215 protein-coding genes, 1 tRNA gene, 1 rRNA gene and 2 pseudogenes (1 of these 219 cut by a window edge) are annotated in these 227,992 nt (G+C 70.3%); 130 read left to right on the forward strand and 89 right to left on the reverse strand.

Going from position 1 to position 227,992, the window contains the following annotated elements:
* From rrf to EDF46_RS00085, 19 genes and pseudogenes are all read left to right on the forward strand, one after another.
* Nucleotides 1–88, forward strand: a 5S ribosomal RNA gene (gene rrf, locus EDF46_RS00005); the annotation flags it as partial.
* A 350-nt stretch (nt 89–438) separates the two neighbouring features.
* Nucleotides 439–1,128, forward strand: coding sequence for a hypothetical protein (locus EDF46_RS18495; protein ID WP_199738212.1), 690 nt, complete (start codon nt 439–441; stop codon nt 1,126–1,128).
* Nucleotides 1,129–1,175: 47 nt separating this feature from the next.
* The gene (locus EDF46_RS00010) at nt 1,176–1,811 is read left to right on the forward strand and encodes a hypothetical protein (RefSeq protein ID WP_233579715.1); all 636 of its coding nucleotides are present in this window, start codon (nt 1,176–1,178) and stop codon (nt 1,809–1,811) included.
* A gap of 22 nt (nt 1,812–1,833) precedes the next feature.
* Nucleotides 1,834–2,805 (forward strand): HAD-IIA family hydrolase, encoded by a 972-nt coding sequence (locus EDF46_RS00015; protein WP_233579716.1) that lies wholly within the window; start codon nt 1,834–1,836, stop codon nt 2,803–2,805.
* A 73-nt stretch (nt 2,806–2,878) separates the two neighbouring features.
* A complete protein-coding gene (locus EDF46_RS18500) occupies nt 2,879–3,037 on the forward strand; it encodes a hypothetical protein (RefSeq protein WP_199738162.1) in 159 nt (52 codons plus the stop codon).
* A complete protein-coding gene (locus tag EDF46_RS00020) occupies nt 3,034–3,867 on the forward strand; it encodes a TlyA family RNA methyltransferase (protein WP_123504250.1) in 834 nt (277 codons plus the stop codon). The genes EDF46_RS18500 and EDF46_RS00020 overlap by 4 nt, the downstream gene beginning before the upstream one ends.
* 2 nt (nt 3,868–3,869) lie before the next feature.
* Nucleotides 3,870–4,811 carry an NAD kinase gene (locus EDF46_RS00025; protein WP_123504251.1) on the forward strand — a complete coding sequence of 314 codons (942 nt, stop codon included), beginning with the start codon at nt 3,870–3,872 and terminating at the stop codon, nt 4,809–4,811.
* 12 nt (nt 4,812–4,823) lie between these two features.
* Nucleotides 4,824–6,554, forward strand: coding sequence for a DNA repair protein RecN (recN, locus tag EDF46_RS00030; RefSeq protein ID WP_123504252.1), 1,731 nt, complete (start codon nt 4,824–4,826; stop codon nt 6,552–6,554).
* Between the two features lie 47 nt (nt 6,555–6,601).
* The gene (locus EDF46_RS00035) at nt 6,602–8,302 is read left to right on the forward strand and encodes a CTP synthase (RefSeq protein WP_123504253.1); all 1,701 of its coding nucleotides are present in this window, start codon (nt 6,602–6,604) and stop codon (nt 8,300–8,302) included.
* Nucleotides 8,295–8,867, forward strand: a complete 573-nt coding sequence (locus EDF46_RS00040; protein ID WP_233579717.1) for an NUDIX hydrolase — start codon at nt 8,295–8,297, stop codon at nt 8,865–8,867. Before EDF46_RS00035 ends, EDF46_RS00040 begins: the two co-directional genes overlap by 8 nt.
* A gap of 34 nt (nt 8,868–8,901) precedes the next feature.
* The gene (gene xerD / locus EDF46_RS00045) at nt 8,902–9,900 is read left to right on the forward strand and encodes a site-specific tyrosine recombinase XerD (protein ID WP_123504255.1); all 999 of its coding nucleotides are present in this window, start codon (nt 8,902–8,904) and stop codon (nt 9,898–9,900) included.
* 179 nt (nt 9,901–10,079) lie between these two features.
* A complete protein-coding gene (locus tag EDF46_RS00050) occupies nt 10,080–10,955 on the forward strand; it encodes a ParA family protein (protein ID WP_123504256.1) in 876 nt (291 codons plus the stop codon).
* The gene (locus tag EDF46_RS00055) at nt 10,939–11,790 is read left to right on the forward strand and encodes a ScpA family protein (RefSeq protein WP_123504257.1); all 852 of its coding nucleotides are present in this window, start codon (nt 10,939–10,941) and stop codon (nt 11,788–11,790) included. The genes EDF46_RS00050 and EDF46_RS00055 overlap by 17 nt, the downstream gene beginning before the upstream one ends.
* Nucleotides 11,780–12,409, forward strand: coding sequence for an SMC-Scp complex subunit ScpB (gene scpB / locus EDF46_RS00060; protein WP_123504258.1), 630 nt, complete (start codon nt 11,780–11,782; stop codon nt 12,407–12,409). The genes EDF46_RS00055 and scpB overlap by 11 nt, the downstream gene beginning before the upstream one ends.
* Nucleotides 12,399–13,169: pseudogene (locus EDF46_RS00065) on the forward strand (pseudouridine synthase); the annotation flags it as partial. The gene scpB and the pseudogene EDF46_RS00065, both read left to right, overlap by 11 nt.
* A gap of 371 nt (nt 13,170–13,540) precedes the next feature.
* Nucleotides 13,541–14,635, forward strand: coding sequence for a prephenate dehydrogenase (locus EDF46_RS00070; protein WP_123504260.1), 1,095 nt, complete (start codon nt 13,541–13,543; stop codon nt 14,633–14,635).
* 143 nt (nt 14,636–14,778) lie between these two features.
* On the forward strand, nt 14,779–15,447 hold the full coding sequence (cmk, locus tag EDF46_RS00075; protein WP_123505120.1) for a (d)CMP kinase: 669 nt from the start codon (nt 14,779–14,781) through the stop codon (nt 15,445–15,447).
* A gap of 31 nt (nt 15,448–15,478) precedes the next feature.
* Entirely contained in the window at nt 15,479–16,990 is a 1,512-nt protein-coding gene (gene der / locus EDF46_RS00080; RefSeq protein ID WP_123504261.1) for a ribosome biogenesis GTPase Der, read from the forward strand.
* Between the two features lie 108 nt (nt 16,991–17,098).
* On the forward strand, nt 17,099–17,632 hold the full coding sequence (locus tag EDF46_RS00085) for a hypothetical protein (protein ID WP_123504262.1): 534 nt from the start codon (nt 17,099–17,101) through the stop codon (nt 17,630–17,632).
* 169 nt (nt 17,633–17,801) lie between these two features.
* On the opposite strand, the gene EDF46_RS00090 is transcribed toward EDF46_RS00085, so the two are convergent.
* Nucleotides 17,802–18,263 (reverse strand): helix-turn-helix domain-containing protein, encoded by a 462-nt coding sequence (locus EDF46_RS00090; protein ID WP_123504263.1) that lies wholly within the window; start codon nt 18,261–18,263, stop codon nt 17,802–17,804.
* A 54-nt stretch (nt 18,264–18,317) separates the two neighbouring features.
* Here EDF46_RS00090 and EDF46_RS00095 point away from each other — a divergent pair, with 54 nt between their 5' ends.
* Both EDF46_RS00095 and EDF46_RS00100 read left to right on the forward strand, forming a co-directional pair.
* The gene (locus EDF46_RS00095; RefSeq protein WP_123504264.1) at nt 18,318–19,520 is read left to right on the forward strand and encodes an MFS transporter; all 1,203 of its coding nucleotides are present in this window, start codon (nt 18,318–18,320) and stop codon (nt 19,518–19,520) included.
* 138 nt (nt 19,521–19,658) lie between these two features.
* Entirely contained in the window at nt 19,659–21,785 is a 2,127-nt protein-coding gene (locus EDF46_RS00100) for a primary-amine oxidase (RefSeq protein WP_233579719.1), read from the forward strand.
* A gap of 197 nt (nt 21,786–21,982) precedes the next feature.
* On the opposite strand, the gene EDF46_RS00105 is transcribed toward EDF46_RS00100, so the two are convergent.
* Nucleotides 21,983–22,369, reverse strand: a complete 387-nt coding sequence (locus EDF46_RS00105) for a hypothetical protein (RefSeq protein ID WP_123504265.1) — start codon at nt 22,367–22,369, stop codon at nt 21,983–21,985.
* Nucleotides 22,370–22,517: 148 nt separating this feature from the next.
* Here EDF46_RS00105 and EDF46_RS00110 point away from each other — a divergent pair.
* Both EDF46_RS00110 and EDF46_RS00115 read left to right on the forward strand, forming a co-directional pair.
* Nucleotides 22,518–22,594 (forward strand) — tRNA-Pro (locus tag EDF46_RS00110).
* A gap of 253 nt (nt 22,595–22,847) precedes the next feature.
* Nucleotides 22,848–23,645, forward strand: a complete 798-nt coding sequence (locus tag EDF46_RS00115; protein WP_123504266.1) for an aldo/keto reductase — start codon at nt 22,848–22,850, stop codon at nt 23,643–23,645.
* A gap of 9 nt (nt 23,646–23,654) precedes the next feature.
* Here EDF46_RS00115 and EDF46_RS00120 read toward each other — a convergent pair whose 3' ends face one another.
* The 3 genes from EDF46_RS00120 to EDF46_RS00130 all read right to left on the reverse strand — a co-directional run bounded on the left by EDF46_RS00120 (nt 23,655) and on the right by EDF46_RS00130 (nt 27,693).
* The gene (locus EDF46_RS00120; RefSeq protein WP_123504267.1) at nt 23,655–24,092 is read right to left on the reverse strand and encodes a Dabb family protein; all 438 of its coding nucleotides are present in this window, start codon (nt 24,090–24,092) and stop codon (nt 23,655–23,657) included.
* Between the two features lie 282 nt (nt 24,093–24,374).
* Nucleotides 24,375–26,168: a DEAD/DEAH box helicase gene (locus tag EDF46_RS00125; protein WP_123505122.1), complete on the reverse strand. Its 1,794-nt coding sequence runs from the start codon at nt 26,166–26,168 to the stop codon at nt 24,375–24,377.
* Between the two features lie 91 nt (nt 26,169–26,259).
* Entirely contained in the window at nt 26,260–27,693 is a 1,434-nt protein-coding gene (locus EDF46_RS00130; RefSeq protein ID WP_123504268.1) for an APC family permease, read from the reverse strand.
* Nucleotides 27,694–27,881: 188 nt separating this feature from the next.
* Here EDF46_RS00130 and EDF46_RS00135 point away from each other — a divergent pair, with 188 nt between their 5' ends.
* Nucleotides 27,882–29,711 (forward strand): BCCT family transporter, encoded by a 1,830-nt coding sequence (locus EDF46_RS00135; protein ID WP_123504269.1) that lies wholly within the window; start codon nt 27,882–27,884, stop codon nt 29,709–29,711.
* Between the two features lie 580 nt (nt 29,712–30,291).
* Here EDF46_RS00135 and EDF46_RS00145 read toward each other — a convergent pair.
* The 3 genes from EDF46_RS00145 to EDF46_RS00155 form a co-directional block, all read right to left on the reverse strand.
* A complete protein-coding gene (locus tag EDF46_RS00145) occupies nt 30,292–32,454 on the reverse strand; it encodes an ATP-dependent DNA helicase RecQ (protein WP_123504270.1) in 2,163 nt (720 codons plus the stop codon).
* An 84-nt stretch (nt 32,455–32,538) separates the two neighbouring features.
* On the reverse strand, nt 32,539–35,838 hold the full coding sequence (locus tag EDF46_RS00150) for a DEAD/DEAH box helicase (RefSeq protein ID WP_123504271.1): 3,300 nt from the start codon (nt 35,836–35,838) through the stop codon (nt 32,539–32,541).
* Nucleotides 35,839–35,925: 87 nt separating this feature from the next.
* Nucleotides 35,926–36,519: a bifunctional 2-polyprenyl-6-hydroxyphenol methylase/3-demethylubiquinol 3-O-methyltransferase UbiG gene (locus EDF46_RS00155; protein WP_123504272.1), complete on the reverse strand. Its 594-nt coding sequence runs from the start codon at nt 36,517–36,519 to the stop codon at nt 35,926–35,928.
* 272 nt (nt 36,520–36,791) lie between these two features.
* Here EDF46_RS00155 and EDF46_RS00160 point away from each other — a divergent pair, with 272 nt between their 5' ends.
* Entirely contained in the window at nt 36,792–38,426 is a 1,635-nt protein-coding gene (locus EDF46_RS00160; protein WP_123504273.1) for a molybdopterin-dependent oxidoreductase, read from the forward strand.
* A 34-nt stretch (nt 38,427–38,460) separates the two neighbouring features.
* Here the strand turns inward: EDF46_RS00160 and EDF46_RS17895 are convergent, their stop codons facing one another.
* Nucleotides 38,461–38,700 carry a hypothetical protein gene (locus EDF46_RS17895; protein WP_148061099.1) on the reverse strand — a complete coding sequence of 80 codons (240 nt, stop codon included), beginning with the start codon at nt 38,698–38,700 and terminating at the stop codon, nt 38,461–38,463.
* Nucleotides 38,701–38,846: 146 nt separating this feature from the next.
* On the opposite strand from EDF46_RS17895, the gene EDF46_RS00165 reads away from it, so the two are divergent.
* A complete protein-coding gene (locus EDF46_RS00165; protein WP_123504274.1) occupies nt 38,847–39,146 on the forward strand; it encodes a hypothetical protein in 300 nt (99 codons plus the stop codon).
* A gap of 92 nt (nt 39,147–39,238) precedes the next feature.
* Here EDF46_RS00165 and EDF46_RS00170 read toward each other — a convergent pair whose 3' ends face one another.
* The 5 genes from EDF46_RS00170 to murJ all read right to left on the reverse strand — a co-directional run bounded on the left by EDF46_RS00170 (nt 39,239) and on the right by murJ (nt 45,602).
* The gene (locus EDF46_RS00170) at nt 39,239–40,765 is read right to left on the reverse strand and encodes a tetratricopeptide repeat protein (RefSeq protein ID WP_370454056.1); all 1,527 of its coding nucleotides are present in this window, start codon (nt 40,763–40,765) and stop codon (nt 39,239–39,241) included.
* Nucleotides 40,765–42,318 carry a lipopolysaccharide assembly protein LapB gene (locus EDF46_RS00180; RefSeq protein WP_123504277.1) on the reverse strand — a complete coding sequence of 518 codons (1,554 nt, stop codon included), beginning with the start codon at nt 42,316–42,318 and terminating at the stop codon, nt 40,765–40,767. The genes EDF46_RS00170 and EDF46_RS00180 overlap by 1 nt, the downstream gene beginning before the upstream one ends.
* Nucleotides 42,319–42,324: 6 nt before the next feature.
* Complete coding sequence (locus EDF46_RS00185; RefSeq protein WP_123504278.1) at nt 42,325–43,629, reverse strand: AAA family ATPase; 1,305 nt, start codon at nt 43,627–43,629, stop codon at nt 42,325–42,327.
* 221 nt (nt 43,630–43,850) lie between these two features.
* Nucleotides 43,851–44,219, reverse strand: a complete 369-nt coding sequence (locus EDF46_RS00190) for a hypothetical protein (RefSeq protein WP_123504279.1) — start codon at nt 44,217–44,219, stop codon at nt 43,851–43,853.
* Nucleotides 44,220–44,228: 9 nt separating this feature from the next.
* Nucleotides 44,229–45,602 (reverse strand): murein biosynthesis integral membrane protein MurJ, encoded by a 1,374-nt coding sequence (gene murJ, locus EDF46_RS00195; RefSeq protein ID WP_123504280.1) that lies wholly within the window; start codon nt 45,600–45,602, stop codon nt 44,229–44,231.
* A 288-nt stretch (nt 45,603–45,890) separates the two neighbouring features.
* Here murJ and EDF46_RS00200 point away from each other — a divergent pair, with 288 nt between their 5' ends.
* From EDF46_RS00200 to EDF46_RS17905, 11 genes are all read left to right on the forward strand, one after another.
* On the forward strand, nt 45,891–46,427 hold the full coding sequence (locus EDF46_RS00200) for a recombinase family protein (RefSeq protein ID WP_199738163.1): 537 nt from the start codon (nt 45,891–45,893) through the stop codon (nt 46,425–46,427).
* Between the two features lie 171 nt (nt 46,428–46,598).
* Nucleotides 46,599–46,904, forward strand: coding sequence for a hypothetical protein (locus tag EDF46_RS00205; RefSeq protein ID WP_123504281.1), 306 nt, complete (start codon nt 46,599–46,601; stop codon nt 46,902–46,904).
* A gap of 188 nt (nt 46,905–47,092) precedes the next feature.
* Nucleotides 47,093–48,181, forward strand: a complete 1,089-nt coding sequence (locus tag EDF46_RS17900; protein WP_148061101.1) for a hypothetical protein — start codon at nt 47,093–47,095, stop codon at nt 48,179–48,181.
* The gene (locus tag EDF46_RS00210; RefSeq protein ID WP_123504282.1) at nt 48,174–50,384 is read left to right on the forward strand and encodes a sensor histidine kinase; all 2,211 of its coding nucleotides are present in this window, start codon (nt 48,174–48,176) and stop codon (nt 50,382–50,384) included. Before EDF46_RS17900 ends, EDF46_RS00210 begins: the two co-directional genes overlap by 8 nt.
* Before the next feature lie 23 nt (nt 50,385–50,407).
* On the forward strand, nt 50,408–51,622 hold the full coding sequence (locus EDF46_RS00215; RefSeq protein WP_148061102.1) for a hypothetical protein: 1,215 nt from the start codon (nt 50,408–50,410) through the stop codon (nt 51,620–51,622).
* Between the two features lie 188 nt (nt 51,623–51,810).
* On the forward strand, nt 51,811–52,143 hold the full coding sequence (locus tag EDF46_RS00220; protein ID WP_158614116.1) for a transposase: 333 nt from the start codon (nt 51,811–51,813) through the stop codon (nt 52,141–52,143).
* A complete protein-coding gene (locus EDF46_RS00225; RefSeq protein ID WP_123504285.1) occupies nt 52,052–52,924 on the forward strand; it encodes an IS3 family transposase in 873 nt (290 codons plus the stop codon). The genes EDF46_RS00220 and EDF46_RS00225 overlap by 92 nt, the downstream gene beginning before the upstream one ends.
* Nucleotides 52,925–53,210: 286 nt before the next feature.
* Complete coding sequence (locus EDF46_RS00230) at nt 53,211–54,773, forward strand: type I restriction-modification system subunit M (RefSeq protein WP_123504286.1); 1,563 nt, start codon at nt 53,211–53,213, stop codon at nt 54,771–54,773.
* Entirely contained in the window at nt 54,770–55,972 is a 1,203-nt protein-coding gene (locus EDF46_RS00235) for a restriction endonuclease subunit S (protein ID WP_123504287.1), read from the forward strand. The genes EDF46_RS00230 and EDF46_RS00235 overlap by 4 nt, the downstream gene beginning before the upstream one ends.
* 35 nt (nt 55,973–56,007) lie before the next feature.
* On the forward strand, nt 56,008–58,998 hold the full coding sequence (locus EDF46_RS00240) for a type I restriction endonuclease subunit R (RefSeq protein WP_370454024.1): 2,991 nt from the start codon (nt 56,008–56,010) through the stop codon (nt 58,996–58,998).
* Nucleotides 58,999–59,051: 53 nt separating this feature from the next.
* On the forward strand, nt 59,052–59,879 hold the full coding sequence (locus EDF46_RS17905) for a hypothetical protein (RefSeq protein WP_148061103.1): 828 nt from the start codon (nt 59,052–59,054) through the stop codon (nt 59,877–59,879).
* 37 nt (nt 59,880–59,916) lie between these two features.
* Here EDF46_RS17905 and EDF46_RS00245 read toward each other — a convergent pair whose 3' ends face one another.
* Nucleotides 59,917–60,963 (reverse strand): restriction endonuclease, encoded by a 1,047-nt coding sequence (locus EDF46_RS00245; protein ID WP_123505123.1) that lies wholly within the window; start codon nt 60,961–60,963, stop codon nt 59,917–59,919.
* Between the two features lie 262 nt (nt 60,964–61,225).
* Nucleotides 61,226–61,852, reverse strand: a complete 627-nt coding sequence (locus EDF46_RS00250; RefSeq protein WP_123504289.1) for a vWA domain-containing protein — start codon at nt 61,850–61,852, stop codon at nt 61,226–61,228.
* 206 nt (nt 61,853–62,058) lie between these two features.
* Here EDF46_RS00250 and EDF46_RS00255 point away from each other — a divergent pair, with 206 nt between their 5' ends.
* Nucleotides 62,059–63,483: an ADP-ribosylglycohydrolase family protein gene (locus EDF46_RS00255; RefSeq protein ID WP_255410933.1), complete on the forward strand. Its 1,425-nt coding sequence runs from the start codon at nt 62,059–62,061 to the stop codon at nt 63,481–63,483.
* Nucleotides 63,484–63,607: 124 nt separating this feature from the next.
* Here the strand turns inward: EDF46_RS00255 and EDF46_RS00260 are convergent, their stop codons facing one another.
* Entirely contained in the window at nt 63,608–64,252 is a 645-nt protein-coding gene (locus EDF46_RS00260) for an SHOCT domain-containing protein (RefSeq protein ID WP_199738164.1), read from the reverse strand.
* 110 nt (nt 64,253–64,362) lie between these two features.
* On the opposite strand from EDF46_RS00260, the gene EDF46_RS17910 reads away from it, so the two are divergent.
* Nucleotides 64,363–65,058, forward strand: coding sequence for a hypothetical protein (locus tag EDF46_RS17910; protein WP_148061104.1), 696 nt, complete (start codon nt 64,363–64,365; stop codon nt 65,056–65,058).
* Nucleotides 65,059–65,140: 82 nt separating this feature from the next.
* Entirely contained in the window at nt 65,141–68,599 is a 3,459-nt protein-coding gene (locus tag EDF46_RS00265) for a bifunctional RecB family nuclease/DEAD/DEAH box helicase (RefSeq protein ID WP_123504291.1), read from the forward strand.
* On the opposite strand, the gene EDF46_RS00270 is transcribed toward EDF46_RS00265, so the two are convergent.
* The 5 genes from EDF46_RS00270 to EDF46_RS00285 form a co-directional block, all read right to left on the reverse strand.
* Entirely contained in the window at nt 68,596–69,918 is a 1,323-nt protein-coding gene (locus tag EDF46_RS00270) for an O-antigen ligase family protein (protein WP_158614118.1), read from the reverse strand. The genes EDF46_RS00265 and EDF46_RS00270 overlap by 4 nt on opposite strands.
* Entirely contained in the window at nt 69,837–70,565 is a 729-nt protein-coding gene (locus tag EDF46_RS18220) for a hypothetical protein (protein ID WP_158614119.1), read from the reverse strand. Before EDF46_RS18220 ends, EDF46_RS00270 begins: the two co-directional genes overlap by 82 nt.
* Complete coding sequence (locus EDF46_RS00275) at nt 70,562–72,706, reverse strand: carboxypeptidase regulatory-like domain-containing protein (protein WP_123504293.1); 2,145 nt, start codon at nt 72,704–72,706, stop codon at nt 70,562–70,564. The genes EDF46_RS18220 and EDF46_RS00275 overlap by 4 nt, the downstream gene beginning before the upstream one ends.
* 142 nt (nt 72,707–72,848) lie before the next feature.
* Nucleotides 72,849–73,430: a TetR/AcrR family transcriptional regulator gene (locus EDF46_RS00280; protein ID WP_123504294.1), complete on the reverse strand. Its 582-nt coding sequence runs from the start codon at nt 73,428–73,430 to the stop codon at nt 72,849–72,851.
* Nucleotides 73,423–74,277: an alpha/beta fold hydrolase gene (locus EDF46_RS00285; protein WP_123504295.1), complete on the reverse strand. Its 855-nt coding sequence runs from the start codon at nt 74,275–74,277 to the stop codon at nt 73,423–73,425. Before EDF46_RS00285 ends, EDF46_RS00280 begins: the two co-directional genes overlap by 8 nt.
* 141 nt (nt 74,278–74,418) lie before the next feature.
* Here EDF46_RS00285 and EDF46_RS00290 point away from each other — a divergent pair, with 141 nt between their 5' ends.
* Nucleotides 74,419–74,940 carry an AAA family ATPase gene (locus EDF46_RS00290; RefSeq protein WP_123504296.1) on the forward strand — a complete coding sequence of 174 codons (522 nt, stop codon included), beginning with the start codon at nt 74,419–74,421 and terminating at the stop codon, nt 74,938–74,940.
* Nucleotides 74,941–74,944: 4 nt separating this feature from the next.
* On the opposite strand, the gene EDF46_RS00295 is transcribed toward EDF46_RS00290, so the two are convergent.
* A complete protein-coding gene (locus EDF46_RS00295) occupies nt 74,945–75,520 on the reverse strand; it encodes a TetR/AcrR family transcriptional regulator (RefSeq protein ID WP_233579722.1) in 576 nt (191 codons plus the stop codon).
* 86 nt (nt 75,521–75,606) lie between these two features.
* On the opposite strand from EDF46_RS00295, the gene EDF46_RS00300 reads away from it, so the two are divergent.
* The gene (locus EDF46_RS00300; RefSeq protein ID WP_123504297.1) at nt 75,607–76,572 is read left to right on the forward strand and encodes a zinc-binding dehydrogenase; all 966 of its coding nucleotides are present in this window, start codon (nt 75,607–75,609) and stop codon (nt 76,570–76,572) included.
* A 75-nt stretch (nt 76,573–76,647) separates the two neighbouring features.
* Here the strand turns inward: EDF46_RS00300 and EDF46_RS00305 are convergent, their stop codons facing one another.
* From EDF46_RS00305 to EDF46_RS00315, 3 genes are read right to left on the reverse strand one after another with little or no spacing between them, the layout of a single operon-like run.
* Complete coding sequence (locus EDF46_RS00305; protein WP_148061105.1) at nt 76,648–77,208, reverse strand: hypothetical protein; 561 nt, start codon at nt 77,206–77,208, stop codon at nt 76,648–76,650.
* A 59-nt stretch (nt 77,209–77,267) separates the two neighbouring features.
* Nucleotides 77,268–78,089, reverse strand: coding sequence for an endonuclease/exonuclease/phosphatase family protein (locus EDF46_RS00310; RefSeq protein ID WP_123504299.1), 822 nt, complete (start codon nt 78,087–78,089; stop codon nt 77,268–77,270).
* Nucleotides 78,086–79,792 carry a RecQ family ATP-dependent DNA helicase gene (locus tag EDF46_RS00315; RefSeq protein WP_123504300.1) on the reverse strand — a complete coding sequence of 569 codons (1,707 nt, stop codon included), beginning with the start codon at nt 79,790–79,792 and terminating at the stop codon, nt 78,086–78,088. The genes EDF46_RS00310 and EDF46_RS00315 overlap by 4 nt, the downstream gene beginning before the upstream one ends.
* A gap of 115 nt (nt 79,793–79,907) precedes the next feature.
* On the opposite strand from EDF46_RS00315, the gene EDF46_RS00320 reads away from it, so the two are divergent.
* Nucleotides 79,908–80,597, forward strand: a complete 690-nt coding sequence (locus EDF46_RS00320; protein ID WP_123504301.1) for an HAD family hydrolase — start codon at nt 79,908–79,910, stop codon at nt 80,595–80,597.
* Nucleotides 80,598–80,659: 62 nt separating this feature from the next.
* On the opposite strand, the gene EDF46_RS00325 is transcribed toward EDF46_RS00320, so the two are convergent.
* Both EDF46_RS00325 and EDF46_RS00330 read right to left on the reverse strand, forming a co-directional pair.
* Entirely contained in the window at nt 80,660–81,610 is a 951-nt protein-coding gene (locus EDF46_RS00325) for a helix-turn-helix domain-containing protein (protein WP_148061106.1), read from the reverse strand.
* A 62-nt stretch (nt 81,611–81,672) separates the two neighbouring features.
* On the reverse strand, nt 81,673–82,287 hold the full coding sequence (locus tag EDF46_RS00330) for a TetR/AcrR family transcriptional regulator (RefSeq protein WP_123504303.1): 615 nt from the start codon (nt 82,285–82,287) through the stop codon (nt 81,673–81,675).
* A 218-nt stretch (nt 82,288–82,505) separates the two neighbouring features.
* Here EDF46_RS00330 and EDF46_RS00335 point away from each other — a divergent pair, with 218 nt between their 5' ends.
* The 6 genes from EDF46_RS00335 to EDF46_RS00360 all read left to right on the forward strand — a co-directional run bounded on the left by EDF46_RS00335 (nt 82,506) and on the right by EDF46_RS00360 (nt 87,004).
* The gene (locus EDF46_RS00335) at nt 82,506–82,727 is read left to right on the forward strand and encodes a hypothetical protein (RefSeq protein WP_123504304.1); all 222 of its coding nucleotides are present in this window, start codon (nt 82,506–82,508) and stop codon (nt 82,725–82,727) included.
* A gap of 26 nt (nt 82,728–82,753) precedes the next feature.
* Entirely contained in the window at nt 82,754–83,014 is a 261-nt protein-coding gene (locus EDF46_RS00340) for a hypothetical protein (protein WP_123504305.1), read from the forward strand.
* 29 nt (nt 83,015–83,043) lie between these two features.
* Complete coding sequence (locus tag EDF46_RS00345; protein ID WP_123504306.1) at nt 83,044–84,210, forward strand: AI-2E family transporter; 1,167 nt, start codon at nt 83,044–83,046, stop codon at nt 84,208–84,210.
* 143 nt (nt 84,211–84,353) lie between these two features.
* Complete coding sequence (locus EDF46_RS00350; RefSeq protein ID WP_123504307.1) at nt 84,354–85,181, forward strand: oxidoreductase; 828 nt, start codon at nt 84,354–84,356, stop codon at nt 85,179–85,181.
* Between the two features lie 70 nt (nt 85,182–85,251).
* A complete protein-coding gene (locus EDF46_RS00355; RefSeq protein ID WP_123504308.1) occupies nt 85,252–86,451 on the forward strand; it encodes an MFS transporter in 1,200 nt (399 codons plus the stop codon).
* Between the two features lie 61 nt (nt 86,452–86,512).
* A complete protein-coding gene (locus tag EDF46_RS00360; RefSeq protein ID WP_123504309.1) occupies nt 86,513–87,004 on the forward strand; it encodes a tetratricopeptide repeat protein in 492 nt (163 codons plus the stop codon).
* Between the two features lie 15 nt (nt 87,005–87,019).
* Here EDF46_RS00360 and EDF46_RS00365 read toward each other — a convergent pair whose 3' ends face one another.
* Nucleotides 87,020–88,027 (reverse strand): 1-aminocyclopropane-1-carboxylate deaminase, encoded by a 1,008-nt coding sequence (locus EDF46_RS00365; RefSeq protein WP_123504310.1) that lies wholly within the window; start codon nt 88,025–88,027, stop codon nt 87,020–87,022.
* A 63-nt stretch (nt 88,028–88,090) separates the two neighbouring features.
* On the opposite strand from EDF46_RS00365, the gene EDF46_RS00370 reads away from it, so the two are divergent.
* From EDF46_RS00370 to EDF46_RS00400, 7 genes are all read left to right on the forward strand, one after another.
* Complete coding sequence (locus EDF46_RS00370; protein WP_123504311.1) at nt 88,091–89,011, forward strand: LysR family transcriptional regulator; 921 nt, start codon at nt 88,091–88,093, stop codon at nt 89,009–89,011.
* Between the two features lie 35 nt (nt 89,012–89,046).
* Nucleotides 89,047–89,724 carry a response regulator transcription factor gene (locus EDF46_RS00375; protein WP_123504312.1) on the forward strand — a complete coding sequence of 226 codons (678 nt, stop codon included), beginning with the start codon at nt 89,047–89,049 and terminating at the stop codon, nt 89,722–89,724.
* Nucleotides 89,717–91,039, forward strand: coding sequence for a cell wall metabolism sensor histidine kinase WalK (locus EDF46_RS00380; protein ID WP_123504313.1), 1,323 nt, complete (start codon nt 89,717–89,719; stop codon nt 91,037–91,039). The genes EDF46_RS00375 and EDF46_RS00380 overlap by 8 nt, the downstream gene beginning before the upstream one ends.
* 35 nt (nt 91,040–91,074) lie before the next feature.
* Entirely contained in the window at nt 91,075–91,704 is a 630-nt protein-coding gene (locus EDF46_RS18225) for a PepSY domain-containing protein (protein ID WP_158614120.1), read from the forward strand.
* A gap of 65 nt (nt 91,705–91,769) precedes the next feature.
* Nucleotides 91,770–91,916, forward strand: coding sequence for a DUF3140 domain-containing protein (locus EDF46_RS00390; RefSeq protein ID WP_123504314.1), 147 nt, complete (start codon nt 91,770–91,772; stop codon nt 91,914–91,916).
* Between the two features lie 113 nt (nt 91,917–92,029).
* Nucleotides 92,030–92,605 (forward strand): TetR/AcrR family transcriptional regulator, encoded by a 576-nt coding sequence (locus EDF46_RS00395; RefSeq protein WP_123504315.1) that lies wholly within the window; start codon nt 92,030–92,032, stop codon nt 92,603–92,605.
* A 33-nt stretch (nt 92,606–92,638) separates the two neighbouring features.
* Entirely contained in the window at nt 92,639–94,018 is a 1,380-nt protein-coding gene (locus tag EDF46_RS00400) for an NtaA/DmoA family FMN-dependent monooxygenase (protein ID WP_123504316.1), read from the forward strand.
* Between the two features lie 13 nt (nt 94,019–94,031).
* On the opposite strand, the gene EDF46_RS00405 is transcribed toward EDF46_RS00400, so the two are convergent.
* From EDF46_RS00405 to EDF46_RS18605, 3 genes are all read right to left on the reverse strand, one after another.
* Nucleotides 94,032–94,463, reverse strand: coding sequence for a VOC family protein (locus EDF46_RS00405; protein WP_123504317.1), 432 nt, complete (start codon nt 94,461–94,463; stop codon nt 94,032–94,034).
* A 37-nt stretch (nt 94,464–94,500) separates the two neighbouring features.
* Nucleotides 94,501–94,836 carry a hypothetical protein gene (locus EDF46_RS00410; protein ID WP_123504318.1) on the reverse strand — a complete coding sequence of 112 codons (336 nt, stop codon included), beginning with the start codon at nt 94,834–94,836 and terminating at the stop codon, nt 94,501–94,503.
* 341 nt (nt 94,837–95,177) lie between these two features.
* The gene (locus EDF46_RS18605; protein ID WP_233579724.1) at nt 95,178–95,945 is read right to left on the reverse strand and encodes a hypothetical protein; all 768 of its coding nucleotides are present in this window, start codon (nt 95,943–95,945) and stop codon (nt 95,178–95,180) included.
* 138 nt (nt 95,946–96,083) lie between these two features.
* Between EDF46_RS18605 and EDF46_RS00420 the strand changes: the two genes are divergently transcribed.
* The 7 genes from EDF46_RS00420 (at nt 96,084) to EDF46_RS00450 (ending at nt 99,655) form a co-directional block, all read left to right on the forward strand.
* Entirely contained in the window at nt 96,084–96,539 is a 456-nt protein-coding gene (locus EDF46_RS00420) for a DUF1801 domain-containing protein (protein WP_123504320.1), read from the forward strand.
* A 52-nt stretch (nt 96,540–96,591) separates the two neighbouring features.
* Nucleotides 96,592–97,032 carry a BLUF domain-containing protein gene (locus EDF46_RS00425; protein WP_123504321.1) on the forward strand — a complete coding sequence of 147 codons (441 nt, stop codon included), beginning with the start codon at nt 96,592–96,594 and terminating at the stop codon, nt 97,030–97,032.
* A gap of 147 nt (nt 97,033–97,179) precedes the next feature.
* Nucleotides 97,180–97,512 carry a hypothetical protein gene (locus EDF46_RS00430; RefSeq protein WP_123504322.1) on the forward strand — a complete coding sequence of 111 codons (333 nt, stop codon included), beginning with the start codon at nt 97,180–97,182 and terminating at the stop codon, nt 97,510–97,512.
* A gap of 101 nt (nt 97,513–97,613) precedes the next feature.
* Nucleotides 97,614–97,940, forward strand: coding sequence for an ATP-dependent DNA ligase (locus EDF46_RS00435; protein ID WP_123504323.1), 327 nt, complete (start codon nt 97,614–97,616; stop codon nt 97,938–97,940).
* Complete coding sequence (locus tag EDF46_RS00440) at nt 97,937–98,146, forward strand: hypothetical protein (protein WP_123504324.1); 210 nt, start codon at nt 97,937–97,939, stop codon at nt 98,144–98,146. The genes EDF46_RS00435 and EDF46_RS00440 overlap by 4 nt, the downstream gene beginning before the upstream one ends.
* 114 nt (nt 98,147–98,260) lie before the next feature.
* Entirely contained in the window at nt 98,261–99,319 is a 1,059-nt protein-coding gene (locus tag EDF46_RS00445; protein WP_123504325.1) for an AI-2E family transporter, read from the forward strand.
* A 33-nt stretch (nt 99,320–99,352) separates the two neighbouring features.
* Entirely contained in the window at nt 99,353–99,655 is a 303-nt protein-coding gene (locus EDF46_RS00450; RefSeq protein ID WP_123504326.1) for a biopolymer transporter Tol, read from the forward strand.
* A gap of 45 nt (nt 99,656–99,700) precedes the next feature.
* Here the strand turns inward: EDF46_RS00450 and EDF46_RS00455 are convergent, their stop codons facing one another.
* Nucleotides 99,701–99,928: a hypothetical protein gene (locus tag EDF46_RS00455; protein ID WP_123504327.1), complete on the reverse strand. Its 228-nt coding sequence runs from the start codon at nt 99,926–99,928 to the stop codon at nt 99,701–99,703.
* A 93-nt stretch (nt 99,929–100,021) separates the two neighbouring features.
* Here EDF46_RS00455 and EDF46_RS00460 point away from each other — a divergent pair, with 93 nt between their 5' ends.
* Nucleotides 100,022–100,255 carry a hypothetical protein gene (locus EDF46_RS00460; RefSeq protein WP_123504328.1) on the forward strand — a complete coding sequence of 78 codons (234 nt, stop codon included), beginning with the start codon at nt 100,022–100,024 and terminating at the stop codon, nt 100,253–100,255.
* Nucleotides 100,256–100,440: 185 nt separating this feature from the next.
* Here the strand turns inward: EDF46_RS00460 and EDF46_RS00465 are convergent, their stop codons facing one another.
* The 5 genes from EDF46_RS00465 to EDF46_RS00485 all read right to left on the reverse strand — a co-directional run bounded on the left by EDF46_RS00465 (nt 100,441) and on the right by EDF46_RS00485 (nt 104,061).
* On the reverse strand, nt 100,441–101,106 hold the full coding sequence (locus EDF46_RS00465) for an NUDIX domain-containing protein (protein ID WP_123504329.1): 666 nt from the start codon (nt 101,104–101,106) through the stop codon (nt 100,441–100,443).
* Between the two features lie 64 nt (nt 101,107–101,170).
* Nucleotides 101,171–101,497, reverse strand: coding sequence for a hypothetical protein (locus EDF46_RS00470; RefSeq protein ID WP_123504330.1), 327 nt, complete (start codon nt 101,495–101,497; stop codon nt 101,171–101,173).
* A gap of 43 nt (nt 101,498–101,540) precedes the next feature.
* A complete protein-coding gene (locus EDF46_RS00475) occupies nt 101,541–102,332 on the reverse strand; it encodes a hypothetical protein (RefSeq protein ID WP_123504331.1) in 792 nt (263 codons plus the stop codon).
* Nucleotides 102,329–102,673, reverse strand: a complete 345-nt coding sequence (locus EDF46_RS00480; RefSeq protein WP_123504332.1) for a PadR family transcriptional regulator — start codon at nt 102,671–102,673, stop codon at nt 102,329–102,331. The genes EDF46_RS00475 and EDF46_RS00480 overlap by 4 nt, the downstream gene beginning before the upstream one ends.
* Nucleotides 102,674–102,819: 146 nt before the next feature.
* The gene (locus EDF46_RS00485; protein ID WP_123504333.1) at nt 102,820–104,061 is read right to left on the reverse strand and encodes an exonuclease domain-containing protein; all 1,242 of its coding nucleotides are present in this window, start codon (nt 104,059–104,061) and stop codon (nt 102,820–102,822) included.
* 291 nt (nt 104,062–104,352) lie between these two features.
* Here EDF46_RS00485 and EDF46_RS00490 point away from each other — a divergent pair, with 291 nt between their 5' ends.
* The 6 genes from EDF46_RS00490 to EDF46_RS00515 all read left to right on the forward strand — a co-directional run bounded on the left by EDF46_RS00490 (nt 104,353) and on the right by EDF46_RS00515 (nt 113,557).
* Nucleotides 104,353–105,168: an HNH endonuclease family protein gene (locus EDF46_RS00490; RefSeq protein WP_199738166.1), complete on the forward strand. Its 816-nt coding sequence runs from the start codon at nt 104,353–104,355 to the stop codon at nt 105,166–105,168.
* Between the two features lie 73 nt (nt 105,169–105,241).
* Entirely contained in the window at nt 105,242–105,901 is a 660-nt protein-coding gene (locus EDF46_RS00495) for a SatD family protein (RefSeq protein WP_123504334.1), read from the forward strand.
* On the forward strand, nt 105,901–106,686 hold the full coding sequence (locus tag EDF46_RS00500; RefSeq protein WP_123504335.1) for a hypothetical protein: 786 nt from the start codon (nt 105,901–105,903) through the stop codon (nt 106,684–106,686). The genes EDF46_RS00495 and EDF46_RS00500 overlap by 1 nt, the downstream gene beginning before the upstream one ends.
* Before the next feature lie 697 nt (nt 106,687–107,383).
* A complete protein-coding gene (locus EDF46_RS00505) occupies nt 107,384–109,930 on the forward strand; it encodes a carboxylate--amine ligase/circularly permuted type 2 ATP-grasp protein (RefSeq protein WP_123504336.1) in 2,547 nt (848 codons plus the stop codon).
* A 1-nt stretch (nt 109,931) separates the two neighbouring features.
* Nucleotides 109,932–111,719: an N-acetylglutaminylglutamine amidotransferase gene (locus tag EDF46_RS00510; RefSeq protein WP_123504337.1), complete on the forward strand. Its 1,788-nt coding sequence runs from the start codon at nt 109,932–109,934 to the stop codon at nt 111,717–111,719.
* Nucleotides 111,716–113,557, forward strand: a complete 1,842-nt coding sequence (locus EDF46_RS00515; RefSeq protein WP_233579729.1) for a prolyl oligopeptidase family serine peptidase — start codon at nt 111,716–111,718, stop codon at nt 113,555–113,557. Before EDF46_RS00510 ends, EDF46_RS00515 begins: the two co-directional genes overlap by 4 nt.
* Before the next feature lie 30 nt (nt 113,558–113,587).
* Here EDF46_RS00515 and EDF46_RS00520 read toward each other — a convergent pair whose 3' ends face one another.
* Nucleotides 113,588–114,571, reverse strand: coding sequence for a DMT family transporter (locus EDF46_RS00520; protein WP_123504338.1), 984 nt, complete (start codon nt 114,569–114,571; stop codon nt 113,588–113,590).
* 96 nt (nt 114,572–114,667) lie between these two features.
* On the opposite strand from EDF46_RS00520, the gene EDF46_RS00525 reads away from it, so the two are divergent.
* Nucleotides 114,668–115,231: a CGNR zinc finger domain-containing protein gene (locus tag EDF46_RS00525; protein WP_123504339.1), complete on the forward strand. Its 564-nt coding sequence runs from the start codon at nt 114,668–114,670 to the stop codon at nt 115,229–115,231.
* 72 nt (nt 115,232–115,303) lie between these two features.
* Nucleotides 115,304–115,681, forward strand: coding sequence for a hypothetical protein (locus tag EDF46_RS00530; protein WP_123504340.1), 378 nt, complete (start codon nt 115,304–115,306; stop codon nt 115,679–115,681).
* A 30-nt stretch (nt 115,682–115,711) separates the two neighbouring features.
* On the opposite strand, the gene EDF46_RS00535 is transcribed toward EDF46_RS00530, so the two are convergent.
* Genes EDF46_RS00535 through EDF46_RS00560 form a run of 6 tightly spaced genes read right to left on the reverse strand, consistent with a single transcriptional unit; the run spans nt 115,712 to nt 123,742 of the window.
* A complete protein-coding gene (locus EDF46_RS00535) occupies nt 115,712–116,326 on the reverse strand; it encodes a hypothetical protein (protein ID WP_123504341.1) in 615 nt (204 codons plus the stop codon).
* On the reverse strand, nt 116,319–120,278 hold the full coding sequence (gene eccCa, locus EDF46_RS00540) for a type VII secretion protein EccCa (protein WP_123504342.1): 3,960 nt from the start codon (nt 120,276–120,278) through the stop codon (nt 116,319–116,321). Before eccCa ends, EDF46_RS00535 begins: the two co-directional genes overlap by 8 nt.
* Complete coding sequence (locus tag EDF46_RS00545) at nt 120,275–121,135, reverse strand: hypothetical protein (RefSeq protein ID WP_123504343.1); 861 nt, start codon at nt 121,133–121,135, stop codon at nt 120,275–120,277. The genes eccCa and EDF46_RS00545 overlap by 4 nt, the downstream gene beginning before the upstream one ends.
* Entirely contained in the window at nt 121,135–122,472 is a 1,338-nt protein-coding gene (locus EDF46_RS00550) for an EsaB/YukD family protein (protein WP_123504344.1), read from the reverse strand. Before EDF46_RS00550 ends, EDF46_RS00545 begins: the two co-directional genes overlap by 1 nt.
* Nucleotides 122,469–122,708, reverse strand: coding sequence for a hypothetical protein (locus EDF46_RS00555; protein WP_123504345.1), 240 nt, complete (start codon nt 122,706–122,708; stop codon nt 122,469–122,471). The genes EDF46_RS00550 and EDF46_RS00555 overlap by 4 nt, the downstream gene beginning before the upstream one ends.
* A complete protein-coding gene (locus EDF46_RS00560) occupies nt 122,705–123,742 on the reverse strand; it encodes an FHA domain-containing protein (RefSeq protein WP_158614122.1) in 1,038 nt (345 codons plus the stop codon). The genes EDF46_RS00555 and EDF46_RS00560 overlap by 4 nt, the downstream gene beginning before the upstream one ends.
* 240 nt (nt 123,743–123,982) lie before the next feature.
* Between EDF46_RS00560 and EDF46_RS00565 the strand changes: the two genes are divergently transcribed.
* From EDF46_RS00565 to EDF46_RS00585, 5 genes are read left to right on the forward strand one after another with little or no spacing between them, the layout of a single operon-like run.
* A complete protein-coding gene (locus tag EDF46_RS00565; protein ID WP_199738167.1) occupies nt 123,983–124,306 on the forward strand; it encodes a hypothetical protein in 324 nt (107 codons plus the stop codon).
* A gap of 13 nt (nt 124,307–124,319) precedes the next feature.
* Nucleotides 124,320–124,634 carry a pore-forming ESAT-6 family protein gene (locus EDF46_RS00570; protein WP_123504348.1) on the forward strand — a complete coding sequence of 105 codons (315 nt, stop codon included), beginning with the start codon at nt 124,320–124,322 and terminating at the stop codon, nt 124,632–124,634.
* 29 nt (nt 124,635–124,663) lie between these two features.
* Nucleotides 124,664–125,068: a DUF6507 family protein gene (locus tag EDF46_RS00575; protein WP_123504349.1), complete on the forward strand. Its 405-nt coding sequence runs from the start codon at nt 124,664–124,666 to the stop codon at nt 125,066–125,068.
* Nucleotides 125,065–127,482, forward strand: coding sequence for a DNA/RNA non-specific endonuclease (locus EDF46_RS00580; protein ID WP_123504350.1), 2,418 nt, complete (start codon nt 125,065–125,067; stop codon nt 127,480–127,482). Before EDF46_RS00575 ends, EDF46_RS00580 begins: the two co-directional genes overlap by 4 nt.
* A 49-nt stretch (nt 127,483–127,531) precedes the next feature.
* Complete coding sequence (locus EDF46_RS00585) at nt 127,532–128,518, forward strand: hypothetical protein (protein WP_123504351.1); 987 nt, start codon at nt 127,532–127,534, stop codon at nt 128,516–128,518.
* Here EDF46_RS00585 and EDF46_RS00590 read toward each other — a convergent pair.
* Nucleotides 128,515–128,904 carry a hypothetical protein gene (locus EDF46_RS00590; protein WP_123504352.1) on the reverse strand — a complete coding sequence of 130 codons (390 nt, stop codon included), beginning with the start codon at nt 128,902–128,904 and terminating at the stop codon, nt 128,515–128,517. The genes EDF46_RS00585 and EDF46_RS00590 overlap by 4 nt on opposite strands.
* Nucleotides 128,894–130,012 carry a DUF6177 family protein gene (locus EDF46_RS00595; protein WP_148061107.1) on the reverse strand — a complete coding sequence of 373 codons (1,119 nt, stop codon included), beginning with the start codon at nt 130,010–130,012 and terminating at the stop codon, nt 128,894–128,896. The genes EDF46_RS00590 and EDF46_RS00595 overlap by 11 nt, the downstream gene beginning before the upstream one ends.
* A gap of 93 nt (nt 130,013–130,105) precedes the next feature.
* Between EDF46_RS00595 and EDF46_RS00600 the strand changes: the two genes are divergently transcribed.
* From EDF46_RS00600 to EDF46_RS00610, 3 genes are all read left to right on the forward strand, one after another.
* Nucleotides 130,106–130,441: a DUF1294 domain-containing protein gene (locus EDF46_RS00600; protein WP_233579730.1), complete on the forward strand. Its 336-nt coding sequence runs from the start codon at nt 130,106–130,108 to the stop codon at nt 130,439–130,441.
* A 359-nt stretch (nt 130,442–130,800) separates the two neighbouring features.
* Nucleotides 130,801–131,598, forward strand: coding sequence for a hypothetical protein (locus tag EDF46_RS00605; protein ID WP_148061108.1), 798 nt, complete (start codon nt 130,801–130,803; stop codon nt 131,596–131,598).
* A gap of 329 nt (nt 131,599–131,927) precedes the next feature.
* Nucleotides 131,928–132,440 carry a DUF427 domain-containing protein gene (locus tag EDF46_RS00610; protein WP_123504356.1) on the forward strand — a complete coding sequence of 171 codons (513 nt, stop codon included), beginning with the start codon at nt 131,928–131,930 and terminating at the stop codon, nt 132,438–132,440.
* 70 nt (nt 132,441–132,510) lie between these two features.
* Here the strand turns inward: EDF46_RS00610 and EDF46_RS00615 are convergent, their stop codons facing one another.
* Together EDF46_RS00615 and EDF46_RS00620 are read right to left on the reverse strand one after the other, a co-directional pair.
* Nucleotides 132,511–132,993, reverse strand: a complete 483-nt coding sequence (locus tag EDF46_RS00615) for a DoxX family protein (RefSeq protein WP_123504357.1) — start codon at nt 132,991–132,993, stop codon at nt 132,511–132,513.
* A 44-nt stretch (nt 132,994–133,037) separates the two neighbouring features.
* Nucleotides 133,038–133,511 carry an SRPBCC family protein gene (locus tag EDF46_RS00620; protein WP_123504358.1) on the reverse strand — a complete coding sequence of 158 codons (474 nt, stop codon included), beginning with the start codon at nt 133,509–133,511 and terminating at the stop codon, nt 133,038–133,040.
* A 69-nt stretch (nt 133,512–133,580) separates the two neighbouring features.
* Here EDF46_RS00620 and EDF46_RS00625 point away from each other — a divergent pair, with 69 nt between their 5' ends.
* Complete coding sequence (locus EDF46_RS00625) at nt 133,581–134,009, forward strand: SRPBCC domain-containing protein (protein ID WP_123504359.1); 429 nt, start codon at nt 133,581–133,583, stop codon at nt 134,007–134,009.
* A gap of 9 nt (nt 134,010–134,018) precedes the next feature.
* Here the strand turns inward: EDF46_RS00625 and EDF46_RS00630 are convergent, their stop codons facing one another.
* Nucleotides 134,019–135,062 (reverse strand): ATP-dependent DNA ligase, encoded by a 1,044-nt coding sequence (locus EDF46_RS00630; RefSeq protein WP_123504360.1) that lies wholly within the window; start codon nt 135,060–135,062, stop codon nt 134,019–134,021.
* 66 nt (nt 135,063–135,128) lie between these two features.
* Here EDF46_RS00630 and ligD point away from each other — a divergent pair, with 66 nt between their 5' ends.
* On the forward strand, nt 135,129–136,127 hold the full coding sequence (gene ligD / locus EDF46_RS00635; protein ID WP_199738168.1) for a non-homologous end-joining DNA ligase: 999 nt from the start codon (nt 135,129–135,131) through the stop codon (nt 136,125–136,127).
* Between the two features lie 6 nt (nt 136,128–136,133).
* On the opposite strand, the gene EDF46_RS00640 is transcribed toward ligD, so the two are convergent.
* The 5 genes from EDF46_RS00640 to EDF46_RS00660 all read right to left on the reverse strand — a co-directional run bounded on the left by EDF46_RS00640 (nt 136,134) and on the right by EDF46_RS00660 (nt 140,333).
* Complete coding sequence (locus tag EDF46_RS00640; RefSeq protein WP_233579732.1) at nt 136,134–136,661, reverse strand: hypothetical protein; 528 nt, start codon at nt 136,659–136,661, stop codon at nt 136,134–136,136.
* Entirely contained in the window at nt 136,658–137,545 is an 888-nt protein-coding gene (locus EDF46_RS00645; RefSeq protein WP_123504361.1) for a patatin-like phospholipase family protein, read from the reverse strand. The genes EDF46_RS00640 and EDF46_RS00645 overlap by 4 nt, the downstream gene beginning before the upstream one ends.
* A gap of 61 nt (nt 137,546–137,606) precedes the next feature.
* The gene (locus tag EDF46_RS00650; protein ID WP_123504362.1) at nt 137,607–139,217 is read right to left on the reverse strand and encodes a long-chain fatty acid--CoA ligase; all 1,611 of its coding nucleotides are present in this window, start codon (nt 139,215–139,217) and stop codon (nt 137,607–137,609) included.
* A gap of 37 nt (nt 139,218–139,254) precedes the next feature.
* Nucleotides 139,255–139,683, reverse strand: coding sequence for a thioesterase family protein (locus EDF46_RS00655; protein ID WP_123504363.1), 429 nt, complete (start codon nt 139,681–139,683; stop codon nt 139,255–139,257).
* The gene (locus tag EDF46_RS00660; protein ID WP_158614123.1) at nt 139,680–140,333 is read right to left on the reverse strand and encodes a QsdR family transcriptional regulator; all 654 of its coding nucleotides are present in this window, start codon (nt 140,331–140,333) and stop codon (nt 139,680–139,682) included. Before EDF46_RS00660 ends, EDF46_RS00655 begins: the two co-directional genes overlap by 4 nt.
* Nucleotides 140,334–140,434: 101 nt before the next feature.
* Between EDF46_RS00660 and EDF46_RS00665 the strand changes: the two genes are divergently transcribed.
* The 7 genes from EDF46_RS00665 (at nt 140,435) to EDF46_RS00695 (ending at nt 148,352) form a co-directional block, all read left to right on the forward strand.
* On the forward strand, nt 140,435–141,631 hold the full coding sequence (locus tag EDF46_RS00665; protein ID WP_123504364.1) for an acyl-CoA dehydrogenase family protein: 1,197 nt from the start codon (nt 140,435–140,437) through the stop codon (nt 141,629–141,631).
* Complete coding sequence (locus EDF46_RS00670; RefSeq protein ID WP_123504365.1) at nt 141,628–142,836, forward strand: acetyl-CoA C-acetyltransferase; 1,209 nt, start codon at nt 141,628–141,630, stop codon at nt 142,834–142,836. The genes EDF46_RS00665 and EDF46_RS00670 overlap by 4 nt, the downstream gene beginning before the upstream one ends.
* Nucleotides 142,837–142,861: 25 nt before the next feature.
* Nucleotides 142,862–143,971, forward strand: a complete 1,110-nt coding sequence (locus EDF46_RS00675; protein ID WP_199738169.1) for an alcohol dehydrogenase catalytic domain-containing protein — start codon at nt 142,862–142,864, stop codon at nt 143,969–143,971.
* A 95-nt stretch (nt 143,972–144,066) separates the two neighbouring features.
* Nucleotides 144,067–144,840: a 3-oxoacyl-ACP reductase FabG gene (gene fabG, locus EDF46_RS00680; RefSeq protein WP_123504366.1), complete on the forward strand. Its 774-nt coding sequence runs from the start codon at nt 144,067–144,069 to the stop codon at nt 144,838–144,840.
* Nucleotides 144,837–145,298 carry a MaoC family dehydratase gene (locus tag EDF46_RS00685; RefSeq protein WP_123504367.1) on the forward strand — a complete coding sequence of 154 codons (462 nt, stop codon included), beginning with the start codon at nt 144,837–144,839 and terminating at the stop codon, nt 145,296–145,298. Before fabG ends, EDF46_RS00685 begins: the two co-directional genes overlap by 4 nt.
* A gap of 210 nt (nt 145,299–145,508) precedes the next feature.
* A complete protein-coding gene (locus tag EDF46_RS00690) occupies nt 145,509–147,377 on the forward strand; it encodes a glycoside hydrolase family 2 protein (protein ID WP_123505132.1) in 1,869 nt (622 codons plus the stop codon).
* Between the two features lie 69 nt (nt 147,378–147,446).
* On the forward strand, nt 147,447–148,352 hold the full coding sequence (locus tag EDF46_RS00695) for an arginase family protein (protein WP_123504368.1): 906 nt from the start codon (nt 147,447–147,449) through the stop codon (nt 148,350–148,352).
* Nucleotides 148,353–148,427: 75 nt separating this feature from the next.
* Here EDF46_RS00695 and EDF46_RS00700 read toward each other — a convergent pair whose 3' ends face one another.
* Nucleotides 148,428–149,249 (reverse strand): aldo/keto reductase, encoded by an 822-nt coding sequence (locus EDF46_RS00700; protein WP_123504369.1) that lies wholly within the window; start codon nt 149,247–149,249, stop codon nt 148,428–148,430.
* 75 nt (nt 149,250–149,324) lie between these two features.
* On the opposite strand from EDF46_RS00700, the gene EDF46_RS00705 reads away from it, so the two are divergent.
* The 3 genes from EDF46_RS00705 (at nt 149,325) to EDF46_RS00715 (ending at nt 152,035) form a co-directional block, all read left to right on the forward strand.
* A complete protein-coding gene (locus EDF46_RS00705) occupies nt 149,325–149,786 on the forward strand; it encodes a heme-binding protein (RefSeq protein ID WP_123504370.1) in 462 nt (153 codons plus the stop codon).
* 437 nt (nt 149,787–150,223) lie between these two features.
* On the forward strand, nt 150,224–151,135 hold the full coding sequence (locus tag EDF46_RS17915) for a hypothetical protein (protein ID WP_148061109.1): 912 nt from the start codon (nt 150,224–150,226) through the stop codon (nt 151,133–151,135).
* A 255-nt stretch (nt 151,136–151,390) separates the two neighbouring features.
* A complete protein-coding gene (locus tag EDF46_RS00715; RefSeq protein WP_123504372.1) occupies nt 151,391–152,035 on the forward strand; it encodes a GPP34 family phosphoprotein in 645 nt (214 codons plus the stop codon).
* Nucleotides 152,036–152,229: 194 nt separating this feature from the next.
* On the opposite strand, the gene EDF46_RS00720 is transcribed toward EDF46_RS00715, so the two are convergent.
* From EDF46_RS00720 to EDF46_RS00745, 6 genes are read right to left on the reverse strand one after another with little or no spacing between them, the layout of a single operon-like run.
* Nucleotides 152,230–152,904, reverse strand: coding sequence for a TetR/AcrR family transcriptional regulator (locus EDF46_RS00720; protein ID WP_123504373.1), 675 nt, complete (start codon nt 152,902–152,904; stop codon nt 152,230–152,232).
* A 5-nt stretch (nt 152,905–152,909) separates the two neighbouring features.
* Nucleotides 152,910–154,616 carry an allophanate hydrolase gene (gene atzF, locus EDF46_RS00725; protein ID WP_123504374.1) on the reverse strand — a complete coding sequence of 569 codons (1,707 nt, stop codon included), beginning with the start codon at nt 154,614–154,616 and terminating at the stop codon, nt 152,910–152,912.
* Nucleotides 154,613–158,275 carry an urea carboxylase gene (gene uca / locus EDF46_RS00730; RefSeq protein WP_123504375.1) on the reverse strand — a complete coding sequence of 1,221 codons (3,663 nt, stop codon included), beginning with the start codon at nt 158,273–158,275 and terminating at the stop codon, nt 154,613–154,615. The genes atzF and uca overlap by 4 nt, the downstream gene beginning before the upstream one ends.
* Nucleotides 158,272–158,934 (reverse strand): urea amidolyase associated protein UAAP2, encoded by a 663-nt coding sequence (locus EDF46_RS18610; RefSeq protein ID WP_233579836.1) that lies wholly within the window; start codon nt 158,932–158,934, stop codon nt 158,272–158,274. The genes uca and EDF46_RS18610 overlap by 4 nt, the downstream gene beginning before the upstream one ends.
* A 56-nt stretch (nt 158,935–158,990) precedes the next feature.
* Complete coding sequence (locus EDF46_RS00740; RefSeq protein WP_123504377.1) at nt 158,991–159,854, reverse strand: urea amidolyase associated protein UAAP1; 864 nt, start codon at nt 159,852–159,854, stop codon at nt 158,991–158,993.
* The gene (locus EDF46_RS00745; protein ID WP_123504378.1) at nt 159,851–161,449 is read right to left on the reverse strand and encodes an APC family permease; all 1,599 of its coding nucleotides are present in this window, start codon (nt 161,447–161,449) and stop codon (nt 159,851–159,853) included. The genes EDF46_RS00740 and EDF46_RS00745 overlap by 4 nt, the downstream gene beginning before the upstream one ends.
* 41 nt (nt 161,450–161,490) lie before the next feature.
* Here EDF46_RS00745 and EDF46_RS18900 point away from each other — a divergent pair.
* Nucleotides 161,491–161,799: pseudogene (locus tag EDF46_RS18900) on the forward strand (GPP34 family phosphoprotein); the annotation flags it as partial.
* A 200-nt stretch (nt 161,800–161,999) separates the two neighbouring features.
* On the opposite strand, the gene EDF46_RS00755 reads toward EDF46_RS18900, so the two are convergent.
* Both EDF46_RS00755 and EDF46_RS00760 read right to left on the reverse strand, forming a co-directional pair.
* Nucleotides 162,000–163,028: an NADPH:quinone reductase gene (locus tag EDF46_RS00755; RefSeq protein ID WP_123504380.1), complete on the reverse strand. Its 1,029-nt coding sequence runs from the start codon at nt 163,026–163,028 to the stop codon at nt 162,000–162,002.
* An 8-nt stretch (nt 163,029–163,036) separates the two neighbouring features.
* Nucleotides 163,037–163,519 (reverse strand): MarR family winged helix-turn-helix transcriptional regulator, encoded by a 483-nt coding sequence (locus tag EDF46_RS00760; RefSeq protein WP_123504381.1) that lies wholly within the window; start codon nt 163,517–163,519, stop codon nt 163,037–163,039.
* A 62-nt stretch (nt 163,520–163,581) separates the two neighbouring features.
* Here EDF46_RS00760 and EDF46_RS00765 point away from each other — a divergent pair, with 62 nt between their 5' ends.
* Nucleotides 163,582–163,998 carry a hypothetical protein gene (locus tag EDF46_RS00765; protein WP_148061110.1) on the forward strand — a complete coding sequence of 139 codons (417 nt, stop codon included), beginning with the start codon at nt 163,582–163,584 and terminating at the stop codon, nt 163,996–163,998.
* Nucleotides 163,999–164,047: 49 nt separating this feature from the next.
* Nucleotides 164,048–165,364, forward strand: coding sequence for an ABC transporter permease (locus EDF46_RS00770; RefSeq protein WP_123504383.1), 1,317 nt, complete (start codon nt 164,048–164,050; stop codon nt 165,362–165,364).
* A 399-nt stretch (nt 165,365–165,763) separates the two neighbouring features.
* Here the strand turns inward: EDF46_RS00770 and EDF46_RS00775 are convergent, their stop codons facing one another.
* Nucleotides 165,764–167,041, reverse strand: a complete 1,278-nt coding sequence (locus EDF46_RS00775) for an MFS transporter (RefSeq protein WP_233579733.1) — start codon at nt 167,039–167,041, stop codon at nt 165,764–165,766.
* Between the two features lie 176 nt (nt 167,042–167,217).
* Between EDF46_RS00775 and EDF46_RS00780 the strand changes: the two genes are divergently transcribed.
* From EDF46_RS00780 to EDF46_RS00795, 4 genes are all read left to right on the forward strand, one after another.
* Entirely contained in the window at nt 167,218–168,075 is an 858-nt protein-coding gene (locus EDF46_RS00780; protein WP_123505133.1) for a LysR substrate-binding domain-containing protein, read from the forward strand.
* 10 nt (nt 168,076–168,085) lie between these two features.
* Entirely contained in the window at nt 168,086–168,451 is a 366-nt protein-coding gene (locus EDF46_RS00785) for a hypothetical protein (protein ID WP_123505134.1), read from the forward strand.
* Between the two features lie 62 nt (nt 168,452–168,513).
* Nucleotides 168,514–170,679, forward strand: a complete 2,166-nt coding sequence (locus tag EDF46_RS00790; protein ID WP_123504385.1) for an alpha-galactosidase — start codon at nt 168,514–168,516, stop codon at nt 170,677–170,679.
* Between the two features lie 79 nt (nt 170,680–170,758).
* Nucleotides 170,759–172,204, forward strand: a complete 1,446-nt coding sequence (locus EDF46_RS00795) for an NCS2 family permease (protein ID WP_123504386.1) — start codon at nt 170,759–170,761, stop codon at nt 172,202–172,204.
* A 352-nt stretch (nt 172,205–172,556) separates the two neighbouring features.
* Here EDF46_RS00795 and EDF46_RS18615 read toward each other — a convergent pair whose 3' ends face one another.
* Nucleotides 172,557–173,618, reverse strand: a complete 1,062-nt coding sequence (locus EDF46_RS18615; RefSeq protein WP_370454057.1) for a redoxin domain-containing protein — start codon at nt 173,616–173,618, stop codon at nt 172,557–172,559.
* A gap of 21 nt (nt 173,619–173,639) precedes the next feature.
* Nucleotides 173,640–174,317: a cytochrome c biogenesis CcdA family protein gene (locus tag EDF46_RS18620; RefSeq protein WP_233579735.1), complete on the reverse strand. Its 678-nt coding sequence runs from the start codon at nt 174,315–174,317 to the stop codon at nt 173,640–173,642.
* 101 nt (nt 174,318–174,418) lie between these two features.
* On the opposite strand from EDF46_RS18620, the gene EDF46_RS00805 reads away from it, so the two are divergent.
* Nucleotides 174,419–175,276 (forward strand): SDR family oxidoreductase, encoded by an 858-nt coding sequence (locus EDF46_RS00805; protein WP_123504387.1) that lies wholly within the window; start codon nt 174,419–174,421, stop codon nt 175,274–175,276.
* A gap of 72 nt (nt 175,277–175,348) precedes the next feature.
* Here EDF46_RS00805 and EDF46_RS00810 read toward each other — a convergent pair whose 3' ends face one another.
* The gene (locus EDF46_RS00810; protein ID WP_148061111.1) at nt 175,349–175,567 is read right to left on the reverse strand and encodes a hypothetical protein; all 219 of its coding nucleotides are present in this window, start codon (nt 175,565–175,567) and stop codon (nt 175,349–175,351) included.
* Nucleotides 175,564–176,169 (reverse strand): hypothetical protein, encoded by a 606-nt coding sequence (locus EDF46_RS00815; RefSeq protein WP_148061112.1) that lies wholly within the window; start codon nt 176,167–176,169, stop codon nt 175,564–175,566. Before EDF46_RS00815 ends, EDF46_RS00810 begins: the two co-directional genes overlap by 4 nt.
* Nucleotides 176,170–176,319: 150 nt before the next feature.
* Here EDF46_RS00815 and EDF46_RS00820 point away from each other — a divergent pair, with 150 nt between their 5' ends.
* Together EDF46_RS00820 and EDF46_RS18870 are read left to right on the forward strand one after the other, a co-directional pair.
* On the forward strand, nt 176,320–176,808 hold the full coding sequence (locus EDF46_RS00820) for a helix-turn-helix domain-containing protein (RefSeq protein WP_123504390.1): 489 nt from the start codon (nt 176,320–176,322) through the stop codon (nt 176,806–176,808).
* Nucleotides 176,805–178,121, forward strand: coding sequence for an IclR family transcriptional regulator C-terminal domain-containing protein (locus EDF46_RS18870; RefSeq protein WP_123504391.1), 1,317 nt, complete (start codon nt 176,805–176,807; stop codon nt 178,119–178,121). Before EDF46_RS00820 ends, EDF46_RS18870 begins: the two co-directional genes overlap by 4 nt.
* 115 nt (nt 178,122–178,236) lie before the next feature.
* On the opposite strand, the gene EDF46_RS00830 is transcribed toward EDF46_RS18870, so the two are convergent.
* The gene (locus EDF46_RS00830) at nt 178,237–178,779 is read right to left on the reverse strand and encodes a YbhB/YbcL family Raf kinase inhibitor-like protein (protein ID WP_123504392.1); all 543 of its coding nucleotides are present in this window, start codon (nt 178,777–178,779) and stop codon (nt 178,237–178,239) included.
* A 27-nt stretch (nt 178,780–178,806) separates the two neighbouring features.
* Nucleotides 178,807–179,361, reverse strand: a complete 555-nt coding sequence (locus EDF46_RS17920; RefSeq protein WP_148061113.1) for a hypothetical protein — start codon at nt 179,359–179,361, stop codon at nt 178,807–178,809.
* Between the two features lie 163 nt (nt 179,362–179,524).
* On the opposite strand from EDF46_RS17920, the gene EDF46_RS00835 reads away from it, so the two are divergent.
* Nucleotides 179,525–180,427 carry a DUF559 domain-containing protein gene (locus EDF46_RS00835; RefSeq protein WP_123504393.1) on the forward strand — a complete coding sequence of 301 codons (903 nt, stop codon included), beginning with the start codon at nt 179,525–179,527 and terminating at the stop codon, nt 180,425–180,427.
* A 457-nt stretch (nt 180,428–180,884) separates the two neighbouring features.
* Nucleotides 180,885–181,556, forward strand: a complete 672-nt coding sequence (locus EDF46_RS00840) for a DUF1345 domain-containing protein (RefSeq protein WP_123504394.1) — start codon at nt 180,885–180,887, stop codon at nt 181,554–181,556.
* A 42-nt stretch (nt 181,557–181,598) separates the two neighbouring features.
* On the opposite strand, the gene manD is transcribed toward EDF46_RS00840, so the two are convergent.
* From manD to EDF46_RS00880, 8 genes are all read right to left on the reverse strand, one after another.
* Nucleotides 181,599–182,837, reverse strand: a complete 1,239-nt coding sequence (gene manD, locus EDF46_RS00845; RefSeq protein WP_123504395.1) for a D-mannonate dehydratase ManD — start codon at nt 182,835–182,837, stop codon at nt 181,599–181,601.
* Nucleotides 182,834–184,213 (reverse strand): mannitol dehydrogenase family protein, encoded by a 1,380-nt coding sequence (locus tag EDF46_RS00850; RefSeq protein ID WP_123504396.1) that lies wholly within the window; start codon nt 184,211–184,213, stop codon nt 182,834–182,836. Before EDF46_RS00850 ends, manD begins: the two co-directional genes overlap by 4 nt.
* Nucleotides 184,206–185,060 (reverse strand): sugar phosphate isomerase/epimerase, encoded by an 855-nt coding sequence (locus EDF46_RS00855; RefSeq protein WP_123504397.1) that lies wholly within the window; start codon nt 185,058–185,060, stop codon nt 184,206–184,208. Before EDF46_RS00855 ends, EDF46_RS00850 begins: the two co-directional genes overlap by 8 nt.
* The gene (locus tag EDF46_RS00860; protein ID WP_123504398.1) at nt 185,057–186,205 is read right to left on the reverse strand and encodes a Gfo/Idh/MocA family protein; all 1,149 of its coding nucleotides are present in this window, start codon (nt 186,203–186,205) and stop codon (nt 185,057–185,059) included. Before EDF46_RS00860 ends, EDF46_RS00855 begins: the two co-directional genes overlap by 4 nt.
* The gene (locus tag EDF46_RS00865; RefSeq protein WP_123504399.1) at nt 186,202–187,053 is read right to left on the reverse strand and encodes a sugar phosphate isomerase/epimerase; all 852 of its coding nucleotides are present in this window, start codon (nt 187,051–187,053) and stop codon (nt 186,202–186,204) included. Before EDF46_RS00865 ends, EDF46_RS00860 begins: the two co-directional genes overlap by 4 nt.
* Nucleotides 187,050–187,892 (reverse strand): carbohydrate ABC transporter permease, encoded by an 843-nt coding sequence (locus EDF46_RS00870; RefSeq protein ID WP_123505135.1) that lies wholly within the window; start codon nt 187,890–187,892, stop codon nt 187,050–187,052. Before EDF46_RS00870 ends, EDF46_RS00865 begins: the two co-directional genes overlap by 4 nt.
* Nucleotides 187,893–187,960: 68 nt before the next feature.
* Nucleotides 187,961–188,947, reverse strand: coding sequence for a carbohydrate ABC transporter permease (locus tag EDF46_RS00875; protein WP_233579739.1), 987 nt, complete (start codon nt 188,945–188,947; stop codon nt 187,961–187,963).
* A gap of 7 nt (nt 188,948–188,954) precedes the next feature.
* Nucleotides 188,955–190,298, reverse strand: a complete 1,344-nt coding sequence (locus EDF46_RS00880; protein ID WP_123504401.1) for an ABC transporter substrate-binding protein — start codon at nt 190,296–190,298, stop codon at nt 188,955–188,957.
* A gap of 147 nt (nt 190,299–190,445) precedes the next feature.
* Between EDF46_RS00880 and EDF46_RS00885 the strand changes: the two genes are divergently transcribed.
* The 3 genes from EDF46_RS00885 to EDF46_RS00895 all read left to right on the forward strand — a co-directional run bounded on the left by EDF46_RS00885 (nt 190,446) and on the right by EDF46_RS00895 (nt 194,086).
* Entirely contained in the window at nt 190,446–191,468 is a 1,023-nt protein-coding gene (locus tag EDF46_RS00885; RefSeq protein ID WP_370454058.1) for a LacI family DNA-binding transcriptional regulator, read from the forward strand.
* 73 nt (nt 191,469–191,541) lie between these two features.
* Nucleotides 191,542–192,978: a glucuronate isomerase gene (uxaC, locus tag EDF46_RS00890; RefSeq protein WP_123504403.1), complete on the forward strand. Its 1,437-nt coding sequence runs from the start codon at nt 191,542–191,544 to the stop codon at nt 192,976–192,978.
* A 103-nt stretch (nt 192,979–193,081) separates the two neighbouring features.
* Nucleotides 193,082–194,086 carry an aldo/keto reductase family protein gene (locus tag EDF46_RS00895; RefSeq protein WP_123504404.1) on the forward strand — a complete coding sequence of 335 codons (1,005 nt, stop codon included), beginning with the start codon at nt 193,082–193,084 and terminating at the stop codon, nt 194,084–194,086.
* A gap of 79 nt (nt 194,087–194,165) precedes the next feature.
* Here EDF46_RS00895 and EDF46_RS00900 read toward each other — a convergent pair whose 3' ends face one another.
* Both EDF46_RS00900 and EDF46_RS00905 read right to left on the reverse strand, forming a co-directional pair.
* Nucleotides 194,166–195,050, reverse strand: coding sequence for an aldo/keto reductase (locus EDF46_RS00900; protein ID WP_123504405.1), 885 nt, complete (start codon nt 195,048–195,050; stop codon nt 194,166–194,168).
* A 64-nt stretch (nt 195,051–195,114) separates the two neighbouring features.
* Nucleotides 195,115–196,086: an aldo/keto reductase gene (locus EDF46_RS00905; protein WP_123504406.1), complete on the reverse strand. Its 972-nt coding sequence runs from the start codon at nt 196,084–196,086 to the stop codon at nt 195,115–195,117.
* Nucleotides 196,087–196,167: 81 nt separating this feature from the next.
* On the opposite strand from EDF46_RS00905, the gene EDF46_RS00910 reads away from it, so the two are divergent.
* Nucleotides 196,168–196,536: a TIGR02611 family protein gene (locus EDF46_RS00910; RefSeq protein WP_123504407.1), complete on the forward strand. Its 369-nt coding sequence runs from the start codon at nt 196,168–196,170 to the stop codon at nt 196,534–196,536.
* Nucleotides 196,537–196,642: 106 nt separating this feature from the next.
* Here the strand turns inward: EDF46_RS00910 and EDF46_RS00915 are convergent, their stop codons facing one another.
* The gene (locus tag EDF46_RS00915; RefSeq protein ID WP_123504408.1) at nt 196,643–197,197 is read right to left on the reverse strand and encodes a hypothetical protein; all 555 of its coding nucleotides are present in this window, start codon (nt 197,195–197,197) and stop codon (nt 196,643–196,645) included.
* Between the two features lie 98 nt (nt 197,198–197,295).
* Here EDF46_RS00915 and EDF46_RS00920 point away from each other — a divergent pair, with 98 nt between their 5' ends.
* Complete coding sequence (locus EDF46_RS00920; RefSeq protein WP_123504409.1) at nt 197,296–198,213, forward strand: nuclease-related domain-containing protein; 918 nt, start codon at nt 197,296–197,298, stop codon at nt 198,211–198,213.
* Between the two features lie 28 nt (nt 198,214–198,241).
* On the opposite strand, the gene EDF46_RS00925 is transcribed toward EDF46_RS00920, so the two are convergent.
* Complete coding sequence (locus tag EDF46_RS00925; protein ID WP_123504410.1) at nt 198,242–198,934, reverse strand: hypothetical protein; 693 nt, start codon at nt 198,932–198,934, stop codon at nt 198,242–198,244.
* Between the two features lie 108 nt (nt 198,935–199,042).
* Here EDF46_RS00925 and EDF46_RS00930 point away from each other — a divergent pair, with 108 nt between their 5' ends.
* From EDF46_RS00930 to EDF46_RS18910, 4 genes are all read left to right on the forward strand, one after another.
* Complete coding sequence (locus EDF46_RS00930; RefSeq protein WP_123504411.1) at nt 199,043–199,423, forward strand: VOC family protein; 381 nt, start codon at nt 199,043–199,045, stop codon at nt 199,421–199,423.
* Between the two features lie 209 nt (nt 199,424–199,632).
* Nucleotides 199,633–199,986 carry a hypothetical protein gene (locus EDF46_RS18235; RefSeq protein WP_158614125.1) on the forward strand — a complete coding sequence of 118 codons (354 nt, stop codon included), beginning with the start codon at nt 199,633–199,635 and terminating at the stop codon, nt 199,984–199,986.
* A gap of 58 nt (nt 199,987–200,044) precedes the next feature.
* On the forward strand, nt 200,045–200,479 hold the full coding sequence (locus EDF46_RS18905; protein WP_370454025.1) for an NUDIX domain-containing protein: 435 nt from the start codon (nt 200,045–200,047) through the stop codon (nt 200,477–200,479).
* On the forward strand, nt 200,383–200,880 hold the full coding sequence (locus EDF46_RS18910) for a hypothetical protein (RefSeq protein ID WP_370454026.1): 498 nt from the start codon (nt 200,383–200,385) through the stop codon (nt 200,878–200,880). The genes EDF46_RS18905 and EDF46_RS18910 overlap by 97 nt, the downstream gene beginning before the upstream one ends.
* Before the next feature lie 90 nt (nt 200,881–200,970).
* Here EDF46_RS18910 and EDF46_RS00945 read toward each other — a convergent pair whose 3' ends face one another.
* A complete protein-coding gene (locus EDF46_RS00945; RefSeq protein ID WP_123504413.1) occupies nt 200,971–202,647 on the reverse strand; it encodes a trypsin-like peptidase domain-containing protein in 1,677 nt (558 codons plus the stop codon).
* 186 nt (nt 202,648–202,833) lie between these two features.
* Here EDF46_RS00945 and EDF46_RS00950 point away from each other — a divergent pair, with 186 nt between their 5' ends.
* The 3 genes from EDF46_RS00950 to EDF46_RS00960 all read left to right on the forward strand — a co-directional run bounded on the left by EDF46_RS00950 (nt 202,834) and on the right by EDF46_RS00960 (nt 204,757).
* Nucleotides 202,834–203,322 (forward strand): FHA domain-containing protein, encoded by a 489-nt coding sequence (locus EDF46_RS00950; RefSeq protein ID WP_123504414.1) that lies wholly within the window; start codon nt 202,834–202,836, stop codon nt 203,320–203,322.
* Nucleotides 203,322–204,020, forward strand: a complete 699-nt coding sequence (locus EDF46_RS00955; RefSeq protein WP_123504415.1) for a MerR family transcriptional regulator — start codon at nt 203,322–203,324, stop codon at nt 204,018–204,020. The genes EDF46_RS00950 and EDF46_RS00955 overlap by 1 nt, the downstream gene beginning before the upstream one ends.
* Nucleotides 204,021–204,178: 158 nt before the next feature.
* Nucleotides 204,179–204,757, forward strand: a complete 579-nt coding sequence (locus EDF46_RS00960; RefSeq protein ID WP_123504416.1) for a MerR family transcriptional regulator — start codon at nt 204,179–204,181, stop codon at nt 204,755–204,757.
* 80 nt (nt 204,758–204,837) lie between these two features.
* On the opposite strand, the gene EDF46_RS00965 is transcribed toward EDF46_RS00960, so the two are convergent.
* Entirely contained in the window at nt 204,838–205,653 is an 816-nt protein-coding gene (locus tag EDF46_RS00965; RefSeq protein ID WP_123505136.1) for a ParA family protein, read from the reverse strand.
* A gap of 114 nt (nt 205,654–205,767) precedes the next feature.
* Here EDF46_RS00965 and EDF46_RS00970 point away from each other — a divergent pair, with 114 nt between their 5' ends.
* Nucleotides 205,768–209,166: a pyruvate carboxylase gene (locus EDF46_RS00970; protein ID WP_123504417.1), complete on the forward strand. Its 3,399-nt coding sequence runs from the start codon at nt 205,768–205,770 to the stop codon at nt 209,164–209,166.
* A 37-nt stretch (nt 209,167–209,203) separates the two neighbouring features.
* Nucleotides 209,204–209,695: a peptide deformylase gene (locus EDF46_RS00975; RefSeq protein WP_123504418.1), complete on the forward strand. Its 492-nt coding sequence runs from the start codon at nt 209,204–209,206 to the stop codon at nt 209,693–209,695.
* A 306-nt stretch (nt 209,696–210,001) separates the two neighbouring features.
* Here the strand turns inward: EDF46_RS00975 and EDF46_RS00980 are convergent, their stop codons facing one another.
* Nucleotides 210,002–211,360 (reverse strand): AMP-binding protein, encoded by a 1,359-nt coding sequence (locus EDF46_RS00980; protein ID WP_158614126.1) that lies wholly within the window; start codon nt 211,358–211,360, stop codon nt 210,002–210,004.
* Between the two features lie 109 nt (nt 211,361–211,469).
* Between EDF46_RS00980 and EDF46_RS00985 the strand changes: the two genes are divergently transcribed.
* From EDF46_RS00985 to EDF46_RS00995, 3 genes are all read left to right on the forward strand, one after another.
* Nucleotides 211,470–212,438, forward strand: a complete 969-nt coding sequence (locus tag EDF46_RS00985) for an ROK family glucokinase (protein ID WP_123504419.1) — start codon at nt 211,470–211,472, stop codon at nt 212,436–212,438.
* 36 nt (nt 212,439–212,474) lie between these two features.
* Nucleotides 212,475–213,164 carry a 1-acyl-sn-glycerol-3-phosphate acyltransferase gene (locus EDF46_RS00990; protein ID WP_123504420.1) on the forward strand — a complete coding sequence of 230 codons (690 nt, stop codon included), beginning with the start codon at nt 212,475–212,477 and terminating at the stop codon, nt 213,162–213,164.
* A gap of 99 nt (nt 213,165–213,263) precedes the next feature.
* A complete protein-coding gene (locus EDF46_RS00995) occupies nt 213,264–214,595 on the forward strand; it encodes a class II 3-deoxy-7-phosphoheptulonate synthase (RefSeq protein WP_123505138.1) in 1,332 nt (443 codons plus the stop codon).
* A 169-nt stretch (nt 214,596–214,764) separates the two neighbouring features.
* Here EDF46_RS00995 and pknB read toward each other — a convergent pair whose 3' ends face one another.
* Nucleotides 214,765–216,768 carry a Stk1 family PASTA domain-containing Ser/Thr kinase gene (gene pknB / locus EDF46_RS01000; protein ID WP_123504421.1) on the reverse strand — a complete coding sequence of 668 codons (2,004 nt, stop codon included), beginning with the start codon at nt 216,766–216,768 and terminating at the stop codon, nt 214,765–214,767.
* Nucleotides 216,769–216,936: 168 nt separating this feature from the next.
* Nucleotides 216,937–218,253, reverse strand: a complete 1,317-nt coding sequence (locus EDF46_RS01005; protein WP_233579742.1) for a LysM peptidoglycan-binding domain-containing protein — start codon at nt 218,251–218,253, stop codon at nt 216,937–216,939.
* A gap of 169 nt (nt 218,254–218,422) precedes the next feature.
* Between EDF46_RS01005 and EDF46_RS01010 the strand changes: the two genes are divergently transcribed.
* Nucleotides 218,423–218,779: an Rv2175c family DNA-binding protein gene (locus tag EDF46_RS01010; protein ID WP_123504422.1), complete on the forward strand. Its 357-nt coding sequence runs from the start codon at nt 218,423–218,425 to the stop codon at nt 218,777–218,779.
* 35 nt (nt 218,780–218,814) lie between these two features.
* On the opposite strand, the gene EDF46_RS01015 is transcribed toward EDF46_RS01010, so the two are convergent.
* Nucleotides 218,815–219,936: a polyprenyl synthetase family protein gene (locus EDF46_RS01015; RefSeq protein ID WP_123504423.1), complete on the reverse strand. Its 1,122-nt coding sequence runs from the start codon at nt 219,934–219,936 to the stop codon at nt 218,815–218,817.
* A gap of 190 nt (nt 219,937–220,126) precedes the next feature.
* Between EDF46_RS01015 and EDF46_RS01025 the strand changes: the two genes are divergently transcribed.
* From EDF46_RS01025 to mraY, 8 genes are all read left to right on the forward strand, one after another.
* Entirely contained in the window at nt 220,127–220,537 is a 411-nt protein-coding gene (locus tag EDF46_RS01025; protein ID WP_123504424.1) for a DUF3040 domain-containing protein, read from the forward strand.
* A 220-nt stretch (nt 220,538–220,757) separates the two neighbouring features.
* Nucleotides 220,758–221,189 (forward strand): division/cell wall cluster transcriptional repressor MraZ, encoded by a 432-nt coding sequence (gene mraZ / locus EDF46_RS01030; RefSeq protein ID WP_123504425.1) that lies wholly within the window; start codon nt 220,758–220,760, stop codon nt 221,187–221,189.
* Between the two features lie 102 nt (nt 221,190–221,291).
* Nucleotides 221,292–222,245 (forward strand): 16S rRNA (cytosine(1402)-N(4))-methyltransferase RsmH, encoded by a 954-nt coding sequence (gene rsmH, locus EDF46_RS01035; RefSeq protein WP_123504426.1) that lies wholly within the window; start codon nt 221,292–221,294, stop codon nt 222,243–222,245.
* A complete protein-coding gene (locus tag EDF46_RS01040; RefSeq protein WP_123504427.1) occupies nt 222,242–222,853 on the forward strand; it encodes a hypothetical protein in 612 nt (203 codons plus the stop codon). Before rsmH ends, EDF46_RS01040 begins: the two co-directional genes overlap by 4 nt.
* A 16-nt stretch (nt 222,854–222,869) precedes the next feature.
* Complete coding sequence (locus EDF46_RS01045) at nt 222,870–224,672, forward strand: penicillin-binding protein 2 (RefSeq protein ID WP_233579743.1); 1,803 nt, start codon at nt 222,870–222,872, stop codon at nt 224,670–224,672.
* Nucleotides 224,673–224,745: 73 nt separating this feature from the next.
* Nucleotides 224,746–226,308 carry a Mur ligase family protein gene (locus tag EDF46_RS01050; RefSeq protein WP_123504428.1) on the forward strand — a complete coding sequence of 521 codons (1,563 nt, stop codon included), beginning with the start codon at nt 224,746–224,748 and terminating at the stop codon, nt 226,306–226,308.
* The gene (gene murF, locus EDF46_RS01055; RefSeq protein ID WP_123505141.1) at nt 226,305–227,723 is read left to right on the forward strand and encodes a UDP-N-acetylmuramoyl-tripeptide--D-alanyl-D-alanine ligase; all 1,419 of its coding nucleotides are present in this window, start codon (nt 226,305–226,307) and stop codon (nt 227,721–227,723) included. Before EDF46_RS01050 ends, murF begins: the two co-directional genes overlap by 4 nt.
* Nucleotides 227,720–227,992 carry the beginning of a phospho-N-acetylmuramoyl-pentapeptide-transferase gene (mraY, locus tag EDF46_RS01060; protein WP_123504429.1) on the forward strand. 819 nt of this gene lie beyond the right edge of the window, so 273 of the gene's 1,092 nt are visible here — the first part of the coding sequence; the start codon lies at nt 227,720–227,722; its stop codon lies off the right edge, out of view. The genes murF and mraY overlap by 4 nt, the downstream gene beginning before the upstream one ends.

A 227,992-nucleotide genomic window follows, 5' to 3' on the forward strand; every position in this document is an offset into this window, starting at 1 on the left:
CGGTCACATTCCGAACCCGGAAGCTAAGACTCTCAGCGCCGATGGTACTGCAAGGGGGACCTTGTGGGAGAGTAGGACACCGCCGGACTCAACTTAGAAGAGGCCACCCAGCAATGGGTGGCCTTTTCGCATTTAACCCTGCAGCGCCGGCAGTGCCGAGGCTGGCTGTTAGGCTGGGTTCACAACACCACAGCAGGCCCCATCGAGTGAACCCCGGTTAGCGCCGGGCGAGTTCCTCGGTTCCGTGTTCGTCTTCTCGACGTGCACTGGCACAGATGCCGACGTCGACAGACGTCGTGCGACACAGACCCGAACTTCAGGAGAACAGCGTGAGCGATCGCGACGACGACAACGACAAGCGTCCGCGACGCGACGACTCCCGCAACACCGGGTCGGGGCCTCGAGGCGGCAGTTCAGGCCGCGGTGATCGGCCTCAGGGTGGCCGCTCTGATCGCGGTGGCCCGCGTCGCGATGGCGATCGACCTGACCGCGGTGGTCCGCGCCGCGATGGTGGTCCTGCTCGTGATGGTGGTGCGCCGCGTCGCGATGGCGGCGGCTACAGCCGTGACAGCGGCGCCCCTCGTCGTGACGGCGCTCCGTCGCGTGATGGCGCGAACCGCGACCGGACGTGGAGTCCGCGTCCGCCACGGGGTGGTTCCGACCGTGGTGGTGCGGAGCGGGGTGGTGCGGAGCGCGGCAGCCGTCCGTGGCAGGACCGCCCGGCGAACGGGCGCCCGTCGGGGGAGAGGTCTGACAGCCGACGTCCTCCGCGCGGCGACGGTCCTGCGGGTGCTGAGCGTTCCTACCGTCCTGGCGGTCGTCCTCCGCAGACCGGCGGTCGACCGGCCGAGCGAAGCGGGCGTCCCGGGCAGGGCGGTCGTCCGACTCAGGGTGGCAGGCCTCCGCAGGGCGGTCGTCCCGACCGCGGTGGGCCCGACCGCGGTGGGCCCGACCGCAACGGTCCCGACCGCGGCAGCCGCGCCGGCCGCGACCCTCGCGACAACGGCGGAGAGTGGGAGGACCGCGATCCGCTGGGCCTGCGTTCCGTCCGTCCCCGCCAGTTCGAGCCGCATCTGCCCGACGAGGTCGAGCCGCGTCAGCTCGACAAGGTCGCCCGCGCCGAGCTGAAGACTCTGAGCAAGGAGAACGCCGACTTCGTCGCGCGCCACTTGATCATGGCGGCGACGCTCATCGACGAAGACCCCCAGCTCGCTCACCAGCACGCTCAGGCCGCGGGTCGTCGCGCCGGCCGCATCGCGGTCGTCCGCGAGACGATCGCCATCACGGCCTACGCGCTGGAGGACTACGCCCTCGCGCTGCGCGAGCTGCGCACCTACCGTCGCATCTCGGGCCGCAACGACCAGCTGCCCATGATGGTCGACAGCGAGCGCGGACTCGAACGGCCCGACCGCGCGCTCGAGCTCGGTCAGTCGGTCGAGGCCGACTCGCTCGAGGTTCCCGTGCGGGTCTCGCTGGCCATCGCCCTGTCGGGCGCTCGTCTCGATCTCGGCCAGGCCGACGCTGCGCTGCGGGAGCTCGAGATCCCTCAGCTCGACCGCACCCGCGCGTTCAGCTACAGCCCCGACCTGTTCGACGCCTACGCGACCGTGCTCGAGGAGCTCGACCGCGGTGCCGAGGCGGCGGACTGGTACGCCCTGGCCCGTCGTGCCCGCGCGGCCCTGAACACGTCAGACATCGAAGAGGACCGAGAGACCGTTGAGATCGTGGAAGAAGAAATCGAAGGATTCGACGGAGACGACGTCCCCCTCGACTCCGAGCTCGACGGCGACGACGAGCGCCCCGTCGACTGAGGCGCGATATCCGCTGGCAGGAGTGGACGTCGTCCTCGCCGACCTCGACGGCGTCGTGTACACCGGCCGTAACGCGATCCCGCACGCCGTGGAGAGTCTGAACAGGGCCGCTGCCGACGCTCGCGTCGCATACATCACCAACAACGCCTCTCGCACGGCCGACGCGGTCGCCGCGCAGCTGAGCGGCTTCGGCCTCGACGTGTCGGGCGACGACGTCGTCACGAGCCCGCAGGCGGCCATCCGACTCCTGGTCGACGCTGTCGAGCCCGGCTCGACGATCCTGGTCGTCGGGGGAGAGGGTCTCACCACCGTCGTGCAGGCTGCCGGCTTCACCGTGACTCGCTCGGCGGACGACTCCCCGGCTGCCGTCATCCAGGGCTTCGCGCCGGAGGTCGGCTGGAAGGACCTCGCCGAGGCGTCCTTCGCTCTCGCCGCCGACATCCCCTGGATCGCCACGAACCAGGACTGGACGATCCCGCAGGAGCGGGGCATCGCCCCCGGCAATGGCACGCTCGTCTCCGCAGTCCACACGGCAGTCGGCCGGCTGCCGCTGGTGGCGGGGAAGCCCGAGAGGGCGATCTTCGACGCCGCCCTCGAGCGGTACGCCGCCGAGGCGCCGCTGTTCATCGGCGATCGCCTCGACACCGACATCATCGGCGCCAACAAGGCGGGCATCCCCTCGGTGCTGGTGCTGACCGGCATCGACAAGGCCAAGCAGGTGCTGGCCGCCGCGGCAGACTCGCGTCCTCAGTACATCCTCGGTGACCTCCGGGAGCTGCACGAGGAGTACCCGGCGACCGTCGAGACGACGAGTCGTGACGGTGCACGAGTCTTCACGGTGCGCGACGCGCGCGTGCAGCTGCACGGCAATGTCGTCACGGTGCTCGAGAGCGGCGATCTCCCGGTCGACCTGCTGCGCGCCGGCGCTGCGGCCGTCTGGGCGAGCGGACTGATGATCTACGGCATGGTCGTCGACCCGGCGCTGCACGCCTGATCCAGGAGGATCGGCGCGACCCTGTGGACGGCCGCCGAGCGATGTCGGCGGGAGCGGTTAGGGTGGATCGACCATGAGCGACGCGAACGAAGCAACGAACGATCTCATCTCGCGACTGGCCGTCATCGACGGCCAGCCGCTCGAGACTCGCGCCGTCGCCTTCGCGCACGTTCACGACGAGCTGCGAGCCGTGCTCGACGGCGGCCGCCAGGCGTCGACCGGAGTGGCATGACGCCTGCCACCGAGCCCGAGGCCGCGCTGTCGGGGCCCGAGCGACTCGACGTGGCGCTCACGAGCCGCGGCCTCGCGCGGTCGCGGACGCATGCCCACCGGATGCTCGCCGACGGTCTCGTGACGGTCGACGGCAAGCCGGTGCTGAAGGCGTCCTTCTCGACCCTGCCGGTCCAGCGCATCGAGGTGGCGGGCCTCGACCACTACGTCAGCCGCGCGGCTCACAAGCTGATCGGCGCTCTCGACGCGTTCGACGTCGATCCCGCGGGGCGCGACGCGCTCGACGTCGGGGCGTCCACGGGCGGCTTCACCCAGGTGCTTCTCGAGCGCGGCATCCGCTCCGTCGTCGCCCTCGACGTCGGCCACGGTCAGCTCGTGCCGCGCATCCGCGGCGACGACCGGGTCGCCGTGGTGGAGGGATCGAACGCGCGCTACCTCACGCGCGACGCCCTCGTCGCCTCCGGCCCGCACGCGTCGACGATCGATCTCGTCGTCGGCGACCTCTCGTTCATCTCGCTGGGTCTGGTTCTGCCCGCGCTGGTGTCGTCCGTCGCACCCGCGAGCGACTTCGTGCTGCTCGTCAAGCCGCAGTTCGAAGTCGGTCGGCAGGGCATCCGCGAGGGCATCGTCCATGATGCGGCCCTCCGCTCCGACGCGGTGCAGTCGGTGCTCTGGTCGGCTCACGACCTCGGCCTCAGGACGGCCGGTGTCATCCCGTCGCCGATCGTCGGCACGAACGGCAATCGCGAGTACTGCGTGCACCTGAGCGCTGCCGCCGGGGTGAATCCGACAGAATGGATCCAGCGGGTCGACGAGATGACGAAGGGCTGAGCATGACTGCCGAGCTTCCTGACGCGAGCGCCCAGCCCGATCGTCACATTCTGATCGTCTCCCACACGGGCCGGCGCGACTCGATCGACGCGGCGCTCGAGGTGTGCGGAGCGCTGGTGGCCGCGGGTCTCGTCCCGGTCCTGCCGCGAGACGAGTACGACGACGTCCGCGCCGCCGAGCCCACGCTCGACGGCGTCGACATCCTCGGCTCCGACGTGTCGGTCGACGACGTCGAGTCCGTCGTCGTGCTCGGCGGCGACGGCACGATCCTGCGCGCCGCCGAGCTGGTGCGGGGCACTCGTGCGCCCATCATCGGCGTGAACCTCGGCCACGTCGGGTTCCTGGCCGAGAGCGAGCGCGACGACCTGCAGGACACGATCCAGCGCGTGCTCGCCTTCGACTACGAGGTCGAGGAGCGCTTCGCCCTCGACATCGCGGTGCTCGTCGACGGCGAGGTCGTGTACGAGTCATGGGCCCTCAACGAGGCAACGGTCGAGAAGGCCGCGCGCGAGCGGATGCTCGAGGTCGTCATCGAGGTCGACGGCCGCCCGCTGTCGTCGTTCGGCTGCGACGGGGTCGTCATGTCGACCCCGACCGGCTCGACCGCCTACAACTTCAGCGCCGGCGGCCCTGTCGTCTGGCCCCAGGTCGAGGCGATGATCCTCGTGCCGCTCAGCGCCCACGCCCTGTTCGCTCGCCCGCTGGTCGTCGGGCCCGACTCGACGCTCGCCGTCGAGGTGCTCAGCCGGACCGACGGCTCGGGAGTCCTCTGGAGCGACGGCCGCCGCGCTCACACGCTCGAGCCCGGCGCTCGCGTCGTCGCGAAGCGGTCCGACAAGCCCGTGCGGCTGGCCCGCCTCCGACGCGCGCCGTTCGCGGATCGCCTCGTGGCGAAGTTCCACCTGCCCGTCACCGGCTGGCGAGGCCCGCAGGAGACTCCGTGATCGAGGCCCTTCGTGATTGAGGAGATCAGCATCAGAGACCTCGGTGTGATCGGGCGCGCGACACTGCCGCTCGGCCCGGGGTTCACCGCGGTGACCGGCGAGACAGGCGCCGGCAAGACCATGGTCGTCTCGGCGCTCGGCCTCCTGCTCGGGCAGCGCGCCGACGGCGGAGCCGTGCGCCAGGGCTCGCCGCAGGCCGTCGTCGACGGCCGCTGGTCGGTGCCCGACGACGGCGCCGTCGCGGAGCGCGTCCGCGACGCCGGCGGCGACATCGACGACGGCGAGCTGTTCGTGAGCCGCATCGTGTCGAGCGAGGGCCGCAGCCGCGCTGTCGTCGGCGGCCGCAGCGCGCCGGTCGGCGTCCTGGGCGACCTCGCCGAGCACCTCGTCGCCGTGCACGGGCAGTCCGAGCAGATCCGCCTCAAGTCGTCGTCCGCCCAGCGGCACGCGGTCGACGCCCACGGCGGCGCCGAGCTGGCCGCGACGAGCGCCGAGTACCGCCGCGCCTACGACGACTGGCAGCTGGCTGCCCGCGAGCTGGCCGAGATCACCGGCGACCGCGACGCCCGCCTCGCCGAGGCCGAGGCCCTGCGCGCCGCGATCGACGAGATCGTGGCCGTCGATCCGCAGCCCGGCGAAGACGACGAGCTCGAGGCCACGGCCGAGCGCCTGAGCAACGCCGAAGACCTCCGCCTCGCCGCCGGCCTGGCCCACGAGGTGCTCTCGACCGACTCCGTCGACGGGACCCGCGACGTCGTCACCCTCGTCGACGAGGCACGCCGCCAGATCGAGCGGGTCTCGCGCCACGATCCCGAGCTGGCGTCGATCGCCGACCTCCTCACCGAGGTGAGCGTCCAGGTCTCGGAGACGAGCTCGCGGCTCTCCAGCTACCTGGGCTCCCTCGACGCCGATGTCAGCCGCGAGCTCGAATCGGTGCAGGAACGCCGAGCCCTCCTCGCCCAGCTCGTACGAAAGCACGGTCCCTCGCTCGCCGAGGTCATCGACCTGGTGTCGACGGGGTCGGCGCGGCTGGTCGAGCTCGACGGGGACGACGACCGCGTCGCGCAGCTGGCCGACGACGTCGAGGCGTCCCACGCCGAGGCCCGCCGCCTCGCCGCGAAGCTGACCGAGCTGCGCCGGGCGTCCGGCGACGACCTCGCCCGACGGGTATCGGCCGAGCTCTCGGCACTGGCGATGACCGGGGCCGAGCTCGTCGTCGCCGTGACCGAGCGCGACGAGCTGGGCGGGTCGGGAGCCGACCATCTCGAGTTCCTGCTCAAGCCGCATTCGGGCAGCGAGGCCCGGCCGCTGGGCAAGGGCGCCTCGGGCGGCGAGCTCTCGCGCATCATGCTGGCGATCGAGGTCGTCATGGCCGCGTCGAGCGACGTGCCGACGTTCGTGTTCGACGAGGTCGACTCCGGCGTCGGCGGGTCGTCCGCGATCGAGATCGGGCGGCGCCTGGCGATGCTCGCCGAGCGGTCGCAGGTGATCGTGGTCACGCACCTGGCCCAGGTCGCCGCGTTCGCCACGAACCACCTCCGCGTCGTGAAGGATGCCACGGGATCGGTCACCGCATCGAGCGTGCAGCAGCTGACCGGCGACGAGCGCGTCGCCGAGATGGCCCGGCTGCTCTCGGGCCTGCCGGACAGCGAGAGCGGCCTCGAGCACGCGCGCGAGCTGCTCGACCTGGCCGCCTCAGACGGCTCGACACGCGCGGGCCGGCCCGTCGACTCACGGTCGTAACGCGAGGGGCTGGGAGAGGAACCGTGAGTGACGTAGGATGGAAGCCCGTGGTGGTTAATCAGAACTCGGGTCCTAGCTCCTCCAAAGTAACGAAGCACATATTCGTTACAGGGGGCGTCGTCTCCTCTCTCGGCAAGGGCCTCACGGCAGCCAGCCTCGGCAACCTTCTCACCTCGCGCGGTCTGCGCGTCGTCATGCAGAAGCTCGATCCGTATCTCAACGTCGATCCCGGGACGATGAACCCGTTCCAGCACGGCGAGGTGTTCGTCACCGACGACGGCGCCGAGACCGACCTCGACATCGGGCACTACGAGCGCTTCCTCGACATCAACCTCAACCAGGGCGCGAACGTCACGACCGGTCAGATCTACTCGACGGTCATCGCGAAGGAGCGCCGCGGCGAGTACCTGGGCGACACGGTCCAGGTGATCCCGCACATCACCGACGAGATCAAGCGCCGCATGCGCCTGCAGGCCTCCGACGAGCCGCAGCCCGACGTCATCATCACCGAGGTCGGCGGCACGGTCGGCGACATCGAGAGCCAGCCGTTCCTCGAGTCGGCCCGCCAGGTGCGCCACGAGCTCGGCCGCTCGAACGTCTTCTTCGTGCACGTGTCGCTGGTGCCGTTCATGGGCGCCTCCGGCGAGCAGAAGACGAAGCCGACGCAGCACTCCGTCGCGGCGCTCCGCGCCATCGGCATCCAGCCCGACGCGCTGGTGCTCCGCAGCGACCGTCCGGTCACCGAGTCCAACCGCCGCAAGATCGCCCTCATGTGCGACGTCGACGAGGACGCCGTGGTCAACGCGCGCGACGTGCCGAGCATCTACGAGATCCCGGCGATGCTCAACGAGCAGGGCCTCGACGCGTACATCATCGAGCACCTCGGTCTCGACGAGAAGGCCGGCGCCGTCGACTGGACGGGCTGGAACCCGATCCTCTCGGCTGTGCACGAGCCCAAGCACGAGGTCACGATCGGCCTGGTCGGCAAGTACATCGACCTCCCCGACGCCTACCTCAGCGTCACCGAGGCCCTCAAGGCCGGCGGCTTCGCGCAGCAGACGAAGGTCTCGCTGCGGTGGATCCCGTCTGACGACTGCGAGACTGCGGAAGGCGCTGCCAAAGCGCTCGGCGAGGTCGACGGCATCTGCGTCCCCGGCGGCTTCGGCATCCGCGGCATCGAGGGCAAGCTCGGCGCGCTGCGATTCGCCCGCGAGAACGGCGTCCCCGCGCTCGGCCTGTGCCTGGGTCTGCAGTGCATGGTGATCGAGTACGCCCGCAGCAAGGCCGGGCTCGAGCACGCCTCGTCGTCGGAGTTCGACCCCGACACCGAGCACCCCGTCATCGCGACGATGGCGGAGCAGGTCGACATCATCGCCGACGGCGACCTCGGCGGCACCATGCGCCTCGGCCTCTACCCGGCGGCTCTGCTGCCCGGCTCGCTCGCCGCCGACCTCTACGGCTCGGAGCTCGTCGAGGAGCGCCACCGCCACCGCTACGAGGTCAACAACCACTACCGGGAGCAGATCGCCGACGCCGGCCTGGTGTTCTCGGGCACATCGCCCGACGGCCACCTCGTCGAGTACGTCGAGCTCGACCGCGCCGAGCACCCGTACTACATCGGCACGCAGGCGCACCCCGAGCTCCGGTCGCGTCCGAACCACGCTCACCCGCTGTTCGAGGGCCTCGTCTCGGCGTCGCTCGACCGCCAGAATGCGACCCGCCTGTTCGAGGTCGCCGAAGGTGCCTGAGTCGATCCCGCTCTCGGACGACGCGTTCGAGGTCGACGTCACTGCGACCGACGTCGTCTTCACCGGCGCCGTCTGGAACGTGCGGCGCGACGCCTTCACGTACAACGGCGAGTCGATCCGCCGCGAGTACATCGACCACACGGGCGCCGTCGCCGTCGTCGCGCAGGACGACGCGGGGCGGATCCTGCTCATCAAGCAGTACCGTCACCCCGTCCGCAGCCGTGACTGGGAGCTCCCGGCCGGGCTGCTCGACATCCCGGGCGAAGACACCCTCGTCGCCGCGCAGCGCGAGCTGGCCGAGGAGGCCGACCTGCACGCCGACACGTGGGAGCACCTCGTCACGTTCAACACGTCGCCCGGCGGCAGCAACGAGAAGCTCGTGGTGTTCCACGCCACCGGCGTGAGCGCCACCGAGCAGGCGTTCGACCGCGAGGCGGAGGAGGCCGACATCGAGGTGCGCTGGGTCGCCCTCGACAACATCGTGGCCGGCGTGCTCGACGGCGGGCTGCACAACTCGATCCTCGCGATCGCGGCGCTGGCGCTGCACGCGAAGCTGGGGCGCTAGCCGGGTCGGCGCCCACCTGGCCTAGCGTGGGGGCATGACCTCCCTCGCCGACGCCGTGAGCCGCTACCTGCGGCACATCGCGATCGAGCGGGGGCTGTCGCCGCACACGGTGTCGGCCTACACGCGGGATCTCGGGCTGTACTCCGAGTTCCTGCGCGAGAGAGGGGTGGTCGACCCCGCGTTCGTCGAGCCCACGACCGTCGGCGACTTCCCGGCGCACCTCGCGACCCGCGAGCCGCCGCTGGCCGCGTCGTCGATCGCGCGGATCGTGTCGAGCGTGAAGGGCTTCCACCGGTTCGCCGCGGAGGAGGGGCTCGTCGCCGACGATGCCACAACGACGACGCGCCCGCCGAAGCTGCCGTCACGGCTGCCCAAGGCGATCAGCATCGCGCAGGTCGAGGCGCTCCTGGCCGCGACCGACGGCGACGAGCCCACACGGCTGCGCGACAAGGCGCTGCTCGAGCTGCTGTACGCGACGGGCGCCCGGGTATCGGAGGCCGTCTCGCTCAACGTCGACGACGTCATCGAGGGCGACGTGGTGCGACTGTTCGGCAAGGGCGGCAAGCAGAGGATCGTGCCGCTCGGCAGCTACGCCCGCCGGGCCCTCGACGCGTACCTCGTGCGGGCGCGGCCGCTCTTCTCGGCGCGGGGATCGGCGACGCCGGCCCTCTTTCTCGGCGTGCGCGGGGCGCGGGTGTCGCGGCAGAACGCGTGGTTGATCATCCAGGCGGCGGGCGAACGCGCCGAGCTCGGGTTCGAGGTATCGCCGCACACGCTGCGCCACTCGTTCGCGACGCACCTGCTGGAAGGCGGTGCCGACGTGCGCGTCGTCCAGGAGCTGCTCGGACACGCCTCGGTCGCCACGACGCAGATCTACACGCTGGTGACGGCCGACGCGCTCCGCGACGCGTACGGGGCGGCGCACCCGCGCGCGCGATGGGCGCCGGGGGAGACGGCGGCGCGGCGGGCTCGGGCCGAGCGGTCGGCGGCTGCGCGGTCGGCGGCTGCGCGGTCGGCGGCTGCGCGGCTGTAGTTCGGAAGGATTCGCGGGGTGGGCGTCCTTGTGAGGGGACGGTTTCAGGCGATGCTTCCTTGTGGCGCGCGCGATCGGCGGCGAAGATCCTTGCGAACGCTCAGCGCGTCCTCGCGAAAGGACGTGCGTGCCCGCCGCGCCACACCGGCGGAGAGCCGCCCCGCCGGTAGGATTGCCGGGTGAGCACGACGCCGAACACCAGCACCGAGTCGGCCCCGAAGACGGGCCCGACCGGCCGACCCCTGTCGACGTTCGCCGTGCCGCCCGTGCTGCTCAGCCACGGCCCGGCGCGCATCATCTCGCTCTGCAACCAGAAGGGCGGCGTGGGCAAGACCACGACGACGATCAACCTCGGCGCCTCGCTCGCCGAGTACGGCCGACGCGTGCTCGCCGTCGACTTCGACCCGCAGGGTGCGCTCAGCGCCGGCCTCGGAGTGCAGACGCACGACGTCCCCACCATCTACGACCTGCTCATCGGCACCGTCAAGGACCCTTACGAGGTCATCCAGTCGACCGGCGTCGAGGGTCTCGACGTGATCCCGGCCAACATCGACCTCTCCGCCGCCGAGGTGCATCTCGTCAACGAGGTGGCCCGCGAGCAGATCCTGGCGCGCGTGCTCCGCAAGGTCCGCGACGACTACGACGTTATCCTCGTCGACTGCCAGCCGTCGCTCGGCATCCTGACCGTCAACGCGCTGACCGCGGCTCACGGCGTCCTGATCCCGCTCGAGTGCGAGTTCTTCGCCCTCCGCGGCGTGGCCCTCCTCGTCGAGACGATCGACAAGGTGCGCGACCGACTCAACGAAGACATCGAGCTCGACGGCATCCTCCCGACCATGTACGACTCGCGCACTCTCCACAGCCGCGAGGTGCTGGAGCGCGTCGTCGACGCATTCGGCGACCGGGTGCTCGAGACGGTCATCACGCGGACCGTGAAGTTCCCCGACGCCTCGGTCGCCGCAGCGCCCATCAACCAGTTCGCTCCGTCGCACCCCGCCGCCGAGGCCTACCGCCAGCTGGCCAGAGAGCTTATCGCCCGTGGCGCCGCAGCCTGAGACGGCTGCCGCCGACCCGACCGATGTCGCCGCCGACGTCGAATCGTCGACCGACTCCGCCTTCCGTGTCAGCCTGACGAACTTTTCGGGGCCCTTCGACCTCCTGCTCTCGCTCATCACGAAGCGCGAGATGGACATCACCGAGATCGCCCTCAGCGCCGTGACCGACGAGTTCCTCTCGTACCTGCGAGGCCTCGACTCCGATGAGGAGCTCGATCGCGCCAGCGAGTTCCTCGTCGTCGCGGCCACCCTGCTCGACCTCAAGGTCGCGGGCCTGCTGCCCCAGGGCGAGCTCGTCGACGCCGAAGACGTCGCGCTCCTCGAGGCCCGCGACCTCCTGTTCGCGCGCCTGCTGCAGTACCGCGCGTTCAAGCAGGCCGCCGAGTGGTTCGCCTCGCGGGGCGAGGCCGAGGGCGACCGCCACGCGCGCAGCGTCCGCCTCGAGCAGAAGTTCCGCGTCTCGACTCCCGAGCTCGTCTGGACCCTCTCGGTCGACGACTTCGCGGCGATCGCGGCTCTGGCGATGACGCCGCGCGACGAGCCCACCGTCGGGCTCGACCACCTGCACGCCCCGCTCGTGAGCATCCGCGAGCAGGCCGCGATCGTCGTGTCGATGCTCCGCCGCGGCGCCGTGATGAGCTTCCGCGAGCTGATCGACGGGGTCGACGTCAAGGGCGTCGTGGTCGCCCGCTTCCTCGCGATCCTCGAGCTGTACCGCCACGCGTCGCTGAGCTTCGAGCAGCTCGAGCCGCTGGGTGACCTCACCATCCGCTGGACGGCGGAGCACTGGACCGAAGAGAACCTCGCCAACCTGGGGGCCGACTATGACGGCTGACAGCCAAGCCGCAGAGCGCTTGCACGAGCCCGGGCAGAAGCACGCGGCGCAGGATCAGCCCGCCCCCGGCGTGCCCATCGCCCGCACGCTGGAGGCCATCCTGATGGTGGCCGACGAGCCGCAGAGCCTCGTGGCGCTGGCCACGGCGGTGGGTGCGCCCGTTCCTGCGGTCAGACAGGCCGTCGACGACCTCGTGGCCGACTTCGACGGCGGCGCCGGGGGAGTGCGGCGCGGGTTCGAGCTGCGCGAGGTCGGCGGCGGCTGGCGCTTCTACGTGCGCGAGGAGTTCGACCCCATCGTGCGCGACTTCGTGCTGACGCAGAACCCGACGAAGCTGTCGCAGGCTGCGCTCGAGACGCTCGCCGTGATCGCGTACAAGCAGCCGATCACCCGCGGGGCCATCGCGCAGATCCGCGCGGTCAACGTCGACAGCGTCGTGCGCACGCTGCTCGGGCGGGGTCTCATCACGGAGTCGTTCACCGACGCCGAGACCGGGGCGATCAACTACGAGACCACGGAGCTGCTTCTGACGCATCTCGGCATCAACTCGCTCGACGACCTGCCGCTGATCTCGCCGCTGCTTCCCGATGGAGCCGGAGGGTTCGAGGATGTCCGATAAGAACGAGCAACAGGGCGAGCGCCTGCAGAAGGTCATGGCCGCCGCCGGCATCGCCAGCCGCCGCGTCAGCGAAGACCTGATCGCCGCCGGGCGCGTCACGGTCAATGGCGTCGTCGTGACCGAGCCGGGCCGCCGGGTCGACCCCGCGGTCGACAAGGTCGTCGTCGACGGCCAGGCCGCGCAGCTCGACACGTCGCGCCGCTACCTCATGCTCAACAAGCCGGTCGGCGTCGTCTCGTCGCTGAAAGACGAGCGGGGCCGCCCCGACCTCACGGAGTTCACGCGTCACTACCCGGAGCGCCTCTTCAACGTCGGCCGCCTCGACGCCGAGACCAGCGGGCTCCTCATCCTCACCAACGACGGCGAGCTCGCCCATGTGCTGGCGCACCCGTCGTTCGGCGTGACGAAGACGTACATCGCCAAGGTCGAGGGCTCGATCACTCCGGCCACGGCCAAGAGGCTCATGGCGGGCATCGAGCTCGACGACGGGCCGATCCACGCCGACTCCGCGCGCATCGTCGACCGCGGCACGGGTCGTGCGGGCGGCACCAGCATCATCGAGATCACCCTGCACTCCGGCCGCAACCGCATCGTGCGGCGCATGCTCGACGCTGTGGGCCACCCCGTCGTCGACCTCGTGCGCCGCTCGTTCGGCCCGCTGCACCTCGGGTCGCTGCGCATCGGCGAGGTCCGCGACCTGACCCGCGACGAGCTGGGCGACATCCTGACGATCGCGCGCGACGCCGGAATCGCTCCCGCCGAGCCGTCGGCTGTCGTGGCGGCCGCGGTGCAGGACGCCATGGATTCGACGGGGGTCGAGCTCGTCGCCGACGTCGAGGACGACGTCGCCGAGAGCGACAAGGAGTACTACGACGAAGACGACGAGGAGTACGAGCCCGAGCTCGACGCCCGCGAGGAGAGCCGTCGTGGTGCCGCCGAGGCGTCCGATGCCGGCGCTCGCCGCGTGCCGAAGAAGCAGTACGACAGCGACGGAAACCGCCGCGTGGCCGTCAACGGCGACGTGACCGGCGGCCGCGCCCCGGCGCCCAGCCGCCGCTCGGAGGTGCGCCGCCAGCAGGAGCAGCGCCGCAAAGGCCAGCGCCCGGGCGGGCAGCGACCCGGAGGCGACCGGTGAGCGACGACTCCAAGCGCCTGGCCGGAGTCGTCCGAATCGTCGGATCGGGCCTCCTCGGCGCCAGCATCGGCCTCGCGCTCCGGCAGCAGGGCGTCGAGGTCATCCTCGACGACGCCTCGCCGTCGGCCCGACGCCTCGCGATCGACTACGGCGCCGGCCGCGCTCCCGCCGAGGGCGACGAGCCCACGCTGATCGTCGTGTGCGTGCCGCCCGACGTGACAGCCGACATCGTCGAGCGCGAGCTGGAGTCCTACCCCGCAGCCCTGGTGACCGACGTCGCCAGCGTGAAGGTGGAGCCCCTGCGCGAGCTCGAGCGCCGCGGCGCCGACGTCTCGCGCTACATCGGCTCGCACCCCATGGCCGGGCGTGAGCGCGGCGGCCCCGTCTCGGCGCGCGCCGACCTGTTCGTCGGGCGCCCCTGGGTGATCGCAGGGCACGACGGCATCAGCTACCGCGCTGCGGCGGCCCTCGAAGACCTCGTCCTCGACCTCGGCGCGACCCCGATCGAGATGACTCCCGAAGACCACGACGCCGGAGTCGCCGTCGTGTCGCATGCCCCGCAGGTCGTGGCGTCGCTCATGGCGGCGCGCCTTCGCGATGCTCCGGACGCCTCGCTCGGCCTCGCCGGCCAGGGCGTCCGCGACGTGACGCGGATCGCTGCCAGCGATCCCGCGCTGTGGGTGCAGATCCTCGGCGCCAACGCGGCCGGGGTCGCCACGGTGCTGCGCGCTTACCGCGACGACCTCGACGGCGTCATCGCCGCACTCGACGCGCCTGCCGACCCGGGCTCGCTCCGCGTCGTCGCCGAGGCGATCGGCTCGGGCAACGCGGGTGTGGCCCGCCTGCCCGGCAAGCACGGCCAGAAGAAGGTGTTCACGCAGGTGGTGGTGCTCGTCGACGACACCCCCGGCCAGCTCGGACGCCTGCTGACCGAGATCGGCGAGATCGGGGTCAACCTCGAGGACCTCCGCCTGGAGCACTCGCCCGGCGCCCAGTTCGGCCTCGCCGAGGTGAGCGTCGTGCCCGAGCACGAAGAACGACTGATCGACGACCTGGTCCGCCGCGGGTGGACCATCGCAGGAGCACAGTGAGCAACGCAGACCTTCCCCAGAAATCGAACCCCCAGAACTCCAACCCCCAGAACTCGAACCCGCAGACGTCCGCCGAGCTCGCCGCCTTCAAGAGCGACCTCCTCGCGCGGTACCGCGCCAGCGACCTCTACCGCCCGGTCGTCGTGGCCGTCGACGGCCCCGCCGGCAGCGGCAAGTCCAGTGTCAGCAAGGCGGCCGCTCGGGCGCTCGGCTTCGACTACCAGGACACCGGTGCCGCCTACCGGGCCTTCGCGCTGCACGTCGCGAACTCCGACGTCGATCTGACCGACCCCGCCGCGGTGGTGGCTGCCATCCCGAGCTTCGACTACGAGATCGGCATCGACCCCGACGAGTACTTCGTGAAGGTCGCAGGCGTCGACGTCACCGACGAGATCAGGACGCCGCGCGTGACACAGTCGGTCGCGCACGTGTCGAAGATTCCCGAGGTGCGCGAGTTCCTGGTCTCCCTCTTTCGCGGCGTGATCTCGTCGACGTCGAAACCCGGCGTCGTCACCGAGGGGCGCGACATCACCACGGTGGTCGCACCGGACGCTCAGGTGCGAATCCTGCTCACGGCGTCCGAAGAGGCTAGAATGGCGAGGCGTTCCGCGGAGATCACGGGGCAGAGTGCCGAAGAAACAGCCCGGCAGCTGACCAGGAGAGACCAGCAGGACAGCAAGGTGGTCGATTTCATGACAGCCGCTCCCGGCGTCACCACCCTCGACTCCACTCATCTCGACTTCGATCAGACCGTCTCGGCCGTGGTCGAGCTCGTGCGTTCCACTGCCACGGCGCCCGCCGCCGAAGGCTGAGCGCGCGGGCACCAAACCGCAAGGAGCCAGCATGGCGAACGACAAAGAAGACTTCCCGGAGTTCGACGACTCCATGGCCGACCGCCTGGCGACCCTCGACGACGTCGACGCCGACCAGCGCGCGGCGTCGCTCCGCCAGGGCCTCGAGGCGTACGAGCTCGAGGACGAAGACCTCGACGTGCTCGACGCGTCGGAGTGGGACCCGAACGCGATCACCTACGCGCCCGCACTCCCGGTGCTCGCCATCGTCGGCCGCCCGAACGTCGGCAAGTCGCAGCTCGTCAACCGCATCATCGGCCGCCGTGAGGCCGTCGTCGAAGACAAGCCCGGCGTCACCCGCGACCGCGTCTCGTACAAGGCCGAGTGGGGCGGACGCCGCTTCACCATCGTCGACACCGGCGGGTGGGAGCCCGACGCGCTCGGCATCGACGCCTCCGTCGCGATGCAGGCCGAGATCGCGGTCGACCTCGCCGACGCCGTGCTGTTCGTCGTCGACGTCAACGTCGGGGCCACCGCGACCGACGAGCACGTCGTGCGGATGCTCCGCGCCACCCACAAGCCCGTGCTGCTCGTGGCCAACAAGACCGACGACGACCGCAAGGCCATCGAGGCGGCCGAGCTCTGGAGCCTCGGCCTCGGCGAGCCGTTCCCGGTCTCTGCCCTCCACGGCCGTGGCGTCGCCGACCTGCTCGACAAGGCCATGACGATGCTCCCGGCCGTCTCGAAGGTCGCCAAAGAAGAGATCGGCGGCCCCCGCCGCGTCGCGATCCTCGGTCGCCCGAACGTCGGCAAGTCGTCGCTGCTCAACAAGTCGGCCGGCGAGGAGCGCGTCGTCGTCAACGAGATGGCCGGCACCACCCGCGACCCCGTCGACGAGCAGGTCGAGCTCGGCGGCCGCATCTGGACCTTCGTCGACACCGCCGGCATCCGCAAGCGCGTCCACCTCCAGCAGGGCGCCGACTTCTACGCATCGCTGCGCACGTCTGCCGCTCTCGAGAAGGCCGAGGTCGCTGTCGTGGTCCTCGACGTGACAGAGACGATCTCGACGCAGGATCTCCGCATCATCGATCTCGTCCTCGAGTCCGGGCGCGCTCTGGTCCTGGCGTTCAACAAGTGGGACCTCCTCGACGAAGATCGCCGCCGCTACCTCGAGCGCGAGATCGAGCAGGACCTCGATCACGTCTCCTGGGCGCCGCGCGTCAACATCTCGGCCAAGACCGGCCGCCACCTCGAGAAGCTCGTGCCCGCGCTCGAGCTCGCCCTCGAGTCGTGGGACACCCGCGTGCCCACCGGAAAGTTCAACGCCCTGCTCGCCGAGCTCACCCAGGAGCACCCGCACCCCGTGCGCGGCGGCAAGCAGCCGCGCATCCTGTTCGGCACGCAGGCGGCCAACCGTCCGCCGACGTTCGTGCTCTTCACGACCGGGTTCCTCGACCCGCAGTACCGCCGCTTCATCACCCGGCGCCTGCGCGAGATCTTCGGCTTCGAAGGCACGCCGATCACCGTGAACATGCGCGTGCGCGAGAAGCGCAAGCGCGCGTAGGCCTGAACCCATCGAATCGGCCTCGACGGCAGTCCGCGGACTGGCGTCGAGGCCGATTCTGTCTGTGCAGGCGAGGCGCGGGTGCGGGAATGGGCGAGAATGGACGGCATGGCCACCGCATCGACGCCGACCCCCGGCACGTTCGGAGCGCTGCTCGACGGGTTGTTCGGCCGGTTCCGCGTCGACCGGCTCGCCGGCGGCCGTCAGCACGCCTATGTCGTGCGCGAGGACATGCGGTCGCACCCTCTGACGGTCCGGGCCTTCCAGCGCATCCGGGCACTGCTCGTCAGCGAGACGGCGGTCGGGCTCGCCGCGATCGTCATCGCCGTGGTGCTCGCGTCGCACGGGGTGCAGGTGCCGTGGGCTGTGTGGTTCCGCTCGACGGTGGTGCTGCTCCTGACGCTGTCGCTGTACGTGTTCGCCTGGCGCGCCCAGCTCGGCTACTACTGGGCGTTCGCGCGGATGCGGCTGTTCTCGCGGATCTTCCCGCTCGTCACGGTGGTCGTCGCGAGCTTCCCGGGGCTGTACCCGACGTGGATGGTCGTCGAGCAGCTCGTGTTCTCGGCGCTCATGGTCGGGGTCGCCGTGCAGCTGTCGTCGCCGACGATGCGGTCGGCGTTCCCGCCGCCGGTGCGGGGCTGAGGTCGGCGGCCGCGCGGGCGGCAGCCGGCGTAGCCGCTGGCCGGCGTGGAGGGGCTCAGCTAACCGTCTCACGCGCCGCTAACCGTCGCGTCGGTTAGCGACGCGTGAGACGGTTAGCCGTGCGAGGGTGCGGCGCGGCGCGGCGGCGCGGCGCGGCGCGGCGCGACGGCTACGGGGCCGCGACCGGCCGCCGCTCGACGCGCACCGCCGACGGCGCGACAGCACGCCCGGCCGGGTCGACGAACGCCAGGCGCAGCGGCTCGTCGGTGTCGGCGGCCCGGTACGAGAGGCGAGTTCCTGCGCCCTCGACCGGGCGGTGGTCGTTGCCCCACCGGCCGAGTGCCGCCAGGACCGGCGCCAGCTCGCGACCGGCCGGGGTCAGGACGTACTCGTCGCGCTCGCGCTCGCCGGGCTCGCGGTAGGTCTGGCGCTCGAGCACCCCGTACTCGACGAGGGTCGCGAGGCGGGTCGTGAGCACGTCGGGAGAGACGCCGAGGGAGGCGCGGAACTCCGAGAAGCGGGTTCTGCCGAGGAACGCGTCGCGCACCACGAGGAGGGCCCAGCGCTCGCCGAGGACGTCGAGGCTCTGGGCGATGCCGCAGGTGGGGTCGGGGCAGGGGCGCGGGGGCATGCGTCAACGATAGCTCACTTGGTTTTCCGTATCCAGCCCTGCTAGGGTCGCCCCATGCCCGCTTCGAGCCGTCTCGCCTTCTGGACCTGCGCCGCCGTCCTCGCCCTCGCGCTGTGGACGTCGGGGGCGGCCACGCCGGTGTACCCGCTCTACTCCGCCGACTGGCACCTCTCGCCGTTCGCGACGACCGCCATCTTCGCGGTCTACCCGCTCGTGCTCGTGATCGTGCTGCTCGTCTTCGGCGACCTCAGCGACACGATCGGGCGCCGAGGCAGCATCCTGCTGGGCGTGCTCGCGTCGATCGTCGGCGTGCTGCTGTTCGCGCTCGCGCCCGGGGTCGTCTGGGTGCTGATCGGCCGTGGGTTCATGGGCCTCGGAGTCGGCCTGTCGCTGAGCCCCGCCACCGCGAAGATGATCGACATCGCCGGTCCGGTCAACTCGGCCCGCACCGGTGCGATCAGCACCGCATCGACGGCGGTCGGCCTCGTGTTCGCGACCCTGCTGGGTGGCGCGCTCGTGCAGTACGCGCCGTTCCCGCTGCACCTCACCTACTGGGTGCTGCTCGCCGTCGAGGCCGTCGTGCTCGTGCTGGTCGGGCGCCTCGAGCCGGATCGCCCCGCCGGCGGCGCGCGCTGGCGACCTCGTGGCATCCACGTTCCGAAGGCCCTGTGGGGCGCGGTCGCCGCCGCGGCGGTGTGCGTGAGCGCCTCGTACGCGCTCGGCGCCGTGGTGCTGTCGCTCGGCGCGTCGATCGGCAAGCAGCTCGTCGGCAGCGACAACGCGTTCGTGACGGGCGCCATCATCGCCCTGTCGATGGTCGTGATCGGCGTCGTCGCGCTGGCATCGCGCAGGATCCCGCTCGTCGTGGCCACCCCGATCGCGTTCGTCGCGGCCGCCGCCGGCTTCGGCTCGCTCATCCTGGCCGCGTCGCTGCACTCGCTCGGGCTCTTCCTCGTGTTCTGCGTGCTCGGCGGCGTCGCCTACAGCCTCCTGTTCGCCGCCGGCCTCCAGATCGTCAGCCGCTACGCGCCCGCACACCACCGCGCCGGAACCCTGTCGGCCGTCTACCTCGTCGCCTACCTCGTTCAGGGAGCCGCCGCGCTGTGGCTCGGAGCCGAGGCCACCGCCGGCGGGCTCGCGCACGCGGTCGACGTGGGAGCCCCGGCGATCGTCGCGCTCGCCCTCGCGGCGCTGGTGCTCGTCGTGCTGCTCGCGCGGCCGCGGGCGGCGCGCGCCGTGCCGGCGTCGCAGGGGTAGCGCGGCCGGCCGCCGCCGAAACGGCGACCCTGCGCGCCGTTTCGGCAGTGGGCGTGGGGCCCGCCCCGTCGGTACGGTCGACGGACGCCGGCCCGGCGACGTCGCCGCGGCCCCCAGCCCCGCCTCGGAGGACCGCCCGTGACCCACACCCCGCCCGACGCCGACCACGCCGACGCCGACGACACCGCGCCGGAGCACGCCGGCCATGACCACGACGCGCACCCCGGCCACGCCGCCGCCGATCACGACGCGCACGGCGGCCACGCCCACCACGACGACGCGGTGCCCGCTGGCGCCGCCCGCACGAGCGACGCCGGCCCCGCCGCTCACCCGCTCGAGCCGCTGTCGGCGGCCGAGATCGCCGGGGTGGCGCGGATCCTGCGCCGGGATCAGGGGCTGAAGGCCACTTCGCGGTTCGTCTTCATCGAGACGTTCGACCCGCCCAAGGCGGAGGTCGTCGCCTGGCGGCCCGGCGACGCGTGGGACCGCCAGGGGTTCGCGGTGATCCGCGAGACGGCCGAGCACGCGACGTACGAGGCGATCGTGTCGCTGACGCAGGACGCCGTGGTGTCGTTCGAGCACATCGAGGGCGTGCAGCCGCCGATCACGGTGGAGGAGTTCGACAAGTCCGAGGAGCTGGTGCGCGCCGACCCGCGCTGGCAGGCGGCGATGCGGCTGCGCGGGGTCGACGACTTCAGCGGCGCCATGATCGACAAGTGGTCGTCGGGCTACACCGGCGAGGGCGACGCCCCGACGCGGCGCCTCGCCCGGCTGCTGACCTTCGTGCGGCGCGGGCAGTACGACAACGGCTACGCGCACCCCGTCGAGGGCCTGATCGTGACGATCGACATGGACACCTGGGAGGTGCTGGAGGTCGCCGACCACGGCGTCGTGCCGCTGCCGCCGACCAACGGCAACTTCGAGGAGGCGCTCTGGTCGCGCGACGGCCAGTACCCGCCGCTCACCGCGGCCCGCGCGCCGATGAAGCCGATCGAGATCAGCCAGCCCGAGGGGTCGAGCGTGGTGCTCGACGGGCACTCGCTGAGCTGGGGCCCGTGGCGGCTGAACGTCGGCTACACGCCCCGGGAGGGCGTCGTGCTGCAGGATGTCCGGTACGACGACCACGGCCGCCTGCGGCCGGTGCTCTACCGCGGGTCGGTCGCCGAGATGTACGTGCCCTACGGCGACCCCGCGGCTACGCACTGGAACAAGAACGTCTTCGACGAGGGCGAGTACGGCCTCGGAGTGCTCGCGAACTCGCTCGAGCTCGGCTGCGACTGCGTCGGCGAGATCCTCTACCTCGACGCCGTGGTGAACGACCAGGACGGCGGCGCGATCACGATCCCGAACGGGATCTGCATCCACGAGGAAGACGCCGGCATCGGCTGGAAGCACACCGAGTACCGCGACGGCCGCGGCGAGGTGCGCCGCAACCGCCGCCTCGTCATCTCGTTCTTCGTCACCGTCGGCAACTACGACTACGGCTTCTACTGGAACCTGCACCTCGACGGCTCCATCGAGCTCGAGGTGAAGCTCACCGGCATCATCTCGACCGGCGCCCTGCTCGAGGGTGCGGTCGCCCCCGGCGGCGAGCCCGGCTTCGGCACGCAGGTCGCGCCCCAGCTCTACGGCCCGCACCACCAGCACTTCTTCTCGGTGCGCCTCGACATGCAGGTCGACGGCCAGTGCAACAACGTCGACGAGCTGAACTCGGCGGCTGTCCCGGCGGGGCCCGAGAACCCGTGGGGGAGCGCGTGGAAGGTGTCGCGCACCCGCCTGACCTCCGAGGCCGGCGCGGCCCGCGAGGCGTCGCCGCAGACCGCGCGCACCTGGCTGGTGACGTCGTCCGACACTCTCAACGGCATCGGCGGGCGCCCCGGCTACCTGATCGAGCCCGGCGCGGCCGCGCCCTTCTTCGCTATGCCCGGGTCGCAGCAGCGCGAGCGCGGAGCCTTCGCGACGAAGCAGCTCTGGGTAACGCAGTACTCACCCCGCGAGCGGTACGCAGCCGGCGAGTACATCGCGCAGCAGCCCGCCGACCAGGGCGTCTCGCGCTTCATCGAGGGCGACCGGCCGCTCGAAGACCAGGACGTCGTCTGCTGGTACACCGTCGGCGTGCACCACGTCGTGCGGCCCGAGGACTGGCCCGTGATGCCGGTCGCGCGCGCCGGGTTCCACCTCAAGCCCGTCGGGTTCTTCGACGGCAACCCCATGCTCGACCTGCCGATGGAGCCGATGGGGGATCACTGCGCGCATCACGCGTGAGGGGCGTCGTCGTCGTCCTTAGCTAAGGACGCCGTGCACACTCACGAGGATTTCGGGCGAATCGTGCATGCCCCACGAGGATCCCGGGGCGCGGGTGCGACGCCGACAAGGACGCCCCGCCGCGCGATCCTTGCGAACTCGCGGCGCGCGGGGCTGAGCCCGCCGTGCGAGAGGGCCCGCGGGAGCGCCCCGGGTGGTCAGTGGGCGCTGGGCACCCTAGTGAGTGTCACGAAGTCATCGCCGACGCGGGAGAGCGTCATCGTCGAGTCGTTCTTCGAGAACGTCGCCGTGTAGTCGACGGTGGTGCCGCCCTGCTCGACCTCGAGCGTGTAGCCGGTGCCGTCCGAGCCCGTGATGTGGCACATGCCCGGCTTCGCGATCTCGATCATGGTCGCGCCCTTGTAGAGCATGTTCGTGCAGTTTCCGTCGTCGCTGACGGTTTTGTTCGCCGAGCCGTCGCTGGCCCGCCACACGCCCTCGATGCTCGGGTACCCCGTCGAGCACCCCGTCAAAGCCAGGGCGCAGGAACTCAGGATCGCCACCGCGATCACCGTCGTCGCTGGCTTCACGTGCGTCGCTCTCATCGTGCCTCCAGCCTACGGCGCGGGTCGGGGGTCGCCGCACCTCCGCCGATGCAGGAGTGGTTCGGAGCGGGCGCCGGAGTCGGGTATGCTGGTCCGGTTGCCTCGGTCGGGGCAACACCGGGTCGCACTTCATCACGAAGAGCAATCTCGGGCTGTGGCGCAGCTTGGTAGCGCACTTGACTGGGGGTCAAGGGGTCGCAGGTTCAAATCCTGTCAGCCCGACCAGTGTCAGATAACGACGCGCTTGTGAAGACGGTCGCCCACGGGCGGCCGTCTTCGTTCGTGCGGGCGTGGCGCTGCCGGCGAGATGGCTCTCGCCGTCGCCTGCGATCCGGCACGGCGCCGGCGGAGGCCATCTCGCGACAGGTGCGGGGCGCTCCGCCGCGAACCGCCCACGCTGAGACAGGCCCTCCTCCGGGCGGGTACGACAGAATCAGGACGGGTCGTTGCGACGGCCCCGAGTGAGAGGGCCCTCCGCATGAGCATCGCCGACCTGACCGTCCCCCTGCCCAACGCCCCGGGCGTCGCCATGCCCGCCATCGGCTTCGGCACCTGGCAGGTGAACCGCGAGGCGGTCGCCGTGGCTGCGGCGGCCGGCTACCCGGCGTTCGACAGCGCAACGATGTACCACACGGAGCGCGACGTCGCCGCGGGTCTGGCCGACGAGGGCCTCGCCCCGGCCGACCGCTTCCTCACGACGAAGATCTGGCGCACCGACATGTCTGACGGGGGAGTCCGCCGCGCCTTCCACGCCTCCAGCAAGAACTTCGGAGTCGACGTCGTCGACCTCCTCCTGATCCACTGGCCGCAGAACGCGAAGACCAACCTCGAGACCTGGCTCGCGATGCAGGAACTCCTCGACGCCGGCCAGGTACGCGCCATCGGGGTCTCGAACTTCGACGCGGCCGACCTCGACGCCCTCGCGAAGGGATCGGACGTCGTGCCGGCCGTCAACCAGATCGAGCTGCACCCCCGCCGCCAGCGCGCGCAGCTCGTCGAGGAGAACCGCCAGCGGGGGATCTCGACGACCGCGTACTCGCCCCTGGGGCAGGGTGGGCCGGTGCTGCGGGATCCTGCGCTGGGTGCCATCGCATCTGATCACGGCGTCACGAGCGCGCAGGTCGCTCTGCGGTGGCTCGTGCAGAAGGGGATCGTGGCGATTCCGCGGTCGTCGAACCCGGAGCGGATCCGAGAGAACATCGACCTCGACGGGTTCGCCCTCGACGACGACGAGATGGCGCGCATCGACGATCTGCCGCGGCAGCTGCGGAACTGACCGCGCTTCTCAGGACTCGCCGTCGTCGACGATGTCGAACACGAGCGCGCCGCGGCCGCCGGTCTCGAGAAGGGGGCCGACGAACTCCTTGAAGACGGCGTGCTCCGGGTCGAAGAACGCGGGGTCGCTCTGCACGGGGGCGCCGACGTAGTAGTTGCGGTCGCCCTCCGACGCGAAGGTCACGACGAAGCCGACCTCGAATCCGTGTCCGGCATTCTCGCCGCTCGACTGCGGGCCCGCATCGATCGACACGATGTACGGGGCGCCGTCGGGCCGGACCGAGTGGCGCAGCTGCCGGAACCGCCGAGTCACCTCGTCGCGCTGCTCCTGCGTCGCCTCCGGCCCGAAGCGGAAGAGCACCACGTGCCGGACGCGAGTCGGCCTGTAGTCGCGTGCGGTGAAGGCGGCAGGCCCGACGGATGCCAGCTCGACTGTGAGATCGTCCATGCGGTGAGGGTATCCGGTTGCAGGGTGGTCTGGCCCGGGCCGTGGGTCGGGCGGCGCAAGGTGGCGTTGCCGGTCTAGCGGCGCGAGGTGGCGTTGCCGGTCTAGCCGCGCGAGGTGGCCTTACGCGTCGGGTCGCGGGCGGCGAGGCGACGGCGGGGGCCACCTCGCCGAAGAGTCCGGGCAGCACAGGAACTGCCGCCGGCAACCCGCCGCCGCAGCGCACGCCCAACCCCGCCGAGCGCGCGCGCCTGGACGCAACCCGCGGCAGGGCCCGCAGGACTTCTAGTAGCGCGGCTTGCGCGCCGGCCGCTCGTCGCGCGACCCGCGGTCGGACTCGCGCGGCGGACGCGCAGCCCCGGCACCACGGCGATCGGGACGGATCTCGATGAGCTTGCCGCTGATGCGGGTGTCGGCGAGGCGGTCGAGCATGTCCTGGCCGACCTCCGACGAGAGCTCGACGATCGAGAAGTCGGGGCGGATCTGGATGGCGCCGAAGTCCTCGCGCGACAGTCCGCCCTCGTTGGCCAGAGCGCCGACGATCTGACGCGGCTCGACGCGCTGGCGGCGACCGACCTCGATGCGGTAGGCGGTCATCGGCGCGTTCGAGCGGGGGCGGCGCTCGGGGCGCTCGCCGCGGTCGTCGCGATCGAAGGAGCGAGCCGGACGGTCTCCGTCGCGAGCGGGGCGCTCCTCGCGCGGCGGACGCGCGGCGCGCTCGGCGGCCGGGTCGAGCAGCAGCGGGGTGTCGCCCTGGGCGACGACGGCGAGGGCGGCGGCGACGTCGGCCTCGGGCACGTCGTGGTGCTCGACGTAGTGCGCGATGATGTCGCGGAAGTCCGAGATCCGCGCCTCCTGCGACAGCGCCTCGGTGATCGAGTCGTCGAAGCGGGTCAGGCGGGTCACGTTGACGTCTTCGACGGTCGGCAGCTGCATCTGCGTGAGCGGCTGGCGAGTGGCCTTCTCGATCGCACCGAGGAGGCGGCGCTCGCGGGGCGTGACGAAGCTGATCGCCGCGCCCGAGCGGCCTGCGCGACCGGTGCGGCCGATGCGGTGGACGTACGACTCGGTGTCGATCGGGATGTCGTAGTTGACGACGTGGCTGATGCGGTCGACGTCGAGGCCGCGGGCCGCGACGTCGGTGGCGACCAGGATGTCGAGCTTGCCCGACTTGAGCTGGTTGACGGTCCGCTCGCGCTGCGCCTGGGCGACGTCTCCCGAGATGGCGGCGGCGGAGTACCCGCGGGCGCGCAGCTTCTCGGCCAGCGTCTCGGTCTCGCTCTTGGTGCGGACGAAGATGATCATGCCCTCGAAGTTCTCGACCTCGAGGATGCGCGTGAGGGCGTCGACCTTCTGCGGGTACGACACCATCAGGTAGCGCTGGGTGGTGTTGGCCGACGTGGTGGTCTTCTGCTTGACCGTGATCTCTTCGGCGTCGTTCAGGTACTGCTTCGAGATGCGGCGGATCTGCGACGGCATCGTCGCCGAGAACAGCGCGACCTGCTTGTCGTCGGGGGTGTCGGCGAGGATCGTCTCGACGTCTTCGGCGAAGCCCATCTTGAGCATCTCGTCGGCCTCGTCGAGCACGAGGTACTTGAGCTCGGACAGGTCGAGCGTGCCCTTGGCGAGGTGGTCCATGATGCGGCCGGGGGTGCCGACGACGACGTGGACGCCGCGGCGGAGAGCCGACAGCTGCACGCCGTAGGCCTGGCCGCCGTAGACGGGGAGCACGTGGACCCCGCGCATGCCCGACGCGAACTGCTCGAACGCCTCGCAGACCTGGAGCGCGAGCTCGCGGGTGGGGGAGAGGACGAGCGCCTGCGGCTTCTTGGCCGACACATCGAGGCGCGACAGGATGGGGAGCGCGAAGGCGGCGGTCTTGCCGGTTCCGGTCTGGGCGAGGCCGACGACGTCGCGGCCGGCGAGCAGCGTCGGGATCGTCGCGGCCTGGATCGCCGACGGCGTCTCATAGCCGATGGAGCGGACGGCCTTCAGGACCTCGTCGCTCAGCCCCAGGTCGGCGAACGTCACCTGGTCGCTCTCGCCGCTCTCTGCGGCTGCGGGATTCTCGGTCTCGATCGGGGCTTTTTCGTCACTCACTGTATGAACCGTAGTCGGTCGGGAGGGGTGGTTGGTGCCGGGGCGGCAATTCAGGCGGGGTGCGGTGCCGTCAGGGGCGGGCGGCGGGCTCGTCTTCGGGCGCCGGTGCAGCTTCGGGAGCTGCAGTTCCTGTGCGCCGTCTGACGAGGAAGGTGACGCCCCAGAGCACGATCCCGATGACGAGGAGGGCGCCGGCGATCTCGTACTGCTCGTAGCCGCGGCCCGACGACCAGGGCAGGACCAGCCACAGGCAGGCGAGGATCCCGATGACGGGCAGCACGCGGCCGGCGCGGAAGTGGCCGTGCGGCACGGTGTCGCGCCGCAGCTTGAGGACGACCAGGTTGACCACCGCGAACACGGCGAGCAGCAGCAGCGAGGTGGTTCCGCCGAGCACGGCGACGATCGGCGACTCGGGCGACAGTGACACGTAGCCGATCAGCAGCAGGCTGATCCCGGTCGTGAAGAGGATTGAGGCCCACGGCGTCTGGTTCTTCGCGTGCACCTTCGACAGGAAGCCGGGCAGCACGCGCTGCTTGCTCATGCCGTAGAGCAGGCGGCTGGCCATCATCATGTTGATGAGCGCCGAGTTGGCGACGGCGAACATCGAGATGAACGGCAGCAGCGATCCGATCGGGAATCCCGGCGCCGCCGTCTCGACCACCGTCACCAGGGGCGTCTCGTTGTCGGCGAGCTGGCCGATCGGCACCACGGCGACCGCGCAGAGCGACACGAGCACGTAGATGACGGCGGTGACGCCGAGGCCGGTGAGCATGACGCGCGGGAAGATCTTCGAGGGGTCCTTCGTCTCTTCGGCCATGTTGACGCTGTCCTCGAAGCCGACCATCGCGAAGAACGCCAGGCTCGTCGCGGTCGAGATGCTGAGCAGCAGCGCCTTGTCGCCCGGGGTCTCGAACATGACCACGCGCGAGAAGTCGGCGCGGCCGCCGAAGATGGCGTAGAAGCCGATCAGGATCACCATCACGAGACCCGACAGCTCGACCAGCGTCAGCACGACGTTCGCCTTGACGCTCTCGGAGACGCCGCGGAAGTTGATGGCCATCACCAGCAGCATGAAGCCCATCGCGATCAGCATGACCGTGCCGTTGCCGAGCTCGACGTCGATGCCCGCCGCCAGGTTCGCCGCGAACGCGCGGGAGGCCGTCGCCGCCGAGGTGATGCCCGAGCACATCACGATGAACGTGATGAGGAACGTCACGAAGTGGATGCCGAACGCCTTGTGCACGTAGAGCGCGGCGCCGGCGGTCTGCGGGTACTTCGTCACGAGCTCCAGGTACGAGAAGGCCGTCACCAGCGCGACGCCGAACGCGATGAGGAACGGCAGCCACGCGGCCCCGCCGACCTCCGCCGCGACCTGCCCGGTGAGGGCGTAGACGCCCGTGCCGAGGATGTCTCCGACGATGAACAGCAGCAGGAGCTTCGGGCCGATCGCCCGCTTGAGCTCCGTCTCCTGCTTGGGCGCGGGCGCTTGGGTCGTTGCAGCCATGAGGACCTCCGGAGTATCTACTGCTCGGGTCGTGCGATTCGGGCCATCCTGCCCTCGTGGTTTTCGCGCGGTTACGTCTGCGGGGGAGATTGCAGATCGTGCAGTTCTGCTTCTGCGCAGGAACTCGCTGCCGCGACTCGTGGCATACTCCATTTCAGTGGGCTCACCTCCCACGGATCGGGGTCGGAATGTCGTCGCAGAAGTCAGGTGCGCCTGCTGTCAGGATTTCAGGTGCGCCCGCCGTCAAGCGCTGGGTGTTCTGGCCCGCCGCCGTGCTGGTGCTCGCTTTCGTCGCCTTCACGCTGGCCGCACCCGCCACCGCCGAGGGCGTGTTCGCCGCCGTGCAGACCGCCATCGTGCGCGACTTCAGCTGGTACTACGTCTTGATCGCCGCGGGCTTCGTCGGCTTCGCGATCTGGATGGGGTTCAGCCGGTACGGCGACATCGTGCTCGGCCGCGACACCGACAAGCCGGAGTTCTCGACGGCGTCGTGGTTCTCGCTGCTCTTCGCCGCGGGAATGGGCATCGGACTCGTCTTCTACGGGGTGTCGGAGCCGCTCAGCCACTTCGCCGACCCGCGCCCCGGCGTCACCGGCGCGCCTGCGCACCTCGCTCAGGAGGCGATCACGCAGACCTTCCTGCACTGGGGCCTGCACGCATGGGGCATCTACGTGGTCGTCGGACTGGCCCTCGCCTACGCCGTGCACCGCCGGGGCCGGCCGGTGTCGATCCGCTGGGCGCTCGAGCCCGTGCTCGGCAAGCGGGTGCGCGGCGGGTGGGGCAACCTCATCGACGTCATCGCTCTCGTCGGCACGCTTTTCGGCGTCGCCACCTCGCTCGGCCTCGGCGTCCTGCAGATCAGCGCCGGGCTCGAGAAGACCGGGTTCGTGCAGTCGTCGCTGACCGTGCAGATCGTGCTGATCATCGTCGTCACGCTCGTCGCCGTCGTCTCGCTCGTCACGGGTGTGGCGCGGGGCATGAAGCTCCTGTCGAACTTCAACCTGCTGCTCGCGGGCGCACTGCTCGTCTTCGTGTTGATCGTCGGGCCCACGCAGTTCCTGATGAGGGAATTCGTGCAGTCGATCGGCGCCTACCTGCAGGGCTTCGTCGGGCTGTCGTTCACGGTCAGCGCGTTCTCGGGTGCGCGCGGCGAGGCGTGGCAGGGCACCTGGACGACGTTCTACTGGGGCTGGTGGATGTCGTGGGCGCCGTTCGTCGGGATCTTCATCGCGCGCATCTCGAAGGGACGCACCGTGCGGCAGTTCGTCTTCGGGGTGCTGCTCGTTCCGACGCTGCTGACCTTCCTGTGGTTCGGCGTGCTGGGCGGGACGGCGCTGTTCGCGCAGCTGTACGGGGGTGGCGGGTTGATCGGGGGTGCTCTCGGTGGGTCTGGTGCCGGCTCGGGTGGGGCTGGGGCTGTCTTCGGTGGGTCTGGTGCCGGCTCGGGTGGGGCTGTCGACGTCGAGGGGGCTCTGTTTCAGCTGCTGGGGTCGCTGCCGGCCGGGTCGGTGCTCGTCGTGGGTGCGATCATCCTCATCGCCGTGTTCTTCGTGACGTCGGCCGACAGCGGGGCGCTCGTCATGGCGATGATCGCGACCGGCGGCGACATCGAGCCGAAGGCGTGGATCCGCGTCTTCTTCGCCGGCATCACTGCGCTCGTGGCCATCGCTCTCCTCGTCGCCGCCGGCCTCACCGCCCTGAAGACCGCCGCCATCACCACGGCGCTGCCCTTCAGCATCGTGATGATCCTGATGTGCTGGGCAACCGTCGTCGCGTTCAGTCGCGAGTCGCGGGCGTACGCGCGCGCCCATCGCGCCGTGCTGCTCTCCGAGCTCAGCGCGCACTACGACCGCGAGGTCGTCGCGCCGCTCGAGCGTGAGCCGCGCACCGGGCCGATCGCGCGGGTGCGGCGGCGGCTCGGAGGTGGTGGGTCGGCGTGGCCGGGGGGCCCGGCGGGGTCTGGTGGGGCTGGTGCGTCTGGTGCGGGGTCGAGTGGGTCTGGGGTGCCGCCGGAGTAGCGCGGCGGGCCTGCGCGGCGGCCCGGAGTGTCCTTCGCGGCAGCTCGGCCCACGATCGCGACATGACACCAAGCCGGATTGTGGTGTCATGTCGCGATCGTGGGCCGGAGTATCGCGATCGTGGGCATCGGCGGCCGGTCGTCGGGCCCGACCCACGATCGGGACTCGGCACCACGGCACGACGTGGTGTGGAGTCCCGATCGTGGTGCGTTCGGCCGCGTGCGTGGTGCGGAGTCCCGATCGTGGTGCGGGGGCGCGGCGTCGGGCCCTGCCGGCCGTGCTCGGCGCGGCTTCTGCCCACGATCGGGACTCGGCACCACGGCACGACGTGGTGGGGAGTCCTGATCGTGGTGCGTTCGGCCGGGTGCGTGGTGTGGAGTCCCGATCGTGGTGCGGGGGCGCGGCGTCGGGCGGAGGTGAACGCGAGGCGCGGGCGTGCGGACGCCGGGCGAGCGTGCGCCGGGCGCGAGCGTGCGCCGGGCGCGCCGGGCGCGACGGACGCGACGGGCGCGCCGGGCGCGCCGGACGCGACGGGCGCGCCGGACGCGACGGACGCGACGGGCGCGCCGGCCCGCCTGCCCTAGCCGACGACGGCGAGCGCGAAGGGCAGCACGGCGTCGGCGCCAGCACGACGGAGGGCGCGGCCGGCCACGGTGAGGGTCCAGCGGCTGTCGACGAGGTCGTCCACGAGCAGGACGGGGCCGGAGTGGGCGGCGAGGGTCGCGGCGAGCTCGGCCGGCACGTGCACGCTCTCCCAGACGTCGGCGAGGCGGAAGACGCTGTTTCCGCCGCGTTCGCGCCTGGCCGGAACGGAATCGGCCGCACCGGTCGGGCCGGGAGGGGCCACGCGCGACGACGCGAGCGAGCCCAGCACGGGAAGCCTGCCGACGGCGCCGAGGGCCTCGGCCAGGGAAGCGATGAGCTGCGGGTGGGTCGACGACGGCATCGCGACGATGCCGGTGGGTCGGGCCTCCCACGGCCAGTCGGCGAGGACGCGCACGCACCCGTCGAGGAGGGAGCGGCTGAGCGGCGCGTCGGGGGTGGCCGGGGCGAAGGTGGTGCGGAGGGTTGTTCCCCACCCGAGATCGGTGAGTCGGGCGAGGGCACGGCCGGGCTCCACGCGCTCGGCGGGGCTGATCTTGCCCTTCACCGACAGGCCCACGCGGTCGGCGCCCGTCGGCCATTGCGCGCGGGGCTCGATCTCGACGCCGACCCGGTCGAGGGCGCCGGCGGCCTGCGTGGCTGCGGATGAGTCGACGTCGACCGGGTACCACGCGCCGGCGCAGACGTCGCACCGACCGCAGGGTGCCGCGGCCGGGTCGTCGAGGTCGGCCTGCAGCAGCTGCATGCGGCAGGTCTCGCCCGATTCGTACCGGATCATCGCGTTCTGCTCGGCGACGCGGGCCTCGGCGATGCGGCCGTAGCGCTCGGCGTCGTAGCTCCAGCCGGTCTCCGTCGAGATCCAGCCGCCCTGCACTCGCTTGGCGGCCCCGTCGACGTCGAGCACTTTGAGCATGAGCTCGAGCGGCGACCGCTTGACGTCGACCCGGGCCTCGAGCGCCTGCGTCGACATGGGCAGGTCGGTGAGCGCGGACAGCACCGCGTGCGCCCGCGCCTCGGAGGGCATGGACGCTGTCGCGAAGTACTGCCAGATCTCGCCGTCTTCGCTCCCCGGCAGCAGCAGCACGTCGGCCGAGTCGGTGGCTCGCCCCGCGCGGCCGATCTGCTGGTAGTACGCGACGGGGGAGCTCGGCGCGCCGAGGTGCACGACGAACCCGAGGTCGGGCTTGTCGAACCCCATGCCGAGGGCGCTGGTCGCCACGAGTGCTTTCAGGTCGTTCGTCTTGAGGCGCTGCTCGAGCCGTTCGCGCTCTTCGGGATCAGTGCGCCCGGAGTAGGAGGCGACGTCGTACCCGGCGTCACGCAGCAGCCGCGCGGTGTCGTCGGCGGCGGAGATGGTGAGCGTGTAGATGATGCCCGAGCCGGGCAGGTCGGTGAGGTGGTCGATGAGCCAGCCGAGGCGCTCCCTGCTCGAGGGCAGGGTCAGGACACCGAGCCGGAGCGAGGCTCGGGCGAGGGAGCCTCGGATGGTGAGCACCGGGGTTCCTGCGCCCAGTTGCTCTTCGACGTCAGCCACGACTCGGGCATTCGCGGTCGCGGTCGTCGCCAGCACGGGAACCTCGTGCGGAAGCGTGCGGATGAGGTCGGCCAGCCGCCTGTAGTCGGGCCGGAAGTCGTGGCCCCAGTCGGAGATGCAGTGCGCCTCGTCGACGACGAGCATGCCGAGCGTGCGGATCAGCTCGGGCATCTGCTCGTCACGGAACCGCGGGTTATTGAGCCGCTCGGGCGACACCAGCAGCACGTCGACCTCACCGGCCGCGATGCGCTCGCGCACGTCGCCCCACTCGTGCGCGTTGGCCGAGTTGAGCGCTGCGGCGCGCACTCCGGCTCGGGCAGCGGCCGCCACCTGGTCGCGCATGAGGGCGAGCAGAGGGCTGACGAGCAGGGTCGGGCCGGCCCCGCGACGCCGGAGCAGAAGGGTTGCGATGAAGTAGACGGCTGACTTGCCCCATCCGGTGCGCTGCACGACCAGGGCTCGCCGACGATCGGCCACCAGCGCCCGAATCGCCTCGAGCTGCCCGTCGTGGAACACCGCGTCGTCACGCCCGGTCAGCGCTCGCAGGAGCTCGAGGGCCTCCGCGTCGAGAGAGGTGCCGTCGATGGTCGTGGTGCCGTCTGTCATGCCCCTACTCTCGCAGGGGCCGCCGACATCCCGCTGAAGTTATCCACAGGGTCCGTCGCCCTCGAGGGCACGCACGAGCCAGTGCTACCCCTCGAGCAGCCCTCGGATGTCGGCCGCCGTGAGCGACCCGCCGAATGCGGCCTCGTCGTCGTCCATCATCGCGTCGAAGAGCTTGGCCTTCGTCTCTTTCAGCGCCATGACCTTCTCTTCGATGGTGTCGTTGGCGATCATCCGGTAGACCATCACGTTCGAGGTCTGACCGATGCGGTGGGTGCGGTCGATGGCCTGCGCCTCGGAGGCGGGGTTCCACCAGGGATCGAGCAGGAAGACGTAGTCGGCCTCGGTCAGGTTCAGCCCGAACCCGCCGGCCTTCAGGCTGATCAGGAAGACCGGCGCCGCCCCCGCCTTGAACTCGTCGATCACCTCGGCGCGGTGGCGCGTCGAGCCGTCGAGGTAGGTGTGCGCGATGCCCGCGCCGTCGAGCCGGGCCTGGACGAGCCGGAGGTACGACGTGAACTGGCTGAAGATCAGCGCCCGGTGCCCGCCCGCCACCACGTCGGCGAGCTCTTCGAGCAGCACCTCGAGCTTCGACGACGGCACGTCGGCGTAGGCCTCGGCGTCGATGAGCGACGCGTCGAGCGCCAGCATCCGCAGCAGCGTCAGCGACCGGAACACGATGAACCGGTTGCGATCCAGGTCGTCGACGAGATCGAGCAGCTTCATCCGCTCCCGCTGCAGCACGAGGTCGTAGAGCTTGCGGTGCGCCGGCGCGAGGTCGACGCGCAGCACCTGCTCCTGCTTCTCGGGCAGGTCGGACGCCACGAGCTCCTTGGTGCGCCGCAGCATCAGCGGTCGCACGCGCCGCCGCAGTCGAGCGAGCAGATCGGGCCGGTCGTGCTGCGAGATCGGCTTGAGGTACTCCTCGGTGAACCGCAGACCCGTCGTCAGCAGACCCGGCGACACCACATGGAAGAGCGACCAGAGATCCATCAGGTCGTTCTCGAGCGGCGTGCCCGTGATGGCGAGCTTGAACGGCGCACGGATCTCGACGGCCGCCTTGTGCGCCTTCGACTGCCGGTTCTTGATCATCTGCGCCTCGTCGAGCACGAGCCCGGCCCAGTCCACCGCCTCGTACCTGGCGAGGTCGAGCCGCAGAAGCGCGTACGACGTGACGATCACGTCGTGCGCGGCAGCCAGCTCGTCGAGCTTCAGCCGCCCCTTCGCCGCCGTCGTCGTCACGCCCGCGACACGGAGGCCCGGCGTGAACTTCGCCGCCTCGGCCACCCAGTTCGAGACCACAGACGTCGGTGCGACGACCAAGAACGGGGGCGCAGGAACTCCGGAACCCCGCCGCACATGCTCCATCAGGGCGAGCGTCTGCAGCGTCTTGCCCAGACCCATGTCGTCGGCCAGCACGCCGCCGAGCCCGTGCTCGTAGAGGAAGGCCAGCCACCGGAACCCGTCGACCTGATAAGGCCGCAGCTCGGCCTGCACGGTGTCGGGCACCGGAGACGCCTGGATGCTCTCGCCGGCCGCGATGCCGTTGAGCCCCTCGGCGGTGCGGCGCCACGACTCGGCCTGGTGGCTGGCGTCGGCGAGCTCCTCGAACTCCGACCAGAGGCTCGCCTGGTACCGGTTGATGTGGAGCTCGCCCGCCGGACCGCCACCAGCGCTCCACTCGTCGAGCGCCTCGGCCTCGGCGATCAGCCGCTTGAGCTCGTCGAAGACCGGCTGCTTCAGCGACAGGTACGTCTTGTCGACCATCAGCAGCTTGTCGCGGCCCTTGGCCAGCGCGCTGAACAGCGGCGTGAACGGGATGGTGCGGCCCTCGACGGTGACGAGCACGCCGAGGTCGAACCAGTCGCGCTTGTCCGTCTCGACCGTGGTCACCGTGAGCTGCGGCGTCTCGGTCAGCTCGCGGTAGTCGGGGCGCTCGCCGACCTGGCGCACGCGCACGTCGTCGCGGGCCTCGAGCACCGGCAGGACCGTGGCGACGAACTCCGCGGCGTCGAGCCCGCGCAACGCGAGCTTGGCAGGCGGGCCGCCCAGCACGCCGTCGAGATCGCCCGGCACCGGGTACGTCGACAGCCTCTCGACGCGGCCGGCGTACTCCCACGCCCACTCGAGGTCGAGGCGGTCGCCGTCCTCGAACGTGCAAGTGAGCGTCAGCATCGGCGGCTCGATCTCGGGCAGCGCCACCGAGGCGTCCGAGCTGACGACCTCCACCGTCGAGGCGAGGCGGGGATAGAACTCCTGCAGGAACTCGTCCCTCGCCGCCGCCGGAACCTCGATCGGGCGCGGGCTGGTCAGCAGAGCCCGCTGCTCGGCGGTCAGGTGCCCCGTCGGCGCGAGGGTGAAGTGCGGCGCGGGCGTGAAGGCCCACGTGTAGACGCCGTGGTCGGCGACGACCCCGACGAACGGCGCGGGATGGGAGCGCTCGCCGATGAGCACCGTCGGAGTGAGGTGGATCGACGCGTCGTCGGCGGCGGCAGGGAGCGGAGCACGCGCGGCGTCGAGCGTGAGCCGCGCCTCGTCGGCCACGGTCACGTCGGTCTCGCGCTTGCCGGTGACGAAGCCAATGCCGAGCCGGGCGCCCTCGGCCAGCAGCGGCCAGAGCAGAGGGCTCGCGAAGTCGTCGAGGTACAGCCAGTCGGCCTCGCCCGGCACGTACGCCTCCCGGGCGGACCGGTGCAGCGCCTGGAACTGGCCGAACCAGCGGTGCTGCTCGGGGCTCGAGCCGAGACGGTTGAGCGAGAACGGGAGGGTGGTCCAGGTGAGGGAGGCGCGCGTCCAGTTGCCTCGAGCGCTCATCGTGACGGGCCGGACACCGAGCCGGAAGCTGCCGCCCGCCGTGGCCGAGCGGGGCGTGGCGGGTCGGGATGTCGGTGCTCCCCAGCGCTGGGTGGGCGTGCGACCACGCTCGCGGAGCTCGAACTGGAGCCCCATCGGCGTAGCCGTCTCGCGCGGAGGTGCCGGGGTGCCGGTGAGGGCCTCGAGCGCGGACTTCCAGGCGGGGGCGGCCGGGTCGGGAGGCGCCCCCGGTGACACGGACTGCGCGCCCGCCGTCACGGTCTGCTGCACCTTCGCCGCGTTCGCCGCGAGCAGGAGCGCAGCGACGTGCTTGCAGGCCTCGCCGACGAAGCACGTGCAGGAGCTCTGCGTCGGCCGGCCATAGTCGCCGCGCGCCGGCGTGAGGGTGACCGCGGCCTCGTACGGCTCGTCCTCACTGCCCTTGACCGACCCGCTCAGGCGGTGCTCGACGGGATTCCACGCGGTGCTGAGCACGAGCTGCGACCGGACAGAGCTCTTGGCACGCTCGAACGCCGGCCGGCCCACCAGCCGGATCACGTCCGTCGCATCGACGAGGGGAGGTGCCTCGGTCATGGGTCCAGTCTGGCAGGGGCCGCCGACACTCGTCGGCGTTCTCCACAGGCCCGCGAAAGACGCGCACCAGGCCAGCGGCGACCTCTTTTATGCGGTCGCCTTCACCGCCACCAGCACCTCGTCGCGGCCCTCGCGCACCGGATGCGGCAGCAGGCCCGCCTGCGCGTTGGTCCAGCCCTCGCCGAGCTGCGCGGCGAGGTCGGCAGCGGCGAAGAAGAACTCCGGTCCGATCATCGCGTGCTCGTGCGCCTCGTGCCCCACCACGACGAGCGTGCCGCCGGAGCGGGTGGCGGCCGCCATCGTGGCGAGGAGCGTCGACATCTCGGCGGGCGGGAAGTGCGAGTACTGCGACGAGACGAGGTCGAAGTCGGCGCCCGACGGCCGCCAGGTGAGGGCGTCGGCGTGCAGCCAGTCGACGGGGCGGAGCCCGGCGGCGGATTCGGCGGCGGTGCGGGCCCGCGTGAGCGCCACGGAGGACAGCTCGAGTGCGGTCACATCCCATCCCTGCTGTGCGAGCCAGATCGAGTCGCCGCCTTCGCCTGATCCGATGTCGAGTGCGCGGCCGGGCGTGAGGCCCGTCGCGGTCGAGACGAGGTGCGGGTTGGGGTTGCCGCTCCAGCGCGGGCGGTCGCCGTAGAGGTCGTTCCAGAAGGCTTCGTCGGGCACGGGAGAGGAGGTCATGCTCCCAGGGTGGGGGCGGCGCGGGTGCGGGGGCAAGCTCGTTTGCCGGGTTGGCAAATCGTTGGCTGCCTTTGGTGAGGATTGCGGGGGTGAGCGTCCTTGTGGCGTGCGCACGGCAGGGCGGATCTCCTTGTGGTGCCTTCAGCCGGAGCGCGAAATCCTTGTGTGCCGACGCGGCGTCCTTCGATAAGGCACGGCGCGGGTCTTACGAGATGCCGCGAGACTGTGGATAACCACAGCAGGAACTCGGGCCGCTCGCCTAGCCTCGATCCATGTCCACACGTGTCGCTCCGCCTGTCGCGGCCCCGCCTGCCGCGGCGGTGCCGTCGAGCCGCGCGCTGAAGGTGTGGGCGGCGCTCGGCGGGGTCCTCGCCCTGATCGCGTTCCTCGCGTCGGCCGAGGCGGTCGCCGTCGTGATCGGCGCCGGGTCCAGCCCGCTCGTGGGCGTCGGCGGCGCGGTCATCGACCTCGCGCCGCCCGGGGCGAAGAACCTGATGGTGGCACTCTTCGGCACCGGCGACAAGGCTGCGCTCTTCGCGCTCATGGGGGTTCTGCTCGTGATCATCACGGCGGGCGCCGGGCTGCTCGAACGCAGCCGGCCACCGTTGGGGCGCGTGGTGTTCGGCGTCGGCGGGCTGCTGGCGATCCTCGCCGTGCGCACCCGTGCCGGAGCGGGCAACTTCGACATCGTGCCGTCGCTCGTCGGGGCCATCGTCGCCACTCTCGTGCTCCATGCCGTGATCGCGCGGCTGTTCCGGTGGGAGGCCGCCGCACGGTACGACGCCGGCGAGATGGAGGTGCGGCCGAAGCTGTCGCCCGCCATGCGGTCGTCGGGCCTGGAACGGCGCGCGTTCTTCCGCTGGACCGCCCTCAGCGCTGCGGCGTGGGCCGTGGTCGGGGCGGGTGCCCGAGTGATCAACGGCGCCGTCGTCAATGCGGAGGCACTGCGTGCCGCGGTGAAGCTGCCGGCCGCTGCCGTGACCGAGGATGCGGCTCCGGCGGGGGCTTCGCTCTCGGTCGCCGGCATCACGCCGTACATCACGCCCAACGCCGACTTCTACCGGATCGACACGGCGCTCTCCGTGCCGCAGATCGACCCGTCGACGTGGAGCCTGCAGATCGAGGGGCTCGTCGAGACGCCCATCACCCTGACCTGGAAGCAGCTGCTCGACCTTCCGCTCGTCGAGCACACGGCCACGCTGTCGTGCGTGTCGAACGAGGTCGGAGGCGACCTCATCGGCAACGCGCGCTGGCTCGGCTATCCGATCCGGGAGCTGCTCAAGCGCGGGGCTCCCGACGCGTCGGCCGACATGGTGCTGTCGCGGAGCATCGACGGCTTCACCGCCGGCACGCCGCTGTCGGTGCTGCAGGACGACTCGACGCAGGCGCTCCTCGCGATCGGGATGAACGGTGAGCCTCTGCCGCTCGAGCATGGATTTCCGGTGCGGATGGTCGTGCCCGGCCTGTTCGGCTACGTGAGCGCCACGAAGTGGGTGACGTCGCTGAAGGTCACGCGCTTCGCCGACGAGAAGGCGTACTGGTCGACGCGCGGGTGGACCGAGAAGGGGCCGGCGAAGCTGGAGTCGCGCATCGACACCCCGTCGGGCTCGAAGACCGTGTCGGCGGGCACCGTGCCGATCGCCGGCGTCGCGTGGGAGCCCCACACCGGCGTCGCCGCCGTCGAGATCCGCGTCGACAACGGTGACTGGGTCGAGGCGACGCTCGCCGATTCGATCAGCGACGACACCTGGCGGCAGTGGGTGTACCGGTGGGACGCCACGAAGGGCCGGCACCGGATCCAGGTGCGGGCGACGTCGAAAGACGGCAAGCGGCAGACGGCGAAGTACGTTCCGCCGGCTCCCGACGGAGCCGAGGGCTGGGACGAAGTGACGGTCACCGTGGCCTGAGGCCTGGCGCCGGTCGTGGGTGGCCGAGCCGCCGCTAGTGGCCGGCGACGAGGAGGCTTGCGAAGGCGAGGGTGCCGGTGGCGCCGAGTCCGACGAGGATCGAGCAGGCCACGGTGACGACACGCTGGCGTCGACGCTCGGCTGCACGGACGAGGCGGCGGCTCGCCGACTCATCGAGAGCCCGCAGCACGTCTGAGTCCACGAGAGATGAGGCCGCTACCGAGGCCGTCTGGCGCCGAACTGCGGTGAGTCGCGGGGGAGTGATGGTGGTCATGGCTGCCTCGAGTCGTCGAATGCCTGCTTTCAGACGACTGTTCGGAGGCCCCGAGCAGGAAGGTGGGTATTCGCTGAGATTCGTCTCCGGCGGCCCCGAGCGGGTTGCACGTGGGTGCACCCCGCACCCGCGACGTCCAATGGGCCATGGCAGTCCAGAACGCGACGATCGTGGCCGTCATCGGCGCGCGGTCGGCAGAGGTCATCACGGCCCTGGGAGAGTCGCACGGAGTCGACGCACTCGTGCTCGGCGAACCCGACGACCACGGCACCAAGCGGATCAGCGCGTCGAACGCTCCGTACGTCGTCCACGACGCGGACCCGCTTGGTCACGTCGCCCATGCGTGGGTCGAGTTCTACGACGATCGCTCGACGGCCGGCGCCCTCGAGCTCGAGGCGGCGCTCGCCGCCCCACTCCGCCCCGCCCCGCCGCGCCGACGCGTCTAGTCGCGATTCCGGCATCTAGTCGCGAATAAACGCGCCGAGAAGTCGGATTCGCGACTAGATGAGGCCGCGGAGGGCACGCCGCCCCCGCCCCCCTACGGCGTCGGCGCGAACGTCGGCACCGGCGGCACCGAGAACGTGATGTGCGGCACGGTGACCGGGTCGGTCGCGAAGTCGAAGTCCGGGTCGACCACCGACGGGTCACCGCCCGGCGAGGGGTTCGACGACGACGTCGGCGCGAACCCGGTCAGTGCGCCGGCGGCGAGGCTCCCGACGAGTGCCAGCGTCGCGAGCGCGGCGATCCCGAGCCGGTAGCGGAATGCCAGCCGCCCGCCGAACCGGTGCGGCACGCTGGCCGTCGTCATGATCGCCTCGCACAGCGCGAAGATCGCGATCGCGGCGGTGACCACCCCGATCGCGACGAGCGGGGCGACCGAGGCGCCGCCCGAGACGACGCTCCACCCCGTCAAATATGCCGAGAGTCCGACGACGGCGGTGGCGAGCGCTGTCCAGAGGGCGAGCTCCTGACGGAGCGTTCCGAACCGGTTGGCCGTGCCGTACCAGGCGTAGCCGGTGCGGGCCCGGGCCGTCCGGAGCACGCGGCGGTCGTCCTGCGCGGCGATCGACAGCGCGGCGACCTCGAGCAGGGCCGAGACCCCGAGGGCGCAGGAACTCGCCCACACCGACACGGGCGCAGCCACCCCGGCGGCCGCCAGCGCCGCGAGCCCCGCCGCCGCGAGCGCCCGCGCCACCCCGAACCCGCGGAACTCCGACCGGCGCACCCGCCGGTACGCCTCCGGCAGCCGCTGCAGGTACCCGCGGTACCAGGCGCCGGCGAGGGCGCAGCCGATGAGGCCGATCACCACTCCGGCAACGGTCATCGGCCAGGCGCGTGTCGAGACGAACAGCAGCGCGGGCAGGAAGGCCGCGATCAGCGGAGCCGACCCCGCGGCCCGCCGGCGCCACGTGACGACGGCGTCGAGCAGCTCGCGCGACTCGGAGTCGCCCGGGTCGGCCTGAAGCAGCGTCGTCAGGGCGTCGGTCTGCTCGCCGACGGCCGAGTACTCCACACGCGACTTGAGGAGCGCGCGGTTCTGCGGCTCCAGCTCGAGCGCCTGGTCGAGCAGCCGGATGGCCTCGGGGTCGTTGCCGTAGTCGTGCTCGATCATCGCGGCCAGGTCGACCATCGACGAGGAGCCGCGGCTCAGCTCGAGGGCGCGCTCGTACGCCTGGCGGCCGATGGCGCGCTCGCGGGCCGAGCGGGCTCCGAGGTAGGTGAGCGCGTAGTTGATGTGCGCCGCCGGGTGGTCGGGCGCGAGCTGCAGCACGACGTCGAGGTGCTTCCGGGCGGCCTCCTTGCGGCCGCCCCGCAGGATGATGTTGGCCAGCATGATGCGCGGCCCGGGTGCGTTCGGCGCGGCGGCCACGGCCTCGCGGGCGCGCACCTCGGCGCGCGGCAGGTCGCCGAGGTCGGCCTGCAGCGAGGCGAGCTCGGTCAGCAGCCTGGGGTGGCCGGGGTGCTCGACGACGGCTGCTCCGACGAGCTCGAAGGCGCGCTGCGTCTGCCCCAGCCCCTCGAAGGTGAGGGCCTGGTGCAAGACGGCTTCGGGGTCGGTCGCCATCACGGGAAGCAGGGGGTCGAGGGCGTGAAGGCGTGCGGGTGCGTGTAGGCGCAGGCCCCGGAGGCGGGTTCGGCAGGGTCGGGGGTGTAGGGAGCGGGGTGGAGGGTCGAGACGGGGCGGGGAGTTCCTGCGCCGTCATCGAGCGTGAAGCCCGTGGCGGCGCCCACCGCGAAGCTGCCCATCGTCAGCGCGACAGCCATCACGGAGAGGGCCCGGCGGGCACGAAACAGGCGCATCCGACTGCGCGTGAGCGGCACGCTCTGGTGCGACGCGACGGTCTCGACGAGCGTGTAGATCGTGATGACGGCGAACGCGGCGCCGACGGCGGCGAACGGGATCACGTCGGCGGTGGGGTCGACGTCGTTGCGGACGTAGGGGGTGACCGCGATGACGAGGCCGATGACGGCGGTCGCGACTGCGGTCCAGGCGCCGAGTTCGAGGCGTCGTCGGGCGAAGCGGTAGGCGGTTCCGTACGCGGACGCCGCGCCGGGCTGGGCACGGTAGAGAATCCGGTGGTCGTCGCGCGCGATCAGCACGAAGACGGCGAAGTCGATCAGGGAGGCGATCAGCAGCAGGAACGCGGCGGCATCCCTTGAGGCCACCGCCACCGCCGCACCGACCGCCATCACCACCAGCCCGGCCGCCGCCCCGCCGACCACGAGTGGACCTTGCCTGAACTCGGTGCGCCTCAGCGCCAGGTACGCCGGGGGCAGCCCGCGGCGGAAGTCGCGGTAGGCGGCTCCGGCCAGCGCGCACACCACGAGGGAGGCGACGGCTCCGACCGCCGGGAGCGCGGGGGAGAGGTCGAGCACGAGCAGCAGCCCCGGCAGGAGCGCGGCGAGCAGGAGCGGGGTCGCGGCCGCGCGCCGACGCCAGGTGACGACGGCGTCGAGGAGTGACCGCGAGGGGCCGTCGGTCGGGTCGAGCGTGAGCAGGTCGAGGGCGCGCGACGCCTGCTCGGCCAGGGGTGCCAGCTCGGCCCGGACGACCTGCAGCGGCTGGTTCGTCGGGTCGGTCTCGAGCGCGGCGTTCGTGAGGCGCAGGGCTTCGGCGTCGTGGCCGAAGTGGCGCTCGATGGTGATCGCCGTGAGGTATGCACGGGTCGAGCCGCGGGTGAGCTCGAGGCTGCGGCGGGAGGCGGAGCGGGCCAGGGTCTCGTCGGCGAGGTGCGCGTTGCCGTCGCCCTCGCCGAGGTAAGTGATCGCCAGCTGCAGATGGGCTTCGGCGAGGTCGGGCGAGACCGCGAGCAGGTCGAGGAGGGCGGACCGAGCTTCGTCGAGGTGGCCGAGGAGCGACATGACGGTGGCCCAGGCAACGCGGAACGTCAGCCTGTCGGGCTCGGCGGCGATGACCTCGCGAAGGGTGCTCTCGGCCAAGATGAGACCCCAGCGGGTGCCGGCGTCGGTGAGCAGGAGAGCGTGCTCGAACAGCAGGTCGGGGTTCTCGGGGTCGGCGCCGAGGGCGTCGTCGATGAGTGTGCGGGCGCGGTCGTGCTGGCCGAGCCCGCGCAGCTGATCGGCCCGGGTGATGATCCCCTCTGCGTCCCCCTCCATCGGTCGCTAGAGAATCCGCTTCTGCTTGAGGTACTCGACGAGGTCGTCGTAGCGGCCGTCGGCGTTGGCGAAGCTGGCGACGTTCTTGGCGCTGACGAGCCAGGAGCCGGTGCTCGGCTTGACCTGCTTGAGCACGGTCTCGAGGTCTTTCATGCCGATCGGCTCGATGACGCCCGACTTGATCGACCGGGTCATCGCCTGTTCGGCCGCAGAGGCGACGAGGTGCTCGAGGTCGGCGCCCGAGAAGCCGTCGGTGCGGTCGACGAGCTTCTGCAGCTGGATGCCGGCGATGGGGCGGCGTTCGAGGTGGTGCGTGAGGATCGCCTCGCGCGCCGGGGCGTCGGGCGGGAGCACGAGCATCATGCGGTCGAAGCGGCCGGGGCGCAAGAGCGACGCATCGACGTCCCACGGCGAGTTGGTGGCCCCGAGCACGAATAGGCCGTCGTTGTCGGCGACCATCGAGTCGAGCTCGAGCAGCAGCTGGTCGACCATGAGGCGGAGCCCCGACCAGCCGGCGCCGAGGCCGGAGCGGCGGGCGCCGATGGCGTCGAGCTCGTCGAGAAAGAGCACGGCGGGCGCGAGGCTGCGGGCCTTCTCGAACAGGTTGTGGAGGTTGCGCTCGGTCTCGCCCTGGTAGCTGCCGACGATGTCGCTGATTCCGACGGTGATGAACCGAGCGCCGAGCTCGCCCGCGATCGCCTTGGCCATGAACGTCTTGCCGCAGCCGGGAGGGCCGTAGAGCAGGAGCCCGCCTCGAAGCGTCTTGCCGAACGCCGCGGCGACCTCCGGGTGCTTCATCGGCTCGAGGAACGACTCGCGGATCCGCTGCTTGACCACCTCCAGGCCGCCGACATCGGCCAGCGTCACCGTGGGGATCTCGACGTCGAGGGAGGGGACGACCGCGTCGTCACCGGGCTGAATGGCGATGCGCCCGTCGTCCGTGCCGTCGGCGTCGTCGCTCACGAATGGCGCGGGGACGTCTTGCGGGCCGAGGTCGGCCTCGGCGCGGTGCCAGTCGAACGCAGTCGGCTCGGCGGTGGCGGATGCGGCGGCCGGGGCGGCGGGAGGTTCGGCGGAGGGGGCTGCTGGCTGGGGAGCCGAAGTTCCTGCGAGGGCTGCACTCGCCCCCGCGATCACCGTGAGCGCGGTGGCGCTGGTCGGCTCGGTGCGGAGGATGCGCGACGCGTGCTCGAGCGCCTCGGCGTGACGCCCGCGTTCGAGCAGCAGCTCGGCGACCTGGCCCCGCAGCTCGGCGTTGTCGGGCTCGGCCTCGAGGGCGCGGAAGAGGCTGTCGAAGAGGGCGTCGTTCACACGTCCACCGTAGACGACCCCGTCGACCCCGGCAGAGTTATCCACAGGGCCAGAACTGCCTACAGGCGCAGGAACTGGCGCGCCGCCGTCGGGCCCGCCCGCCCGCGCCCCGCCTGCCGCCCCCCGCCTTCCCCTTTCGGGACACTTTCCCTGTGCGTGAATTCACGCGCAGGGAAAGTCGCTCCGACCGCAACAGGGTCACCCCCGTGACGGCGCTCGGCTCACGCCTCGTACGGCGCCGGCCCGCCCTGCTCGTCCCACGCCCACATCGGCCCGCGCAGCTCGCTCCAGCCGAAGGCGGACTCCGAGATGAAGTCCTGCAGGTCGTTGTAGAACTGCGAGGCGATCTCGTCGACGGAGCGCGGCTCGAACAGCGAGACGTTCAGCTGCTCGTCGGCGATCGTGACGCGCGCGCCGAAGTCGTTCTCGCCGACGACCGTGCTCCCGGCGACAGCCTTGCCATGGTCGTCGACGATCTCGATGCGGAGGGTGCGGAACTCGTCGTCGCTCAGCAGAAAGCGGCAGATCCGCATCCAGCTCTCGTGCACGGCGCCCGATCGGTAATCGTCGATGGTCCGCGGGGTGTCCATGACCACACGCTACGACGCTGGGTGCGCGAGGCGCCGCAGCCCCACCCGCACCCCGGCACGCCTTCGTATCAGCACCAGCGCCACACCGACCCCCACCGCATTCGCCACCCCGACCCCCACGGCGACACCCAGCACGACTTGCTCGTCCGGCAGCAGGGCCGACGCGACGACGGCGCTCGCCGCAGTCACCACCGCCACCACCCCCTGCGGCACGAACGCCAGCCGTGCCCGCCTCACCGCGTACAGCACCCGGGTGCAGACGTAGAGCAGCGCGAACGGAATCATCCCCGGCGCCAGGCAGATCACCACCGTGCCGATCACGTCGGTGTTCCAGATGATCCGGCTCACGACCGGCGCGAGCACTACGAGCGCCACCACCGACGGAGTCATCACCGCCAGCACGAAACCGAGCAGCCGCCCGGCGAGCCGCTCGAGCTCCTGCGGCGACGCCTCGACCAGCGCCTTGGCCTTGGTCGTCGTCACCGCGACCACGAACACGCTGAACGGAACAAGCACCAGCAGGTACGCATTCGACAGCGAATTCAGGCTCGGCCCGACGACCCCGGCGGCGGTGAGCCGAGCCCCGGCCGACGACGACACCGACGAGGTGACGACGAACGCGAGCTGCCCCGCCAGTGTCGCGGCGAACGACCAGAGCGCAGCGTCGCCGATCCTGCCGAGAGATCTGAAGGCGAGGCGCGGCCGAAACCGGAACCCGCACCGCCACAGCGGCACCACCAGCACCGCCGCCTGCACGACGGCGCCAGCCGTGGCCCCGCCCGCCGTCAGCAGCACCATCGTCCGGGTCCACTCGTCAGGCGCCACCAACCCCGAGGGCACGAGGCGCAGGAACGCGGCCACCCCTCCGCACGCAACCCCGTTCGCGGCCACTGGAGCCCAGGCAGCCGCCACCACGTTGCCGTAGGCGTTGAGCAGCTGGGCCGCCACCGCGAATGCGACCGAGAAGAACACCTGCGGGAGGCACCACAGCGCCAGCCACGTTCCGAGTCGCAGCCAGTCGGCCGGCCAGGATCCGGCGTAGATCCGCACCAGGCCGGGCGCTCCCGCCAGGAGCGCCACCGTGCCCACCAGCCCGACCAGGAGCGCGGCCGTCACGATGCTGTCGAGCTGCCGCCGCTGCCCCTTCGACACGTACTCCACGAGGTGGGGGAGCAGCACGGAGGCGAGGACTCCGCCGGCGATCAGCGCGAAGAAGTTCGTCGGCAGCGCGTTCGCGACGTCGAAGATCTGCCCGCCGGGCGACGCGCTCGTGCCGCCGATCGCCGCGACAAGGAGGACACTCCGGGCGAAGCCGGTGAGGCGCGAGGCGACGATGCCGGTGGCGACGAGGGTGGTCGTGTGGCGGGTGGAGCGGAGGGACATCCCGAGAGCATTGCAGGCGCTGGAGTCTTAATGCAAAGCTCTACATGTGAGTTTCGAAATTACCCCTGCGTCGCCGCGCTACCCCACCGCGACTCGGAGCGCGCCGCTCCTGATAGCCGCGCTCGTGTTCCCGGTGTTCGCACTCACGACGACTGAAGTGAGGCGCGGTGCCACTGGCGAGGTGATGCTCTGAGGTACAGCCCAACGCAGCACCTCAAGAATGGAAAAACCGCGTCGCTTCAGAGACCAATACGGATCAATGCAACAGATCTGTTTAAGGGGCTAGGAATGACGCAAAACAGGACGCAGACAGTCGCCCACGTGCGCGTCAGCAGCGCTAACCAGAACCTCGCGCGTCAGCTTGAAGCGGTCGGACCCGTCGATCGAGTCTTCGAGGAGAAGGTCTCAGGAGGTTCCTGCGACGACCGGACGGCGTTGGCCGAGTGCATCCGGTACGTCCGCGACGGCGACAATGTTCGCGTCGCATCCATGAACCGTCTCGCGCGGTCCCTGCGTGACCTACGCGACATCGTCGACGAGATCTCGACTAAGGGTGCCTCGGTGACGTTCGTGAAAGAGCAGCAGACCTACGGCGTCGATACCGGCGATGCGATCGGTGAGCTCATGCTCAACCTCCTCGGCGCCTTCGCCGAGTTTGAACGCTCCCTGATCCGTGAGCGTCAAAGCGAGGGAATCCGGATCGCAAAAGAGGCCGGGAAATACCTCGGCCGCGCACCTAAGCTGACTATCGAACAGATCAGCGAAGCTCAGGGCTTGATCGGCGCAGGCGTTCCCAAGAGCGTCGTCGCCCAAAGCTCGGGGTGAACCGCGCGACTCTTTACTGAGCTCTCGCCCCGACCGGGGCCTGCGCGTCCGAAGAGCCGGCCCATACGCAGACTGGATTAGATCAATTTCATTCAGCCGCGCCCCGGCTGTGAGGATGTCTCGACAAGGCCGGTAGAGAATCGTCTTGCCGGATAGAGAAAGCAAAGGCATATGAGCAATTTGGGGAAGTACCAAGACATCACGACCTGGGCTAAAGATGTCGGCGGCGTTGATAAATTGATCGAAGCAATTGGCTCGGAGGCCGTGCTCAAGGCCGCTCCCAAGCTCGTTGGTGTCGGGATTGTCGCAGGTGGAGCTCTTTTTCTTGGCGGCCGAACGGCGGTTACCCAGGGCAAGGTGCTGCGCACGAAATTCGAAGCAGTTCGGGGCGCGGCCGCGCAAGCGAAAACCGACTTGCGCGCCCGGCTCGAGAAGAGCGACGAGCCGGATGGCCTGCAATCGGACGACCAGGGGTAAACCACACGCCGAAGCGGAGACGACTAAAACCAGCACCACTCCCGGTAGATTCGGCGCGTTAGCTATTCAGCTGCACGACAGGGGAAATGCTTTTGAGCGCTAGGACGATCCATCCCTTTCCGGCGCGTATGGCTCCGGAGATCGCGTTGAATGCGATTCCGGAGAGGCGTTCCGCAGAGCAGCTACTAGTGATCGATCCCATGTGCGGCTCCGGCACCGTGCTGGCCGCCGCTGTTCAGCGGGGTCAGAGGGCTCTCGGAATCGACATTGATCCTTTGGCCGTCATGATGTCGACGGTGGTGACGTCGCCCCAAAATTTCGCCTCGCTAAGCGAACTCGCGCAGGGCGCCATTTCGGCGAGTAAGCAGGCCAAAGCTCATTCGCCATGGATCGACGATGAGACCGAACGGTTTGCGCAATATTGGTTCGGGAAAAAGCAAAAATACCAACTCACCGTCCTGGCGGCCGCCATCAAGAACATCGAGGACGTTCACCAGAGACTCGCGCTGCAGGTGGCTCTCAGCCGGATCATTGTCACTAAGTCTCCTCAGGCTTCACTTGCCGCAGACACGGCGCATAGCAGGCCTCACAAGGTGCAGCAGGAATCCGACTACGACGTCTTCCTTGGTTTCGAAAAATCGGCACAGGCACTCGGGCGGTTGCTTGAGAAGCGCGAAAATCTAGGCTCCGCCAACGTACTTCTGGGAGACTCTCGCACACTGGGCGGTATTTCAGACGGCTGCGCTGATCTTGCTGTTACATCGCCGCCGTATCTCAATGCACTGGATTACCTGAGAGGCCACAAATTAGCTCTTATTTGGTTCGGTCACTCCATTCCATCTCTGCGCGAGATCCGGAGAGACAGCATCGGGGCAGAGCGGGCTCTGGATGGTCCGCCAGACGAACTGGGCCAAGACTTGGCCGACATGATCACTGATTCAGTGAGTGAGCCGGACACCCTTCCCAAAGGAATGATTCTTCGCTTTGCGCATGACATGGTCGGGTTCGCCAAGCAGCTGCGACGAGTTCTAAAAGCGGACGGATCCGTCGTTGTCGTTGTAGGGAACTCCACTCTCAAGGGAAACTACATTCGCAACGATTTGATCACTCAAACGGCACTCGAAGCCATGGGGTTCGCTCTCGCGTCCCGCCATGAACGCGAAATTCCCCCGCAAAAGCGCTACATGGCCATGAGCTCCCGAGGCGCCGACATGGCACTAGCTAAACGAATGCGCTCAGAGGTCGTTCTCACGATGAAAGGCACCGCCCGTGGCTGAGGTCTTAGCGTTCCGTCCTCACGCTCGCCTGCTCACGATGCTCGGCGAGCAGTTGATAAAAAACGACCGAATAGCTCTGGTAGAACTCGTGAAGAACGCCTACGACGCGGATGCCACCCGCGTCGACGTCGATTTTCAAGGCTTTGACCCCGACGGTCACGCTACGCAAACGTCTTCCATAGTCGTAACCGACAACGGCACCGGCATGCCGGAGGACGTTGTTAGGGGAGCGTGGATGAACCCTGCCACTCCATCGAAGCTCAACCGCAAGAGAACGCAAGGTGCCACCTCAAGTGGCCGAGTCATGCAGGGTGAGAAGGGCATTGGTCGCTTTGCTTCCTTCAAGCTAGGTAGCGTCGTGATGCTCACCACACGCACCTCAGGCGAAGCCGAAGAGCTCACAGTGCTGGTCGACCTGAGTGAATTGGACGTGGTTCCCGACGCGGGATTTGAGTACGAGCCGCTCTACCTAGATGAGATGGGAGCAAATCTCTCTAAAGGCGAGGCACGGGTCTTTAGCGGCTCGAGCCAGACCGGCTCTTCCGACCATGGCACGCGGATTGAGATCTCCGCGCTCCGGTCCGAGTGGAGCCGGGAAGAGTTTGAAGAAGCCTTCGCAGATCTCGAGCGCATGCAGCCGATCATGTGGGCTACTGAACCGGACTCAGTAGCAAAGGCCCCGAAGACAGCCGCGAGCTTCGAAGTCCACTTTCTCGTCGATGGAGTCGACCAGGAGCTGGCAGGCGTCCGTGAACTCGAGCTTTCAGCGCTCTTCGACCGTGCGGTACTCAGAGTGACGAATGGTCGATTTCATGACCAAGAACGTCAATTCTCCTTCGAGGTAAACAAGCGACCAATCCGGCTCTCTATCGACTCTGGCGAAGTGCGCGGCATTCGACCGTTCCGAGACCGCTTTAGACCAGAGCAGGCCGAGCATCCCGAAATCGCCTGTGGCCCGTTCAATTTTGAGTTCTACATCTTCGACTTCTCACCTACCGCTCCTGCACAGCATCTACTTCGAAGGGATGACAAAGACCTTCTACGAGAGCACCGCGTTTATCTCTACCGCGACGGAATCCGGGTTTACCCATATGGAGACCCGGAGGACGACTGGCTCCAGGTTGATCGAATTCGCGGCACCCAGTCTGCCCGATCCATGTTTAGCAATGATCAGGCACTGGGCTACGTCAGCATTACGCAAGAACAAAATTCCCTCCTTCAGGACAAGACAAACCGGGAAGGTCTTATAGACGCAGGGCGCTCGAGCGGAGACTTTGTTGCCCTGATTCAGACTGTTCTGAGCTGGCTTCGCGCTAAGCCGTATGACCAATACGCCGCCGCAAACCGCAGGAACAAGGAAAAATCTCAACGAGACCAAGGTGTCTTCGATAAGGAAATTTCCGACCTGATCAATGCGGCCGGACTACCAAAGGCGCTTCAGCAAAACCTGCAGCGAATCAATACAGCTGTCACGTCCGAGAGGGAACTAGCCAAGGTTCAGTTGGCTCGAACTCAGGACCTAGCGGGAGTTGGGCTGTCCGTCGAGTCGGCCTCGCATGACCTGATAGCGGCAGGCACAGAATCTCTTCGTCTCGCCCGGAAGATTCATCGAGAACTTCGAGAACTTGGCTTGGCCATGGAGCCCGTCTACGCCGACACGGGCAGCCTCGTCCAAAGGCTCGAGTTCGTTGACTCCCGCTTCCGAGACGTCCAAGGGCTATTCGTGTCTACGCGGCAGAAGCGTTCCTCACTTGACGTCTTTATGTATCTCCGACGAGTCAAATCGATGTACGCCTCACTTCACCGGGATAAAAACATCCAGTTCGAAATAGACGACACCGCTCCGCTTCGAGTTATGACGACTGAGGCAGCTCTTTTGCAGTGCTTCATCAACCTGATTGACAACGCCACTTATTGGCTCATGTCCAGTAGCCACGAGCCACGACTAATTCGTGCCTTCCCAACCCAAGCCTCGCAAATCGTCATTTCAGACAACGGTCCGGGGATCAGTCCCACCGATGCCGAGTTCATTTTCGAGCCCTTCTATTCTGGCAAAGGTGATGAAGGGAAAGGCCTTGGGTTGTTCATCGCCCGAGAAGTGGGGCTTAGGAACGATTTTTCTGTTGACATCGCGGCTTCAGATGACTCGCGCATGCTGCCAGGCGCCAGCTTCGAGGTCACTTTTGGAACACCGGGGGAGTAAGAATGTCGATTCTGCATGGGCCCGTGGCCTTCATCGATGACGAAATAGATGACCGCGAAAAACCCGCTTACATCATGCGGAAGGCGATGGAGGCGGACGGGAGGCCCGTTGCGGCCTACTCGACGCTCCCAGATGTTGCTGCCATTCGGCACTGGCAGTCGCTTTCGTTCTTGGTCCTCGACTGGGACCTGAGCCCAGGCTCCTACGGTGGTTCGGGAGCCTCAACACTAAGCGGCTACGCGCGAGATGAATTGTTTCGCTTCCTGCAAGAGCTATTGGCAACGGTGTTCTGCCCGATCTTCATCATCAGTGCAGAAGATGTCGCAGACATTCAACGCCAGCTTGAGGAAGACCACCGGTTCGGAGGGAAGGAGCTCGACACCCGAATCAAGGTCTTCGGAAAATCGGCCGTTGTTGACGACCTGATCAATGACCTGTCAACCTGGGTCGAGAACAATTTGGCTCTCTCAGTGCTTCGCGTTTGGGAGCAGGAGTATGAAAAGGCCAAGAATCGACTATTTATTGATCTAAACAAGTTGGATTCCAACTGGCCTATCTACGTCTGGCAAAACGCCATAGACGACAAGGTCGAACCATCCTTCGAACTAGCCACCACCCTCACCGCCAACTTGCTTCACCGCATCGATCTTGTGAAATTTGACACGGAAACAATGCTCGCGGCGAGTGAAAACGCTCAATTGGCGAGCAGCGCAATGCGCAAGGTTCTCAATGGTCGGACAGTCATTCCTGCGAACAGGCTGCATTTAAACGTCGTGATGCCGGGCGACATGTTTTTCGACAGCGAGAACCCAGATCAGATTTGGCTGAATCTGACGCCTGCGTGTCACACCGTGCCTGGCCGATTGAAGGACGGCGAAGACATGCGTCTTTTCGTCGTTCCAGGAACTAAGCAGCCCCACCCTCCGAGCAAGACGAAGTTCACGGACCTGAATAGGGACAATCCCAACTCATTCGTTGTCCATGTGCTCCACGATGACAGCCCCTATATCTTCAATTTAAAAGCCTCTGAGTACGTTCTTTGGAGTGAAGCAGGTCCGCGGCGAGTTGGGCGACTCCTGGCTCCCTACATCACGCGTGCCCAACAGGCCAATGCAATGTTTATGCAGATCGAAGGCGTTCCCCGCACTAGCTATGAGCTGTACAAGCCCGGCGAGGACTCGACTTCTGACCCGTCGGTGACAAGCGCGACTAGTGCTGCCACAACAGACAGCGCCTAGCGAGCACTGGCGAGTCGATTGCTCGGGGCTGCTGAAGGTCTGATTTCCACCTGACCCTGTTAGGCCCTTGTCCCTTGCTGCGAAACCCATAGGTTTCGGCGCTCTTTGGTTTGGGACACCTGGGTGCGGGGCAAGGGAACCTTAGTCGGCCTGGGTTTTGTTCCGTTCTTTGGTCAAGGATGGGCATCATGACCCAGTACACGACAGAGATGCGTGACCGGGCGCTGCGGATGGTGAATGAGGCCCGCCCGGAGCACCCGAATTTGATGGCCGCGATCAGGCATGTCGCCGGGATGCTCGGGATGAGTCCGGAGACACTGCGGATGTGGCAGCGCCGCTACGAGGTCGATGCCGGCGAGCGGCCCAGTGTGACGTCAAATGTTTTCGAGGAGAACCGTCGCCTGAAACGCGAGGTCACCGAGCTGAAGCGTGCGAACGAGATCCGAAAGTCCGCATCAGTCTTTTTCGCCAAGGAACAGGGCCGTCCCACGACGAGACGATTCGCTTCATCGATCAGATGAGGGATCGTTTCGCAGGGCGTGCGCCATCTGCCGGGTGCTGCGCCCGGCAGTTCGTGGGTTCCTCACCGCCCGCGGATACCGGGCCGCGAGAGCACGTCCGCCATCCGCGCGGCAGCTCTGGGACGACTTTCTCGTTCCTGTGGTGGCCAGGTTGCACCGTGAGAACTACGGGGTTTACGGGCTGCAGAAAATGCACGCACTGCTCCGCAGGCAGGGGTGGAACGTCGGCCGCGACCAGACCGAACGGCTCATGCGCGCCGCCGGTGTTCGCGGGGTCAGGCGCTCGAAGCGTCTGTTCACGACGAAGTCGGACCCGCGTCAGACGTTGCCGCATGAACTCGTGAAGCGGCGCTTCACCGCCGAAGGGCCTCGCAAGCTCTGGGTCGCAGACGTGACCTGCGTCGCCACCTGGAGAGGGTTCGCCTACGTGGCCTTCGTTACCGACGTCTACTCGAGACGGATCGGCGGCTGGAACGTGGCCGCCGCATTGAAAGCGGACATCCTCCCGCTGCAAGCCCTCGACATGGCCGCGTGGGCGGCCGACGGAAACCTTGCCGGGCTGATCCACCACTCGGACCACAGGTCGTGCTCCTCGGCGCTGGTCTACACCGAGCGGATCGTCGCACTCGATGCCACCCCGTCGACCCGGACGGTCGGCGACAGCTTCGACAACGCTCTAGCCGAGGCCGTGAACGGGCTCTACAAGACCGAGTTGGTCCGGCAGCGCAGCCCCTGGCGCACCGACGAACAAGTCGAGTTAGCGACGCTCGAATACGTTTAGTGGTGGAACAACCAGCGCCTCCACTCCGAGCCGGACTACGCCACCCCGATCGAGGTCGAGCAGGCGTACTACGCTGACCTCGAATTAGCCCAGCAGGCATCCGCCGGACCAGGCACAACCTAGGAACAAAACCCAGGCCGATTCAACAGCACCCAACGAAGCGCGTGGTTCGACTGCCAGGTTGAGAGGGATGGGCCGAACCTCATCCTGTCGGCCTGCGACCCGCCATAGGCTGAGTCACGTGCGCTTCTGACTGGCGTGCAGCGTTTCAGGAGATCGAGAGAGCATGACTAAAGAAGCCCAGCGCGGCGAGTTGCACAAGACCATCTGGCGTGTCGCCAACGACCTGCGGGGCAGCGTCGACGGGTGGGACTTCAAGACCTACGTCCTCGGGATTTTGTTCTACCGGTTCATCTCCGAAAACCTCTCCTCCTACTTGAACGAGCAGGAACAGCGCGCTGGCACGGCCGACTTCGACTATGGCCAGCTCGCAGACGCGGATGCGGAGTTCGGGCGGGCGGTGACCGTCGCCGAAAAGGGGTTCTACATCCTCCCCAGTGAACTGTTCCAAAACGTTCTCGCGAAAGCGACTGGAAATGAGAACCTCAACGAGACCCTTGAGCGGGTGTTCCGAAATATTGAAGGGTCTGCGGTCGGGACGGACAGCGAGGACGACCTGAAGGGGTTGTTCGACGATCTCGACGTCAACAGCAACAAGCTTGGTCCCACCGTTGCTCGGCGGAACGAGAAACTCGTGAAGCTCCTCGCCGCCGTCGGAGACCTCCAGCTAGGGAACTTCGCGGACCACACGATCGACGCGTTCGGGGACGCGTATGAGTACCTGATGGGCATGTACGCCTCCACCGCCGGGAAATCGGGCGGCGAGTATTACACCCCCCAAGAAGTCTCCGAGCTTCTCGCACGGATCACCGTCGTCGGGAAAACCGAAGTGAATAAGGTCTATGACCCCGCCTGCGGCTCCGGGTCCCTGCTCCTGCAATTTTCGAAAGTCCTAGGGAGGGACAATGTCCGACAGGGGTTCTACGGGCAGGAGATCAACCTGACGACGTTCAACCTGTGCCGGATCAACATGTTCCTCCACGACGTCAACTACGAGAAATTCAACATTGCCCACGGCGACACCCTCCAAGACCCCGCGCAGTGGGACGACGAACCCTTCGAAGCAATCGTCTCCAACCCGCCCTACTCTGCGAAATGGGAGGGAGATGCCAACCCGCTGCTGATCAACGACGCCCGCTTCGCGCCTGCGGGCGTCCTGGCACCAAAATCGAAGGCGGACCTCGCCTTCACCATGCACATACTCTCCTGGCTTGCGGTCAATGGGACCGCCGCCATCGTCGAGTTCCCCGGCGTTCTCTACCGGGGTGGCGCGGAACAAAAGATACGTAAGTACCTGATCGACAACAATTACGTCGACACCGTCATTCAGCTGCCCCCGGACCTGTTCTTCGGCACCACCATCGGCACGTGCATTATTGTGCTCAAGAAATCCAAGACTGATAACAAGGTGCTGTTCATCAACGCTTCCACCGAGTTCGTTCGGGCCGGGAGCAAGAACAAGCTCGACGACACCAATCGGGCCAAGATTCTTGACGCCTACTCCACACGCCAGGACCGAGAGCACTTCGCCGTGCTTGTCGACAACGCCAGGATCGGGGAAAACGGCTACAACATTGCGGTCTCGTCTTACTTGGAAGCCGAAGACACCAGCATCGCCGTAGACATCGCTGCCCTCAATACCGAAATACAACAGATCGTCGGCCGTCAACAAGAATTGCGGCAGAGAATCGACGAGATTGTGGCTACCCTTGGAAATGTAAACCCGTGAACCGCGCCGATCGCTTGCCTAATGAGTTCTCATCGGACGGAGTGGAGTACCGCACTCTTGGCGAGCTTGGGACTCTTTATGGAGGCCTCTCGGGTAAATCTAAGGCCGACTTCTCCGATGGAAACGCTCACTTTCTGCCCTACGTCAATGTTTTTCGAAACGAGGTCGCTGACCTGAATGACGTTTTTCCCGTGACCGTAGGCGGAGATGAGCGACAGAACCGCCTTGCGATGGGCGATGTCCTTTTCACGTCGTCCTCCGAGAATGGGGATGACGTCGGCATGTCGTCTGTGGTCATGGCCGAACCAGAGGCGCCGCTATATCTCAACAGCTTCTGCTTTGGCTTTCGGGCGACCGAGCCGGATACCTACCTGCCAGAGTTCGCGCGACACCTGTTCCGATCACCAGCGGTGCGCCGTCAGATTGTACGAACTGCTAGCGGCGTCACGCGGTTCAACGTATCTAAATCTCGCTTTTTAGAGGTCCGCGTTCCTCTGCCTCCGATTAAGGTTCAGCGCGAGATCGCAAAGGTTTTGGACGAGTTCACTGAACTGGAATTAGAGCTGGAACATCATTTGCAGGCGGAGCTAACCGCCCGTGCGCGTCAGCTTCGGTTCTACCGGGAGACGCTTTTAGATTTCGAGGAGCAGGAGGACGTGACCTGGCTTCCCTTACTCGATGTCGCAGCAATCGGCACAGGATCTCGAAACACCAACGAGGCCATAGCTCATGGGAAATACCCGCTTTTTGTGCGTTCCCAGGAACCTCTGGCAAGTGACACCTATGAGTTCGACGAGGCGGCAATTATTACGGCTGGCGATGGGGTTGGAGTCGGGAAGATATTTCATTTTATTGAAGGAAAATACTCACTGCATCAGCGCGCGTACCGAATAAGCCCGAGGTCTCCGGCGATTCGACCGAAATTTCTCTATCACTTCGTCCGGGAGGATTTCGGTCGGTATCTGACCATGACCGCTGTCCATGCTTCTGTCACCTCCCTCCGGAGACCCATGTTCGAAAAGTACTCGATCCCGATTCCGTCGTTGGTCGATCAGGATCGGTTGGTCCGCGTTCTCGACGAATTGGATTCACTCGATATTGATCTGACAATCCGTCTTTCAGCCGAGCTAGCGGCCCGTCGGATACAACATGGGTTCTACCGAGACCGGCTTCTCACATTTGCCGAGGTGGTCGCGTGACGAATGAGGAAACTCGCCATTTTGAACCGATCGCTTTGAGCGCAGAAAGCACCGTTGTTGCTGAGTTCACACCGGACCCCGCGGCGGACGTGGCCTACCAGTCGGAGGCAGATCTTGAAACGGCATTTATCTCCCTGCTACAGGAGCAGGCGTACGAGTACCTCGCCATCACGACGGAGAATCAGCTCGTCTCGAACCTTCGGAGCCAGCTCGAACTCTTGAACTCGCTCACGTTTTCGGATTCGGAGTGGGACCGGTTCTTCTCGGAGCGGATTGCGGGGGAGCGAGACGGGATTGTGGAGAAGACGGCGCGGGTCCAGGAGGATCACGTGCAACTGCTCCGCCGGGATGATGGCACGTCGAAGAACGTGATGCTGCTCGATAAGCAGCACGTCCACAACAACCGTCTCCAGGTCATCAACCAGTACGAAGTCGGACAAGGAGCCGGCGGCGCGAAGTACGCGAACCGGTACGACGTCACCGTCCTGGTCAACGGTCTCCCGATGGTCCACATTGAGCTGAAGCGGCGCGGCGTGAACATCCGGGAAGCGTTCAACCAGATCGACCGGTACCAGCGGGACAGCTTCTGGGCAGGTTCTGGTCTATTCGAGTACGTGCAGCTGTTCGTGATCTCCAACGGGACGCTGACGAAGTACTACAGCAACACCACCCGTCGGCAGCACCTCGACGAGGCCACCGGGACTCGGCGGGTGCGGAAGACGTCGAACAGTTTCGAGTTCTCGTCCTGGTGGGCGGACGCCAACAACCGGCCCATCCAGGACCTGACGAGCTTTGGGAAGACTTTCTTCGCCAAGCACGCCCTTTTGAACATTCTGACGCGCTACTGCGTCTTCACGGCCGACCGGATGCTGCTGGTGATGCGTCCGTATCAGATCGTCGCCACCGAGCGGATCTTGCAGCGAGTTCAGGCGTCGACGAACCAGAGGCAGCTCGGCACCATCGCCGCAGGCGGCTACGTCTGGCACACCACCGGTTCCGGAAAGACCCTCACGAGCTTCAAAGCCGCGCAGCTGGCCTCCCGGCAGCCCGGCGTCGACAAGGTGCTGTTCGTCGTCGACCGCAAAGACCTCGACTACCAGACGATGCGCGAGTACGACCGGTTCGAGAAGGGCGCCGCGAACTCCAACACCTCCACCCGTGTCCTGAAGCAGCAGCTCGAGAACCCGGCGTCTCGGATCATTATCACCACGATCCAGAAGCTGGCCACGTTCATCCTCGGCAACAAGGGCCACGAGATCTACGACGGGCACGTGGTTATCGTCTTCGATGAGTGCCACCGGTCCCAGTTCGGGGACATGCACACCGCGATTGTGAAGGCGTTCAAGAAGTATCACCTGTTCGGCTTCACCGGGACACCGATCTTCTCGGCCAACGCCGGGACCGGCGGGAGCCCGGTGCTGCGGACGACGGAGCAGGCGTTTGGGGAGAAGCTTCACACGTACACGATCGTTGACGCGATCACGGACAAGAACGTACTCCCGTTCCGCATCGACTACGTCAACACGATCAAGCTGCCACCCGCGGTCACCGACAAGCAGGTGTCCGCCATCGACACCGAAAGCGCCCTCCTCTCGGAGACACGCGTCCGCCAGGTCGTCGGCTACACGCTCGAGCACTTCGACCAGAAGACCAAGCGGGCCGAGTACTACGCGGTCGCCGGAAAACGACTCCGCGGATTCAATGCCCTCTTTGCCACCGCGTCGATCCCCGCCGCCCGCACGTACTACCGCGAGTTCGCCAAGCAGCAGAGGGACCTTCCGGAGGCGCAGCGGCTCAAGGTGGGACTGATCTACAGCTACGCCGCCAACGAGGCTGTCGCTGACGGGATCCTCGAGGAAGAGGAGTTCGAAACTCAAGCCCTCTCGTCCGACGCGCGCACCTTTCTCGAAGGTGCGATCCAGGATTACAACGGCCTGTTCAGGACGAGTTTCGACACGTCGTCGGAGAAGTTCCAGAACTACTACAAGGACCTCTCCCTCCGGGTGAAGAACCGCGAGCTTGATCTGGTCATCGTCGTGAATATGTTCCTCACCGGGTTCGACGCCACCACCCTCAACACCCTCTGGGTCGACAAGAACCTCCGCGCCCACGGCCTTGTGCAAGCTTTCTCCCGCACAAACCGGATCCTGAACTCCGTGAAGACCTATGGGAACATCGTCAGCTTCCGGGACTTGGAAGACCAGACCACCGACGCCATCGCCTTGTTCGGCAACAAGAACGCCGGCGGCATCGTGCTCCTCAAGCCTTACGGCGACTACTACGCCGAGTACGCCGAGAAGGCGTCCGATTTGCTGAGTCAGTTCCCGCTGGGTACCCCGATCATTGGGGAGACCGCTCAAAAGCAATTTGTCGCCTTGCTCGGCGGGATCCTACGGCTGAGGAACATCCTCACCTCATTCGACGACTTCGAGGGCAACGAGATACTGACCGCCCGGCAGATGCAGGACTACCAGTCCGTCTACCTCGACCTCTACGCGGATTTCCGCCGCGAACAGCACGCGGAAAAGGAATCGATCGCAGAAGACGTCCTCTTCGAAATCGAGCTGATCAAACAGGTCGAGATCAACGTCGACTACATCCTCATGCTCGTCCAGCAATACCGAGAGGCCAAGGGTGACGGTGACGACACCGAGATTCGGGCCACGATCAGCAGAGCCGTCGACTCGAGCCCATCTCTTCGGAACAAGACAGACCTCATCGAGTCGTTCGTCGACTCCGTCACTGTGGATGGCGATGTCGGGAAGGACTGGCAGGCGTTCATCGCCGCGAAGCGTGCCGAGGAGCTTGGGCGGATCGTTGAGGAGGAAAACCTCAACCCAGAAGCGACCCAGGACTTCATCGACACGGCATTCCGCGACGGCGCAATCCAGTCTGGAGGAACAGCGATCACCCGAATTCTGCCCCCGGTGTCGCGCTTTACCGCTGGCGGCAACCACGCAATCAAGAAGCAGACGGTCCTCGACAAGCTCGGCGTCTTCTTCGACCGATTCTTCAGACTCGGCTAACCACCAGTGGGTCGCACGTGTCCGAGTTCCATAGGGCCGATTAGGGGATGACCATGCCTTACTTCGATCTAGACCGATTCGACCAGGACGAGGACTCAATGGTTCGACGGCTTTCAGGAGCCACGCGAGCAGCAGTTCCCGAAGGAACCGACGGATGGACGTGGGCCTTGCCGCTGGTGTTTCAGTCATTGGCCTCACCCTCCACTGCCCGGTTTCCACAGCGCCCAGGCGGCGGACCACATGAGGTGGAACCGGGCGTCTTGGGCTACTGGGCGGCGCTTCAGGGTTTCCTCACCTATGTTCTCGGCTGGCGGCGCCATGACCGGGGACTCCGGTGGTGGATCGATAAGGGGCGTCCGACAGAAGACCCTCATCTGGCGTTTCTTGCTGACGTATGGGGGGCCGACGGCGCGGTTGAGCCGTACCTGTTCTGGGTGCAGTCCCTGCCCCAATTTCGCAACCCCGGCGCTCTTTCCCATGACCATGCATGGCACGCTGAGGATCTAGATCTGGGGTGGTCTCTCTGGCAGACGGAACAGGAGCGGGCCAGAGCCGGGGCCCATCCTCGCCCGTTCGGGCTGCACCTGGAAAACGGCGATCACATTGCCGATCTTGGTCCCGTAGCCGTGGGCCCCCGCGACATGCCACCACGGATGACCTACAACTTGGCTTCCCACGAAGCCGTTTTAGAGACCCAAACTCTCGCCCAAGCGTTCGAACGCCTTTCCACCATGGGCGGTGCGCTGCCGGCCGCCGCTGGTGCTGCGTGGCGCATCCATCTGTATGCCAAGACGGTGGGGTTCCTGGGCACGTATCGACAATCCTGGCGAACAGGACTCTGGTTCAGCGGTCCTCACCGCCACCACTCGCCCGGCAACTAACGCCGCCGGATTCTTCCAATCCCTGGCGGCGTCTCGCCTAAGTGTCGTCGCGAAGCATCCACACGCGGTGCAGCGGCAGACGCGACGTGATTGCTTCTGGAAGTCGCTCGTAGTTGCGCAGCACACCATCGACGATGTCTTTTGAGTCCCAAACCTTCACTCGGAACCGTTGGTGTTTCACTGCGTCGCGAGCGGGCTTGCTGAGGCCAGCCCAGGTTGCGAGGAGGCCAAAATCTGCCCCTTGGGTAACGACAAGCCCGTTCAGCTGTGCAACCACCTCGGAGCCCACTTGCCCGGTTTTCACCTGGACTATCAGTTTTGGTGACTCCAGGCCCAGCAAACCGCGCCCCGCGGTGATGTCGATCCCTCCGTCAGCCCCGGGGGGTGCTTCGTCTGCGTCGAATCCTTCGGCACGAAGAAGCTCAGTGACGAGGTGTGCGAAGCCATGGCCAGAGAACTCTTCGCCGATCCGGGTGATGATCTGGTCGTGCGCAAGCTCAGCGACGTTGGGCAGCAGCTCGGGTTCGTCCACTAGATCTTGGCTGGTCGTCTCCTCCTTGATCCGAGCCGGCCCTCTTGCAACGCCGAGAGCGCCCGGATCGGTTCCGTGGGCGAAGACGTGCTCGAGGCGAGCCACCGCGTTGTTGCGGCTTGGGGAAAAGATGGAGATGGCGCTTCCGAGTGTGTACAGAAGGTCTTGCTTGATGACTGTCCGGGGGACTCGTATCTTCCATTCGACTTCGACGACGTGTCGACAGTTCGGGTCCGCCTCATCGCTGAGGTACCGGTACCCGCTGGTTACCCGGCCCATGGCGAGTTCGCGCGTGGTCTTCATCGGCAACACGAGAAGATCTCCCACCTCGATCCGGCCCCGCAATGCCCACATTTGTCCTGTGTACGAGGCCCGAAGCCCGGCACTTTCCGCGCCAAACACCTCCGCGATCACGCCCTCGACGCCGGCCCGGTCCCTGGCCTGCGTGAGATCGGGAACTTCCCGCCACCCTCCACCCGAAACACCAACCTGTGTCGCCCATTCGTCTCGCTCTCCGTACTTTCCAGAGCGAATAACCCAGGCGCCAGCCATCGTTTCCCCAATCATTGCCTCGAAGCTAACAGGTCATCCGACCTGCTCCATCCATCGCGAAGCTAGCAGGGGTGGCGTATCTCGGACTGCGAACCTCTTTCGGAGGCAAGTCGAGATCTCCAAGGAGCCGATTAGGAGATGTTCAAGAATGGCTCGGTCACTTCTAGGAAGCGGTCGCTTGTCAAGAACATATCCGAGGGTTCTCTTCCGTGACGTCTCGCGCGATTCTGCAAGCAATCATGAGGGCGAGTCACCACGCCGTTCAACTACCCCGCGAAGCCCGTCGCTCACCCTCGTCGAACCCGCGTCGGGTGCCGCCGCGGACGTCACTGAAGTACCGGTTCACGGTGGCTGAGGCCGCCGCGACGCCGGCGGCACCAGCTTCGAACGTCATCGAGCTGTCGGAAGCGAAGCCAAGCGCGGCGCCGGTGAGCACGGCGTCCTGGTTCGCGCCGAGGTAGACGAAGTCCCAGCCGTATGTGGTGGTCTGCTGCCGCACGAGCTTCTTGACGGTGGCGGCCGTCCACTCCTGGCTGGTGTTCTCATGGCCATCGGTGACCACGACGACCTGAACGGTTGCGGGGCGGGCGTGCTCGGGGAGGGCAGCGAGCGTGGAGCCGAAGGTCGTGACGGCGATGCCGACGGCGTCGTGGAGGGCCGTGGCGCCGCGAGGCTCGAGCGCGATTTCGATGGAGCGCGGGTCGGCGAGGGTGTCCAGCTGCTCGATCTCGTTGTCGAACTGGACGACGTCGACGGTCAGGAGGCCGGGCGCCTTCGCCTGCGTCTTGAGCAGGGCGGTGACGCCACCGATCATCTCGTCGCGGATCGAGATCATCGAACCGCTTCGGTCGATGACGAGCAGCAGGGCGGTGTAGTTCGAGTCGGTCATTGGGATCTCCTTGGTGTCTAGGTTTGCTTAGGTTCGAGTGGGTTGAGTGTGGGAAGAGCGTCGGGCATTGATCGGGGTGTCGGGTTTACGCGAGTTTGCGTAAATCACTGACTTGGTTCTACCATGGATTTGCGCGGTTGAGCGTAAATGTCTCGAACAAGCGAATGAACTTGAACGAACGAACGAGGGGGACCGACATGGTGAACATGGATCGCGCCGCAGGGGCACTGGTGGGGATGGCAAGCGGAGACGCGCTCGGCGCCGGCTACGAGTTCGGCGGCCCGCTGCCCGACGGGGCCGTCGTCGACATGATCGGCGGCGGCGCCTTCAACTGGGACCGCGGCGAATGGACCGACGACACCTCGATGGCCGTGCCGATCCTCCGTGAGCTGGCTGCTGGCGAGGGGCTCGACGACGAGGCCACGCTGGGGCGCATCGCCGGAGAGTGGCAGACCTGGGCCGCCACCGCTAAAGACGTCGGATCGCAGACCCGCCAGGTGATGTCGCTGATGAGCGAGCACACCGAGGTGGCCGCGCGCCAGGCGGCGCTGGCTGTCCACACCCGGTCAGGACGCTCGGGCGGTAACGGCTCCCTCATGCGGACCGCGCCAGTCGCCCTCGGCTACCTCGACGACCCTGAGGGCCTCGCACTGGCCGCCCGACGCATCAGCGACCTCACCCACTTCGACGAGGATGCCGGCGACGCGTGCGTTCTGTGGTCGCTCGCGATCCGGGCCGCGATCGTCGAGGGGCGGCTTGTGATTCGTGAGGGTCTCGAGTTCCTGCGCCCGGAGCGCCGTGCACGGTGGGCGGCCCTGCTCGACGAAGCAGAGCGCGAGCATCCCCGCGACTTCGAGAACAACGGCTGGGTCGTCGAGGCGCTGCAGGGGGCGTGGTCGGCGATCACGAACGGCGACTCGCTCGTCGACGTGCTCGAGCGGGCGGTGCGGGGTGGGCGCGACACCGATACGGTCGCTGCGATCGCCGGCGGGTTGGCGGGGGCGTTCTACGGGGTGTCGGCGGTTCCGACGCGGTGGCAGCGCGAGCTGCACGGCTGGCCGGGGTTGCGCTATGCCGACCTCGTGGAGCTTCCGACGCTCGCTGTACGCGGCGGGGTGCCAACGGCGGCCATTGACTACACGAGCTACGGCGACATCACCTCGCTCGCACGCCACCCGTTCGACGAGGGAGTGTGGCTCGGGGGAGTCGGCATCCTGTCGTCGCTGCCCTCCGACGTCGACGCGGTCGTGTCTCTGTGTCGGGTCGCAGGAACTCCCTCCGGCATCAGCCCCGCCGACCACGTGCAGGTCTGGCTCATCGACCAGGTGCAGCCGTCGGCCAACCCCCACCTCGACTTCGTGCTCGCCGAGGCCGCCGATGCCGTGGCTGCGCTGCGGGCCGAGGGGAAGACGGTGCTGCTGCACTGCGCGCAGGGGATGTCCCGGACGCCGGCGGTGGGGGCTGTGTATGCGGTGCGGCATCTGGGGGTGTCGCCGGTCGACGCGTTGGCGGCCGTGGAGGGTGCGTTGCCGCTGGGGAATGTGAATGCGGCTTTTCGTGCGGCTGTGCTCGGGCTTTCGATAGCGGACACCGTCGATGACCGAGTGCGCGGCGACCGTGAAGAACCCTGACGTCAACGGTACGGACGTGGCCACCGCTACGACGTACCAGCCCTGATTGCTTTATGCGCTATTCGGTCAAAGGACGTTCGACCAAGTCGAGACGCGAGCCAAGAGCGATCGCAGGTTTTTCGGGCTACATACGCGCAAGCAGTTCAGTCTTTTTGGCTGTGAACTCTTCTTCGGTCAATATGCCGGCGTCCCGAAGCGAGGCAAGTTTTGAAAGCTGATCAGCGACGTCGATCTGGCTGGGATCGATGGCTTGATTCGTGCCGTCCTGCTTTCGATCTTTGATCAATCCAGAGACAAGGGAGAATGCCTGTTCCGTCAACGTCGGAGGCTCTCCGGTATCGGAGGTCACAACCTCGGTGGCGGTGACATTGGGGACGATCGCTGTGTCTGGCGACCGGAGTTCACCCAGGATGAGTTCGAAGTGTGTGAAGAGTTTGTCGGGAAGCTTGAGAAGCGACTGTTGACCGTCAGCCCAGTCAATACGGACAGTGTGGGGCGGCCGCGTCGTCGTATCGAACGTGGCTGCCACGGCGGCGGATGCCGACTTACTGATAAAGCGAGGCAACACAGCGCCGACAACGGCCTGGCTCACCGCGCTAGCGGCGTTCACCTGTTGGCCCATAACGACCTCTTGCCATTGCGACACGTGCTCAAAGTCGAGCTTCCGGCGTTTGAACCCCGACTGAACCACGATGCCGCTACCAATCGTGGCAACCGAGACGGTCCCATCAACATACGCGCCGCCGACGACCCGCCCACTTGTAACCATGAGGCCACTGTATTCGGGCCTGGCGGCTTAGCAAGGATCGCTAGGTCCCCAATTCGGGATGTGTGATGGCGTTGCACCACGATTCGAAGCCTTGGACTTAGCGTGGACGTATGACCCATTTGGCGGAAGCGAACTTCGATCAGGTCATTCGCTTCGACGACGAGGCCCAGCATTTTGTTGCCAGAGTCGTAGCCGAGTCGGGTTCGCGACTCGTGGAAGTGAACACCCCGAACTCAGCAGCCCTTCGTCACGCTGTCGAACTGCTCTCTGACTTTAAATCGAGTCTCCAATACACCCGCCTCTACCTGGCACTTCTCGCGGCTGAAGATTCGGACGGTGTTATGGGAAGTGCCGTTTGGCAATCGGCCATCGTCTCGTACTGGCGTGGGGTTACATCGGGAGACAGGAAAAGATGGCTTGCACGCTTTGGTGAAGAACCTGGTGATGCCCTGGCCGCCCACGTCCACTTCGGAAATCTTCGCAATAAATTCGTGGCTCATTCGGACAACGCACTCCAGCAGAGCGCTGTCTTCGCCAAACTAGCTCTCTCTGTTCAGGGAAATGCTCGCCTCGATTCTGTTGGCACGACTCACCTCACCGTGAACGCGCCGAATGAGGAAGGAGCGCTCGTTCTGGAACGGCTTTGCGAAATCGTCATTAGCGAGCTCGAAGTGGACATTGCTCACCTGAGCGAGATCGTTACGAGCGAAGTCACCATGATCCGGATAAGTGAGCTTGAGGCGAGGCCGGACCTCGAATTCATAATTCCGAACGCGAATGAGCAGCGAGAATCCCGTCCGCGATGAGGCGCGGCCGTAACCCCGATGTCAGCGGCCCCCACTAGCGTGAGCGACGAGAAAGCCAGCCAGATCCACCCCGGGGAGCCACTTGTACGTCGATACCGCAGGCGACCGCGTCGTCACCAGTCCGTCCGACCTGAGCACGTGGGCGGCCTGCGAGTGGGCCTTCCTCCGCCGGCTCGACGCGAAGCTCGGGCGGATCGACAAGGCGGTCGACGTGCCCGACGCCATGCTCGAACGCACGGCCGCGCTCGGGATCGAGCACGAGGAGCGGTGGCTGGAGACGCTGCGGGGGCAGCTCGGCGCTGACAACATCGCGGAGTTCGCTGACCGGCCGAAGCCGAGCGAGTACGGCGAGGCGGCCGCGGCGGCTCGGGCGGCGATGGAGGCCCGAGTTCCTGCGCTGTATCAGGCCACGTTCTTCGACGGGTGGTTTCTGGGGTTCTCTGACTTCCTGGTGCTGAACGAGGCCGGCGAGTACGAGGTCTACGACACGAAGCTCGCGCGCCACGCCAAGATCTCGGCGCTGCTGCAGCTGGCGGGGTACTCCGAGCAGATCGCTGCCCTGGGCATTCCCGTGGGCGACCGCGTGCACCTCGTGCTCGGCAACGGCACGGTGAGCACGCATGCGCTGGCCGACATCCTGCCGGTGTACCGGGTGCAGCTCGTGCGTCTTCGCGAGGTGCTCGCCGACCGGCTCGCCGCCGACGCGGCGCTCGAGTGGGGCGACCCCCGGTTCGCGGCCTGCGGGCGGTGCGCGCAGTGCTCCGTCGAGGTCGAGGCGTCGCGCGACGTCGTGCTCGTGGCGGGCATGCGGCTCGAGCAGCGCGGTCGCCTGAACGCCGCCGGCATCACCACCATCGACCAGCTCGCACGGTCAACCGGGCCGATCGCGGGCATCTCGACGACGGTGCTCGACCGCATGCGGCGCCAGGCCGCCGCCCAGCTCGCGACCACCGGCCCGGTGCCCGCGGTCGAGGTCATCGCACCGCGCGCCCTCGACGCCATCCCCCTGCCCGACGCCGGCGACATCTTCTTCGACTTCGAGGGCGACCCGCTCTACACCGAAGACAACCGGACCTGGGGGCTCGACTACCTCTTCGGCCTGATCGAGAACGACGAGACCTTCGTCACCTTCTGGGCGCACACGATCGCCGAGGAGCGCACTGCGCTAGAAGACTTTCTCGACTACCTGCGGGAACGCCGCGCGGCGCACCCCGGCATGCACATCTACCACTACGCCTCGTACGAGAAGACGCACCTGCTCTCGCTCGCGGCGCGCCACGGCGTCGGCGAAGACGAGATCGACGAGCTGCTGCGCCAGAACGTGCTCGTCGACCTGTACCCGATCGTGAAGCAGGCGCTCGTCGTCGGGTCGCACAGCTACTCCATCAAGAAGCTCGAACCCCTCTACATGGACACCACGCGCGCCGGCTACGACGTGGCGAATGCCGTCGACAGCATCGCCGCGTACGCCCACGCCATCGACGTCGTGCGATCGGGCGACGCCGTCGAAGGCCAGAGACTGCTCGACCAGGTCGGCGACTACAACCGCTACGACTGCATCTCGACGCTCAAGCTACGCGACTGGCTGCTGACGCTGCGCCCGCCGGTCGAGACAGACGCCGCCCCGGAGCTCGACCTGGCCGAAGCCCCGGTGCCCGCCGAGCCGAACCCCACCTTCGTCTCGCTCATGGCGACGATCGAGGGCATTGACCCGGCCGACCGCACCGCCGACCAGACGGCGATCGCCCTCGCCGCCAGCGCCATCGACTACCACCGCCGCGAAGCCAAGAAGTCGTGGCAGGAGCACTTCAACCGCCTCGAAGCCGACATCGACGACTTCGCCGACGAGAAAGACGTCTTCGTCGTCGAGCGCGCCACGGTCGACGCCGACTGGGCGCCGCCGGTCAAACCCGCGCGCAGCTGGTCGCGCACCCTGCGACTCACGCTCCGCCCCGCACCCGGCAGCCGCCTGTCGGTCGGAGCCAAGCCTCGCGCCCTCTACGACTTCCCGCCGCCACCCGGCCTCAAGACGTCGGGCCCGGCATCGCGCGGCTTCACCGGATCGATCGAGATCATCGACATCGTCGGCACGACCGAGACCACCGTCGAGGCGGTCGTGCTCGAGCGCCTGCCCAAAGACGTCGAGCCCTACGACGACCACCCGGTCGCCCTGACGCCCGGCCCGCCGATCGCGACGAAGATCCTGAGCGACGCCATCGGCGAGTGGGGCGCCACGCTGCTCGAGCACCTCCGAGCGGGCGCAGAGCTGCCGGCCGACCCCGTGCTCGACCTGCTGCGCCGCATCCCGCCGCGCGCGACGATCGCCGGCATCCACGACGATGACACGGTCGAGGCGGTCGTGTCGACGTTGCTGTCGTCCGACCACACCTACCTCGCAATCCAAGGCCCACCAGGAACGGGCAAGACCTACGTCGGCTCCCACGTCATCGCGCGCCTCGTCGCCGCCCACGGCTGGCGCATCGGTGTCGTCGCCCAGTCGCACGCCGCCGTCGAGAACGTGCTCGACGCCGTCGTGAAGGCCGGCCGTGCTGTCGGGCTGAGCCCGGACCGCATCGGCAAGACCCCGAAGGACGCCGAGAAGCACGACTCGGAGTGGATAGCGCTCGTCAAGAAGAGCGGGGAGGGCGAGTTCCTGGGCCGAGAAGGCGGTCTCGTCTTCGGCGGGACGGCGTGGACCTTCGCCGGATCGCTGACGGAGCGGCGCTCGTTCGACCTGCTCGTCGTCGAGGAGGCCGGGCAGTTCTCGCTCGCGCCGACCATCGCCGCCGCGGTCTCGGCCGAGCGCCTGCTGCTGCTCGGCGACCCGCAGCAGCTGCCGCAGGTCAGCCAGGGCACGCACCCCGAGCCGGTCGACGAGTCGGCGCTCGGCTGGCTCGCCGACGGGCGCGACGTGCTGCCGGCGGAGTTCGGGTACTTCCTCGCGCAGACCCGCCGCATGGACCCGGCGCTGTGCGCGCCGGTCTCGGCCCTCTCGTACGCCGGCGAGCTGCGATCGCGCGCCCCGCAGCGACTGCTCGAGGGCATCGAGCCCGGGTTGCACGTCGCCGCGGTCGACCACCTCGGCAACACGACGTCGTCGCCCGAAGAGGCTGCACGCGTCGTGGCCATCGCCCTCGACGCCGTCGGGCGCCGCTGGTTCGACGGCCCCGACGACACCGTCGGCCGTCCGTTGGAGGCGCGCGACGTCATCGTGGTCGCGCCCTACAACGCGCAGGTGCACCTGCTGCGCGACGCTCTCGACGAAGCCGGCCTGCACGAGACGCAGGCCGGAACCGTCGACATGTTCCAGGGCCGTGAAGGCGTCATCGCGATCGTGTCGCTGGCCGCCTCGTCGAGCGCTGACATCGCACGGGGTCTGGAGTTCCTGCTGCAGCCGAACCGCTTGAACGTCGCGATCTCGCGGGCGCAGTGGGCGGCGTTTTTGGTGTGCTCGCCAAGGCTCGCGACCGGGCTGCCGCACTCGCTGGGGGAGCTGGGCTTGCTGAGTCGATTCATTCGGCTGACGTCCGGGGACAGCTAGCGACCACCGCCAGAAAGGTCTGCGATCCGCGCCTCGGCCCGCGTCTGGCTCGCCTCGTCGCCCGACTGCTGATACGCGAAGGCCAGCGTCTTCCAGATGTCGACATCGTCGGGTGCGAGCTCGGACGCCCGCACGAGCTCGGTGGTCGCGTCGTCTACCTTGCCCTGCACGAGAAGCACGCCTCCGAGCCGCTGAGCCACCTCGGAATCGTACGGGTGGTCGTTCGCGAGCCCGCGCAGCGTCGACGCTGCGCCATCGAGATCGCCCGTGTACTGCTCGCCGACGGCGAGTGCCTTACTCGCCAGGAGGTCGCCGGGCGTCGACCGCAGCGCGCGACGGGCCCAGTTCACGGTGAGAGGAGCGGCCGCGGTGTTCCCTGCGTCGGCGGACGCCGCCAACGACTGGGCGGCGATCGACGCGACATCGGCATCCCACGGCCGGAGGCGCGCGGTGGTCTCGAACGAGGAGTCCGCCCGGGCGATATCACCGGCTGCGGCGGCAGTGACGCCGTTTCCAAGCGGGATGTCGGCGACAGCCGCGACCCCCAGGAACGCGCACCACGCGACGACGCCAACGGATCGCAACGCGCCGAGTGGGCGCCGTAGCGCCCGCTTCGGCGCGGGCGCCCGCGCCACCAGGGCTCCGAACAGCAACGCCGGCAGGATGACCGTTCCCGGTGCGGTGAACGTCACCGACCAGCCGACGGCAAGGCCGGACAGAGCCGCGACGGCAGCGGCGAGGACGTCGGCCCGGTCGGGATCGGAGGAGACGGGCGGGCCGTCGGCGGGTGGTCGGGTGGCGGCTGTCCAGTTCCTGCGCGCCGAGACCACACCGAGAACGATCGCGACGAGACCCACGCACACGAGGAGGATGCCGCCGGCGGAGAGGAGTTGCAGGATCCAGTTGTGCGGCGAGTCCAAGGTCGTGGCCGAACCCACGTCGCGCTGCCACTGCGCGCCGTGGACTCGGCTGACGGCGTCGAGGAAGCCGCTCGGCCCCCAGCCGAGGACGGGGCGTTGAGCGATGACAGCCAGGGCCTCGCGCCAGATGAGAAGCCTGTCGGCGGCGGACTCGAAGGCCAGTCCGTCGGTCGAGACGAAACGCGCCCGGGTTGCGGGTAGGGCCAGGGTCGTGGCGACGACGACCGCGAGCATGGCGGCTGACACGACGATGATGGTGCGGCGCTGACGCGGGCTGCCCGCCCGACGAAGCTCGATCACGAGGTGGACGACGACGGTCACCGCTGCCGCCGCCGCCGCACCGCGCGATGCGGACGCGACGATGGTGAACACCGCCGCAGCCAGGGCTGCGACGAGCACGACCCGGCGGCTCGACGAAGTCGGCGCCGGGAGGACGGCACGTGGCGGCGACACCTTGCCGCGCTTCGCGACTGCACGCCCGGGGCAGCCACTGGAGCCCAGGCACGGAGGGTGGGGAGCAGGAGGACGGCCGCGAACACGACGCCCACGAGTCCCTGGTCGCTCGCGTTGCCGAGGAGCGCGCCGGGCCGGTCGGCGGAGCTGCCGAGGGGGCGGAAGCCGATCGTCTCGAGCAGCGACACGAACCCCAGGAGGAGGGACGCGGTCGCGACCCCGGAGACCAGCGTCGCCGACCGGGAGGAGGGCGCTCTCGGGCCCATGATCCGAGTGCCCAGCCAGACCGCGGCGACGTACACCGGCAGCATGACGGCTCCTTCATACCGCGGCCACCGGCCCCAGATCTCGGCCCAGGGTGCTGGTGACAGCACGGCTGCCGTCACGAGCACGACGGCGGCCGCCGCGACCAGCGGAGCGAACCACCGCGGCAGGCGGCCGTCACCGGTTCGCGCGAAGCTCGCCACCGCGCAGGCGGTGGCGAGCACGACCGCCTTGGGGAGGAACCAGCGGTCGAGGGCCCCCGGCAAGAACACGATCGGCGCGAGGCAGGCCACCCACAGCGAGAGGCGCGGGAGCGTGCCCGACGTCACTTCACGGTGACCGATGCGCTGCTCTTGGCGACCTTGCTGTAGCCGGACTTGGCGCCCGAGACGACGACCGTCAGCTTCTTGCCCCGGTCGGTCGCCGTGGGCGTGTAGGTCGACTTGGTGGCCTTGGCGATGGACGTCGATCCGCGTTTCCACTGGTAGGTGAGCGTCACCGGTGCGGGCGACCACGTGCCCGCCTTCGCCGTCAGCTTCTTGCCGACGGCCGCTGTTCCGGTGATCTTCGGCACGGGCGTCGCTGTGAGTGCGCGCGGAGGGGTGAACGAGGCCGAGCTCTGCGATGTGGTCGTGTAGCCCGTGATCTTCGCCGTGACCCTGACCGAGACGGCCTTGCCGCCGTCGGCCGCGACGAGCTTGTGGGTCGCCTTCGTGGCACCGCTGATTGTGGCGCCGTCCCGGAGCCACTGGTAGGTCAGCGTCGCGCTCGAGGGTGAGACGATCGTCACGGCCTTCTGGGTGGCCCCGACCGCGTGGGTTCCGCCCGTCGTCACCGAGGAGATCGTGATCGTGCCCGGCGTGACGGCGTCGGTGGCGGCGCTCGTCTGGCTGATGCTCGTGTAGCCGGACCGTACGCCCTTCACCGTGACGGTGATGGCCTTCCCTGCGTCGGCGCCGAGGAGCGTGTACGTGCTCTTCGTGGCCCCGGAGATCGCGGTGCCGTTCCGCTTCCACTGGTACGTGTACGACGTGGCGGTGGGCGACCAGGTGCCGGGGACGGCGGTGAGCTTGCTGCGCACGGCGGTCGTGCCGGTGATGACGGGAAGCGGGTGGGTCGCGAACTTGGCCAGGGGGCCCGCGACGGTCAGGACGGCGTTGATCCCCTTCGTGGCCGAGGTGCCCACCACCTGTACTGTCTGCGAATCGGCGATCGTACGCGAGTCGTCGTAGTACTCGTCAGTGAACAGCGCCGCCGTCGAGTAGCTGGTGAAGCCGACCTTGTAGGTGCCGGCCGAGAGACCCGGGATGACGTACTTGCCGTCGCCCTCGTACGACGAGCCGCGCGCCAGCGCCTCCCACTTGCCGTCGGAGTCCTGCGCGTAGGCGGTCGAGGTGAAGGTCGCGCGCTTGCCATCGGCGGTCACCGTCCCGGTGATGCTGCCGCCGAGGGGAAGGGCGATGTCGCGCGTTATCTGGCCGGTCCCGGACACGGCGATCTGCTCTGCGTCGGAGCGGTGGACGACGCCGGCGTTGTTCCCGGCAGAGAACTGCGTCACATGCTTGACATCGTTGTACGAGGCACCGAAGCGGAGCGTATAGGTGCCCGCGGGGACGTTCTCGAGCGAGTAGTACCCGTTCTCGTCGGTGTAGGTGAATGCGCCGAAGGGCGGGTGCGACGGGGAGAATGACGCTTTTTCAGAAGAGGGCGCGTCGACGTCGAGCAGCGAGACTTCTGCCATATCGGCGGCGCCTCCCGGGCTGCCCGTGACGTGGCCGGAGATCGTGGCTCCGGGTGACACCGCGGTCACACCCGTGTCGATTGTCTGGCCGGTGGCCACTTCGAAGGCTGTGGCTGCGGCCAGCGAGGAGGTGCCGCCTACGTAGACCGGCGCGATGTCGTCGCCCGAGATCCGGACCCGGTAGGTGCCGGCCGCGAGTCCAGTGATCGTGAACGCGCCGTTCGACTCGACGGAACCGGGGTAGCCGCTGTAGTCGCCGTCGGCGGTGTACGCCTGGGCGTAGCGGGCAGTGGTGCTGGTCGGAGTCGCATGCCCGGTGAGTCTGGCCCCGGCCGCGATCTTCACGTTGCGCGTGAAGCTCGGGGTCGTGGTCGTCAGGTCGAACGAGGGAGAGTGCGTCTCGAGGACGTGCTTGCCGTCGTCCGTGAAGACTGCCACGTAGAAGCCCGTGCCCGCGACCTTGGGGAGCGCGAACGAGTACTTCCCGGTCTTCGAGACCGAGCCGTAGGCGAAGACGGTTCCCGATTCGCCGTACTCCAGGGTGATGGAGGTGTTCGCCGGAACGGCACCGGTGGTCGCATCGCCGATCACACCGCTCACTGTCCGCGTTGCGGTGGCGGCATCAGCTCGCAACCCCGGAGCGATGGACGCCGAGGCCGCGAGGGCAAGCGCAAGAAGGGCGATGGCGAGGCGAGATCGGCGGCGGCCGAGATGCGCGGGAATGATCATGGGTGTCCTTGTCCGGGCGGGGCGTTCCCCACGACGAGCGTCCGAAGTGACGTTCGCTCATGCTAGAGCAGAAGCGATTGATTCTCAGTAAATGCGCCGAACTCGGTCACGGGCGAGCGAACGAATGACCCCGCCCCGTCCTCTACTCGGCCGGCGGCGCGGTGGTCGCCGTCAGACCACGGTCGATGAAGTCGACCATCCAGGCGAAGCTCTCGTCGACGTCGGTCGCCATCTGGAAGCCGCCCGCCATCTCGAGCATCGCGAACCCGTGGAGGCTGCTGCGCAGCATCCGCAGCGCGTGGGTCTCGTCGGCCGGGTCGAGACGGTAGCCCCGCAGGACGGCCGCGAACGAGTCGAGGCCGCGCAGCAGCGCGATCGACAGGGGGTCGTCGGGGCCGGTGGCGCGGGCTCCCACGGTGGCTTCGTACCGGCCCGGGTGGTCTCGGACGAACGCGCGCATCGCGTGGGCCGCCGCGGCGAGGGCGTCGCTGCCCGCACGGCCCTGGGTCGCGTCGCGAACAGCGTCGCTCAGCTCGGTGGCCGCCAGAACGGCGACGCTGTGCACCAGGGCCGCCAGGCCGTCGACGTGCTTGTACAGCGAGGGCGCCTTGACGCCGAGATGCGCGGCGACGACGTTCATGTTCAGCTGCGACAGCCCGATCTCGTCGGCCACGGTGGCCGCGGCTCTGGTCACGACGTCGGCATCCAGGCCCGCTCTAGGCATTGTCGGCCTCCGTACCGACAGGGAGCGTCGACGTCAGGAACGGCAGGAGCAGGTCGAGCAGCTTCTCAGGCGTCTCCGCGTGCGGGTAGTGGCCGGCACCGTCGATGACCGCGATCTGGCCGAGGCCGGTGGCGAGGTCGGCCATGATGCGCTCGCCCTCGGCGCGTGGGTCGGCCCAGTCCGGGTCAGCGCCGCCCTCGACGATGAGCACCGGGCAGCGGACGTCGGCGAGACGAGCGCCGGCGTCGGCGGGGCTCGTCTTCGTCATGGCCCGCAGGACGCCCATCCGCTCGGGGTCGGTGAGCGTCGTCTCGATGCGAGCCCGCTCGATGCTCCAGTCGGCCGGCTTCGTCGGGATGGCGATGTCGAGGTAGCTCATCCAGCCCGTCAGGCTGCCGCTCATCATGACTCTCGCGAGCTGGATCGTTCCTCGGCGGTGGTTCTTGACCCGAAGAAGACCGCCCAGGTCGACCGACTGCGTGCGGGTGAAGGGCGCGAGCTCGACGATCCCCGCGATGAGGTCGGGTGCCGTGGCGGCGGCGATAGTCGCCGCGCCCCCGCTGATCGACTGGCCGACGACGACCGCCGGGCCGCCGAGGTGCCGGACCAGCGCGACGAGGTCACCGGCGATGTCGGTGCGCCCGTACCCGGTCCACCCGGTGCTCGACTCTCCGCACCCGCGGATGTCGACGTTGGCGACCCGGTAGCCGGCCGCGACGAGGGCCGGGACGATGAAGCGGTACGAGTGACGGCTGTCGCCCATGCCGTGGGCGAGCACGACCAGGGGGCCGTGGCCCTGCAGGTCGTAGGCGATGGTCTGGCCATCGATGTCGAGTGTCTCGGTCATGATCTCTCCCAATTGGCTAATTGCGTTAGCCAAAAGCTAGCACGGTTAGCTTCGGCTGTCGAGAGGGTGCTCTGCCTATCGATCGACGATCACCCCTCCGGCGGACGCGAGACGAAATCGCACGCGCCTAGAGTCGCCACTATGATCGTCTGGCTCAACGGAACACACGGTGCAGGAAAGACGACGACCGCCCGCCTGCTGCAGCCGCTGGTGGCCGACTCGCGGATCCTCGACGCCGAGAAGGTCGGCGAGGTGCTGATGGACGTCACGCCCGGGCTCCCGGCGACCGACAACTTCCAGCACTGGGCACCGTGGCGACCGGTGGTCGTCGAGACGGCCCGGCAGGTGCTCGAGTACACGGGTGGCACGCTGATCATGCCGATGACCGTGCTGGTCGAGGAGTACTGGCGCGAGATCAGCTCCGGGCTGGCGTCGCACGGCATCTCGGTCCGGCACTTCGTGCTGCATGCCGATCAGGCGACTCTCAGTGCGCGGATCGAGAACGACCACGAGCTCGGCCCCTCCGTCTTCCGTCGTGCCTACCTCGAGCCCTACGCCGAGGCGGCGCGGACGTGGCTGCACGCCGAGGCCGAGGTCGTCGACACGACCGGCCTCGCGGCCGACATCGTCGCGGCGCGAATCGCTCAGGCGGTTCGCCAGTAGCGGCTCAGGCCGACGCCCTCAGCGCATCGATGGCGAGGTCGGCGAAGCGGCGGGCAGCCGCATCGCGCCGTGACGGCGGCAGTGCGGCGAGCCCGCGCCCGGCGAGCAGCACGAGCATCAGGTCGTTCATCACGAAGTCGGCGCGCAGCTCGCCCGACTCCTGAGCGCGCCGCACCAGCGACGTCAGCAGGTGCAGCAGCTCGCGGCGGTGGGTTGTGAAGTCGGCGGCGTCCGGATACTGGCTCGTGAACGCCTCGACGAACCCGTGGTTGCGCGCGTTCAGCTCGGTGAGCTCCACGATGACCGACTGCAGGCCGCGCCAGGGGGCAGGATCAGCGGCGCCGTCCTCGACGATCGCCCGGCAGGCGCTCAGCTCGTCGGCGAACGCGGCGGCCACCAGGTCGGGCTTGGTCGGAAATCGGCGGTACAGCGTCGCCGGGCCCACCCCGGCGCGCCTCGAGATCTCGCGCATCGGCACCCCCAGGCCCTCCGTCGCGAAGAGCTCGCGCGCCGCGGCGAGCACCCGGTCGCGGTTGCTCTGGGCGTCGCTGCGCAGGAGGTGAGGCAATCCGTCGGTCACGGGTCTCACTTTAGCGAAGTGGACGGGGGCGTCCGCTACGGTCGCACTCGGCGCGGGTGACGCGCAATCAGCAGAAGGAGCACGCAGTGCGGGCAGTGACGATCGAGGAGTACGGGCCGGCGTCGGGGTTGGTCGTGACGGAGCGGCCGGATCCTGCGCCCGAATCAGGTGTCATGCTGATCGCGGTGGAGGCGATCGGCGTCGGGGGAGTCGACGCGGTCATCCGGCGCGGGACGCTCGGTACGGGATTTCCGGTGGGGATGATCCCGGGCAGCGAGGTCGCCGGGACGGTCGTGCAGGTCGGCGACGGCGTGGACGAGCACTGGCTGGGCACGAAGGTGTGGGCGTTTACAGGAATACAGGGCGGCTACGCCGAGCTCGCGGTGGCTGCCGAGCGGGATGTGACCGAGATTCCTGACGGACTCGCCGCGACCGACGCCGTCGCCCTCGGCAGCGCGGGCCCTGTGGCGCACTTCGCCCTCGCGCACGGCCGGTTCGCGCCGGGGGAGTCGGTACTCGTGCGCGGTGCGTCGGGGAGCCTGGGGATCGTGGCCGTGCAACTCGCTGCGCGGGGCGGGGCCGGACGTATCGCCGTGACGACGTCGTCTCAGGAGCGTGGAGAGCGACTGCTCGCCCTGGGCGCGACTGACGTGCTGGATCGGGATGGCCGCGAGTTCGGGACCGGTGACGGCGACACGACCTTCGACGTCCTGATCGACGTGATCGGCGGCGAGGGCCTGCCCGCGTTCTTCGACCGGCTCGCCCCCAACGGCCGCATCGTGTCGATCGGCATCGTCGGCGGCTACCCGCCGGCCGACTTCGGCATGGGGCTGATGCGGCTGTTCCAGCGGTCGCTATCGTTCTCGACGTTCAGCCTCGACACGGTGCCGGTGCCCGAGCGGACTGCGGCGCGGGCGAGTCTTCTCGGGGCGGCGGCACGAGGCGAGATCTCAGCGGTGGTCGACGGGGTGCTGCCGCTCGCCGACGCCGCCGACGCTCACAGCAGGATGGACGCGGGCGGGGTCTTCGGGCGCTACGTGCTCGTGCCCTGAGGCGGGTCGCACACCGGGAGGCGGGTCGCACACCGGAAGGCGGGTGTCACGACAACCGCGAGACGGTTGGCAGCGTCACCCCGCCGTCGACGTCGGCCGCGCCAGCAGCGCCGAAGCGAACACACCCGCGAACAGTCCACCGAGACCGTCGGCCGCGAGGTCGCCGATCGTGTCGACGTAGCCGACGAAGATGCCGGGTGAGATGAACGAGTGCCCGGCCCACTCGAGCATCTCCCATACGGCACCGAGGCCCAACCCGGCGATCGTCGCCACGACGGCGAAGCCGATCCGGTGGTCGCCGACCCCGGGGAGCAGACGCGAACGCTGGGCGATGACGAGGGCCAGAGCCGTGAGGCACCCGGTGAGGGCGAAGTGAATCAGCTTGTCCCACCCGATCACGGTCGTGTACAGCTCGAAGACGTTGCTCCAGGCGGCTGTGAGGCACGCGATGCCGGTCGCCAGATCAAGAGCGCTGCGAACACCGAGGGCTCGCGGAACGATCACTCCGAGCATCGCGAGCGCGAAGACCCCGAGCTGCACCGGACCCCAGCCGATCGTGGCGACGACGATGCTGACGACGGCGAGCCCGCGCACGACGTCGGCGGCGAGAAGACCCGCTGTGGTCGGTCGGCGCAAGAAGGTCTGGCCCGTGGATCGAAGTACGGCGCCACGGCCGCGTGCGTCGGCGTGGCCGCTCACATCGCCCGCCACGTGACGACGGCGTGGACAGGATCGTGATCCGATAAGGCCCATCCGGCGTTGACCCCGGCGGCCGAGACGACCGCCGAAGGGTCGGTCAGAATCCAGTCGAGCCGGCGCCCGTGCGGCTGCGGCGCCCCGTAACGCGAAAACGTGCCTCGGGTCTCGCTGAGGCGGCGCTCGGCGACGTCGAACGCGTCGACGAGGACGCCTCCCGCGGTCAGGGCTCGATGGGGAGCGGAGTCGGCGTCGGCATTGAAGTCGCCCAGGACCACGACGGGGCCCTCGACCGCCTCGACGGACCTCGAGAGCATTCGCGCCGACCTCAGCCGCGACCGCGCCGACAGATGATCGAAGTGGGTGACGAAGACCGTGAGAGGGGAGCCGGAGACTCGGTCGGCCAGGGTCGCCTGGGTGACGATCCGCGGAATCCGGTTGCCGAACGATCTGCTTGCGGCGCGGGTCGGCGTGGCGGAGAGCCACCAGGTGCTGCTGTCCTGCACGACGAATCGCGCGGTGTCGACGAAGAGCACGCAGCGCTCGCCGCGACCGTCGCGCCCGCGCCCGCCCCCGACCGAGGCATAGCTCGAACCGAGCATCTCGCCGATCGCGTCCGCCTGGTCGGGGAGCGCCTCCTGAACTCCCAGGATCCCGGGTCGCTCCCGTCGGAGGAGCGTCTGCATCAGCTGCCGCCGATGCGACCACCGATCGGCCGCGGGAGACGGCCAGAGGCGGGGCATCCGGCGCCGGACGTTGAGGGTCATCAGGTGGACGGCGGGCGGCTTCACTGCCCCGACCAGGGGCTCGTCGTGCGTCACCGAGCGGCCGCGGTCTGGTGCCCCGGGCTGATGTGAAGGAGTTCTCGCTTCAGCACCTCCTCGGTGTCGAGCACCTTGTACCCCTCGCTCTCGAAGAACACGGTGACTCGCCCCTCGTCGTTCGACATGACGGTTCCTGTGCCCCAGGCGTCATGCACGACGGTCGTGTCGGCCGGAAAAGCGTCGCCAGAGGTCTCGACCGCGTCGTTCGAGCTCGCTACCGCGTCGTCCGAGCTCTCGACCTGCTCGACCGATTCGGTCGATCGGTCGCAGTTGTCGCAGTTGCCGCAGCGCTCCGGCGCGTCCTGGCCGAAGTAGCCGAGAAGGTACCGGCGCCGGCACCTCGTGGTCTCGGCGTACCCGCGCATCATCGCGATGCGCGACTTCTCGACTCGTTCCCGGGTCGCTGCGATACCGCGCGCGGCCTCCGCCGCGCCCTTCGGGTCGAAGCCGGCGGCGGCGGCGACCCCCTTCGCCGACTCCGTCACGGCACCGGCTTCGTGGAGGAGGTCGAGCAACCGCGACACGGTCCGGCGCTTCAGCGCGACCTGATCGGCCACGGCGGACCGCCTGACCGGGCCGCCGGCCACGGACACGACCGTGAAGACGTCCCTCAGCTGATCGCGTGGCGGCAGGCCGGAGACGAAGAACGTTCGGAGTGAGAGGTCTTCGGGGCGGTAGTGAAGCGTGGCGGTGGAGGGCTCGCCGTCTCGCCCCGCTCGGCCGATCTCCTGGTAGTACTCGTCGAGCGAGTCCGGGACATCCGCATGGATGACGCTCCGGATGTCGGGCTTGTCGATCCCCAGCCCGAAGGCGCTGGTCGCCACGACGACATCGACTGCGCCCGCCGAGAACCGCTCGTGCGCCTCGCCCCGCTCGGCAGAGCGATGGCCGCCGTGGTAGCCGATGACGGCGAGCTCTGGCCGCGCCTCAGAGATCGATGTCGGGTACGTGCCGGTCTCACGCCGTGTCGCGACATAGACGATCGCGGGCATCTCGGCGGAGGCCAGCTGGTCCTCAACGGCGCGTACCTTCTCGTCGTCGTCCTCGTGGCGCACCACCTCAAGGTGCAGGTTGGGGCGGTCGAATCCGTGACTGAAGAGAGCAGGATCCCGCAATCCCAATCGCTGCCCGATGTCGTCGCGGATCGGCCCCGATCCGGTCGCCGTCAGCGCGAGGACGGGAGGTCGGCCGAGGCGTTCGGCGATCTCACCCAGGTGCAGGTAGTCGGGACGGAAATCGTGGCCCCAGGTCGAGACGCAGTGCGCCTCGTCCACGACGACGAGGGCGACGCCGGCGGTCGACAGGCGCTCGACGGCCTCGTCGTCGGCCAGCTGCTCGGGCGCCACGAACACGTATGTCGCATCGCCCCTCGCGAGGCGCTGCCAGCTCTCCTCGTTCTCGGCCGCTGTGTGCCCCGAATTGATCGAGACGGCGACGGGGGCGTCAGGCTTCTCCGAGAGCCCTGCGACCTGGTCGGCCTGAAGCGCGATCAGCGGCGAGACGACGATCGTCGGTCCGTCCAGCAGCGCTCCCGCCACCTGGTAGATCGCCGACTTGCCGTAGCCGGTCGGCATCACGGCCAGGACGTCGCGACCCTCCAGGATCGCCGTGATCGCCTTCTCCTGGGGCGGCCGCAGGTCGTCCCAGCCGAAGCGGTCGGCGGCTGTCCGTGCGATGTCGTGCGTCAGGGTGGTGCTCATTCGATCCTTCATCCGTGGTTCAGGAATCCATGAGACGACGCGGGTCGACGACACGCTCACGCTTGTCAGTCGATGCGCGGTCGGTTGTACCCCGGTTGCGGCGTAGCGTCGACGCATGAGCACAGAGCCCGCCACCGCAGTCCTCTTCGACATCGACGGAACCCTCGTCAGTTCGAACTTCTTGCATGTCGACGCCTGGAACGCGGCATTCAGCGATCTCGATCTCGCTGTGCCGTCCTGGCGGATCCAGAGCGCCATCGGCGCCGACGGCTCCGAGCTGCTCGAGCAGCTCATTCCCGGCGAATCGGACGAGGTCCGCTCCCGCGCCTCCGAGCTCCACGCGGAGCACTACCAGGGACTCGCACCGCGACTGCAGCTCCTTCCCGGCGCTCGAGACCTGCTTCGTGCGTTGTCCGACCGTGGATGCCGAGTCGTCCTCGCCACCTCGGCACCCCAGCAGGAGCTCGAGATCCTGCTCGAGCTGCTCGACGCCGACGAGTTCGTGTACGCGGTGACGTCGTCTGAGGACGTCGAGACGGCGAAGCCGGCACCCGACATCGTCAGTGTCGCACTCGAGCGGTCCGGCGCCGACACGGATCGGGCGATCATGGTCGGCGACGCCGTCTGGGACTGCAAGGCCGCTGCGGCCGCGGGTCTTGCAGCCATCGCCGTCCGATCGGGCGGGACCGGACGAGCGGAGCTGGTCGAAGCCGGAGCGGTGGCCGTCTACGACGACACGGCGGCCTTGCTGGCCGACATCGACGAGAGCCCCCTCCGGGGTCTGACGGATGCCTCTCGGGGGTGAGGCCCGGCCGTCGACGCTCGGGCTTGCACGGCGACGGCGCTGATCCTGGTGTCCCCGAGTACTCAGCGTCGCGCGGTGTCGCCGGGGCGCTCGCCGAAGCGATCGGCGTAGGCCGCAGAGAATCGACCGAGGTTGCCGAAGCCCCATCTCCGTGCGACGTTCGCGACCTCGCCCGATCGGCCCGCGTCGAGTTCGGCCCGCGCGCGGTCGAGGCGCACACCTCGCAGGTAGGCGTTCGGCGTCGTCTCGAGGACACGGCGGAAGCCCTCCTGAAGAGTGCGAAGACCCAGGCCGGAGGCCGAGGCGATGTCCGTCGTGCTGATGGGCAGGTGCGCGTTGGCGTGGATGAAGTCCACCGCGACCTTCAGGGACGTGTTCTTCGCGACGTGCAGGGACGCGGGGATGTCGCTCCGCCGAGGGGGGAAGAGGCCGAGAAACGCGATCGCGGTGATCCGAGTCATCTCGGCCTGGAGGACGGGGCTCGTCGTGACGTCCGCACCGATGCGGGCCACGAGTCCGATGGTGTTCTTCCAGGCCCGGATCGAGGCGCCCGTCGGAGGGACGGTGTGATCCAGTGTGAGGGGCCCGGGCCCGCGGCCGTACTGCTCGGCGGCGATCGTCTCGAGGTAGGGGCGGTGGAAGTGCACGAGCTGCTGGTGGACGTCGGTGAAGTCGAAGGAGAAGGGCCAGTCGGTGGGGAAGACCATCAGCTGCTCGACGTCGAGAAGGCTCTCGGATCGACCGATGTCGAAACGGCCCGTTCCTGAGACGAGCCAGGAGACGACGTAGTCGTCGCCGGGGGCGATGACGCCGCTGACATGCCCGTCGAACCGGGTCGACCTCAAGGTCATGTCTCTGTCGCCACGAGCGGTGTGCCTGTAGAAGAAGGGGCGCTCGGTGGCTTCGGCCTGAAACGTGTTGCCGTTGTAGCCCGACTGGAAGAGGTCGACGGCCGCGTCGATGTCTCTTCCCTGGGCTTCGATCCGCACCCGCGGATCCGATTCGGACGACACGACTGGATCATGCCACACGCCGCGATCCGAGCCGACGACCCGTCGCTCGGAGCACCTGTCGGTCAGGTGTCGAAGTTCGGCAGCTCGGGAAGGTCGTGGTCGAGCTGGTAGACGGCCATCAGCAGCGCTGCCGCGGACCGCGCCTCGCGCGCCGGTGCGATCGAGCGGGTCAGTGCGGCCGTGACCTGTGCGCCCTCAGCCAGCAGAGCAATGGATGCGCCGACACTCGCGGGCATGCCTGCGCTGATCGTGAGCCGAGTCACCAGCGCGCTGAACACGAGCTTGTGGTGGGCGGCCGAATCGGCCACCCACTGGATGTCGGGGCCGAGCTCCGCGTACACGTTGACGAACGCGCAGCCTTGGAACGTCGGCTCGGCGAACCACGATTCCAGGTACGTGAAGATCGTCAGGATCTTGTCGCGCGGGTCGTCCGGCGCCGCGATGGCGTCGAGCAGATGCCCGGTCCACGTCGTGTGGCGGTGGTCGAGAACCGCCTGGATCAGAGCGTCCTTGCCGTCGAACACCGCATCGAAGTCGGCTCGTGACAGCTCTGCCAGGTCGTCGACGTCATCGATGGTCGTCGAGGTGATCTTTCCGGCGGTGAAGAGCTGATCGGCGCTTCGGATGAGGGCGTCCCGGTGGGAGGCGTCCTCCACGACGGCGGAGGGGTGGGACATGGGGCTCAATCCTGATCGGGGTCAATCCGAACCCTAGACGGTCCGATGCTCGTCCGGTCGTGGACGAGGAGCGCTGGCCGGTCCGCGAAGACGCACCGGCCGTTTTACGCGGATCCGGTCAGGCGACACCAGTCGAGCCCGCGGCCTCTCCTAGGGTCGCAAGTGTCCGGCCTCTGCCGGGCGGCACGGGGCGTAAGCCCTACCAAGGAGACGAGCCCATGAGCAGCATCACCCCCGACGGCGGCCGCCACCTGGCCCTCGGCGAGATCGTCCGCCTCGTCCCGATTCGTAGCGGCTACACCCCGCAGGCACGCACCGGCTTCGTCGCCCCCTCCGCCCTCGCTCGACACGCGGCGGCACTCAGTCTCATCGGCGCCGTCGCCGCTCTCGCCGGAACATCCGCGACAGCCGTCGCGCTCATGCTCGGACTGGGCCGCTGAGCCGAGACAGAACGACAGGCCCGACGATGAACTCCCTCAGCAGCCTCACCCACGAGCAGCTCGTCTCGACCGTCAACCGGGCTCTCGACTCGGACGCCGCGGCCGCCAGCATCTACGAGCGGAATCTGCGGGTGCCCGTCGCGCGGATCGGGGTCTACCCCAAACGACGTCGGCACGATTCCCTCGCGGGACTCCCGGCGAAGACCGAGGCGACGGCCGACGCCGCTCCTGCGTACGATCCCAGTTACGCGGACTTCTTCCGCCACAGCGATCAGATCGCCATCTGACAGCACCCTCGACCGAAAAGCGCCGCACGATGAGTTCTCCCCACACCACCCCGACTTCCGATGCGACCAGCCCGCGTAAAGACCCCATCCCCGAGGGGTTGAAGGTCGGCGCCGGATTCACCGGCCGCGTGATCGTCATCACGGCGGGCCTGGCCCTGGTGGGGCTGCTCGTCTACGAATTCTCCGAGATCGTCATCCCCCTGCTCATCGGGGTGATCCTCTCTGCTCTCCTCCTTCCGCTGGAGGCGTGGCTCCGTCGACGGGGGATCCCCAAGTGGATCTCCATCGTCGTGGCCCTCCTGGTCGTGTTCGGAGTCATCGGCGGGCTGGGACTTCTCGTGACGCAGCAGGTGATCTCCGAGCTGCCCGCCCTCGAGAAGCAGGTCACCACGTCGCTGAAGTCCGCGGAGTCGCTCCTGGCCACGCACCCCTTCGGTCTCACGGAGTCAAAGATCGACGGGTACGTCGCCGACGCCACGACCTGGCTCCAGAGCCACGCCTCCGACATCGGCGCGGGGGCGGCCGCGGCTGGCAGTTCGGCGATCCACCTCTTCGAGGGCGTGTTCATCGTCTTCTTCGTCACCCTGTTCGCCCTCATCGACGGCCGTCACATCTGGGAATGGGTCGTCCGCATCTTCCCGAAGCGCGCCTCGGGCCGCATCCACGCCGCGGGCGACGCCGGCTGGCGCACCCTCACCTCGTTCATCCGCGTGCAGCTGGTCGTGGCCGCCACCGACGCCATCGGCATCGGCGTCGGCGCGTTGATCCTCGGCGTCCCGCTCGCTGTCCCGATCGCGGTCGTCGTGTTCTTCGGCGCCTTCGTCCCGGTGGTCGGAGCCATCGTCGGAGGCATCGCCGCGGTCGGGATCGCCCTCGTCTTCAACGGCTGGGTGCACGCCCTGATCATGCTCGGGATCGTCCTCCTCGTGCAGCAGCTCGAGAGCCACGTGCTGCACCCGCTCCTCACCGGCTCCGCGGTCAAGGTGCACCCCCTCGGCATCGTCCTCGGCGTCATCGCCGGCTCGACCATCGCCGGTGTCGCGGGCGCGTTCTTCGCCGTCCCGTTCATCGCGACCGTCAATGCGATGATCGTCGCCGCCTACCATCACGACTCCGAAGAGCTCACCGGCGCCGGTCACGACCCCGACCCGAAGGCCCGGGAGGTCGACGAACCCGGCGGCGCGCAGGTTCCCTGACAGGTGCCGATGGCGGTCGGGCGGGTGGGCCTGCGTGGCCTCCGCGGTCGAGGGAGGTACCGCCAGCACCTCGCACCCCCGCACGATCGGGTGTTGCGTGTTCGGTAGGGCCAACCGGCCCGGCACCACGCGAAAGGAATCAAATGACCACCTGGCTCATCACCGGATCGTCGACCGGCCTCGGCCGCGCCTTCGCCGAAGAGGCCCTCGCCAAGGGACACAACGTCGTCGTCACCGCTCGCGACAAGGGCACGGTCGCCGACCTCGAATCGACGTATCCCGACACCGCGCTCGCCGTCGCACTCGACGTGACCGACGAGGGCAGCGTCGCCGCCGCGGTCGCCGCCGGAATCGAGCGCTTCGGGCAGATCGACGTGCTGCTGAACAACGCCGGCTACGGCTACCGCGCCGCCGTCGAAGAGGGAGACGACGCCGACGTCGCGAAGCTCTTCGACACGCACATCCACGGCACAGTGCGCACGATCAAGGCCGTCCTGCCGGGCATGCGCGCGCGACGCTCGGGCACCATCGTCAACTTCTCGTCGATCGGGGCGCGGACCACGGGCGCAGGATCCGGCTACTACGGCGCCGCCAAGGCCGCCGTCGAGCAGCTGACCATGGCCCTCCGCACCGAGGTCGCACCGCTCGGCATCACCGCCACGGTGGTCGAGCCGGGCGGCTTCCGCACCGACTTCTCCGGCCGCTCGCTGACGGAGTCGGCCACCCGCATCGCCGACTACGACGAGACCAGCGGCAAGCGCCGCATCGGTGCTGACACGACCCACGGCACCCAGGCGGGCGACCCCGCCAAGGCCGCATCCGTGCTGGTGGAGGCGGTCGACGGCGGCGGGCTGCCGTTCCTGCTCGTGCTGGGGTCCGACGCGGTGCCGATCGTGCGCAAAGCCCTCGCGGCCCTCGAGTCGGACATCGCCGCGTGGGAGGCGAAGAGCGTCACGACCGACGTCGACTAGCCATCTCGCGTCATGACTGAGATGCTCGCCTCCTGGGCCGCCACCGAGCGGATCGCCGAGAAAAGGACCGATGAACACCACCACGTCTGAGACGCCCACGCAGGCGGGCCCGAGATCCGATCGGCTGCCCTGGTTTCCGCTCTCGCTCCTCGCGGCCATCGGGTTCGTCCTCGTCGCCATGGAGACCATGCCGGCCGGGCTGCTGCCGGAGATATCCCGGGGTCTCGGCACGACTCAGGCCGGCGTCGGGCTGTTCGTGAGCGCGTACGCCATCGGAACGGTGATCGTCACCGTCCCGGCCATCACGCTCACGCGCGGATTCCGGCGGAAGCCGCTGCTGCTGACAGCCGTGGCGCTGCTCGTGCTCGCCAACGCGGTGACCGCGCTCTCGCCGTCTCTCGCCCTGTCGCTGGGGTCGCGCTTCGTCGCCGGCTCCATGTCGGGAGTGATCTGGGGCATGTTCGCCACCTACGCGCGACGGATCAGCCCGCCCCGGTTCGCGGGGCTGTCGCTCGCCATCGTCTCGACGGGTGCCCCGCTGGGGTTCGCCCTCGGGACGCCGCTCGGCTCGGCCATCGGCTCCGTGGCCAGCTGGCGCTGGTCGTTCGGCGGGCTCAGCCTCGTCGGCGCGGTCGTGCTCGTGCTGATCCTGGCGTTCGTGCCCGACGCCCCCGGCCAGTCGGCGGCGGTCCGGCTCCCGCTGGCCCAGGTGATCCGCATCCCGGGTATCGTGATCATCCTGGCCGTCATCGTGGCGTGGATGCTCGCGCACAACACCATCTACACGTACATCTCGCCGTACCTCTCGGCGACCTCCACCGGCCTCGCCGCGGGCCTGGTGCTGCTCGTGTACGGGGTGGCCGCGATCGGCGGCGTGGTGATCACCGGGGCTCTGATCGACCGTCGCCCGCGACCGCTGCTCCACATCAGCGTGGGCGCATTCATCGTCGCCGCCCTGCTGCTGCTCCTCGCCCACGACTCGGTCGTCGCTGTGCTCGTCGCGGCGGTCCTCTGGGGTCTCTCCTTCGGCGGCGCAGCCACGCAGGTGCAGGCCGCTCTCACGACGGCGGGCGGGGAGAACGCCGATGTGGCCAGCTCGTTCCTGCCGGTGGCGTTCAACATCGCGATCTTCCTCGCCGGCATCGTGGGAGGCGCCCTCCTCACCGTCGGCGACGGCCTCATCCTGGCCGTCGTCATGCTCGTCTTCGGGGTGGCGGCGCTGGTGCTGACCCTCATCGGGCGGCGAACGGCCTTCCCCGCCTCGCTCTGACGGCACTGCGCCCGCGCCCGCTAGCGTGGTCGGGCGGGCGGACGCCTGCAGAGGGAGCCCCATGACGCAGGAACTCGCAGACCACCTCGACCGCCTCCTCGCCGCCCGCGACCGCGACGACATGTCCCCGACCATCGCCGCCCTCCGTGCGGTGTACGAGGTGCACCCTCGCGACCCACGCGTCCTCTACGAGCTCGCCGGCGCCTACGACACGGCGGGGGAGGAGTCGGCAGCGGTCGGGTTCTACGAGCAGGCCCTCGCGGCCGGACTCTCGGGCGATCTGCTGCGCCGGTGCTACCTCCAGTACGGGAGCACGCTCAGGAATCTCGGCCAGGTCGACGAGTCGCTCGCCGTGTTCGCGCGGGCCCGAGACGAGTTTCCTGACTCGGTGTCTCTCGGCGCCTTCGAGGCGCTGAGCCTGCACGCGGCCGGCCGGAAGGATGCGGCGCTCGCCGGCGTGCTCCGCCTGCTGGCCGACCACGTCGATGCCGGGGATCTCGAGCGGTACAAGTCGGCCCTGCGTGCGAACGCGGAGTACCTGGAGTCGCTGTAGGGCGTCGCCGCCGCGTCAGCGAAAGAGCGCGCTGTAGGCGTTGATCGCGGGCTGCCCGCCGAGGTGCGCGTAGAGCACGGTGCTGTCGCGCGGGATGTCACCCGAGGTCACGAGGTCGATCAGCCCGGCCATCGACTTGCCCTCGTAGACCGGGTCGATGATGACGCCCTCGAGCGAGCCGGTGAGGCGGATCGCCTCGAGGGTGGAGTCGACGGGGATCCCGTAGTAGTCGCCGGCCCAGCCCTCGAGCACGGTGATCTCGTCGTCGCGCAGCTCGCGGCCGAGGTCGATCAGCGACGCCGTGCTGCGGGCGATGCGGGCGACCTGGGCCCGCGTCTCGTCGATCTTCGCCGACGCGTCGATGCCGATCACGCGGCGCGCGCGTTCCTGCCCCGCGAAGCCGGCGATCATGCCGGCGTGCGTCGAGCCTGTGACGCTGCAGACCACGATGGTGTCGAAGAAGACGCCGAGCTCGCGCTCCTGCTGCTCGACCTCGGACGCCCAGTTGGCGAAGCCGAGGCCGCCGAGACGGTGGTCCGAGGCGCCGGCGGGGATCGCGTAGGGCCTGCCGCCCCGCTCGCGTACGTCGTCGAGGGCTCGTTCCCAGCTGCTCTTGAAGCCGATCCCGAATCCGGCCGGATCAAGCCTGACCTCGGCCCCCATGATCCTCGAGAGCATGATGTTGCCGACGCGGTCGTTCACCGAGTCGGGCCAGTCGACCCAGTTCTCCTGAACGAGCACCGCCTTCATGCCGAGCTTCGCCGCCACCGCCGCGACCTGGCGGGTGTGGTTCGACTGCACGCCGCCGATCGAGACGAGGGTGTCGGCGCCGGAGGCGATGGCGTCGGGCACGAGGTACTCGAGCTTGCGTGTCTTGTTGCCGCCGTAGGCGAGGCCCGAGTTGACGTCTTCGCGCTTCGCCCAGATGCTCGCGCCGCCGAGGTGCTCGGTGAGGCGCGTCAGCGGGTGCACGGGCGAGGGGCCGAAGGTGAGCGGGTACCGTTCGAAGTCTGCGAGAGCCATACGGCGACACTAGGAGTGAGCCGTTGTGCGGGACCAGCACTCTCTTCCGCATACGCTGTTCGGATGAACCGCACAAGGCCGACGCTCGATCCGCAACGACTCCGCCTCATCGAGTCGTTCGCCCGCCTCGGCACGGTGCGCGCCGTCGCCGACGAGCACCGCCTCAGCCCGTCCAGCGTGTCGCAGCAGTTCGCCGTCCTCGAGCGCGAGGCGGGTGCGGTCCTGTTCGAGAGATCAGGGCGCAGGATCCGCCTCACCCCGCTCGGCGAGCTCCTCGTCGTCCGGGCTCGCGAGCTGCTCGACCGGCTGGAGTCGATCGCCGTCGAGGTCGGCGAGGCCCGCGGCGTCGTCTCAGGACACGTGCGGCTCGCCGGGTTCGCCAGCTCGGTCGTTCCGCTGCTCGCCACCGCCCGCTCGGCCGTCGTCGCGGCGCATCCGGCCCTGCGGGTCGAGCTCGTCGAGCTCGAGCCGCACGAGAGCGTCGCCGCCCTGCAGCGGGGCGAGTGCGATGTCGCGGTCACGTTCGATCAGGAGGACGGCTCGTTCCGGCCCGACCCGGGCGTCGTGCTGCTGCCGCTCGGCAGCGACCCGCTCATGATCGTGCTGCCAGGCGGTGCACCGAGGAGCGTGAGCGGACTCGTCGAGCTACGCGACGAGGCGTGGGTGCTCGACCGGGAGGGCAGCTTCCTGGGCGAGCTGGTCCCGCGCCTCTGCCGCCGGGCCGGCTTCGAGCCGACCGTCGCCGCGCGCTTCTCGACGTTCGACCTGGTCGCCGGTCACGTCGCCGCCGGTCATGGTGTGGCCGTGCTTCCCGAGCTCGCCGTACGGCACCGCTCCGACGTCGTCACGGTGCCCCTCGACGGGCACGGCCACCGCCGCGTCTCGATCGCGGTCCGCCGCGGGAGCGCCGGCAGCGGCATGGCGAAGGCGCTCGTCGCGGCCCTGCGCGGGGCGGCTGCCGGTGTCCTGACTCCGCCCGCTTAGGCTGCGCGCAAGGAAGCGTCGGGCAAGGTGGTCGCATGCGAATCCTTGTAGTCGACGACGAGAAGCGCCTGGCCGACGGAGTGCGGCGCGCGCTGATGGCCGAGGGCTTCGCGGTCGACGTCGCCCACGACGGGGTCGACGGCCTCTGGTTCGCGCGCGAGAACACCTACGACGCGATCCTGCTCGACCTCATGATGCCGAAGATGAGCGGCTGGGCCGTGTGCCGGGCGCTGCGCGACGAGCAGAACTGGACGCCCGTGCTCATGCTGACCGCCAAGGACGGCGAGTGGGATCAGGTCGAGGCTCTCGATGCCGGCGCCGACGACTACGTCACGAAGCCGTTCTCGTTCCCCGTCCTCGTGGCTCGGATCCGCGCGCTCGCCCGGCGGGGTGCGCCGGCGCGTCCGGTCGTCCACGAGATCGGCGACCTCCGGGTCGATCCGGGCCGCCGCCGTGCCCACCGGGGTGACGACGAGATCGACCTGACGAGCCGCGAGTTCGCCGTGCTCGAGTTCCTCGCCCGCAATGCCGGCCACGTCGTGTCGAAGCGCCAGATCGTGGCCGGCGTGTGGGACGACGACTTCGACGGCGATCCGTCGATCGTCGAGGTGTACGTCGCGCACCTGCGACGCAAGCTCGACCGTCCGTACGGCACCGTGACCATCGAGACGGTCCGCGGCGCCGGCTACCGACTCGGCACGGGCGATGAGTGACGTCGCGCGCCGACGGCGCTCCATCCGAACGCGCGCCACGGCCTGGGTCGCTCTCATCGCGCTCGTCGTCGGCGCCCTCGGTGCGGCCGCGTTCGTGGTCGTCCTCCGCCACTCGCTGCACGACGGCGTCAGGTCGGCGGCCGAGCAGACCCTCAGCACCATCTCCAGCCGCGTCGAGACCGAAGGGGCGGGCGTCGTGACCGGTCAGGACGACGACCTGCTCGTGCAGCTCCAGACCGACAGCGGCTCCGTGGTGGCTCATGGCGACGACGCGGGCGGCTCGACGCTGTCGACCGACGACGGCGCCATCGTCGTCCGCGACGACGAGCGCTGGCTGCTCGTCTCCGACGACGTCGACGCGGCAGGCATCGACGACGCGATCCTCGTCGTCGGCGCATCCCTCGACGATGCCGACGACGCCGTCTCCACCGTGATCCAGCTCCTTGTGATCGTGGTCCCGATCGTGGTCGTGGCCATGGCGATCCTGACCTGGATCGTCGTCGGCCGGGCGCTGCGCCCCGTGGAGCGGATACGGCTCGACGCCGAGGCCATCCGCGGTGCGGGGCTCCACGACCGCGTCGTCGAACCCGGAACCGGCGACGAGGTCGACCGCCTCGCCCGCACCCTCAACGGCATGCTCGGCCGCCTCGACGCAGCCCAGTCGGCGCAGCAGCGCTTCGTCTCCGACGCCTCGCACGAACTCCGCTCGCCCCTCGCGACCGTGCGCCAGCACGCCGAGCTCGCACGGCTCTACCCCGACGAGACGAGCCTCAGCGAGCTGGCCGACGTCGTGCTCTCGGAAGGCACCCGGCAGCAGGAACTCGTCGACTCTCTCCTCCTCCTGAGCAGGCTCGACGAGATCGCGCCCAGCACCCGTTCGGCGGTGGACCTCGACGACGTCGTCCTCGCCGAGGCGTCGCGGGTCCGGGCCCTGGGGCGAGTGGCCGTCGACAGCTCCCAGGTCGCAGCCGTCCGGGTGACGGGCGACGAGCGCCTGCTCACGATGGCCGTCCGCAACCTCGTCGACAACGCGGCGCGCCACGCCGGGAGCCGGGTGCGTGTCAGCACGGCGCTCGCCGGCGACACCGTGATGCTCATCGTCGACGACGACGGCGCCGGTATCCCCGAGGCCGACCGCGAGCGGGTGTTCGACCGGTTCGTCCGCCTCGACGAGGGCCGCGACCGCGACTCGGGCGGGTCGGGGCTGGGCCTGGCGATCGTCGAGTCGGTCGTGCGATCGCACGGGGGGACGGTCGCGGTCGAGACCGCCGACGGGGGCGGGGCGCGGTTCGTCGTGCGAGTTCCTGCCGCTTAGGCTCCGCTTAAGCATCGCCCCGGCACTCTGGACGCATGTTCACCACGAAGAAGCCCCAGACCATCGCCCTCGCCGTCGCCCTTCCCCTGGTCGGCGCTCTCGCCCTCGCCGGCTGCTCGACCTCCACCGCCGATCAGGGCGCAGGCTCGGGGAGCTCGCCGACCACCGCGGCCTCGGCTCCTGCCACGACCTCGTCGCCCGCACCCGGGGCTACGTCGAGCGCCTCGGACGCCGGGGCCCTGACGACGGCTGCGAAGACCGCCCTGGCCGCGGTCTCCGGGGGGTCGATCCTGTCGATCGAGCAGGAGGCCGGCGCGACGTCGTGGGAGATCCTGGTCGCGACGTCAGACGGAGCCGAGCAGGAGGTCCACACGGGCGCGGATGGCACCTCGATTACCGCCGGTCCCGCGAAGAAGCCGACGGACGCCGAGGACCTCGCCGAGAACAAGGCGTTCGTCGCCGCCTCGGGCATCGGCTACGCGAAGGCCGCGTCGACGATGACGGCCACCGTGGCAGGCACGGTCGTCGAGCTCGGTCTGGACGACCACCTCGGGAAGACCGTCTGGGAGGGCGACGTCGTCGACGCGGCCGGCGCCAAGCACAGCATCCGTCTCGACAGCAGCACCGGCGCCGTCGTCACGAACACCGTCGACAGCGACGACTGAGTTCGGGTAGAACAGTGTCCCGCGCCGATTTCTCGAGCGCGATTTCTCGATCATGGCACGACGAGATGCCACACCAGAACAGGAAACCCGACGTGAGCAAGGACGACCACCAGAACATGCTCACGGTCGTGGGCTATATCGCCCGACACTCGAAGCAGCGGCCCTCCGGTGACGTGACGGACACCAGGTGGCGCTACTTGCTGATGAGCTGAGGCAACGACCCCGACAAGGGCGAATGAGCTCGATTGTGCTCGTGCTCGCCTAGTCTTTCGTCTGCGGGTCCACAACGCTGGAGACCCCGCCGGACGAGCCAGGGGAGTGATCAATGACGAGCGGCCCCGTCGCCCGCGACAAGCTGTTGCGCAACGCCGAGCGGTACATCCTGCGTCACGGCCTCCTCGACCTGACCCTGACGGCACTCGCCGAGGGCATCGGGTCGAACAGGCGCATGCTCCTCTATCACTTCTCGTCGCTCGACGAGCTCGTCCGGGAAGCGGTGGGCGACATCATCGCGCGTCGGGAGCTCACCACCCGCCTCATCGATATCCTCGATGGCGACGGCGCTCTCGTCGATCGCCTCGACGCCGCCTGGGCGCACATCGCCGACCCCGCGCAGGAGTCGTGGCATCGCCTGTACTTCGCCCAGCTGGGGCGCGCGATCGAAGACCCGTCGACCTACGAGGCGTTTCTCGACCAGAGCAAAATGAGGATGACTTCCCTGCTCGTGGACGCCGTGGCCGGCGCGGGCATCCCCGAGCCCGAGCCCGTCGCGCGGTCGCTCTCGGCCCTCTGGAGCGGCCTGCAGATCGCTTTGCTCAGCGGTGCGGGTCGAGGCGACCTTGCCGAAGCCCATCATGCGGCGGCTGTGGCGCTGCTCGGCGGAGTCCCGGCGAGGCGATAGACACGCGCCATTAATGAACTCTATAGTTCATAAATGACCGACTCCGCATCCAGCACACCCGCGCCCTTCGTCATCGGGTTCTTCGAGCACATGAATCCGAACGGCATGACGGGTGCCACTTGGCGCCACCCTGACAACCGCGGCTCGGACTACCTCGACCTCGAGTACTGGATGTCGCTTGCCCGGCGTCTCGACGAGGCGCACGCCGACTTCCTCTTCTTCGCCGACAGCTACGGCAGCCCGGCCGTCGATGGCGTCGTGCCCGACACGGCGATCCGAATGGGCGACCACATCCCGGCCGCCGACCCGTTCGCCGTTGTACCGGCCATCTTCGCGGTCACGAAGCACCTGCCGGTCGTGGTGACGGCATCGACGATCTTCGAGGAGCCGTACGCGAATGCCCGCCGCTTCGCCACGCTCGACCACATCTCGAAGGGCCGGATCGGCTGGAACGTCGTGACCTCGGCCGGGGCGCAGGCCGCCGCGGACTCGTTCGGTCGCGACCTCGTCCCGCACGACGAGCGCTATGATCGCGCCGACGACTACCTCGCCCTCAGCTACCGGCTTTTCGAGGGGAGCTGGGAGGCGGATGCGGTGCCGAAAGACCGGGTGTCGGGCACGTATGCGGATCCTGCGAAGGTGCACTCCGTCCGCTACGACGGACCGTTCTTCCGCTCCAAAGGAGTGTTCTCGGTCGAGCCGTCGCCCCAGCGCGTGCCGTTCGTCTTCCAAGCGGGGAGCTCGGGGCGAGGTCGCGAGTTCGCCGCCACCCACGCGGAGTGCGTCTTCTTGCAGGGGACGACCGTCGAGGGTGACGCGGCCTCGGTCGCGGACATCCGAGAGCGGGCCGACGCAGCTGGCCGCGACGGAAGCGCGATCCAAATTCTCGTCGGCCTCACCGTGATTATCGGCGACACCCCCGACGAGGCCCGCGCGAAGTACGAGGAGTTCGCTTCGTTCCACTCGGAGGAGATCGCCGCGTCGCAGTTCTCGCACTACTCGGGAGTCGACCTCCTCGCGCTCGATCCCGACCAGCCGATCCCGGCAGGCAACGACGAGCTGAGCCAGTCAAACGTGCGCCGTTTCGACGGATGGACGGTGCGCGAGATCCTGAACGAGCTGAAGACCCGAGGCGTTCGCGGCATGATCCTCGTCGGCACCGCCGCGGAGGTCGCCGACCGTATGGAGCAGTACGCGAACGACACCGGAGTCGACGGATTCCTGATGGAGACGTACACGAACCCTGGAACCTACGACGAGATCCTCGACCAGCTGCTGCCCGAGCTGCGCACTCGCGGACGGGCGCCTCTGCCGTTCACCACGTCGACGCTCCGCGAGCGATTCCAAGGTCACGGAAAGCGTCTCGTCTCCGACTCGCATCCGGCATCGGCTCACCGGGTCGGGAGAATCTAGCCTCTGGAGTCGATCAGGGGGAGGCCGGCCTGCGCCCGACCGACGACTGGAACCTGACGAGGTAGCCGTCGGGATCCTGCACCAGGAACTGCCGGACACCGGCGTCCTCGTCGCCGACGCGGTACCACCTCGTCTCGGGCTCCAGGAACAGCTCGACGTCGGCGCGGTTCAGGGCTTCGGCCAGGGCGCCGGCGTCGGGGACGGTGATCTGGAAGTTGATGCCCCTGCCGAGTGGGGCCTCGAGGGCGCCGGTGACCCAGTTTCGGCCGACGCCTATCTGCTCCAGCATGAGGTGCGCGGAGCCGAGTGCGATGTACGCGAACCGCTCGGCCGGCCGCGAGTACCTGATGTCGAAGCCGAAAAGGTCGCACCAGAACCGGAGGCTCCGATCAAGGTCGGTGACGAGCAGCTCGGGGACGAGCGCGGGGTCGAGGGTGTCCGTCACGCTGTCATCGTCTCACCGACCGCGTGGCGGGCGGGCCCTAGGCGGACACCGCGACGAGCGGAGCGAGCGTGATGGCGAGGCTGATGAGCAGCGGCGGCACGAAGAGGACAGCGCCGCGGCGCCTGCGGCCGGCGAAGGCCAGGAGCGCTGAGATGACGACGAGCACAGCCCAGACGCTGCCAGTGACGATGCCGAGGGCGACCGCCGCCGACTCCTCGCCTCGATCTGCGGGGACGAGGATCGCGAGAAGCACGAGCCAGCCGACTGGTCCCGCGCAGAGGAGGGCGAGGACGCTGGCGACGGCACTCGGCCAGCCCGGCGGCCTTCGTGCGGGCACCGATACGGGGCTGCCGGCGACGTCTGCTGTGTGCATGCGTCCACTCTCGCCGTGGGGCCGCCGAGGGGAGTCCTTCGTCAGGGGTGAGTGCTCTCCCTCGCGCGGATAATTCGACAACGCGTCGCTTCGGGCGAACGCAGATCGGAGTAGCTCGCCGACAGATACCGCACCGACCGGACGAACACCGCACGAGACGGCGCAGTGTTCGCCCAGAGCGAACAAAATCGGACCGATCTGGCGTCGTGCGATGCGGTGATTTTCGGCGGTTTTGAGACGATTGAGCACGCCTCAACGGATGGATCAGGTCTCTGAGTCGAGGGCGGGAGCCTCACCAGCTCCCGCCCTGTCTGTCTTCCACGGTCGGCCTCCTTGCCCCGTCACCGGTGCAGTGTCTCCCGCGGAGACTCGTCGTACGGTGTCGCCTCGCGTGGGGTCGCCCGCGACGAGGGCGGCGTGCGCGCCCGCGATCCGCGCGGCCCGGACGTATTGCATCGGCGATTGACCCCGCTCGCGATGGAACGCCTGCAGCAGACCGTGCTCCGAGAGGCGGGCTGCCGACGCGATGTCCTGCACGGTGAGAGGGGACTGCACGTGGTCGTCGACGTAGGCGACCGCGCGGCGGCGCTGCCGCGGGCCTTGCGGACGGGGGCAGCAACGAGGCCGAACCCGTTGATCGCGCTGACGATGAGATAGCGGGCCGACTCCCGGCGCACCAGGTCGTTCTCGTACATGTCGCGTCTGCCGAGCACGCCCCGCCGGTAGCTGGTGATCGTCTGGTGCCACAGCCAGGCGTTCGCCGCATCGACAGGGGCGACGGCCCCCTCGATCAGGTTGACCTCATCGACATCAAAGACCTGTCTCGCCGTCTCGTGCATGAGGTCGGACGAGAACGAGCACGTCGACACGTCGGCATGATCGATGGTGAATCTCATCGCCTGCCCCGGAGGCATCACGAGCGAGCCGCCTGCCTCGACGAAGCGCCCGGACCCCCAGGGGTCGTAGCGGTAGGTCCCGGCGTGGAGCTCGACAAACATGAACTCGTCCATCGGATCGAGATCGATCGTGAACTCGGCGCCGAGATGCCATACCCGCCGCGACTCCCGGGAGTCGAGGCGCCATGCGCGCGTGGCGGCGGTGGGCGACACCGGAGACGCACGCCGACACCGGATATCGCCGGTGTCGGGCGGCGAAAGCGGTGTCGCCGAGGCGGGGCGCGGCCCAGAGGAGAGGCCGGACGCCATGGCGCCACGCCGGCGGCCCGGCACGGGGGTAGGAATGACGATATGAAGCCCGAAGACGACGCAGCCGCACCGTTCGTGCTGCCAGAGGGCATGACAGGGCGGGCCAGCCCCGCCAAGGCCGCCGACGGCGACGCCCCGGTGCTCGCCTACATCGAGAGCCTTCCGCAACCGCAGCACGGCGTCGCCGAGGCGGTGGACGCGCTGGCGGCCTCGACCCTGCCCGGCCTCCACCGGTCGGTGAAGTGGGGCATGGCGTACTACGGCGTCGGCGACGGCTGGTGCTTCAGCAGCGGCGGGTTCGCGGGCCACGTCAAGCTCATGTTCATGAACGCGGCGATGGTGCTCGATCCTGTTCCGCCAGTGACCCCGACCGGGATGGGCAAGGCGACGCGCGGAGTGGAGCTGCGGACCCTCGCCGATCTCGACGAGGTGCAGGTCGCCGAGTGGATGCGGCAGGTGTCGGCGGTGCCGGGGGTCGGGGGCACGCGCAGACGGTGAGCCGCCCGCCGGCGCCGTGACGCAGTAGCCTCAGCGAGTCGAAGGGTTCTACTTGCTGTCAATCGTCTATTCCAGCGTCGCCACCACCGAGTTCACGGACGCTGATCTCGCCGTCCTCCTGATGAACAGCCGATCGAACAACAAGCGGCTCGGCCTCACAGGGCTTCTGCTCTACCGCGACGGGTACTTCCTCCAGCTGATCGAAGGGCCCCTCGACGTCGTCCGCGAACGCATGGCGATCATCCAGGCCGACCCCCGCCACGGTCAGGTCGAGACGCAGCTCGAGGAGATCCTGCCCGAGAGACGGTTCCCCGAGTGGACGATGGCGTACCGCCCCGTCACCGACACGATGGCCGACGAGATCCCCGGCTACCGCACCGCCTTCGACGACATCTCGGGCAACGGCTCCGCGCGCGGCGGCACGTCGCTCGCCCTGAGTCAGCTCATCGGCTGGTTCGCCGAGAACCCGCCCGCGTCGGGCGGCGCCTCCTGAGAACGAAGCGATTCGCAGGAACTGTCAAGACCCTCATCCCCGGCCGCGTTTACCCGTAGCGTCGACGTGGCCGACGACGACCGTTCGTCTGGTGATCCTGGCCGGCTTCGCCTGATTCGAAGCCGGCCAGGTAGACGAGAGGACGCTGTGCAGCGAATCACCTATGCGTCCGGCTCCATCGTGACGGGGGACCGCATCGCCGACGCGATCGGCCGCTACGCGCAGGCGCTCGCGCTGAACGAGAAGTCCGACCTGGTCTCGTTCCCGATCGTTCTCGCGTCGGGCCTGACGGCGACCGCGAAGATCCTGATCGGCCCTGCGAGTCAGCTCCTGATGGTCCCCGAGCCCAGCGACTACGACGACGTCGAGGATGCCGGCGTAGTGGCCGACATCGAGCGCCTGACCGCCGCACTGGGCATGCCACGACCCCTGACGGAAGACGACCCCGAGATCGACGATGCGTACCCGACCGACTACTAGGCGATGCCCCGAACAGCGACAGCCTGTGCAACCATGAGGGCCTGCAGCGTGCGAGCGGGTCGCACTCCGTGCGACCCTCGCCAGCGGGATGAAGGTGCCTCATGGGCAATCTGACGTACGGCCAGGCGCTGAGCGTCGAATTCGACGACAGGACCCTGGGGCATCTCCAGGTCGTGATCGGCTCGAAGCTCAGGCGGAACGAGTCGTTCTACTTCTCGTGGAAAGACGACCAGCGCGTCGGCGATGGCCGGACGACCATCTGGGTGCATCCGACGATCTCTCTCGTCTTCAAGTTCTACGGCTCGCGGATGCCCGGGCTGAACCGCGAGTGGCTGGGCCTCCTCGAGCAGTCCGCCAACGCTCCGCACGGCCTGCAGGTGCTTCCCGAGCCGCATGGCCCCGCCGGCGATGCTCCGGCCGCTCGATGAAGCGCGTATCGATCACCTACGGCGGGGTCGACTACACCGTGGCAGACGTCGATCTCGATGACGTGAAGGCCCAGATCGCCAGAGCCGTCAGCGCGAGGGAGCCGTTCTGGCTCCGGGTCAACCACGGCGAGGGATCGTATCGTGCCACTGACCTCCTCATCGCGCCGGGGGTAGCCATCGCGGTGACGGGCGTCGACGCCGACTGAGGAGGCGGTCGCGACGGCCGCGACGTCGATAGGGTCGGAGGTCGGCGGTCTCGCCACAGGGCGCGCTCCGACCGGCCGGAGCACAAGCCCGCTTTCTCGCCGGAGGAGAACCCCGTGCGAATTCACTCCGCCTTCCGTCTCGGCCTCGTGGGCGGCCTCGGCGTCCTGACCGCCATCGTCATCGGCACGGCCCTGGGCCACCTGACCACGGTCATCACGTACATCGGCATCGCGCTCTTCCTCGCCCTCGGGCTCGACCCGCTCGTCGTCTGGCTCGAACGCCGGAAGCTGTCGCGACCCCTCGCCGTGACCATCGTCACGGTAGGGGTCCTCATCGCGCTCGCCGGAATCGTCTTCGCCATCGTCCCGACCGTGATCTCGCAGACGAGCACGCTCATCGGCAACCTCGCGAGCTACGTGCAGAACACGACCTCCCAGGGCATCATCGACAGCATCCAGGAGCTCGTGCCGAAATCGACCCTCGACATCCAGTCGCTCGTCGACAGCGGGGTGTCGTTCGTCACGGATCCGAAGAACCTGGCGACCATCGGCGGCGGCCTGCTGGCCGTCGGCGCCGCGATCGGCAACGGAGTCGCCGGAACCATCGCCGTCATCATCCTGACCCTGTACTTCATGGCGTCGCTGCGGAGCATGAAGCGGGGCCTGTACGCGCTGGTGCCCGCCTCCGGGCGACCGGAGTTCAGTCGCCTCGCCGAGGAGATCAGCGAGTCGGTCGGGCGCTACGTGCTCGGCCAGGTCGCCCTGGCGCTCCTGAACGGCGTGTGCAGCTTCATCATCCTCAGCATCACAGGTGCCCAGCTGCCCGCCTTCTTCGCATTCGTCGCCTTCGTCGGCGCCCTCATCCCGCTGGTCGGCACCGTCTCCGCGGCCGCCGTCATCGTGCTCGCCCAGCTCGCCCTGCTGCCCACGCACCCGTCGACCTGGATCGTGCTCGGCATCTGGTACCTCGTCTACATGCAGGTCGAGGCGTACCTCCTGGCGCCGCGGGTCATGCGTCGGGCCGTGCACGTGCCGGGCGCCATGGTGGTCATCGCCGCGCTCGTCGGCGGAACGCTCCTCGGAGTGCTCGGAGCGCTCATCGCGGTGCCGGTAGCGGCGGCGGCGATGCTGATCCTGCGCGAGGTCGTCGTACCCCGGCAGAACCTGAAGTAGGCCGCGCACACGGGCTGCGCGTAGGTTTCAGAAATGCCTCACGATGACGAGCGATGGCTCGTCATCGGCGGGCGACGGTGGCGTCGCACCGACCCCCAACTGCCCGACGAGGTCGTCCACGACCTCAAGCGTCACCTCGGCCGGGCCCGGTCGGCCGTCGGCGTGGCCAAGAGGGCGGGCGAGTCCGAAGCGGAGCGGGAGGCGCGGGATCGCGTCGGCCTGGCCAAGCACGGCCTCGGAGAGCGCGGACCGTACTGGTGGGACGAACCGGTCGGCGACCGTGTCGAGCGTGCCCGGCAGGCGCTCGCCGAGCTGAACGAGCGCGATCCGCTGTGAGCGGGAGAGCTCTGTCCTGATCGCAGACGTGACGTTGCGGCTGGGCTAGGAGTCGGCCGGCTCGTCGTCGGGCGGCTCGTACCGGTGCCGCAGGATCGCCCACGAGACGGCTGTCGCTGCTCCCACGAGTGCGCCGACGTCGAAGACCTTCTGCGCGTCGTGCTCGTGAAGCGCGAACATCACGATCGCCGCGACGGCGAGGGCCAGGGCCACGACGCCGCCGAGCACGCGCCACCACGGGTGGAGGTTCGGAATGCGTCTCTTCGCAGCCATGACGGGCAAGCTACACCTGCTCGGGGTCAGGCGGAACGAGTTCGGCAGAAGGCCCGCCGGGCGTTCGTCTGGCCCGTGCGGTTGAGTCGAGGGATGGACGCTCACGTTTTCGCCCTGGTGTGGGGGCCTCTCGCCATCGTGTTCGAGGTGTGCTTCATCCTCTTCCGCGGGCACATCTCTCGCGCGGCTCGAGCTCAGCGCGAGCGGCGCGGCATCCGGGTCGGCCCGAACACGCAGTCGCCGGCGCTCATGGCGGTCGGCGGTGCGGTGTTCATCGCCGTCGGGATCTTCGTGCTGGTCGGGGTGTCGACGGGGCTGCTGGGCTAGCGGGCGGTCCGTCGGTCGGTCGGTCGGCTCGCCGAGCGGCGCCGCGCCGCGCCGCGGGCGACGGCCTGACACCGGAATCGCCGGAGGACACCAGATATCGCCGGTGTCGTGGGGCGAAAGCGGTGTCGTGGGGTGAAAGCGGTGTCGTGGGGTGACAAAAATGTCGTCGGGCGCGAGCGCGGGGGTCAGGCGGCGGGCGCGCGCCGGAAGAGGCGCGCGGGCTTGCCGACCGAGCCCTCGGAGACGTCGTCTGTGGGGGCCAGCTGCGGCTGCATCAGGCGGCGGAACGAGTCCGGCAGGAGACGGCGGCTGGCCACCGCCTCGTGGAGGCGGCGCAGCGAGCTGAGGGTGAACGGCTCCGGCAGCAGGCCCCCCGGGTCGGGGCGCTCGGCGTACTCGGCGCGGAGCTCGGCGACGGCCGCGGCGATGATCTGCGCGTGGCCGTAGGGGAGGGGAGCGGGGAGCCAGGCCTCGAGCGCGGCGGTGGGGACGATCGTGGCGCGGTCGGGATCCTGCGCCAGAGAATCGAAGGGCACGACGTCGAGGTGCGCCACCGACAGCACCCAGCCGCGATCGTCTCGGTCGGGCTCGTCGAAGACGTGGAGCTGGCGAGGGGCGAGCCCGCGGACTCCGGCCTTGACGTCGAGGGCGCGGATGACCGCGTCGACGAGACGTTCTCCCGGGTGCAGGAACGTGCCCGGCAGCCGCCACCCGCCAGCCTCCGAGCGGACAAGGAGCACGCCGAGCTCGGCCTCCGGGGTCACCGTCAGCACGGCCGTATCGACGGCGACGCTCGGTCGCGGGTAGTCGGTGAGGAGCCTGTCGGAGGAGTCGCGGTAGGGGATGGGCACGGGGCCAATTTACGCGATCGTGCGCATTCGGCGGGTAGTGCGGCCGGGCTTGAGGGAGGGGGTGCTAGAGGTAGCGGGCTCTCTCCGGGTGGCCGGGGAACGGCCCGGCCTCCGTGGCGTCGACGGGCACAGGGCCGGGCGCCGCGAGCGAGTAGTAGCGCTCCTTGATCGCGGCCATCGCTGCGTCGGCGTCGGTGACGGGCTCCCAGGCACGCAAGGGAGTCCAGTCGCTGAACCGCCACGTCGTCTCGCCCCGGTGGCTGCTCGAGCCGCCCGACCGGATGAAGAGCGACCCGTCGGTCTGGAGTGCGAACTCGCCGCTCATCGGGCCCCGGTCGTCGGTGTCGTAGACCCAGCCCCAGTGGGCCAGGACGTCGGAGGGGTCGATCATGCGTCGAGCCTACGGGGCGGCGGTGCGGCGGTGATCGGCCGGTTTAGGCCGGAAGGGAGGGCCCAGCCTCGCGCCCGGCACCCGCCACGGGAGCGCCGACGGCCAGCCGCACGCACGCGACGACGACCGCGAACGGCACGAGCGTCAGGCCCCAGTAGGCCATCGTCAGCACGGCTACCGGCGTCGACGGGAGCGTCAGGGTCGCAGGGACGAGAAGCTCGACCGCGAACGTCGCCACGGCGGGCGCGACGATCAGCAACCACGACGAGCGCAGCCGGCCACGAAGGGCGAGCCAGGTGCCGAGTGCCAGGGCCGCGGCGAGGGCGGTGCAGATCCAGGTCGAGCGCAGCGCGCCTGTGAGCGGGGCCGTGAAGAGGAACGTCGCAACGGCAAAGGCGACGCAGGCGATGGCTCGGGCGCGACGCGAGGCGCCCTCGACGAGAGGGGCTGCGCCCATGAGAGCCAGCGCAGGAACTGCGGACAGCAGTCCGAGCGCCATCCACTTGGCCGTGACCAGCGACGGCGACCCGCTGTACCGGCCGAGGAGCGCGATCAGCGCGCCGCCGGCAAGCACCGAGAGGAAGGCCACGGCCACGAGCACCGGGATGGTCCGGATCGTGTGCGGCTGCGCGGCGATGGGCAGGCGGGCTTCGCGGCGGGGCGACGGATGGAGGACCACGGTGGACAGGGCTCCTAGGGCGATTCGAGTGGGAGAGAGGTCGAGCGACGTGGCATCCCGGATGTCGGCCTGCCATGTCTCGCGGCGCTCGCCGCGCTGCTCGGCGGGGGAGAGCGCGGCGGCGACGGCGACGATGCGCCCGGCGAGGCGGCTCATGCGGTGGCCGCCGTTCCGGACGCCGTGCTGCCGGCTGCACCCGCCGCTCGGGACGGCCTCGGGGCCGGAGCCTGAGCCGCGAGCACCTCGGCGGCGGCCACGCGGCCGTCGGCGGTGAACTCGTAGAAACGGCGACGCGGGCCGAGGCGGTCGGTGTCGGCCTCCCACGACGCGAGCACCCACCCGTGGCGTTCGAGCCGCTCCAGGATCGGGTAGATCGTTCCTGACGGTCGGCCCGTGCTCTTCATGATGAGCAGGCCCCAGACGGGCTCGTCGCCGCCCTGCAGCAGGGCGGCGAGCACGTCGCGGGTGGGCTGGGTGATGCGCTGGAGTGGTTCCATGCGGTTTAACCTAGCTATGTTGTTTAGGCAAGTCAAGCGCCCAACGGCGAAGCCTGCTCGGTCGGCCAATCCGCCCGTCCGCGGACTTGTGCCTGGGCCGGATCGGTTAGTTCACGCCGGATCGGTGGGTTGAGCCGCAGGATCAGCTACGCGAGAACGCGCTTCAGGTCCTCTTCGGCTGCGACGGGGATGCCGTAGTCGCGGGCCCTCCGCGCCTTGCCCGACAGCGACGTCGGGTCGGCGGCGATGAGCAGCGCCGTCTTCTTGGTGATCGCCGGCCACACGACGATGCCGTGGGCGGCCAGGCGCTTCTCGATCTCGCCGCGCGGCAGCCACATGTCGCCGGTCAGTACGACGACGTCGCCGGGGTTGAGCTCGACGTTGTCGGTTCGGTTCAGCGTCGCGCCGAAGCCGCCTGGCGCGGGCGGGACGAGCGCGGCCTGCTGCATCTCGTTCGAGATATCCAGCATCCGTGCCACGGAGTCGAGCTCCGCCCGCTCGTCGGAGGTCAGGATGCCGTCCATCCACACGGCGTCGACGAGCGCCCGGAAGTAGTCCTCGTGCAGCACCCGGCGACGGACGGCGTCGATGCCGAGCTTCAGCGCCAGGTCGCGCAGCGCGTCGGCCTCGTCGAGCGACAGGTAGCCGTCGGACAGCGCCTGGTCGAGCATCGCGGCGTACTGCGACTCGCCGTGCGTCGTGTCGAGTGCCGGGAGTCGTGTCGCCGCCTGCTCGAGCGACCGTACAGGTGTCAGAGCACCCGCGAGAGCCGCCGTGCGCGGCCGAGCCTTCGCCGGCGAACCCGGCCACGAGGTGATGGGCCAGCGCAGGAACTTCGCCCGCTCTCCCCACTCGTCCCAGTGTCCGGCGTCCCCGGCGCCGACCCGCAGGTACTCGGCCAGCAGTCGTGCCGTGGCCCGGGCGTCGGCGAGAGCCTCGTGGGCGTCCGTCAGCTCGATGTCGAACGCGGCGCAGCAGTCGGCGAGGCGGCGGCCCGAACCTGGCAGGTACCGCGTCGCCAGCTTCATCGTGCACAGGGCGTCGCCGGTGTCGAGCGGCGACGCCAGCCCGACGAGTGCGAGCTCGGCACGCAGGAAGTCCACCTCGAAGCGAGCATTGTGCGCCACGACCACCCGACCCACCAGGAGGTCCAGGAACTCGCCCACCACGTCGGCGAACACCGGAGCGTCGGCGACGTCCGCGCCCCGCAGCCGGTGGATGTGCGTCGGACCGAGATCGCGCCCCGGATTCACCACCGTCTCGAACTCGCCCTCGACCGCGCCGCTCGCCGACACGAGCACGACGCCGATCTCGACGACCCGATCGTGCTTCGCGGGCCACAAGCCCGTCGTCTCGAAGTCGATGACCGCGTAGCCGCCGTGTGTCACGTGTTCCCCCTGAGGTCGTCCGAACCCACTCGTCCGGTCCGTCTATCGTCGCCGACGGCGGGCGCCGGGCACACCCCCGTGAGTGGGGGAGGCCGTTCGAGGCCTAAGCCCAGGCGATCCGCCTATCCGGCAGTCCGCGGCGTTCAGAAAAGGCCGAATCGAGGCGTACAGCGGTGTCGGGCAGCCGCGACGCGCCCCGCTCGGGGGCTGGCCGACACGGGCCCCTCGCTGGATAGGCTGGGCGACGTGGCCCGTCGGAGAAGAAAGCGCTCGCCGCGGCCCCTAGTCGTCGTGCTTGTCCTCGTCGTAGCCGGCTATCTCGCGGTCCACAACGGCCTTCTCGGGCCGATCGCCGACGCTTTCTCGTCGGCGGCCACGGGCGGTTCGTCGGGTGGCACGGAGTCGAACGGAGGCTCGTCAGGCGACGGTTCGGGCACGGGCACGGGCACGGGCTCCGGCTCGGGTTCGGGCGCGGTCGGCGACGAATCGCCAGTCGTGACCGACCCCGCCGTCTTCGACACGACGGCGCTGGCGCTCCTGGCCACGCTGCCGGTGAAGGGCCGGGCTCCGAGCACCGGCTACGACCGCGTCGGAGACTTCGGCGAGGCGTGGACCGACGTCGACCGCAACGGCTGCGACACCCGCGAGGACATCCTCACGCGCGACCTCACCGCGACCGACATCGCCGCCGACTGCGACGTCGAGTCGGGCACGCTCGCATCGCCCTACACCGGCGAGACGATCGCGTTCACCCGCGGCTACGACACCTCGGCCGAGGTGCAGATCGACCACATGGTCGCGCTCTCGGACGCGTGGCAGACCGGCGCGCAGCAGCTCACGCAGGCCCAGCGGGTCTCGCTCGCGAACGACCCCGTCAACCTCCTCGCCGTCGACGGGCCGTCGAACCAGCAGAAGAGCGACTCCGACGCGGCGTCCTGGCTCCCGGCGAACAAGTCGTACCGATGCACGTACGTGGCCCACCAGGTCAGCGTCAAGGTCGAGTACGCGCTGTGGGTCACTCCCGCGGAGCACGAGGCGATGGCCAGGATCCTGGCCGCCTGCCCGACGATGGCGGCGCCGGTGTCGCCGTTCGTCGGCGGCCGCTAGACCCGCGCGTTCGGCGGGTGCGGGAATTAGCTAGGGGCTTATAAATTGCAGAAATAAGCGATATGCTTACGGGATGGACGCTTCATCTGTGATCGCCGTCATCGGCGACATCGTCAACTCCCGCGACATGGCCGACCGGGCCGGGGCTCAGCGCCTCATCGAGGCCGCCTTCGCCGAGTCGGGTGTCGAGGCCGCCGATCCGCTGCAGGCCACGGTCGGCGACGAGTTCCAGGTGGTCTACACGGCCCTCGGCGACGCGGTCGTCGCGACGACGGCGGCGATGCTCGGGCTCCCGGCGGGGCTCGAGCTGCGTTTCGGCCTCGGGGCCGGCCTCGTGCGTCCGATCGGAGAAGGCGGCAGGGGTCCGCTGCAGGACGGCCCGGGCTGGTGGTCGGCGCGCGACGCGATCAACGAGTCGCACCGGCGGGAGGACGCGAAGAACCCGAGCCTGCGATCCTGGTTCGTGTCGTCCACCGATCCGGGCGGCCCGGAGGAGCGGCTCGTGAACTCGTACTTCCTCGCGCGCGACCAGATCGTGTCGCGGATGAACGCCCGCGCCCGACGGGTCGCCCTCGGAGTGCTCCACGGCAGCACCCAGGCCGAGATCGCCCGCGTCGAAGGGGTCACGCAGTCGGCTGTGTCGCAGTCGCTGCAGTCGTCGGGAGCGATGGCGCTCGTCGACGGCCTGCGGCTGCTCGGCGGCGCGCGGGTCGCTCAGGAAGGGTCTGCCTGATGCTCGCTGCCATCCTGCTCGCCCTGATCGGCGTCGCCGACATCGTCCGTGCCGCGACCCGCGACCAGTCTCCGAGTCGGCGCGGCCGCGCCATCGTCGCCGTCGCCGTCGCCTGGGCGCTCATCGCGTGGGTCGCGTGGCTCGGGCTCGGCCTGCCTCTCTGGGGCGTCCTGATCGAGGTCGTCGGAGCCGCCGTGTGGATCGCGACGACGCGGTCGGGCCGGGCGTCGCGCGCGGTCGGACGGTGGTTTCCGGTGGCGGGTCTGGCCGCTGGGCTGGCGGCCCTGGTGCTCGGCGGGGGCGTCGGCGCTGAAGCGGGCGGAATCGTGGGGGACTGGTACCGGGGTGACCATCTCGAGTTCCTGTGCCCGGTGCCGCTGGCGGCCGTCGTCGCCGGGATCGGCTCGGCGCTCTTCCTGATCGAGTCGGCGAACGTGATCGTGACGTCGGCGCTGCCGACCGGCGTTCAGAAGGCGAGCGCTCCGCCGGCCGTCGCCAAGCGTCGGTGGCGACAGGCGCCGGCTCCGGAGCAGCCGCGACCCGAACCTCTCAAGGGCGGCCGCATGATCGGCCCGATCGAGCGCCTGCTGCTCGCCGGCTTCACGCTGGCCGGGGCGTGGCCGGTCGTTGCGGCGCTGATCGCGGCCAAGGGCATCGTGCGGTTCCCCGAGATCAACAAGGCGTCGGGCGGTGATCAGGCCGAGTACTTCCTGATCGGGAGCCTCGTCAGCTGGGCGTGCGCCTTCGCCCTCGCCGGGCTGTGCTGGGTATTAGCCCTGGCCTGATATCTGGGCGATATCAGGCGGGGGCTTATGAGTCTCGGCCTTGGGCGAGCCGGTCATCGGGCTCATGCCCGCCCAATCGGCACGTGCCCGCTGGGCGTTCGGCGGGGCCGAGCCGATCCGGCGGGGGTGAGCGGCGCGCGACGCCGGCCGGGCGGGCCTGGGCTGGGCTGCTCGTTGGGCTCGTGCCCGCTCAATCGGCACGTGCCCGCTGGGTGTTCGGCGGGGCTGGGCCGATCCGGCGGGGGCGAGCGACCCGCGACGCCGGCCGGGCGGGGCTGGGCTGGGCTGCTCGTCGGGCTCATGCCCGCCGAATTGGCACGTGCCCGCTGGGTGTTCGGCGGGGCCGGGCCGATCCGGCGGGGGTGAGCGGCGCGCGACGCCGGCCGGGCGGGGCCGGGCCGATCCGGCGGGGGTGAGCGGCGCGCGACGCTGGCCGGGCGGGGCCGAGCTGCTCGTCAGGCTCATGCCCGCCGAATCGGCACGTGCCCGCTGGGTGTTCGGCGGGGCCGGGCCGATCCGGCGGGGGTGAGCGGCGCGCGACGCCGGCCGGGCGGGACTGGGCCGATCCGGCGGGGGTGAGCGGCGCGCGACGCCGGCCGGGCGGGGCCGGGCCGATCCGGCGGGGCCGACCCGCCACTTCCATGAGGAACCCCCAAGAGTCCTACCGCTGGTAGACGAACCCGACTAGGTTCGAGCAATGAGCGCAGAGCTGACCCTGGGGGCAGAAGAAGAGCTCCACCTGATAGACCTCGAGACGAAGAGGCTCTCCGCGCGTGCGCCACAGCTGTTGTCGAAGCTGCCGCCCGACAAGTACGGGGCGGAGCTCCAGCGCACCACCGTCGAGACCAACGTGCCGGTCGTCACGAACCTCACCGATCTGCGCCGCGAGATCCTCGCCCTGCGCAGAGACCTCGTCGAGGTCGCGACCGCGAACGATCTCGCGATCGCCGCGGCCGGTACCGCCCCGCGCTCCGAGTTCGCCGACTTCGAGCTCACCACGACGGGCCGCTACGGGCGCATGCAGGAGCAGTACCGCATGCTCGTCGACGAGCAGCTGATCTGCGGGCTTCAGGTGCACGTGGGGGTCTCGGACCGCGATCTCGCCGTGCAGATCATGGGCCGCGTGGCCCCGTACCTCCCGGGCCTCCTGGCGCTCAGCGCGAGCTCCCCGTTCTGGAACGGGCAGGACACCGGCTACGCGAGCATCCGCTCGATCATCTGGCAGCGCTGGCCGAGCGCCGGCGCGACGGGCCCGATGTCGGGCGCCGCCGAGTACGACCGCATGGTGCAAGACCTCATCGGCTCGGGCGTAATCGCCGACGCCAAGATGGCGTACTTCGACATCCGGCCGTCGTCGCACGCGCCGACGCTCGAGCTCCGCACCTGCGACGCGTGCCCGATCGTCGACGATGCCGTCCTGATCGCGGGGCTCTTCCGGGCGGCCGTCCGCAAGGCCGAGATCGACATCCTCGACGGCCGGCCCGACCGCCAGCGCGCGGCGCCCCTGCACCGCGCCGCCATGTGGCAGGCGGCCCGCGCCGGCCTGACGGGCGAGCTGCTCGGGCTGGGCATCCACCCCGAGCGGCTCCCGGCGGCGCAGGCCGTGCGGTCGCTCGCCACCTCCCTCCGTCCGCAGCTGGAGGAGCTCGGCGACTGGCACGACGTCGAGGGGCTGATCGAGCAGACCCTGGCGCGCGGCAACTCGGCCGACCGCCAGCGCGCCGCATTCGCCGAGCACGGCAGCCTCGACGACGTCGTCGACCAGGTCGTGAAAGAGACGCACGGGCCCGCCGCCGGCGACCTGCCGACGACACCGACTATCCGGGGCTACCGGTTCCGTGCCGGAGACGAGGCGATAGGGCCGGGACTCCGGGCCCGCCCGGCCTACGCCGACGTGGGCGGCTACTTCCGCACGCTCGACGCCGAGGCGATCCGCGCGAAGAACGAGCGTCGCGACGAGTGGGCGCAGAAGAGGGGCCTGAGCTTCGTCGTCGACGACAAGCTCCGCGGCTTCGGGGTCGACCTCGTGCCGCGCATCGTCACGCACCACGAGTGGAAGCAGCTGGCCGCCGGGCTCGCACAGCGCGCCCGGGCGATCGAGGCGTTCCTCGAAGACGCCTACGGATCCCGGCGCATCGTCGCCGACGGCGTCCTGAGCGAGGCCCAGGTCGTCGACGCGAGCGGCTGGCGCGTCGAGGCCTCCCTCTTGCCGACGGGCACCGTCCGTGCGCCGGTCCAGGGCTTCGACCTGATCCGCAACGAGTTCGGCGGCTGGCGCGTGCTCGAAGACAACGTCCGCAGCCCGAGCGGCGCCGCCTACGCCGTGGCGGTCCGCCACCTCCTCGACGAGGTCGTGCCCGAGGCGCCCCGCCCGGCCGGACTCCTGAACCCCGAGACGGTCTTCGCCCTGCTGCGCGAGACGCTCCTCGCTCACAGCACGAACCCCGAGCCGGTGGGCGCCGTCCTGAGCAGCGGGCCCGGCAGCGGCGCCTGGTTCGAGCACCAGGCCCTGGCCGAGGGCGCCGGACTGCTCCTGGTCACCGCCGACGACCTCGCAGTCGACGGCCACCGCGTGCGGCACGCGGCAACGGGCGAGGTCATCGACGCGCTCTACCTCCGCATGGACGGCGAGGTGCTGGAACTGGCAACCCCCGCCGACCCCGACCTCGGCGCGCGCATCATCGACGTCGCCGCCACCGGCGACGTCTTCCTCGCCAATGCCCCGGGCAACGGCCTCGCCGACGACAAGGCCATGTACGTCGCCGTGCCCGACCTGATCGAGTACTACCTCGACGAGAAGCCGAAGCTCGAGTCGGTGCCGACGTATCGGCTGAGCGACGAGGCCGAGAAGCTGAGCGTGCTCGACCGCGTCGGCGAGCTCGTCACGAAGCCGGTCGACGGCGAGGGCGGCCACGGCGTGCTGATCGGCCCGAGCGCGAACGCGGCCGAGGTCGCGGCGCGCCGCGCGGAGATCGCCGCCGACCCGGCCCGCTGGGTGGCGCAGGAGGTCGTGACGCTCTCGTCGCACCCGACCCTGACGGCGACCGGCCTCGAGCCGCGCCACGTCGACCTCCGCGCCTTCGTCTACCTGACCGGGGTCGGGCCGACGCAGGCGCGCCTGGCCGACTTCGCCCTGACCCGGGTGGCGCCCGAGGGCAGCATGGTCGTCAACTCGTCGCGGGGCGGCGGCGCGAAAGACACCTGGATCATCGGGCCGGACGCCGGCTCCGACGGGGAGGCCTGACGTGTGCGGGCTCGCGGGCGAGCTGCGGTTCGACGGGCGGCAGGCGGATCCTGCGACCCTCAGCCGGATGTCGGGCTGCCAGGTGCATCGCGGCCCCGACGGCGACGGCCTGTGGACGCGCGGACCGATCGGCCTCGCGCACCGCCGGCTCTCGATCATCGACCTCAGCCCTGCCGGCGCGCAGCCCATGGTCGATGCCGAGCTCGGGCTGACGATCGCCTACAACGGCATGATCTACAACTACGTCGAGCTCCGCGACGAGCTGCGCCGCAAGGGGCATCACTTCTTCTCGACCTCCGACACCGAGGTGATCCTCAAGGCCTACGCCGAGTGGGGCACGCGGTTCGCGAGCCACCTGCTCGGCATGTTCGCCATCGCGATCTGGGAGCACCGGTCGGGCCGGTTGATCCTGGTGCGCGACCGCCTCGGCATCAAGCCGCTCTACTACGACGCGACGCCCGAGCGGATCCGGTTCGCCTCGACCCTGCCGGCGCTCCTGGCGGGCGGCGGCACCGACACCTCGATCGACGTCGACGCGCTGGCCGAGTACCTCACGTTCCACTCGGTCGTGCCGGCGCCGCGCACCATCCTGAACGGCGTCAAGAAGCTGCCGCCGGCGACGATCCGCGTGGTCGAGCCCACCGGCGAGCACTCCGACACCCTCTACTGGGAGGCCGCGTTCGCTCGCGACGAGGCCGAGGCCGGCTGGAGCGACCAGGACTGGCAGGACGCCCTGATCGACTCGCTCCGCACCGCCGTCAAGCGCCGCATGGTGTCGGATGTGCCGGTCGGAGTGCTGCTCTCGGGCGGTATCGACTCGAGCCTCGTCGTGGCGCTCCTGGCCGAGGCCGGGCAGACCGACCTCGCGACGTTCAGCATCGGCTTCGAGTCGGCGGGCGGCGAGTCGGGCGACGAGTTCGAGTACTCGTCGATCGTGGCGAAGGAGTTCGGCACCGACCACCACCGCATCCCGATCCCCGGCGACCAGCTGCTGCCCGGCATCGACGGCGCCATCGCCGCGATGAGCGAGCCGATGGTGAGCCACGACTGCGTCGCCTTCTACCTGCTGAGCCAGGAGGTGTCGAAGAGCATCAAGGTGGTGCAGTCGGGCCAGGGTGCCGACGAGGTGCTCGGCGGCTACGACTGGTACCCGCCGCTGAACGGCGTGCCGCGCGCCCGTGCCGCCGAGGCGTACGCGTCGGTGTTCTTCGATCGGCGCTGGCGCGACATGCCGCGGATCCTGCGCCCGGAGTGGCTGGCCGAGACCGACGTGCCCTCCCTGTTCGTCGACGAGCACTTCGCCCGGCCCGGCGCCGAGACCAGCGTCGACGCGGCGCTGCGCATCGACACGTCGATCATGCTGACCGACGACCCGGTCAAGCGCGTCGACAACATGACGATGGCGTGGGGGCTCGAGGCGCGTGTCCCCTTCCTCGACCACGAGCTCGTTGAGCTGGCCGGGCGGATCCCGCCGCAGCTCAAGCTGCAGGACGGCGGCAAGGGGGTCCTGAAGCGGGCCGCCCGCGGCATCGTCCCCGACGCCGTGATCGACCGCACCAAGGGGTACTTCCCGGTTCCGGCGATCCGCCAGCTCGAGGGGCCCTACCTGCAGAAGGTGCGCGACGCCCTGCTCGATCCTGCCGCCCGCGAGCGAGGATTCTTCCACCCGGCTACCGTCGAGTCGATGCTCGCGAATCCCAACGACGCCCGGACCACCCTCGGCTCCAACGCCCTCTGGCAGCTCGCCACCCTCGAGATGTGGCTGCAGGCCCAGGGGGTGACCTCGTGACCACCTCGACCACCGTCGCCGATCCGTTCGTCGACCAGCTCGTGGGCGCGTGGGGCTCCTGGGGCCCGACCATGACCCGGAACGCCCGTCGCGTCGCCTTCGTCAGCGACCGCTTCGGCTCTCCCGAGGTGTTCGTCCAGGACGTCATCAGCGCAGGAACTCTCCCGACCCCGCACCGCATCACCCTGAGCGACGACCCCGTCATCGCCGTCTCATGGTCGGCCGACAGCGCCTGGCTCGCCGTCGCCGTGGCCACCGACGGCGGTGTGCGCCAGCAGGTCTGGGTCGTGCGGCCGGACGGCTCCGACGCGCAGCGCATCGCCGGATCGCGCGACCAGCACGCCGAGCTCGGACCGTGGTCGCGCAGCGGCCACCGGGTCGTCGTCACGCTGCCCTCGACCGAGCCGGAGCAGCCGGCTCGCGCCTACCTCGTCGACCCCGAGTCGGGCGCCCGTGACGACCTGGCCACCGGCGAGCTGATCCACATCCTCGACGTGTCGGTCGAGGAGCGTCTCGTGATCCTGCGCGACGGCGGCCGCGGCCACGAGTTCGTCGTCGTGGTCGACCGCCTCACCGACGACGACCACCCGCTGCTCGTCGAGCCGTGGGCGGGGTCGGCCGAGACGGCGCTGATCCGGCCCTCGCCCGAGTCGGAGTCGAGCCCGCTCATCGCCTACCTGGCCACCGAGGCCGGGCTGCCTCGGCGTCAGCTCGTCGCGATGCCGCTCGGCCCGCACGGCTGGCGCGGCGAGTCGCACGTTCTCGCCGGCCGCGACGACGCGGAGCTCGAAGAGCTCGACGCCGACGACGCCGGGCGGGTGCTGCTGCTGGTCTGGAACGCCGCCGGACGCAGCGAGATCGACCTGCTCGACACCGCCTCCGGCCAGCGCACCCGGGTCGACGGCCTCCCCGGCCAGGTCGTCACCAACCCGGTCATCTCGCGCGACGGCCGCAGCGTGCTCCTCACGGTCGAGGGGCCGCTCCGCCCGCGCGCGCTCTGGCGCCTGGACACCTCGACGCACGCCTGGTCGCCGGTCACCGACGGGCCCGAGCTGCCCGAGGGCCTCGTCGAGCCGACGCTCGAGACCCTCACGGCGCGCGACGGGCTGACGCTGACCGGGTGGCTGTACCGCGCGGCGTCAGGCGACGGCCCGCCCGCCGCGATGATCCACCTGCACGGCGGCCCCGAGTCGCAGGAGCGCCCCGCCTTCTCGCCCCAGCACCAGGCGCTCGTCGCCGCCGGCATCACCGTCTTCGCGCCGAACATCCGGGGATCCTCCGGCTTCGGCTCGGAGTTCGTCCACGCCGACGACCTCGCCCTCCGCTGGAACGCGCACGCCGACATCGTCGACTGCCGCGACTGGCTTCTGGCGCAGGAACTCGCCGTCGCCTCCACCGTCGCCGTCGAAGGGCGCTCCTACGGCGGCTACGCCACGCTCGCGTCGCTCGCCTTCACGCCCGACGTCTTCGCCGCCGGCGTGGCCGTCTGCGGCATGAGCGACCTGCACACGTTCTACCGCGACACCGAGCCGTGGATCGCGGCGGCCGCCACGACCAAGTACGGGCACCCGGTCGACGACGCGGAGCTGCTCGCCGAGCTGTCGCCGCTCGGCCGGGCCGACGACATCGTCGCACCGCTGCTGGTCGTGCACGGCGAGCTCGACACCAACGTGCCGGTGGGGGAGTCGCACCAGATCGTCGCGGCCCTGCGCGAGCGCGGCGCCGACGTGGAGTACCTCGAGCTGGCCGGGGAGGGGCACGAGTACCGCAGGGCCGACTCGAAGCGAGAGCTCGTTCGGACGATGGTCGAGTTCCTGCGCCAGAAGCTTCTGGGCTGACCGGCTTGGGCTGACTGATTCTGGGTGGGGCTAGACGAGGGTGAGCGGCCCCGTCGGAGTCGGGTCGATGGCCGGAGCCGCGGGCCCGGTCGGGATGCGCCTCGAGGCGTCGCCCCTGGCCGAGCGGACGAAGGCGATGCCGGCCAGGATCAGGACGCCGCCGAGCAGCTGCGGCACCGTCAGGTCTTCGCCGAGCAGCACCCAGGCGTACAGGGTCGCCGCGACGACCTCGAGCAGGCCGGCGAACGACGCGAGGCGCGCCCCGAGCATCTCGCTGGCCGTGATGTTGGCCGTGTAGGCGATAGCGGTGGCGACGAGCCCGACGATCAGGACGGGCACCCACCAGTCGACGGTCGATCCCAGCACGGTGACGGGCGCGAAGCTCGCCGTGAACGGCAGCGCGCCGACGAGGCCGAGGGCGCCGAGCACGAGTCCGCCGATCAGGAGGCCTCCGGCGGCGAGGGCGACGGAGGGCAGCCCGTCGGCCGGAGCCGCCGCCACCACGTAGTAGATCGCGCAGCCGACCATGGCCAGCACGCCGAAGAACAGGCCGAGAGCGTCGAGGTGCACGCCCGAGGCCGGTGCGACGACGAGCACGAGGCCCGCCACGGCGACGACGCTGCCCACGATCACCACGGTCTCGGGGCGGCGCCGCGTGCGGACCCACACCAGCCCGACGAGCAGAAGCGGAGCCATGTACTCCAGCAGGATCGCGGTGCCGACCGGAACCCGCTCGATTGCCGCGAAGTACGCCAGCTGGCACCCCGCCACGCCGATGACCGCCATGGCAAGCACGCGCCAGCGGCCGCGCCACAGCGCGCTCCAGCGGCCGCGGAGGCTGATCGCGGCGACGGGTGCGAGCACGATCCCGCCGACCAGGGCGCGCACGGTGACCGCCGCCGCCGGGCTCCAGCCGGCCTCGAGCATCGGCTTCACGAACGCGCCCGACATGCCGAAGGTGAACGCGGCGACGACGGCGATGACGAGGCCGGTGGTGGTGGACGAGCGGGGCATGGGCGGTCCTTGATCGAGGCGTGTGCGCGAGTCGGAGATGAGAGGTTGTCGTGCTTCTGATCGAGACGTTAGTGTGGCTCTGAGTAAGGAGTCAACTTGCATTTTGCCCCTGACACCGACGAGGCCCTCGAGTTCGTCGTGGCCCTGTCGAACACGGTGCCCACGGCGTCGAGATCGGGCGTCGACGAGATCGCGACGCCGTCCGAGCTGACGGCGCTGCTCGATGCGTTCGGGTACTCCGGGCGGTTCGATCGCGACGAGGCCGAGCTCGTCGCCGTGCTCGACGCGCGCGACCGCCTGCGCGGGGTCTTTGTGATGGACCGCGATGCCGCCGTCGCCGAGGTCAACCTCATGCTGCGCGAGGTCGGCGCCCTGCCGCAGCTCGTCCGGCACGACGCTCTGGACTGGCACCTGCACGCGACCGACCTCACGGCGCCGCTCGCCGACCGCATCCGCGTCGAGGCCGCGCTCGCGCTCGTCGACGTGCTCCGCAGCGACGAGATGGGGCGCCTGCGCACCTGCGAGGCCTTCGACTGCGACGGCGTGCTGGTCGACCTCTCGCGCAACGGGTCGAAGCGGTTCTGCAGCGTGCGGTGCGGCAACCGGATGAACATGGTGGCGTTCCGGGCGCGGGCCGCCGCCGGCGACCTCACCTCATGAGGGCGACCGCCGAGCACTCGTAGCGGACGACAAGGGTTCGGGTCGACAATGGACCGAGACAGAAGGCATGCAATGGAAACCGTCAGCTACAGCATCTCGATGGTCCTCTTCGCTGTGATCCTCGCCGAGACCGCCCTCACGGGGCGGGTCCGCAGGACGGTGAAGGGCTCTCGCGAGCGCTACGTCGCTCTGACGCAGCGCCGGATCCTGAGCTGGGCAGTCGTCGTGGGCTTCGCGGCGCAGGGCGTCGTCGGACTGCTCGACGGACAGCAGCTCTCGGTGCTGAGCCTCGCCATGTCGGTGTATCTCGCGTACCAGGAGATCAAGAACCACAAGGACGACGACGACTGGTTCAAGGGCCGCCGCAAGAAGATCTGGGCAGGCGTCAAGAAGCGCCTCGCCGCGCGGCCGCCCGTGCGGATCCCGGCGCCGTCGCCGGTCTTCGGCTGAGGTCCTGCTCCGCGGCGCAGAGTGTGCGGGTCAGCGGGCCCGACGGTGCATCGCAAGCAGCTCGCCGGATCGCTGCGCCAGCGCGGCCTGGCCGCGGCGGGCAGGCATCCCCAGACGCGTGAGCGGGATCCGGCCGCCGATCGCGAGGGCCTCGTCGCGCGGGAACAGCACCACGGCACCCTGTCCGAACCGGTCGCGCAGAACCTCGGCGGTTCGGCCGATGCGCGAGCGCCCCGCGGCCCCGTTGGCGACGACGACGAGGCGCGAGGTCCCGGCGGCGCCGAACCGGTCGGCCGCGGTCGAGAGCAGCCGCTCGGCGAGCGACAGGCCGGCGGGCGACGCGGCTGTCACGGCGACCAGGAGGTCGTGGGGCGCCTCGAGGGCGTCGATTCCTCCGGTGAACGCGTGCGGCCCGATGTCGTGCAGCGCGAGCGAGTCGTCGAGCTGCGCGACGTCGTCGCCGTTGGTCAGCCGGGCGCCCAGGTCGCCGCCGGAGTGGTCGTAGAGCACCGGCGCACCCTCGAGCGAGTGCCGGAGGCTCTCGAAGACGAGCGCGGCCAGCGTGGTCGTGCCGGTGCCGCCGGCGGTCCCGGCGAGCACGACCCGGACCCCGCGGGTCTCGCGGCGCCGCTCGAAGTCAGACATCGGCAGCCCCGTCGGCGGACACGACCCCGGCCCCGAAGTGCGCCACCTGCGCCACGAACGGCCGCTCGCCGCGCCGCACGAGGCGGCCGCGCCCGGCGACCATCTGCTCGGCATACAGCCGCGGCAGGATCTGCCCCTCGGCGCGCTCGCCCGACATGAGGAAGGTGGAGCCGCCGGTGTCGCGGATCGACTGGAGCGACGTGTCGAAGAGGGCGCGCTGGAGGCCGGCGACCGGCCTCGCGAGGAGGACGTTGAGGCGCAGGTCGCGCGCCGACGGGAGGTACGGGAGGAGGGGCCGCAGCGGCTCGGTGCCGCCCGAGGCGAGGATGTCGAAGTCGTCGGCGACCACGACGATGCGGGGTCCTTTCGATCGGTCGGGTGACGCGCCACGGCTGTCGAGTTCCTGCGCGATCGCGGTCGTCAGCTGGCGGGCCTCGAGCGCGGACGACGCGTAGCCGCCGAGGTAGTCGTCGGGGGTGACGTCGGCGAGGGTGCCGCGGGCGTCCATCACGGCTATCACGAGCTCGTCGGCCGTGTAGCGCTCGACGAGCCCCTCGATCAGGCCGCGCAGCAGGGTCGTCTTGCCCGAGCCGCCGTCTCCGAAGACGGTGAGGTGCTGGTCGGTGTGCTGCAGGTCGAGGACGGCGGGCTGCATGGTGTCCTGGCGGAGGCCGAACGGGATCCGGTCGGGCTCGTCGAAGACGTCGGGCAGCTCGGAGGGCGTGTAGTCGGTCGGCAGCAGGCGGATCGGGGCCGCGGCGGGGCCGTTCCAGCTGGCGCTCGCGCGAGCGGCGAGCTGCGCCATCGCCTCGGGCACGCCGTCGTCGTCGACGTCGTCGAGCACCGGCAGGGCGATCTGCGCGAAGCGGCGCTCCTCCGTGATCATGCGGCCCTTCTGCGACGGCTGGATCGTCTGCGCGAGCTTGCGGTCGATGACCGAGTCGGCTGCGTCGTTGAGGCGGAGCTCGAGGCGGGTGCCGATCAGGGGCTGGAGGTTCATCCGCACCTCGTTCCAGCGGGTGAGCGACAGGACGACGTGGATGCCGAAGCTCGACCCGCGCTGGAGCAGCTCGGCGAGCGGCTGGTCGAAGCGCTCGAACTCGTCGCGCACGGCGCCGTAGCCGTCGACCAGCAGGATCACGTCGGCGGACGGCAGCTCGGGCAGTCCTCCTGCGGCGTGCCGGGCACGGAGCGCCGGCAGCGAGTCGATGCCGTTCTCGCGGAACACCCGCTCGCGCTGCGTGAGCATCAGGTGCAGCTCTTCGAGGAGGCGCAGCACGCGGTCGGGGTCGGAGCGCGTGGCGACGCCGCCGACGTGCGGGAACCCCTCGATGCGCGCCAGGCCGCCGCCCGAGAGGTCGAGGCCGTAGACCGCCACCTGGCGGGGCGTCGTCGTGAGCGCCGTGGCGGCGGCGACCGACCGCAGCAGCGTCGAGCGGCCGGTCTGCGGGGCGCCGATGACGGCCGCGTGGCCGCCGGAGCGGGTGAGGTCGAGCACCCACGAGCCCTGCGACTGGCTGGCCGGGTCGTCGACGAGGCCGAGCGGGATCCGGAGGGCCTCGTCGAGCTCGCGTCGCCCCTGGACCACGCGCGACAGGGCGAGCCGGTCCGGGAGCGGCGGGAGCCAGACCGGGCTGACCGTGCGTCCGGCGACACGGAGCCGGTCGACGGCCTCGTCGACGAGGGCGCGGCCGACGGATGGTCGCTCGAGCTCGGCCTCCGGCTCGTCGCCGGTCGCGTCGGCCGAGGCCAGCGTGTTGTAGGCGGGCAGGACCAGCGGCTCGGGCCGGGCGGCGGGGTCCGAGGCCGGGCTGGTCGACTGCTCGATCGGCCCCGAGACGTAGCCGGCGCGGAACCGCCGGTAGATCGACGTGTCGACCTTGAGGTAGCCGTAGCCGGGGATCGCGGGCAGGTGGAAGGCGTCGGGCCGGTCGAGGATCGTCGTCGACTCCGCCTCCGAGAAGGTGCGGAGGCCGATCCGGTACGACAGGTAGGTGTCGAGGCCGCGCAGCTTGCCGGCCTCGATCCGCTGGCTCGACAGCAGCAGGTGCACGCCGATCGAGCGCCCGATGCGGCCGATGGTCATCAGCAGGTCAATGAACTCGGGCTCGGCCGTCAGCAGCTCGCCGAACTCGTCGATGACCAGCAGCAGGTGCGGCAGCGGCGGGAGCTCGGGGCGCTGCTCGCGCAGCTCGCGGTAGTGCGTGATCGAGGGCGAGCTGTCGGCGTCGCGCAGCACCTTCTGGCGGCGCACCACCTCGCCGGCGATCGACGCCCGGGCGCGCTCGGTGAGGCCCGCGTCGTCGGCGAGATTGTCGATGATCCCGGCGACGTGGGGCAGGCCGGCGAAGGCCGCGAATGCTGCGCCGCCCTTGTAGTCGACGAGCACCATGCTCAGGTCTTCGGGGGAGTGCGACAGGCCCAGGCCGAGCACCAGCGTGCGGAGCATCTCGCTCTTGCCTGATCCGGTCGCACCGATGCAGATGCCGTGTGGTCCCATGCCGAGCTGTGCCGACTCCTTCAGGTCGAGCAGCACGGGCGCGCCGAAGTCGTCCAGGCCGATCGGCACGCGCAGGAAGTCGCGGGGCGACCGGGGCGTCCAGGCGTTCTCCGGGGCCACGCGGGTCACGTCGGCGATGCCGAGCAGGTCGGTGACGCTGATCCCCTCGACCGACTCCGCTTCGTCCTGAGCGGTGAGGCTGAGCCGCAGCGGGGCCAGCTCGCGGGCGAGCGTCTGGAACGTCGAGGGGGCCACGCTGTCGAGCCGCACGGTCGAGGTCGTGACCTCGCCATTCGCCTCCACCCGGGCGTCGGTCACCACGGCCTCGTCGCCGTCGACGGTCACCCGGACCGTGACGTTCGACGGCTCGTGCAGGCGGTCGCTCAGCAGGTGCACCGCCGTCACCTGCAGGTCGGCGAGGTCGAGGTCGGCGTCGGGCACCGGCAGGCCGCTGGCGACGTGGCCGTAGTCGTCGACGAACACGACAAGGCGCGAGCCGAGCGCGGTTCCCGACGTGCCCGCGCTGCGCTTCGCCGTCGCGGCGAGCTGCGCCCGGTCGGCGAGCTCACCTCCGATCACGCGGAGCAGAGCCGTCGTGTCGGTGGCGATCCTGCGCGCAGGAACGGGCCCATCCCTCAGCGCGTCATCGACGGCGTGCGGCAGGAGGTCGAAGCCGTCCCACTCGGCCGCCGCGTCGGCGGGGTAGGCGGCGGCCAGATGCAGGTCGTCGGGCGAGTGCAGCGCGGCCAGCTGGCTGATCAGGGCCCGGGCGGCGCGCACGACGCCGTCGCGGTCGCCGATGATCGCCACGTGGCCCGCGTGGTCGAGGTCGAGGGTCACCGGCATCCCGGCGACCATCGAGTAGTGCCGCGCGACGGTCTCCGCCTCGGCCAGCATGATCGGGTCGAACGGCTGCACGGGGTTCTGGTCGCGGGGCAGGGTGAGGTCGAACCAGCGGACGTCGCCGGTGCCGAGGCGGACGTCGAGGAAGTCCGCGTCGCTGCGGCGCCGCTCCCACAGTCGCGCGGGGTCGCGCACCAGCTCGGTGAGCGCCGCGGGCTCCGGGTTGAGGGTCGCCGCCTTGGCGCGCACCTCGCGGCCCCGGCGGCGCATCGTGCCGCGGGTGCGCTCCAGGAAGTCGAGGTACCTCTCGCGCTGCGTCCGGCGGGTGCGGGCGGCGTTGCCGCGCTGCGACACGGCCATCCCGAGTCCGCCGACGAGTGCCACGACCAGCACCAGTGCTCCGACGACCATGAACACGGGGTTCGCGTTCCGGAGCACGACGATCATGATGATCGACGAGAACGAGCCGACCACGGGGAGCAGCGTCTGCAGGGGGATGCCGCCGACCGGGCCCTCGGTGAGGGCCGGCGGGGGAGCGAGCGGCTCCTCCTCGTCGGGGCGAAGCGGCCGGCTGACGCGGGTCGGACGGTGCACGAGGCGGCGGGTCATCGGAGCGCCTCCTCGGCGAGGGCCGGTGTCGCCAGTGGCGGCATGAGACGAGCGGCGAGCCGCGTCGTCGCGAGTCGCGACCGGGTCGACAGCTCGGCGCTCCCGGCCGGTGCGTCTGCGGAGCGCGCCGGATCGAAGGGGATCCGGATGATCGTGGTGCCGGGCTCCCAGCGCACGGCCTCGGGGGCACGCCCGCCGGTGTCGCCGAGGTCGACGGCGGCCAGGACGACGCGCGGCCGGCTCTCGAGGGCGCTGAGCGCGCGCCCGACGGCGACGGCCTGCTCGAGGCTGGACCGGTCAGCACGGGCGACCAGGCACACGGCGTGGCTTCCCGCGGCGACGCCGCCCAGGTCGAGCTCGGGGCGCCGGACGCCCCAGTCGGTGCAGACGACGTCGAAGAACCGCGTGATCGGCGCGACCGAGAGGGCCCAGTCGGCCTCGGTCGCGGCGATGGGCGCCGGCCCCGGCCGCACGTCGAGAAGGTGCAGCCCGCCCGGCGACACCGCGAGACCGGCCGACGCGTCGGCGAACCCGCGAGGTGATCGACGACGGGGATCGGGCTCGCCGCCCGGCTCGACGTCGGTCGCGCCGGAGTGCCAGAGCAGCGTGCGGTCGCCGCCGGACGCCGCGACGCCGAGCACCGGGCCGCGCCGCCGGTGCGCCAGGAGGCTCGCCACGGCCGCCGACGCGGTCGAGGTGCCGGTTCCTCCGGCGAGCTGGACGAAGGCGATCCGGTGGCTGAGCGCGAGGGGCGCCCGGATGACGCGGTCGGCGCCGTCGAGCTCGGTGAGGCCGGCCGTGGCGGAGCCGAAGACGGCCGCGGGCGCGCCGGCGAGAAGGCTGCGGAGGGCCGGCATCAGAACGCTCCCAGGAGCTGACCGAAGACGCCGAATGCACCGAGGGCGAGCGGGACCAGGGCGATGACGGCGAGCGACTCGACGACGTTGCCGAGTCGGCGGAGCGACGCGCGCTGGTGGATCGCGGGCCGGGCGATGACGAGGAGGGCGACGACGAGTGCGACGGCGCCGAGCAGCCAGGTCGATCCCGGGTGCCAGACGACGTAGCCGACGATCGGGACGAGTGCGGCGACCCAGAGCGCCCAGGCCTGTGCCGCGAGGGGGAAGGCGCGCGTGCGCAGGGCGGAGACCAGGATCGCGACGGCGGCGAGCGCGTTCAGCCAGGGATCCTGCGACCACACCAGCCCGGTTAGGCCAGCGGCGAGTGCGGTGGCGACGGCGAAGGTGGTCCAGGTGAGGGTGCGGTAGGCGTCGCCGACGGTCTGGAGCACCGACGTGCGTTCGGCCAGGCGCCCGGCCATGACCTGGTCGTCGAGGCCGGTGAGGCCCGACGCGCTCATGGCGTACCAGGGAACGAGACCGCAGGCCACGGCGGCGAGCAGCGTGAGGATCGCGGCCGCCTCGCCGAGCGGGAGCCCGGCGGTCAGCATCGCCGACGCCACGATCCCCGAGACCGCACCGGCGGCGGATCCGAGGGCTGCCGGGCGCGATCGACGGCCGACTCCGACGCCGAGCAGCAGCGCGAGCCAGGCGAAGACGAGCAGGGCGGCCATCGGGAACGCCACCGCGTCGAGAACGAACTGCTCCTTGGTCTCGACGACTTCCACGCCTGCCTCGAAGCCGAAACGGAGCCCCGTGGCCAGCCAGACGGCTGCGGGCAGGGAGAGCCCGAGCGCCGCTCCGAGCAGCACCCGCGAGGCGGAGACCCGGCCGGCCAGGCCGAGCGATGCAGCGGCGACAGCGGCGACCGCCCAGCCGGCCACGGCGGCGACCGGCGCGGTGTCGGTTCCGGATCCGGCGACGAGCGCGAGGACTCCGATGGCGCCGGCGCCGAGCACCGTGCGGTGACCGGCCGACCAGAGTCCGGGTCGCGTGGCGAGGGTCTCGCTCACGGTGTCGGTGACGTCGCTGACCTCGGGCGGCGGCGGAGCCTCGTCGAGCCGCAGGAGGCGCAGGACCTCCCCGTCGCCGACACCCTGCTCCGCCGTCGACATCGTGGCGTCGAGCTGCTCGCCGGTCAGCCGAACCAGCGTCAGCGGGCGGGCGACGCTCGCGACGCGCTCCTCGAGGAGCTCCATCAGCCGGGGCACCAGCGCGCCGATCGACTCGTCGCTCGGGACCACGATCGTCGCCCGTCTCGCCGAGCCGACGATCGTCAGACGCGTGTAGTCGGTCACTGCGGAGCCGCCGTCGACGTCGAGGACGCCGCCTTCTGGTCGGCCAGGGCGTTCAGCACGAACGACGTGCCGACGCAGCCCGCGCAGATGACCGCGCCGAGCACGACGCTGCCGATGAGCCTCTTCACGTTGTCGTTGACGTCGCGCCGCTCGGCGAGCTCGCCGACCAGGAATGCGCCGCGAAGCCTCGCCCGGTGCGTCCTGACCGACTCGAGGAGGATGGCGTCGTTGTTCATGCGGGTGCTCCTGGGAGGATCTGGATGGTGCGGCGGCCGATCTCGACGCGCCAGCCGGGCGAGGCCGCCGACTTCAGGCCCGGGACGAGCGGTCGGTAGCCGCCGTCGGCGTCGACGATCGCGCTGCCGTTCGTGGTGTTCAGGTCGGTGACCCACAGCAGGCCGTCGCGCCAGTCGAGGAGCACGTGCGTGCGAGAGAGGCTCCGCGACAGGTCGGGGAGGGCGTGGACGTCGGTGCCGCGGGCGTCGGTCTCGGGGTTGCGGCCGACGAGCAGCGACCCCGACAGCTCGAGCTCGGCGCCGGTGTCGAAGAGGAGGCGGACCGACGCCAGCGCGGTGCCGGTGGCGTCGGCGGTCGCGGCGCGGGCCCCGTGGCGGCTGCGGCGGGGCGAGTCGGCGGCGCTCGGCGGGACGTCCCCGAGGTCGTGGGGAGAGAGCCCGTGCGGTGAGTCGCCCTGTGCCCGCCTGTCGAGGGGACGCTCGGACGGACTCGGCTCGGCCCCGGAGGCCACGTGGAGCTCTGCGAGCGACGCCGCCGAGCTGACCGGGGCCAGCGGATCGCGACCCCGCGAGAGATCCGCCGTGAGGACGGAGCGCGGGCGCCAGGGCACGAGAGCGGCCTCAGCGGCCCCGAGGACAGTGGACGGAAGCGCCGTCAGGTTGTCGACGCGGCGGAGGTTCAGCACGCGCAGGCCGAGAGTGCGGCCGGTACGAGAGAGGAACGCGAGCTGGACGGCGGCGACGACGACGATGCCGACGATCAGGGCGGCGACGACCAGGCCCGAGCCGAGGGCCGCGGCTCCGCCCAGGACCCCGCCCAGGATCGCCGCGGCGACGTCGACCGCATCGGCCGCACGCCGGCGCGAGGGCACCGCCTGGACCACGCCGGCGGTGAGCCCGGCGCTCTGCACGAGGGCCCCTCCTGCTGCGGACCGCAGCTGTCGGGCACCGCAACGGGTGCAGAAGAGATCGTCGGAGGGGAGGATAGTCGCGCACCGCGCGCAGCTCAGAGAACCCAGCAGGGCGCCGCTCATGAGTGCTCCCCCCTGGTAGCCGTCAACGTGGAATACCCTACGATAACGGCCCCGACGGCCTGTTTTGTCAGGGGACGAAATGCTGTCGGCAACCCGGGGGACAATCCGCGAGTGAAGTTGCATGATGCGCAATCGGGGCGCAGGATGGTTTGGCGACCCTCGTTGAGGGGGTGCGGGCGGTCTTGCAACCAGGGCCGGCAACGACGATGAGATCGATGGGGGATCACCGTGAAGTTCGCAATGGGCGCAGACACTCTCGGAGTGCTGAGCAAGAAGACCGGCGGGGCGTCGCAAGACCTCGGAGCGCAGGTCAAGGCGCTGGTTCAGGCGGCCGAGCCGCTCCAAGGCAAGTTCAACGGCCAGGGGCGCGCCGCCTTCGACCGCTTCAAGGGTCAGTCCGACGAGGTCGCGAACGAGCTCAACGCCTCGCTGTCGGCCGTGCTCACCGGCATCGGCGGCATGAACACCGCATTCGGAACCGGCGACCAGCAGCTCGCCGACGACCAGGCCCAGGCCCAGGGCTCGGTCAACTTCGACGCCGCGCGCTTCAGCGGCTCGCACTGAGGGGGAGAGACAGATGGCAGGCAACCAGGCAGACCGCCGCGACTACGACGTCGCCGCGTCGCAGAGCGCTCAAGACAACTTCAACACCGTCGCCGCACGCCTCGAGGCGCTCATCGACCAGCGCGACGGCGACGTCCGTGCCGCGATGAGCGACTACCAGGCCGACGGCGTGTCGGACGAATACCAGTCGAAAGAGCTCCGCTGGAAGAACGCGGCCGCCGAGGTCAAGCAGATCATCCAGACCCTCCGCACGTCGCTCCAGAGCAACGACGACACCGCGCAGGCCACGCTCCAGAAGGCGAAGAGCGCGGTCGACAACATCGGCTGACCGGGCCGTTCCATGCAAGGGGGAGCACCATGACCTGGAAGGTCGATCCGGCCGGCGTGAAGTCGGTCCTCTCGAGCGTCACCACTGAGAGCGCGCCCATCTACGACGCGCTCGGCAAGGTCGACGCCACCGTGCAGTCGGCGGCGCTCAACGCGCAGTCGCAGGTCATCGCGTCGGCGCTCGGCGAGTTCTTCTCGTCGATCACGAAGTCGACCGAGACCGTGCAGCAGCGCATCCCGGCCGCCGTCGACGGTGCCGCCACCGCGACGATCGCGATCAACCACGGCGACGAGGAGATGGCGGCGACCTCCGAGTCGATGGCCGTCCACGCCGCGACGACGAACGACTTCTCGTTCTTCGACGGGCAGGGCTCTGGCACGGACGCAGGATCCGCTCCGACGCCGTCGAGCCAGCGCCCCGGGGCCGCCCAGTGAGCCTCATCGACCCCGCCGCCCTCCCCGGCGAAGGGCTGCGGCCCTGGCAGGTCGTTGCCGACGCGACCACCCTCAACGGCCTGGGCACCGACATCCGCGACGCCGGTGCCGCGACGCTCCGCGCCTGGCAGACCCTGCCCGCGTCATATCAGTCGGACGGCGCCGAGCACCTCTACGACGTGATGACCCCGGTGGGGCAGGCCTCGACCGTCATCGGCGACGGCTTCGGCGCTGTGGCCGCAGCCCTCTCGGCCTACGCCGAGGCGGTGACGCCGATCCAGAAGCAGCTCGCCGCGCTCAAGGCCGAGGCGCAGACGTTCGTCTACCAGGCGAACCACTACACGGCGCACGACCAGGTCAGCACCGACCCGTGGGTGATCGCCAGCGGCGTCGTCACGGGCAGCATCCTGCCGACGGTCACCATCGACTCCTGGGATCAGGACCAGGCGATGGTCGACAAGAACAACGACCTCATCCGCCGCGGCAAAGACCTCGCCGACCAGTGGATCGCCGCTCAGGAGACGTGCGCCGCCGCGATCCTGACCGCAGCCGGCCAGTCGCCCGACTCGACGTCGGGTCGTCAGACACCCGCCGAGATCATGGACCAGGTCGAGGCGATGATGCCGAAGATGCCGTGGGAGGGCGAGAAAGACATCACGACCCCCTGGGGCTCGACCGGCAGCCGAAAGGAATCCTGCGGCGAGAAGACGCTCGGATTCCCGGCGCACCTTGTCGGGGGAGTGGTCACCGGTGCTTACAAGATGGTGCAGGGTGTCAATACCCTCCTCACCGGCTACGACGGAACTGGCGTGCCCTGGTACGCCGAGCTCATCGCCGGCGCTGTGACCGGGCGGTCCGATCTGACCGGCGACGCCTGGAGCCGGGCCGGGCAGGCGTACGGCGGTGCCTGGATGGGTCTGTCGCATCTGGCCGCGTCGTTGAACCCGGTGCAGCAGGCGATCGACGGCCTCGCTCTGTCGCCGCTCGCCGACGTCCTCCCCGACGCGGTGAAGACCACGATGCAGGATCAGGCCCACGCCGACTTCACCGCACTCGGTGACACGGTCGGCGGCCTCGTCGGGCTGAAGCTCCCCGACCAGTGGTGGGAGTCGAAGTCGTGGGACGGCTACAACATCGCGCAGTCGTGGATCGACGACCCCGGCGGGGCCGCCGGCGAGTCGGTCTTCAACATCGGGTCGTTCTTCATCCCCGGCGCCGGCGAGGTCGGCGCGGGAGCGCACGGCGCCGAGGCAGCCGGAGCCGCGGCGCACGGCGCCGAGGCGTCGCACCTCGGCGGGTTCGCCGAGGCCGTGGGCAAGGCCGGCACGCCGCTCGACCTCATCGCCGCCACCAAGGGCGTCGACTCCGAGGTGCTCAAGGGCATCGAGCCGGTGCGCCTGGCCGACGACGCCGTGCCGCCGGTGGCCGACCTCTCCGAGATCGACACGGTCCACGACCTCCAGTCGAAGGTGTGGTCGGGGCACGACGCCCCCGTCGAGCAGCTGCCGAGCGCCGTCGAGCACGAGCCTGCGCTCGTCGGCTCCGGTGCCTCGGGTGCCGAGCACGGCGCCTCCGGGTCCGGCGCCGCGGACTCGGTCCGGCCGCCGTCCGCCGAGCACGGCTCGACGACGGTCGAGCGCGGCCCCGATGCCAGCCCACAGAGCCACGTCGACGCATCGCAGCCCTCGCACGCAAGTGGGCCGTCGCACGCCGACTCCGGTTCGGGCAGCGGCGGCTCGGGCAGCAGCGGCTCAGGCAGCGGCGCCTCCGGCCACGGCTCGAGCGGCGGGGAGACCCCGCCGCACGGCCCGCAGCACGGCGCGGACGGCGACCTCGGCGGTCAGCCGCACGACGCGGGGCCTCACCGTTCGTCGGATTACGTCGAGACGCCTCCCGACCACGTCGCCACCGCCACCGACCCGGCCGTCGTCACGCTCGACTCGGGCAGCCCCGGCGCGTGGAACCACGAGATGTACCACAGCAGGATCGAGCCGAACACGGTCTACGTCGTCGACGACGGCAAGTACGTCTTCCACACCGACGACGTCGGCCGGCTGCAGCACGCTGAGGGGCACTTCGATCCGAACCAGGTGACGGACGGCACGGCTCGCAACGCGTATCAGCAGCGCGTCATGCCGGGCAAGATCCCGGGTTACGACGCGGGCCACCCGTTCGGGATTCGCTTCGACACCCCGGCTGAAGGTCTCAACAACGTGCCGCAGCTGTCCGAGGTCAACCGCGGCGCGTATCGCGCTCTGGAAGACTCGTGGGCCAAGAAGATCGACGCCGGTCACAGTGTCGATGTGACGATCGACTTCTCCTATCCGCACGGCGACCCGACGCGAATTCCCACCGGCTACACAGTCGAGTGGAACATCGACGGGAAGATGTATCAGCGGTCCTTCCGAAACTGATCGGTGCCATCCTGGTAGCCGTGCAACCGACGAAAGCGACAGCAAAGCAGTGAGTCCCACTCTCGAAGAAGTCCAGAGGTCCGCCGACGCCCAACGCGAGCTGGCCCTCACGCTCTTCCGTGCGGCTCCCCCGGGTGAGTGGATCACCCTCGTGAGCGAGTTCGTCGAGGGCGGATCGGCGAATATCGCGAGTTCAGAGGTCATTCGCGCTGATTCGTCCACGGACAGTGTCAGGGGCGGGTTCGCCGTCTTCGAAGCCTGGTCCGCCGTTCGCGCCGCGATGGTCGACGGTGAGAGAGGCACGTGGCTGTCGGCGACCGTGACCATCGAGGCGGCCGGCAGGTTCCACTACGACTTCAACTACGACGTCCGACCGTACGGTGGTTCTCTCACCGGCCTGCTCACGCCGCCCGACGACCCGGACGACGTCATGCCGACCGACGACGACTGGCGCGAAGACCTGCGCCGCTACCCGCGCTCGGCCGAGTTCCTGCCCCCCTGGCTCGCCGCCCTCGCGGGCGTCGGCGATGCCCCCGTGGTCGCGCCCGACGAGGCCCTCGACTCGCCTGTCATCACGGCCGCCCTCGCAGCGCCTGTCACCTGGCCGGATCAGCTCTCCGCGCTCGAGAGCTCACCCGAGTGGAGCGACCTCTTCGCCGCGGTGTCGGCGAGTACCGCCGCGCAGCTCGACGCGAACCGCGACATCGCCTCGGCGCTCGCCTCCGAGAGCAGGCGTGCCGAGTGGGGCGGCTGGCTCGACAGCCTCCTGCAGGCCGTGTTCAGCGACGTGTTCGCGAGCCGCATCGAGTCAGGCGACGTCGCCGGCCTCGAGCGGGTGTGGCGTCCCCTCGAAGCCGCGGGCCTCGCTAAGGCGCCGGCAGGACTCGAGAACGTCGACCGGTCGGCACCCGTCGCCGGGGTCGGCGGCAGGGTGCCCGACGTCGTGACGCGACTGGTCGACGACGTCTCCGACGCGCTCGGCGACCTCATCGGGGGGCAGCTGACCCAGCGGTTCGGAGTGACGCCGGAGGCCTAGGGGGCCGGGTCGGTCGACGGCGGCATCGGCGGGGACGCCAGGTCGACGAGGGTGCCGCCGAGGGCTGAGGCGATCGCTTCGGCGAGGCGGACGGCCAGTTGCTGCGCCGCGCCCCATGGCACGACCACATCGGACCACCAGACGTGCTCCAGGGTGCCCGGCCGAGGTTGGACACCCGGCAGGATCCGCGCGATCTCGTCGGGCCCGGGGGCGCGCTGCGGGTGCAGGACGGTCACGAGCGGATCGGACTCCGGCGTGCTGAAGCGGGCCAGCAGGCCGCCGGCGTCGAGGTGCAGCGCGATCGGCACCCCGATGGCGTCGGCCGCGCTCCGGAAGGCCGCATCGCCGGGCATCTCGGGCGTCAGCAGCACGAACTCACGGGGCATCGGGGTGCGCCTCTCGGATCGGGCCGCTCTCGTGGATCGGGCTTGGGCTCGGGCTGGGGCTGGGGCTGGGGCTCGGGCGCAGGCGCAAGCCGGTGAGCTGCTCGAGGCGATCGCGGCCGAGCGCCTCGACGACGGCCTCGGCGCGGGGCCAGCCGCCGGTGCGGTCGGCGGGATCGTCGCGGAGCGGGAAGACGAGGGCCGGCACGCGGGGACGGCCGGCGAGGACGGCTCCGAACCGGTCGGCCATCCCGGCCGGGTCGAGCCCGAGGTCGCGCACCGCCGGGGCGCCGATCAGGAGGGCGACGGGCTCGGGATCCTGCCGCACGAAAGGACGCGTCGCCAGATCGCGGTTGCCCACGCGCGCAAAGATCGAGGCGACGAGGGGGAGGGCCTCGTCGGCCAGCGACGCCAGCAGGCTCGGAGCGGCATGGAACGCGCGGGCCACGGCACTCGACCCGGGCGCGCCGACGCCGACGAGGCCGGTGACGACCTCCTCGACGCCGCGGTCGGTGCGTCGCCCCAGGAGGCTCGCCGCCAGAGGGTGCTCGGCTGAGCCGCCGACCAGCACGCGGGTGTCGTGCGGCATGCGGGCGCGGATAGCGGCCGTCACGGCGTCCTTGCTCCACGGCTCGTCGAGGGGCTCGGCGGTGCCCCACCAGGTCGGGGCCGTGGCGCCGCCGAGGGTCGCGAACACCTCCGCAGCACGGCCGAGGCGGGTCGCGTCCTCGGCCCGGTGCCGGATCGAGGCCGACACCACGAACTGCGTCTGGTCGGGCTGCTCGAGGGTGGCGTAGCGCGACGACACGGCGTCGTCGTCAGCGGGTGGTTCGAGCACGGCCTCGACCGACGGCAGCGTGCGGCCGGTGATCCCGTCGCGCAGCCCCTCGGCCGAGCGGACCACCCATGCACCGCCGGCGATCGCCATGAGGTCGCGGTAGGCGTCGGTGAGCCGGGTCTGCTCGTCGCTCACGAGCACCACCCTGAGGCCGGCGGACGCCGCCCGGATGAACAGGTCGGACCGCAGCTGCGTCAGCGCGACGACCCGGGCGCGAGTCTCGGTGTGCACCATCCCCGGCGAGACGGCGTCGGCGAGCGGATGGAAGGGCACTCGTCCAGGCTAGCTCCGCGTGCCGGGCTGTGTCGTCAGCCGGGTGATCTGGTGTGCAGGAACGTGCGGCACCTCGCCCAGTACCATCGCCGAGTGCGCTCCCTCCTCTCGTGGCTCTCCCTCCCCGCCTTCGCCGCGCTATACCTGTGGCGCGCCTCCGTCCGCGAGTTCCCGTCGGGGACCCCGTGGATCTACCTCGCGCTCGGCGTGCTGCTGTTCGTCGTTTACGGCGTCGACAAGCGGGCCGCGCGCCGTGGTCGATGGAGGATCAGCGAGCGCAACCTGCTCGTCGTCGGGGTGCTGGGCGGCTGGATGGGCGCCGTCGTCGCGCAGCAGGTGTTCCGGCACAAGACGCGCAAGTCGTCGTTCCAGTGGGCGTTCTGGGCGACCGTGACGGTGAACGCGGTCGTGGTGCTGGCGTTCGTCTGATCATCACCCCGGATGTCGGCTGCGTCTGTCATCATCGACGCATCTCGTCGCCCCTGGCTCGTGAACATCGCGGCGTCGGCGGCCTGGCGCCGCGCGCTGCGCGCTGCGCGCTGCGCGCTGCGCTCGGTGGCAAGGATTGCTGGCAGAGGGGTCCTCGTGGGGCGTGCAGTCGGGCGCGGTTCTCCTTGCGCGAGCTGCACCTCGGCGGCGGAATCCTTGTGGGGCGCGCACGCGTCCTTGTGAGCGAACGCAGTGCGCGGGCGCTGTGCGCGAACGCAATGCGCGAGCGCAGGGCGAGCTCGCCGGGTCTCGTCCTCGAGTACGAGGTCATTGTCGGCGGCATCGCCTAGCCTCGTCTGGTGCCCCGTCGTCCGTCGTCCCGTCGCAGTGCCGTGCCCACGCGGAGTCCGCGCCGGGCACGGGTGGCTCGCCGTCGCTCGACGGCCGGCCGCGGCAACCGCCGGCGCGCCGGCCTCACGCCGCGGCCGACCGAGCGGCTGCTCGGGTTCGCGCTCGCGATCGGCTCGGGCCTCGTCGTCACCCTGGCCGTGGCGATCGGCATCTCCGCCGTCGCGTCGGGGGTCGGCACCCGTATCGGCGACGCCGCGAACGCCGTCGCGAAGGCCGCCTCGGGCGGAGCCGGCGGACAGTCGGGCACGACGGCCGGCGGAGCCGACGCGGGGTCGGCCGGGGTCAGCTGCCCGGCCGTGAAGGCGGTGCAGGTCGGGAGCGTCCGCGTTCCTGCGGGCCCGATCGCCGGCTACTGCCAGGACCGCCTGATCAACGCCGCCCACATCATCAACGCCGCACGGGCTCAGGGCATCGGCACGCGCACCCAGGCGATCGGCGTGATGACGGCGATGGGCGAGTCGAGCCTCGTCAACATCGACCACGGCGACGCGGTCGGGCCCGACAGTCGCGGGCTGTTTCAGCAGCGCGACAACGGGGCGTGGGGCACGTACTCCGACCGCATGACCCCGTACATTGCGGCAACCCACTTCTTCGACAAGCTCGTGCGGCTGCCGAGCTGGAAGACGCTCGCGCCGACCGAGGCCGCGCACGAGGTGCAGGTCAACGCCGATGCGAACCACTACGCGTCGTACTGGCCGGCGGCCGTCGCGGTCGTCGAGGCACTGTCGGGGCCCGTGCCGCAGTAGCGCGGGGTCCTTGTGCAAGGACGCCACGTCGCTTCGCAAGGACATTCGCGCCGTCGTGCACGCGTGACAAGGAGGAGCGCGCGTCGGTGCGACGCTGACAAGGACGTCTACGCGCAAGATCCTTGCGAGCGCGCGCGGCCCGAGCAGGGATGGAGTCGCGGTGCGCGTTCCTTTGGCGAGGACGGCGCGTGTGCTCGCAAGGACATTCGCGTCGTCGTGCACGCGTGACAAGGAGGAGCGCGCGTCGGTGCGACGCTGACAAGGACGTCTACGCGCAAGATCCTCGCGAGCGTGTGAGCGCACACGGCGAGCAGGAGCACGATGGCCCCATGCGCCACACCACCCGCCGCCCCCCGCACCGCGTCGACCCCGGCCCCGGCCAGGAGTCCGTCTGGGACTACCCGCGCCCGCCCCGCGTGGAGCCGTCGGGCGAGCACATCGTCGTGCGGCTCGGCGGCCAGACGGTCGCCGAGACGGACGCGTCGTTCCGCGTGCTCGAGACGAGCCACCCGCCGGTCTACTACCTGCCCCGCTCCGCGTTCTCGCCCGGCGCGCTGCAGCCCGCCCCGGGCCGGAGCCTCTGCGAGTTCAAGGGGCAGGCGGCGTACCTCGACGTCGTCGCCGGGGGAGTCGTCGCTCCGCGCGCCGGCTGGTTCTACCGCGAGCCGTGGCCGGGCTTCGAGATGCTGCGCGACACGGTCGCCGTCTACCCCGGCGCGATGGAGTCGTGCGACGTCGACGGCGAACGGGTCGCCGCGCAGGAGGGCGACTTCTACGGCGGCTGGATCACATCGCGCATCGTCGGGCCATTCAAGGGAGCGCCCGGCACGCTGGGCTGGTGACGCTCCGCGGGGAGGCCGTGCCTCATCGGCAGGAGCTCGCGCACCGAGCGCGGATCGATGACGCGGGGCGCTAGTTCCTGCGCCCCATCTCGATCACGGCCGTCGACGCGGCGAAACCGGCGGCGAGGGCGAACAGGGTGCCGCCCACTCCCCACTTCTTCTTGCCGAATAAGGCGTCGAACGAGACGTGCCCGGGGCCGGACGCCACTGCGGCGAGCGCCGCGATGAGCGTCGCGTTGTACTCGTAGCCGCCGTCGGCGTTCCACGGGCCGTTCTTCACGTGGACGGTGCGGATCGCCGTCGTCATGGTGGCGATGAGGCCGGCCGCGGCGAGCGGGGTGGCGGCGCCGAGCACGATGGCCGCGCCCCCGGCGGTCTCCGTGGCCGCGGCGAGGAGCGCGTTGCGCTTGGCCGGGCGGAGTTCGAGCGACTCCATCATGCCGGCGGCGCCTTCGAGGCCGGGGCCGCCGAAGGATCCGTTGAGCTTCTGGAGTCCGTGGCCGATGAAGAAGCCGCCGACGGTGATGCGGAGGAGTGTCGTCCCGAGAGTCATGGTCTCGTTCTACTCCCGCGGAGGTCGCGGCGCACGACGCCGCGTCAGCCCTTCTCGACCAGCGCCTTGAGCTTTGCGAGCCCGGTCTCGAAGTCGCCGCCGATCATCTTGTCGAAGTTCATGAACAGGCCCATGATGCGCGACATCACGTTCTTGGGGCTGTACATGGTCCAGACGACCTTGGTCGCTCCGTCAGTCTCGAACAGGCCGAAGTGCACCTTGCTCGACGTCGTGAAGGGGCGCGTGAAGTCGAGGTCGATGGTGACGGCGGTCGGCGCGATCTTCGCGACGGTCATGTGGCCCGCTCCGGTCTTGCGGTCGCCGTCCCAGCCGTAGAACGCGCCGACCTCGCCCTGCGGGCCCTGGTACTCGCGCTTGGTGCCGCTCTTCTCCCACGGCGACCAGTCGACCCAGGTCGTGAAGTCGGTCAGATAGGGGAGGATCGCGGACGCGGGCGCCGAGATCACCGTCGAGCGGACGGTCGTCGTGTGGTTCGCAGGTGCCTCGGTCGCTGTCATGGCCACACGTTACTGTGGCGGCTCTCCGCCGGGAAGAGCATCATTGCGCGTGACACGTCTGGAGGATCCATGACCGACCATGTTGCACGCGCCATGAAGGTGGTCGACGCCGACCCGGAGCAGTGCTGGAAGGCACTCACCGATTCGGCCCTCGTGAAGCAGTACTTCTTCGGCACCGTCGTCGACAGCGACTGGGAGATCGGCAGCCCCATCACCTACTCCGGCGAGAGGGAGGGCAGGCGCTACCGCGACCACGGCACCGTCCTCGACCGGGCGGAGCCGCTGCGGCTCGTCACCAGCTTCTTCAGCCCGATGTCGGGCAAGCCCGACGTGCCCGAGAACTACCAGCGGGTCAGCTACCGGATCCAGCCGGTCGACGGCGGCTGCCGCGTGACCGTGGAGCAGACCGGGAACGACTCGGAGGAGGCCGCCGCGCACTCGGCGTCGAACTGGCAGACGATCCTCGACGGGCTGGCGAAGGTCGCGCCGACGGCCTGAACGCGTCGCTCAGACGACGATCGCCCCGAAGTCGTACGCGGCAGGGACCTCGAGCTGCTCGAACGTGCAGCTCGAAGCGTCGCGGTCGGGCCGCCAGCGCTCGAACTGCACCGTGTGCCTGAACCGGTGGCCCTCCATCTGGTCGTAGCGCACCTCGAGCACGCGCGTCGGCTCGAGCGGCACGAACGAGACGTCCTTCGAGCTGGAGAACCGGTTGCGCTCGCCTTGAGCGGCGACCGGCGAGCCGTCGTCGTCGCGGAGCACGAGGGGCGCGAGCTCGTCGACGAGGGCCAGGCGCGTGGCGTTCGAGAAGGCGGAGACGCCGCCCACGTTCCTGAGCTCGCCGTTCTCGTCGTGGAGTGCGACGAGCAGCGAGCCCACCCCGGAGCCCGAGGCGTGCACGCGGTAGCCGACGGCGACCACGTCGGCGGTGCGGTGGTGCTTGATCTTGAGCAGGCGGCGCTTGCCCGGCTCGTAGACGGCGTCGAGCGGCTTGGCGACGACGCCGTCGAGGCCGGCTCCCTCGAACTGGTCGAGCCAGCTGCGGGCGAGCTCGGGGTCGTCCGTGGTGCGGCCGAGGTGCAGCGGCGCCCGGAACGACGCCGACAGGTCGACGAGCGCGGCGCGGCGCTCCGAGAACGCGACGCCGGTGAGGTCGAGGTCGCCGCAGGCGAGGAGGTCGAAGGCGATGAATGAGGCCGGCGTCTCGGCGCTGAGCTTCGCGATGCGCGACGCGGCCGGGTGGATGCGGGCCGAGAGCGCCTCCCAGTCGAGGGTCTCGTGGCCCTCGTCGCCCTGGCGCAGCACGATCTCGCCGTCGAGCACGCACGCTCCGGTGACCTGCTCGCGGACGGCGTCGACCAGTTCGGGAAAGTACCGGGTCAGGAACTTCGACCCCCGGCTGCCGATCTCGACGCCGCCGTCGTCGTCGACGTACACGAGCCCGCGGAAGCCGTCCCACTTCGGCTCGTACGCCAGGCCCGGCCCGTCGGGCACGGCCGCCACGGCCTTCGCCAGCATCGGGCTGACGGGGTTCTGCGCGCTCGGGATCATGCCCCGAGTGTGGCCCGTCGCAGCCGCCGCCGCACGCTCTGCCGGCGGGAGCAGTACGGTGACGGCATGGCGTCAGACGCGGTGATGGTGCAGGTCGGCGAGCGGGAGGTGCGCGTCTCGAGTCCGGGGCGCGTGCTGTGGCCGGAGCTCGGCATCACGAAGCTCGACCTGGCGAACTACCTGGTGACCGTCGGCGAGCCGTTCGTGCGAGCCAACGGCGGTCGGCCGATCTCGCTGCAGCGGTTTCCGGGCGGCGTCGACGGCGAGCAGTTCTTCTCGAAGAACCCGCCCCGCGGCACGCCCGACTACGTGCGCGCCACCGACGTCACCTACCCGAGCGGACGCGTGCACCCGCAGCTCGTGATCGACGAGCCGGCCGCGGCCGTGTGGGCCGCGCAGATGAACACGGTCGTGTTCCACCCGTGGGCCTCGCGCGCCGACGCACCCGACTTCCCCGACGAGATGCGCATCGACCTCGACCCGCAGCCGGGCACCGACTTCGCCGACGCCATCGCCGCAGCCGTCGCCCTGCGCGCCGTGCTCGACGAGGTCGGTCTGACCGCGTACGTCAAGACGTCGGGCAACCGCGGCATCCACATCTTCGCGCCGATCGCGCCGGAGCACGAGTTCCTCGACGTCCGCCACGCCGTCATCGCCGCCGCGCACGAGCTCGAGCGGCGCCTGCCCGACGCCGTGACCGCCCACTGGTGGAAGGAGGAGCGCGGCAAGCGCATCTTCGTCGACTACAACCAGGCGAACCGCGACCGGACGATGGCCGGCGCCTACAGCCCGCGGGCGCTGGCCTCGGCGACCGTCTCGACGCCGGTGTCGTGGGAGGAGCTCGGAGCCGTGGATCCTGCGTCGTTCACGGTCCTGTCGGTGCCCTCGCGGCTCGAGACCGTCGGCGACCCGTGGCAGGCGATGCACGAGACTCCGGGCGGCTCGATCGCCCCGCTGCTCGAGTGGTGGGAGCGCGACGGGGCGCAGGAACTGCCCTTCCCGCCCGACTTCCCCAAGATGCCGGGGGAGCCGCCCCGCGTGCAGCCCTCCCGCGCGAAGAAGTAGCGCCGCTCAGTCGTCGGCGGGCCAGACGCCGTCGAGCAGCAGCGCGACCTGCTCGTCGAGGTAGGCGGCGAGCGCACGGGTGTCGCCGGCGGAGTTCCACCGCAGACGCACGCTCCCCTCGGGGCCGAGCAGCAGGGTGCCGCGGCCGTCGGTCAGGGCGGCGGCGCCGGTGTCGACGGGCTCGTAGTCGAAGTTGACGACCTCGCCGTCGGCGAAGTGGCCGCGCATCGCCGCGATCCGCTCGGCGCGGCGCTGCTCGACGCCGAGCGACAGCCCCTGCGGGCGGCCGGTGTCGGTGGCGCGGGTGATCCGGCCGACCGAGAACAGCGACGCGTCGGCGCCGAGCAGCAGGCTCCCGAGGCGCCAGGCTCGGCCGATCGGGGCGATCGCCGGGCTCGACTTGAACGGGCCGAAGCCGCGCGGCTCCTTGACGGCGCCGAGCGCCTCGTCGCGGGCGCCGGCGGCGGTCAGTCGGTCGACCGTGGCGCGGAGGAGGACGGCGAGTTCCTGCGCCGCCTCGCCCTCGCGGCTCACGACCAGAAGGCCGCGACCTCGCCGGCGATGCCCGCGGCCTGCGTGCGGCCGGCGAGCGCCGACGGGATGCGCGACGAGTCGTCGAGCGAGTTGCCGCCGAAGGCCTTGAGGCTGGCCTCGTCGGCGGTGATGACCATCACGTCGGCGCCGGCCGCGCGCAGCCCGGCAACGGCCTCGTCGAGCTGGGGCCCGAGCGGGTTGGCCGGGTCTTCGGTGCCGCACGAGAGCACGAGCACCCGGTCGAAGCCGTCTGCGACGTCGGCGTTGGTCGCTGAGCAGGCACCGCCGTCGACGTACGGGTGGCCGCCGATCTCGACGGGCGGGAAGACGAGCGGCACGGAGCAGCTGGCGGCCACGGCACGGGCGAGCGGCACGCCGCTCGACGAGTCGAGCACCTCGAACTCGCCGGTGTCGGCACGGACCACGCACACCCTGAGCGGCGCGGGCGGCCAGCCGAACGCGTCGGGGAACTGACTGCCGAGCTGAGCGAGCAGCGGCGACTCGGCGCCCCGGGCGAAGGCGATCGCGGCCTGGCCGAGCTTGGCGCGGGCCTCCTGCTGGCTGGTCGCACCCGCCACGACGTCCATCACCTGCTGCCCGAAGTCGCTCATGTCGGCTCCGGGCGCGTCGACGCCCTCCGGGGGAGTCGTGACGGCCGAGCCGGCGGCGGCCTGGGCGGCGAAGACGGCCGGCGCCATGCCGAATCGCAGGATGCTCCCCGCCACCGAGCCGGCGCTGGTGCCGACGACGAGGTCGGCGTGGTCGACGTCGACGTCGACCGCGAGCAGCTCGGTCAGGACGCCGAGGTGCCATGCGATGCCGGCGATGCCACCCCCTCCGAGGACGAGGGCGCGACGGGGGCTGGACGAGGGTGTATCGGTCATGCTCCGAGCCTATTCGCGCTTCGGCCGCCCCCGCTCACGCAAAGAGCGTCGGTGTCCTCGCTCACGCAAACAGCGTGACGAGCTCCCGCTTCAGCACCTTCCCGCTGGCCCCGAGCGGCAGCGACTCGACCACGTGCACCACGCGCGGGAACTTGTACGCCGCCAGGTGCTCCTTGACGAAGGCGATGACGTCGTCGCAGTCGATCGCCTCGCCGGGCCGCGCGACGACTGCCGCGTGCACCTCCTGGCCGTGCACGTCGTCGGGCTCGCCGAAGACCGCCGCGTTCATCACGCCGGGGTGGCGCATCAGGCAGTCCTCGACCTCGCTCGGGTACACGTTGTAGCCGTTGCGCACGATCATGTCCTTCTTGCGGTCGACGATCGTCACCACGTCGTCCTCGCCTTTCGACCCCAGGTCGCCGGTGTGGAACCAGCCGTCGACCATCGCCTGGTCGGTCGCCTCGGGGTTGCCCAGATAGCCCTTCATCAGGTTGTGCCCGCGGATGACGATCTCGCCCATCTCGCCCCGGGGCAGGAACTCGACGTGGTCGTCGACATCGGGCTTCACGATCTCGACGTCGACGCCCCAGATGGGCTTGCCGATCGTTCCCGCGCGCGGGTCGTCCAGGTCGTTCACCGTCGCCACGGGGCTCGTCTCGGTGAGGCCGTAGCCCTCCTGCACGGGCGCGCCGAACATCTCCTGGAACCGCTCGAGCACGGCCACCGGCAGCGCCGAGCCGCCCGACACCGCGTAGCGGAGCGGCGGGCGCGGCTCGTCGGGCGCGGCTGCCGCGGCGGCGAGCAGGCCGATGTACATGGTCGGCACGGCCGTGAAGATCGTCGTCCTCGTCGCCGCCATCAGGGTGAGCGCGGCGGCCGGGTCGAACTTCGGCAGCAGCACGATCGCGGCGCCGCGCCGGAACACGGTGTTGAGCACCGACGTCTGGCCGAAGGCGTGGAAGAACGGGAGGCCGCCGAACACGACGTCCTCCTTGGCCATGTCGGTGCAGTCGATCAGCTCGGCGCTGACCTGCTCGATCATCGCCAGGTGCGAGCCGACGGCGCCCTTGGGGTGGCCGGTCGTGCCCGACGTGTAGAGGATCGTCGCCGCCGCGAGCGGGTTGACCGACTCGTAGCGCTCGATGGGCGTGGCCGCGGCGGCCTCGACCTCGAGCCGCGCTACCGGAACGGGCGTCGGCGCGTCGGCCGGGAGGAGCACCGACACCACGGGGACGCCGGCGGCTGCCGCAGCGGGAAGCGCCTCGCCGAGCTGGGGCGCCGCGACGATCGCGAGCAGGGCGCCCGAGTCGCGCAGCACGTACTCGATCTCCTCCGACTTGAACAGCAGGTGCACCGGCACGACGATCGCGCCCAACGCGAGCACGGCGTAGTAGGCGCGGCAGAAGTCGGGCACGTTCGGCACGATCAGGGCGACGCGGTCGCCCGGGCCGATGCCGCGCGCGCGAAGGGCCCCGGCGTAGGCACGCGTCTGGTCCCACAGCTCGCTGTAGGTCGTGGTGCCGCCCGAGAAGAGCAGGGCCGGCCGGTCGTGGTGGCGACGGGCGCTCTCGGCGAGGATCGCGGCGATCGACAGGGTGCCGAGGCCGGGGCCGTCGAGCAGCTCCGCGGTGCCATCAGGGGCGGTGGTCGCGGGGGCGGTGGTGAACGTCATCGTTCGTCCTTCGTTCGGTGATGCGGGTGTGATGAGGTCAGGCGGCGGGGACGGCGAACTCGCTCTCGATGGCGAGCCGGATCCCCGTCGGGATCGGCACGGGTCGCGTCGTCTCCCGGTCGACGAACACGGTGGTGAACGTGCCGACGGCGAGCTGCGTGTCGTCGCGGTCGCGCAGGATCCTGGGTGCCCAGGTCACGCTCGTGGTGCCGAGCTTCGCGATCGATAGCTCGACCGCGATCTCGTCCGGAAACCCCGCGGACGCCTGGAACTCGCACGACGACGCGACGCAGAACCCGAGCGCGGGCCCGTGCAGCGGATCGAGCCCCGCCACCGTGATCATCCAGGTGTTGATCGCGGTGTCCATCGCCTGGTAGTACACGGTGTTGTTCAGGTGGCCGTAGACGTCGTTGTCGTTCCAGCGGGTCGCCACGGCGAGGCGGTAGGGGCGGGTTCCGTCGATCATGAGTCCCTCAGAACGTATTCGAACGCCGCGCGGGCCCGCTCGGCGCTGGGCTTCTCGCCCGTGATCAGGTCGGCGTACGTGAACGACTCCGAGATCCGCACGAGCAGGTACGCGAGGTCGTGGATCGGGAGAGAGAAGCGGATCGCGCCGCGGGCGACCTCGGCCTCGAGCAGAGCCTCGACGAAGGCCAGGTAGCGGCGCTGCACCTGGCTCTCCTTCGTCGTCAGGACCCGCAGCGCCCGGGCGGGCTCGCGCGTCAGGAAGCCCTGAAAGGACGACGCCTCGATCAGGGCGGCGACGAAGTCGCCCAGCACGCGGGTCAGGCGTGCCGCCCCGACGGCGTCGGTCGACCTCTCGATGCGGGTCAGCGTCGGCTCGGCGAGCGACCACAGCACCTCGCTCAGAAGGGCGTCGCGGTTGCCCAGCCAGCGGAACAGCGACGTGCGGTCGACGCCGAGGCCGGCGGCCAGAACGTTCATGTCGACCCGCTCGCCGGCGAGGAACGTGCGGCGCGCAAGGACGAAGGCGCGCACCGTGTCGGAGTGGGTGCCGGCGGCGAGACGGGCCGAGAGCTCGGACGGCACGCGGATCGCGACGATGCCCGCCCACGACGCCGGCACGGCGGCGGGGGCTGCGGTCTGCGTCGACATGAGAGCACTCTAGGCATTGCCGGGGAGTCCGTGCAACATTTTCGAAAACGATGCATGATGGAGGCAACCGGTAGTCACACACCACGCAACGGAGCTGACCAGTGACCCTCACAACACCTGAAACCGCCTACCTGTCGAGCGACTTCTACTTCGCCCAGGACGCCCTCACCGCTCGCGAGAACGAGAACATCCACGAGCTGCGCCACTATCTCGAGACCGAGGTGGCCCCGATCGCCGACGACTTCTGGGAGCGGGCCGAGTTCCCGCACCAGGTCATCAAGCCCCTGGCCGCTCTCGGCGCCTACGGCCCGATCTGGGAGGAGTCGCGCCAGTTCGAGAACAGCGCGAAGTTCCGCGGCTGGGCGGCGCTCGAGTCCGGCCGGATCGACGCGAGCGTGTCGACCTTCATCGGCGTCACCTCGGGTCTCGCCATGGGCTCGATCGGCGTCGCGGGCAGCCCTCAGCAGCGCGCCGAGTGGCTGCCGAGGATGGCGACCGGCGAGACCATCGGCGCCTTCGGCCTCACCGAGCCGCTGTCCGGCTCCGACTCGGCCGGCGGCCTCCGCACCACGGCGACCCGCCACGGCGACAGCTGGACCCTGAACGGCCAGAAGCGCTGGATCGGCAACGCCACCTTCGCCGACGTCGTCGTGATCTGGGCCCGCGACACCGCCGACGGCCAGGTCAAGGGCTTCCTCGTCACGACCGACACCCCCGGCTTCACCGCGACCAAGATCGAGCGCAAGCAGAGCCTCCGCATCGTGCAGAACGCCGACATCGAGATGGTCGACGTCATCGTGCCCGAGGAGCGCCGGCTGCAGCGCGGCGACTCCTTCCGCGACACCGCCAAGGTGCTCCTCCTCACTCGCGCCGACGTCGCCTGGCAGGCCATCGGCAATGCGATCGGCGCCTACGAGGCGGCCGTCGCCTACGTGAAGCAGCGCGAGCAGTTCGGCAAGAAGCTGTCGTCGTTCCAGCTCGTGCAAGACCTGCTCTCGCGCTGCCTGAGCAACATCTCGGCCTCCATCGCCCTCTGCATGCAGACCTCCGACCTCCTCGACCACGACCGCCAGACCGACGCGCACGCGTCGATGGCCAAGTCGTTCGCGACGTCGCGGATGCGCGAGACGGTCGCCTGGTGCCGCGAGGTGATGGGCGGCAACGGCATCGTCCTCGACTACGGGGTGGCCCGCCGCTTCGCCGACGCCGAGGCCATCTACTCGTTCGAGGGCACCCGCGAGATGAACTCCCTCATCGTCGGCCGCGCCATCACCGGCACGAGCGCGTTCGTCTCATGACCGAGGCAGTCATCGTCGCGGTCTCCCGCACGCCCATCGGCCGCGCCATGAAGGGCTCGCTCCGCGGCGAGCGCGCCGACGATCTCGCGGCGTTCATCGTGCGCGACGTGCTCTCGAAGGTGCCGGAACTCGACCCGGCCGCCATCGACGACCTCGTGATGGGGTGCGGCATGCCCGGCGGCGAGCAGGGCATGAACATCGCCCGCATCGTCGCCGTGGCGCTCGGCTACGACCACCTGCCCGGCACGACCGTCAACCGGTACTGCTCGTCGAGCCTCCAGTCCACGCGCATGGCGTTCCACGCGATCAAGGCCGGCGAGGGCGACGTGTTCATCTCGGCCGGCGTCGAGAGCGTGTCGGGCGCGGCCCGCGGCTCGAGCGACTATATCCCCGGGGTCGACCTCCGCAACCCGCGCTTCCCCGAGTTCCACGCCCCCGCCGACGGCGGCGACTGGGTCGACCCGCGCCTCCGCGGCGCCCTGCCCGACCCGTACATCTCGATGGGCGAGACCGCCGAGAACGTCGCCGGGATGCTCGGGATCAGCCGTCGCGAGCAGGACGAGTTCGCCGCCCTGAGCCAGAACCGGGCCGAGCAGGCGATCGTCGACGGATTCTGGGCGCGCGAGATCACCCCGTACCCGCTCGCCGACGGCACGGTCATGACCGTGGACGACGGGCCGCGCCCGGGCGTCACGCCCGAGACGCTGGCCGGCCTCAAGCCGGTCTTCTGCGAGGACGGCACGGTCACGGCCGGAAACGCCTGCCCGCTCAACGACGGAGCCGCGGCGCTCGTGGTCATGAGCGACACCCGCGCCGCCGAGCTCGGCATCACGCCGCTCGCCCGGATCATCTCGACCGGGGTCACCGGCCTCAGCCCCGAGATCATGGGGCTCGGCCCGGTGGAGGCATCGCGCCAGGCGCTGGCTCGCGCCGGCATGTCGATCGGCGACATGGACCTCGTCGAGATCAACGAGGCGTTCGCCGCCCAGGTGATCCCGTCGGCGCGCGAACTCGGCGTCGACGTCGAGCGGCTGAACGTGCACGGCGGATCGATCGCCGTCGGCCACCCCTTCGGCATGACCGGCGCCCGCATCACCGGGACGCTGCTCAACGGCCTCCGCACTCGCGACGCCACCTTCGGCCTCGAGACCATGTGCGTCGGCGGCGGCCAGGGCATGGCGATGGTGATCGAGCGGCTCTCGTGAGCGGTCGTCCGGTCTGGAGCTCGCGGTGAGGATCGACGGCGTCGTGCTCGAGCGGACCGATGCGGCCCGGCCCTTCGCCGGGTCGCGCCCGCTCACGCTCTCGATGCTCGAGCTCGACCCGCCCGGGGCCGGCGAGATGCTGGTGCGGATCGAGGCGGCGGGCGTCTGCCACAGCGACCTCTCGGTGGTCGACGGCGCCCGTGTGCGACCGGTGCCGATGCTGCTCGGCCACGAGGCCGCCGGCATCGTGGAGGTCGTCGGCGCCGGTGTCACCGACGTGGCGCCCGGCGATCGCGTCGTCATGACGTTCCTGCCGCGGTGCGGCAGGTGCCAGGCCTGTCAGACAGATGGACGCCTGCCGTGCATCGTCGGCAGCCGCGCCAACGGCGACGGCGTGCTGGTCGGCGGTGGTTCGCGGCTGACCCGCGACGGCGTGTCCGTGCACCATCACCTCGGCGTGTCCGCCTTCGCCACCCATGCGGTCGTGAGCGAGACCTCGGTGGTCCGCGTCGATCCGGACGTCCCGCCCGAGGTCGCAGCCCTTCTCGGCTGCGCGGTCCTCACCGGCGGTGGCGCGGTCCTGAACGCCGGGCGCCCCGACCCCGGGGCGGACGTCGTCGTCGTGGGCCTCGGCGGCGTCGGAATGGCGGCCGTCCTCGTGGCGAAGGCGACCGGGCACCGGGTCATCGGCATCGACGCCGTCCCTGCGAAGCTGGAACTCGCGACGGCCCTCGGCGCCGCGCAGGTCGCGTCGCCGGACGACGCCGTCGCTCTGGGGCTCCGGGCTCCCGTCGTCATCGAGGCGGCGGGCCACCCCGCCGCGTTCGAGACGGCGTTCGCTCTCACCGCGCCCGGCGGAACCACCGTCACCGTCGGGCTGCCCAGGCCCGACGCGCGCTCGACGATCGCCCCGCTCACGCTCACGGCCGAGGCGCGCACCGTCGTCGGCAGCTACCTCGGCTCGTCGGTCCCGTCGCGCGACATCCCCGTCTACGTCGACCTATGGCGCAAGGGCCTCCTCCCCGTCGAGAAGCTCGTGTCGTCGACCATCCCGCTCTCGGGCCTGAACGAGGCGATGGACTCGCTGGCCGACGGCGAGGCGCTCCGTCAGCTGATCGTCTTCCCGTCGCCCTGACGGGCGCCGGAGAGCCTCCGACCTCCGGCCCGTCCGGACTCCAGCACTTCAGTACTTCAGCACTTCAGTACTTCCGCACTTCAGAGAGGAACACCATGACCGACCAGCGCACCGACCCCGAGCAGCGCATCGCCATCGTCACCGGGGGAGGCCGCGGCATCGGCGCCGCGGTCGGCCGCCGCCTCGCCCGCGACGGCATGGCCGTCGCCCTCGTCGACCTGAGGCAGGAGGATGCCGACGCCGCCGCGGCGGAGATCACGGCGGCCGGGGGCCGTGCCGTCGGCGTGGCAGCGGACGTCTCGGATGAGGAGTCGGTGGCGGGCGCGGTGGGCCGCGTGGAGGCCGAGCTCGGGGCGCCGACCGTTCTCGTCAACAACGCCGGGATCCTGCGTGACAACCTGCTCTTCAAGATGAGCGTCGACGACTGGGACGCCGTGCTCGGCGTGCACCTCCGCGGGGCCTTCCTGATGAGCCGGGCGGTGCAGAAGCACCAGGTCGACCAGGGCTGGGGCCGCATCGTGAACCTGTCGTCGTCGTCGGCGCTCGGCAACCGCGGGCAGGCCAACTACTCGGCGGCCAAGGCCGGGATGCAGGGGTTCACCAAGACGCTCGCGATCGAGCTCGGCCCGTTCGGCGTCACGGTGAACGCGATCGCACCGGGGTTCATCGAGACGGCGATGATCGCGCAGACCGCGGAGCGCATGAAGGTGCCGCTCGAGACCTTCCTGACCGAGGCCGCGAAGCAGATCGCCGTGCGCCGCGTCGGCCAGCCCGACGACGTCGCCGCGGCCGCCGCCTACTTCTGCTCCGAGGAGGCCGGCTACGTGTCGGGACAGGTGCTGTACGTGGCGGGAGGGCCGCTCTCGTGAGCGCCGCGGTCTTCGCCGCACCCGCCGATCTGGCGGGGTCGGAGGGTGCCGAGCTCGGTCCGTCGGAGTGGATCGTGATCGACCAGGCGCGGATCCAGGCGTTCGCCGACGCGACCGGCGACCAGCAGTGGATCCACGTCGATCCGGCGCGCGCGGCCGACGGCCCGTTCGGCGCGACGATCGCCCACGGGTACCTGACGCTGTCGCTGCTGCCCGCGTTCGCCGACGGGCTGCTGCGGGTCGACGGCGTCTCGGCCGCCATCAACTACGGCGCCGATCGGCTGCGGTTCGTGCAGCCCGTCGTCGTCGGGTCGCGCGTGCGGGCCGTCGGCGAGATCACCGGCGTGACGCCCGGCTCCGGGGGAGTGCGGCTCGCCTATCGGGTCACGGTCGAGATCGAGGGCTCCGACAGGCCGGCCCTCGTCGTCGACACGATCACGCTGTTCGTCCCGGCCTGACGCGGCGTCCCGCCCCCGCCCGCCCCGCCCCCGCCCGCCCGTCTCCAGAAATTCAAGGAGATCTTCGCCGACCCACTCTAGTGATCCGCATGCCGCCGAAGGTCGAGGCACATTTCTCCTTGAATTTCTGGGCAGGGAAGGTGCGACGGGCTATTACAACGTTGTAGCGTGGACGCGGATCACCTGTTCCACGACCTCGAGGACGACGTCATGACCGCGACCATCCCGCGCCCGGAGTACCCCCGCCCCCAGTTCACGCGCGAGCGGTGGCTGAACCTCAACGGCCAGTGGCAGTTCGAGTTCGATCCGGGCGACTCCGGGTTCGAGCGGGGGCTCGCCGACGCGTCGCAGTTCCTGCGTGCCGAGATAACAGTGCCGTTCGCCCCGGAGGCGCCCCTGTCGGGGATCGGCGACGACGACTTCCACCACGCCGTCTGGTACCGCCGCGAGGTGGATATCCCGGCGGAGTGGGCCGGGGACCGCGTGCTCCTGCACTTCGGCGCGGTCGACCACGACGCGACGGTCTGGGTCGATGGCGCCGAGGTCGCGCGGCATCGCGGCGGCTTCACGAGCTTCACGGCCGACATCACCAGCCGTGCCGGCGCGAAGGCCGGCGACACGGTCGTCATCACCGTGCGGGCCCGCGACTCCAAGGACGCCCCGCAGGCCCGAGGCAAGCAGTCGGCCGAGTACTGGAACCACGACGCCGACTACACCCGCACCACCGGCATCTGGCAGACGGTGTGGCTCGAGCCGGTGCCGCAGGTCGCCATCGGTCGGCCGCGCATCACGCCCGACCTCGGCTCCGAGTCCTTCACCGTCGAGGTGCCGCTGTCGACGGGGCTCGCCGGCGGCCGGGTGCGCGTCGTCCTGTCCGACGACGACGGCGAGGTCGCGGTGCACGACGCCCGAGCCGATCTCACCCTGTCGCCCCGCGTCACCGTGCCAGTCCCCGCCGACCGCGTTCGCGTGTGGTCGATCGGCGACCCGTTCCTCTACGGCGTGAGCATCGAGCTGCTCGGCGCCGAGGGCGACGTGGTGGACTCGATCGGCAGCTACGCCGGACTCCGCAGCGTCTCGATCGTCGGCCAGGCGGTCCTGATCAACGGCGAGACCGTCTTCCAGCGCCTCGTGCTCGACCAGGGCCTCTACGCCGACGGCCTCCTCACGGCGCCGAGCGAACAGGCGCTGATCGACGACATCCGCCTCTCGATGGAGGCCGGCTTCAACGGGGCGCGCCTGCACCAGAAGGTGTTCGAGGAGCGCTTCCTCTACCACGCCGACCGCATGGGCTACCTCGTGTGGGGCGAGTTCGGCGACTGGGGCTGCAAGACGACCGGCCCGAGCGATGACCGCCAGCAGCCCGGCGCGACCTACACGACGCAGTGGCTCGAGGCGCTCGAGCGCGACTACTCGCACCCGGCGATCATCGGCTGGTGCCCGCTCAACGAGACGCGCCAGCACATCTCCGACCGCATCACCGTGCTCGACGACGTCATGCACGGCATGTTCCTCGCCACCAAGGCCATGGACACCACGCGTCCCGTGCTCGACACCTCCGGCTACTCGCATCGCGTGTTCGAGACCGACATCTACGACAGCCACAACTACGACCAGGTGCCGGCCACCTTCCGCGAGACGATGGGCCTGCTCGACGTGGGCTCGAAGACGGCCTTCCTCAACACCGAGGACGACCGCGACCTCCAGCAGCACGACGTTCAGCCGTGGAGCGTCCCCTACAACGGCCAGCCCTACTTCTGCAGCGAGTTCGGCGGCATCTGGTGGAACGCCGAGACCGCCGCGGCGACCGACGCCGCCCCGCAGTCGGGCACGACGTCGTGGGGGTACGGCGAGCGAGTCCGCACCGCCGAGGAGTTCTACGAGCGCTTCGAGGGGCTGGTCACGACGCTGCTCGGCAACGCCGACATGTTCGGCTACTGCTACACGCAGCTCACCGACGTGTTCCAGGAGCAGAACGGCCTCTACGCGTTCGATCGCTCCGGCAAGTTCGACATCGCCCGCATCGCCGAGATCCAGCGGCGCCCGGCCGCCATCGAGGAGGCCGCCCGGGTGCTGTAGGGGGCGCAGGAACTGCACGCTCCCCGTGCATATCGGGCACACCCGTCGCCGACATGGCACGCTCGAGGCATGAGCGAAGCGCGAGCGTACGAAGTCCTCGGTGTCCCTTCGAGCGCGGGGGCCCACCACGCGGGGCAGGAGCTCGGGCCGAAGGCCCTGCGCGACTTCGGCTTCGTCGACCGGCTCCGCGAGGCCGGAGCCGATGTGATCGACGCGGGCGACGTGGCGGGCTCGGTGTTCCGGGCCGATCCCGACCCCGTCGGCGGCGCGCGCAACATCGCCGCCGCGATCGAGGTCGCGGGGCAGGTCGCCGACGAGGTCGAGCGCATCGTCCGCGACGGCCGCATCCCCGTCGTGATCGGCGGCGACTGCACCGTCACCCTCGGTGTCGTGGCCGGCGTCCAGCGCGTCCAGGCCGAGGTGGGCGTCGCCTACGTCGACGGCGACGCCGACCTCTCCGTGCCCGGCGTGCGCGGCAACGGCATCCTCGACTCGACGGTCGTGTCGCACCTGCTCGGCATCGTCGACTCGCCGCTCGGCCGCCTGGGGCCGTCGTGGCCGCCGCTCGAGGAGGACCAGATCGTCCTGCTCGGCTACAACCAGGACGACCCCGACTCGTTCGACGACGACGTCCTCACCGACGACCGCGAGGTGCTCCACTTCAGCGACGACCACCTGCGCGAGGTGCCGATGGAGGCCGCCGGCTCGGCGCGCACCCGCCTCGACGTGTTCGAAGGGCTCGTCGTGCACTTCGACGTCGACGCGGTGGACTCCGCCGACCTGCCGCTCGCCGACTTCCCGCACTACGGCACGGGGCAGACGCTGGCGGGTGCGCTCGACGTCGTGCAGTTCCTGCTGTCGGCCCCGAACCTGCGAGCGCTGAGCCTCACCGAGGTGAACCCCACGCACGACCCGTCGGGCGAGCAGCTGGAGCGCTACGTCGCCGGCGTGACCGCCGCGATCGCCGGGTCGTAGGCGGCAGTCGGGCCGGCGGGCCCGTCAGGTCGGCGGGCCCGCCAGGCCGTCGGGTCGGCTAGGCCGTCGGGTCGGCTAGGCCGTCGGGTCGGTCAGCGCGTCGAGGGCGGCGAGGTCGTCGGCCGAGATCTCGAAGTCGACGTCGGCGTTCTCGGCCGCCCGCTTGGCGCTGGTCGTCTTCGGCAGCGGCAGCACGTCCTTCTCGAGCAGGTAGCGGATGCAGAGCTGCGCCACCGACTTGCCGTACTTGGCGGCGATGCCCGCGAGGTCGGCGCTGTCGAGGATCGCGCCGGTCGCGAGCGGCGAGTAGCCCTCGACGAGGATCCCCTTCTGCTGGCAGTAGGCAGTCGTCTCGTCCTGCGTGTAGCCGACGTACCAGCGGATCTGGTTGACGTGCGGCGTGACCGTCGCGGTCTCCATCAGCGACTCGATGTCGTCGACGGTGAAGTTCGAGATGCCGATCGAGCGGGCGCGGCCGGAGGCGTGGATGCCCTCGAGGGCCTTCCACACGGCCTGGTTTCCGGTGCGGTGGTCGCTGCCCATGTCGGTCCAGGGCCAGGGTGCGTGGATCAGGTAGAGGTCGACGTAGTCCATCTCGAGCGCCGACATCGTCGTCTCGAAGCTGGCGAGGGCCTCGTCGTGGTCCTTGATCTCGGCGGGCAGCTTCGTGGTGACGAAGATCTCGTCGCGCGGGATGCCGCTGTCGCGGATAGCGCGGGCGACGCTCGCCTCGTTGCCGTAGGCGCGGGCGGTGTCGATGTGGCGGTAGCCGGCCTTCAGCGCGGCGGCGACCGAGTCGTAGGCGTCGGGGCCGTCGGGGATCTGCCAGGTGCCGAAGCCGATCTTCGGGATCTCGACGTCGTTGGAGAGGGTGAACGTATCGGTGAGTGAGGGCATGCGCTCGACGCTACTCGCCGGGGATCGCGAGCACCTCGAGTTCCTGCGCCCGTATCGCCTGACAGACTTGGGCGCATGACGACCGAGACCCTTCCTGAGTTCACCCCCTCCGACGTGCAGGCCCAGCTCGACGAGCTGCGGTTCGACTCGTTCGACCAGAGCGATGCGTACACCCTCGGGTCGCTCGCCGCCGAGCTCGTCCGCGAGAACGGGTACGCGCTCGCCATCCAGGTCGTGCTCGGCGACCACGTCGTCTACAAGAGCGCGCAGGGCGGCGTCTCGCCCGACACCGACTCGTGGCTGCGCCGCAAGGCGGCCGTCGCCGTCCGCGACTCGCAGCCGTCGCTCCTCACCCGCCTGAACGACGAGGGCGCAGGAACTCCGCTCCTCGTCGACGACACCTACGCCGTGTCAGGCGGGGCATTCCCCCTCGTGGTCGGCGGGCAGGTGGTCGGCACCATCACGGCCTCGGGCCTGAAGGACGTCGTCGACCACGACCTCGTCGTCGCCGCGCTGCGCAGCTTCGTCGCGAACTAGCGGCTCCGTCGCCGTCCCCGGGCCGTCCGCCGCCCCCGCCCCCGCCCACTTGCCCAGACCTGGGCGTTCGCGTCGTCGGTTTGCCCCGTTCCGGGGTGCTCGCCGAGTTGCCGAGATCTGGGCTTGTGCGGCGGTGAGTTGCCCCGTTCCGGGGTTCTCGCCGAGTTGCCCAGACTTGGGCTTGTGCGGCGGTGAGTCGCCCCGTTCCGGGGTTCTCGCCGAGTTGCTCAGATCTGGGCTTGTGCGGCGGTGAGTTGCCCCGTTCCGGGGTTCTCGCCGAGTTGCTCAGATCTGGGCTTGTGCGGCGGTGAGTTGCCCCGTTCTGGGCAACGGAGACCAGCGCGTGGCGGCGGTAGGTTTCGACGGCCTGTGGATAAGGCCGCCAGGGCTGTGGAGGGCGCGAGCGGCGAGCGCCCACCCGGAGGCACGCTGACGGCATGCAGAAAAACCAGCCTCCGTTCTCGCTCGGGCACGGCGTCTTCCGCGTGTCGGACGCACTCGACCAGGGCATCCCTCCTGAACGTCTCCGCGCCGTAGGCCTGCGGCATCCGCATCGTGGTCTCCGTTCGACGAACGCCGAGCCCCAGGACGTCGTCGGACGCTGCGTCGAGTACGCACCCCTCCTCTTGCCGGGGCAGGCGTTCAGCCATCAGACCGCCGCCCTGCTGTGGGGACTCCCCGGGCCGCCGGGATGGGTGGCGAGCCGGGCCGATCTCCACGTGGTCGCCACAGGAGAACACCGTGCGCCGAGGAGACCGGATGTGGTCGGCCACACGGCGCCGGGGCTCCCTCTCGCGACAGTGGAGGGCCTCCCCGTCGTGCTGCCGACGCGCGCGTGGATCCAGTGCGCCGAGCGGTGGGCGCTCGACGATGTGGTCGCCATGGCCGACGCGCTTCAAGACCGGTGGTCGCCGCACGGGCTGGCGCAGTTCCTGCCGCGGGAGCTCCTGGAGTCCGCCGTCGAGTCAGCGGCGGGGCGGCGGGGCTGCCGCACGCTGGCCGATGCTCTCGCCTTGTCGAGGCCGAAGGTGTGGTCGCCGCAGGAGACCCGGCTGCGCCTGCTCGTCCTCAGGGCGGGCTGCCGCGAGCCCGATGAGCTAAACGAGAAGCAGTTCGCGGCGGATGGCACCTATCTCGGCCGCCCAGACATGGCGTATCCGCGTGAGAAGGTGGCGATCGAGTACGAGGGTGACGGGCATCGCGTCGACCGCGCGACCTTCGAGAACGACATCGAGCGCCGAGAACGGTTCGCGGCCGACAACTGGCGCACCCTGCGGGTGACGAAGAGCCAATTGACGGAGGCGCAGGAACTCGCAGCCCGCCTCCGCCGCTTCGTCCCAGCAGCCTGAGCGCGCCGTCGCCCCGCCCCAGCGCCTGTCGTCGCCGCCGCTTCCCGTCGTCACCGCCTCCCGTGTCGCGCGAGTTGCCCTAATCGGGGCGACCCGGCGGTCGAGAAGCCCAGATCGGGGCTACTCGCGGCAGCGGCGGCCGGCGGCGCGACAGCCGCCGGCGTCGCGCCAGTTAAAGCTCGATTACGCCGCAGTCCGCTCTGTGACGGCGACGTTTCACCCGGCGCAATACGCACCGTCCCCTAGGCTCGCCCCATGGGGACGACGACCGACTTCGCACTGCTCGCCCGCGATCCGCAGACCGGCAAGCTCCTGGTCGACCAGATCGCCTATGCCGCGGGGGTGGCCGGAGCCGTCGTCGCCGACCTGCTCATCGAGCGCCGGATCTCGTGGGACGACCGCGGCAAGCTCCAGCTGATGGACCCCCGGCCGCTCGGCGACGCCGTGCTCCACCGGGCGCTCGCCGCTGTCCAGGCCGACCCGAAGCACCGCTCCGTGGCGCGGTGGGTGTCGCGCTTCGAGCGCCGTGAGGTGCAGGACGACGTCATCGGGCTGCTCTTACGTCGCGGCGACGTGTCGCTGCAGGAGAAGCGCGTGCTCGGCATCTTCCCCTCGAAGCGCTACCCGGCGACCACGGGCGAGGCGGGTCGCACCGCGTTCGAGATGATCCGCGTCGTGCTCGCCGGCGAGGTCAAGGCCGACGAGAGCGCGCAGGCGCTGATCGGCATCTGCGACGCGACCGGCGTGCTCCGCCGCGTGGCAGGCCCCGTCGACCGCCACGTGCTCAAGCCGTTCCGCGACGCCGACGTCGCCCGCGCCGTCCGCTCGTCTATCGAGCAGCACCGCGCCTCGTCGACCTCGGGAGCGAACGCCGGCTCGACCGCCGCGATCATCACCTGACCGCCCCGCGCTGGCAACCGGGTTCCCGTTTCCAGCCGCTTTCCCTGCGCGTGAATTCACGCCCAGGGAAAGTCACTCGGGAGGCTTTCCCTGGGCGTGAATTCACGCGGGGGTGAAGTGGCTCCAGAGGGAAGCCGGAGGGCGGGCTCGTTTTGCGACCGGCCGAATGGCGGTCGTCGTCGCGGTCCGGCGCTTCAGGGGCGGGGCAGGAGGAGGGCGCCCGTCGATGCGGCAGCGCGGACGTCGTCGTCGCCGAGGCCAAGCATCCGCAGGCACGACGTCGCGATCGCGCGGCGGTCGATCGACTCCGGTGCCACCCCCTGACGGCGGAGCTGGATCACGACCTCGACCATCTGGATGAGGAGCGAGCCGATCAGAGGCTCCGGGATCGCGAGAGGCGAGGCCAGGGCGCCGAGCCTCCCGTAGACGCCTTGCAGACGATCGCGCTCGCCGCGGAACTCGTCGTAGCGGGCATCCTGCACCTCCGGGAGGAGGTAGAGCGTGCCGATGTTGTGCGGAGTCGACGAGAGCGTGCCGACGTCGACGTGCGCCAGCGCGAAGAGCGTGGCCGCCGCCCGGGTGGCGTCGTCGCCCACATCCGCCGCGAACCGCTCGGCCACGTCGACGCTGGGCCGGACCGAGGTCTCGAGCAGCTCGACGAGGATCTCGTCCTTGCCCGCGAAGTGGTAGTAGAGCGATGCCTGGCGGATCCCGACGGCCTCGGCGATCGCGCGGGTCGAGGTCTGGCCGAAGCCCTGGTCGACGAACAGGGCGGCGGCTGCGGTCAGGATCTGGTCGCGGGCCGAGGTCTCGGGCGCCGCGTCGGAGACGGCGCGCGGGCGGCCGACCTTGGCGGGACGTGTGCTCATGCGACCTATTCTGCCGACGCCGACTGGGCGGACTCGACGAGGGCTGCGTCCGCCAGGTAGGTCCTCCACCCGCCGAAGCGCGTGATGTCGCGAGCGCCGTCGAGGGCGGCCGGCTCGCAGAGGAAGCCGCGCACGACGGCGCCGTCCTCGAGCGTCACGGCTCCGATCGTCATGGGCGCGGGCAGCGCGGCGACGAACGTCGCGAATCCTGCCGCCGGCAGCGACCAGACCTCGCCGGCGATAGGCGCGCCGCCCGCCGAGACGGCCACGAGTCCGGGTTTCGGCGGCGTGGTGGCCAGCGCGTGGAGACGGTACGAGGCGGCGGTCCGGACGGCTCGCGAGAACGTCCCTCCGGCGACGACGAGCTGCCGCTCGAGCGGCTGCCCGCGCAGGTGCCTCCCGACGACGAGCAGGTCGATGCGGGGGTGCAGGATGCGCGTGGCCAGCCCCGCAAGCGCGCGATCCGAGAACGCGGGCCCGGTCAGCATCACGCCGAAGGGGAGGCCGTCGACGAAGCCGGCGGGCACCGCCAGAGACGCGAGGTCGAGCAGGTTGGCGAAGTTCGTGAAGCGCCCCATGCGCGAGTTGGCGCCGACCGGGTCGGCGGCCACCTCGGCGAGGGTCGGATGCCAGGTCGTCGTCGGGGTGAGGAGCGCATCGCAGCCGTCGAGGGCGGCGAGCCCCGTCTGGCCGAGCCTCTCCAGCGTCTCCCGGTCGCGGAAGAGGTCGACGGCGCTCGGCTCTGCACCCGCCAGCACGATGGACGCGACGGTCGGGTCGAGGTCGGTTCCGATGAGGTCGCGGTGCCCGTCGACGAAGTCGCCGACCGCGGCGTAGCGCTCGGCCACGAAGGCTCCGCCGTAGAGGAGGGTCGCCGCTTCGAGGAGCGGGGTGATGTCGACCTCGACGATGTCCACGCCGGTGGCCGCGAGGGCCGCGACGCTGCGCGCGAAGGCGTCTGCCCAGCCGGGGGCGAGCCCGTCGAGGTGCACGGGCGCGGGGACGGCGACGCGGGGGCGAGCCGGCAGGACGATCTCGGTCGGCCGGTCGTCGCGGGACAGCGGGTCGAGGCCGTCGGCGCCGGAGAGCAGCTCGACGGCCGTCCGGGCGAGCCCCAGGTCGCGGGCGAACACCGTGACGCAGTCGATCGAGCGGCACGCCGGCACGGAGCCGGTGGTCGGGAGGAGGCCGCGAGTGGCCTTCACGCCGACGATCCCGTTGAGCGCGGCGGGGACCCGGCCTGATCCTGCCGTGTCGGTGCCGAACGCCAGGTCGACGATGCCGAGCGCCACGGCCACGGCCGATCCCGACGAGGAGCCGCCCGAGATGCGCGAGGCATCCCACGCGTTGCGGACGGCGCCGTAGGGGCTCCGCGTGCCGACGAGGCCGGTCGCGAACTGGTCGAGGTTGGTCTTGCCGAGCACGAGCGCGCCCAGGGCGCGGAGCCGGGCGACGGCCGTCGAATCCTGCGAGGGCTCGTACGAGTAGGCGGCGGAGCCCGCTGTCGTCGGCAGCCCCGCGACGTCGATGTTGTCCTTGACCGCGGCGACCAGGCCGTGGAGGGGAAGATGCTCGCCGGCCGACGCCCGCTCGTCGAGTGCGCGGGCCTCGACCAGGGCCTCGTCGCGAGAGCGCAGGCTGATGAAGACCTCGGGCCGATCGGCCTCGGCGATTCGGGCGAACGCCGCCTCGACGCGCGCCACGGCGCTCACGACGCGGCTCCGTTCGAGCCGTGCTCGATGGACACCAGCACCTGGCCGGGCGACACCTGATCACCGGTGCTCGCGTACACCTCGAGGATCCGCCCCGACACGGGTGCTTCGATCACCGACTCCATCTTCATCGCCTCCACGGCCAGGATGCGGTCGCCCTTCTCGACGATCGCCCCCTTCTCGACGTTCACCTGCCAGATCGTCGACAGGAAGGGCGCCGACACCCCCGTCGCTCCCTCGGGCAGGACGACCTCGTCGGTCGCGGGAACGGGTGGCTCGTCGCGCACGTCGAACTCGCCAGAGACCCGCCAGCGCTCCTTCTCGGCGTCGAACGCCGCCGCCTGTACGGCACGGAAGTCGGCGATCGACCCGGCGTTGTCGTCGAGGAACCGCTGGTACGACGCGATCGAGAACTCGCCGTCGGTCGTGTCGACGACACCGCGCCCGGCGTCCGTCTCGGCGCGGAGCTCGAGGAGCTCGTCGGCCGAGACGGGGTACCACTCGAGGCGGTCGAAGAAGCGGAGCGCCCAGGGGTCGTCCTGAAACAGGCCGCCCTTGCGGAACCGGTTCCAGATCTGCGTGGTGCGCCCGACGAACTGGTAGCCGCCCGGGCCCTCCATGCCGTAGATGCAGAGGTACGCCCCGCCGATGCCGACGGAGTTCTCGGCGGTCCAGGTGCGGGCCGGGTTGTACTTCGTGGTGACGAGCCGGTGCCGTGGATCGAGCGGCGTCGCGACCGGCGCGCCGAGGTACACGTCGCCGAGGCCGAGCACGAGGTAGCTGGCGTCGAAGACGGTGCGGAACACGTCGTCGACCGTCTCGAGGCCGTTGATGCGGCGGATGAACTCGATGTTCCACGGGGTCCACGGGGCGTCGCTCCGGACGCCGGCCATGTAGCGCTCGATCGCGAGGCGCGTCGCCGGGTCGTCCCACGACAGGGGCAGCCGCACGGTGCGCGACGGAACCACGAGCTCGCCGGTCGGCGGGATCTCCGTCTCGAGCTCCTGCAGGATCCTCGCCATGTCGGAGGCCCTCAGCGTGCGGGCGTCCGTGTGGACCTGCAGCGACCGGATACCGGGGGTGACGTCGACGACGCCGGCCACCCCGGCCTCCGCCAGCCGCTCCTGGAGAGCGTGCACGCGCATCCTGAGACCGATGTCGAGCGTCATGTCGCCGTACTCGACCAGCACGTTGTCGTCGCCGTCGCGTCGGTAGGTGACGCTCGGCGCATCGGCCGACGCGTCGCGCCGTGCGAGCACCCCGTCGTCGCCGTCGCCGCCGGAGGTCAGCAGGGTGAGCGACGCCCGGTGGTCGACGAGCGCCGCGGCGTCGCCTTCTCTCACCGGCACGAACCGGACGGTGTCGCCCGGGCGGAGCTGGCCGACCTTCCAGAGCTCGCCGCTCGCGACGACGGCAGGGCAGACGAAGCCGCCGAGGCTCGGCCCGTCGGGGCCCAGGATGATCGGCGTGTCTCCCGTGAAGTCGACGGCGCCGACGGCGTAGGCGGTGTCGTGGATGTTCGACGGGTGCAGTCCGGCCTCGCCGCCGTCCTCGCGGGCCCAGCCGGGGCGGGGCCCGATGAGACGCACCCCCGTGCGCGCCGAGTTGTGATGCACGCCGTAGTCGGTCGCGTAGAAGGCGTCGAGGTCGGCGCGCGTGAAGAAGTCGGGCGCCGCGTGCGGCCCCTCCGTGACGCCGATCTGCCAGCTCGACGTGAGCGCGGGCCGACGGTGCGCCGGGGTCGGCCCCGGGATCCGCGTCAGCCGCTCGTCGCCGACGATGGCCGGGTGGTCGGCCTCGGAGTCGGGCGAGCCCGTGCGCAAGACGTCGCCGGCGAGCAGTGCTCGCCCCGCGTGGCCGCCGAAGCCGCCGAGGGTGAACGTGGAGGCGCTGCCGAGGTACGGCGGCACGTCGATGCCGCCCCGGACCGCCAGGTAGAGACGGAGGCCGGGCCCAGCGGCCGTGCCGACCGACACGGTCTGCCCGGCTCCGACGTCGAACGGCTCCCACTGCGCTACGGGAACGCCGTCGACCTCGATGGTCGCGAGCGCCCCGGTGACGGCGACGACGCTCGGCGTCGAGAAGGTCAGCGTGGGTCCGGTGGCGGTCACCTCGAGCGCCGGCGCGCCCTCCGGGTTGCCGACCGCGAGGTTCGCCTCGGCGAACGACACCGGGTCGAAGGGACCCGACGGAGGCACCCCCACCTGCCAGTAGCCGACGCGGCCGGGGAGATCCTGCACCGTCGTCTGAAGACCGGGCGAGACGACGTCGATGCGGGCGTCCGGGTCGTGCGTCTCGTCGAGCGTCGAGGTCGAGTGCACGGCACCGCGCAGCTCGACGTCGTCGGTGAGGGAGCGCAGGAACGCGAGATTGGTCACCACGCCATCGACGCGAGACGACTCGAGGCCCTCGCGCAGCAGGTCGAGCGCGCCGTCGCGGCTCGGCGCCGACGCGATGACCTTCGCGAGCATCGGGTCGTAGAAGGGCGACACCTCGAGCCCGGTCTCGATCCAGCCGTCGACGCGGACTCCGTCGAGAGCGGGGGAGCCGTCTCCCGGAAAGGCCGCGCGGGTGACGAGGCCCGAGCTCGGGCGGCTCTTCTTCGCCGGGTCCTCCGCGTAGACGCGCGCCTCGACGGCGTGTCCACGCGCTTCGGCGGCGACGTCGAACACTGCGTCGTCGATGCCGGCGGAGCCGTCGCGCGCGAGTCGGAGCATGAGGGCGACGAGGTCGACCCCGTAGACCTCCTCGGTCACCGGGTGCTCGACCTGCAGCCGGGTGTTGACCTCCAGGAAGGACGCCTCCTCGCGGACCGGGTCGTAGACGAACTCCACCGTGCCCGCAGAGCGGTACCCCACGCTCTCGGCCAGCGATCGCGCCGACGAGTGCAGCAGCTCGCGCACGTGGCCTGGCAGGGCCGGTGCCGGAGCCTCCTCGATGACCTTCTGGTTGCGGCGCTGGAGCGAGCAGTCGCGATCGCCGAACACGGCGACACGGCCCTCGCCGTCGCCGAACAGCTGGACCTCGACGTGCCGGGCGGGGCGCACGAGGCGCTCGAGGAAGACCCCGGCCGAGCCGAAGTTCTTCTCGGCGAGCCGCGCCACGCCGAGGTAGGCCTCCCGCACCTCGTCGACGGTCGCGCAGGCCTGCATGCCGATCCCGCCGCCGCCGCCGGTCGCCTTGAGCATGACGGGCAGCCCGATGCTGAGCGCCTCGGAAACCGCCTCGTCGGCGCTTGCGAGCAGGCCCGTCCCGGCCAGCATCGGCACGCCGGCCTCGCCGGCCAGAGCCCTGGCGGTGTGCTTCGCCCCGAACGACACGATCTGCTCGGGCGTCGGGCCGACGAAGGCCAGCCCCGCGCCCTCGACGGCGCCGGCGAACTCGACGTTCTCCGAGAGGAACCCGTAGCCCGGGTGGACGGCGCCCGCGCCGGTGCGCTCCGCCGCCTCGAGGATCGCGTCGATCCGCAGGTACGACTCTCGCGCCGGCGCCGGTCCGAGCAGCACGCGCTCGTCGGCCTCGCGGACGTGGGGGGCGGCCCGGTCGGCCTCGGAGAACACGGCGACGGCCTTCAGGCCGAGGTCGTGCGCGGAACGGATGACGCGCCGGGCGATCTCGCCGCGGTTGGCGATCAGGACGGTGTCGAAGCGGGCGCTCACAGCGCGGCCCCGCCGGACGTGACGATCATCCGGAGCGGAGTCGGGTTGAAGTCGTTGCAGGGGTTGTTCATCTGCGGGCAGTTCGAGATGACCACGAGGACGTCGCGCTCGGCGCGGACCGCGACGCGGCGGCCCGGCGCGCTGATCCCGTCGACGATGCCGAGGGTGCCGTCCTGCTCGACGGGGACGTTCATGAACCAGTTCAGGTTCGACACCAGGTCGCGGGCGCCGAGGCCGCGCTTGGCGCCCTCCGCCAGGAAGTTCTCGCGGCAGCCGTGCTGGAAGTGCGTGTGGTAGCCGTAGCGGAGCGTGTTCGACTCCTTGGAGCAGGCGCCCCCGATGGTGTCCTGGCGGTCGATCTCGTTCGCCGTCACCGTCATCAGCGGCTCGCCCTCGCCGGAGCGCAGCACGGTGCCCTCCCGCACGTAGGCGTTGCCCTGCCAGGCGATCGTGTCGGGCACGCTGTAGCGCCGGCCGTGGTCGAGCGCGTCGAAGATCAGGCAGTCGGCCGACTGGTTGCCGCCGACGTCGACGATGGTGAGGACGTCGCCTGAGGCGACGATCCCCGACCACGAGGCGCAGGGTGCGATCCGATCGTCGAGGACGACTGCTCCGGCGGACAGCGGGCCGGACCAGTCGAGCGGCGACCCGTCGGCCATCGAGGCGCCGACCGGGACGGTCGACTCCAGGGTTCCGGTGGTGGTGGCGAACAGGGTCATGGTCGGCGTGCCTCCCAGTAGTCGGCGGTGTTGAGGTAGGCGCGGGTGCGCTCCGGGCTGGTGCTCCACGCCGCATCGCCCGGACCGGTGGGGGAGCCTCGCCACGCGTGGACCCGCAGCGGGCCCACCGTGTACGACTCCCGCGGGTCGAGGGGGTGCGGCACGTTGGCCACGAGCAGGATCAGCGGGAGCTCGGCGGTCAGCTCGACGAAGGCGCCCACTCCTGCGCTCCCATCGAAGTGCACGTCGCCCTGCTCGTCGACGCGGGCGCCCTGGAAGAACGACACCGACGGCGGTAGGTCGCGCGGAGTCAGGCCGTGCTTCGCGGCGCCGAGCACGAACAGGTCGCGGCCCGCCGGCGCCGGGCCCTCGGGCACGCTGGCGCCGTACTTCCTGTCGTTCCAGGCCGCGGTCGAGGTGCCGCAGAACGCGTCGTGATGACCCGAGCCGTCGCGGGTCACCGTGGCGAGCACCCGCCCGTCGCCCGAGAGAAGCGGATGCCCCTCGCCGAGGTACGCCTGCCACGGGATCTTCTGCGTGTCGGCGACGTTCAGGCGCTCCCACGGCTCGAGCGCATTGAAGACGAGCACGTGCGCGCACGCGTCGCCCGTCGGATCGTCGAAGCGGATGCGCGTGCCTCGGGCGACGACGCGGTGGGTGTATCCGCCGGGCGCGACGGTCTCGGCCCAGGTCAGGTCGCTCGGATCGATGCCCTCGGGCGCGAACGGCGAGGTGGAGGCCGGGAGGTACGGCATGAAGTCGGCCGTCAGCTCCGCCCGAGCCCGCGCGTTCTCGCGGGCGGCCCACACCGTGTCCGTGCCGGGAGCCGCGGCGCCGATGGCCGTCGTGTCGGCCGTCATGCGGCCTCCACCAGGGGGATCGCGGCGGTCGTCGGGACGAGCCGCAGGGCGCTGTGACGGCGGTGCGTCGCGGCGTAGTACGCGCCGCCGACGAGGAGCGTGGCCGTGATGAACAGGAGCGCCGACCACTGCAGCCACCAGCTGTGCCCGGTCAGGTCGTAGATCGCCGCGCGCGGCCAGGCGAGGTTGATCACCATGAGCACCTGGAAGACGACCGCGACGACGTTGACCGGGATGGCCCAGCGGCCCATCGAGAACAGCGGCCTGCCGTCCTCGTCGACGCCGGCCTCCTTGTCGCGCGTCCAGCCCTGGAGGCGCCGCACGAGGAGCGGCACGGTGACGCCGAGGTAGGCGAGGTAGAGCATCGCGATGCAGAGGCTCGACAGCGCCGTGAACAGGGCCGAGTTGCCCGAGTTGACGGCCAGTGCGATCGCGGCGGCCACGCCCACGACGACCGAGGTCGCGATCGGCGTCCCCGTGCGCGGAGACACCCTCGCGAGGAAGGCCGAGAACGGCAGAGCCCGCTCGCGGGCCATGGAGTAGACCATGCGCGAGCCCGACGTCTGCACCGCCAGCGTGCAGGCGAAGACCGCCACGGCCACGCAGCACAGGAGCAGCCGTCCGAGGACGCCTCCGAGCCGGGACTCGACCACGCCGGCGAGCCCGCCGGAGACGAGCGAGCCGTCGGACAGGCTCGGAGCCGCGACGAGGGCCGCGACGATGAGGAGCGCGCCGCCGAGGCCCGAGACCGTGAGGGCGCGGATGATCGTCTTGGGCGTCGTGCGGCGGGGCGCATGCGTCTCCTCCGAGAGCTCGCCCGCCGAGTCGAAGCCCACCATGACGTAGGCCGCCATCAGCGCCGACGCCAGCCACACCCAGAGGTACGAGCCGCCCGGGGCGCGGCCCTCGGGCGTGAAGACGACGCTCGCCGACCGCTCGGGCAGGAGGAACAGCGCCGCCACGAGCACGACGACACCGACGATCTCGATGGTGACGCCGACGCTCGTCACGCGCGCCATGAGCTTCACCGAGACGATGTTCACCGCCGTCGTGATCGCCAGCATGATGATGCCGAGCACGACGGCGTTCTGCGCTCCGGTCGCAGACAGCGGTGCCGAGTCGGCCGTCGGGCCGCCGACGATCTGGAAGCCGGACCAGATCGCCGGGAGCACGGCCTGCACGGCGACCGCTGCGACGGCGACGGTGAGGATCTGCCCGATGATCATCGTCCAGCCGGTGAACCAGCCGACCACCGACCCGGCCAGGCGGCTCGACCACTGGAAGATGGCGCCCGAGATCGGCCACCAGGCCGCCAGCTGCGCGAAGTTGAGGGCCACCATCAGCTGGCCGACGAACACGACCGGCCACGCCCAGAAGAACGCGGCGCCGCCGAACGAGAAGCCGAGGCCGAACAGCTGGAACACGGTCGTGAGGATCGAGACGAACGAGAATCCGGCGGCGAACGAGGCGAAGGAGCCCACGCCGCGGTGGAGGTCCTGCGGGTAGCCGAGCGCGTTCGGCTCCGCCGAGTCGGTGCGGACCGCGGCGGGCTCGGTGCGGGGCGAGAGCGGGGTGGAGCGAGAGGGCGAGCTCATGACGTGCCTTTCGCGAGGGGAATTCCTGTCGAGCGACAGGTATGTGCCTCACAGTCTGGAAGCGTGGCGTCACGCCCCCGTTTCTCTGCTGTTACGGGTGCGTTAACTCGCCGCGGGACCGCGTCGCCCGCGTCGCGCGCGACCGCATCGTCGTGCTCGACAAGCGGCCCGTCGGCGATCCGGCCGTCGACCGGAAGCTCGGCCTCGTCGTGGCCGATCCGCGTCCGCACCCGATCGTCCGCCGGCTCGCCCTCATCGACACCGATGTCATGTGCGACACGGTGCGCGACGACCTCATCGCGCGAGGCGTGCTCGTCGAACGTGAGCGGAGGGTGTTGGGGGTCTTCCGGCGCCGCTCGGTCGTCGAGGGCGACGCCGCGGGGATCCTGCGCCGGCTCGTGACGCCGATCGACCCCGAGCGGCTGAAGGTGCACCGCGAGGCCGACGTGGCGCAGGCGGTGCGCAGCATCATCGTGGCGCGGCGGGAGGCGGCGGCGGGGGCGACTGACGTGGCCGGCACCTCGGCCGCCGCCGCCCCGCCGCAGGGACGTCAGCCGGCTGAGGTCGTGTCGCCGATGTCGATGAGCACCTTCCCGGTGACGGAATCCTGGACGGCCTGGTGCGCCGCCGCCGTCTCGGCGAGGGGGAAGCGGACGAGCGGGAGCCCCGCGGCCTCGCCGACGGGGAGCGCGCCGGCGATGAGGGCCTCGGTGACGTCCTCGACCGCGGCCCGCATGGCCGTCTCGCCGATCGTGTAGAGCAGCACGAACTGGTAGCGCGTGTTCTTCGACATGTTGGGGCGCACCGCGAGCTCTGCGGTCGCGCCGCCGTCGTCGGCGTACATCGACACGACGGCGCGCTGCCCGACCACGTCGGCGTCGAGGTCGGCGTTCTGCACGATCGAGACCTCGACGACGATGTCGACGCCGTCGGGGGCGATCGCCTTCACGACAGCGGCCGTGTCTTCGGTGCGGTAGTTCACCACGTGGTGCGCGCCCGCGCGTCGCGCCAGCTCGGCCTTCTCGTCGCTCGAGATCGTCGTGATGACGGTCGCGCCCGCCCAGCGCGCGAGCTGGATGGCGGCGTGGCCCACGGCTCCGGCGCCACCCGCGACGAGCACCACCCGCCCGTCGAGCGCGCCCGCGTGCAGGCGGTCGGGACCGCCCTCGAGCACGGTCAGGGCGCGGTGGGCGGTCATCGCGGGGACGCCCATGGTCGCCCCGACGTCGAAGCTCGTGCCCGCGGGAAGCTTCACGACCCGCTCGGCCGGGAGGACGGTGTACTCCTGCGCGGTGCCGGTCGGTCGGTTGCGAGCCGAGAGGTACGTCCAGACGCGGTCGCCGACCTCGAGGGTCGAGACGCCGTCGCCGAGAGCGTCGACGACGCCCGCTCCGTCTTGGTTCGGGGTGACCTCGGGGAACTCGACGGTTCCGTTCTGCCGCGACTTCCAGTCGGTGGGGTTGACGGCCGAGACGACGACGCGCACGCGCACCTCGCCGGGGCCGGGGGTCGGGATGTCGCGGTCGACGAGGTGGAGGACGTCGGGGGAGCCGGGCTCGGTGTAGACGATGGTTCGCATGAGCCCAGTCAACTACCGGAGGCGAAGAGCTTCCCGTCGGGGTCGAGCCGGCCGAGCACCGCGTCGCTGATGGAGCGGAGCTGCACGACCTGCGCGGGCGTCAAGGCGTCGATGACCGAGTCGCGGACGTTAGCCACGTGGCCGGGCGCGGCGTGCACGACCTTCCGCCAGCCCGCGTCCGTGAGCGAGGCGTCGGTGGCGCGGCGGTCGTCGGCGCTGGGGCTGCGGGCCACGAGCCTCTGCTCTTCGAGGCGGGTCACGACCCGGGAGAGCCGGGGGAGCGTGGCGTTGGTGCGGGTCGCCAGCGCCGTCATGCGGAGCGTGCGGTCGGGTGCCTCGGACAGCATCGCCAGCACGAAGTAGTCGAAGTGGGTGAGCCGCTCGTCGCGCTGCAGCTGGGAGTCGAGGACGCCCGGGAGCAGCTCCAGGACGGCCGCGAACCGCACCCACGCCTCGCGCTCGTCGGAGGTGAGCCACCGGGTTTCCGTCATGGGCGAGATCCTAGCAATTGGTTGCTTCTACAAGTAAACGGACGGCGGCCTACGCTGGATGAATGGACGACCGGTTTCGCGTGGACGGCGTCGACCTCGGCGTCGACCTCCGGAGGTCGGTGGCCACCCTGGACGCCGACGGGTGCCTCGACGCGCGCGTGCTCGCCGGTGCTGTGCCCGGCGCTGTGGCGGAGTGGGCGACGGTGGCTCCGCAGATCCTGCTCGCGAGGGTCCCGGTATGGTTCGACGAGGCGGGGTTCGGGGCGACCATCGACCCCGCCTTCGTCGACGACCTGGAGCTCGACGAGGGGGAGGCCGTCTTCGCCCTGAGCTCGCGGTTCGACCTCGGCGGGCGCCTCACCGTGCACGCGGGCGACCGGCTGCGCTTCGTGGGCGAGGTGCAGACGCCGTGGTCGGAGTCGCCGTGGCGGCTCGACGTGTCGCTGGCCTTCGGCGGGCGCCGTCGCACGGCAGTCTGAGCGCCACCCGCCAAGACCGACACCTGTCGGGGATATCCTGCCTGAAGCCATGACAACTGCAGAAGACTCTCACAAGCACGTCGGCGACAAGCCCGGCGCCTGGACCCGCTACCGCAACTCGTACGAGAAGCTGCCGCCCGGGGTCCAGCTCATCGGGCTCCAGCTCTGGCTGCCGTTCTTCTTCGTGATCTGCTTCTGCTTCTTCTACGTGCTGGCGTTCCACGACCCGACGCCCAAAGACCTCCCGGTCGCGTTCGTCGGCTCGTCGAGCTCCGAGGTCGCGGATGCGTTCGCCAAGCAGACGGTCGGCGAGTTCGACGTCACCACCGTCGCGACGCTCGCCGAGGCCCGCGAGGGCGTGCGGTCGGGCGAGCTCGTCGCCGCCTTCGAGCCAGGCACGACCACCTCGACCCTGGTGGTCGCGAGCGCTGCGCAGTACCAGATCGCCACCCTCGCGAAGACGGCATTCACTCCGGTCGCGAGTCAGCTCGGCGGCACTCTCGCGGTAGACGACCTCGCACCCCTGCCCGCCGGCGACTCGTTCGGCACGGTGCTCTTCTACGTCACGCTCGTCTTCATGATCGCCGGCTACATGAGCGCGATGTTCGTCGGCCTGATGGGCGGCGCCCTGCGGCACCGGGTGCGCCTGGCCATCATCGCCGGCGTCGCCGTCGTGCTGCCGCTCATCGCCGTGGTGATCACGCACTCGATCATCGGTGCCGTGTCGGGCAACTTCTTCGAGATCTGGGGGATCGGCGCGCTCACGGTCTTCACCGTCGGTCTCGTGACCAACGGGCTCGCGTACTTCCTCGGCCGGTTCGTCGCCGCGGGCGCCCTTCTGATCTTCGTCTTCTTCACCGTCCCGGCCTCGGGTGGAGCCATCCCCGTGCAGCTCGTGCCGGAGTTCTTCCAGCACCTTCACCCCTTCGTCGCAGGAACGGGCACCATCGAGCTGCTGCGACGCGCCGAGTACGGCGTCGGCCCCGACGTGTGGAGCGCCTTCCGGATCTTCGCGGGGTACCTCGTGGCCGGAGCCCTGCTCACGATCTTCGGCAAGAAGCTGTTCACGCGCCGGATGCGCACGGCCGCCATCACCGGCAAGCGGCCGTCGATGCTCGCGACGGCGCAGGGTCTCGCCATCGCGGCCGGGCGCAAGGCGGCCGAGGAGGCCGCGAACAGCGCCCAGGGCGGCGGGGTCGGCACGGCGCCGTCGGACGGGGACGCGCGCGTCGACACGTCGTCGGTGCGGGTGCAGGCCGAGCGCGACGGTCAGCTGCACCGCGACCACCGCGACCACCGCGACGGCGGCGTCGGCGCGCCGAGCGGCGGCCCGAGCGCGTCGGCGGTGGCCTCGGCGAGCGAGTAGCTGCGGCGCGAGGTGGCCGTGGGCGTCGGCCCGCGCGGCGGGGCCTGACGGCGCGGGCCATTTCGCGGTGCGCGGCGGGTCCCGACGGCGCGGACCATCTCGCGGGGTGGCCGTGCGCGTCGGCCCGCGCGGCGGGGCCTGGCGGCGCGGGCCATCTCGCGAGGCGCGGCGGGAGCGACATCGCGGGCCATTTCGCGAAGTGGCCGTGGGCGTCGGCTCGCGCGGCGGGGCCCGACGGCGTGGGCCATCTCGCGGTGCGCGGCGGGGCGTGACGGCGCGGGCCATCTCGCGAGATGGCCGTGCGCGTCGGCCCGCGCGCCCGGGCCCGACGGCGCGGGCCATCTCGCGGGGCGCGGCGGAGCCTGACGGCGCGGGCCACCTCGCGGAGGGCGACGCCGCCTACGCCACGCGGTGGTCGATGCTCAGCACCGGCACGTGGTGGCGCACCCGCACGTGCAGCGCCAGGTGCCCGCGGCGCGCCAGCATCACGCCGGCGAAGACGGCCGCGAGCGCCGGCACCCCGCCCGACACCATCATGCCGACGTGCACGCCGAAGCTCTGGACGATCCAGCCCATCAGCGGCCCGCCGACGGCCTGACCACCGAGCAGCACGAGGATGTACAGCGACATCACGCGGCCGCGCACGCCGATGTTCGACGACATCTGCACGAGCGAGTTCGACGCGGTCTGGAACAGCAGCGCCGACATGCCGACGCCGATGAGCACGACGGCGAACGCGACGATGTTCGGCATGAGCCCGCCGGCCGCCTGGATGACCCCGGTGACGCCGACGCCGATGACGACGGTGCGGAGCCGCAGGTTGGCGCGCCGGGTCGACAGCAGCGCACCGGTGAGGGCGCCGACCGCGACCATGGAGTTGAACAGGCCGTAGCCGCCCGCGCCGACCTTGAACACGACGTCGGCGTACGAGGCGAGCAGCACCGGCATCGTGAGGCCGAACACGGCGAACACGGCGACCAGAAACACCGGCCAGATGATCGTCGGCTTGCCGACGGCGTAGGCGAGGCCGGCCTTGAGCGCGCCCTTCTGGCGCGGCGCGGGAGCGGTGCGGAACATCTCTCCGGCCCGGAGCAGCGACAGCATGCCGACCACGAGCAGGCAGGCCGCGCCGTTGATGACGAACGCCCAGCCGGCGCCGACCGCGAGCAGCAGGACCCCCGCGATAGCCGGGCCGATCATGCCGCCGAGCTGGAACACCGACGAGTTGACGCTGATCGCGTTGCGGAGGTTCTTCGGGCCGACGAGCTCGGTCACGATCACCTGGCGGGCGGGGTTGTCGATGACGGTGACGAGACCGGTGACGAAGGCGATGCCCCAGACCATCCAGGCCTCGACGACACCCGAGAGGGTCAGGGCCGCGAGGCCGATCGAGAGCACGGCGAAGACCGACTGCGTGATCATCATCAGCATGCGCTTCGAGACCCGGTCGACGAGCACGCCGCCGAGGAGGCCGAACATGATCATCGGGGCGAACTGCATGGCGACGGTGATGCCGACGGCGGTGGCGCTGCCGGTGAGCTCGAGCACGAGCCAGTCCTGAGCGACGCGCTGCATCCAGCCGGCGGTCATGGCGACCATGTTGCCGGCCGTCCAGACGCGGAAGTTGCGGACGGAGAGGGCGATGAAGGTGTGACGCCACGGCGGGCGCTCGGTCACGATCGTGAGCGGTTCGGTAGGGGGGAAGGCAGTCGACGTCGACGATGTCACAGAGAGGTTTCCAGAGGTCGTGGTGCGAGAGGGAAGATCTCCTTCCACGCTAGGTTCGTCGTTGTCATTCTGTTCCCCTATGGCCATAATCAAGGTCATTGGCTTTCGTAATGCGAGGAGACCGCGTGTACGACCCGACCCTGCTCCGCACCTTCCTCGTCGTCGCCGAGACGCACAGCTTCACGCAGGCCGCGCAGCGCCTGGCCATCAGCCAGCCGACGGTGAGCCAGCACGTCTCGAAGCTCGAGAAGGCGGCCGGCCGCGTGCTCGTCGCCCGCGACACCCGCGAGGTCGCGCTGACCGACAACGGCGACGCCATGGCCGGGTTCGCCCGTACGATCCTGGCCGCGCACGCGGCGGCGGAGAGCTACTTCTCGGGCTCGGCGATGCGGGGGCGGCTGAGGTTCGGCGCGGCGGACGACCTGGCTATCACGCAGCTGCCGCGGATCCTGCGCCACTTTCGCCAGCTCTACCCCCAGATCAACCTGGAGCTGACCGTCAACCAGTCGATGCCCCTGCGGCGGCGCCTCGCGTCGGGTCACCTCGACCTCATCTTCGTCAAGCAGAACGCGGGGGAGTTCGACACCGGCACGCGGGTGGCCGGCGACCCGATGGTGTGGATGGCGCAGGAGCGGATGCAGCTCGACCCCGACCAGCCGGTTCCGCTGATCACCTACCAGGGGCCCAGCCTCAGCCGGCAGATGGCGATCGACGCGCTGGAGGCCGCGGGCCGCACCTGGCGGATCACCTGCAACACGCGCGACGTGAACGGGATCCTGGCGGCGGTGCGCGCCGGCATCGGGGTGGCGGCGTTCCCGTACTCGCTGATCCCGTCCGACCTGGTGAAGGTGTCGGTGCGGTTCGCGCTGCCCGACCTGGGCGACGTCGACTACGTGCTGCAGGCGAATCCGTCGGCCGCGCGCGAGCCGGTCGAGGCCCTGACGAGCGCGATCCTGAGTCGCGGTGTCAGCCGGGCGGAGTGAGATCGTCGTCATGACCCGTCTCGCCGCATCCCTCGTCGCCCTGCTGGGCACGTCGGGCACCCTGCACTTCGCTCGCCCTCAGACCTTCGACGGAATCGTGCCGAGATCCCTGCCGGGCACCGCCCGCACCTGGACGCACCTGTCGGGCGCAGCCGAGCTGGTCTGCGCGGCGGCCCTCGCCATGCCGCGCACCCGGCGTCTCGGCGGGGTGCTGACGGCCGCGCTGTTCGTGGCGGTGTTTCCCGCGAACGTGACGATGGCCGTCGGCGCCCTCCGGAGCCCGCGCGCATCGAACCGGCGCAGGGCGATCGCCGTGGTGCGCCTGCCGCTGCAGGTTCCGCTCGTCGTCGCGGCTCTCCGCGCGGGTCGCTCGTAACGGAGTGTCAACGTCGCCATACTGGTGTTTCCGCTGATCGCGCCTCACCCCCTGGAGTTCCAATGCCGAAACTCGTCCACCTCCGTTCGTCCGGAGTCAGCCTGCTCGTCGACATCGCCGACGCCGCGCTGCCGGCGATCGTCCACTGGGGCGCCGACCTCGGCGAGCTGACCCGGGCCGACGCCGAGGCGCTCGTGCTGGCCAACGTCGAGGCGCGCACCGGCAACATCGTCGACGACCCGATCCGCCTGGCCCTGGTGCCCGAGCAGCACGTCGGCTGGGCGGGCAAGCCCGGCGTCGCCGGCAACCGCGACGACGGCTCGGCCTGGGCTCCCGCGTTCACCCCCGAGTCGTCCACCCTCGACGGCGTGGCCCTCGACGGCGCCGCGCTCGGCGTCTTCGTCGAGGTGGGGGCGGGGCTCCTGGTCGTCGAGGCCCGCGACACGGTCGCCGGCCTGCTGATCACCGTCGAGCTCGAGCTGCTCGCCTCCGGGCTCGTCCGCGCGCGGGCGACCCTCCTGAACGAGGCCCCTGGCCTGTACCGGGTGCAGGAACTGAACCTCGCCTTCCCCGTGCCACCCCGGGCGAAGGTGCTTCTCGACTTCGCGGGCCGCTGGGGCAAGGAGCGCGTGCCGCAGCGCAACGACTTCGCCGTCGGCATCCACGAGCGCGAGGGCCGCAAGGGGCGCACCGGCGCCGATGCGGCGACGGTGCTCAGCGCGGGCGTGCCCGGCTTCGGGTTCCGCCGCGGCGAGGTGTGGGGCGTGCACACGGCGTTCAGCGGCAACCACCGGCACTACGCCGAGCGCCTCTTCACCGGCGCCGCGGTCGTCGGCGGGGGAGAGTTCCTGCTTCCCGGTGAGATCAGGCTGGAGCAGGGCGGCGCCTACCGGTCGCCGTGGGTCTACGCGGCCTACGGCGACGGGCTCGACGATCAGGCGGCGCGGTTCCACCGCTGGCTGCGGTCGCGCGAGCAGCACCCGACGCGGCCGCGCCCGATGACCCTGAACGTGTGGGAGGCCGTCTACTTCGACCACGACCTCGGGCGCCTGACCGACCTCGCCGACCGCGCGGCCCAGGTCGGCGTCGAGCGGTACGTGCTCGACGACGGGTGGTTCCGCGGGAGGCGCGACGACACCCGCGGACTCGGCGACTGGTACGTCGACGAGGGCGTCTGGCCCGACGGGCTCGGGCCGCTGATCGATCACGTCAACGGCCTCGGCATGGAGTTCGGGCTGTGGTTCGAGCCCGAGATGATCAGCGAGGACAGCGACCTGGCGCGCGCCCACCCGGAGTGGATCCTGCAGACCGCAGACCGGCTGCCGGTGCGCGCCCGCAGCCAGCAGGTGCTGAACCTCGGGATCCCCGAGGCGTTCGACCACATCCTCGAGCGGATGTCGGCGCTGCTCGACGAGTACGCCATCGCCTACATCAAGTGGGACCACAACCGCGACCTGTTCGACGCGGGCACTCCTCCCGTCGGCGCGCCCGGCGTCCACGCGCAGACGCTCGCCGCCTACGCGCTGATGGACGAGCTGAAGCGCCGCCACCCGGGCCTCGAGATCGAGGCCTGCGCGTCGGGCGGCGGCCGCGTCGACCTCGGCGTCATCGAGCGCACCGACCGGGTCTGGGTCTCGGACTGCATCGACCCGCTCGAGCGCCAGGACATGAACCGCTGGAGCATGCAGCTGCTGCCGCCCGAGCTGCTCGGCTCGCACATCGGCTCGGGGGTCAGCCACACGACCGGGCGCGCGCACCCGCTGTCGTTCCGTGCCGGCACGGCGATCTTCGGCCACTTCGGCATCGAGTGGGACCTCCGCCAGGCGCAGGAACTCGAGATGGCCGAGCTGACCGAGTGGGTCGCGCTCTACAAGCGCTCGCGCGCCCTGATGCACACCGGCGTCGTCGTGCGCTCCGACACCGAGGACCCCACGCTGAACGTGTACGGCGCCGTGGCGGGCGACCGGTCGGAGGCCCTGTTCTTCGTCGCGTTCACGGGCACGTCGATCACGGCGCCGGCGGGGCGCTTCGTGCTGCCGGGCCTCGACCCGGCGGCGCGCTACCGCGTCGAGCCGATCCTGATCGGCGAGCCCGAGCCGGGCCTCCGGCCTCCGTCGTGGTGGCCCGGCGTCGACCTGCCGGGGGCTGCCCTCGCCTCGGCGGGCCTGCAGGCGCCGATGTCGTTCCCCGAGCGCGTCATCCCCCTCCGGGTCACGCGCCTCCCGTGACCGCGGCGGCCTCGGTCGTGTGAGGGTCCGGCCACGCCGTAGGCTTGCTGACGGCCATTCCTGAACCTGAGGAGAACCGATGGCGAACCGCGCTCTCTCGACGACCGTCGACACCTACTTCGAGATCACGAAGCGGGGGTCGACCTGGGGCAGGGAGGTCCGCGGCGGCCTCGTGACCTTCGTCACGATGGCCTACATCGTGATCCTGAACCCCTTGATCCTCGGCGGCTTCTCGGCCGATCAGGCGTCGAAGGACATCCTCGGCAACTGGCTGCAGAACGCCCAGGTCGGCGCCGTCACGGCCCTGACCGCCGGTGTGATGACCATCCTGTTCGGCGTCGTCGCCCGCATGCCGTTCGGCCTCGCGGCGGGCCTCGGCATCAACTCGTTCCTCGCGGTCAGCGTCGTGAAAGACGTCACCTGGCCCGAGGCGATGGGCCTCGTCGTGATCGAGGGCCTCGTGATCGTGATCCTCGCGGCCACGGGCCTCCGCACCATGATCTTCAAGGCCGTGCCCGCGGCCCTCAAGACGGCGATCACCGTCGGCATCGGCCTGTTCATCGCGTTTATCGGGCTGGTGGACGCGGGCTTCGTGCGGACGTCGGGGGAGGCATCGCCCCCGGTGCAGCTCGGCGATGCCGGGTCGATCCAGACGCTGCCGACGATCGTCTTCGTGATCGGCGTGATCGTCATCGGCGTGCTGATGGCCCGCAGGGTCAAGGCGGCGATCCTGATCGGCATCGTGGCGACGACGATCATCGCCATCATCCTCAACGCGATCTTCAAGGTCCCGGAGTCGCTCGGGACCAACCCGGCAGGCTGGAACCTCAACGCGCCCGTCCTGCCGACCGGTATCGTCTCTCTGCCCGACCTCTCGCTCGTCGGCCAGTTCGACCTCTTCGGCGCCTTCTCGCGCATCGGCGGCGTCGCCGCGACGATGCTCGTCTTCACCCTCGTCTTCACGAACTTCTTCGATGCGATGGGCACCATGACCGGCCTCGCCCGCCAGGCGGAGATCGCGGCCCCCGACGGCACGTTCCTGCGGCTCCGCTCGGCCCTCATCGTCGAGGGCGTGGGCGCCGTGGCCGGAGGCGCATCGTCGGGCTCGTCGAACACGGTGTTCGTCGAGTCGGCGGCCGGCATCGGCGAGGGCGCCCGCACGGGCCTCGCATCGGTCGTGACCGGCGTGCTCTTCCTGCTCGCGATGTTCCTGACGCCGCTGACCCAGGTGGTGCCGCTCGAGGTGGCCGCCGCGTCGCTCGTCGTCGTCGGCGCCCTGATGGTGTCGCAGATCCGGCTCATCGACTGGGGCGAGTTCTCCGTCGCGCTGCCGGTGTTCCTCACCGTCATCGTCATGCCGTTGACGTACTCCATCTCGAACGGCATCGGCGCGGGCTTCATCTCGTGGGTGCTGATCCGATCGCTGTCCGGCAAGGCACGCGAGATCAGCCCGCTGCTCTGGATCGTGGCCGTCGGATTCCTCGTCTACTTCGCTCGGGGGCCCATCCAGGCCTGGTTGGGCTAGCGCGGGGCGCGCGTCGCCCGGCCGGCGCGCCGGCGGCTTCGTGGCGCGAGGTGGCCGTGGTGGGCGCGGCCGCGTGGCGCGAGGTGGGCGTGGTGGGCGCGGCCGCGTGGCGCGAGGTGGCCGTGCGTGTCGTCGGGCCGGCGTCGCGCCGACGCGCAGGGCCATCTCGGGTCGGTCGCGCGGTGCGCCGGTGGGGCTGCACGCCGTGGTGGGCGCGGCCGCGTGGCGCGAGGTGGCCGTGCGTGTCGTCGGGCCGGCGTCGCGCCGACGCGCAGGGCCATCTCGCGGAGGCGACCGCGCCGGGCGGCGGGCGCCGGGCGGCGGGCGCCGAGCGGCTGGCGCCGCACGCCACCTACCCGAAGGTGAACGAGTAGGCGTCGAGACCCGGCGTGAGGTGGACCGTGATCATGCCCGTCTCCGCGGCCGACGACGACGCCACCGTGTAGATGTTCGGCGCCCCCGAAACGGCGATCGACTTGCCTCCGACGGTCAGCGTGCCCGTCCCACCGACGTCGAGGTAGACCTTCGACGCCGTGTAGCTGAGCGTGATCGTCGATCCGGACACGCTCGTCAGCTTCTCGGAGCCGGCCTTCCACCGCCCCCCGAGCGCGAACTCGTCGGCGGGCACGGTCGACGGCGTCGTGAAAGTCGCCGTGCCGTTCGCCAGGTCGCGGCTGCCCGCATAGTAGGTCGCCCGCTTCGTGCCGAGGTAGGTCTCGGGCGACTGCGACGAGTCGGTCGGCGTCGTGTCGGCCACATCGGTCGCCGGCGGCAGGGTCGCCGTCGGATCGGCCGCGGCGAGGAGCTGCCGGATCATGCCCTCGACGCCGGCATAGTCGCCCTCGCCGACCGACACGTGGCGGATGTCGCCCGACGCGTCGATCAGGTAGTCGGACGGCCACGACGTGTTCGCGTAAGCCGACCACGTCTTGTACCCGTTGTCCTGGGCGACGGGGTACGTGATTCCGAGGCGCTTCGCTCCGGCTTTGACGTTCGAGCCGACGTGCTCGAACGCGTACTCGGGGGTGTGCACGCCGAGCACGACGAAGTCGTCGGCCGAGTAGGTCTTCGACCACTGCTCCACGTGCGCGATCGCGCGCTGGCAGTTGATGCACGAGTACGCCCAGAAGTCGACGAGCACGACCTTGCCTCGGAGAGACGCCAGGGTGACGGGCTTGTCATCGGCCGTGTTGAACCAGCCGGTCAGGCCGGTGAGCGCCGGTGCGGCGCCGCAGTCGCGCAGCGTCTTGGCGACGGTGTATTGAGCCTCCCCCTGGCAGGTCGCGAGGCTGCCGTCGCCAGCGGAGACACCGGAGCCGCCCGAGACGCCGGTACTCCCGGACGACCCCGACCCCGACCCCGACCCGCTGGCGTCCTGCAGGGCCGACGAGACCCCGGAGCCGCCGCTCTGCAGCGACTGGTCGAGCGAGGCCGTTTAGTCGGGGATGGCCCGTTGGATCCCGTCGGTGGCGTTGAACGCGAGCGCGACGGCGAGGCCCAGCACGACCACGCCGGCGCCGACGCGGATGGCGCGCTGCCGCGTGCGGAACGCCTTGACCCGCTCGGCGACGCCACGGCCGGCGAGCGCGAAGATCAGGAGGGGCGTGGCGGTGCCGATCGCGAATGCGACGGTGAGCACGACGGTGTCGCCGCCGATCCTGCCGGTCGCCCCCGCCACCGTGATGGCGGCGAGCACGGGGCCCGCGCACGGCACGTAGACCGCGCCGAGGATGAGGCCGAGCAGGAACCCGCCGCGGTTGGTGCCGACCTGCCGCTGCGGCACCCACGAGAACGGCTTCTCGAGCAGGTGCTGGAAGCGCGGCACGATCATGCCGACGCCGAGCAGCACGAGGGCGGCGAGGCCGACCCACCGGATGATGTCCTGCGGCAGCGGCAGGGCGCTCAGCACGACGGAGCCCAGCAGCGTGAAGACGCTGAAGCTCAGAGCGAGACCCGCTACGACCAGGAACGGACGGCTGCCGACGTCGCGCATGTTCTCTCTCGCGCCCTGCGCGCCGCCAGACAGGAAGATGACCGGGAGCACCGGCAGGATGCAGGGCGAGATGCCGGTGATCAGACCACCGACGAGCCCCAGGAAGACGAGGGTAACCATCGTGTCGAGCGTACGGCCGGGGCGAGGTGACCACGGGCGTGGGTCGGAGTTCCTGCGCGATTCGTAAGATCTGTCGCTCTCACAGGGTGAGACGACGGCGGGTGCACGGCCGAACCGTTTGGTGTGATCAGTGGACTCCGCGAAGGGCGCGGAGGGTCGAGGAGGACCATCATGAGCACCGACGCCAGAAGACCGTCGTCGTCACCGGAGCAGCCCGCGGGATCGGAGAGGGCATCGCCCTCCGTCTTGCGAAAGACGGGCACCACGTCGTCGTCGCCGACCTCGGCGTGATGGAGAGCGACCTGCACCAGACCGCCAAGGCCATCAACGACGCGGGCGGCACGGCCACGGCCGTCGTCGCCGACGTCACGGACGAGGCCTCCGTCACCTCGCTGGTCGCCGCCGCCGCCGAAGCCGGAGACGGGCTCGACGCCTTCGTCGCGAACGCGGGCATCGCGCAGGTCGAGGCGCTGCTCGACTACGACCTCGCCGACTTCCAGAAGATCCTCGACGTCAACATCACCGGTGTCTTCCTGAGCTACCGCGCCGCCGCGAAGCAGTTCATCGCGCAGGGCACCCCGGGCAAGATCATCGGCGCCGCGTCGATCGTCGCGTTCCGGCCGTTCGCGTACCTCGGGCCGTACTCGGCGACGAAGTGGGCCGTCCGCGGCCTGACGCAGGCCGCCGCCATGGAGTGGGCGGAGTACGGCATCACCGTCAACGCCTACGGCCCCGGCATCGTCGGCACGGCGATGTGGGACCTCATCGACGAGAAGCTCGCCGCCCGCGACGGCCTGCAGAAGGGCGAGGCGCTGGCCGAGAACGCCAAGAGCATCCTGCTCGGCCGCGTCTCGGTGCCGAACGACGTGGCGCAGCTCGTGTCGTTCCTCGCCGGCCCCGACTCGGACTACATCACGGGGCAGACGATCCTGGTCGACGGCGGGATCCAGTTCTCGTAGCCGGACGCGGCCGAGACTCCAGCGTCGGCCGCGAGAAGCGACGTCGAAAGGGCTCGCACCGGAGTCTCGCCGTCAGGCACCGGGCTTGCGGCTCAGAGCGCGGGCGCGTGTGAACCGGGAGAAGCCCAGCGCCATGCAGGCAGATGGCGGAATGGCCAGGACGATTCCCAGGAGGTGGCTCACCCCGGCTGCAGCCGCGAAGGACAGCCACCACAACGGAAGGACGGCCACCCAGAAGAGGATCGCGGTGGCGATCAGGCGATCCTGAACGCTGCGGTTTGCTCGGCTCATTTCGGCGCCGATGTCCGGCACTGGATCGTGCTGCCGCCCTTGACGTCGTACCAATAGAGGTTGCGCTTCTGCGAGCAGACACCCTTCTTGTGAATGTATGAGACGGCCACACCGACCACGATTCCCGCAAGGGCACAAGCTACCGCGCCGACTCCAGGGATGGCGCAGATGGCAGCCACGATTCCCGCAGTGATCAACGTGTTCGAGAGGACGTTTTGATCGAACTGATTGAACGAGAACCAATAGCCGTACTTTGTCTTGCCGACACCGAGCCGGGAGTCACGCGTGATCTCTTCGCCAACCTCGCCAATGGACTCTGGATTGACCAACGTCAGGCTGAGATCGGGCGTCACATGAAACGTGGCAGTCTCGACGCCAGCGGAACGCGAGTATTCACGGTCGAGCTCCGTCGAGTTGAATTCGCGATAGGCCTGGGCCCACTCCGCGGCGGTAAAAGTCGCTTGGACGTTGTGCGCCGGTTGCGGAACCGCTACTTCGATGGGCGCTGAAGGGGTCGGCGCGGCCAGGGCCGGAGCGACCCCGATGGCAGCAAGTCCGACCACGAGAGACGACGTCATGGCGACGCGTTTTGACCAGTTCATTCGATCCTCTTTCTCAGGCGCTTCGTCGTGCCGAGATCCGCCACTATGCCATATTCCGCTGTGACATGTAAATACTAAAAAAGTCGACGGTTCTCACAGAATGAGAGACATGGGAGGCCGTATCGGCCGGCGGGCGCGCACACTGGGGGCATGCGAATCGATGAAGCTTCGACACTTGCCCGACCCTCCGAAGCGCCACCCGCTCCGACGTCGCCGATCGTGGCGCCCACCGCGGGGCGGGGCCCCTCCGCCACGGCCCGCGAGTCCGGCGTCGCCACCGTCGAGAAGACGCTGGCCATCCTGGAGGCCGTCGCCGAGCGCGGCGGAGCCACGGCGCGCGAGGTCTCCGACGCCCTCGGCTACCCGAGACCGACCGTGTACCGGCTGCTCCAGGCGCTCGTCCAGAGCGACTACCTCGTGCACCTCACAGGAGAGCACCGCTTCGAGCTGGGCTACAAGCTCGACCGGCTGGGCGTCTCGCTGCACCGCCAGGTCGGCATCCCGACGTCGGTGCGAGCGGAGGTGTCGCGCCTGCACTCGCTGACGCAGACGGCGGCGTACTTCGCGTCTACCGCGGAGCCGACGTCGTCGTCGCCTACGTCGTCGACTCGCCGGCGCACCCGCGGCTCACCCCGTTGAATTTCGGATTCCACGAGGCCGCCCACGCGACGGCCTTCGGCAAATTCCTGCTGGCCGGGATGTCGAGCGAGCAGCGCGACCAGTACCTCGACGTCCACGGACTCGGCCGCCTCACTCCGACGACCAAGACCGCCCGCGCCGATCTGCTCGCCGAGCTGGTCGAAGTCGGCAACTCGGGCGTCGCCTGGGAGAACGAGGAGTTCGTCACCGGCCAGACCTGCGCCGCAGTCGGAGTCCGCAACGGAGCCGGCATGATCGTCAGCTCCGTCGCGATCCGTGCGCCGTCGGGTGAGCTCACCCCCCGCCGCCGCTCCGAGGTCGAGCGCCACCTGCGCGATGCCGCGGCCGCCGCCGCCCGAGCCAAGCTCGCCGCCGCCACCCCCGCGACCGTCTTCGCCCTTGACGCCGACGGCGACCTCGTGCGCCTCCCGGCCGTCGGCGACACCGCCACCACCGTCGCGGCCGACGTCACCGCCTACGCCGTCGATGCCACGGCGACCTCCTACGCCGTGACGCCCGCCGGCCTCGTCCGCGTGAGCGGAACCGGCGCGACGACGAGCGTCCTCACGTCGGCGACGGCGGCCGCCTCGTCGGCCGTCGCCCTCGACGCCGCCGGAACCGTCTACATCTCGAGCGGCACCAGGGTCTTCAAGGTGCTCGCCGGCACCACGAAGGCGATCGCGGTCGCCACGCTTCCAGTCGCGCCCGTCGGCTTCGGCGTCGCCCCGAACGGCACGGTCCGCGTGCTCGAGAACGTCGCCGGCGCGCACCAGGTCGTCGCCTATACGACCTCGGGCCGGACAGCGACGCGCGCGATCGCCGACTCCGCCTACTCCACGCCGGTGTCGGGCACGTTCGACGCCAAGGGAAACCTCTACTACGCCAGCATCTCGACCGGCGGCAGCGTCTCCGTCTCGTGTGCGCGCGTCGCCAAGGGCGGCACCGCGCCGGTCTCGCTCGGCGGCGGCTACGTCGTGGGCGGCGTCGGCCTCTCGGGCGACTTCTCGCTTCTGCAGGCGGCAGGATGGTGCACGTCGTACGGCCTCGGCTCCGGTACCTGCACGCCCGACCTGGCCGTCGCGGCCGTCCAGTCGACCGACCTCGCGGGCACCACGACGTCGATCCCCGTCGACTCGCTCGCGCTGGCCACCGACGACGAGCGCTTCCCCGCGGCGACGACGTCGGTCACGACCGACACCGCCGGAGCCCTCTACGTCGGCCAGACGACGGGCCTCGTGCGGTACGACGCCGCGGGCGGTGCGCCGACGCGGCTCGCCGACGGCGCGTTCACCGAAGTGCAGCTGACCAAGTAGGCCCCGCCCGACGGGCACTTGCTGCGCCCACGGCAGAGCCCCTCCGCTTCGGCACGATCCCGCCTGCGGGATGCAGGGGGTGTGCCGAAGCGGAGGGGCTGGGTGGCTGCGAGCGCTACTTCGCCTGGAACCAGGGCGTGATGACGCCCCGCGCGAGGGTGTGGCTGAACAGGTTGAAGCCGAGGAAGCCGGGCGTGGCACTCGCGTCGATGCCCAGCGTGTCGACGTCGAGAGCGTGCACGGCGATGAAGTACCGGTGCCTGCCGTGGCCCTCCGGGGGAGCCGCGCCGAGGTAGTGGGCGAGACCCCCGTCGTTCTTGAGCTGGAATGCGCCGGATGGCAGGCCCGACCCCTCGGCATCGCCCGCGCCGGAGGGCAATGACGTCGTTGTTACGGGCACGTCGACGACGGCCCAGTGCCAGAAGCCCGAGGCGGTGGGGGCGTCGGGGTCGTACACCGTGACGGCGAAGCTCTTGGTGCCCTCGGGAAATCCCGACCAGCTGAGCTGCGGACTGACGTCGTCTCCGCCGGCGCCGAAGATGCCGGAGACCTGCGGGGTGGGCAGCTCGGACCCGTCGCCGACGTCGGTCGAGGTGAGGTCGAAAGCCGGCACCTGGGCGATGTCGTCGTAGGGGTTCGTGCGTGAGGTCGTGCTCATGTGTTCTCCTTTGGTCCGTCGTCCCTTCTACACGCGTCGCCTGGATCGCGGGTTGGTGCTGCGGCGTCGCCGCCCGGGTCGTGTCGCGCGAGATGGCCGTGCCGGTCGTTTCGGCGCGGGCGGCCAGACGAGCAGGGCCATCTCGCGAGAGCGCGCGGCGAACCGGCCGTCGTGATCGGCCACTTCACAGGGCGTGTCCTGGCGCAGGAACTCGCACTCGCCCACCCCGACGTCGTCGCCGGGCTCGTCCTCGTCGACACCGGCCCGAACATGCACGAGCACGGCGACGTGGGGGCGATCCTGCGCACCATCCGCACGGCGTGGTCGCCCGCCCTGGCCGAGGGGATCCTCGACCGCTCGTTCGCGTCGCCGCCACCGCCCGAGGTGCGCGCCTCGACGCTCGCCCACGCCCTCGGCGTCGAGCGGCGGGCCGCCCTCGACTTCGCTCCCCGTCTCGCGGCGCTGCGGGCCATGCCGGTCGAGGTCGTGCACGGGCGGCTCGACCCCGTGCGGACGGTCGAGCAGGCGACGCGTTTCGCCGACCTCCTGGGCTCGCCGCTGACCGTGCTGGACTGCGGTCACACGCCGCCGTGCCGGTCGCGTTCGCGAGATGGCCCTCGCTGTCACCGCGCGCGGGCCGGGGCGACGGCGGGGGCCATCTCGCGGCGCGGGGGCCTGTGGAGAGCGCGCGGCACCCTGTGGAGAGCACCAGCGCAGGAACTCCCGGCTCGGCCAGTCTGTGGGTATGCGCCCCCGACCCCTTCCTCCGTCTCTGAGCACTCATCCGTTCGTTGTCCGCGACGCCCTCCCTCTCGTCTCGCCCGAGCGCCTCCGCCGCCGCGATCTGCTGCGCCCTGCGCGCGGCCTCCGAGCGCACGTGTCGCTCGCGGGGCTGCCTCCGCCCGTGCTCCTGGCCGGGGTGCTGGGCCCGAACCAGCACTTCAGCCACACGACGGCCGCCGCTCTCTGGGGCATGCCCGTCCCGGCGGTCGACGGCGTCCACACGACGACGATCGGGACGGGGTCGGTCACTCGACGGGACGGCTTCGTCGGCCATCGGATCACGGCCGAGCGGGCGCGGGTGGCCGTGCTGCGCGGCATCCGCGTGTCCGACCGCGTCGACGCGTGGGCGGAATGCGCGACGCTCCTCTCAGTCGACGAGCTCGTCGCCGCAGGCGACCACCTCGTCGGGCCGGCGGGCTGCGACCTCGACGATCTCCGCGCCGCTGCCGACCGCCGGCGCGGGCAGCGCGGAGTGCGAGCTCTGTGCGCGGCGCTCGACCAGGTGCGCGTCGGGTCGGAGTCGCCGCGCGAGACGCGCCTCAGGCTCCAGCTGATGCGGGAGAGGTTCCGTCTGCCGCTGCTCAACTGCGCGATCCACGACGCCGACGACCGCTTCGTGGCGCGGCCCGACATCATCTTCGGCCGGGAACGGGTGTGCGTCGAGTACGACGGCGACCACCACCGCACGAACCGGACGACGTACCGCGACGACAAGCGCCGCCGCGAGGCACTCGCCGACGCCGGGTGGACCGTGCTCTATCTCTCGGACGACGATCTCCGCGGCCCCCACTGGGCGGCGTTCGTCGGACGGCTGCGTCGCGCGCTGGCTCGCGGCGAGGCCTCGCGCCGTCGGCCCGCGCCGTGATGCCGTAACCCCGGCCCCGGCCCCGGCCCCCCCCCCCCCCCCCCCCCCCCCCCCGGCGTGAGCCCGTGAGGTGGCCCTGGCCGTCGGGCGGGTGGGGTGCCGGCGACGCGGAGGGCCATCTCGCGGGGTGTGGCGGGTGGGGTCGCGCCGGCGGATGCGGCGGCGTCGGGCCGCTTGGCCGTGCCGGGCCGGTGAGCCGGCGGGCCGGCGAGCCCGCGAGGTGGCCCTGGCCGTCGGGCGGGTGGGGTGCCGGCGACGCGAAGGGCCATCTCGCGGGGGCTGGCGGGTGGGGCTCGCGCAGCGGCGGACGCGCCGGCGACGCGGAGGGCCACCTCGCGCGGCCCGAGCAGCGCGAGCACGCACGCGGACGACACGCGCACCGCGCGCCCCCGCGCGCGGACGACGCGACACGGCGTGTCGCCGCGCGCCGGGCCCGGGCGCGCGCGACGATCAGCCCATGGACAGCAGCCCCGACGCCACCAGCACCGAGGCGGGCATCCGGGGTCGCAGCCGCCTCCGGTTCGCGGTGATGGCGGCGGTCGGCCTCGCGAGCGGCGGGGTCGCCGCCGCGCTGGGGGCGGGCCTCCAGTCCGTCGTGATCGGCTGGGCAGTCGCGTGCCTGACCTTCCTCGTCTGGGTGTGGGCCGTCGTGGTGCCGCTGCCCGCCGGCGAGGTCCGCACGCACGCCCACCGCGAAGATCCGTCGCGCCCGACGAGCCATCTGCTGCTCGTGCTCGCCAGCGTCGCGAGCCTGGTCACAGTCGTGGTGACGGTCGTCGAGGCCCACGACGCGACCGGGCTGCACGCCGACCTGCTGGCCGGGCTCGCCCTCGCGAGCGTGGCGCTGTCGTGGTTCCTGATCCACACCCTCTACATGCTCCGGTACGCCGTCCTCTACTACTCGGGCGAGACGGTGGGCGGCATCGACTTCAACCAGGACGAGCCGCCGGCGTACCTCGACTTCGCCTACGTCGCCTTCGACCTCGGCATGACCTTCCAGATCAGCGACACGAGCATCACGCAGAGCGCCATCCGCCACGTGGTCCTCGGGCACTGCCTGCTGTCGTACCTCTTCGGCTCCGTGATCCTGGCGACGCTCATCAACCTCGTGGCCGGCCTCGGCTCCTAGGCGACCGACGACGCCGCAGATCGCGTGCGTGGTCGGCGCGCGTCACCAGTCGTGCACGGTGCCGTCGGCGAGCCGGTTGTACGGCAGGTACGCCTTCTCGTACGGGTACCTGCCCGCCTCGTCGACGTTGAGCTCGACTCCGATGCCGGGCTTGTCGCCGGGGTGCAGCATCCCGTCCTCGAAGGTGAACGACTGCTCGAAGACGGCGTCGGTCTTCTCGCCGTGCTTCATGTACTCCTGGATGCCGAAGTTGTGGATCGACAGCCCGAGGTGCATCGCAGCGGCCATGCCGACCGGCGAGATGTCGGTCGGGCCGTGCATGCCCGACTTGATCTGGTACTGCGACGCGTACTCGAGGATCTTCTTCAGGTGCGTGATGCCCCCGGTGTGCGTCACGGCGCTCCGGACGTAGTCGATGAGCTGCTCGCGGATGATCTGCTGGTAGTCCCACACCGTGTTGAAGATCTCGCCGATCGCGAGCGGCGTCGTGGTGTGCTGGCGCACCAGGCGCAGCGCCTCCGGGTTCTCGGCCGGCGTGACGTCCTCGAGCCAGAACAGGTCGTACGGCTCGAGGCTCTTGCCGAGCGACGCGGCCTGGATCGGCGTCATGCGGTGGTGTCCGTCGTGCAGCAGCGGGATGTCGGGGCCGAACTCGTTGCGGACGGCCTCGAAGACCGTCGGCACGTGGCGGAGGTAGGAGCGGGTGTCCCAGTCCTCCTCGTTCGGCAGGGCCCCGCGCTGCGCGGGCTCGTGGTCGTAGCGGACGCCCTTGTTGGCCTCGAAGGTCGCGTTGGAGGCGATGCCGTAGATCGACTTCAGGCCGGGCACGCCGGTCTGGATGCGGATGGCCTTGTAGCCCTGCTCCTGGTGCGAGCGCACGCTGTCGAAGAGCTCCTCGAGATCCTTGCCCGAGGCATGGCCGTACGTGAGGAGCCCGGTGCGCGAGGCGCCGCCGAGCAGCTGGTAGAGGGGCATCCCGGCGGCCTTCGCCTTGATGTCCCAGAGGGCGACGTCGACCGCGGCGATCGAGGCCATCGTCACCGGGCCGCGGCGCCAGTAGGCGCTCCGGTACAGGAACTGCCACATGTCCTCGATCCGATGGGCGTCCTTGCCGATCAGCAACGGCAGCACGTGCTCCTCGAGGTAGGCGACGACGGCGAGCTCGCGTCCGTTCAGCGTGGCGTCGCCGAGGCCGGTCAGGCCGTCGTCGGTCGTGAGCCTGAGGGTGACGAAGTTGCGGTCGGGGCTGGTGACGATGACTTCGGCCTTGGCGATGATCATGCGGGGACTCCTAGGTCGGCGGAGAGGCGGTCGACGGCGGCATCGACCGCCTCGGTGAGGTCGGGCAGGGTGGCGAGGTCGGGAGCGACGGCGGCGAGGACGGCGGACGTCGAGGCCTCCGGAGCCCCGGGGTCGGAGACGAGCGACGGCTGCTCGCGCAGGTGCAGCAGCCAGGCCGCGAGGGCGGTCGCCTGCCCGGGTCCGACTCCGGCTCCGCGCTGCAGGCGGCGCCGCAGCGGGTCGATCACGCGGACCGGGATCTTGTGCGAGCCGTCGCCGGCGATCTGGCGGAGGAGGTGGCGGATGCGGGGGTTCTCGAAGCGGGTCCGGAGCGCTGCGCGGGCCTCGTCGACCTCGGAGGCGGGCAGGGAGAGCTCGGCGGCGGCCTCGCTCCACAGCGTCTCGAGGGCCTCGACGCACGCGGCGTCGCCCATGGCCTCGGCGATCGTCTCGTGGCCGCGCAGCAGGCCGAGGTAGGCGAGCAGCGAGTGGCCCCCGTTGAGCAGCCAGAGCTTGCGCTGCTCGAACGGCGTGACGTCGTCGACGAAGCGGACTCCGGCGGTCTCCCACGCGGGGCGTCCGGCGGGGAAGTCGCCCGCGACGATCCACTCGGCGAACGGCTCCGCCACGACGACGCACTCGTCGCGCCAGCCGGTGAGCGCCTCGGCGTCGGCGCGGTCGGCGTCCGTCGCCGCCGGCGTGATGCGGTCGACCATCGACGAGACGAACGAGACATTGGCGCCGATCCATGCGGCAAGCCCGGTATCCCCGGCGAGCTCCGCGAGCGACGTCACGACCCGCGCCACGACCTCGCCGTTCGCCGTCAGGTTGTCGCACGGGACGATCGCGACGGGCCCCGAGCCGGCGTCGCGCCGGGCGCGGAGTCCGTCGACGAGCCGGCCCGGGACGGTGCGGCAGGGCTCGCCGGCGGCCAGGGCCGCCAGGTCGGCGGCGACCTCCGGCAGGTCGACGTCGACGGAGCCGTCGGCCGCGCGGCAGTAGGCGGCCTCGGTGACGGTGAGGCTGATGACGGCCGTGGCCGGCGACGCCACGGCAGCCCGCCAGGCGGCGGCGTCCGCTCCGTCGTGCGCCTCGAGGATCACGTCGACGAGGGTGGCCGTGTCGTCACCGGCCGAGCGTTCGAGCAGAGTGTAGACCGCGCCTTGTGCGGCGAGTTCCTGCGCCGCATCGGGTTTCCGGCCGGTGAAGGCCACGATGCCCCACTTCTCTCGGTCGGCCGGAACGCGCTGCGTGAACCAGGCCTCGTGCGACCGGTGGAAGGCGCCGAGACCGAGGTGCACGATGCCGCGCCGCCGGTTCGCCCGCATCGCGGCTGCGTCCGGGGAGAGCGCCGCCGCCGTGAGCCGCTCAGACATGCGCGCTCACGAGCGAGCGCAGGAAGGCCAGGTCGTCGGCCGTGCGCTCGGCCAGCGGCAGATCGGTCGAGAAGTCCTCGACGGTGACCCAGCCGTCGTACCCGTGGTCGGCCAGGTCGCGGAGATACCCGCCGACGTGGGCCTGGCCGTCGCGGAGCGGGGCCCACTCGTGGGTCCAGATCAGCGATCCGTCGTCGCGGCGGGAGCCGTCGGTCACCCAGCGGGCGTTCTTCACGTGCACGTGGGCAAGGTACTCGCCCAGCAGCTGGAATGCCGCGACGTGGTTCTCCCGCCCCTCGATCACGAGGTTGCCGAGGTCGTGGATGACGCCGACGTGGGCCGGGTCGAGTCCGTCGATCAAGCGCATCGCGGCACTGGCCGAGGGCGTGATGGTCTCGTGGTGGAGCTCGACGAGCGCTTTGACCCCGTGCTCGGCGGCGCGCGACGCGACCCACTCAAGGTCTTCGCGTGTGCGCCGCTGCACGGCGGGGTAGGCGGCGCCGGTGTCCGTGCGCGGCATGGTGACGCGCACCTGGCCCGCGCCGAGCGCCGCCGTCGCGGCGAGCATCCGCTCGACGTCTTCGTGCTGGTCGGCGCGGGCGTACCCGCCGATGCCCGACATCGCGAGGCCGGCGTCGTTCGTCACGGCGGCGATCGCCGGGAGGGACTCCTCGAGCCCGGTCAGCGGCCAGGTCGAGCGGTTGCCCGCCCAGAACCCGGGGAAGTCGGAGGCGGGCTGGTCGACGACGCGCCACTCGACGCCCTCCCACCCCTGAGACGCGAGGGTGCGCGCCGCCTCGGCGGGCTCCCAGTCGGGCGTGGACGCGGTGAAGACGGAGAACCTCACGAGCGCACCCCCACGGTGACGTCCTGGTCGTCGAGGATGCCGGTGAGCACCTCGTCGACGAGCACCGGCCGGCCGAGCGTGGCCGCGACGTAGACGGCCTTGACGGTGGCGAGCGAGAGCAGGGCGTCGTCGACGCGGACGGCCGGCTGACGGCCCTCCGTGATCGCGCCGAGGATGTCGTCGTACTGGCGCGAGTGGCCGCGCACGAAGTGGTCCTTCTCGGCCGGGCCCCCCGCCATCTGGTCGTCGGGCAGCATCCCCGCCGCCTGGTTCTCCTTGCTCGCCGAGCCCTGCAGGGTGTCCTCGACGTCGTCGGCCCGGACGTGGAAGTACTCCAGCCGGTCGTCCGAGACGACGCCGGTGCCGCGGTCGCCGTGCACCTGGATGCGCGTGAGGTCGCCCGGGTAGGCGGCGGTGGTCGCGTGGACGACCGCGAGGGCGCCCGACTCGAAGCGGATCGTCGCTACGGCAAGGTCCTCGACCTCGATGCGATCGTGGGCGAGCACGGCGGTCTGGGCGCTGACCTCGACCGGCCGTCCGAGCATCCAGACGAGCAGGTCGACGGTGTGCACGCCCTGGTTCATCACCGAGCCCCCGCCGTCGAGCGCCCAGGTGCCGCGCCAGTCGCCGGAGTCGTAGTACTTCTGGCTCCGCCACCAGGCGACCGAGGCGAGGCCCGAGGTGATGCGTCCGAAGCGGCCGTCGTGGGCGGCGCCGGCGAGCAGGGCGTTGGCCGGGTCGAAGCGGTGCTGGCTGATGACCGAGACCACCAGACCGCGCTCGGCCGCCTCGGCGGCGAGCTCCGAGATGCGGCGGGCGCGGGCGATGCTGACGTCGAGGGGCTTCTCGATGACGACGTGGCGGCCGGCCGCGATCGCGGTCTCGGCGAGCGACACGTGCAGGCCGCTGGGCGAGCAGACGACGACGAGGTCGACGTCCGCGCCGGCGAGCGCCTCGCCCAGGCTCTCGGCGACGAAGGGGGAGGGTGCGCCGGCGGCGGAGAGCTCGTCGGCGAGCGCCGTCGCGGCGGGCAGCACGGAGTCGACGGCGGCCGTGACGACGAAGCCGTCGTGCGCGGTCAGGACGGCTGCGTGGTGGCGTCCGATGACGCCGCAGCCGACGATGGCTGCTTTGATCGTGCTCATGCTGTGGTGACTCCGATTCGGTCGGTGAGGAGGGCGAAGGCGCGGGCGGCGCGCCCGAACTCGGCGGGGCCCGAGAAGCCGCCGAGGGCGTTGGTGTCGGCGAGGTGGGGCTCGAGCGAGGCGAAGCCGTCGTACCCGCGGTCGCGCAGGGCGATGACGGTCTCGAGAAGCTCCCCGTCGCCCTCTCCCGCAGGAACGACCTGACCGGTTGCCATGACGGCGTCCTTCACCTGGAGGTAGTCCACCCACTCGTGGAGCAGCGGCCACGCCTCCGTGAACGGCTTGACGCCGCACTGCACGAAGTTCGCGTTGTCCCAGGCGAGCCGCAGCGCGGGGGAGTCGACCGTCGTCACGATGTCGAGAACGCGGCGGGGGATGTCGCCGAAGATCTCCTTCTCGTTCTCATGCAGCAGGATCACGCCCTCCCGCTCGGCGACCTCGGCGAGAGCGCGCATCCGCGCCATCACCTCGTCGCGGATCTCGTCGGGGTCCTGGCCCTCGGCCGGGTAGAACGAGAAGATCCGCACGTAGCGGGCGCCGAGGGCGTGGGCGGCGCGGATGGCCCGGCCCAGCCTCTCGACCTCGTGCTCGACGGGCAGCGACACCGGCACCTTGCCGACGGGGGAGGCGATGGCCGAGACGCTCATGCCGCGGTGCTCGAGCACCGACGCCAGCTCGGCGAGCTGCTCGGCGGTGAAGTCGACGACGTTGGTGCCCCAGGCGCCGCGCACCTCGATGTGACGGGCGCCGAGCGAGCCGAGCACGGCCGCCTGAACGCCCGGGTCGGCGTCGATCTCGTCGCCGAACCCCGAGAGGGTCCAGGTGAGTGTCGAGGTTGCTGTGGTCATTTGACGCCTCCTGCGGTCAGGCCACCGACGAGGTAGCGCTGGAAGATGAGATAGAGCACGACGACGGGCAGGGCGCACACGAGCGCGGCCGCCATCATCTGGCCGTAGACGGGGATGGCCCCGCCCTCCTGCGTGGCCCCGAACACCTGGAGCGCGACCGCGGCCGTGCGGCTGTCCGGGTTGGTCATGATCGAGGCGAACAGCACGTCGTTCCAGCCGAGCAGGAACGCGAAGATGCCCGACACCACGATCCCGGGCCACGACAGCGGCACCACGATGCGGGTGAGGATCCGCCACGACGACGCCCCGTCGATGCGGGCGGCCTCCTCGAGCTCGCGGGGGAGCCCGCGCAGATAGGTCACCATGACCCAGGTGGAGAACGGCAGGGCGAAGGTCAGGTACGTGATGAACAGGCCCCACCGGGTGCCGATCACCTGGACCCCCGTGACCGTGGCGAAGCTGGAGAACAGCACGAACACCGGCAGGAGCAGAAGCGTCCCCGGGATCGACTGCAGCGCCAGGAGACCGCGGAGGAAGGTCAGGCGGCCGCGGAACTGGAACCGCACCAGCACGTACGCTGTCGCGACGGCGAGGAACGCGCAGACGAGGGCGACGCCGCCGGCGACGATCACGCTGTTGGCGAGGCCCCGGCCCAGGGCGACGGTCGTCCAGATCTTCGAGTAGTTCTCCATCGTGAACGCGGTCGGCCAGAAGTCGCCGCGCGCCACCGCGATGTCGGAGTTCACCGACGCCAGGAGGATGTACACGACGGGGATCAGCACGAACGCGAGGAGCACCGCGAGGATCACGACGAGGAGGGGGCGGGGGAGGAGGCGCATGATCTGCGCCTGCTGCGACCGGGAGCGGCGAGTTCCTGCGCCCGTGCTCTTCAGGGGGGTGACGGCGCTCACTCGGCGGCCTCCGTCTCGGTCAGGACCTTCTCGTCGCCCGAGTCGAGACGCACGGCCCGCAGGTAGACGAACAGGGGGATGGCGACGATCACGAGCGACACGATCGCCATCGCGGCCGACAGCCCGAACCGGAAGCTCTGGAAGCTCGCGATGTAGGTCAGCACCGGCATCACCTGCACGTTCGACGGCGTCGGAACCCCGAACAGCACGAACGGCAGCGTGAAGTTGTTGATCGCGTGCAGGATCGAGATGATGATCGCCAGCGAGATCGGCCCCTTCAGGTACGGGAAGATCACGTAGCGCAGCTTCGCCCACCAGAGGGCGCCGTCGATCGCGGCCGCCTCGTGCACCTCGGTGTCGACGCTCTGCAGGCCCGACAGCGCGAGCAGGTAGATGAACGGCCACGACGACCAGATCGCCACGAACACCAGGGCCCAGTAGCTCTTCGGCCCGTTCAGCCACAGGCCGCCGTCGATTCCGAAGCCGCTCAGCACGTTGTTCGCGATACCCGAGGGCTGCAGGATCGTGCGCCACACCGTCGCCACGACGAACGCGGGCAGCACGTACGGGATCAGGAAGATCGAGCGGATCACGGCCCGACCCCGGAACGCGTTCTGCGTCGCGATCGCCGCGGTGACGCCGATCGGGAGCGTGACCGCCGTGACGATCAGCGCGAAGCTGGCGCTGATGCCGATCGACGACAGCAGCGGCGAGTCGGTCAGGGCCTCGACGAAGTTCTGCACCCCGATGAACGGGGCCGTGAGCCACGCGCGCAGCGTGTACTGGTCGAGGTCGAGGAGCGCGATGAACACGCCCAGCAGCAGCGGGACCACGATGACCAGGCCCATGAGCACGCCGCCCGGGAGCAGCATCCACAGCGGACGCCCCCGGGTCGTGAGACCTCGTCGCCGGGGCGGCTTCGGCTGCGGCCGCAGGTCGCCGGTCGGCGCTGCGGCGCGCTCGCCGACGGTGGGAGTCGTCATGACCATCTCACTTCGTCCTCTTCAGCGATGACTCCGCGGCCTTCTGGGCCGTCTGGAGCTGCTTCTCGATCGCATCGTCCGAGATCGAGCCGCTCTTCAGTGCCGGGATGCTCTGCACGGTGATGTTGGTGATCGCCAGCTGCACGTCGCCCCAGGCTCCGGAGAACGGGGTGGCGACGGACTTGCCGGCGGCGGCGATCAGGGGAGCCAGCGTGCTGTCGTCCGTCTCGAGGGCGGTCGCGGCGGCCTGGTTCGTGGGGAGCTGGCCGAAGGTCGTGTAGAAGTCCTCCTGCTCCTTCTGCTCCGTGACCTGCTTGATGTAGGCGAAGGCGAGGTCCTGATTCGACGAGTAGTTCGCGACGACGAGGTTGTCGCCCGAGAGGATCGACGCGGCGTCCCTGCCATCGGCGGGACGCTCCGTGGCGCCCGGCGGGACGGTGGGCATGAGCGCGTACGCGTAGTCGCCCTTGACTGCCGACTTGTCGAGCGTGTTCTTGCTGGTCGCTGTCGTCATCGGGAAGTACGCGGCCTTGCCCGAGGCGAAGGCGGCGAGCGCCTGCGCGTTGTTCCAGCCGACGGACGCCGGGTCGACGACCCTGTCGGAGGTCACCCAGCCGAAGTAGGCCTTGTAGGCGTCGCGCATGGCCGGGCTGTCGATGGTGGCGGTCTTGCCGTCGACGATCGGGTTGCCCGCCTGGTTGGCCATCGCCCACACGAACTTCCAGACGTCGAAGCCGTCGGCGTAGCCCGCCGCGATGCCGTAGGTGTCGCCCTTCGTCAGGGCCTTGGCCTGCTCGGCGAACTCATCCCACGTCGTCGCCGGCTTCTCGATGCCAGCGGCCTTCAGCAGCTTCGTGTTGTAGGCCATCACGAACGGGCGGCTGGCGAACGGCACGCCGATCTCGTCGCCCTTCGAGGGGCCCGAGATACCGAGGCTCGCCTGCACGAACCTGTCGCGCCCGCCGACCTTCTTCCAGTCGTCGTCGCTCAGCTTCACGAACGCGCCGGTCGAGTACGCGGTCGGCGTGAAGGTCGTGCCGATGCTGTAGACGTCGGGGCCCTGGCCCGACACGACCGAGGTCTGGATCTTCGTGAGCTCCTCGTTGGCCGAGGCGTAGGTGTCGTACTTGAGGGTGGCGCCGGTGTCCTTCTTGAACCGGGCGGCCTGATTCTGCTGCCATTGCTTCTGCTCGGCGGGGTAGAGGGTGTCGACGCCCGTCAGGATGTTAAGCGTCTTGCCGGCGCCGCTCACGGATCCGTCGCCGGACGACCCGGAACTGGAGCAGCCCTGCAGGGCGAGGGCGAGCGCTGCCATGGCGGCGACGGTCGCGGCGATCGTGCGAGCTTTCATCGGTTTCCTCCTTGAAACGGTGAGTGGCGTCAAGCGGCGATGCGTGGTGACCGCGTCCGTCGTCGACTGCCCCGACCCTAGGAGGATGGCAAATTAGAGACAATTATTTGCCACTAATTTGCCACGATTGCCTATCGTTGCCACATGATGGATCGCATGACCGATCCCTCCCGCCGGAAGGCCGCGACGATCACCGACGTCGCCGAGATGATCGGCGTCGCGCCGTCGACCGTGTCGCGCGCCCTGTCGACGCCCGAGCGGGTGGGCGACGCCACTCGCGCCCGGGTCGAGCGCGCGGCGGCCGAGATCGGCTATGTGCCGTCGAGGTCCGGTCGTTCGGGCCGCCAGGTCCGTTCGCGGGCCGTCGCGGTGCTCGTGGCCGACATCACCAACCCGTTCTACTTCGACATCATCCGCGGCACGCAGCAGCAGCTGAAGGCGGCGGGCTACACGCAGCTGCTCGTCGACACGGAGGAGTCGGGCGAGCTCGAGGCCGCCACCCTGATGTCTCTGCGGTCCAGCGCCGAGGGCGCCATCCTGACCGCCTCCCGGCTGCCCGATGCCGACCTCGCCGAGTTCGCGCGCCGGATTCCGCTCGTCGCCATCAACCGCAGGCCGGAGGGTGTGGCCAACGTCCTGATCGACACCCCGGGCGGCGTCGAGCAGGCCCTCGAGCACCTCTACTCGCTCGGCCACCGTGACATCGTCTACGTGTCGGGTCCGGTGACGTCGTGGTCGAACGAGCGCCGCTGGAAGTCGCTCGAGCGCGCCGCCGATCGCTTCGGGATCTCGCCTCGCCGCGTCGGCCCCTTCACGCCGACGACCGCCGCCGGCGTGGTCGCGGCCGATGTCTCGCTGAACTCGGGTGCCACCGCCTGCATCGTCTTCAACGACCTCATCGCGATCGGCATGCTGCAGCGGCTCCGCGAGCGCGGCGTGTCGGTGCCCGACGACCTCAGCATCGTCGGCTGCGACGACATCTTCGGCGCCGACTTCTGCAACCCTCCGCTCACGACACTCCACGCCCCCATCGAGCGCGCCGGCCGCGTGGCCGTCTCCATGCTGATGGCGAAGCTCGGCTCGGCCGACGGCACGGACCCCCAGCGCCAGTCGGTCGTGCTCCCCACGACGCTGACGGTCCGGTCGACGACCGGGCCCGCACCCCGCTGAGCCCTCTCCACTGAGCCCTCTTTACCGAGCCCTCTCCACCGAACCCGCTTCGCTGATCACGAAAGGCACGACGATGACGTCCACCTCCATCGGGCGGCTCCTCGCCCCGCACCCCGACCGCCTGCTCCCGGCCGACCCCGCGACCCTGCGCATCGCGCGCGACCTGTACGAGTCGGTCGCCCGGATGCCGATCCTGTCGCCCCACGGCCACGTCGACGCGCAGCTGCTCGTCGACGACCTGCCGTTCGGCGACCCGGCGGAGCTGCTGATCACCCCCGACCACTACGTCCTGCGCCTGCTGCACGCGTCCGGGGTGCCGCTCGAGGCGCTCGGCGTCGAGCCGGTCGACGGGTCGGGCCGGGCGGCGCCCGGCCGCGAGGTGTGGCGAGCCCTCGCCGAGCACTGGGACGTCTTCCTCGGCACACCCGTCCGCTACTGGTTCGAGACCGAGCTGCACGACGTCTTCGGTCTCGACGAGCATCCGTCGGCAGAGAACGCGGACAGCCAGTACGACCATCTCGTGTCGCGGCTCGCCGCTGGCGACATGCGGCCGCGTGCCCTCTTCGACGCGTTCCGCATCGAGGTCCTCGCGACCACCGACGACCCGGCCTCGTCGCTCTCGGCGCACGCCGCGCTCCGCGACGATCCGACGTTCACCGGGCGCGTGCTGCCGACGTTCCGCGCCGACTCGTACTTCGACCCGGCGCGGCCGGAGTGGGCGGCCTCGGTGGAGCGCCTCGCCGAGGTCAGCGGCATCGACACCTCGACGCACCGGGGGCTTCTCGACGCCCTGAGGTCGCGCCGCGAGCACTTCATCCGGCACGGCGCGACCGCCACCGACACCGGCGTGCCCGACGCGTCGTCCGAACCGCTCGACCCGGCCGACGCCGAGCGCGTGCATGCACTCGCCCTGCGCGGCCTGGCGACACCCGACGACGCCGTCGCCTACCGCCGCACCATGCTCTTCCAGAGCGCCGCGATGTCGGCCGACGACGGCCTGGTCATGCAGCTCCACCCCGGCGTGCTCCGCAACCACCACCGTCCGTCGCTCGACCGCTTCGGGCCCGACCGCGGGCACGACCTGCCCGACGTCGCCGGCACGTACACGCGCCCGCTAAGGCCGATCCTCGAGGCGTTCGGCACGCACCCGACGTTCCGGCTAGTGCTCTTCACCGTCGACGAGACGGCCTTCTCGAGCGAGATCGCGCCGCTCGCCGGCTTCTACCCCTCGGTCTTCGCGGGCGCTCCCTGGTGGTTCATTGACACCCCGGCGGCCATCCGCCGCTACCGCGAGGCCGTCACCGACAGCGTCGGCTTCACGAAGACCTCCGGCTTCATCGACGACACGCGCGCGTTCTGCTCGATACCGGCCCGCCACGACATGTCGCGGAGGGTCGACGCCGGCTACCTGGCGTCGCTCGTCGTCACCCATCAGATGAGCGAGGACGACGCCCTCCGCGTCGCGCGCGACCTCGTCGACACGATCCCGCGCGCGACCTTCCGCCTCTGACTCCGAGGGTTCCGACGGCTCGGGTCGCGCGCCCGTGTGAGCGCTCACGGAGTACCGTCGCCCAGGGCGCACCGCCGCGCCCCACGACAGGAGCGACACTCGCATGGAATTCAGGTATCTCGGCAACTCCGGCCTCAAGATCTCGGAGCTCACGTACGGCAACTGGCTCACCCACGGCTCCCAGGTCGAGAACGACACTGCGACGGCGTGCGTTCGCGCCGCCCTCGACGTCGGCATCTCGACCTTCGACACCGCCGACGTGTACGCCAACACGCAGGCCGAGGTCGTGCTCGGCGAGGCCCTCAAGGGCGAGCGGCGCGAGTCGCTCGAGATCTTCACGAAGGTCTACGGCCCGACCGGGCCCAAGGGGCACAACGACACCGGACTCAGCCGCAAGCACATCACCGAGTCGATCAACGGCTCGCTGAAGCGCCTCCAGACCGACTACGTCGACCTCTATCAGGCGCACCGCTACGACGTCGAGACCCCGCTCGAAGAGACCATGCAGGCGTTCGCCGACCTGGTGCGCCAGGGCAAGGTGCTCTACATCGGCGTCAGCGAGTGGAACGCCCAGCAGCTCCGTGACGGCGCCGCCCTCGCGAAGGAGCTCGGCATCCAGCTCATCTCGAACCAGCCCGAGTACTCCCTGCTGTGGCGAGTGATCGAAGAGGAGGTCGTGCCCGCCTCGAAGGAGCTCGGCATCTCGCAGATCGTCTGGTCGCCCATCGCCCAGGGCGTCCTGACCGGAAAGTACAAGAAGGGGCAGGAACTCCCTGCCGGCTCCCGAGCCACCGACGACAAGGGCGGCGCCGGCATGATCTCCCGCTGGATGCGCGACGACGTGCTCGACGCGGTGGCCCAGCTCGAGCCGATCGCCGCCGACATCGGCCTCACGCAGGCGCAGCTCTCGCTCGCCTGGGTGCTGCACAACGACAACGTCGCGTCGGCCATCATCGGGGCCTCGCGCCCCGAGCAGGTCGAGTCGAACGCGGTCGCCGCGGGCGTCGCTCTCGAGGCCGACGTCGTCGAGCGCATCGAGGGCGTCTTCGCCGGCCTGGCCGAGACCGACCCGACGCTGACGCAGATGCCGACGGGCCGCGAGGCCTAGACCCCCTGCGGAGACGTCAAAAGCCCCGATCGGGGGTTCTCGCAAGCGAGAACACCCGATCGGGGCTTTTCGAGGTGGCCTACGCCGAGACGGCGGCGGCTTCCAGACGCGCGAACTCGTCGTCGCTCAGCTTGATCGACGCGGCGGTGACCGAGTCCATGATCGACTGCGGGCGGCTGGCTCCCGGGATCGGGATGACGACCTCCGACTTGCGCATCTCCCATGCCAGGCACACGACCTGAGGCGAGAGCCGGCGCGCGTTCGCGATCTCGGCGAACACGGCGTGGTTCGACCCGAGCGCGGACGCCCCCGTGATGCCGCCGAGGGGCGACCACGGCAGGAAGGCGATGCTCATCTCGTCGCACAGCTCCAGTTCGGCCGTCGACGACAGGAACGCCGGGCTGAACTGGTTCTGCACCGACACGAGGCGGTCGTCGAGGATCGTGTTGGCCTCGCGGATCTGGTCGACGTCGGCGTTCGAGATGCCGGCCATCCGGATCACGCCCTCGTCGAGCAGCTCCACGAGCGCGCCGATCGAGTCCGCGAACGGCACCCTGGGGTCGGGCCGGTGAAACTGGTACAGCCCGATGGCGTCGACGCCGAGGCGCTTGGCGGACGCCTTGGCGGCCTCCTTCAGGTGGGCGGGGGAGCCGTCCTGATCCCAGCCTCCGTCGGTGCTGTGGATCCGCGTGTGGCCGCCCTTCGTGGCAACGAGCACGTCGTCCATGCTCCCGTGCCACGATTTCAGCGCCTCGGCGATGAGGATCTCGTTGTGCCCCTCGTCGTCGGGCTTGCCGCCGAGGCTGTAGGCGTCGGCCGTGTCGATGAGCGTCACGCCGGCCTCGAGGGCGGCGTGGATGGTGGCGATGGACCGCTTGCGGTCGGGCCGGCCCTCGATCGACATCGGCATGCCGCCGAGTCCGATCGCGCTGACGCTGACATCTCCGATGATGCGCTGTCTCATGAATGGTCTCTCTCGTTGTCGTAGGGGTTGCAGGAGCCAGCTCCCGCCGTCGGGTGCTGCGTTCTTACCACGCGTAGTCCTCCGGGGCGGGCTTGTGCCCCGGGAACAGCTCGTCGAGGCGTGCCAGGGCGGCGTCGTCGAGGTGGATGTCGACGGCGGCGACCGCGGAGTCGAACTGCTCCATGGTGCGCGGGCCGGTGATGGGCCCGGTGACCCCGGGCTGGTGGAGCAGCCACGCGAGGGCGAGCTCGCCGGGGGCGTGGCCGAGTTCCTGCGCCAGCGTCTCGTACGACTCGAGCTGCTCGCGGTGCGCGTCGACGAACTCCTTCGAGCGTCCGGTCAGGCGGCGCTTGCCCGAGGACTCCTTGCCGACGATCCCGCCCAGGATGCCGCCGTGCAGGGGCGACCAGGGAATGACGCCGAGACCGTAGTGGCGGGCGGCGGGCAGCACCTCGAGCTCGATGTCGCGGGCGACGAGGTTGTAGAGCGACTGCTCCGAGACCAGGCCCAGGAAGTGCCGGGCCTTCGCGGCCTCCTGCGCTTGCGCTATGTGCCAGCCGGCGAAGTTGCTCGACCCGGCGTAGAGGATCTTGCCCTGAGTGACGGCGACCTCGATGGCGGTCCAGATCTCGTCCCACGGGGTGTCGCGGTCGACGTGGTGGAACTGGATCAGATCGATGTGGTCGGTCTGGAGACGCTCGAGGCTGGCGTCGATGGCGTGGCGGATGTTGAAGGCGCTGAGCTTGCCCGAGTTCGGCCAGTCGCCCATGTCGCCGTAGAGCTTGGTGGCGAGCACGGTCTTGTCGCGGCGGCCGCCGCCCTGGGCGAACCAGCGGCCGATGATCGACTCGGTGGCTCCCTTGCCCACCGAGCCGCCGTAGACGTTGGCGGTGTCGAAGAAGTTGACGCCCTTGTCGTGAGCGGCGTCCATGATGGCGTGGCTGTCGGCCTCGCTGGTCTCGGGACCGAAGTTCATGGTGCCGAGGATGGCGCGGGAGACGGACAACCCTGTGCGTCCGAGGTGTGTGTATTCCATTGGTCCTGCCTAGACCCCTCCGGCCGTGAGCGCTCACTTCGCACCCCGGGGGTTCCCAAGGGCCGCCGGTACGCTTCGGTCATGTCGCTGCACGAGCCGCTGCACGAGGCCGACCACCCCGCGCACCACCACCGCCTCCGCAACACGCGGATCGCGAGGCGCGCCCGTCTCTTCCGTGCCCGGCTCAACCTGTACCCGCGGCTGCGGACGGCCTACAAGGTAGCGATCGGCATCATCGGCTTCGCGGTCGTCATCGCGGGCATCATCCTGATCCCGCTGCCGGGGCCGGGGTGGCTCGTCGTCTTCCTCGGACTGGCGATCCTCGGCACGGAGTTCCCGGCGGCGCACCGGCTCAACATGTGGGTGCAGCGCAAGGTGCGGGGCGCCATCGCCTGGTTCCAGGCCCGTCGCGCGCGTCGCCGCGCCCGCAAAGCCGCCCCCACCCCGTAAAGGCGCGGTGCTCGGAGGCGTGAGATGCAAGGCGGAGCGCCGCCGACGAGAGCGGAGCTATGTCGGCGGAGCGACAACGCGGCAGATTGCGCCCCCGAGCGCCGCGCTAGACCTCGGCGCTCGCCTCGGCTCCCCAGCTCGTGATCTGGCGGGGGACGGCCAGGTCGTGCCCGCCGACCGGCGCGAGCACCTCGACGGCGGCGACCCGCTCGGCCACGATGCCGCGGGTCGACACGATCCACGAGCCCACCAGCACGCTGTCGTCGACGGACGAGTGCACGGCGACGCCGGCGACGTCGAAGACCCCGTAGGCGGGCTCGGAGACGGTGACGCGCACGAGGGCGCCGTGGGCGACGGAGGCGTCGACGGCGGGCGGCTCCGACGGGAGTTCCTGCGCCTGGGCGTCTCGCTCCGCCGAGTGGAAGGTCCGCAGCAGCTGCAGGGTCTTCTGCGGCTTCCTGTTCGAGTCGAGGGGGTGGCTGCCGAGGCTGTAGCCGCCCAGCGACTGCGAGTGCTTCGACTGGCCGCGCACGGCGAAGACGCCGTACCGCTCGGTGGCGAAGGTGGCGACGATCGCGTCGTCGGGCTCCATCTCGGCGAGGAACGCCGTGAGCGCCTTGACGTTGCGCTTGGCCGGGGGCTTCAGGTCGTCATCAGTCACGCGACAACCGTACCCGGGCCGCGATCCCGGCCGTCGCCGATGATTCGGGGCGTTCTCGGATACTGGGGCGATCCCCTCCCGGTATCCTCGTGCGACACATGTCAGACAGCCCCGCTTCCGCCACGCCCTACGAGGTCCTGGGCGTCTCGCCCGCCGCCAGCCAGGACGAACTGCGTCGGGCCTACCGGCGGCTGGCACGCCAGACGCATCCCGACCTCGGCGGCACTCCCGAGAGGTTCCGGCGCGTGCAGCTCGCCTGGGAGCTCGTCGGCTCCGTCGACGATCGGGCCCGGTACGACAGCGGGCGGCCCGCCGCCCGTGAATCGCAGCGTGAGGGGCACACCTGGGCGCCCGCTCCGCCGCGGCGCCGCACCGAGTCGAAGCCCCGCGCCCGCGCGTTCGGCCACCCGGGCGGGCAGGCGCGCGAGCTGTACCTGGCTCTGCTGCACGAGTGGGTCGGCCGCGGCGAGACCGTCGACGACCCGTACGACACGGTGCTGGTGCGCTCGGCGCCGGGTGAGATCCGTCGGTGCCTGGCGAAGGCGCTGGCCGAAGAGGCGACGGCGACCGCCATCGGCGAGCTCGGCATCGCCTACACGGTCTGGAGCGACGTCTCCGCGCGCGCCGAGGTGAAGCTCGACCACGTCGTGCTGGCCCCGACCGGCGTGTACGCGATCCGGTCCGACGACTGGGGCGGCCGGGTGTCGGCTGTGAAGGGCGAGCTCGTGGGCGACGGCGTCCCGCCCGACGAGCAGCCGGTGCGCGCGCTGACCCGGAGCGCCCGCGCATTCGCCAAGACCAGCCGGGTGCCCTTCACGGCCCTGCTGGTCGTGGTGCCCGACGACGCCGCCGGCGATCCGGTCGAGCCGATCGGCAAGGGGCGCCGGAACTCGGCGTACCTCGTGCGCCGATCCGTGCTCCCGCACCTGCTGCGAGAGGGGCTCGACCCCGAGGCTCCGCGGGTCGACGTCTTCGAGCTGCGCGACCGCCTGCAGCAGTCCGTCCGGTTCGTCTGACCCCCCGCCCGGCCGGGAGCAGGCGCGGTCAGCGGAACGTGTACGCGACCGGCAGGTCGTCGGGCACGCCGCCGGGCTGCGCGAACGCCACCTCGACACCCGTCTGCAGGGCCGCCCGCAGCAGTCCGGCGCGCGTCGGCACGAGCGCCAGACGGTCGGCGTCGTCGAGCCCGAGGTCGCCGACCTCGCCCAGCCAGGGCGCCCCGCGCAGGGCGACCACCGTCTGCTCGCCGAAGCCCGCGTCGCCGAGCGTCAGCACGCCGACGCGGCCCGCCCGCAGCGACCGCACGGTGTCGCGCACGCCGAGGCCGTCGTACCGGGTCGGCGCGCCACCGCCGTCGACGGTGCCGAACGCGGCCAGCACCGGCGCCACGTCGGGCACGAAGCCCGTGCCTCCGGTGTCGTGCCCGGCGCGGTCGCCGAGCAGGAGCTCGCTGAGCAGGAGACCGCCGTCGCGGGCGACGACGAAGCGGCTGGCGCGGCCCGGGACATCCGGCGCGACGGCCATGGCGGCGTCGATCGCGTCGATGTCGGGTTCGGGTGCGCCGGCCGACCAGAGGCGCTGGCGGAGGGTGTGGCGGCGCGAGTCGAGCCAGCCGTCGGGCCGGGTGCGGTCGCCCTGGACGGTCAGGTGGGCCCACGACGTGAGCGGACCGCCGAGTGCGACGTCCGCCAGCGCGCGGTGCAGCGCCTCGGGAACGGACACGCGGGTGTCGGTCATCGAATCCTCACTGATCCTCGGGATGGTGGGTTCCCGAGTCGTTCGAGAGCATCCCGACATCGAACCACCAGTGGCATGCTGATGCAACATCGACACGAAGGAGTCGTCATGCTCACCACGTCTCACGCGTTCTCCGGTTTCGCCGTCCGCGACGTCAACGCCGCTCGGGAGTTCTACGGGGGAGTGCTCGGGTTCTCCGTCGAGCAGAACGGGATGGGGATCCTCGACATCGCGCTTCCCGGCGGCGCCCACGTCATCGCCTACCCGAAGGACGACCACGTGCCCGCCGTCTTCACGATCCTCAACTTCGAGGTCGCCGACATCGACGCGGCGGTCGACGAGCTCGAGGCCGCCGGGGTCTCGCTCGAGAACTACGGCGGCTGGGCCGACGAGCGCGGCATCATGCGCGGCAAGGCGGCCGATCGGGGGCCCGACATCGCCTGGTTCCTCGACCCCTCGGGCAACATCCTCTCGGTTCTCGCCAACTGAGCCGCTGTCCGGTCGAGCCGCGGTCGACCTGACGGCCCGGGTATCCTGGCTGGGCCATGCCAGCTGACCAGACGGACCCGACGCCGCCCTCAGAGCCGACGCGCCCCGCAGTCCCGACGCCGCCCGCGGTCCCGACGCCGCCCGCGGTCCCGACGCCGCCCGCGGTCCCGCCGCCGCCCGCGGCCCCGCCGCCGCCCGCGGTGACGTCCATGTCGCTCCGAGCCGAGCGCCTGCGCCGCCGCATGGCGCAAGCCGCCGGGGCACGCGTCGACGGGGCCGATCCGGGCCTCTCGCCGGCGCCGGCCGTGCGCGACCCCGGGCTGACGAACCGCTTCGCGATCGCGGGCATCATCGTCGGGATCGGCGCGGTCTTCGTCAGCGGCTTCTACGTGCTCCCGGCGCTCGGCCTGGTCTTCGGCGCCCTCGGCCTCCACCGGTCGCGCGTGCTCGTCGCCCGGGGCAAGGCGGCCTTCGGGCGCCGCCGCTCGCTCTGGGCGATGGGGCTCGGCCTCTTCGGCGTCGCCCAGTACTCCTACCTCCTGTTCGTCGCACCGCTGTTCTGATCCGGTCGAGGGCGGCGCTGGTCGATCACCCGGCGCCAACAGTGGCAAGCTTCATGGTGTGACTGTTCACGGACCCGCCGACGGCTGGGTCGTCGCGCCCGACGGCCGCAAGTACTGGGGCAAGGCCGGTGCGGCCGGTCTCCTGATCGTCGACTCCCAGCACCGCGTCCTCCTGCAGCACCGCGTCGCATGGAGCCACTTCGGAGGCACCTGGGGCATTCCCGGCGGTGCCCGGCAGTTCGACGAGTCCGCCGTCGACGGAGCCCTCCGCGAGAGCGCCGAAGAAGCCTCCGTGCCCGCCGACGCCCTCCGCATCGAGTTCACCTCGGCCGTCGACCTCGGCTTCTGGTCGTACACGACCGTCGTCGCCACGGCGAGAGCGAGGCGCTCGAGTGGGTGCCGGTCGACGACGTCGACGCACTCCCGCTCCACCCCGGATTCGCCGCGTCGTGGCAGGGCCTCCGACCGCTGCTCGACGCCCGCGTCGCCCTGATCGTCGACGCCGCCAACGTCGTCGGCTCGAAGCCCGACGGCTGGTGGCGCGACCGGGTGGGCGCGACCGAGCGCCTCGCCGCCGACCTGGGCCGCCTCGCCGCCGGGGGAGTCCCCGGCGCCGTCCTGACCGACGCCCCGCTCGTCGCGACACGCTGGCCCGGCATCGTGCTCGTCGTCGAAGGAGAGGCGAAGGCCGCGCAGGAACTCCCGGCCCCCGACCTCCTGACCGTCGTCCGGGCCCCGGCCGACGGCGACTCCGCCGTGGTCGCCGAGGCCCGGGCCCGCGTCGGCTCGGCCCGGGTCGTCGTGGTGACCGCCGACCGGGAGCTCGCCTCGCGCTCGGCGGCCGTCGGGGCGACGGTGATCGGGCCGTCGGCGCTGCGCGACCTGCTCGCCTAGGCGGGCGCCCGAGTTCCTGCGCCGTGCGCCCTGCACGACGCGGAACGGCCGCCCACCCGGGGGTGGACGGCCGTTCGGTGACGCGGGTGGCTAGAGAGCCGGGCCCTCGCCGAGGGTGACGGTGACGGTGTGGCTGGCACCGGCCGAGTCGGTGTAGGTCACCGAGACGGAGTCGCCCGGGTCGTGCGACTGCACGGCGTCGGTCAGCGAGGTCGAGTCGGTGACCGTCGTGCTGCCGAGCTTCGTGATGGTGTCGCCGGCGACGAGCCCGGCCTTGGCGGCCGCGCTGCCCGAGACGGTTCCGGCGATGGTGACGCCGCTGCCGGTCGTGCCGGTCGAGGTGGACGAGATCTGCGCGCCCAGGAAGGCCGGCAGGCCGATCTGGATCGTGCTGGTCGACGTGCCGTCGAGGACCTTACCGGCGATGGTGAGGGCGTCCGAGATCGGGATGGCGTAGCCGGTCGTGTCGGAGGTGCCCGACGAGGCGGCCGTGATGATCCCGACGACCTTGCCGTCCGAATTGCGGAGCGGGCCGCCGGAGTCGCCCGAGACCACGTCGGCGCTGACCTCGATCAGGTTCGACAGCGACTCGGTGCCGGTGCCGGACTCGCTCTGCACGGTGATGGACTGCTTGGTCGCGAGGACGGTGCCCTTCGCCGTGACGAGGCTGCCGGTGCCCTCCGCGTTGCCGGTGGAGTGGACCGTGTCGTCGGTCGAGACGGTGGCGTTCTGGCCGAAGGAGACCGTCTGCAGCCCGCTCGCGTCTTCGAGCTTGAGCACGGCGACGTCGTTCGTTGCGTCGGTGCCGACGACCTTGGCCGTGTACGACTTGCCGGTCGAGACCACCGTGACGGTGATGCTCGTGGCGCCCTCGACGACGTGGTTGTTGGTGAGGATCTCGCCGTCGCTGGTCATGACCATGCCGGTTCCGGCCGACTTCGACGACTCGTCGTAGTCGAGGGTCGACACGATCGTGACGACGCCCTGCTTCTCGGCGGACGTGGCCGCGGTGGCGTCGGCGGGAACGGTGCCGGTGCCGGAGCTCGACCCGTCGCTCGACGAGCCGCCGGAGCCGGGCAGCGTGCCCTGGCCGAAGCCGTAGGTGCCGCCTGTCGAACCCGATCCGGATGATCCGGAGCCGCTCGACCCGTTCGGGAGCTGCAGCGTCTGGCTCTGGCCGGCGGCGTCGGCCGCCTTCTCACCGGTGGAGTGGCCGAGCGCGAAAACGCCGCCGGCTGCTCCGACGATGATGACGCCCGCCGCGGCCGCGCCGACGATGGTCATCCAGCGCTTCGGCTTGCGCTTGGCGTTCTGGAATGCGGGCGGCACCGGGGCGCCGTAGCCGGAGGGCGCCTGGCCGTAGTAGCCGGGCTGCTGAGCGTAGCCGGGCTGCTGGCCGTACCCGGGCTGCTGGCCGTAGGGCTGGCCGTACTGCCGCTGCCCGTACTGCTGCTGCCCGTACGGCTGCTGGCCGTAGCCGGCCCGCTGCTGGGCCGCGTAGCCGTCGGCGCCCATCTCGGACCACTCCGAGCCCGCGGCGGGTGGCGCCTGCTGCGGTGCGCCCTGCTGCGGGGCCGCCTCGCTCACGTAGTGGGCGGGCGTCGGGCCGGTGCGGTGCGGGAGCGTGTGGGCCGTGGGGAGCTCTTCGGTGGCGCCATCGGCTGCGGCCTCGTTCTCGGGGGCCGACGTCGGCGTCGTGCTCTCCTCGCCCTGGGAGTCTTCGGGGGCTCCAGAAGCACCGGGCGTGGTGTTGCTGCTGTCGTTCATGATTGCCTTCCTGGGGCGGGTGGTGACGTGAATCCATACAAAGCGCCCAGTCATGGAAATCCCTATGACGACTCTGAGCGACAGTGGTGAAGACGGCAATAACCAGCCCAATGCCCGAACCTGCGAAATCCGGTGCTGAAGCTCGGTAACGATTCCGCTACGCTTGGGGGCCACAGGAGGTCCACGATGGCAGAGTCAGCCACCCCGTCGTCCGGCGCGGATAGCGCGCACGGTGACGCCCGCCCCGAGGTAGATACGACCCTTAGCTTCAACGAAGAGTTCCAGGCGCAGCTCGCTGCCCTCGAAGGCGGCGTGTCGTCCGACGAGCGCGAGGCCGTGTCCGCCTTGCCTTCCGGCTCCGCCCTTCTCGTGGTCCGCCGCGGTCCCAACATCGGAGCCCGCTTCCTGCTCGACGCCGACGTCACCGTCGCCGGCCGTCATCCCGACGCCGGCATCTTCCTCGACGACGTCACGGTCAGCCGCAAGCACGCCGAGTTCCACCGCCACGGCACCTCGTTCAGCGTCAAAGACCTCGGCTCGCTGAACGGCACCTACTTCGACGGCGTCCGCATCGACGAGGCCCTCCTCAGCGACGGCGCCGAGGTCCAGGTCGGCAAGTTCCGGCTCACCTTCTATGCGTCCCGAGTCGATCTCGCGAATCTGGCGACGAAGTAGTGCCGCGCGCTCTGGCCCGGGCGTCCACCGCCCAGGCTGCGCCGGATCTGTTGACCATCGGTCAGGTCCTCGCGCGCCTCAAGCCTGACTTCCCCGACCTCTCGAACTCCAAGCTCCGGTTTCTCGAAGAGCGCCAGCTCGTCACCCCCGTGCGCACCGCCTCGGGCTACCGCAAGTTCTCGCCCGACGACGTCGAGCGCCTCCGGTTCATCCTCGGGCTCCAGCGAGACCACTACCTCCCGCTGAAGGTGATCCGGGGGCACCTCGACGATCTCGACGCCGGCCGCCCCGTGAACCTCCCCACGGGCGCAGCGCCGACCTCGATGCTGGCTCAGCCCCGCCGGCTCAGCCGCGACGAGCTCATCGCCGAGACCGGTGCCACGGCGGCGCTCGTCGACGACGCTGTCGGCACCTCGCTGATTCCGGCCACCGATCTCTATGGCGACGAGTCGGTGCACGTCGTCTCCGCTCTCGTCGAGCTGAAGAAGTCGGGCATCGAGCCGCGTCACCTCCGGGCCCTCCGCGCCGCCGCCGATCGCGAGCTCGGCCTCATCGAGAGCGCCGTGGCACCGTCGGCCCGTCGGCGCGACGCCGCCGGTCGCGCGCGCGTCGCCGAGATGGCCCGCGAGATCGCCGAGCAGCTCGAGATCGTGCGCGGATCGCTGATCCGCACTGCGCTCGGCCGCCTCGATACGTAGACTGCTCTGACGACCTGCGACACGCCGCCCCGAGGGTGGCGAATGTCGCCGGGTCGAGGCGGGCCCGCCTGTACGGTTGACCCAGGTACAACCATCAACCCGATGTTGAACGTTAATGTGTCAATGTCCAGCGTGGTCGGCAACGTGAGAGGCACTTCATGAGCGAGACAGGTTCCCCCGAGGAAGCCTTCAGCGACGGTTCTCGCCCCTCGACCACCCCGGCCTACGGCGAAGAGCTGCTGTTCACCGACGGAATGGTCGAGCTCGAAGACGATCACGGCTACCGCGGCACCGCCGCCGCTCGCGCCGCCGGCATCAGCTACCGCCAGCTCGACTACTGGGCCCGCACCGGCCTAGTCGAGCCGACCGTCCGCAGTGCATCGGGCTCAGGATCGCAGCGCCTCTACGGCTTCCGAGACATCCTCGTGCTCAAGCTCGTAAAGCGGCTCCTCGACACCGGCATCTCGCTCCAGCAGATCCGCACCGCCGTCAACCAGCTCCGCGAGTCCGGGGTCAACGACCTCGCCCAGACGACGCTCATGAGCGACGGCGCCTCCGTCTACCTGTGCACCTCGAACGACGAGGTCATCGACCTCGTGTCGCGCGGCCAGGGCGTCTTCGGGATCGCCGTCGGCAAGGTGCTACGCGAGGTCGAGCACAGCCTGGTCGAGCTCGACTCGACGCCCGCGATGGACCCAGCCGACGAACTCGCGGCCCGCCGCACCCGTACGGCCTAGACACTCCAGAACGGCGAGAACGGCAGTCCACGGACTGCCGTTCTCGCCGTTGCAGTGTGTCTGGCGCCCTAGGAGGGTCTCTAGCGGGGCGCGGGGGTCTCGGCGTAGTCGCCGATCTTGGCCGTGCGCATGATGCGCTCGAGCAGCTGGTCGAAGTTGCGTGCCATCTCCTGCGCCGACTCGCCGGGCCACACGTGCAGAGGCTTCGCGGCACCCTGCGCCTGCTGCAGCGACGTCCGCTCCGGCAGCTGCGGCGAGAGCACGAGCGGCCCGAACATGTCGCGCAGCTCCTTGATCCGGAACTGGTGCTCGAGCGACTGCACGCGCGCCCGGTTCACGATGATGCCGAGGGGCTGGAGGCGAGGCGAGAGGCCGCGGCGGATCTCCTCGATCGCGCGGAGGGCGCGGTCGGCGGCGGCCACCGAGAAGAGGCCGGGCTCGGTGACGACGGTGACGCGGTCGGACGCCGCCCACGCGGTGCGCGTGAGTGCGTTGAGCGACGGCGCGCAGTCGATGAGCACGAGGTCGTAGTCGGCCTCGACGTTCGCGAGGGCCTCCTCCAGCTTCCAGATGTCGCGGATCGACGGGTGCGGCCCGTCGAAGTTGATGGCCGACGGGCTGCCGATCATGACGTCGATCTTGCCCTGGCGCCCCTTCGTCCAGCCGGAGGGCGCGATCGCCGCGCGCACCGTCTTCTCTTTCGGGGAGGCGAGGACGTCGGCGACGTTGAGGTGCCCGGCCACCGTGATGTCGAGGCCCGTGGACACGTCGGACTGCGGGTCGAGGTCGACGACCAGGGTCCGTAGGCCCTTGGCGAAGGCCGCCGACGTGAGTCCGAGCGTCACGGTCGTCTTGCCGACGCCGCCTTTGAGTGAGCTGACGCTGAGTACATGCACGTTGAACACGATAGCTTCACTACTGTTGAAGCACCTAAAAGCCGACAGCGAACCGCGGGGCGATCCGAGGGATTCCCAGGTGCGGCGCCGGCCCCTCCGAAAGGCACGAACCCTGTGTTCTCCAAGATCCTCGTAGCCAACCGCGGCGAAATCGCGATCCGCGCCTTCCGGGCGGCCTATGAGCTCGGTGCCCGCACCGTGGCCGTCTACCCGTACGAAGACCGCAACTCGATGCACCGGCTCAAGGCCGACGAGGCGTACCAGATCGGCGAGATCGGCCACCCGGTCCGCGCGTACCTCGACGTCGCCGAGATCGTGCGCGTCGCCGTCGAGTCGGGCTGCGACGCCATCTACCCGGGCTACGGCTTCCTCTCCGAGAACCCGGAGCTCGCCGAGGCCGCTGCCAGAGCCGGCATCACCTTCATCGGCCCGGACCAGCACGTGCTCGAGATGGCCGGCAACAAGGTCACCGCGAAAGAGAAGGCGATTGCTGCGGGCGTGCCCGTCCTGAAGTCGACGCCCGCCAGCCGCGATATCGAGGAGCTCATCAGCGGTGCCGACGAGATCGGCTTCCCCGTCTTCGCCAAGGCCGTCGCCGGCGGAGGCGGGCGCGGCATGCGCCGGGTCGATGAGCCCGAAGACCTCCGCGCCGCGCTCGAGGCAGCCATGCGCGAGGCCGACAGCGCGTTCGGCGACCCGACCATGTTCGTCGAGCAGGCGGTCGTGCGTCCCCGCCACATCGAGGTGCAGGTGCTCGCCGACGCGACTGGCGAGACCGTCCACCTCTTCGAGCGCGACTGCTCGGTGCAGCGCCGCCACCAGAAGGTCGTCGAGATCGCCCCGGCGCCGAACCTCGACGAGGGCATCCGCCAGGCGATGTACCGCGACGCGATCGCCTTCGCGAAGTCGATCGGCTACGTCAACGCCGGCACGGTCGAGTTTCTTCTCGATACCGCGGGGGAGCGCGCCGGCCAGCACGTCTTCATCGAGATGAACCCGCGCATCCAGGTCGAGCACACGGTCACCGAAGAGGTCACCGACGTCGACCTCGTCCTGACGCAGATGCGCATCGCGTCCGGCCAGACCCTCGCCGACCTGCACCTCGAGCAGAACGACATCCACCTGCACGGCGCGGCCCTCCAGACCCGCATCACCACCGAAGACCCGAACGCCGGCTTCCGCCCCGACACCGGCCGCATCACGACGTACCGATCGCCGGGCGGCTCGGGCATCCGCCTCGACGGCGGAACGATCAATCCCGGCACGCAGATCAGCCCGCACTTCGACTCGATGCTGGTCAAGATGACCGCGCGCGGCCGCGACTTCACGGCGGCGGTCACGCGCGCCAAGCGCGGGCTCGCCGAGTTCCGCATCCGCGGCGTCTCGACGAACATCCCGTTCCTGCAGGCCGTCCTCGAAGACCCGGCCTTCGCCGCGGGCGACCTCAGCACCGCCTTCATCGAGGAGCGACCCCAGCTCTTCGAGGGCCACGTCTCGCGCGACCGCGGCACCAAGATCCTCACCTGGCTCGCCGACGTCACGGTGAACCAGCCCAACGGCCACGGCGAGGGCGCGATCGACCCCGCGCTCAAGCTCCCGTCGATCGACCTCACCGAGGCCCCGGTCGCAGGAACTCGACAGCAGCTCCTCGAGCTCGGCCCGGCGGGGTTCGCCGGCGCCCTCCGCGCCCAGACCCGCCTGGCGGTCACCGAGACGACGATGCGCGACGCCCACCAGTCGCTCCTGGCCACCCGCGTCCGCTCGAAGGACCTCCTCGCCGTCGCGCCGTACGTCGCGCGCATGACCCCCGACCTCTTCAGCGTCGAGGCCTGGGGCGGGGCGACCTACGACGTCGCCCTCCGCTTCCTCGGCGAGGACCCGTGGCAGCGGCTCGCGTCGCTCCGCGAGTCGCTCCCGAACATCGCCATCCAGATGCTCCTGCGCGGCCGCAACACCGTCGGGTACACGCCGTACCCGACCGAGGTGACCGAGGCGTTCGTCCACGAGGCCGCCGCGACGGGCGTCGACATCTTCCGCATCTTCGACGCGCTCAACGACGTGTCGCAGATGCGTCCGGCGATCGACGCCGTGCTGGCGACCGGCACCACCGTCGCCGAGGTCGCCCTGTGCTACACCGCCGACCTCCTGGACCCGAGCGAAGAGCTGTACACGCTCGACTACTACCTCCGCCTCGCCGAGCAGATCGTCGACGCCGGCGCGCACATCATCGCGATCAAGGACATGGCGGGTCTTCTCCGCGCCAGCGCCGCCGAGAAGCTCGTCGGCGCCCTGCGCGAGCGCTTCGACCTGCCCGTGCACGTGCACACGCACGACACCGCCGGCGGCCAGCTGGCCACGCTGCTCGCCGCGGCGCGCGCCGGAGCCGACGCCGTCGACGTCGCCAGCGCGCCGATGGCCGGCACGACGTCGCAGCCGTCCGCCTCGGCTCTCGTGGCAGCCCTCGCGCACACCGAGCGCGACACCGGCCTCTCGCTCGCCGCCGTGAGCGACCTCGAGCCGTACTGGGAGGCCGTGCGCCGCGTCTACAAGCCGTTCGAGTCGGGCCTGCCCGGCCCCACCGGCCGCGTCTACTCGCACGAGATCCCCGGCGGCCAGCTGTCGAACCTGCGCCAGCAGGCCATCGCCCTCGGCCTCGGCGACCAGTTCGAGAAGGTCGAGGACTGGTATGCCGCGGCCAACCGGATCCTGGGCCGCCCGACGAAGGTCACGCCGTCGTCCAAGGTCGTCGGCGACCTCGCCCTGCAGCTCGCGGCGGCCGACGCCGACCCTGCCGAGTTCGAGGCCGACCCGTCGAAGTTCGACATCCCCGACAGCGTCATCGGCTTCATGGCCGGCGAGCTCGGCGATCTGCCCGGCGGGTGGCCCGAGCCGTTCCGCACGAAGGTGCTGGCGGGCCGCGACGTGAAGATCGGGGTGGAGCCCGTCGATCCTGCCGACCTGGAGCTCTTGGAGGAGCCCGGCCGCGCACGGCAGGAGACCCTGAACCGCCTCCTGTTCGCCGGCCCGACGAAGCAGTACCGCGAGGTCGTCGACACCTACGGAGACCTGTCGGTCGTCGCCACGCCCGACTACCTCTACGGCCTCAAGCCCGGCGTCGAGCACACGGTGCCCGTCTCGCGCGGCGTGAACCTCTACATCGGCCTGGAGGCCATCGGCGAGGCGGACGACAAGGGCGTGCGCACGGTCATGACGACGATCAACGGCCAGCTGCGCCCGGTGTTCATCCGCGACCGGTCGATCGAGGTGTCGCAGAAGTCGGCTGAGAAGGCCGACCGCACGCAGCCCGGCGAGGTCGCGGCGCCGTTCTCGGGCGTCGTGACGCTCAAGGTCGCCGCGGGCGATCGCGTGGAGGCCGGGGCCGCCATCGCGACCATCGAGGCGATGAAGATGGAGGCGGCGATCACCAGCCCGGTGGCCGGCGTCGTCGAGCGCCTCGCCATCCCCGTGACGCAGCAGGTCGACGCCGGCGACCTCCTGGTCGTGGTGAAATAGTCCGCCCCCTGATCTCGCCGCACTGGAGTCTCCCGGAATGACCGACCGCCCCATCCGCCTGTTCGGCGACCCCGTCCTGCGCAGCCCCTCCGACCCGGTGACGGTCGGCGACCCCGGCCTCGCCGATCTGGTGCAGGATCTCCTCGACACCGTCACCCTCCCCGGCCGCGCGGGAGTCGCCGCCTGCCAGATCGGCGTCGGCCTCCGGGCGTTCAGCTACAACGTCGACGGCGAGATCGGCTACGTGCTCAACCCCGTGCTCGTCGAGACGCGCGGCGAGGCCGACCTCGTCGACGAGGGCTGCCTCTCGGTGCCCGGGTTCTACTTCCCGCGCCGGCGGTTTCCGTGGGCTCGCGTCGAGGGCGTCGACCTCGACGGCAACCCCGTCGTGCTCGAGGGCGAGGGCCTCATGGCGCAGGCGCTCCAGCACGAGACCGACCACCTCGACGGGCAGCTCTATGTGATGGGCCTCGATCCCGAGATCAAACGCGATGCCATGAGGCAGATCCGGGAGAGCGACTGGTTCTGATCCGGTGCGCCCTTGGCGGCTGCGCCGCGGGGGTTGCCCGGCGACGGCGGGGGCCATCTCGGCGCGTGCGCGCGGCGCGGCGACGTCAGGCCGGCCGGCGCCGGGGCGCGAGGTGGCCGTGGGCGTCGGGTCGGCGGAGGCTCGGCGACGGCGGGGGCCATCTCGGCGCGTGCGCGCGGCGCGGCGACGCGGTGCCGGCCGGCGCCGGGCTGCGCGAGGTGGCCGTGGGCGTCGGGCTGCCGGAGGCTCGGCGACGGCGGGGGCCATCTCGGCGTGCGGCCGACCCCGGCGAAGCCGCCAGGCGAGTCAGCGGTCGGCGAGGAAGACCCGACCGCCCTCGACCTCGCCGACGAGGCCGGTGTCGAGCCAGTCGGCTCCGTCGGGCGGGACGACGCCGGTTCCGCGCAGGCCGATGCCGCCGTCGGGGCCGACGGCCACCTCGACGCCGGCGAGCGGGGCGCCGACGCCGCCGACGGGCCGCTCGAACGCGTCGTCGTACCGCTCGACGAGGGCCGGGCCGGTGGTCCGCACTCCGCCGAGCGCCTCGAGGGGTCGCACGTCGAGCGCGCGCATCAGGTGCCGCAGCCGCAGCGGCAGCGACTCCTCGTCGGCCAACGACACGACGACGCGCACGCGGCCGCCGACGGCCTTCCGCAGGCCCCTCAGCACGAGCGCGTCGGCGAGGGCGAACCGGGTCTTGAGCCCGCGCGGCACGGTCCCGGCCTCGAGCGCGGCCGAGTGCTCGACCGCGACCTCGAGCGCCTGCTTCAGCGCAGGGCCCCGGCTGGTCTGCTCGGCGCGAGCGAGCGTGGCCTCCTCGACGGCCTCGTAGGTCGCCGGGCGGGCGACGAGCAGCGTCGGCCGGAACGACGCCAGAGACTCGATGAGCCGCGCCGGGTCGGCGAGGTGGCCCAGGCGCGAGCCGGTCGAGAGGGCGAGCAGCGTCGTGACGCGGGCGAAGGCGTCTGTACCCGGCAGGATCTGCAGCACGGCGGCGTCCTCCCCGTCGACGGCCCCCGACCCCGCCAGGGCGAGGCCGAGCTCGACGGCCCGCGACACCAGGTCGGCGTGCGTGAGCTCGACGACGACGCCGGCGGAGTCGGCCATCAGCGCGGCGACGGCGGCGGGGTCGACGGCCGCGGCGCGAGCCGCGAGTTCCTGCGCGCTGATCCCGGCGCCGAGCTCGGCGAGCTTGTCGAGGTCGCCGAGGCCGATCTGCCAGGCCTCGGCCACCAGGGGCAGGTCGCCGTGGATCTCGTCGAACCGGGCGAAGTCGCGCACCGTCTCGACGACGACGGCGCGGGCACGGGTCTCCTCGAGCACGGCGAGCAGCTCGGTGGGCCCGTCGAGAGGAGAGAGGGGGAGCACGACGGCGCCGGCCAGAGCGGCGGCGAGGTCGACGAGGGCCACCTCGAACCGGCTGGTGCTGAGCACGGCGATCACGTCGCCCGCCTGCAGCCCGGCCGCCATGAATCCGGACGCCAGAGAGCGAGCCCGATGCAGGAACTCGCCCGCCGTCAGATCGAACCACCCGCCGAACGCGTCAGGGATCCCGATCAGAGCGGCCTCGGGCGCGGCCTCGAGAGCCGGGACGACCAGGGCGCCGATCGTGCCGTCGGGCAGGAGCGCCGGTTGTGAGACTTCGGCCTCGACGGGGTCGTCCACGGGCAGCTCCTCTCGCCCGGGGTCGGGCCGTTCCACTGTAGCGGCCACCCGTCCGGACCCGTGGCGGGGCCGCCCTCTGCCCGCGCCGCGCCGGGTAGAGTGATTGCTCGTGCAGGCAATCGGAATCGACATCGGCGGGACGAAGATCGCAGGGGGCGTGGTCACCGAGCTCGGCGAGATCGTCGCCGAGAGGCGGGTTCCGACCCCCACCGGCAACGACTCGCAGGCGATCGTCGACGCGGTCGTCGCCATGATCGACGAGCTTCAGCAGGTCGCGCCGACCTCCGGGGGAGACGTGATCGCCGCCGGCGTCGCCGCGCCCGGCTTCATCGACGCCGCCCAGTCGACCGTCTACTACACGCCGAACATCCCGTGGCGCAACGAGCCTCTCCGCGCGCGCCTGACCGAGAAGCTCGACCTCGACATCACCATCGACAACGACGCGAACGCGGCCGGCTGGGCCGAGTTCCGCTTCGGAGCCGGCCGCCTCGTCAGCGACATGACCATGCTCACCATCGGCACCGGCGTCGGCGGAGCGATCGTCACCGAAGACCGCCTGTTCCGCGGCGGCTTCGGCACCGGCGGCGAGCTCGGCCACATGCGCATCGTGCCCGGCGGCCTCGAGTGCGGCTGCGGGGCCCGCGGCTGCATCGAGCAGTACGGCTCGGGCCGTGCCCTGCTGCGCATGGCCGGCGAGGTCGCCGACCGCGGCGGCGCGACCGGCAAGGCGCTCGGCGACATCCGCGTGAAGAACGGCGAGCTGACCGGCCACGACGTGGCCGGCCTCATGGCCGCAGGCGACCCCGGCGCGCTCGAGGCCCTCGCCGAGCTCGGCACCTGGCTCGGCCAGGCGTGCGCGTCGCTCAGCGTGATCCTCGACCCGCAGCTGTTCGTGTTCGGCGGCGGCGTCGCCCAGGCCGGCGAGCTGCTGCTGAAGCCCGTGCGCGACGCCTACCTCGAGCATCTCCCAGCCCGCGGCTTCCACCCCGAGCCCGACTTCGTCATCGCCGAGCTCGTCAACGACGCCGGCGTCGTGGGTGCCGCCGACCTGGCCCGCACGCACGCAGCCAAGCTCTAGACTGCCTACGCCCGACGCAGCCAAGGGAGACCGCCGATGTTCTACTGGATCATGAAGACGTTCCTCTTCCGGCCGATCCTGCTGTCCGTCTTCCGGCCCTGGGTCGTCGGCAAGCAGCACGTGCCCGAGTCGGGCCCCGTGATCTTCGCGTCGAACCACCTCTCGTTCGTCGACTCGATCTTCCTGCCCCTGGTGCTCGAGCGCCGTATCTCGTTCCTGGCCAAGAGCGACTACTTCACCGGGCGCGGCGTGCGCGGCATGCTCACCAAGCTGTTCTTCAACGCCACCGGCCAGCTCTCGATCGACCGCTCTGGCGGCAAGGCCTCCGAGGCCTCGCTCAACACCGGCCTCGCCGTGCTCGCCCGGGGCGAGCAGCTCGGCATCTACCCTGAGGGCACGCGCAGCCCCGACGGGCGCCTGTACCGCGGTCGCACCGGCGTCGCGCGCATGATCCTCGAGGGTCGCGTCCGCGTCATCCCCGTCGCCATGATCGACACCCAGAAGGTCATGATCACCGGCTCGAAGCGGCCTCACCTGCACCGCATCGGGGTCGTCTTCGGCGAGCCTCTCGACTTCAGCCGCTTCGAGGGTCTGGAGGGCGACCGGTTCATCCTGCGCTCCATCACCGACGAGATCATGCACGAGCTGGCGACCCTCAGTCGGCAGGAATACGCCGACGTCTACGCGTCTTCGGTCAAGGAGAGGCGAGCCGTCCTTTCGCGATAGGCTCCCCTGGTCGAGATCGACTGATCGACGACCTGCCATCACCTAATTGAGGACACCGTGCTCCAGACCGATTTCCCAGTCATCTCCGCCGATCCCGACGTGATCGCAGGACTGGACTATTGGCGCACGCTCCCCATCAAGCAGCAGCCGCAGTGGGCCGACTCGACGGCCGTCGAGGCGGCTTCGGCCGAGATCGCCACGTACCCGCCGCTGGTCTTCGCCGGCGAGGTCGACACGCTCCGCGCCCGTCTCGCCGAGGCGGCCGCCGGCAACGCGTTCCTCCTCCAGGGCGGCGACTGCGCCGAGACCTTCGCCGACGCCACAGCCGACAACATCCGCAACCGGGTCAAGACGATCCTGCAGATGGCCGTCGTGCTCACCTACGGCGCCAGCGTGCCCGTCATCAAGATGGGCCGCATGGCCGGCCAGTTCGCGAAGCCGCGCTCCAGCGACTTCGAGACCCGCGACGGCGTGACGCTTCCGGCGTACCGCGGCGACATCATCAACGGGTACGACTTCACCCCCGAGTCACGGCAGCCGGATCCTGCGCGCCTCGTCCGCGGGTACCACACCAGTGCCTCGACGCTGAACCTGATCCGGGCCTTCACCCAGGGCGGGTTCGCCGACCTGCGCCAGGTGCACTCGTGGAACAAGGGCTTCGCCTCGAACCCCGCGAACGTCATGTACGAGCACCTCGCCAAAGAGATCGACAAGGCCGTCCGATTCATGGAGGCCGCCGGCGCCGACTTCGACGAGATGAAGCGCGCCGAGTTCTACACCTGCCACGAGGCGCTGCTCATGGACTACGAGCGACCCATGACCCGGATCGACTCGCGCACCGGCACCCCGTACGCCCTGTCGAGCCACTTCCAGTGGATCGGCGAGCGCACGCGCGACCTCGACGGTGCACACGTCGACTTCCTGTCGCGGGTGCGCAACCCGATCGGCGTCAAGCTCGGCCCGACGACGACGCCCGACGACATGATGCGGCTCATCGACAAGCTCGACCCCGAGCGCGAGCCCGGCCGTCTCACATTCATCACGCGCATGGGCGCCGGCACGATCCGCGCCGCCCTGCCGCCGCTGCTCGAGGCCATCAAGGGCGCCGACGCGACTCCGCTGTGGGTCAGCGACCCCATGCACGGCAACGGCATGACGACGCCCTCCGGCTACAAGACCCGGCGCTTCGAAGAGATCGTCGACGAGGTCAAGGGCTTCTTCGAGTCGCACCGTGCCGCGGGCACCCACCCGGGCGGCATCCACATCGAGCTCACCGGCGACGACGTCACCGAGTGCCTCGGCGGTTCGGAGCACATCGACGAGGCCACCCTCGCGACGCGCTACGAGAGCCTCTGCGACCCGCGCCTGAACCACATGCAGTCGCTCGAGCTCGCGTTCCTCGTCGCCGAAGAGCTCGCCGGCAACAACTAGCGGCGCCGCGCCCAGCCCCGAGACCCCCGTCGACACCGGTCGGCGGGGGTCTCGTCTCGTGCCCCCCGCCAAAATTCAAGGAGATATTTGCCGCAGCGGCCCGAGATCGCTGTCGCGCCGTGGACGAGGCCGAGAATCTCCTTGAATTTCGGGCGGCCGGCCCTCCGGCCTAGCCGATCCCGAACGCGTTGTACTTGAGCGTGATCGTGTCGCCCCGAAAGCCGGTCGCTGTCGCGCCGGGGTCGGAGCTCGACACGGTGAGCAGCGACTTCCAGTTGACGAGCACGCAGGCCGCTGCCGGCGTGCACGCCTTGTAGGCGACCTTGAAGCCGAGCCCGGTGAGCTGCTCCTCGGCGGAGCGGATCGACTTGCCTGTGACGTCGGGCACCGTGATCGGCTGCGGCCCCTTCGACACGACGAGGTCGATCGTCGAGCCTTCGACGACCGCGCCGTCGGCCGCCGCCGCCTGGCGGATCACCTGACCCTGGGGCACGCTGTCGCTGTACTCGCTCGACGCCTCGACGCCCTGCAGGTTGACGGCCTCGAGCGTGGACTGCGCGTCAGAGAGCGCCTTGCCCGTGACGTCGGGTACTCCGCCGAGCGACACGGTGAGAGTGACCGGACGCTTCTCCTTGTATGTCGTGGCCGAGCCGAGGTCGACGGTGTCGCCGGCCGAGTTCTTGCCGGCGACCGACAGCACGGTGCCTTTAGCGGCCGACCCGTCGAATCGGTAGGTCGAGTCGCCTACGGTGAACGAGCCGAGCTGCGACTTCGCGGTGTCTTCGGCCTCGCCGACGACGGCGGGGAAGGGCAGCGACTGCGGTCCCTGCGAGATCACGAGCACGACCTTGGCGCCCTTGGCCACCGTCGCGCCGCCGCGGGGCCGGGTGCCGAGCACCTGGCCGATGGCGATGTCGGGGTCGAACTGCTTGACCCGCTGGGAGCTGACCGCGAAGCCGTCGCCCTCGAGCGTCGACGTCGCCTGCGCGACGCTGGCGTTCGCGATCGACGGGACGACGGCGTGGGCGCCCGGGCCGTTCGAGAACCACCAGCCGACCGCGCCGGCGACGAGGGCGAGGACGATGACGATGGCGAGCCAGACGACGCCGCGGCGGCGGCGGGCGCGCGCCTTGCGGGTCAGGGCGGCGGCGTTGTCGGTCGGCGCTCCGGCGGGCAGGACCGGCCCGGTGCGGTGGCGGCCCTTCGCGAGGATCAGGGTGTCGCCCGTGGAGCCGGGGCCGGACGTCGGCCCGGTGCTCTGCGCCGGGGCCGGGCCGACCGGCGCCATCGCGGCCGGCAGCACCATGGTCTTCTGGATGCCCGTGGGCGCTCCGCCGCCGCGCTGCAGCTCGAGCAGGTGGTCGAGCATGGCGCGGGCGTCGCGGGGCCGCTGGTCGGGGTCGCGGGCTGTCGCCCACAGCACCAGCTCGTCGAGCTCGGCGGGAACGCGCGGATTCACCGAGCTCGGCATCGGCACGGTGTCGTTGGCGTGCTGGTAGGCGATCTGCATCGGCTGGTCGCCCTTGTACGGCTGCTCGCCCGTGAGCATCTCGAAGAGCATGATGCCGAGGGCGTAGATGTCGCTGCGCGTGTCGGCGATGCCGCGGGTCACGAGCTCGGGAGAGAGGTACGCGATCGTCCCGAGCAGCGCCGCACCCGTGGCCGTGTTGGCCGAGGCGGCGCGGGCGAGGCCGAAGTCGCCGATCTTGATGCGGCCGTCGTCCGCCAGCAGCACGTTCTCGGGCTTGAGGTCGCGGTGCACGATGCCGGAGCGGTGGGCGGCCGCGAGACCGGCGAGCACGGCCTCCAGGATGTCGGTCGCCTGGTCGGCGGTGAGCACGCGGTGGTCCTGGAGGAGCTCGCGCAGCGTGATGCCGGGCAGGTACTCCATGACGATGTAGGCCGACTCGTCGTCCTGCCCCTGGTCGTAGACGTTGACGACGTTGGGGTGCGCCAGCCGGGCGGCCGAGCGCGCCTCCTGGATGAAGCGCTCCTTGAAGTTCTCGTCGTCGGCGAGGTGGCCGTGCATGATCTTCACGGCGACCGGGCGCTCGAGCCGCTGGTCAGAGGCGAGGTAGACCGTCGCCATGCCGCCGCGGGCGATGCGTGAGCGGACCTGGTATCGACCGTCGATCAGACGGCCGATCATCGGGTCGGATTGGCTGGAGCTCACGCCGAGAATGCTACGGAAAGCGAGGCGACCGCCAGCCGCGGCTCACCGCCGAGGGTCAAACCGTTATGTGCGAGTTGCCCGGATCCGGGCCATCCCGACAGCGAGTTGCCCAGATCCGGGCGTTCTCGGCGTCGAATTGTCCCGTTCTGGGCGATCGGCGGGCAGCCCCTACAGGCTCGCGAGCCAGATGCGCGCCGACCGCTCCCATTTGGCGTACGCCGTCGGGTACGCCGAGCGCTGCACCGACTGCGCGGCCTGCGTCACGGTCATGCGCGACCAGCCGCGCACGTCGAGCAGCCCGGACGTCGACCCGGCGTTCGGGTTGTGCGATCCGCCGTAGAACAGCCGCGCCGCGTGGGCGGTGTCGAGCAGCTGCTTCCTCGAGCCCCAGCCCTGGCTCGGCCGCTGCTGGAACAGCCCCACCGAGTCGCGATCGCCCGACGACAGGTTGTAGAGGCTCGACTCCTGGGCCGCCGCCGCGAGGGCGATGACGATGCCGTAGTCGCTGACGCCCAGCGACCGTCCGACGGCGATGATCGTGCGGGCATTGGCGCGCTGCTCGGCGTCGAGGGCCGACGCGGGCACCGAGCCCGACTTCTGCACGGGGCTGGTCGCGGTCGAGGCCGCCGTGACGGTCGCCGCCTTCGACGGGATCGTCAGCTTCTTGCCGGCGTAGATCGTGCTGGTCCAGCTGAGGCCGTTGGCGTTCATCAGCTTCTCGACCGTGGTCGAGTGCGCCTTGGCGATCGACGAGAGCGTGTCGCCCGACCGGATGACGTAGTGCGCGCTCGACGAGCTCGACGAGCTCGACGAGCTCGACGACGAGGCAGAGGGGGCGCTGGAACTCGAGGTGGTCCCCATTCCCGGGATCGTCACCTTCTGTCCGGGGTAGATGATGCTGGCGAGCCCCAGGCCGTTCGCCTTCAAGAGGGCGGCCGTGGTCACACCGTGCCGCGCGGCGATCGACGAGAGCGTGTCGCCCCGTACCACGGTGTAGCGGCCTCCGGCGCTCGTCGTCGAGGCGGTGCTCTTCGTCGTCGTGCCGGCGCTCGCCTTGGCCGACGACAGGTGCAGCGTCTGTCCGGGGTAGATCGTCGACTTCCAGCTCAGGCCGTTCATCGCGAGCACCGACGCGGTGGAGAGGCCGTACCGGCCGGCGATGCTCGAGACCGTGTCGCCCTTCTTGACCGAGTAGGTGGTGGGTGCGGAGGCCGTCTCGATGTGCGCCGAGGCGAGTTCGACGTCGGGCGTGTCGGTGGTGACGGCCGTCAGGTCGAACGTGGTCGACTCCGTCGCCCTTACTGGGTCGGGGCTGACGCCGGGGCGCTTCTGGTGCGGCTGGACGTGGTCGGCCGCCAGGAGCGGTCCGGTGACGTTCGCGCTGACGAGCATCGACGAGGCGAGCACGATCGGGACGGTGCCGAGCATGCCGCGTCCGATCCGGTACGCGGCCGTGCGGGATGCGGGTCGTTCCTGTTCGGTCATTGATGTCCCCTGGTGTGATCCGACGGCGCCCGACCGGCGTGTCGACGTCGTCAACCGTGACACACCTGTATAGGCGAGTCAACTCATGAGGCGGGTGTGGCTGATGTGACTCGGGCCCCAAAGCGGGGGAGGGGCACCGGCCCCCGCGAACCCGTGGCACTCTTGAGGGGTGACCGAACTCTCGACGCGACCCTGGTTCGCAGACACGGCCTGGCTGACCCTCCCCGATGCAGCGGAGAAGCTCGGCACCACCGCAAGCCGCGTGCGGCGCCTCCTCGAAGAGCACGTGCTCATCGCTACCCGGGTCGACGGCGTCCGCAAGATCCCCGCGGTGCTCATCGTCGACGGCGAGCCCATGCACGAGATCCGCGGCACCCTCACGGTGCTCGCCGACAACCACTTCACCGACGACGAGGCCCTCGACTGGCTTCTGTCGGACGACGACGCGCTGGGGACGAGCCCGGTCGCGGCGCTTCAGGCGGGGCGGAAGGCCGAGGTGCGGCGCGTCGCGCAGTCGATGCTCTGATCTGTCGGGCTGGCGCCCCCGCGGCAACGACGCCCTCAGGCGCTGCGGGCCGTGACGGTCTCGGCCAGCTGCGAGAGCTGCTGCCGAGCACTGCCCGACAGGGGCGCCGAGATGATCGCGCGCTGCGCCTTCTCGACCTGCTCGGCGATCGACTCCTCGATCGCGTCGACAGCACCCGACTCGCGGATCGTCGCCTGCAGCATCTGGACCTGGTCGTCGTCGAGCTCCGGGTCTCCCAGCAGCTCGTCCAGCAGCCGGACCGCGTTGGCGGGGAGGGTAGCCCGCGCGGTCGCGATCAGCACGGTGCGCTTGCCCTCGCGGAGGTCGTCGCCGGCGGGCTTCCCGGTCACCTGCGGGTCGCCGAAGACGCCGAGGAGGTCGTCGCGCAGCTGGTAGGCGATGCCGAGCGGCAGGCCGAAGGCGCTCAGCGCGTCGAGCACCGGCGTCTCGGCCCCGGCCATCGCCGCGCCGATCCGCAGGGGCGCCTCGACCGAGTACTTCGCCGACTTGTAGACGATGACGCGCTGCGCCCTCGACAGCAGGAGCTCGTCGTCGACGCTGCCCCAGGCGCTCTCCTCGAGGATGTCGAGGTACTGCCCGACCGTCACCTCGGTGCGCATGCGGTTGAACTCGCGCCGCGCCGCGAGGGCGGCCGCGCGCGACTCGAGCGAGTCGAACGCCTCCGAGACGAGCTCGTCGCTCCACGAGAGGAGGAGGTCGCCGAAGAGGAGCGCGGCGTTGCGCCCGAAGGCCTCGCCGTCGCCGAGCCATGACTCGTCGCGGTGAAGGCCTTCGAAGCGGCGATGGGCTGCCGGCTGCCCGCGACGGGTGTCGCTGTTGTCCATGATGTCGTCGTGCACGAGCGCCGCTGCGTGGAAGAACTCCAGGCCGGCCGACGCCGTCATGACGCTCGCGAGCGCCTCTCGACCCGAGCCTCTGGAGAGCGGGTCGAAGCTGGTGGCCAGACCCGCGACGGACTGCCATCCCCAGTAGCAGAAGAGGGCCCGGAACCGCTTGCCGCCGTGCAGCAGATCGGCCGAGAAACGGGAGAAGGGGTCGAGGTCCGAGCCGATGCTGTCCAGATGCGGACGCTGTCCCCGGAGGAAGGTATCGATCCGGTCTTGAACGACGTCTACTAACCGCGTACTCTCAGCCACGCCGCCTAGCCTAACCACAGCTGGCGGTCGTAAGATCGGTAGCTACCAGCCGCGCACGAAACGACCGGTCCGACCGGGCGATTCCGTGCCAGCACCACCAGTCTCAGGCTCAGCCTGTAGGGGCTCTGCCTGAAGAGGCTCAGCCCGAAGGGGCTCCGCCTGAAGAGGCTCAGCCTGAAGGGAAATCAAGATGCCTCTTTCCGAACAGGAGCAGCGGCTGCTCGAAGAGATGGAGCGCAGCCTCTACAACAACGACTCCGACTTCGTCACCACCATGAACTCGCGTCGAGGACGACCGAGTTACACGCTGGTCGTCGTGGGCATCCTCGGTGCGTTGGCAGGTGTCGCCGTCGTCGTCGCCGGCGTCGCCTTCCGCCAGCCGCTCATCGGCGTCGCGGGCTTCATCCTCCTTCTCGCGGGTGCCCTCTTCGCTATTGCTCCTCCCCGTCGACGTGGCTCCCTCGGGCCTGCACCGGTCCCTCCCCAGTCCTCCACTCCGGGCGGCTCCGCCGGGCGCAATGGCCGCAAGGCGGGTGGCGGCAGCATGATGGACCGCCTCAACGATCGCTGGGACCGCCGCCAGGGCGGCGACGAACGCTGACCTCCTCTTCTTCTGAAAGGGCCGACCTCCGGGTCGGTCCTTTTTTGTGGTGAAACGCGCCTCGGACGCCTGATTCACTCCATTTTCCTCCACCCCGCAGACCCTTGTGTCTGCGGGGTTTTTGCATGTCATCGGCCCCCCGTTCGGGTCAAGGCATCGCTTTGGTGGCGCAGTGTGGAGTAAAGTGGAGGAAACGGCGGGCGAGTGGGGGTGACGTGCAGTGTTCCTCGGTACCTACGCGCCGCGCCTCGACGAGAAAGGCCGGATCATCCTTCCTGCGAAGTTCCGCGACGAGCTGGCCTCCGGCCTCGTGATGACGCGTGGGCAGGAGCGCTGCGTGTACGTCTTCAGTCAGCGCGAGTTCGAAGTCGTCCACTCGAACATCCGCAAGGCGCCCATCACGAGCAAGCAGGCCCGCGACTACCTCCGCCTGTTCCTGTCCGGCGCCTCGGACGAGATCCCCGACAAGCAGAACCGTGTGACGATCCCTGCGAACCTCCGGGCGTACGCCGGCCTCAGCCGCGACCTCACCGTGATCGGCGCCGGCAACCGGGCTGAGATCTGGGACACCGCGGCGTGGAACAGCTACTACGACGAGCACGAATCCTCCTTCTCCGACACCACGGAGGAGGTGATCCCCGGGCTCCTCTGACGCCCTCGGCCCTGACTCCCAGCCGTCCACCCCTGGCACACCTTCCCCGGTGCCAGGTGGGATGGATGGGGATCAGGGCCGAGGAATCAGACTCCGTCACTCATGGCAGACGACCAGATCCACGTTCCCGTCCTGCTCGAGCGCACCCTCGAGCTCCTCGCCCCCGCGATCTCCACGCCCGGTGCCGTCGTCGTCGACTGCACGCTCGGCATGGGCGGCCATTCGTCGGCGATGCTGTCGCGCTTCCCCGAGCTCACCCTCGTGGGGCTCGATCGCGACACCGAGGCCCTGGCGATCGCGGGGGAGCGGCTCGCCCCGTTCGGCGACCGCGCGAAGCTGGTCCACACCGAGTACGACGGCATCGGCCGCGCGCTCGATGGGCTGGGCATCCCGGAGGTGACGGGGGTCCTCTTCGACCTCGGCGTCTCTTCGCTGCAGCTCGACCAGGTCGACCGCGGGTTCTCGTACTCGAAGGACGCCCCGCTCGACATGCGGATGGACCCGACCCAGGGCACGACCGCCGAGACCATCCTGGCCACGTACTCCGAGGCGGAGCTCCGCCGCATCTTCTACGAGTACGGCGAGGAGAAGCTGGCTCCGCGCTACGCCCGCCGCATCGTCGAGCGTCGTGCCGACACGCCTCTCGTCCGCAGCGGCGAGCTCGTCGACCTTCTCCAGGAGGCCACCCCGGCCGCCCTCAGCCGCGCTGGCCACCCCGCCAAGCGCGTCTTCCAGGCCCTGCGCATCGAGGTCAACGCCGAGCTGGCATCCCTCGAGTCGGCCCTTCCGACCGCCCTCGACCGCATCGCGGTCGGCGGGCGGATCGTCGTGCTCGCCTACCAGTCGCTCGAAGACCGGTTCGTCAAGCGCGAGCTCGCGGCACGGACGACGTCGACGGCCCCCCGCGGGCTGCCGGTCGAGTTGCCCGAGCACCGCCCCGAGTTCTCCCTCCTCGTGCGCGGCGCCGAGCTCGCCAGCGATGAGGAGAAAGACGTCAACCCTCGTGCGACACCCGTGCGGCTGCGCGCCGCCGAGCGAATCCGGAGACAGGCATGAGCACCACCCTCGCCACCGCGCAGATCGGCCTCGAGCCCGATGAGAGCGTCCTCGACGAACTGGGTCCGCGCCGCAGTCCCATCGAGATCGTGTCGAGCCTGGCCCAGCGCCGCGCGCGACCCCGGCTCGTCTACGCGCTCATCGCCACCGCGGCGCTGTTCGTGCTGCTCCTGACCCAGCTCGCGATCAGCATCGCCCTGAGCCAGGGTGCGTACCAGATCTCGGCGCTGCAGAACGAGCAGACGACTCTGAACCGGTCCGAGGCGAAGTACTCCGAGAAGCTGCAGGTGCTGTCGTCGCCGCAGAACATCGCCAACAACGCGACAGCCCTCGGAATGGTCCGCAACCAGAACCCGGTCTACCTCGACCTGAACACGCTCAAGGTGTTCGGCACGCCCACTCCCGCGGCCTCCGACGCCGCGACGAGCGACAACCTCGTGGCGAACAGCCTCCTCAAGGGCGTTCCCGTCGTGACGAAGTCCACGAAGAGCACCGCGGCGAAAGACTCGGCCGACTCTTCGTCGACGACGGGCGCGGCAGACGTGAAATCCGCCACCGGTTCCGTACCGTCGAATTCGAACGAGCTGGCGGCACCAGAGACCCGCTAGCGGTGAGGAATGCTCTGTGAGTAACGCCCGACGAGGCAAGCTGAGTCCGGCCGCGATCGCGCACCGGGGTCGTCGCCGTCGCGCGACGGTCGCGGGCATCGTGATCTTCGCGCTCGTCGCGATCTTCGTGGTCCGCCTCGTCGACATCCAGGTGGTCCAGGCCGCGTCGCTGAACACGGACAGCCAAGACAAGAGGAGCGTCCCGCAGACGCTCTACGGCGACCGCGGCGACATCCTCGACACGAACGGCAAGGTGCTCGCGGCGACCGTCCTCCGCTACGACATCCTCGCCGTGCCGAAGTACGCGCAGGCGGGTTACAGCGTCACGTCCAAGAAGGGCGTGAAGACGACCTACACGCTGGCGCAGGCGTCGAAGCAGATCGCGTCCGCGACCGGGCAGAAGTCCTCGACCGTGCTCAAAGCCCTGACGGCCGACAAGACGAGCCTGTACGCGAAGGTCGCCAGCGCCGTCGACGTCGACTCCTACAACCGGATCGTCAAGCTCGGCATCTCGTGGCTGTCCCCGCAGCGCACCACCTCGCGGGTCTACCCCAACGGCGGGGTGGCGGGCAACCTGGTCGGATTCCTCGGCACCGACGGCGCGCAGCAGGGCCTCGAGTACATGTACGACAAGTGCCTCGCCGGAACGAACGGCGAGCAGACCTACGAGCGCGGCGCCGACGGCGTCAAGCTGCCCGGCAGCACGGTCACGACCAAGGAGGCGGTCGACGGCGGCACTCTGATGACGACCATCGACGAAGACCTCCAGTACCAGGTGCAGCAGGACCTCGATGAGCAGGTCACGGCTCTCGGCGCGCAGTCGGGCACCGCGATCGTCATGAAGGTCTCCGACGGATCGCTCCTCGCCGTGGCCGACTCCGACTCGGTCGACCCGAACGACGTCGACGGCACGCCGGTCACGAACCTCGGCTCGAAGGCGTTCACCGACTCGTACGAGCCCGGTTCGACGGTCAAGTCGCTGATCGCCGCCGCAGCCATCGACCAGGGCGTCGCGAACACCGGCACGCCGGAGACCGTCCCCTACAGCCGCACGTTCCCGTGGGGCGGCCGGATCAGCGACGCCGAGTTCCACCAGACCGAGCACCTGACGCTCGCGGGCATCCTGGCGAACTCGTCCAACGTGGGCATCACCCAGGTCGGCGAGCGGCTCTCGAAGCAGACGCGCTACGACTACCTCAAGAAGTTCGGCCTCGGCTCGCAGTCCGCGGTCGGCTTCCAGGGAGAGACGGTCGGCCAGCTGGGCACGCCGAGCAGCTGGGACAGCCAGACCGACATCAACTCGATGTTCGGCCAGGGCATCGCCACGTCGGCGATCCAGATCGCCAGCGCATACCAGACGCTCGCGAACGGCGGAGTCCGCATGCCGGCCACCCTGGTCAAGGGCTGCAAGCAGGCCGACGGGACCGTCATCGACAAGCCGAGCACGAGCGGCACGCGCGTCGTGTCGACGAAGGCCGCGCGCGACGTCGTCGACATGCTCGAGAACACCATCCCCGAGGGCACGCTCAAGGGCATGACGCCGATCTCGGGCTACAACGTCGCGGCCAAGACCGGCACGGCGCAGATCGCCGACGCGCCCGGGGGCGGATACGGCGACGACTACGTGATCTCGGTCGCCGGCATCGCTCCGGCCGAGAACCCCCAGTACGTCGTGCTCGTGACCTTCACGAAGCCGACTACGCTGAAGACTTCGTTCGCGGCGGCTCCGGCCTTCCGCGAGATAATGTCCCAGGTCCTGGAGACCTACCGGGTGAAGCCGTCGACCACGCCGGCCACCGACCTGCCAGACACGTGGTGACACAGGCCTGGCAGCACGCCACCTGGCAGCACGACACCCACGGCTCCTGACCTGAGCTAGAAATGAGGATTCTTTGAGTGCCCGGATCCCCCCGGTCCTGCGACCGGAACATCCCTCGGCGAGGTCGCTCGGCCAGCTGGCCAGCGAATTCGGACTCGAGCACATCGGCTCGCTCGACGGCATCGAGATCACGGGAGTGACTCTCTCGACCAGCGACCTGCACCCCGGCGACCTCTACGTCGGCGTGCCCGGGGCGAACCGCCACGGCGCCGAGTTCGCCGCGCAGGCTCGCGAGGGCGGCGCCGTCGCCCTCCTCACCGACGCCGATGGCGCCGAGATCGCCGTCGACAGCGGCCTGCCGGTCATCCTCGTCGACTCGCCGCGCGCCGCCCTGGGCGACGTCTCGAGCTGGGTCTACCGCACCGGCGAAGACGCGCCGCTGCTCTTCGCCGTCACCGGCACCAACGGCAAGACCTCCACGTCGTACCTCCTCGAGGGCATCCTCAAGCAGCTCGGCCTCGTCACGGGCCTCTCGTCCACGGCCGAGCGCCACATCGGCGACCTCACCGTCGTCTCGCGCCTCACCACGCCCGAGGCCACCGAGATGCACGCCCTCCTCGCCCGCATGCGCGAGAGCGAGGTGCGGGCCGTGGCCGTCGAGGTCAGCGCACAGGCCCTCAGCCGCAATCGCGTCGACGGGATCGTCTTCGACGTCGCCGGCTTCACGAACCTCAGCCACGACCACCTCGACGACTACGCCGACATGGAGGAGTACTTCCAGGCGAAGCTGCCGCTCTTCCAGCCCGACCGCGCCAAGCGCGCCGTCGTCTCGCTCGACTCCGACTACGGCCAGCGCGTCGTCGAGGCGAGCCGCATCCCCGTCACCACGATCGCGATGACGCCGGCGATCGCCGGCGTCGAGCGCGACGCCGACTGGAGCGTCGAGCTGCTCGACGAGCAGGCCGCCTACACCGAGTTCCGCCTGTCCGGCCCCGAGGGCCGCTCGCTGGTGACCCGCGTCCCGATGATCGGCTGGCACATGGCCGCCGACGCCGCCCTCGGCATCGTCATGCTCGTCGAAGCGGGCTTCGAGCTGGAGGCCATCGGCCAGGCCCTCGACGAAGACGGCGGCATCGTCGCCTACCTGCCCGGCCGCACCGAGCGCGTCTCGGGCGCGCGCGGACCGAGCGTCTTCGTCGACTTCGGCCACAGCCCCGACGCGTTCCTCACCACCCTCGCGGCCGTGCGCCGCTTCACTCCCGGCAAGGTCGTCATGCTGTTCGGCGCCGACGGCGACCGCGACACCACGAAGCGGCCCGAGATGGCCCGCGTCGCGGCGGCCGGCTCCGACATCCTCGTCGTGACCGACCACCACCCGCGCTTCGAAGACCCCGACGCGATCCGCAAGACACTCCTCGACGCGGCGCGCGAGGCGTATCCCGATCACGAGATCCACGAGGTCAGCCCGCCGGAGGCCGCAATCCGCACCGCCGTGGCGCTGGCCGGCGAGGGCGACTCGATCCTCTGGGCCGGCCCCGGCCACCAGGACTACCGCGACATCCAGGGCGTGCGCACGCCCTACTCCGCCCGCGAGGAGGCCCGCGCGGCGCTCCGTGAGGCGGGGTGGGCCGAGTGATCGCGCTGACCCTCGCCGAGATCCAGCAGATCGTCGGCGGCACTCTCGCGCTCGCCTCCGAGACCTCCGGTGCGACCATCGTCGACGGCTCCGTCGAGACCGACTCGCGTCTGGTCACGGCCGGTTCGATCTTCTTCGCGCTTCCGGGCGAGGTCACCGACGGCCGCCTGTTCGTGACGTCGGCCGTCGAGAACGGCGCCGCGCTCGTCATCAGCGAGGGCCCGGTCGCCTGCGCCGCCCCGCTCCTCGTCGTCGACGACGGCGTGACGGCGCTGGCCGACCTGGCCCGCGCCGTCGTCGCCCGGGTCCGCGAGTCGGCGTCCGGCGACGACCGCCTCCGCGTCGTCGGAATCACCGGCAGCAACGGCAAGACGAGCACGAAGAACATGCTGCGCGCGATCCTGTCCGACCTCGCTCCCACGGTCGCGCCCGAGGGCTCGTTCAACAACCACGTCGGCGCGCCGATCTCCATGCTCCGCGCCACCGGGGCCACGAAGTACCTCGTCGTCGAGATGGGCGCCTCCGGTTCCGGCGAGATCGCCCGACTCGTCGCGATCGCGAAGCCCGACACGGGCGTCGTCCTCAAGGTGGGCCTCGCGCACGCGGGCGAATTCGGCGGCATCGAGGCCACGCAGAGGGCGAAGTCCGAGATGGTGACCGACCTGCCCGAGACCGCCACCGCGATCCTGAACGCCGACGACTTCCGCGTCAGCTCGATGGCCGACCTGACCGACGCTCGCGTCGTGACCTTCGGTCTGGGCGCAGGAACGTCCTACCGGGCATCCGACGTCGACGTCACCGCTTCGGGCACCGCGTTCGTCCTCCACGCGCCGGGCCTCACGCGTCCGGTCCACCTCCGCATCCTCGGCGAGCACCACGTCATGAACGCCCTCGCGGCCCTCGCCGTCGCGGGGGAGTGGGGCCTCGACGTCGACCGCGCGGCCACCGTCCTCGAGGGCGTCGCTCGCGCGGAGCGCTGGCGCATGGAGGTCCTCGACGGCGGCCCCGGCGTCACCATCATCAACGACGCCTACAACGCCAGCCCCGACTCCGTGGCGGCGGCTCTCAAGACGCTCGCGCAGATCGTCGGCCCAGGCCAGCGCTCCGTCGCCGTGATCGGCGAGATGGCCGAGCTCGGCGAGTTCGCGCAGGAGGAGCACGACCGTATCGGCCGTCTCGCCGTGCGCCTCAACATCCACAGGCTGGTTGTCGTGGGCGACGCCGCCCGCCATGTCCACATGGCCGCCGGCCTCGAGGGCAGCTGGAGCGGGGAGTCCCTCCTCGTCCCCGACATCGACGCGGCGTACGACGCCGTCCGCGCCGATCTGCGAGAAGGAGACGTCGTCCTCGTGAAATCGTCCAAGTCGGCGGGTCTCCGGTTCCTCGGCGACCGCCTCGCGGGGGTGACCGCGTGATCGCCCTCCTCATCGGCGGAGCGGTGTCGCTCGTCTTCACCCTGCTGCTCACGCCGTTGTTCATCCGGCTGTTCCACCGCCTCGGCTGGGGCCAGTTCATCCGCAGCGACGGTCCGCAGTCGCACCACACCAAGCGCGGCACGGCGACCATGGGCGGCATCGTCCTGATCCTCGGCACGGTCATCGGCTACTTCGTCGGCCACCTCGCCGGCGGCGACCGACTCACTCCGAGCGGTCTCCTCGTGCTGCTGATGATGGTCGGCCTCGGT

Source organism: Frondihabitans sp. PhB188 (assembly GCF_003752365.1).
GTDB lineage: Bacteria > Actinomycetota > Actinomycetes > Actinomycetales > Microbacteriaceae > Frondihabitans.

Bases quoted from the DNA above. Each gene is read 5' to 3' on its own strand.
- EDF46_RS00010 (WP_233579715.1), top strand. From the start codon at position 1,176: ATGGCGGCGACGCTCATCGACGAAGACCCCCAGCTCGCTCACCAGCAC.
- EDF46_RS18500 (WP_199738162.1), top strand. From the start codon at position 2,879: ATGAGCGACGCGAACGAAGCAACGAACGATCTCATCTCGCGACTGGCC.
- EDF46_RS00020 (WP_123504250.1), top strand. From the start codon at position 3,034: ATGACGCCTGCCACCGAGCCCGAGGCCGCGCTGTCGGGGCCCGAGCGA.
- EDF46_RS00025 (WP_123504251.1), top strand. From the start codon at position 3,870: ATGACTGCCGAGCTTCCTGACGCGAGCGCCCAGCCCGATCGTCACATT.
- xerD (WP_123504255.1), top strand. From the start codon at position 8,902: ATGACCTCCCTCGCCGACGCCGTGAGCCGCTACCTGCGGCACATCGCG.
- scpB (WP_123504258.1), top strand. From the start codon at position 11,780: ATGACGGCTGACAGCCAAGCCGCAGAGCGCTTGCACGAGCCCGGGCAG.
- der (WP_123504261.1), top strand. From the start codon at position 15,479: ATGGCGAACGACAAAGAAGACTTCCCGGAGTTCGACGACTCCATGGCC.
- EDF46_RS00085 (WP_123504262.1), top strand. From the start codon at position 17,099: ATGGCCACCGCATCGACGCCGACCCCCGGCACGTTCGGAGCGCTGCTC.
- EDF46_RS00090 (WP_123504263.1), bottom strand. From the start codon at position 18,263: ATGCCCCCGCGCCCCTGCCCCGACCCCACCTGCGGCATCGCCCAGAGC.
- EDF46_RS00095 (WP_123504264.1), top strand. From the start codon at position 18,318: ATGCCCGCTTCGAGCCGTCTCGCCTTCTGGACCTGCGCCGCCGTCCTC.
- EDF46_RS00105 (WP_123504265.1), bottom strand. From the start codon at position 22,369: ATGAGAGCGACGCACGTGAAGCCAGCGACGACGGTGATCGCGGTGGCG.
- EDF46_RS00115 (WP_123504266.1), top strand. From the start codon at position 22,848: ATGAGCATCGCCGACCTGACCGTCCCCCTGCCCAACGCCCCGGGCGTC.
- EDF46_RS00120 (WP_123504267.1), bottom strand. From the start codon at position 24,092: ATGGACGATCTCACAGTCGAGCTGGCATCCGTCGGGCCTGCCGCCTTC.
- EDF46_RS00130 (WP_123504268.1), bottom strand. From the start codon at position 27,693: ATGGCTGCAACGACCCAAGCGCCCGCGCCCAAGCAGGAGACGGAGCTC.
- EDF46_RS00135 (WP_123504269.1), top strand. From the start codon at position 27,882: ATGTCGTCGCAGAAGTCAGGTGCGCCTGCTGTCAGGATTTCAGGTGCG.
- EDF46_RS00145 (WP_123504270.1), bottom strand. From the start codon at position 32,454: ATGACAGACGGCACCACGACCATCGACGGCACCTCTCTCGACGCGGAG.
- EDF46_RS00150 (WP_123504271.1), bottom strand. From the start codon at position 35,838: ATGACCGAGGCACCTCCCCTCGTCGATGCGACGGACGTGATCCGGCTG.
- EDF46_RS00155 (WP_123504272.1), bottom strand. From the start codon at position 36,519: ATGACCTCCTCTCCCGTGCCCGACGAAGCCTTCTGGAACGACCTCTAC.
- EDF46_RS00160 (WP_123504273.1), top strand. From the start codon at position 36,792: ATGTCCACACGTGTCGCTCCGCCTGTCGCGGCCCCGCCTGCCGCGGCG.
- EDF46_RS17895 (WP_148061099.1), bottom strand. From the start codon at position 38,700: ATGACCACCATCACTCCCCCGCGACTCACCGCAGTTCGGCGCCAGACG.
- EDF46_RS00165 (WP_123504274.1), top strand. From the start codon at position 38,847: ATGGCAGTCCAGAACGCGACGATCGTGGCCGTCATCGGCGCGCGGTCG.
- EDF46_RS00170 (WP_370454056.1), bottom strand. From the start codon at position 40,765: ATGGCGACCGACCCCGAAGCCGTCTTGCACCAGGCCCTCACCTTCGAG.
- EDF46_RS00180 (WP_123504277.1), bottom strand. From the start codon at position 42,318: ATGGAGGGGGACGCAGAGGGGATCATCACCCGGGCCGATCAGCTGCGC.
- EDF46_RS00190 (WP_123504279.1), bottom strand. From the start codon at position 44,219: ATGGACACCCCGCGGACCATCGACGATTACCGATCGGGCGCCGTGCAC.
- murJ (WP_123504280.1), bottom strand. From the start codon at position 45,602: ATGTCCCTCCGCTCCACCCGCCACACGACCACCCTCGTCGCCACCGGC.
- EDF46_RS00200 (WP_199738163.1), top strand. From the start codon at position 45,891: ATGACGCAAAACAGGACGCAGACAGTCGCCCACGTGCGCGTCAGCAGC.
- EDF46_RS00205 (WP_123504281.1), top strand. From the start codon at position 46,599: ATGAGCAATTTGGGGAAGTACCAAGACATCACGACCTGGGCTAAAGAT.
- EDF46_RS00220 (WP_158614116.1), top strand. From the start codon at position 51,811: ATGACCCAGTACACGACAGAGATGCGTGACCGGGCGCTGCGGATGGTG.
- EDF46_RS00230 (WP_123504286.1), top strand. From the start codon at position 53,211: ATGACTAAAGAAGCCCAGCGCGGCGAGTTGCACAAGACCATCTGGCGT.
- EDF46_RS17905 (WP_148061103.1), top strand. From the start codon at position 59,052: ATGCCTTACTTCGATCTAGACCGATTCGACCAGGACGAGGACTCAATG.
- EDF46_RS00245 (WP_123505123.1), bottom strand. From the start codon at position 60,963: ATGGCTGGCGCCTGGGTTATTCGCTCTGGAAAGTACGGAGAGCGAGAC.
- EDF46_RS00250 (WP_123504289.1), bottom strand. From the start codon at position 61,852: ATGACCGACTCGAACTACACCGCCCTGCTGCTCGTCATCGACCGAAGC.
- EDF46_RS00255 (WP_255410933.1), top strand. From the start codon at position 62,059: ATGGATCGCGCCGCAGGGGCACTGGTGGGGATGGCAAGCGGAGACGCG.
- EDF46_RS00260 (WP_199738164.1), bottom strand. From the start codon at position 64,252: ATGGTTACAAGTGGGCGGGTCGTCGGCGGCGCGTATGTTGATGGGACC.
- EDF46_RS17910 (WP_148061104.1), top strand. From the start codon at position 64,363: ATGACCCATTTGGCGGAAGCGAACTTCGATCAGGTCATTCGCTTCGAC.
- EDF46_RS00275 (WP_123504293.1), bottom strand. From the start codon at position 72,706: ATGATCATTCCCGCGCATCTCGGCCGCCGCCGATCTCGCCTCGCCATC.
- EDF46_RS00280 (WP_123504294.1), bottom strand. From the start codon at position 73,430: ATGCCTAGAGCGGGCCTGGATGCCGACGTCGTGACCAGAGCCGCGGCC.
- EDF46_RS00285 (WP_123504295.1), bottom strand. From the start codon at position 74,277: ATGACCGAGACACTCGACATCGATGGCCAGACCATCGCCTACGACCTG.
- EDF46_RS00290 (WP_123504296.1), top strand. From the start codon at position 74,419: ATGATCGTCTGGCTCAACGGAACACACGGTGCAGGAAAGACGACGACC.
- EDF46_RS00315 (WP_123504300.1), bottom strand. From the start codon at position 79,792: ATGAGCACCACCCTGACGCACGACATCGCACGGACAGCCGCCGACCGC.
- EDF46_RS00320 (WP_123504301.1), top strand. From the start codon at position 79,908: ATGAGCACAGAGCCCGCCACCGCAGTCCTCTTCGACATCGACGGAACC.
- EDF46_RS00330 (WP_123504303.1), bottom strand. From the start codon at position 82,287: ATGTCCCACCCCTCCGCCGTCGTGGAGGACGCCTCCCACCGGGACGCC.
- EDF46_RS00335 (WP_123504304.1), top strand. From the start codon at position 82,506: ATGAGCAGCATCACCCCCGACGGCGGCCGCCACCTGGCCCTCGGCGAG.
- EDF46_RS00340 (WP_123504305.1), top strand. From the start codon at position 82,754: ATGAACTCCCTCAGCAGCCTCACCCACGAGCAGCTCGTCTCGACCGTC.
- EDF46_RS00345 (WP_123504306.1), top strand. From the start codon at position 83,044: ATGAGTTCTCCCCACACCACCCCGACTTCCGATGCGACCAGCCCGCGT.
- EDF46_RS00350 (WP_123504307.1), top strand. From the start codon at position 84,354: ATGACCACCTGGCTCATCACCGGATCGTCGACCGGCCTCGGCCGCGCC.
- EDF46_RS00355 (WP_123504308.1), top strand. From the start codon at position 85,252: ATGAACACCACCACGTCTGAGACGCCCACGCAGGCGGGCCCGAGATCC.
- EDF46_RS00360 (WP_123504309.1), top strand. From the start codon at position 86,513: ATGACGCAGGAACTCGCAGACCACCTCGACCGCCTCCTCGCCGCCCGC.
- EDF46_RS00365 (WP_123504310.1), bottom strand. From the start codon at position 88,027: ATGGCTCTCGCAGACTTCGAACGGTACCCGCTCACCTTCGGCCCCTCG.
- EDF46_RS00370 (WP_123504311.1), top strand. From the start codon at position 88,091: ATGAACCGCACAAGGCCGACGCTCGATCCGCAACGACTCCGCCTCATC.
- EDF46_RS00375 (WP_123504312.1), top strand. From the start codon at position 89,047: ATGCGAATCCTTGTAGTCGACGACGAGAAGCGCCTGGCCGACGGAGTG.
- EDF46_RS00380 (WP_123504313.1), top strand. From the start codon at position 89,717: ATGAGTGACGTCGCGCGCCGACGGCGCTCCATCCGAACGCGCGCCACG.
- EDF46_RS18225 (WP_158614120.1), top strand. From the start codon at position 91,075: ATGTTCACCACGAAGAAGCCCCAGACCATCGCCCTCGCCGTCGCCCTT.
- EDF46_RS00390 (WP_123504314.1), top strand. From the start codon at position 91,770: ATGCCACACCAGAACAGGAAACCCGACGTGAGCAAGGACGACCACCAG.
- EDF46_RS00395 (WP_123504315.1), top strand. From the start codon at position 92,030: ATGACGAGCGGCCCCGTCGCCCGCGACAAGCTGTTGCGCAACGCCGAG.
- EDF46_RS00400 (WP_123504316.1), top strand. From the start codon at position 92,639: ATGACCGACTCCGCATCCAGCACACCCGCGCCCTTCGTCATCGGGTTC.
- EDF46_RS00410 (WP_123504318.1), bottom strand. From the start codon at position 94,836: ATGCACACAGCAGACGTCGCCGGCAGCCCCGTATCGGTGCCCGCACGA.
- EDF46_RS00420 (WP_123504320.1), top strand. From the start codon at position 96,084: ATGAAGCCCGAAGACGACGCAGCCGCACCGTTCGTGCTGCCAGAGGGC.
- EDF46_RS00435 (WP_123504323.1), top strand. From the start codon at position 97,614: ATGGGCAATCTGACGTACGGCCAGGCGCTGAGCGTCGAATTCGACGAC.
- EDF46_RS00440 (WP_123504324.1), top strand. From the start codon at position 97,937: ATGAAGCGCGTATCGATCACCTACGGCGGGGTCGACTACACCGTGGCA.
- EDF46_RS00450 (WP_123504326.1), top strand. From the start codon at position 99,353: ATGCCTCACGATGACGAGCGATGGCTCGTCATCGGCGGGCGACGGTGG.
- EDF46_RS00455 (WP_123504327.1), bottom strand. From the start codon at position 99,928: ATGGCTGCGAAGAGACGCATTCCGAACCTCCACCCGTGGTGGCGCGTG.
- EDF46_RS00460 (WP_123504328.1), top strand. From the start codon at position 100,022: ATGGACGCTCACGTTTTCGCCCTGGTGTGGGGGCCTCTCGCCATCGTG.
- EDF46_RS00470 (WP_123504330.1), bottom strand. From the start codon at position 101,497: ATGATCGACCCCTCCGACGTCCTGGCCCACTGGGGCTGGGTCTACGAC.
- EDF46_RS00475 (WP_123504331.1), bottom strand. From the start codon at position 102,332: ATGAGCCGCCTCGCCGGGCGCATCGTCGCCGTCGCCGCCGCGCTCTCC.
- EDF46_RS00480 (WP_123504332.1), bottom strand. From the start codon at position 102,673: ATGGAACCACTCCAGCGCATCACCCAGCCCACCCGCGACGTGCTCGCC.
- EDF46_RS00495 (WP_123504334.1), top strand. From the start codon at position 105,242: ATGGACGCTTCATCTGTGATCGCCGTCATCGGCGACATCGTCAACTCC.
- EDF46_RS00500 (WP_123504335.1), top strand. From the start codon at position 105,901: ATGCTCGCTGCCATCCTGCTCGCCCTGATCGGCGTCGCCGACATCGTC.
- EDF46_RS00505 (WP_123504336.1), top strand. From the start codon at position 107,384: ATGAGCGCAGAGCTGACCCTGGGGGCAGAAGAAGAGCTCCACCTGATA.
- EDF46_RS00520 (WP_123504338.1), bottom strand. From the start codon at position 114,571: ATGCCCCGCTCGTCCACCACCACCGGCCTCGTCATCGCCGTCGTCGCC.
- EDF46_RS00530 (WP_123504340.1), top strand. From the start codon at position 115,304: ATGGAAACCGTCAGCTACAGCATCTCGATGGTCCTCTTCGCTGTGATC.
- EDF46_RS00535 (WP_123504341.1), bottom strand. From the start codon at position 116,326: ATGTCTGACTTCGAGCGGCGCCGCGAGACCCGCGGGGTCCGGGTCGTG.
- eccCa (WP_123504342.1), bottom strand. From the start codon at position 120,278: ATGACCCGCCGCCTCGTGCACCGTCCGACCCGCGTCAGCCGGCCGCTT.
- EDF46_RS00545 (WP_123504343.1), bottom strand. From the start codon at position 121,135: ATGCCGGCCCTCCGCAGCCTTCTCGCCGGCGCGCCCGCGGCCGTCTTC.
- EDF46_RS00555 (WP_123504345.1), bottom strand. From the start codon at position 122,708: ATGAACAACGACGCCATCCTCCTCGAGTCGGTCAGGACGCACCGGGCG.
- EDF46_RS00560 (WP_158614122.1), bottom strand. From the start codon at position 123,742: ATGAGCGGCGCCCTGCTGGGTTCTCTGAGCTGCGCGCGGTGCGCGACT.
- EDF46_RS00565 (WP_199738167.1), top strand. From the start codon at position 123,983: ATGGGCGCAGACACTCTCGGAGTGCTGAGCAAGAAGACCGGCGGGGCG.
- EDF46_RS00570 (WP_123504348.1), top strand. From the start codon at position 124,320: ATGGCAGGCAACCAGGCAGACCGCCGCGACTACGACGTCGCCGCGTCG.
- EDF46_RS00575 (WP_123504349.1), top strand. From the start codon at position 124,664: ATGACCTGGAAGGTCGATCCGGCCGGCGTGAAGTCGGTCCTCTCGAGC.
- EDF46_RS00590 (WP_123504352.1), bottom strand. From the start codon at position 128,904: ATGCCCCGTGAGTTCGTGCTGCTGACGCCCGAGATGCCCGGCGATGCG.
- EDF46_RS00610 (WP_123504356.1), top strand. From the start codon at position 131,928: ATGCGCCACACCACCCGCCGCCCCCCGCACCGCGTCGACCCCGGCCCC.
- EDF46_RS00615 (WP_123504357.1), bottom strand. From the start codon at position 132,993: ATGACTCTCGGGACGACACTCCTCCGCATCACCGTCGGCGGCTTCTTC.
- EDF46_RS00620 (WP_123504358.1), bottom strand. From the start codon at position 133,511: ATGACAGCGACCGAGGCACCTGCGAACCACACGACGACCGTCCGCTCG.
- EDF46_RS00625 (WP_123504359.1), top strand. From the start codon at position 133,581: ATGACCGACCATGTTGCACGCGCCATGAAGGTGGTCGACGCCGACCCG.
- EDF46_RS00630 (WP_123504360.1), bottom strand. From the start codon at position 135,062: ATGATCCCGAGCGCGCAGAACCCCGTCAGCCCGATGCTGGCGAAGGCC.
- ligD (WP_199738168.1), top strand. From the start codon at position 135,129: ATGGCGTCAGACGCGGTGATGGTGCAGGTCGGCGAGCGGGAGGTGCGC.
- EDF46_RS00645 (WP_123504361.1), bottom strand. From the start codon at position 137,545: ATGACCGATACACCCTCGTCCAGCCCCCGTCGCGCCCTCGTCCTCGGA.
- EDF46_RS00650 (WP_123504362.1), bottom strand. From the start codon at position 139,217: ATGACGTTCACCACCGCCCCCGCGACCACCGCCCCTGATGGCACCGCG.
- EDF46_RS00655 (WP_123504363.1), bottom strand. From the start codon at position 139,683: ATGATCGACGGAACCCGCCCCTACCGCCTCGCCGTGGCGACCCGCTGG.
- EDF46_RS00660 (WP_158614123.1), bottom strand. From the start codon at position 140,333: ATGTCGACGCAGACCGCAGCCCCCGCCGCCGTGCCGGCGTCGTGGGCG.
- EDF46_RS00670 (WP_123504365.1), top strand. From the start codon at position 141,628: ATGACCGAGGCAGTCATCGTCGCGGTCTCCCGCACGCCCATCGGCCGC.
- fabG (WP_123504366.1), top strand. From the start codon at position 144,067: ATGACCGACCAGCGCACCGACCCCGAGCAGCGCATCGCCATCGTCACC.
- EDF46_RS00690 (WP_123505132.1), top strand. From the start codon at position 145,509: ATGACCGCGACCATCCCGCGCCCGGAGTACCCCCGCCCCCAGTTCACG.
- EDF46_RS00695 (WP_123504368.1), top strand. From the start codon at position 147,447: ATGAGCGAAGCGCGAGCGTACGAAGTCCTCGGTGTCCCTTCGAGCGCG.
- EDF46_RS00700 (WP_123504369.1), bottom strand. From the start codon at position 149,249: ATGCCCTCACTCACCGATACGTTCACCCTCTCCAACGACGTCGAGATC.
- EDF46_RS00705 (WP_123504370.1), top strand. From the start codon at position 149,325: ATGACGACCGAGACCCTTCCTGAGTTCACCCCCTCCGACGTGCAGGCC.
- EDF46_RS17915 (WP_148061109.1), top strand. From the start codon at position 150,224: ATGCAGAAAAACCAGCCTCCGTTCTCGCTCGGGCACGGCGTCTTCCGC.
- EDF46_RS00715 (WP_123504372.1), top strand. From the start codon at position 151,391: ATGGGGACGACGACCGACTTCGCACTGCTCGCCCGCGATCCGCAGACC.
- EDF46_RS00720 (WP_123504373.1), bottom strand. From the start codon at position 152,904: ATGAGCACACGTCCCGCCAAGGTCGGCCGCCCGCGCGCCGTCTCCGAC.
- EDF46_RS18610 (WP_233579836.1), bottom strand. From the start codon at position 158,934: ATGGCCGACGGGTCGCCGCTCGACTGGTCCGGCCCGCTGTCCGCCGGA.
- EDF46_RS00740 (WP_123504377.1), bottom strand. From the start codon at position 159,854: ATGACGGCCGACACGACGGCCATCGGCGCCGCGGCTCCCGGCACGGAC.
- EDF46_RS00745 (WP_123504378.1), bottom strand. From the start codon at position 161,449: ATGAGCTCGCCCTCTCGCTCCACCCCGCTCTCGCCCCGCACCGAGCCC.
- EDF46_RS00755 (WP_123504380.1), bottom strand. From the start codon at position 163,028: ATGCGAACCATCGTCTACACCGAGCCCGGCTCCCCCGACGTCCTCCAC.
- EDF46_RS00760 (WP_123504381.1), bottom strand. From the start codon at position 163,519: ATGACGGAAACCCGGTGGCTCACCTCCGACGAGCGCGAGGCGTGGGTG.
- EDF46_RS00765 (WP_148061110.1), top strand. From the start codon at position 163,582: ATGGACGACCGGTTTCGCGTGGACGGCGTCGACCTCGGCGTCGACCTC.
- EDF46_RS00770 (WP_123504383.1), top strand. From the start codon at position 164,048: ATGACAACTGCAGAAGACTCTCACAAGCACGTCGGCGACAAGCCCGGC.
- EDF46_RS00785 (WP_123505134.1), top strand. From the start codon at position 168,086: ATGACCCGTCTCGCCGCATCCCTCGTCGCCCTGCTGGGCACGTCGGGC.
- EDF46_RS00790 (WP_123504385.1), top strand. From the start codon at position 168,514: ATGCCGAAACTCGTCCACCTCCGTTCGTCCGGAGTCAGCCTGCTCGTC.
- EDF46_RS00795 (WP_123504386.1), top strand. From the start codon at position 170,759: ATGGCGAACCGCGCTCTCTCGACGACCGTCGACACCTACTTCGAGATC.
- EDF46_RS18620 (WP_233579735.1), bottom strand. From the start codon at position 174,317: ATGGTTACCCTCGTCTTCCTGGGGCTCGTCGGTGGTCTGATCACCGGC.
- EDF46_RS00810 (WP_148061111.1), bottom strand. From the start codon at position 175,567: ATGAGCCGAGCAAACCGCAGCGTTCAGGATCGCCTGATCGCCACCGCG.
- EDF46_RS00815 (WP_148061112.1), bottom strand. From the start codon at position 176,169: ATGAACTGGTCAAAACGCGTCGCCATGACGTCGTCTCTCGTGGTCGGA.
- EDF46_RS00820 (WP_123504390.1), top strand. From the start codon at position 176,320: ATGCGAATCGATGAAGCTTCGACACTTGCCCGACCCTCCGAAGCGCCA.
- EDF46_RS00830 (WP_123504392.1), bottom strand. From the start codon at position 178,779: ATGAGCACGACCTCACGCACGAACCCCTACGACGACATCGCCCAGGTG.
- EDF46_RS00835 (WP_123504393.1), top strand. From the start codon at position 179,525: ATGCGCCCCCGACCCCTTCCTCCGTCTCTGAGCACTCATCCGTTCGTT.
- EDF46_RS00840 (WP_123504394.1), top strand. From the start codon at position 180,885: ATGGACAGCAGCCCCGACGCCACCAGCACCGAGGCGGGCATCCGGGGT.
- manD (WP_123504395.1), bottom strand. From the start codon at position 182,837: ATGATCATCGCCAAGGCCGAAGTCATCGTCACCAGCCCCGACCGCAAC.
- EDF46_RS00850 (WP_123504396.1), bottom strand. From the start codon at position 184,213: ATGTCTGAGCGGCTCACGGCGGCGGCGCTCTCCCCGGACGCAGCCGCG.
- EDF46_RS00860 (WP_123504398.1), bottom strand. From the start codon at position 186,205: ATGAGCACGATCAAAGCAGCCATCGTCGGCTGCGGCGTCATCGGACGC.
- EDF46_RS00865 (WP_123504399.1), bottom strand. From the start codon at position 187,053: ATGACCACAGCAACCTCGACACTCACCTGGACCCTCTCGGGGTTCGGC.
- EDF46_RS00870 (WP_123505135.1), bottom strand. From the start codon at position 187,892: ATGCGCCTCCTCCCCCGCCCCCTCCTCGTCGTGATCCTCGCGGTGCTC.
- EDF46_RS00875 (WP_233579739.1), bottom strand. From the start codon at position 188,947: ATGACGACTCCCACCGTCGGCGAGCGCGCCGCAGCGCCGACCGGCGAC.
- EDF46_RS00880 (WP_123504401.1), bottom strand. From the start codon at position 190,298: ATGAAAGCTCGCACGATCGCCGCGACCGTCGCCGCCATGGCAGCGCTC.
- EDF46_RS00885 (WP_370454058.1), top strand. From the start codon at position 190,446: ATGGATCGCATGACCGATCCCTCCCGCCGGAAGGCCGCGACGATCACC.
- uxaC (WP_123504403.1), top strand. From the start codon at position 191,542: ATGACGTCCACCTCCATCGGGCGGCTCCTCGCCCCGCACCCCGACCGC.
- EDF46_RS00895 (WP_123504404.1), top strand. From the start codon at position 193,082: ATGGAATTCAGGTATCTCGGCAACTCCGGCCTCAAGATCTCGGAGCTC.
- EDF46_RS00900 (WP_123504405.1), bottom strand. From the start codon at position 195,050: ATGAGACAGCGCATCATCGGAGATGTCAGCGTCAGCGCGATCGGACTC.
- EDF46_RS00905 (WP_123504406.1), bottom strand. From the start codon at position 196,086: ATGGAATACACACACCTCGGACGCACAGGGTTGTCCGTCTCCCGCGCC.
- EDF46_RS00910 (WP_123504407.1), top strand. From the start codon at position 196,168: ATGTCGCTGCACGAGCCGCTGCACGAGGCCGACCACCCCGCGCACCAC.
- EDF46_RS00920 (WP_123504409.1), top strand. From the start codon at position 197,296: ATGTCAGACAGCCCCGCTTCCGCCACGCCCTACGAGGTCCTGGGCGTC.
- EDF46_RS00925 (WP_123504410.1), bottom strand. From the start codon at position 198,934: ATGACCGACACCCGCGTGTCCGTTCCCGAGGCGCTGCACCGCGCGCTG.
- EDF46_RS00930 (WP_123504411.1), top strand. From the start codon at position 199,043: ATGCTCACCACGTCTCACGCGTTCTCCGGTTTCGCCGTCCGCGACGTC.
- EDF46_RS18235 (WP_158614125.1), top strand. From the start codon at position 199,633: ATGTCGCTCCGAGCCGAGCGCCTGCGCCGCCGCATGGCGCAAGCCGCC.
- EDF46_RS00945 (WP_123504413.1), bottom strand. From the start codon at position 202,647: ATGAACGACAGCAGCAACACCACGCCCGGTGCTTCTGGAGCCCCCGAA.
- EDF46_RS00950 (WP_123504414.1), top strand. From the start codon at position 202,834: ATGGCAGAGTCAGCCACCCCGTCGTCCGGCGCGGATAGCGCGCACGGT.
- EDF46_RS00960 (WP_123504416.1), top strand. From the start codon at position 204,179: ATGAGCGAGACAGGTTCCCCCGAGGAAGCCTTCAGCGACGGTTCTCGC.
- EDF46_RS00975 (WP_123504418.1), top strand. From the start codon at position 209,204: ATGACCGACCGCCCCATCCGCCTGTTCGGCGACCCCGTCCTGCGCAGC.
- EDF46_RS00990 (WP_123504420.1), top strand. From the start codon at position 212,475: ATGTTCTACTGGATCATGAAGACGTTCCTCTTCCGGCCGATCCTGCTG.
- EDF46_RS01005 (WP_233579742.1), bottom strand. From the start codon at position 218,253: ATGACCGAACAGGAACGACCCGCATCCCGCACGGCCGCGTACCGGATC.
- EDF46_RS01025 (WP_123504424.1), top strand. From the start codon at position 220,127: ATGCCTCTTTCCGAACAGGAGCAGCGGCTGCTCGAAGAGATGGAGCGC.
- rsmH (WP_123504426.1), top strand. From the start codon at position 221,292: ATGGCAGACGACCAGATCCACGTTCCCGTCCTGCTCGAGCGCACCCTC.
- EDF46_RS01040 (WP_123504427.1), top strand. From the start codon at position 222,242: ATGAGCACCACCCTCGCCACCGCGCAGATCGGCCTCGAGCCCGATGAG.